233 protein-coding genes, 12 tRNA genes, 3 rRNA genes, 2 pseudogenes and 1 other annotated feature (2 of these 251 only partly in view) are annotated in these 230,686 nt (G+C 44.5%); of the genes and pseudogenes, 28 read left to right on the top strand and 222 right to left on the bottom strand.

Features of this window, described 5'->3' with window-relative positions:
* The 5 genes in view from KGMB01110_RS04590 to KGMB01110_RS04610 are tightly spaced (at most 14 nt apart) and all read left to right on the top strand, a layout consistent with a single transcriptional unit that may run on beyond the window.
* Positions 1-203, top strand: partial view of a thiamine pyrophosphate-binding protein gene (locus tag KGMB01110_RS04590; RefSeq protein ID WP_119297708.1) — the end only. It extends 1,609 nt beyond the left edge of the window; 203 of the gene's 1,812 nt are visible here — the last part of the coding sequence; its start codon lies beyond the left edge, outside the window; it ends in the stop codon at positions 201-203.
* A 2-nt stretch (positions 204-205) separates the two neighbouring features.
* A complete protein-coding gene (locus KGMB01110_RS04595; protein WP_119297709.1) occupies positions 206-874 on the top strand; it encodes an HAD family hydrolase in 669 nt (222 codons plus the stop codon).
* Positions 875-883: 9 nt separating this feature from the next.
* Positions 884-2,524: an acyltransferase family protein gene (locus tag KGMB01110_RS04600; RefSeq protein WP_119297710.1), complete on the top strand. Its 1,641-nt coding sequence runs from the start codon at positions 884-886 to the stop codon at positions 2,522-2,524.
* Positions 2,521-4,659 (top strand): ArnT family glycosyltransferase, encoded by a 2,139-nt coding sequence (locus KGMB01110_RS04605; protein WP_119297711.1) that lies wholly within the window; start codon positions 2,521-2,523, stop codon positions 4,657-4,659. Before KGMB01110_RS04600 ends, KGMB01110_RS04605 begins: the two co-directional genes overlap by 4 nt.
* Positions 4,660-4,673: 14 nt before the next feature.
* Positions 4,674-6,158, top strand: coding sequence for a hypothetical protein (locus tag KGMB01110_RS04610; RefSeq protein WP_119297712.1), 1,485 nt, complete (start codon positions 4,674-4,676; stop codon positions 6,156-6,158).
* A 106-nt stretch (positions 6,159-6,264) separates the two neighbouring features.
* Here KGMB01110_RS04610 and KGMB01110_RS04615 read toward each other — a convergent pair whose 3' ends face one another.
* From KGMB01110_RS04615 to KGMB01110_RS04640, 5 genes are all read right to left on the bottom strand, one after another.
* Entirely contained in the window at positions 6,265-7,230 is a 966-nt protein-coding gene (locus KGMB01110_RS04615; RefSeq protein WP_119297713.1) for an RpnC/YadD family protein, read from the bottom strand.
* Positions 7,231-7,570: 340 nt separating this feature from the next.
* Positions 7,571-8,050, bottom strand: a complete 480-nt coding sequence (locus KGMB01110_RS04620; RefSeq protein ID WP_117602648.1) for a sporulation initiation factor Spo0A C-terminal domain-containing protein — start codon at positions 8,048-8,050, stop codon at positions 7,571-7,573.
* Positions 8,051-8,055: 5 nt separating this feature from the next.
* Entirely contained in the window at positions 8,056-8,220 is a 165-nt protein-coding gene (locus KGMB01110_RS14890) for a hypothetical protein (RefSeq protein ID WP_156085434.1), read from the bottom strand.
* 287 nt (positions 8,221-8,507) lie between these two features.
* Positions 8,508-8,987: an MGMT family protein gene (locus tag KGMB01110_RS04630; protein ID WP_002322212.1), complete on the bottom strand. Its 480-nt coding sequence runs from the start codon at positions 8,985-8,987 to the stop codon at positions 8,508-8,510.
* 310 nt (positions 8,988-9,297) lie between these two features.
* Positions 9,298-9,969, bottom strand: a complete 672-nt coding sequence (locus KGMB01110_RS04640) for a helix-turn-helix domain-containing protein (RefSeq protein ID WP_002322214.1) — start codon at positions 9,967-9,969, stop codon at positions 9,298-9,300.
* Positions 9,970-10,465: 496 nt separating this feature from the next.
* Here KGMB01110_RS04640 and KGMB01110_RS04645 point away from each other — a divergent pair, with 496 nt between their 5' ends.
* The 3 genes from KGMB01110_RS04645 to KGMB01110_RS04655 all read left to right on the top strand — a co-directional run bounded on the left by KGMB01110_RS04645 (position 10,466) and on the right by KGMB01110_RS04655 (position 13,002).
* Entirely contained in the window at positions 10,466-11,527 is a 1,062-nt protein-coding gene (locus KGMB01110_RS04645; protein WP_259321075.1) for a replication initiation factor domain-containing protein, read from the top strand.
* The gene (locus KGMB01110_RS04650; RefSeq protein WP_002607397.1) at positions 11,527-11,730 is read left to right on the top strand and encodes an excisionase; all 204 of its coding nucleotides are present in this window, start codon (positions 11,527-11,529) and stop codon (positions 11,728-11,730) included. The genes KGMB01110_RS04645 and KGMB01110_RS04650 overlap by 1 nt, the downstream gene beginning before the upstream one ends.
* A 78-nt stretch (positions 11,731-11,808) precedes the next feature.
* Positions 11,809-13,002, top strand: a complete 1,194-nt coding sequence (locus KGMB01110_RS04655) for a tyrosine-type recombinase/integrase (protein ID WP_021425046.1) — start codon at positions 11,809-11,811, stop codon at positions 13,000-13,002.
* Between the two features lie 786 nt (positions 13,003-13,788).
* Here KGMB01110_RS04655 and KGMB01110_RS04665 read toward each other — a convergent pair.
* From KGMB01110_RS04665 to KGMB01110_RS04785, 24 genes are all read right to left on the bottom strand, one after another.
* A complete protein-coding gene (locus KGMB01110_RS04665; protein ID WP_119297714.1) occupies positions 13,789-15,249 on the bottom strand; it encodes a flippase in 1,461 nt (486 codons plus the stop codon).
* Positions 15,250-15,261: 12 nt separating this feature from the next.
* The gene (locus KGMB01110_RS04670) at positions 15,262-16,470 is read right to left on the bottom strand and encodes an ATP-grasp domain-containing protein (RefSeq protein WP_119297715.1); all 1,209 of its coding nucleotides are present in this window, start codon (positions 16,468-16,470) and stop codon (positions 15,262-15,264) included.
* A 26-nt stretch (positions 16,471-16,496) separates the two neighbouring features.
* Entirely contained in the window at positions 16,497-17,567 is a 1,071-nt protein-coding gene (locus KGMB01110_RS04675) for a glycosyltransferase (RefSeq protein WP_136626678.1), read from the bottom strand.
* A 21-nt stretch (positions 17,568-17,588) separates the two neighbouring features.
* A complete protein-coding gene (locus KGMB01110_RS04680) occupies positions 17,589-18,725 on the bottom strand; it encodes a glycosyltransferase (protein WP_119297717.1) in 1,137 nt (378 codons plus the stop codon).
* Complete coding sequence (locus tag KGMB01110_RS04685; RefSeq protein ID WP_119297718.1) at positions 18,712-20,253, bottom strand: O-antigen ligase family protein; 1,542 nt, start codon at positions 20,251-20,253, stop codon at positions 18,712-18,714. The genes KGMB01110_RS04680 and KGMB01110_RS04685 overlap by 14 nt, the downstream gene beginning before the upstream one ends.
* 14 nt (positions 20,254-20,267) lie before the next feature.
* A complete protein-coding gene (locus KGMB01110_RS04690) occupies positions 20,268-21,155 on the bottom strand; it encodes an NAD-dependent epimerase/dehydratase family protein (protein WP_119297719.1) in 888 nt (295 codons plus the stop codon).
* Positions 21,156-21,173: 18 nt separating this feature from the next.
* Positions 21,174-22,472 carry an ATP-grasp domain-containing protein gene (locus KGMB01110_RS04695; RefSeq protein WP_119297720.1) on the bottom strand — a complete coding sequence of 433 codons (1,299 nt, stop codon included), beginning with the start codon at positions 22,470-22,472 and terminating at the stop codon, positions 21,174-21,176.
* A gap of 19 nt (positions 22,473-22,491) precedes the next feature.
* Positions 22,492-23,442 carry a hypothetical protein gene (locus tag KGMB01110_RS04700; RefSeq protein WP_119297721.1) on the bottom strand — a complete coding sequence of 317 codons (951 nt, stop codon included), beginning with the start codon at positions 23,440-23,442 and terminating at the stop codon, positions 22,492-22,494.
* Positions 23,443-23,457: 15 nt separating this feature from the next.
* Positions 23,458-24,240 carry a sugar transferase gene (locus KGMB01110_RS04705; RefSeq protein WP_119297722.1) on the bottom strand — a complete coding sequence of 261 codons (783 nt, stop codon included), beginning with the start codon at positions 24,238-24,240 and terminating at the stop codon, positions 23,458-23,460.
* A gap of 18 nt (positions 24,241-24,258) precedes the next feature.
* On the bottom strand, positions 24,259-25,362 hold the full coding sequence (locus KGMB01110_RS04710) for a DegT/DnrJ/EryC1/StrS family aminotransferase (protein WP_119297723.1): 1,104 nt from the start codon (positions 25,360-25,362) through the stop codon (positions 24,259-24,261).
* Between the two features lie 289 nt (positions 25,363-25,651).
* Positions 25,652-26,332, bottom strand: coding sequence for a hypothetical protein (locus KGMB01110_RS04715; protein ID WP_117602635.1), 681 nt, complete (start codon positions 26,330-26,332; stop codon positions 25,652-25,654).
* Between the two features lie 355 nt (positions 26,333-26,687).
* Positions 26,688-27,017: a sporulation initiation factor Spo0A C-terminal domain-containing protein gene (locus tag KGMB01110_RS04725; protein WP_158555676.1), complete on the bottom strand. Its 330-nt coding sequence runs from the start codon at positions 27,015-27,017 to the stop codon at positions 26,688-26,690.
* A gap of 384 nt (positions 27,018-27,401) precedes the next feature.
* Positions 27,402-28,289 (bottom strand): Rpn family recombination-promoting nuclease/putative transposase, encoded by an 888-nt coding sequence (locus KGMB01110_RS04730; RefSeq protein WP_119297724.1) that lies wholly within the window; start codon positions 28,287-28,289, stop codon positions 27,402-27,404.
* Between the two features lie 324 nt (positions 28,290-28,613).
* Positions 28,614-28,955: a sporulation initiation factor Spo0A C-terminal domain-containing protein gene (locus tag KGMB01110_RS04735; RefSeq protein WP_119297725.1), complete on the bottom strand. Its 342-nt coding sequence runs from the start codon at positions 28,953-28,955 to the stop codon at positions 28,614-28,616.
* 134 nt (positions 28,956-29,089) lie between these two features.
* A complete protein-coding gene (locus KGMB01110_RS04740) occupies positions 29,090-30,559 on the bottom strand; it encodes a flippase (protein WP_306307824.1) in 1,470 nt (489 codons plus the stop codon).
* Complete coding sequence (locus KGMB01110_RS04745) at positions 30,556-31,605, bottom strand: glycosyltransferase family 2 protein (protein WP_119297726.1); 1,050 nt, start codon at positions 31,603-31,605, stop codon at positions 30,556-30,558. Before KGMB01110_RS04745 ends, KGMB01110_RS04740 begins: the two co-directional genes overlap by 4 nt.
* Positions 31,598-32,734, bottom strand: a complete 1,137-nt coding sequence (locus KGMB01110_RS04750; RefSeq protein ID WP_243112673.1) for a glycosyltransferase — start codon at positions 32,732-32,734, stop codon at positions 31,598-31,600. The genes KGMB01110_RS04745 and KGMB01110_RS04750 overlap by 8 nt, the downstream gene beginning before the upstream one ends.
* Positions 32,735-32,786: 52 nt before the next feature.
* Positions 32,787-34,202, bottom strand: coding sequence for an O-antigen ligase family protein (locus KGMB01110_RS04755; protein WP_119297727.1), 1,416 nt, complete (start codon positions 34,200-34,202; stop codon positions 32,787-32,789).
* Between the two features lie 25 nt (positions 34,203-34,227).
* The gene (locus tag KGMB01110_RS04760) at positions 34,228-35,322 is read right to left on the bottom strand and encodes a glycosyltransferase family 2 protein (RefSeq protein WP_119299087.1); all 1,095 of its coding nucleotides are present in this window, start codon (positions 35,320-35,322) and stop codon (positions 34,228-34,230) included.
* Between the two features lie 95 nt (positions 35,323-35,417).
* Entirely contained in the window at positions 35,418-36,659 is a 1,242-nt protein-coding gene (locus tag KGMB01110_RS04765) for a glycosyltransferase family 4 protein (protein WP_119297728.1), read from the bottom strand.
* A complete protein-coding gene (locus KGMB01110_RS04770; RefSeq protein ID WP_117889042.1) occupies positions 36,656-37,351 on the bottom strand; it encodes a sugar transferase in 696 nt (231 codons plus the stop codon). The genes KGMB01110_RS04765 and KGMB01110_RS04770 overlap by 4 nt, the downstream gene beginning before the upstream one ends.
* 44 nt (positions 37,352-37,395) lie before the next feature.
* On the bottom strand, positions 37,396-38,610 hold the full coding sequence (locus tag KGMB01110_RS04775; RefSeq protein ID WP_119297729.1) for a DegT/DnrJ/EryC1/StrS family aminotransferase: 1,215 nt from the start codon (positions 38,608-38,610) through the stop codon (positions 37,396-37,398).
* A 2-nt stretch (positions 38,611-38,612) separates the two neighbouring features.
* Entirely contained in the window at positions 38,613-40,595 is a 1,983-nt protein-coding gene (locus KGMB01110_RS04780; RefSeq protein ID WP_119297730.1) for a polysaccharide biosynthesis protein, read from the bottom strand.
* A 70-nt stretch (positions 40,596-40,665) separates the two neighbouring features.
* On the bottom strand, positions 40,666-42,453 hold the full coding sequence (locus KGMB01110_RS04785) for an LCP family protein (protein ID WP_119297731.1): 1,788 nt from the start codon (positions 42,451-42,453) through the stop codon (positions 40,666-40,668).
* A 234-nt stretch (positions 42,454-42,687) separates the two neighbouring features.
* Between KGMB01110_RS04785 and KGMB01110_RS04790 the strand changes: the two genes are divergently transcribed.
* Positions 42,688-43,926: a 6-phosphofructokinase gene (locus tag KGMB01110_RS04790; RefSeq protein WP_117889045.1), complete on the top strand. Its 1,239-nt coding sequence runs from the start codon at positions 42,688-42,690 to the stop codon at positions 43,924-43,926.
* 57 nt (positions 43,927-43,983) lie between these two features.
* Here KGMB01110_RS04790 and KGMB01110_RS04795 read toward each other — a convergent pair.
* Both KGMB01110_RS04795 and KGMB01110_RS04800 read right to left on the bottom strand, forming a co-directional pair.
* A tRNA-Arg gene (locus tag KGMB01110_RS04795) sits at positions 43,984-44,057 on the bottom strand.
* 80 nt (positions 44,058-44,137) lie between these two features.
* Complete coding sequence (locus KGMB01110_RS04800; RefSeq protein WP_119297732.1) at positions 44,138-45,280, bottom strand: DUF4317 domain-containing protein; 1,143 nt, start codon at positions 45,278-45,280, stop codon at positions 44,138-44,140.
* A 168-nt stretch (positions 45,281-45,448) separates the two neighbouring features.
* Between KGMB01110_RS04800 and KGMB01110_RS04805 the strand changes: the two genes are divergently transcribed.
* From KGMB01110_RS04805 to KGMB01110_RS15800, 5 genes are all read left to right on the top strand, one after another.
* Positions 45,449-46,318: a pyridoxamine kinase gene (locus KGMB01110_RS04805; RefSeq protein ID WP_119297733.1), complete on the top strand. Its 870-nt coding sequence runs from the start codon at positions 45,449-45,451 to the stop codon at positions 46,316-46,318.
* A complete protein-coding gene (locus tag KGMB01110_RS04810; RefSeq protein WP_119297734.1) occupies positions 46,315-46,854 on the top strand; it encodes a TIGR04002 family protein in 540 nt (179 codons plus the stop codon). Before KGMB01110_RS04805 ends, KGMB01110_RS04810 begins: the two co-directional genes overlap by 4 nt.
* Positions 46,855-46,858: 4 nt before the next feature.
* Complete coding sequence (locus tag KGMB01110_RS04815; protein ID WP_117602620.1) at positions 46,859-47,455, top strand: TIGR04100 family radical SAM protein; 597 nt, start codon at positions 46,859-46,861, stop codon at positions 47,453-47,455.
* Between the two features lie 141 nt (positions 47,456-47,596).
* On the top strand, positions 47,597-48,493 hold the full coding sequence (locus tag KGMB01110_RS04820; protein WP_119297735.1) for an RluA family pseudouridine synthase: 897 nt from the start codon (positions 47,597-47,599) through the stop codon (positions 48,491-48,493).
* 50 nt (positions 48,494-48,543) lie between these two features.
* Positions 48,544-48,789, top strand: coding sequence for a PD-(D/E)XK nuclease domain-containing protein (locus KGMB01110_RS15800; RefSeq protein ID WP_243112675.1), 246 nt, complete (start codon positions 48,544-48,546; stop codon positions 48,787-48,789).
* Positions 48,790-48,913: 124 nt separating this feature from the next.
* Here KGMB01110_RS15800 and KGMB01110_RS04830 read toward each other — a convergent pair whose 3' ends face one another.
* From KGMB01110_RS04830 to KGMB01110_RS04880, 11 genes are all read right to left on the bottom strand, one after another.
* Positions 48,914-53,380: a DUF3783 domain-containing protein gene (locus tag KGMB01110_RS04830; protein WP_119297737.1), complete on the bottom strand. Its 4,467-nt coding sequence runs from the start codon at positions 53,378-53,380 to the stop codon at positions 48,914-48,916.
* A gap of 216 nt (positions 53,381-53,596) precedes the next feature.
* Positions 53,597-54,214 (bottom strand): HAD family hydrolase, encoded by a 618-nt coding sequence (locus KGMB01110_RS04835; protein WP_119297738.1) that lies wholly within the window; start codon positions 54,212-54,214, stop codon positions 53,597-53,599.
* 299 nt (positions 54,215-54,513) lie between these two features.
* A tRNA-Leu gene (locus KGMB01110_RS04840) sits at positions 54,514-54,597 on the bottom strand.
* 4 nt (positions 54,598-54,601) lie between these two features.
* A tRNA-Val gene (locus KGMB01110_RS04845) sits at positions 54,602-54,674 on the bottom strand.
* Between the two features lie 5 nt (positions 54,675-54,679).
* Positions 54,680-54,753: transfer RNA gene (locus KGMB01110_RS04850), tRNA-Asp, on the bottom strand.
* 58 nt (positions 54,754-54,811) lie between these two features.
* Positions 54,812-54,885 (bottom strand) — tRNA-Ile (locus KGMB01110_RS04855).
* 24 nt (positions 54,886-54,909) lie between these two features.
* Positions 54,910-54,982, bottom strand: a tRNA-Thr gene (locus tag KGMB01110_RS04860).
* 122 nt (positions 54,983-55,104) lie between these two features.
* Positions 55,105-55,176, bottom strand: a tRNA-Glu gene (locus tag KGMB01110_RS04865).
* Positions 55,177-55,269: 93 nt separating this feature from the next.
* Positions 55,270-55,632 (bottom strand): GntR family transcriptional regulator, encoded by a 363-nt coding sequence (locus KGMB01110_RS04870; protein WP_119297739.1) that lies wholly within the window; start codon positions 55,630-55,632, stop codon positions 55,270-55,272.
* Positions 55,633-55,733: 101 nt separating this feature from the next.
* A complete protein-coding gene (locus tag KGMB01110_RS04875; RefSeq protein ID WP_119297740.1) occupies positions 55,734-56,846 on the bottom strand; it encodes a 4-hydroxybutyrate dehydrogenase in 1,113 nt (370 codons plus the stop codon).
* 48 nt (positions 56,847-56,894) lie between these two features.
* Positions 56,895-57,488, bottom strand: coding sequence for a zinc-dependent alcohol dehydrogenase (locus KGMB01110_RS04880; RefSeq protein ID WP_170141689.1), 594 nt, complete (start codon positions 57,486-57,488; stop codon positions 56,895-56,897).
* 17 nt (positions 57,489-57,505) lie between these two features.
* Between KGMB01110_RS04880 and KGMB01110_RS04885 the strand changes: the two genes are divergently transcribed.
* A complete protein-coding gene (locus tag KGMB01110_RS04885) occupies positions 57,506-57,805 on the top strand; it encodes an acetyl-CoA hydrolase/transferase C-terminal domain-containing protein (protein WP_330508033.1) in 300 nt (99 codons plus the stop codon).
* Positions 57,806-58,042: 237 nt separating this feature from the next.
* Complete coding sequence (gene sstT / locus KGMB01110_RS04890; RefSeq protein ID WP_117602615.1) at positions 58,043-59,266, top strand: serine/threonine transporter SstT; 1,224 nt, start codon at positions 58,043-58,045, stop codon at positions 59,264-59,266.
* A 302-nt stretch (positions 59,267-59,568) separates the two neighbouring features.
* On the opposite strand, the gene KGMB01110_RS04900 is transcribed toward sstT, so the two are convergent.
* The 46 genes from KGMB01110_RS04900 to KGMB01110_RS05135 all read right to left on the bottom strand — a co-directional run bounded on the left by KGMB01110_RS04900 (position 59,569) and on the right by KGMB01110_RS05135 (position 103,858).
* Complete coding sequence (locus KGMB01110_RS04900) at positions 59,569-60,315, bottom strand: phosphatase (protein WP_119297742.1); 747 nt, start codon at positions 60,313-60,315, stop codon at positions 59,569-59,571.
* Between the two features lie 80 nt (positions 60,316-60,395).
* Positions 60,396-60,467 (bottom strand) — tRNA-Asn (locus KGMB01110_RS04905).
* 74 nt (positions 60,468-60,541) lie between these two features.
* A 23S ribosomal RNA gene (locus tag KGMB01110_RS04910) occupies positions 60,542-63,432 on the bottom strand.
* 205 nt (positions 63,433-63,637) lie between these two features.
* Positions 63,638-63,710 (bottom strand) — tRNA-Ala (locus tag KGMB01110_RS04915).
* 27 nt (positions 63,711-63,737) lie between these two features.
* A tRNA-Ile gene (locus tag KGMB01110_RS04920) sits at positions 63,738-63,811 on the bottom strand.
* 4 nt (positions 63,812-63,815) lie between these two features.
* Positions 63,816-63,933 (bottom strand): 5S ribosomal RNA (rrf, locus tag KGMB01110_RS04925).
* Positions 63,934-63,996: 63 nt separating this feature from the next.
* Positions 63,997-65,529 (bottom strand): 16S ribosomal RNA (locus KGMB01110_RS04930).
* Together the 16S, 23S and 5S rRNA genes with 5 tRNA genes alongside form the textbook arrangement of a ribosomal RNA operon.
* Before the next feature lie 372 nt (positions 65,530-65,901).
* A tRNA-Ser gene (locus KGMB01110_RS04935) sits at positions 65,902-65,991 on the bottom strand.
* A gap of 173 nt (positions 65,992-66,164) precedes the next feature.
* Positions 66,165-66,250 (bottom strand) — tRNA-Ser (locus KGMB01110_RS04940).
* A 164-nt stretch (positions 66,251-66,414) separates the two neighbouring features.
* Positions 66,415-67,203 (bottom strand): 2-C-methyl-D-erythritol 4-phosphate cytidylyltransferase, encoded by a 789-nt coding sequence (gene ispD / locus KGMB01110_RS04945; RefSeq protein ID WP_119297743.1) that lies wholly within the window; start codon positions 67,201-67,203, stop codon positions 66,415-66,417.
* Between the two features lie 7 nt (positions 67,204-67,210).
* Positions 67,211-68,239 carry a tRNA (adenosine(37)-N6)-threonylcarbamoyltransferase complex transferase subunit TsaD gene (gene tsaD, locus KGMB01110_RS04950; protein ID WP_117889655.1) on the bottom strand — a complete coding sequence of 343 codons (1,029 nt, stop codon included), beginning with the start codon at positions 68,237-68,239 and terminating at the stop codon, positions 67,211-67,213.
* 25 nt (positions 68,240-68,264) lie between these two features.
* On the bottom strand, positions 68,265-69,176 hold the full coding sequence (locus KGMB01110_RS04955; protein ID WP_119297744.1) for a ribonuclease Z: 912 nt from the start codon (positions 69,174-69,176) through the stop codon (positions 68,265-68,267).
* Between the two features lie 49 nt (positions 69,177-69,225).
* The gene (locus KGMB01110_RS04960; protein WP_117889657.1) at positions 69,226-69,465 is read right to left on the bottom strand and encodes a hypothetical protein; all 240 of its coding nucleotides are present in this window, start codon (positions 69,463-69,465) and stop codon (positions 69,226-69,228) included.
* Between the two features lie 93 nt (positions 69,466-69,558).
* A complete protein-coding gene (rimI, locus tag KGMB01110_RS04965) occupies positions 69,559-70,026 on the bottom strand; it encodes a ribosomal protein S18-alanine N-acetyltransferase (protein ID WP_170141690.1) in 468 nt (155 codons plus the stop codon).
* Between the two features lie 65 nt (positions 70,027-70,091).
* The gene (gene tsaB, locus KGMB01110_RS04970; protein ID WP_117603060.1) at positions 70,092-70,826 is read right to left on the bottom strand and encodes a tRNA (adenosine(37)-N6)-threonylcarbamoyltransferase complex dimerization subunit type 1 TsaB; all 735 of its coding nucleotides are present in this window, start codon (positions 70,824-70,826) and stop codon (positions 70,092-70,094) included.
* 4 nt (positions 70,827-70,830) lie between these two features.
* Positions 70,831-71,283: a tRNA (adenosine(37)-N6)-threonylcarbamoyltransferase complex ATPase subunit type 1 TsaE gene (gene tsaE, locus KGMB01110_RS04975; protein WP_243112681.1), complete on the bottom strand. Its 453-nt coding sequence runs from the start codon at positions 71,281-71,283 to the stop codon at positions 70,831-70,833.
* Between the two features lie 3 nt (positions 71,284-71,286).
* Entirely contained in the window at positions 71,287-71,802 is a 516-nt protein-coding gene (locus KGMB01110_RS04980) for a YcxB family protein (RefSeq protein WP_119297746.1), read from the bottom strand.
* Between the two features lie 25 nt (positions 71,803-71,827).
* Positions 71,828-73,006: a phosphoribosylaminoimidazolecarboxamide formyltransferase gene (locus KGMB01110_RS04985; protein WP_119297747.1), complete on the bottom strand. Its 1,179-nt coding sequence runs from the start codon at positions 73,004-73,006 to the stop codon at positions 71,828-71,830.
* Between the two features lie 144 nt (positions 73,007-73,150).
* Positions 73,151-73,864 (bottom strand): IMP cyclohydrolase, encoded by a 714-nt coding sequence (locus KGMB01110_RS04990; protein ID WP_119297748.1) that lies wholly within the window; start codon positions 73,862-73,864, stop codon positions 73,151-73,153.
* Between the two features lie 107 nt (positions 73,865-73,971).
* A complete protein-coding gene (locus KGMB01110_RS04995) occupies positions 73,972-74,631 on the bottom strand; it encodes a YczE/YyaS/YitT family protein (protein ID WP_119297749.1) in 660 nt (219 codons plus the stop codon).
* 137 nt (positions 74,632-74,768) lie between these two features.
* A complete protein-coding gene (locus KGMB01110_RS14895; protein WP_156085435.1) occupies positions 74,769-74,933 on the bottom strand; it encodes an SGNH/GDSL hydrolase family protein in 165 nt (54 codons plus the stop codon).
* A gap of 14 nt (positions 74,934-74,947) precedes the next feature.
* On the bottom strand, positions 74,948-75,421 hold the full coding sequence (locus tag KGMB01110_RS05000; protein ID WP_119297750.1) for a GDSL-type esterase/lipase family protein: 474 nt from the start codon (positions 75,419-75,421) through the stop codon (positions 74,948-74,950).
* A gap of 235 nt (positions 75,422-75,656) precedes the next feature.
* Positions 75,657-75,995 carry a hypothetical protein gene (locus KGMB01110_RS05005; protein ID WP_119297751.1) on the bottom strand — a complete coding sequence of 113 codons (339 nt, stop codon included), beginning with the start codon at positions 75,993-75,995 and terminating at the stop codon, positions 75,657-75,659.
* 95 nt (positions 75,996-76,090) lie between these two features.
* Positions 76,091-76,750, bottom strand: coding sequence for a phospholipase D-like domain-containing protein (locus KGMB01110_RS05010; protein WP_119297752.1), 660 nt, complete (start codon positions 76,748-76,750; stop codon positions 76,091-76,093).
* On the bottom strand, positions 76,732-78,489 hold the full coding sequence (gene drmB / locus KGMB01110_RS05015; protein WP_119297753.1) for a DUF1998 domain-containing protein: 1,758 nt from the start codon (positions 78,487-78,489) through the stop codon (positions 76,732-76,734). Before drmB ends, KGMB01110_RS05010 begins: the two co-directional genes overlap by 19 nt.
* A gap of 1 nt (position 78,490) precedes the next feature.
* Complete coding sequence (drmA, locus tag KGMB01110_RS05020; protein WP_119297754.1) at positions 78,491-81,820, bottom strand: DISARM system helicase DrmA; 3,330 nt, start codon at positions 81,818-81,820, stop codon at positions 78,491-78,493.
* 3 nt (positions 81,821-81,823) lie between these two features.
* Positions 81,824-84,481 (bottom strand): DEAD/DEAH box helicase, encoded by a 2,658-nt coding sequence (locus tag KGMB01110_RS05025; RefSeq protein ID WP_119297755.1) that lies wholly within the window; start codon positions 84,479-84,481, stop codon positions 81,824-81,826.
* A complete protein-coding gene (locus KGMB01110_RS05030) occupies positions 84,482-86,095 on the bottom strand; it encodes a site-specific DNA-methyltransferase (RefSeq protein WP_119297756.1) in 1,614 nt (537 codons plus the stop codon). It abuts the gene before it with no gap.
* Between the two features lie 19 nt (positions 86,096-86,114).
* Complete coding sequence (gene drmD, locus KGMB01110_RS05035; protein ID WP_119297757.1) at positions 86,115-88,736, bottom strand: DISARM system SNF2-like helicase DrmD; 2,622 nt, start codon at positions 88,734-88,736, stop codon at positions 86,115-86,117.
* Positions 88,737-88,741: 5 nt separating this feature from the next.
* Positions 88,742-90,022 carry a DNA cytosine methyltransferase gene (locus KGMB01110_RS05040; protein WP_119297758.1) on the bottom strand — a complete coding sequence of 427 codons (1,281 nt, stop codon included), beginning with the start codon at positions 90,020-90,022 and terminating at the stop codon, positions 88,742-88,744.
* A gap of 20 nt (positions 90,023-90,042) precedes the next feature.
* Complete coding sequence (locus KGMB01110_RS05045; RefSeq protein WP_119297759.1) at positions 90,043-90,270, bottom strand: helix-turn-helix domain-containing protein; 228 nt, start codon at positions 90,268-90,270, stop codon at positions 90,043-90,045.
* A 273-nt stretch (positions 90,271-90,543) separates the two neighbouring features.
* Positions 90,544-92,010 (bottom strand): relaxase/mobilization nuclease domain-containing protein, encoded by a 1,467-nt coding sequence (locus tag KGMB01110_RS05055; RefSeq protein WP_119297760.1) that lies wholly within the window; start codon positions 92,008-92,010, stop codon positions 90,544-90,546.
* A gap of 61 nt (positions 92,011-92,071) precedes the next feature.
* On the bottom strand, positions 92,072-92,341 hold the full coding sequence (locus tag KGMB01110_RS05060; protein WP_118533245.1) for a protein BART-1: 270 nt from the start codon (positions 92,339-92,341) through the stop codon (positions 92,072-92,074).
* Positions 92,342-92,441: 100 nt separating this feature from the next.
* Positions 92,442-92,774, bottom strand: a complete 333-nt coding sequence (locus tag KGMB01110_RS05065; protein WP_119297761.1) for a plasmid mobilization protein — start codon at positions 92,772-92,774, stop codon at positions 92,442-92,444.
* Positions 92,771-92,971 (bottom strand): hypothetical protein, encoded by a 201-nt coding sequence (locus KGMB01110_RS15265; protein ID WP_243112682.1) that lies wholly within the window; start codon positions 92,969-92,971, stop codon positions 92,771-92,773. The genes KGMB01110_RS05065 and KGMB01110_RS15265 overlap by 4 nt, the downstream gene beginning before the upstream one ends.
* Positions 92,972-93,174: 203 nt before the next feature.
* Positions 93,175-93,429, bottom strand: a complete 255-nt coding sequence (locus KGMB01110_RS05075; RefSeq protein ID WP_119297762.1) for a hypothetical protein — start codon at positions 93,427-93,429, stop codon at positions 93,175-93,177.
* Positions 93,395-94,636, bottom strand: coding sequence for a tyrosine-type recombinase/integrase (locus KGMB01110_RS05080; RefSeq protein WP_055148789.1), 1,242 nt, complete (start codon positions 94,634-94,636; stop codon positions 93,395-93,397). Before KGMB01110_RS05080 ends, KGMB01110_RS05075 begins: the two co-directional genes overlap by 35 nt.
* A 151-nt stretch (positions 94,637-94,787) precedes the next feature.
* Positions 94,788-96,008: a tyrosine-type recombinase/integrase gene (locus KGMB01110_RS05085; RefSeq protein WP_055148787.1), complete on the bottom strand. Its 1,221-nt coding sequence runs from the start codon at positions 96,006-96,008 to the stop codon at positions 94,788-94,790.
* Between the two features lie 84 nt (positions 96,009-96,092).
* Positions 96,093-96,323 (bottom strand): helix-turn-helix domain-containing protein, encoded by a 231-nt coding sequence (locus tag KGMB01110_RS05090; protein ID WP_008728422.1) that lies wholly within the window; start codon positions 96,321-96,323, stop codon positions 96,093-96,095.
* Between the two features lie 537 nt (positions 96,324-96,860).
* The gene (locus tag KGMB01110_RS05100) at positions 96,861-97,274 is read right to left on the bottom strand and encodes a sigma-70 family RNA polymerase sigma factor (protein WP_119297763.1); all 414 of its coding nucleotides are present in this window, start codon (positions 97,272-97,274) and stop codon (positions 96,861-96,863) included.
* A 637-nt stretch (positions 97,275-97,911) separates the two neighbouring features.
* Positions 97,912-100,545, bottom strand: coding sequence for an ABC transporter permease (locus KGMB01110_RS05110; protein WP_117658078.1), 2,634 nt, complete (start codon positions 100,543-100,545; stop codon positions 97,912-97,914).
* 14 nt (positions 100,546-100,559) lie between these two features.
* Positions 100,560-101,225, bottom strand: a complete 666-nt coding sequence (locus KGMB01110_RS05115; protein WP_112091915.1) for an ABC transporter ATP-binding protein — start codon at positions 101,223-101,225, stop codon at positions 100,560-100,562.
* Between the two features lie 144 nt (positions 101,226-101,369).
* Complete coding sequence (locus KGMB01110_RS05120) at positions 101,370-102,401, bottom strand: sensor histidine kinase (protein ID WP_117658079.1); 1,032 nt, start codon at positions 102,399-102,401, stop codon at positions 101,370-101,372.
* Positions 102,398-103,084 carry a response regulator transcription factor gene (locus KGMB01110_RS05125; RefSeq protein ID WP_117658080.1) on the bottom strand — a complete coding sequence of 229 codons (687 nt, stop codon included), beginning with the start codon at positions 103,082-103,084 and terminating at the stop codon, positions 102,398-102,400. The genes KGMB01110_RS05120 and KGMB01110_RS05125 overlap by 4 nt, the downstream gene beginning before the upstream one ends.
* Before the next feature lie 62 nt (positions 103,085-103,146).
* A complete protein-coding gene (locus tag KGMB01110_RS05130) occupies positions 103,147-103,323 on the bottom strand; it encodes a DNA-binding protein (protein WP_002594731.1) in 177 nt (58 codons plus the stop codon).
* 121 nt (positions 103,324-103,444) lie between these two features.
* Positions 103,445-103,858 carry an RNA polymerase sigma factor gene (locus KGMB01110_RS05135; RefSeq protein WP_119297764.1) on the bottom strand — a complete coding sequence of 138 codons (414 nt, stop codon included), beginning with the start codon at positions 103,856-103,858 and terminating at the stop codon, positions 103,445-103,447.
* 45 nt (positions 103,859-103,903) lie between these two features.
* Between KGMB01110_RS05135 and KGMB01110_RS05140 the strand changes: the two genes are divergently transcribed.
* Positions 103,904-104,089 (top strand): hypothetical protein, encoded by a 186-nt coding sequence (locus KGMB01110_RS05140; protein WP_208490745.1) that lies wholly within the window; start codon positions 103,904-103,906, stop codon positions 104,087-104,089.
* 388 nt (positions 104,090-104,477) lie between these two features.
* Here the strand turns inward: KGMB01110_RS05140 and KGMB01110_RS05150 are convergent, their stop codons facing one another.
* The 7 genes from KGMB01110_RS05150 to KGMB01110_RS05180 form a co-directional block, all read right to left on the bottom strand.
* Positions 104,478-106,856: an ABC transporter permease gene (locus tag KGMB01110_RS05150; RefSeq protein ID WP_112146592.1), complete on the bottom strand. Its 2,379-nt coding sequence runs from the start codon at positions 106,854-106,856 to the stop codon at positions 104,478-104,480.
* Positions 106,857-106,870: 14 nt separating this feature from the next.
* A complete protein-coding gene (locus tag KGMB01110_RS05155; protein WP_112146590.1) occupies positions 106,871-107,536 on the bottom strand; it encodes an ABC transporter ATP-binding protein in 666 nt (221 codons plus the stop codon).
* A gap of 263 nt (positions 107,537-107,799) precedes the next feature.
* Positions 107,800-109,620, bottom strand: a complete 1,821-nt coding sequence (locus tag KGMB01110_RS05160; RefSeq protein ID WP_118050871.1) for an ABC transporter permease — start codon at positions 109,618-109,620, stop codon at positions 107,800-107,802.
* Between the two features lie 14 nt (positions 109,621-109,634).
* Positions 109,635-110,300, bottom strand: a complete 666-nt coding sequence (locus KGMB01110_RS05165) for an ABC transporter ATP-binding protein (protein ID WP_117527013.1) — start codon at positions 110,298-110,300, stop codon at positions 109,635-109,637.
* 140 nt (positions 110,301-110,440) lie between these two features.
* Positions 110,441-112,474 carry an ABC transporter permease gene (locus KGMB01110_RS05170; protein WP_097783440.1) on the bottom strand — a complete coding sequence of 678 codons (2,034 nt, stop codon included), beginning with the start codon at positions 112,472-112,474 and terminating at the stop codon, positions 110,441-110,443.
* A gap of 166 nt (positions 112,475-112,640) precedes the next feature.
* Complete coding sequence (locus tag KGMB01110_RS05175) at positions 112,641-113,672, bottom strand: sensor histidine kinase (protein ID WP_118050872.1); 1,032 nt, start codon at positions 113,670-113,672, stop codon at positions 112,641-112,643.
* The gene (locus KGMB01110_RS05180) at positions 113,669-114,361 is read right to left on the bottom strand and encodes a response regulator transcription factor (protein ID WP_021738113.1); all 693 of its coding nucleotides are present in this window, start codon (positions 114,359-114,361) and stop codon (positions 113,669-113,671) included. The genes KGMB01110_RS05175 and KGMB01110_RS05180 overlap by 4 nt, the downstream gene beginning before the upstream one ends.
* 238 nt (positions 114,362-114,599) lie before the next feature.
* Between KGMB01110_RS05180 and KGMB01110_RS05185 the strand changes: the two genes are divergently transcribed.
* Positions 114,600-114,956: a helix-turn-helix domain-containing protein gene (locus KGMB01110_RS05185; RefSeq protein ID WP_055147806.1), complete on the top strand. Its 357-nt coding sequence runs from the start codon at positions 114,600-114,602 to the stop codon at positions 114,954-114,956.
* Positions 114,957-115,178: 222 nt separating this feature from the next.
* On the opposite strand, the gene KGMB01110_RS05195 is transcribed toward KGMB01110_RS05185, so the two are convergent.
* The gene (locus tag KGMB01110_RS05195; RefSeq protein ID WP_119297767.1) at positions 115,179-116,591 is read right to left on the bottom strand and encodes a relaxase/mobilization nuclease domain-containing protein; all 1,413 of its coding nucleotides are present in this window, start codon (positions 116,589-116,591) and stop codon (positions 115,179-115,181) included.
* A gap of 114 nt (positions 116,592-116,705) precedes the next feature.
* On the opposite strand from KGMB01110_RS05195, the gene KGMB01110_RS05200 reads away from it, so the two are divergent.
* On the top strand, positions 116,706-118,118 hold the full coding sequence (locus KGMB01110_RS05200) for an ATP-binding protein (RefSeq protein WP_110104023.1): 1,413 nt from the start codon (positions 116,706-116,708) through the stop codon (positions 118,116-118,118).
* Between the two features lie 73 nt (positions 118,119-118,191).
* Here the strand turns inward: KGMB01110_RS05200 and KGMB01110_RS05205 are convergent, their stop codons facing one another.
* The 5 genes from KGMB01110_RS05205 to KGMB01110_RS05230 all read right to left on the bottom strand — a co-directional run bounded on the left by KGMB01110_RS05205 (position 118,192) and on the right by KGMB01110_RS05230 (position 127,005).
* Positions 118,192-118,491: a CD1845 family protein gene (locus KGMB01110_RS05205; protein WP_097772891.1), complete on the bottom strand. Its 300-nt coding sequence runs from the start codon at positions 118,489-118,491 to the stop codon at positions 118,192-118,194.
* Positions 118,488-118,790 (bottom strand): hypothetical protein, encoded by a 303-nt coding sequence (locus tag KGMB01110_RS05210; RefSeq protein WP_119297768.1) that lies wholly within the window; start codon positions 118,788-118,790, stop codon positions 118,488-118,490. The genes KGMB01110_RS05205 and KGMB01110_RS05210 overlap by 4 nt, the downstream gene beginning before the upstream one ends.
* Positions 118,791-118,941: 151 nt before the next feature.
* On the bottom strand, positions 118,942-119,280 hold the full coding sequence (locus KGMB01110_RS05220; RefSeq protein WP_008982512.1) for a plasmid mobilization protein: 339 nt from the start codon (positions 119,278-119,280) through the stop codon (positions 118,942-118,944).
* Between the two features lie 2 nt (positions 119,281-119,282).
* On the bottom strand, positions 119,283-120,089 hold the full coding sequence (locus KGMB01110_RS05225) for a DUF3848 domain-containing protein (RefSeq protein WP_055195349.1): 807 nt from the start codon (positions 120,087-120,089) through the stop codon (positions 119,283-119,285).
* A gap of 1 nt (position 120,090) precedes the next feature.
* Positions 120,091-127,005, bottom strand: a complete 6,915-nt coding sequence (locus tag KGMB01110_RS05230; RefSeq protein ID WP_330508039.1) for an SNF2-related protein — start codon at positions 127,003-127,005, stop codon at positions 120,091-120,093.
* Positions 127,006-127,449: 444 nt separating this feature from the next.
* Between KGMB01110_RS05230 and KGMB01110_RS15650 the strand changes: the two genes are divergently transcribed.
* Positions 127,450-127,731, top strand: a complete 282-nt coding sequence (locus KGMB01110_RS15650) for a hypothetical protein (protein WP_330508040.1) — start codon at positions 127,450-127,452, stop codon at positions 127,729-127,731.
* A gap of 2 nt (positions 127,732-127,733) precedes the next feature.
* On the opposite strand, the gene KGMB01110_RS15270 is transcribed toward KGMB01110_RS15650, so the two are convergent.
* Positions 127,734-128,078: a TnpV protein gene (locus KGMB01110_RS15270; protein ID WP_437566535.1), complete on the bottom strand. Its 345-nt coding sequence runs from the start codon at positions 128,076-128,078 to the stop codon at positions 127,734-127,736.
* Between KGMB01110_RS15270 and KGMB01110_RS15275 the strand changes: the two genes are divergently transcribed.
* Entirely contained in the window at positions 128,077-128,844 is a 768-nt protein-coding gene (locus tag KGMB01110_RS15275; RefSeq protein WP_243112683.1) for a hypothetical protein, read from the top strand. The two genes, KGMB01110_RS15270 and KGMB01110_RS15275, sit on opposite strands and share 2 nt — an antisense overlap.
* Before the next feature lie 96 nt (positions 128,845-128,940).
* Here the strand turns inward: KGMB01110_RS15275 and KGMB01110_RS05235 are convergent, their stop codons facing one another.
* The 24 genes from KGMB01110_RS05235 to KGMB01110_RS05355 all read right to left on the bottom strand — a co-directional run bounded on the left by KGMB01110_RS05235 (position 128,941) and on the right by KGMB01110_RS05355 (position 152,302).
* The gene (locus tag KGMB01110_RS05235; protein WP_002576226.1) at positions 128,941-129,156 is read right to left on the bottom strand and encodes a transposon-transfer assisting family protein; all 216 of its coding nucleotides are present in this window, start codon (positions 129,154-129,156) and stop codon (positions 128,941-128,943) included.
* Position 129,157: 1 nt separating this feature from the next.
* Positions 129,158-132,274 carry a YodL domain-containing protein gene (locus tag KGMB01110_RS05240; protein ID WP_119297771.1) on the bottom strand — a complete coding sequence of 1,039 codons (3,117 nt, stop codon included), beginning with the start codon at positions 132,272-132,274 and terminating at the stop codon, positions 129,158-129,160.
* 6 nt (positions 132,275-132,280) lie between these two features.
* Complete coding sequence (locus KGMB01110_RS05245) at positions 132,281-132,559, bottom strand: hypothetical protein (protein ID WP_004798047.1); 279 nt, start codon at positions 132,557-132,559, stop codon at positions 132,281-132,283.
* On the bottom strand, positions 132,556-134,655 hold the full coding sequence (locus KGMB01110_RS05250; protein ID WP_330508041.1) for a type IA DNA topoisomerase: 2,100 nt from the start codon (positions 134,653-134,655) through the stop codon (positions 132,556-132,558). The genes KGMB01110_RS05245 and KGMB01110_RS05250 overlap by 4 nt, the downstream gene beginning before the upstream one ends.
* Positions 134,636-135,328 carry a conjugal transfer protein TraG gene (locus KGMB01110_RS05255; protein ID WP_119297773.1) on the bottom strand — a complete coding sequence of 231 codons (693 nt, stop codon included), beginning with the start codon at positions 135,326-135,328 and terminating at the stop codon, positions 134,636-134,638. The genes KGMB01110_RS05250 and KGMB01110_RS05255 overlap by 20 nt, the downstream gene beginning before the upstream one ends.
* Positions 135,325-135,519 (bottom strand): hypothetical protein, encoded by a 195-nt coding sequence (locus KGMB01110_RS05260; protein WP_119297774.1) that lies wholly within the window; start codon positions 135,517-135,519, stop codon positions 135,325-135,327. Before KGMB01110_RS05260 ends, KGMB01110_RS05255 begins: the two co-directional genes overlap by 4 nt.
* Positions 135,516-136,280, bottom strand: a complete 765-nt coding sequence (locus KGMB01110_RS05265) for a DUF4366 domain-containing protein (RefSeq protein WP_119297775.1) — start codon at positions 136,278-136,280, stop codon at positions 135,516-135,518. Before KGMB01110_RS05265 ends, KGMB01110_RS05260 begins: the two co-directional genes overlap by 4 nt.
* A complete protein-coding gene (locus tag KGMB01110_RS05270) occupies positions 136,270-136,527 on the bottom strand; it encodes a DUF4315 family protein (RefSeq protein WP_119297776.1) in 258 nt (85 codons plus the stop codon). The genes KGMB01110_RS05265 and KGMB01110_RS05270 overlap by 11 nt, the downstream gene beginning before the upstream one ends.
* A 28-nt stretch (positions 136,528-136,555) precedes the next feature.
* Positions 136,556-138,292, bottom strand: coding sequence for a C40 family peptidase (locus KGMB01110_RS05275; protein WP_119297777.1), 1,737 nt, complete (start codon positions 138,290-138,292; stop codon positions 136,556-136,558).
* Positions 138,285-138,665 (bottom strand): DUF3851 domain-containing protein, encoded by a 381-nt coding sequence (locus KGMB01110_RS05280; protein ID WP_014078550.1) that lies wholly within the window; start codon positions 138,663-138,665, stop codon positions 138,285-138,287. The genes KGMB01110_RS05275 and KGMB01110_RS05280 overlap by 8 nt, the downstream gene beginning before the upstream one ends.
* On the bottom strand, positions 138,665-141,067 hold the full coding sequence (locus tag KGMB01110_RS05285; RefSeq protein ID WP_119297778.1) for a VirB4-like conjugal transfer ATPase, CD1110 family: 2,403 nt from the start codon (positions 141,065-141,067) through the stop codon (positions 138,665-138,667). Before KGMB01110_RS05285 ends, KGMB01110_RS05280 begins: the two co-directional genes overlap by 1 nt.
* Positions 141,024-141,479 (bottom strand): PrgI family protein, encoded by a 456-nt coding sequence (locus tag KGMB01110_RS05290; RefSeq protein ID WP_005335865.1) that lies wholly within the window; start codon positions 141,477-141,479, stop codon positions 141,024-141,026. The genes KGMB01110_RS05285 and KGMB01110_RS05290 overlap by 44 nt, the downstream gene beginning before the upstream one ends.
* Before the next feature lie 20 nt (positions 141,480-141,499).
* A complete protein-coding gene (locus tag KGMB01110_RS05295; RefSeq protein ID WP_002576236.1) occupies positions 141,500-142,369 on the bottom strand; it encodes a VirB6/TrbL-like conjugal transfer protein, CD1112 family in 870 nt (289 codons plus the stop codon).
* A 69-nt stretch (positions 142,370-142,438) separates the two neighbouring features.
* Complete coding sequence (locus KGMB01110_RS05300; RefSeq protein WP_008818023.1) at positions 142,439-142,522, bottom strand: Maff2 family mobile element protein; 84 nt, start codon at positions 142,520-142,522, stop codon at positions 142,439-142,441.
* Positions 142,523-142,616: 94 nt separating this feature from the next.
* Positions 142,617-144,287, bottom strand: a complete 1,671-nt coding sequence (locus KGMB01110_RS05305) for a recombinase family protein (RefSeq protein ID WP_119297779.1) — start codon at positions 144,285-144,287, stop codon at positions 142,617-142,619.
* Positions 144,288-144,485: a hypothetical protein gene (locus KGMB01110_RS05310; protein ID WP_002592708.1), complete on the bottom strand. Its 198-nt coding sequence runs from the start codon at positions 144,483-144,485 to the stop codon at positions 144,288-144,290.
* Positions 144,486-144,726: 241 nt separating this feature from the next.
* On the bottom strand, positions 144,727-146,064 hold the full coding sequence (locus KGMB01110_RS05320) for a virulence-associated E family protein (protein WP_002584323.1): 1,338 nt from the start codon (positions 146,062-146,064) through the stop codon (positions 144,727-144,729).
* Positions 146,033-146,677, bottom strand: coding sequence for a CHC2 zinc finger domain-containing protein (locus KGMB01110_RS05325; protein ID WP_002584324.1), 645 nt, complete (start codon positions 146,675-146,677; stop codon positions 146,033-146,035). Before KGMB01110_RS05325 ends, KGMB01110_RS05320 begins: the two co-directional genes overlap by 32 nt.
* Before the next feature lie 65 nt (positions 146,678-146,742).
* Positions 146,743-148,323, bottom strand: a complete 1,581-nt coding sequence (gene mobQ / locus KGMB01110_RS05330; protein ID WP_002584325.1) for a MobQ family relaxase — start codon at positions 148,321-148,323, stop codon at positions 146,743-146,745.
* 196 nt (positions 148,324-148,519) lie between these two features.
* Complete coding sequence (locus KGMB01110_RS05335; RefSeq protein ID WP_002584326.1) at positions 148,520-149,065, bottom strand: AAA family ATPase; 546 nt, start codon at positions 149,063-149,065, stop codon at positions 148,520-148,522.
* A gap of 214 nt (positions 149,066-149,279) precedes the next feature.
* A complete protein-coding gene (locus KGMB01110_RS05340) occupies positions 149,280-150,740 on the bottom strand; it encodes an Lsa family ABC-F type ribosomal protection protein (protein ID WP_002584327.1) in 1,461 nt (486 codons plus the stop codon).
* Between the two features lie 746 nt (positions 150,741-151,486).
* Positions 151,487-151,783, bottom strand: coding sequence for a DUF3847 domain-containing protein (locus KGMB01110_RS05345; protein ID WP_002584328.1), 297 nt, complete (start codon positions 151,781-151,783; stop codon positions 151,487-151,489).
* Entirely contained in the window at positions 151,776-152,117 is a 342-nt protein-coding gene (locus KGMB01110_RS05350; RefSeq protein WP_002584329.1) for a DeoR family transcriptional regulator, read from the bottom strand. Before KGMB01110_RS05350 ends, KGMB01110_RS05345 begins: the two co-directional genes overlap by 8 nt.
* Positions 152,114-152,302 carry a hypothetical protein gene (locus KGMB01110_RS05355; RefSeq protein ID WP_002584330.1) on the bottom strand — a complete coding sequence of 63 codons (189 nt, stop codon included), beginning with the start codon at positions 152,300-152,302 and terminating at the stop codon, positions 152,114-152,116. Before KGMB01110_RS05355 ends, KGMB01110_RS05350 begins: the two co-directional genes overlap by 4 nt.
* A gap of 483 nt (positions 152,303-152,785) precedes the next feature.
* Between KGMB01110_RS05355 and KGMB01110_RS05365 the strand changes: the two genes are divergently transcribed.
* A complete protein-coding gene (locus tag KGMB01110_RS05365) occupies positions 152,786-153,592 on the top strand; it encodes a helix-turn-helix domain-containing protein (protein ID WP_002584331.1) in 807 nt (268 codons plus the stop codon).
* 118 nt (positions 153,593-153,710) lie between these two features.
* Here the strand turns inward: KGMB01110_RS05365 and KGMB01110_RS05370 are convergent, their stop codons facing one another.
* The 10 genes from KGMB01110_RS05370 to KGMB01110_RS05415 all read right to left on the bottom strand — a co-directional run bounded on the left by KGMB01110_RS05370 (position 153,711) and on the right by KGMB01110_RS05415 (position 161,015).
* The gene (locus KGMB01110_RS05370; protein WP_002584332.1) at positions 153,711-154,202 is read right to left on the bottom strand and encodes a nucleotidyltransferase domain-containing protein; all 492 of its coding nucleotides are present in this window, start codon (positions 154,200-154,202) and stop codon (positions 153,711-153,713) included.
* 51 nt (positions 154,203-154,253) lie between these two features.
* On the bottom strand, positions 154,254-154,631 hold the full coding sequence (locus tag KGMB01110_RS05375; RefSeq protein ID WP_002584333.1) for a TnpV protein: 378 nt from the start codon (positions 154,629-154,631) through the stop codon (positions 154,254-154,256).
* The gene (locus tag KGMB01110_RS05380) at positions 154,591-154,863 is read right to left on the bottom strand and encodes a helix-turn-helix domain-containing protein (RefSeq protein ID WP_002584334.1); all 273 of its coding nucleotides are present in this window, start codon (positions 154,861-154,863) and stop codon (positions 154,591-154,593) included. The genes KGMB01110_RS05375 and KGMB01110_RS05380 overlap by 41 nt, the downstream gene beginning before the upstream one ends.
* Positions 154,864-155,143: 280 nt before the next feature.
* Positions 155,144-156,751: a recombinase family protein gene (locus tag KGMB01110_RS05385; protein WP_119297780.1), complete on the bottom strand. Its 1,608-nt coding sequence runs from the start codon at positions 156,749-156,751 to the stop codon at positions 155,144-155,146.
* Between the two features lie 135 nt (positions 156,752-156,886).
* Positions 156,887-157,078 carry a transposon-encoded TnpW family protein gene (locus tag KGMB01110_RS05390; protein ID WP_055163306.1) on the bottom strand — a complete coding sequence of 64 codons (192 nt, stop codon included), beginning with the start codon at positions 157,076-157,078 and terminating at the stop codon, positions 156,887-156,889.
* 12 nt (positions 157,079-157,090) lie between these two features.
* Positions 157,091-157,930: an ATP-binding protein gene (locus tag KGMB01110_RS05395; RefSeq protein WP_055163305.1), complete on the bottom strand. Its 840-nt coding sequence runs from the start codon at positions 157,928-157,930 to the stop codon at positions 157,091-157,093.
* Entirely contained in the window at positions 157,927-158,667 is a 741-nt protein-coding gene (locus KGMB01110_RS05400; RefSeq protein ID WP_119297781.1) for a phage replisome organizer N-terminal domain-containing protein, read from the bottom strand. The genes KGMB01110_RS05395 and KGMB01110_RS05400 overlap by 4 nt, the downstream gene beginning before the upstream one ends.
* Positions 158,657-158,851, bottom strand: a complete 195-nt coding sequence (locus KGMB01110_RS05405) for a hypothetical protein (RefSeq protein WP_119299094.1) — start codon at positions 158,849-158,851, stop codon at positions 158,657-158,659. Before KGMB01110_RS05405 ends, KGMB01110_RS05400 begins: the two co-directional genes overlap by 11 nt.
* A 174-nt stretch (positions 158,852-159,025) precedes the next feature.
* Complete coding sequence (locus KGMB01110_RS05410; RefSeq protein WP_170141691.1) at positions 159,026-160,645, bottom strand: relaxase/mobilization nuclease domain-containing protein; 1,620 nt, start codon at positions 160,643-160,645, stop codon at positions 159,026-159,028.
* Entirely contained in the window at positions 160,617-161,015 is a 399-nt protein-coding gene (locus tag KGMB01110_RS05415; protein WP_173686128.1) for a plasmid mobilization protein, read from the bottom strand. Before KGMB01110_RS05415 ends, KGMB01110_RS05410 begins: the two co-directional genes overlap by 29 nt.
* A 111-nt stretch (positions 161,016-161,126) precedes the next feature.
* On the opposite strand from KGMB01110_RS05415, the gene KGMB01110_RS05420 reads away from it, so the two are divergent.
* Positions 161,127-161,429, top strand: coding sequence for a hypothetical protein (locus KGMB01110_RS05420; RefSeq protein ID WP_243112684.1), 303 nt, complete (start codon positions 161,127-161,129; stop codon positions 161,427-161,429).
* A 26-nt stretch (positions 161,430-161,455) separates the two neighbouring features.
* On the opposite strand, the gene KGMB01110_RS05425 is transcribed toward KGMB01110_RS05420, so the two are convergent.
* From KGMB01110_RS05425 to KGMB01110_RS05480, 12 genes and pseudogenes are all read right to left on the bottom strand, one after another.
* Positions 161,456-161,866, bottom strand: a complete 411-nt coding sequence (locus KGMB01110_RS05425) for a hypothetical protein (RefSeq protein ID WP_330508042.1) — start codon at positions 161,864-161,866, stop codon at positions 161,456-161,458.
* Positions 161,867-161,923: 57 nt separating this feature from the next.
* A complete protein-coding gene (locus tag KGMB01110_RS05430; protein WP_004853580.1) occupies positions 161,924-162,121 on the bottom strand; it encodes a helix-turn-helix domain-containing protein in 198 nt (65 codons plus the stop codon).
* A complete protein-coding gene (locus KGMB01110_RS05435) occupies positions 162,099-162,557 on the bottom strand; it encodes an RNA polymerase sigma factor (RefSeq protein WP_456299263.1) in 459 nt (152 codons plus the stop codon). The genes KGMB01110_RS05430 and KGMB01110_RS05435 overlap by 23 nt, the downstream gene beginning before the upstream one ends.
* 158 nt (positions 162,558-162,715) lie before the next feature.
* Entirely contained in the window at positions 162,716-163,420 is a 705-nt protein-coding gene (locus KGMB01110_RS05440; protein ID WP_117567909.1) for a zf-HC2 domain-containing protein, read from the bottom strand.
* Positions 163,413-163,898: an RNA polymerase sigma factor gene (locus KGMB01110_RS05445; protein WP_008818014.1), complete on the bottom strand. Its 486-nt coding sequence runs from the start codon at positions 163,896-163,898 to the stop codon at positions 163,413-163,415. Before KGMB01110_RS05445 ends, KGMB01110_RS05440 begins: the two co-directional genes overlap by 8 nt.
* Before the next feature lie 267 nt (positions 163,899-164,165).
* The gene (locus KGMB01110_RS05450) at positions 164,166-164,306 is read right to left on the bottom strand and encodes a Maff2 family mobile element protein (RefSeq protein ID WP_007037419.1); all 141 of its coding nucleotides are present in this window, start codon (positions 164,304-164,306) and stop codon (positions 164,166-164,168) included.
* 218 nt (positions 164,307-164,524) lie between these two features.
* Positions 164,525-165,349 (bottom strand): annotated as a pseudogene (locus tag KGMB01110_RS05455) (VirD4-like conjugal transfer protein, CD1115 family); the annotation flags it as partial.
* An 86-nt stretch (positions 165,350-165,435) separates the two neighbouring features.
* Positions 165,436-165,843: a hypothetical protein gene (locus KGMB01110_RS05460; RefSeq protein ID WP_425463781.1), complete on the bottom strand. Its 408-nt coding sequence runs from the start codon at positions 165,841-165,843 to the stop codon at positions 165,436-165,438.
* Positions 165,844-165,878: 35 nt separating this feature from the next.
* Entirely contained in the window at positions 165,879-166,052 is a 174-nt protein-coding gene (locus KGMB01110_RS05465; RefSeq protein ID WP_425463782.1) for a transposon-encoded TnpW family protein, read from the bottom strand.
* Positions 166,053-166,115: 63 nt separating this feature from the next.
* Complete coding sequence (locus KGMB01110_RS05470) at positions 166,116-166,979, bottom strand: ATP-binding protein (protein WP_117531885.1); 864 nt, start codon at positions 166,977-166,979, stop codon at positions 166,116-166,118.
* Entirely contained in the window at positions 166,976-167,710 is a 735-nt protein-coding gene (locus KGMB01110_RS05475) for a phage replisome organizer N-terminal domain-containing protein (RefSeq protein ID WP_015528455.1), read from the bottom strand. The genes KGMB01110_RS05470 and KGMB01110_RS05475 overlap by 4 nt, the downstream gene beginning before the upstream one ends.
* 113 nt (positions 167,711-167,823) lie before the next feature.
* Positions 167,824-168,222: a cysteine-rich VLP domain-containing protein gene (locus tag KGMB01110_RS05480; RefSeq protein ID WP_117505404.1), complete on the bottom strand. Its 399-nt coding sequence runs from the start codon at positions 168,220-168,222 to the stop codon at positions 167,824-167,826.
* A gap of 126 nt (positions 168,223-168,348) precedes the next feature.
* Between KGMB01110_RS05480 and KGMB01110_RS05485 the strand changes: the two genes are divergently transcribed.
* On the top strand, positions 168,349-168,627 hold the full coding sequence (locus KGMB01110_RS05485; RefSeq protein ID WP_117505406.1) for a type II toxin-antitoxin system RelB/DinJ family antitoxin: 279 nt from the start codon (positions 168,349-168,351) through the stop codon (positions 168,625-168,627).
* Positions 168,624-168,914, top strand: a complete 291-nt coding sequence (locus KGMB01110_RS05490) for a type II toxin-antitoxin system YafQ family toxin (protein ID WP_003509355.1) — start codon at positions 168,624-168,626, stop codon at positions 168,912-168,914. Before KGMB01110_RS05485 ends, KGMB01110_RS05490 begins: the two co-directional genes overlap by 4 nt.
* A 106-nt stretch (positions 168,915-169,020) precedes the next feature.
* Here the strand turns inward: KGMB01110_RS05490 and mobQ (KGMB01110_RS05495) are convergent, their stop codons facing one another.
* The 10 genes from mobQ (KGMB01110_RS05495) to KGMB01110_RS05540 form a co-directional block, all read right to left on the bottom strand.
* Positions 169,021-170,466 carry a MobQ family relaxase gene (gene mobQ, locus KGMB01110_RS05495; RefSeq protein ID WP_119297783.1) on the bottom strand — a complete coding sequence of 482 codons (1,446 nt, stop codon included), beginning with the start codon at positions 170,464-170,466 and terminating at the stop codon, positions 169,021-169,023.
* A gap of 186 nt (positions 170,467-170,652) precedes the next feature.
* On the bottom strand, positions 170,653-170,943 hold the full coding sequence (locus tag KGMB01110_RS05500) for a DUF3847 domain-containing protein (RefSeq protein ID WP_014081144.1): 291 nt from the start codon (positions 170,941-170,943) through the stop codon (positions 170,653-170,655).
* Between the two features lie 28 nt (positions 170,944-170,971).
* Positions 170,972-171,433, bottom strand: a complete 462-nt coding sequence (locus KGMB01110_RS05505) for an RNA polymerase sigma factor (protein WP_117505410.1) — start codon at positions 171,431-171,433, stop codon at positions 170,972-170,974.
* Positions 171,434-171,443: 10 nt separating this feature from the next.
* On the bottom strand, positions 171,444-171,896 hold the full coding sequence (locus tag KGMB01110_RS05510) for an RNA polymerase subunit sigma-24 (protein WP_117531886.1): 453 nt from the start codon (positions 171,894-171,896) through the stop codon (positions 171,444-171,446).
* A 103-nt stretch (positions 171,897-171,999) separates the two neighbouring features.
* Positions 172,000-172,413, bottom strand: coding sequence for an RNA polymerase sigma factor (locus tag KGMB01110_RS05515; protein WP_119297784.1), 414 nt, complete (start codon positions 172,411-172,413; stop codon positions 172,000-172,002).
* 525 nt (positions 172,414-172,938) lie between these two features.
* The gene (locus KGMB01110_RS05520) at positions 172,939-173,112 is read right to left on the bottom strand and encodes a cysteine-rich KTR domain-containing protein (RefSeq protein ID WP_081026450.1); all 174 of its coding nucleotides are present in this window, start codon (positions 173,110-173,112) and stop codon (positions 172,939-172,941) included.
* Positions 173,113-173,117: 5 nt separating this feature from the next.
* Positions 173,118-174,224: a hypothetical protein gene (locus tag KGMB01110_RS05525; protein WP_016300381.1), complete on the bottom strand. Its 1,107-nt coding sequence runs from the start codon at positions 174,222-174,224 to the stop codon at positions 173,118-173,120.
* A complete protein-coding gene (locus KGMB01110_RS05530; protein ID WP_118728634.1) occupies positions 174,217-175,092 on the bottom strand; it encodes an ABC transporter ATP-binding protein in 876 nt (291 codons plus the stop codon). Before KGMB01110_RS05530 ends, KGMB01110_RS05525 begins: the two co-directional genes overlap by 8 nt.
* Positions 175,077-175,850 carry a hypothetical protein gene (locus KGMB01110_RS05535; protein WP_119297785.1) on the bottom strand — a complete coding sequence of 258 codons (774 nt, stop codon included), beginning with the start codon at positions 175,848-175,850 and terminating at the stop codon, positions 175,077-175,079. The genes KGMB01110_RS05530 and KGMB01110_RS05535 overlap by 16 nt, the downstream gene beginning before the upstream one ends.
* The gene (locus KGMB01110_RS05540; RefSeq protein ID WP_031276249.1) at positions 175,847-176,395 is read right to left on the bottom strand and encodes an RNA polymerase sigma factor; all 549 of its coding nucleotides are present in this window, start codon (positions 176,393-176,395) and stop codon (positions 175,847-175,849) included. Before KGMB01110_RS05540 ends, KGMB01110_RS05535 begins: the two co-directional genes overlap by 4 nt.
* Positions 176,396-176,630: 235 nt before the next feature.
* Here KGMB01110_RS05540 and KGMB01110_RS05545 point away from each other — a divergent pair, with 235 nt between their 5' ends.
* A complete protein-coding gene (locus KGMB01110_RS05545) occupies positions 176,631-176,999 on the top strand; it encodes a helix-turn-helix domain-containing protein (RefSeq protein WP_012816188.1) in 369 nt (122 codons plus the stop codon).
* Positions 177,000-177,026: 27 nt separating this feature from the next.
* Here the strand turns inward: KGMB01110_RS05545 and KGMB01110_RS05550 are convergent, their stop codons facing one another.
* The 13 genes and pseudogenes from KGMB01110_RS05550 to rplM all read right to left on the bottom strand — a co-directional run bounded on the left by KGMB01110_RS05550 (position 177,027) and on the right by rplM (position 186,121).
* Positions 177,027-177,326 carry a hypothetical protein gene (locus KGMB01110_RS05550; protein WP_004612693.1) on the bottom strand — a complete coding sequence of 100 codons (300 nt, stop codon included), beginning with the start codon at positions 177,324-177,326 and terminating at the stop codon, positions 177,027-177,029.
* 16 nt (positions 177,327-177,342) lie between these two features.
* Positions 177,343-177,696 (bottom strand): TnpV protein, encoded by a 354-nt coding sequence (locus tag KGMB01110_RS05555; protein WP_119297786.1) that lies wholly within the window; start codon positions 177,694-177,696, stop codon positions 177,343-177,345.
* 26 nt (positions 177,697-177,722) lie between these two features.
* Positions 177,723-179,603: a recombinase family protein gene (locus KGMB01110_RS15280; protein WP_186854828.1), complete on the bottom strand. Its 1,881-nt coding sequence runs from the start codon at positions 179,601-179,603 to the stop codon at positions 177,723-177,725.
* A gap of 90 nt (positions 179,604-179,693) precedes the next feature.
* Positions 179,694-180,713, bottom strand: a pseudogene (locus tag KGMB01110_RS15285) (type IV secretory system conjugative DNA transfer family protein); the annotation flags it as partial.
* A complete protein-coding gene (locus tag KGMB01110_RS05565; RefSeq protein ID WP_007886614.1) occupies positions 180,710-181,210 on the bottom strand; it encodes a PcfB family protein in 501 nt (166 codons plus the stop codon). The gene KGMB01110_RS05565 and the pseudogene KGMB01110_RS15285, both read right to left, overlap by 4 nt.
* Before the next feature lie 98 nt (positions 181,211-181,308).
* Positions 181,309-181,620 carry a DUF5720 family protein gene (locus KGMB01110_RS05570; RefSeq protein WP_008728385.1) on the bottom strand — a complete coding sequence of 104 codons (312 nt, stop codon included), beginning with the start codon at positions 181,618-181,620 and terminating at the stop codon, positions 181,309-181,311.
* A 50-nt stretch (positions 181,621-181,670) separates the two neighbouring features.
* On the bottom strand, positions 181,671-182,531 hold the full coding sequence (locus KGMB01110_RS05575) for a DUF6017 domain-containing protein (RefSeq protein WP_119297787.1): 861 nt from the start codon (positions 182,529-182,531) through the stop codon (positions 181,671-181,673).
* 67 nt (positions 182,532-182,598) lie between these two features.
* Positions 182,599-182,790: a hypothetical protein gene (locus tag KGMB01110_RS05580; protein WP_007886609.1), complete on the bottom strand. Its 192-nt coding sequence runs from the start codon at positions 182,788-182,790 to the stop codon at positions 182,599-182,601.
* Positions 182,791-182,813: 23 nt separating this feature from the next.
* A complete protein-coding gene (locus tag KGMB01110_RS05585; RefSeq protein WP_119297788.1) occupies positions 182,814-183,089 on the bottom strand; it encodes a DUF5720 family protein in 276 nt (91 codons plus the stop codon).
* A gap of 12 nt (positions 183,090-183,101) precedes the next feature.
* On the bottom strand, positions 183,102-184,031 hold the full coding sequence (locus tag KGMB01110_RS05590; RefSeq protein ID WP_009322019.1) for a ParB/RepB/Spo0J family partition protein: 930 nt from the start codon (positions 184,029-184,031) through the stop codon (positions 183,102-183,104).
* Positions 183,988-184,809 (bottom strand): ParA family protein, encoded by an 822-nt coding sequence (locus tag KGMB01110_RS05595; RefSeq protein ID WP_004797470.1) that lies wholly within the window; start codon positions 184,807-184,809, stop codon positions 183,988-183,990. Before KGMB01110_RS05595 ends, KGMB01110_RS05590 begins: the two co-directional genes overlap by 44 nt.
* Positions 184,810-185,276: 467 nt before the next feature.
* Positions 185,277-185,669 (bottom strand): 30S ribosomal protein S9, encoded by a 393-nt coding sequence (gene rpsI, locus KGMB01110_RS05610; protein WP_119297789.1) that lies wholly within the window; start codon positions 185,667-185,669, stop codon positions 185,277-185,279.
* 23 nt (positions 185,670-185,692) lie between these two features.
* Positions 185,693-186,121 (bottom strand): 50S ribosomal protein L13, encoded by a 429-nt coding sequence (gene rplM, locus KGMB01110_RS05615; RefSeq protein WP_117603072.1) that lies wholly within the window; start codon positions 186,119-186,121, stop codon positions 185,693-185,695.
* Positions 186,122-186,497: 376 nt separating this feature from the next.
* On the opposite strand from rplM, the gene KGMB01110_RS05620 reads away from it, so the two are divergent.
* Entirely contained in the window at positions 186,498-187,808 is a 1,311-nt protein-coding gene (locus KGMB01110_RS05620) for an alpha-amylase family glycosyl hydrolase (RefSeq protein WP_119297790.1), read from the top strand.
* 157 nt (positions 187,809-187,965) lie between these two features.
* On the opposite strand, the gene KGMB01110_RS05625 is transcribed toward KGMB01110_RS05620, so the two are convergent.
* The 17 genes from KGMB01110_RS05625 to KGMB01110_RS05705 form a co-directional block, all read right to left on the bottom strand.
* Positions 187,966-188,472, bottom strand: a complete 507-nt coding sequence (locus tag KGMB01110_RS05625; protein WP_119297791.1) for a flavin reductase family protein — start codon at positions 188,470-188,472, stop codon at positions 187,966-187,968.
* 101 nt (positions 188,473-188,573) lie between these two features.
* Positions 188,574-189,797, bottom strand: coding sequence for a tyrosine--tRNA ligase (gene tyrS, locus KGMB01110_RS05630; RefSeq protein ID WP_119297792.1), 1,224 nt, complete (start codon positions 189,795-189,797; stop codon positions 188,574-188,576).
* Positions 189,798-189,899: 102 nt separating this feature from the next.
* Positions 189,900-190,185: a binding site (T-box leader), on the bottom strand.
* A 55-nt stretch (positions 190,186-190,240) separates the two neighbouring features.
* A complete protein-coding gene (gene truA, locus KGMB01110_RS05635; protein ID WP_119297793.1) occupies positions 190,241-191,026 on the bottom strand; it encodes a tRNA pseudouridine(38-40) synthase TruA in 786 nt (261 codons plus the stop codon).
* Positions 191,027-191,093: 67 nt separating this feature from the next.
* Complete coding sequence (locus KGMB01110_RS05640) at positions 191,094-191,918, bottom strand: energy-coupling factor transporter transmembrane component T family protein (RefSeq protein ID WP_119297794.1); 825 nt, start codon at positions 191,916-191,918, stop codon at positions 191,094-191,096.
* Entirely contained in the window at positions 191,911-192,759 is an 849-nt protein-coding gene (locus KGMB01110_RS05645; protein ID WP_117889623.1) for an energy-coupling factor transporter ATPase, read from the bottom strand. The genes KGMB01110_RS05640 and KGMB01110_RS05645 overlap by 8 nt, the downstream gene beginning before the upstream one ends.
* Positions 192,750-193,595 (bottom strand): energy-coupling factor transporter ATPase, encoded by an 846-nt coding sequence (locus KGMB01110_RS05650; RefSeq protein ID WP_117889624.1) that lies wholly within the window; start codon positions 193,593-193,595, stop codon positions 192,750-192,752. The genes KGMB01110_RS05645 and KGMB01110_RS05650 overlap by 10 nt, the downstream gene beginning before the upstream one ends.
* 110 nt (positions 193,596-193,705) lie before the next feature.
* Positions 193,706-194,878, bottom strand: a complete 1,173-nt coding sequence (locus KGMB01110_RS05655) for an NAD(P)-dependent malic enzyme (protein WP_119297795.1) — start codon at positions 194,876-194,878, stop codon at positions 193,706-193,708.
* Positions 194,879-195,031: 153 nt separating this feature from the next.
* Positions 195,032-195,550 (bottom strand): peptidylprolyl isomerase, encoded by a 519-nt coding sequence (locus KGMB01110_RS05660; RefSeq protein WP_119297796.1) that lies wholly within the window; start codon positions 195,548-195,550, stop codon positions 195,032-195,034.
* A gap of 55 nt (positions 195,551-195,605) precedes the next feature.
* Positions 195,606-196,298, bottom strand: a complete 693-nt coding sequence (locus KGMB01110_RS05665) for a hypothetical protein (RefSeq protein WP_243112685.1) — start codon at positions 196,296-196,298, stop codon at positions 195,606-195,608.
* Positions 196,295-197,284 (bottom strand): NAD(P)/FAD-dependent oxidoreductase, encoded by a 990-nt coding sequence (locus KGMB01110_RS05670; RefSeq protein WP_119297797.1) that lies wholly within the window; start codon positions 197,282-197,284, stop codon positions 196,295-196,297. The genes KGMB01110_RS05665 and KGMB01110_RS05670 overlap by 4 nt, the downstream gene beginning before the upstream one ends.
* Positions 197,285-197,759: 475 nt before the next feature.
* Positions 197,760-198,560 (bottom strand): pyrroline-5-carboxylate reductase, encoded by an 801-nt coding sequence (proC, locus tag KGMB01110_RS05675; protein WP_119297798.1) that lies wholly within the window; start codon positions 198,558-198,560, stop codon positions 197,760-197,762.
* Between the two features lie 43 nt (positions 198,561-198,603).
* Entirely contained in the window at positions 198,604-200,337 is a 1,734-nt protein-coding gene (gene mutY / locus KGMB01110_RS05680; RefSeq protein ID WP_119299100.1) for an A/G-specific adenine glycosylase, read from the bottom strand.
* Positions 200,338-200,542: 205 nt separating this feature from the next.
* Positions 200,543-201,367 (bottom strand): amino acid ABC transporter ATP-binding protein, encoded by an 825-nt coding sequence (locus KGMB01110_RS05685; RefSeq protein WP_117889631.1) that lies wholly within the window; start codon positions 201,365-201,367, stop codon positions 200,543-200,545.
* Positions 201,351-202,061 carry an amino acid ABC transporter permease gene (locus KGMB01110_RS05690; RefSeq protein WP_117889633.1) on the bottom strand — a complete coding sequence of 237 codons (711 nt, stop codon included), beginning with the start codon at positions 202,059-202,061 and terminating at the stop codon, positions 201,351-201,353. Before KGMB01110_RS05690 ends, KGMB01110_RS05685 begins: the two co-directional genes overlap by 17 nt.
* Positions 202,062-202,104: 43 nt before the next feature.
* On the bottom strand, positions 202,105-202,983 hold the full coding sequence (locus KGMB01110_RS05695; protein WP_117889635.1) for a transporter substrate-binding domain-containing protein: 879 nt from the start codon (positions 202,981-202,983) through the stop codon (positions 202,105-202,107).
* Positions 202,984-203,139: 156 nt separating this feature from the next.
* Entirely contained in the window at positions 203,140-203,964 is an 825-nt protein-coding gene (locus tag KGMB01110_RS05700) for an undecaprenyl-diphosphate phosphatase (RefSeq protein WP_119297799.1), read from the bottom strand.
* Between the two features lie 3 nt (positions 203,965-203,967).
* Positions 203,968-204,807 (bottom strand): Cof-type HAD-IIB family hydrolase, encoded by an 840-nt coding sequence (locus KGMB01110_RS05705; protein WP_119297800.1) that lies wholly within the window; start codon positions 204,805-204,807, stop codon positions 203,968-203,970.
* 159 nt (positions 204,808-204,966) lie between these two features.
* Between KGMB01110_RS05705 and KGMB01110_RS05710 the strand changes: the two genes are divergently transcribed.
* Complete coding sequence (locus tag KGMB01110_RS05710) at positions 204,967-206,046, top strand: coiled-coil domain-containing protein (RefSeq protein ID WP_117603089.1); 1,080 nt, start codon at positions 204,967-204,969, stop codon at positions 206,044-206,046.
* 175 nt (positions 206,047-206,221) lie between these two features.
* Here KGMB01110_RS05710 and KGMB01110_RS05715 read toward each other — a convergent pair whose 3' ends face one another.
* The 34 genes from KGMB01110_RS05715 to rpsC form a co-directional block, all read right to left on the bottom strand.
* Positions 206,222-207,181 carry a D-2-hydroxyacid dehydrogenase gene (locus KGMB01110_RS05715; protein ID WP_117603090.1) on the bottom strand — a complete coding sequence of 320 codons (960 nt, stop codon included), beginning with the start codon at positions 207,179-207,181 and terminating at the stop codon, positions 206,222-206,224.
* Between the two features lie 17 nt (positions 207,182-207,198).
* Positions 207,199-208,077, bottom strand: a complete 879-nt coding sequence (locus tag KGMB01110_RS05720; RefSeq protein WP_119297801.1) for a glycyl-radical enzyme activating protein — start codon at positions 208,075-208,077, stop codon at positions 207,199-207,201.
* A 147-nt stretch (positions 208,078-208,224) separates the two neighbouring features.
* Positions 208,225-208,548: a PTS sugar transporter subunit IIB gene (locus KGMB01110_RS05725; protein WP_117603092.1), complete on the bottom strand. Its 324-nt coding sequence runs from the start codon at positions 208,546-208,548 to the stop codon at positions 208,225-208,227.
* 77 nt (positions 208,549-208,625) lie between these two features.
* Positions 208,626-209,945: a PTS transporter subunit IIC gene (locus KGMB01110_RS05730; protein WP_117603093.1), complete on the bottom strand. Its 1,320-nt coding sequence runs from the start codon at positions 209,943-209,945 to the stop codon at positions 208,626-208,628.
* Positions 209,938-210,372 (bottom strand): PTS sugar transporter subunit IIA, encoded by a 435-nt coding sequence (locus KGMB01110_RS05735; RefSeq protein ID WP_158555700.1) that lies wholly within the window; start codon positions 210,370-210,372, stop codon positions 209,938-209,940. Before KGMB01110_RS05735 ends, KGMB01110_RS05730 begins: the two co-directional genes overlap by 8 nt.
* Before the next feature lie 10 nt (positions 210,373-210,382).
* A complete protein-coding gene (locus tag KGMB01110_RS05740; protein WP_119297802.1) occupies positions 210,383-212,914 on the bottom strand; it encodes a pyruvate formate lyase family protein in 2,532 nt (843 codons plus the stop codon).
* A 92-nt stretch (positions 212,915-213,006) separates the two neighbouring features.
* A complete protein-coding gene (locus KGMB01110_RS05745; RefSeq protein WP_117603096.1) occupies positions 213,007-213,894 on the bottom strand; it encodes a class II fructose-bisphosphate aldolase in 888 nt (295 codons plus the stop codon).
* Positions 213,895-213,911: 17 nt separating this feature from the next.
* Positions 213,912-214,808, bottom strand: a complete 897-nt coding sequence (locus KGMB01110_RS05750) for an NAD(P)-dependent oxidoreductase (RefSeq protein ID WP_117603097.1) — start codon at positions 214,806-214,808, stop codon at positions 213,912-213,914.
* Between the two features lie 13 nt (positions 214,809-214,821).
* A complete protein-coding gene (locus KGMB01110_RS05755) occupies positions 214,822-215,871 on the bottom strand; it encodes a 2-hydroxyacid dehydrogenase (protein ID WP_117603098.1) in 1,050 nt (349 codons plus the stop codon).
* A 337-nt stretch (positions 215,872-216,208) separates the two neighbouring features.
* Positions 216,209-218,299: a BglG family transcription antiterminator gene (locus KGMB01110_RS05760; protein ID WP_119297803.1), complete on the bottom strand. Its 2,091-nt coding sequence runs from the start codon at positions 218,297-218,299 to the stop codon at positions 216,209-216,211.
* 470 nt (positions 218,300-218,769) lie between these two features.
* Positions 218,770-219,297, bottom strand: coding sequence for a bL17 family ribosomal protein (locus KGMB01110_RS05765; protein WP_117603104.1), 528 nt, complete (start codon positions 219,295-219,297; stop codon positions 218,770-218,772).
* Positions 219,298-219,419: 122 nt separating this feature from the next.
* A complete protein-coding gene (locus KGMB01110_RS05770; RefSeq protein ID WP_117603105.1) occupies positions 219,420-220,379 on the bottom strand; it encodes a DNA-directed RNA polymerase subunit alpha in 960 nt (319 codons plus the stop codon).
* Between the two features lie 77 nt (positions 220,380-220,456).
* Positions 220,457-221,050, bottom strand: a complete 594-nt coding sequence (gene rpsD, locus KGMB01110_RS05775) for a 30S ribosomal protein S4 (protein ID WP_117603106.1) — start codon at positions 221,048-221,050, stop codon at positions 220,457-220,459.
* Between the two features lie 21 nt (positions 221,051-221,071).
* On the bottom strand, positions 221,072-221,467 hold the full coding sequence (rpsK, locus tag KGMB01110_RS05780) for a 30S ribosomal protein S11 (protein ID WP_117603107.1): 396 nt from the start codon (positions 221,465-221,467) through the stop codon (positions 221,072-221,074).
* A 29-nt stretch (positions 221,468-221,496) separates the two neighbouring features.
* Positions 221,497-221,865 (bottom strand): 30S ribosomal protein S13, encoded by a 369-nt coding sequence (rpsM, locus tag KGMB01110_RS05785; protein ID WP_117603108.1) that lies wholly within the window; start codon positions 221,863-221,865, stop codon positions 221,497-221,499.
* Between the two features lie 322 nt (positions 221,866-222,187).
* Positions 222,188-222,301, bottom strand: coding sequence for a 50S ribosomal protein L36 (gene rpmJ, locus KGMB01110_RS05790; protein ID WP_003022746.1), 114 nt, complete (start codon positions 222,299-222,301; stop codon positions 222,188-222,190).
* 119 nt (positions 222,302-222,420) lie between these two features.
* Positions 222,421-222,639: a translation initiation factor IF-1 gene (gene infA, locus KGMB01110_RS05795; RefSeq protein ID WP_004607275.1), complete on the bottom strand. Its 219-nt coding sequence runs from the start codon at positions 222,637-222,639 to the stop codon at positions 222,421-222,423.
* Positions 222,640-222,650: 11 nt separating this feature from the next.
* Complete coding sequence (locus KGMB01110_RS05800; RefSeq protein WP_306307825.1) at positions 222,651-222,899, bottom strand: KOW domain-containing RNA-binding protein; 249 nt, start codon at positions 222,897-222,899, stop codon at positions 222,651-222,653.
* A 1-nt stretch (position 222,900) separates the two neighbouring features.
* Positions 222,901-223,548 (bottom strand): adenylate kinase, encoded by a 648-nt coding sequence (locus KGMB01110_RS05805; RefSeq protein ID WP_117603109.1) that lies wholly within the window; start codon positions 223,546-223,548, stop codon positions 222,901-222,903.
* Positions 223,549-223,683: 135 nt separating this feature from the next.
* Positions 223,684-225,003 (bottom strand): preprotein translocase subunit SecY, encoded by a 1,320-nt coding sequence (gene secY / locus KGMB01110_RS05810; RefSeq protein WP_117603110.1) that lies wholly within the window; start codon positions 225,001-225,003, stop codon positions 223,684-223,686.
* Positions 225,003-225,443, bottom strand: a complete 441-nt coding sequence (rplO, locus tag KGMB01110_RS05815; RefSeq protein ID WP_117603111.1) for a 50S ribosomal protein L15 — start codon at positions 225,441-225,443, stop codon at positions 225,003-225,005. The genes secY and rplO overlap by 1 nt, the downstream gene beginning before the upstream one ends.
* 16 nt (positions 225,444-225,459) lie before the next feature.
* Positions 225,460-225,639 (bottom strand): 50S ribosomal protein L30, encoded by a 180-nt coding sequence (gene rpmD / locus KGMB01110_RS05820; protein WP_117603112.1) that lies wholly within the window; start codon positions 225,637-225,639, stop codon positions 225,460-225,462.
* A gap of 38 nt (positions 225,640-225,677) precedes the next feature.
* Positions 225,678-226,187, bottom strand: coding sequence for a 30S ribosomal protein S5 (gene rpsE / locus KGMB01110_RS05825; protein ID WP_117603113.1), 510 nt, complete (start codon positions 226,185-226,187; stop codon positions 225,678-225,680).
* Positions 226,188-226,202: 15 nt separating this feature from the next.
* Positions 226,203-226,571, bottom strand: a complete 369-nt coding sequence (gene rplR / locus KGMB01110_RS05830; protein WP_117603114.1) for a 50S ribosomal protein L18 — start codon at positions 226,569-226,571, stop codon at positions 226,203-226,205.
* A gap of 17 nt (positions 226,572-226,588) precedes the next feature.
* Entirely contained in the window at positions 226,589-227,131 is a 543-nt protein-coding gene (rplF, locus tag KGMB01110_RS05835; protein ID WP_117603115.1) for a 50S ribosomal protein L6, read from the bottom strand.
* A 179-nt stretch (positions 227,132-227,310) separates the two neighbouring features.
* Positions 227,311-227,712 carry a 30S ribosomal protein S8 gene (rpsH, locus tag KGMB01110_RS05840; protein ID WP_117603116.1) on the bottom strand — a complete coding sequence of 134 codons (402 nt, stop codon included), beginning with the start codon at positions 227,710-227,712 and terminating at the stop codon, positions 227,311-227,313.
* A 177-nt stretch (positions 227,713-227,889) separates the two neighbouring features.
* Entirely contained in the window at positions 227,890-228,075 is a 186-nt protein-coding gene (locus tag KGMB01110_RS05845; protein WP_004847508.1) for a type Z 30S ribosomal protein S14, read from the bottom strand.
* Between the two features lie 13 nt (positions 228,076-228,088).
* Positions 228,089-228,628 (bottom strand): 50S ribosomal protein L5, encoded by a 540-nt coding sequence (gene rplE / locus KGMB01110_RS05850; RefSeq protein ID WP_117603117.1) that lies wholly within the window; start codon positions 228,626-228,628, stop codon positions 228,089-228,091.
* Positions 228,629-228,652: 24 nt separating this feature from the next.
* On the bottom strand, positions 228,653-228,964 hold the full coding sequence (gene rplX / locus KGMB01110_RS05855) for a 50S ribosomal protein L24 (RefSeq protein WP_117603118.1): 312 nt from the start codon (positions 228,962-228,964) through the stop codon (positions 228,653-228,655).
* A gap of 13 nt (positions 228,965-228,977) precedes the next feature.
* Positions 228,978-229,346 carry a 50S ribosomal protein L14 gene (rplN, locus tag KGMB01110_RS05860; protein ID WP_117603119.1) on the bottom strand — a complete coding sequence of 123 codons (369 nt, stop codon included), beginning with the start codon at positions 229,344-229,346 and terminating at the stop codon, positions 228,978-228,980.
* Positions 229,347-229,377: 31 nt separating this feature from the next.
* Positions 229,378-229,635 carry a 30S ribosomal protein S17 gene (rpsQ, locus tag KGMB01110_RS05865; protein WP_117603120.1) on the bottom strand — a complete coding sequence of 86 codons (258 nt, stop codon included), beginning with the start codon at positions 229,633-229,635 and terminating at the stop codon, positions 229,378-229,380.
* A gap of 52 nt (positions 229,636-229,687) precedes the next feature.
* The gene (rpmC, locus tag KGMB01110_RS05870) at positions 229,688-229,888 is read right to left on the bottom strand and encodes a 50S ribosomal protein L29 (protein WP_117603121.1); all 201 of its coding nucleotides are present in this window, start codon (positions 229,886-229,888) and stop codon (positions 229,688-229,690) included.
* The gene (gene rplP / locus KGMB01110_RS05875; protein WP_117603122.1) at positions 229,878-230,315 is read right to left on the bottom strand and encodes a 50S ribosomal protein L16; all 438 of its coding nucleotides are present in this window, start codon (positions 230,313-230,315) and stop codon (positions 229,878-229,880) included. The genes rpmC and rplP overlap by 11 nt, the downstream gene beginning before the upstream one ends.
* Positions 230,315-230,686 carry the 3' portion of a 30S ribosomal protein S3 gene (gene rpsC / locus KGMB01110_RS05880; protein ID WP_117603123.1) on the bottom strand. It continues 285 nt past the right edge of the window, so only the last 372 of its 657 coding nucleotides appear in the window; the start codon falls outside the window, past its right edge — the gene reads right to left on this strand; the stop codon is at positions 230,315-230,317. The genes rplP and rpsC overlap by 1 nt, the downstream gene beginning before the upstream one ends.

Genomic DNA, 230,686 nt, shown 5'->3' on the forward strand with positions numbered 1-230,686 from the left:
CCGCAATTGAAGCAACACTTGCTACCGAAGGCTATGCGATGTGTGAAATTTATGTAGATATTAATCAGAAATTTGAGCCGAAAAGTGCAACAAAACGTCTTCCGGATGGAACTTTGGTAAGTCCACCGTTGGAAGATCTGGCGCCATTCCTTCCAAGAGAAGAACTGGAAAAAATTATGATTATTCCAATGTGGGAGCAATAAATATGACTTATGATGCGGTTATTTTTGATGTTGATGGTACGTTGTTAGATACGTCAGAAGGTTTAATCTCTGCCGTAAACTATACAATTGATGTATGTGGGTTAACGCCTTTAACAGAATCACAACTTCGTACTTTTATCGGACCTCCGATTCAAAATTCTCTGGCAAAATATTATGATTTGAGTCCAGAGAAAATACAGGAAATTGCGGAAATTTTTCGTGACGCTTATAAAGAAAAATTTTTATTACAAGCAGTTCCCTACGAGGGAATTTATACGGTTCTGGACAAGCTAGTCCAGAACCATATTAAGGTTGGAATTGCGACATATAAACGAGAAGATTATGCCTTACAGATATTAGAACATTTTCATTTTGACAAGTATGCAACCGTTATGCATGGTGCTGATAATTTTAATCAGATGAAAAAGAAAGACATTATCCAATTGTGTGTAAAAGAAATTGGACTAACAGATCCATCTCGGATCATCATGGTTGGAGACAGTGACAATGATGCAATTGGTGCGGCTGATGCCGGCATGAAATTTATAGGAGTAACCTATGGATTTGGATTTGCTTCGAAAGAAGATGTCATGCAATTTGAGAATGTAGGGATAAGTAAGAATACAAAAGATTTTTTTAATATTTTGCGACAGTTAGATATAATTTTTTAGGTGGAATTCATGAAAAAAAGTAGATATAATTTGCACAAAATTTTAATAACCATGATACTCATTTATCTTGGTTTTCTATTTATTGGAAAAAATACTTTTCTTTACAAGTATGAAGAAACACAAAGCTTTAATAAAATCGATATTAAGGCTACTAATATATATTCCGAAAATTTTAATGATCAACATCTTTTAAAAATAAACACTGACAAAATAGAGATTAATGCTATACGAATTGGCTTTTCTAACAGGACCACCCAAAATTCCACAATTTCTATTTATTATAAAGATGTAGATGATAATCTTATTGCAATAACATCTAGGCCTTATTGTTTTTTACAGAAAGAAATAGTTATTCCCATTCAATATAATAAATACTCTAATTTATATATTGATATTCCCAATACCACCAAGATTAATGAAGTAGGGATTGGATTAAAATATTTTTCACCTGTTCAAAAAAGTATTTCGTGGATACTAGAACAGTTTGCGTTGCTTATCCTTTCAGCGATTTTATCATTTCTTTTAACTCGTAGTATAAATAGTAACATTAACTCCAAAACAATAACCCATAAAGAGGAACGTAATAGCAATATTGAACTATTACGTATTATTTGTATGCTTTTATTAGTTGCACATCATTGTGTCGTTCATGGCGGTGCACTTAATATGGCTGAAGGGCGAAATCTACTATTCTCCTATTTATTTTTACCAGTAGGAAAAATATGTTTTATTATCTACATTGCTATATCAATGTGGTTTTTTGTTGATCAGCAATTTAGTGCCGTACGTTTTATAAAAGTTTGGTTTGAAGTATTTTTTTATTCCTTCTTCTTTACAATAATCGCATTTATGTTAGGCGCGAATATTTCTATTCTGGATATTTTTAGTAGCTTACTTCCAATTATAGGTAATTCACATGGATTTGCTTCAAGTTATCTGTTATTTTATCTGCTGTTGCCCTTTATTAAAAAAGGAACAGACCATTTAACCAAAAACCAAAGCAGATATTTATTATTTCTTATTTTTGTTGCTCAAATTTTATCTCAAATAATGGGACAAATAACTAACTATTATCAATATGTTTTCAGCGAACTTACTCTGTTTATTTTCTGTTACGTTTTAATGTTAAATTTAAAAAAATGGCCGCTTGCATTTTTAAAAGACAAACGTATTACTTCAGGAACAGCTTTTATAATTTGGTTAATTCTTCTTCAGGCAAACTATAGTGTTTTATGGGGAAGAAATAACAAAATTATTGACTTTTTGTTAGGAAATAGTGGAACCGAATCATCACTGTTAATGATTATTGCTGGATTTTCTGTTTTCTTTTTTGTTAAGGAACTTCCTAAATATGTAAATCCCAAAATCAATAAATTAGCTACCTATTCATTTGCAGTATTATTAATTCATGATCATAATTTCCTTAGAAATATTGTATGGAGTTATTTTGTTGAAACAGATACATGGTATTATAGTTCATATTTTATTTTAATCTTAACAGGTATTGTATTCATTATATATTTTGTATGCTCCATTATTGAATTATTAAGAAAAAATATATTAGAAGTATATATATTGAAACAAAAACCAGTTTTGAAATTTGTAAAAATAATAGATAATTATTTAATATTTGAGGAGCACAAAAAATGAGTTTTAGTCATTTAAAAAATTTAAAACAAAATCAAAAATTTATATTAGGATTAATACTTGTATTCAGTTTTAGTTTTATATATGCTGCTTTTTTATCTAATAAGACTTTTTCCACAGCAGAGGGCTGGTATAGTTATTATGCAAAAGAAATTTTGGATGGAAAAGCAGTATATTCTGATTTTGAATATTTATTTACGCCGGCATATATGTATCTAATAGCTGGTATTATAAAATTATTTGGATACAAACTTATAGTCCTTCGCATTTTAGGTATTTTTATTTATGCTGGATTAGCAAGCCTTATTTATATCATATTGAGTAGGATTTTTTCATATACAGCAGCTACAATATCTGCGATTACAGGAATTTTTTACTTACAATCTGAAGTATATAGTGTATTTTACGATTATGTGCGAGTGATGGATATATTTTCTCATTTAGCGATTCTTTTTATGGTAATAGCAATTCAAAAAATATACCATGGAAAAGGAAAAAATATTGCATTGTATTTATGGGGAATTTTTTCATCATTATTCTTCCTCGTAAAGCAGAATATGGGAGGGCTTTTCTTAGTCTTTTCTATGATGATGCTAGTGTTTACTTGTTTATACTTGGAAAAGTCTCTTAAACAAAGTATCTTTTTGATTTCTAAATATATTTGTGCAATTGCTGTTCCAATTCTTTTATTCATAGTCATATGTTCAGCAACAGGGATTTTGAAAAATATGATTCAGTCAGTTCTTTTTGGTGCAGTAGAAGCAAAAGGTGGGCTTATAGCGATTTTATTTCAATGGATATGTAATGGCTACATTTCGTTTATACAAGTGTTATTATGGGGAATTGTATTTACTTTTTTTGTATATCTTATGAAAAGAGTGTCTATGAAATATCTTCAAGCTTCTAAAGCCAACAAATATGTATTGGCAAGTTTTTCATTAATTCTTTTTGTAGGTTTATTGTTCACATTACAGTCTGAATCTTTAGGAATATATTATGCAAATCAGCGCCGTCTGGACGTAACACTCCCTTTCATCATAACAGTATGTATGATGATATATTTAGGTATTAACTGCATCTGGTGTATTATTAAACATCAAAACAAAAATATACAAAAACTAAAGATACTTTCATTATTAGGAGCTTGCTTTTCATTTAGTTATGGTGCTGGAATGTCTGGTGGTTTGTCTATTGGTGAGTCGGGGTTATGCGTTGCACTGGTAATTGCTATTTTGTTTGATTGTATGAATTTTAGTGGGGACTTTATACCAAAGTTTGCAATATCGTGTTATTGTATTTTTTTAAGTATTAGTTGCATAAGTTATAAACTGGTTGTCCCTTGCCAATGGTGGGGGATAAATGAATCAAGTGTATATGAATCAACATCTACTACTTCTATTCCATTGTTAGAAGGAATAAAACTTTCGAAAAACACAAAAAAAATGTATGAAGACATTGTTAAAGTCGTTCAAAAGAACACTGAACAAGATGATGTTATATACAGTTTCCCACAAATGCCCATATTTTATCTTCTTTGCGATAGAAATGACCCGGGAGTATTCTCTAAAGTAGAATGGTTTGATGTTTCTACAAATGAAAGTTTAGAAAAGGATATTAATATATTAAAAGAGACAAAACCATCTGCAATTATTATTTATAATTTATATGATGATACTTACAAAGGACATGAAAAGTCGTTTAATTCAAATAAAAAATCTGGAACACGTGAAATCAGAGATTCTTTATATGAGTTAGTAAATACTGAAAATTATAAATATGCCGGAACGTATATTTCCGAAGATAATAACATTTCGGTTTACATATTAGATAAGGATGCAGCCAGCGAAGATGGTTTATTTGAGAAGGGATCGGGAACAAAAGAGTCTCCATACCTTATAAGTTCTGAAGATGAACTGGTAAATTTGGCAATGAAAGTAAATCAAGGATATTCTTTTGAAGGCGTTTATTTTAAGCAAACAACATCTTTAGATTTATCTGATATAATTTGGGTTCCTGCTGGTTATAACGAAAATACAACTTTCATGGGAAACTATAATAAAAATGGATATTTCATTAAAAATGTAAATTCAGGACCTAAAAATTCAAATGTACCTTTTGGCAAGAAAATATTTAAATAAAGGATATAAATGCTATGAATAAATCGAAGCTATTGTATCACCTTGCAATCCTTTACCTCGTCCTCCCTTTCCTGATCTTTATCGGAGGATGGACAAAACCTTATATTGCGATTCCGGTAATTCTTCTGGTTCTTTTCTGCACATGGAAAGCCTGTAAAGAAAGTCCGGAAATGTGGTCGCCGGAATGGAATCGGGATAATATCGTGAAAGCTCTTTTTGTTATTGGGGTTCTTGCTGTTTGGGTCTATTATTCCGGAATCGGAAAATTTGTATTTCAGAATATGGATCATACCGCACGAAACAGCATTTTCAATATTCTTGTGGAATATGATTGGCCGGTAAGAAATCATAAAATTCTTTCCATTTTTGAGGGAACTTCTGGGGAAACGGGATTGATCTATTACATTGGATTCTGGCTGCCATCTGCTGTGATTGGGAAAATATTCGGACTTCGCATTGGATATTATATGCAGGCTGTCTGGGCATTACTAGGTTTGGTTCTGATCTATTACCTGATTTGTTGCCGATATAAACAGATTAAGATCTGGCCTGTTTTTATTCTGATCTTCTTTAGTGGATTGGATATCGTCGGTGCCTATCTGATCAATATGGATTATGTAAATGCTGTAAATCCATGGCATTTGGAATGGTGGGGAAATCCTTATCAATTTTCCAGCATGACAACACAGTTATTCTGGGTATTTAATCAGGCACTTCCGGTATGGTTGGCAACAATGATGATTTATATGCAGAAAAATAATCGAAATCGGATATTTCTTCTGGCATGCAGTATGTTGACAAGCACGTTACCCTTTATTGGTTTGTTGCCTATCACCGTATTTTTGTGTTTATTATGTAAGGAAAATTCACTGGGAAATGCTGTACGAACCAGAGGGCAGTATTTTAAGGAACTCATGAAAGAAACATGCACCATTCAAAATGTTCTTGGAGGCGGTCTGATCGGGATATTATCTTTCTGCTATTTAAGCGGAAATCTTTCCGGAGCACACGTGATGGAAGCGAATACATTAGGACCAGATTTTGACAACAGCATTGCAAAATATGTTCTTTTCATCATTTTAGATTTGGGGATTTATGTTATTCTTTTATATAATTATCAAATGGATAATCTATTCTATTATCTGGTAGTTGGCTGTTTGTTGATCATTCCTTGGATCAAAGTAGGATACTCCGGGGATTTTTGCATGAGAGCATCGATTCCGGGATTATTTCTGATTATGATCTGGGTTATGGATGCTGTGCAAAAAGCGTGGAAAGAAAAATCGTATATTCTGTTTCTGGCGCTTATTCTCACATTAGGTATCGGAAGCATTACACCGATTTTTGAAATGAGACGAACATTCACAGAAACATTTCAGAGAATTAATGCCGGCGAAATTGTTTATGCAGATGATGACGATGAAACCGTCTTGTTGAACAGCCCTAATTTTTCCGGGGATGTAGGGCAGAGTTTCTTTTATAAATACCTGGCGAAATAATTCGACACCATAAAATAAGCCATCTGTCTATAATCAAATAATCTCAAAAACCGCGTGTCGGAAAGCTAATACCGAAGCTCCCAGGGCATGCGGTTTTTGCAAGTTGTCAATCATTCAATTGTTTCAGCAAATTTTCCCGTTCCTCGGCAGGGATGTTTAATGCATCCATTGCCTGAATCGGAGTCATGTTCAAATTTTTCATAATGGCTTGAACAGAAGAAAGATAACCTTCTATTTGGCCTTCTGCTCGTCCTATAGCTAATCCTTCCGCACGTCCAGTAGCTAACCCTTCTGCGTGTCCATCTTCTTTTGCTTCTTTTTTCAGATAGTCCATGACTTTATCTACATCACATTCTAATATACTCACACGTATAGCCTCCCTTCGATTCTTACTTAAAAATTCTGCCAGAACTCCATCCTTAATACAATCATCTACTGCCTGGGTTACAGCTTCTTCTAGCGGAAGTTCTCTCTGATATGACCGAATACGCGATACCAGTTCTGTATAATCTCGAAGTGTCTGACAGGTTTTCATTAGTTGTTCATTATATCCTTTGTTGATATTCAGGACAATGGTTCGCAACTCCAGCCATGGTTCAATTCCTGAGTTGGTATTACTTTTTTCAAACAAATCGGAAAGTCGCAATTCTGATCGATCCGGAAGATCTTTGTCGGTTCCATTGTAAAAGACAATAAAGCTTGGAGACGGAAGGCTCAGAGGATGGGATCCGAATACCCTGTCCTGTGATATCATTCCGGCATAAATGGAAGTTACATATTGAAGATTCCGGTAAGGAAGGTTTGGACTGTATGTCGATTGATGTTCATATAGCGATAATGTAGTATCAAGAATCATAGAGACATCATTTCTTACAGAAAGAAACATTGCATTCTCTAATGTATTGATTTCCAAAACTTCCGGATCTTCATAATGAGTTCCATTGATTGCATTATACAATTCCAGCAAATGTTCTGGTGTATTGAACAAAATGCGGAACAAACTGTCTTTGTAAGTTCTCTTAATGATTTGCTTGGTTTTACGTTTACTTGTTCTTTTGTTTTTCCTTGCCATAGGCATATTCTCCTTTCGAGGTGCAGGAGTGAAATGCCGACTGGCTTTTTCGAAATCTCCTGCTGAATGGAATTGGTTTCAAGCATTGAGATTTCTTTTTCCGAAGAATTTCGGTAGAAAATATACAGATGCAGATATTTCTGCAAAGAAAAGTAAGAAAAATAAATGCTTTTGATATATAACTTTTATAACAGGAAAGTGGCGATCTGTCAATTATATTTCATACAAGTTATTTTATATTTCAAATATCAGGAATTCGTGCTAATGTTTAGGTAAGTTATTTCATATGATGAATGTAAAAAAAACAGCACTACCGGATTCCCGATAGTGCTGAGTCCTCTTAAAACTTTAAATCTGGATTAGCATGAGTTCTCGTATATTCGAACCAGGCTCTTTTTGCATTTATTACCATTTCTCTGAAATCTGCTTCTTCATCAATCTCGTCTTCCGGTCTTTGCATTGGGACAACCGTAATATTCCCGTCTTCTATCCAACTGCAAATATATCCGATAAACTGACTGATACAGGGACGGTTACGAATCCCATTCCCGATAATTTTCTTGAGCATGGGAGTCTGCTCCCGCCAGATGATTTCCAGAACGGTTCGAATATTCCGCTCTACTGCAGATCCGGTGGTCTGATAAGTTGTTGCTACCTCAAGATAGATTTTTTTGGTGATCAGCTCCAGATTTTGCGGGTCAACAAGTGAGAGACAGATTGCTTCAACAAGATAACGGTATCCTATGTAATTTGGTGTTGCTCCAAGTTGGATCAACAACCGTCGGATTCGTCCCGCCATCGGCGTCTGATACAAGATCATAGACCCTATTCCTCCCACACATTCTCTTTTTTCATACCGTGTACGAGTTCCAGAACTTCTTTATCGGACAGTGTTAAAAGAAAACGACAAAATGTTTGCAGACTGTATCCGCTGCGACCCATTTCCTGTTCGATATAGCAACGCGGTGTTTCATCCAACACCTCTGCCATAAGTTCCTGTGATAGTTCATTATCATGACGATAATTGTAGATGATTATTTAAAATTTTATATCTAATTTTCGATTATCCGCATAAACACTATACTTTCAAGTATTTTGAAGTATAGAAAAAACTCATTTTACCACGAATTTACCACGATTGAATGAGCCTTGATATGACCTATAAAATAACACCCAAAAGACATCATTACACCTAAATGGTGTCTTTTTAAAAAGCAGTCAATCCTAAGACTAACTGCTTTGTGTATAGAGATATGAAATTGTGAAATAGAATTTGCCTATTTCAAATCAAAAAGAGAATTTTCATAGTCCTTTACATAGTATCGTATATTTTTACGCCCCTTTTGAATAATGGTATGTCCCTCTGCTTCTAATTTTTCTTTCTGTGCTTCAATACCATTTGGATATTTAGCATTTAATTCTCCGTTTGCTTTTAATGTTCTCCAATAGGGTGTTTCATCTTCGGAACGCTGATAACTCGCCCACGCTACAATAGAAACAAATATACCCGCTGTAATCGGCTCTGTAAAATCTGCACCACTCAATTTTGCAAAGTGTTCTCGTATTTTTCCAACCGTAATCACTTTACCATACGGAACTTTTTTCATTACTTTGTCATAGTCAATCGGGGGAGCAAAATACATTTTGTTTCCACCATATTTCTCAATACTTTTCTGGTCTATGATAATTTGAAATTTTGGCATATCCTTACTATCATGCAACATAGCATTAAAATCTTTTTTATCTTCATTTGCCATTTGTGCCACCTCCTACTTTAAGGATAGTCTGTTTCTTATTTCCATGCAATGAGGCTGTTTGAAAATTATTAACACTTTCAAATTTGTCGCTTTCTTCATATCCATATTATAACAGTTCCATATATCCGCCACAATAAAAATCAGCATACCCTTAGCATTTATGGAACAAAAATGCACACTTTTTCTTTCTTCCTCTTGATTACCCCACAACAGAAAAGAAAAAGCCCTGTCAAGAGCCTTGCCACCATTGGTGGTGCTTTGCACTCTTTACTGGGCTTTTTGTTTGCTGTATCTTCCATGCAAGAGGAAATTAAAGACCTCTGTTCCATTTCGCCTTTAGATAATCTTCATAGTCTGCTTCATTGAAGTCTACTTGTGGAGAAGTGTCGGGAATGTTGTTTCTGTTGTCTATATCCGCAAGCTGACGAAATATCCAATCATCATAAGGGTCATGGTATTTATACTCTTTGGGCTGTTCTCTGTATCGGTCTAACCCTCGCATTTCCTTATGTACTTTTATCATGCGTTCCAGTTTTTGACGCTGTATCAACTGCTTGATTTCCATAAGTTCTTCCAACTCCGTAACCTCATTGGTAATGTAGTTATGGATATACTGTATGAGTTTATATGCCTTGTAAAATGTGCATTCTTTTTCATCATCGAAAAATTCATTTTCAGACAGGTAATCTAAGGAAACATTGAAGTCTTGTTCCCGTTTGATAATATCCATGATATAGGGCTCGGTGTGGTCAATATACTTCCATTCTCCCGACAATAATTCATTGGGTGTTACTCCCAGCACGTCCATTATCTTTTCCAGCGTATCAAAGGTAGGATAATTCACGCCACGTTCAATCTTGGAAAGGCTCTGCATATTGATACCGATTTTGTCCGCAAGTTCCTGTTGTTTCATTCCTCTATGCTTTCTTATGGTCTGTATGTTCTCTCCTAAGAAACTGATTTTCTTTTCGTAATGCTCCATGACTTAGTATAAACACTCCTTTCATTGCTTTTCTTGGTATTTATAAGCATATCATACTTAATATATATCTAAAAGTCAACAAAAACTTCTTGACAAGTAATTCTAATGGCGTTATTATCGTATCAGATAGAGTGATTAAGCACGCTAGGGTCAATCACACGCTTGAGTAAGCATAGAAAAGATGTATTTTCATTTTGATAGCATGAATAAGCATAGACTATCAGACCGAAAATAAGGTTTCTGACTGGGGCTGTTCCGTTTAGCCACGAGCCTTACAAGGCTCGTGAGCGTTAAGAACGGATCAGACACAGGAAGAAAGGGAACGCCTTTAGGCGTTCATAAAGGGCGTATATGTAACACCGCCCTGCGCATACATGTCATAGTACCTAGAAACTGTGATAAATAAAGGAAAAAACACGATTTTTACCCCGCAAAAAAACGGGAAGTACGAAAGGAGTAATGCACTATAACTACACACAAAAATTTATCCGTTAAGATTGATTACATCAGCATTGTATTTGATACTACAACCGCAGAAGATATCATCATGCACATTTTAGGTTTACCGACTGACATTTTCAATGTTTATCCAGCAACGATAAAATTCAAGACTTATCAAGCACGCTGGCAGATTGGAGATATTTATGTATCGGGGGACGCAAGAAAGACAGAGGACAACCCACAGGGGCTAGGCTGTTATCTTGTTATGACTGGCAGAGGTTGTGATGATATTTTCCGTATTCTCGACAGTAGGAATTATACCTTTGGGGATATGTTCCGACGTTGCGAGCGAAGATACGGACTGGATAATTTCCATTTCACAAGACTTGATATTGCCATTGACGATAAGAACGAAAAGCCATTCTTTACCATTGAGCAGATAAAGAAGAAATGCGAAAAAGAGGAATTTATCTCAAACAGTGAGGGCTACCACTTTGATGAAAGCAAGTTTGACGATTTCGACACCGCAAAGACTGTTTATATCGGTGCTGGAAAATCTGGATTATCCTACCGCTTTTATGATAAGGATAAAGAAGTCTGTTCAAAACATAATAAGACGCTTGAGGAAGTCGGCAGTTGGAAACGGACAGAAATGCAACTGCGTGATGATAAGGCTCATGCTTTTGCCATGACATTCAAGGACAGACCGCTGGAACTTGGGGAACTGGCTTTCGGGCTACTGGCAAACAACCTACGCTTTGTCGTGCCAAACAGAAACGAAAGTAATAAAAGCAGGTGGAAAACGTGTCGATTTTGGGAACGCTTTTTAGGGGCTGTGGAAGTCTTGAAACTGCAAGTACCAAAACAGCAAAATTCCCTTGAGGAAACACAGCAATGGCTCACAGAGGGTGGCGTGATTTCCGCTGTCAAAAGTTTTTACTTCTTGGAAGAACATGACGCATTAGGTGGACTGGAAAAAGTGGGAACTATGCTTGATAAGGCAAGATACAGCAATTCCCTTTCCAGTAAATTAACCGCCCATTTACAGAGGATAAACCGCACCGACCTTATCCCCTATATCCAGTATGACACGAAACATGGGAAAGGGGGTATCTGATGAATAACAACGATATTCCCGTATGGGAAAAATACACCCTTACCATTGAAGAAGCGTCAAAGTATTTCCGTATCGGAGAAAACAAGTTAAGACGATTGGCAGAGGAAAACAAGGACGCTGGCTGGCTCATTATGAATGGCAACCGCATACAGATTAAACGCCGACAGTTTGAACAGGTTATTGATAAATTGGACGCAATCTAATGCAAATGAGCCTTGTATGTGTTATGATGAACACAAGTCATATCAAGGTTCTTTCCAACAAGGAAAGGAGCAGACACCATGAAAGAAAAAAGACGGGATAACAAAGGACGTATCCTGCATACTGGAGAGAGCCAACGAACAGACGGAAAATACTTATATAAATATGTGGACGCATTTGGAAACACAAAATATGTGTATGCTTGGAGATTGACACCCACAGACCCGACACCAAAGGGAAAACGGGAAAAACTCTCACTTCGTGAACTGGAACAGCAGATAAGACGGGATATTGAGGACGGTATCGACAGCACAGGCAAGAAAATGACACTTTGTCAACTCTATGCCAAACAGAACGCACAAAGGGCAAATGTGAAGAAAAGCACAATGAAACAACGGGAACAACTCATGCGGTTATTGAAAGAGGATAAGTTAGGTGCTAGGAGCATTGATACGATAAAACCCTCTGACGCTAAGGAATGGGCGTTACGCATGAAAGACAAAGGCTTTTCCTATAACACCATTAACAACCATAAACGCTCGTTAAAAGCGTCATTCTATATCGCCATACAAGACGATTGTGTAAGGAAAAACCCTTTTGATTTCAAGTTAAGTGAAGTCCTAGAAAATGATACCAAAGAGAAAGTCGCATTGACAGAGGAACAGGAACAAGCCTTACTCTCATTCATCAAGACGGACAATGTGTATCACAAGTATTATGATGATGTGCTGATACTGTTAAAGACAGGACTTCGTATCTCGGAACTGTGCGGACTGACAGTAGCCGATATTGATTTTAAGAATGAAGTTGTGATTATCGACCACCAGTTACTAAAGAGCAAGGAACAGGGCTATTATATTGAAACGCCTAAAACAAAGAGCGGAATAAGGCAAGTGCCATTAAGCAGAGAAACAATACAGGCATTTCAACGGGTTATGAAGAAACACCCAAAGGCAGAACCATTTGTGATAGACGGACGGAGCAATTTCCTATTTGTCAATCATAAAGGCAAGCCCAAAGTTGCGATTGATTACAACGCCTTATTTGTCCGTATGATAAAGAAATACAACAAGCACCACAAGGACAATCCCTTGCCACATATCACACCGCATACGCTACGCCATACATTCTGCACAAGGCTGGCAAGCAAGAACATGAACCCAAAAGATTTACAGTATATCATGGGGCATTCAAACATCAGTATCACAATGAACTGGTATGCTCATGCGTCCATAGATACCGCAAAATCAGAGGTTCAGCGTCTAATCGCATAAAAGTATTTACCACGATTTTAACCACGTTTGATAGAGAAAATATAGGAAGATAGACCTAGATATGTGAGGTTTACCACAAAAGCAAAATGCCCGTAGAGCCGATAAAATAAGGCTTTGCGGACATTTAAGAAGATATAAAAAGATAGTCAAAAAGACATATATAATTTACTCTTAAATACTGATTGAGACGTTTATTGGATTTTTTCACGAATTTCCTCCTTTTTCCACTTGAATCTATGTTTTTCGACATTTTTCTAATACTAAAAATTTTACAGTTGCGCATCGACACGCGCCATGACATATATATCAGTATTATCATATTTTTTCCAAAAACATAGTGTTTTTTTGCGTGGGAGAAAAGTTCTTAAGGGAAAATATTGACAGCAGAAATAAATCCTGCTATAAGATTATATATCAAAAGCATTTATTTTTCTTACTTTTCTTTGCAGAAATATCTGCATCTGTATATTTTCTACCGAAATTCTATAAACGATAGAACAATTGAATGGTTAAGAAATAGTAACGCGTGTATCAGTAAATTTGATACACGCGTGTTTTATCTTTGAATCATTTCATTTTCATCTCAAGGCAATGAACTGCTAGTATTACCATTGAATGCTCTCCGAACCATGAAAATACTTTTTTTAAAAGAACATAGTGTAGCACCTAAAATGACAAATCCACATGTGATTGATCGGACTGTTTCCCATATGTCCGGCAACGATAGGAATCATAGATAGTCCTTTTGCAATATCAAAATAGCGAATACGTTCTTTTGAATTCATTTTAATTTCCTTTCAACTTATTTTTCAACATACTCCAAACTTGTCCTTCAATTTCCAATACAAGCGGCTCCTTCAGTAAAGTCATAATAACTGCATATACTCCAAAATAGATCATTGCAGAAAAACATAACGTGAAAAAGTTTCCCAAAGAACATAATTTTATTAAAAGTGATAATAGACTACTGATTAAAATAGCCAGTAATAACGTTCCATATCTTACTTTTCGATAAGCCTCTGTTACCATAGAGCGTAATGCACCATATTGCACAGCAAATACGACAATTTCAGCTACTAACGTTCCGATTGCAGCACCAGAAGATGCTAGCATTGGAATAAGAATTGCGTTAAGTATTAGATCAACGATTGCGCCGGCAATTTCTGAGTAAAGAACAGTTTTTTCTTTTCCGAGTGGAACCAGCATCTGGATGCCCATAATATTTGTCAGTCCAATCAATAACAACGTTGGCATAATAATCTGCATTGGTTGAATTGCTCCGCTATAAGCAGAACCAGAAAGAAAGAAAATTCCTTCCTTTGCAAATAGCATAAAATAAACCAATAATGGAGTAGCTAATAGAAAAACAAAATGTATCGCTTTTTTTGCTACGCGATAAAACTCGTCCATCATATCATGTTCCACATAATAAGAAGCCCTTGGCAGTAAAACAGTTCCCAGTGAAGTGACAACTCCAAGTAAAACATTTTTAATTTTTACTGCCGCATTATAATACCCAACATCTACATCTGTTTTCAAGAATCCTAACATTACGGTATCCAGATTGGTGTAGATGGTTGTTGCACAGGACATTGCAAAGAAGATTAAAATTGCTTTTAAATGGCGTCGAAACTTATAATTTCCAATCGGCTTTAACTGAATATATTTATGGACATGAAAGAAATTAAAAATATTAGACGCTGAAGCAGCAAGAATAGATAATGCACCATAAACAACAGTATCATTACTTTGTTTTACCAATAAAAACATAAAGATCAATGCAACAAATTTGAAGATAATGGAACGAACCGTAATATAGGTATACTGCTCCAGTGCTTTATAAAGCCATTCCACACCAATTGCATTAAATAAAATAGTCAAACTAATAATTAAAAACAATGGTTTATTTTGGGAAAATCTCGAGACGGTAAAGAGTGCAATAAAAAAAGCAATATATGTGAAAATACACATGATCAAATTGATCAGAAACAGTTCCTGAACAGTACGTGATAAAGTTTCCTTATCATCACGTACTTTTGCACATGCACGAATACCATAAGTTGGGATTCCAAGCTGTGAAAACATACAAAAATAAGCCACAACAGATGTGGCAAATGATACCATTCCGGTGCCGGCAGGTTGTAAAACCCTTGATATGTAAGGAAATGTAATCAAGGGAAATACAAACTGCGACATCGTCAGAATGGCATTCATGATGAAATTTAGTTTGAGTGATTTTTTTTTCATATACAAAACCTATTATACGAGTTCTATGTGTAGCCAATCATTTGATTTTTTCATAATGGAATCTAACTCTTCTCGACTATCAAATTTTAAAAACATATCCCCTAAAGACATGTTTGCTCCAGTAAAAGGTTTTACATATTCACCAGGTTTTACAGATAAATCTACAACCTTTACATATTTTTTTTGAATATCTGGATCAATGGTAATTCCCTTTAGAATACCACACTCTCCAGGACGAGCATGAATTACCATTTCACACCAATAGCCATCACATTCATTTTGTTGAATATTAAGAAGAGGCATACCAACAGCTTTTCTAATTTCATTTTCAATAAGATTAACATGAAAAGCCATATGCTGTAGTTCGGCAATTTTACACCCTCCACCGCGTGGAGATACTTCCATGATATACGGTTTTCCATCATTGCCAACACATGTTTCAATATTATAAATTCCAGTTTGCATTCCTAGCAGATCTATAAGCCGTTGTGTTTCTTTAGTTAAATAATCTTGGCATTCTTTTTCCATAGATGATGGCCAAATAATATATGCTGGTGTATATGGATTATCTGCTTCTTTATCAAATAATTGATCTGAATATGTAACAAATTCTAATTTCCCATTTACTGAAAACGGATCGGCGCTTGAATGATATCCTCTAAAAGTCAAGAAATCCTCAATAATAAATGCTCCGTTATGCGAACCGTTCATAGCAATCTTTATGGCTAATCTTAATTCATCTGGTGTATTAACTTTTGAAACGCCTTTACTTCCAGCGGAATCTACTGGTTTTACAATTACTGGCCAATTAAAGAAATCGACATCACTAAAAGGAGCTTCGGGATCAACATATCTTTTGGCACGTGGTACATTAAAACCATGTTCTGTTAAAAATTCACGAAATAATCCTTTATCCTGTAAAATACAGGTTGATTCATAAGATCCTTGAAAAGGAAGATTCATTTTTTCAGCAATATAGGCAGCCGTAACAACACCAGGATCACATGCAAAAGAAATAATGCCATTAATATCTAATCTCTGTGCCGCTTCTAAGGTAGCTTCTTTATCAATAATACTTACATTACAATATTCATCAGAATATTTATGGGCAATATTACCTGGTAAATAATCACATGTGATAACATATAACCCTAATTTATGTGCAATTTCGATAACAGGAACTGCATAACGCGAACCACCTAAAATCATTAATTTCTTCATACTTCCTCCAATTTCCTGTTGTAGAATTAGTAAATATTTTCCTTTTCCATAATTTCTTTTATTGCATTTTTTAAATAGTGACCTTGGCGTAATTTTTCACTAATTTTTACAACATTATGTTTCATGACACTATATTCTTCGATATCCATATTTTTCAATATATCATTTATTTCCTTAAGACTTCGGACTGTAAAACCAACATGGTTTTCTAAAACAAATGGGGCCAGTGCCGCTTCTTCCCAAATAATGACAGGTAACCCTGAGGCAAGAAACAGGCTACATTTATGTGGATTGTTATATTTGATATATTCTCCTGCATTACCATGGCAGCCATCCAATTCTGTCCCATCCCATACAAGACCAAATCCTCCGATTAATTTTTCGGGAAGCTCTTCAGGGGAGCATTGTCCATAATATTGAATATTTTTCCCATCATTTCGAGCATCATAATTTGGCCCGAACAAATTGATTTTATAATCCAATTTACCAAGCTTATCAAGTTGATAAATATAGGTTGCTTTTTGAGGATCCAGATTTCCGGCAATTACAACTGTTTTATAATCATCCTTATTAAAGTCTGGCAAATCACACTCATGGAGATAATCGAATATTTTTAAATTCACGATCTTTGAAGAGTCAAATCCACGTTCCACCAAATATTTTGTCATATTTTCATTATGAGAAATAATATAATCGGATTTTTTTAATAATGTTTCATCAGCAATTCTTGAACGATTGTTTAAGATTGTAGAGTTATTTTTAAAAACAAACCGTCTTAAAGATTCCAAATCATGAATAAGGGTTATAAATTTACATTTTTTTATTTGCTTGCACACATTTATAAATTTATTAGCCACAAGAATATTTTCGTTTGGATGCTGTATAATTACATAGGAATTCTTTTTTACTACAAAGAGTAAATTAATCCAATTTTTTATTCCTATAAAGAGTGCAAAAAAACGAGTAATATTTAGATTCTTAAAACTATGTACAGGAGAAAACACTATTTCCTGAGCCCCTATTTTACGACAAATTGTCGTGACGTCTTCTGGAGCCTTTGCTCCTGCAGTTGTTTTATTCTCTTTTTTTACACTCATGCAATATAATTTCATTTACTTTTACCTTTCAATATGCTTTTGATATAATTGTTCGTATAGTTTTTCTAATTTGACAGCTTCTTTGTATATATCATATCCTTCATTTTTTACTAATTCAGAACAATCCGAGCGTTTTTTTTCAAGTTGCTCCAAAACCAGCTTAGCCCACTCGTTTACAGGAGCTAAAAGCGAAAGGCTGTAATAATTAGGACTTATATTTGCTTCCTGTGGTATGACACTTGAGGCAATTACTGGTAGTCCGGAACATTGCGCTTCGATTGCGACAATTCCAAGCCCTTCAAAGTTAGATGGGAATACAAACACATCAAATGTTTGCAAGTATTCATGTACATTGGGAATTGCACCTGTAAATATTATTTTATCTATAATCCCCATTCTTTTAGCTAATTCCATAATTTGAGGTCTAAATTTTCCATCTCCAATCATTAATAATCGGGTCGCCGGCTCAGTTTTTAATACCTCATTGAAGATTTTGAGTACAAATTTTTGGTTTTTCTGCCGAATATCCTCATATCTTCCTATGTGACCTAATACAAAAGCTTTTTCTAGGCAAAGTTTTTTTCGTAGTTCTTGTCTTTTTTCTGGATTATATTTAAATTTTTGGGTATTAATCGCATTGGCAATTATAACTATATTTTTGCAATTTTTTTTCCCAAAAACACTTTCTCCTGCCGTTAATCCACACGCAAAATAATCAGTGGCATTATGAACATTTACTTTTAATCCCATTTGATAAAGACATTTAATTAATTTACTTTTTTCTTTAAATACGTTCGTATAATCGTTATGTGAATGTAGTATTCGAACAGGTACTTTATATTTTTTTGCAAATATTAAAGGTAATAAATTTTCCGGAAAATGATTATGCACAATATCAAACTGATTTTTCTGAAAAAACTCATTATATTCTTGGAGATTTTGCATCGTAATTTTATGCCCGTGTACATAAGATAATGGATGGACAATAAATCCCATTTCTTCAAAAATCTGTTGGCGTTTCGTATCTGGCGGTATATGAGTAACTACATGAAGTTCAAAATTAGAGCGATCCATATTGCTGAAATAACTTTCCAAAACTTTTTCAACACCGCCATTATGAAACCCTAAAATAAAGTGACAAATTCTAATTTTTTTCATAGTTTTCCTTCCTGTATTTTTTTAGAAGAATTATGTAGACTGTCAAAATACTTATTAAGCATCCACAAACAAATGAAATAAATAAATATAAAATTCCCCGGATGGACAAAAGTTGATTATGCAAACTCAGATTTCCACCTAATAGCATGACGAATATAATTCCAACCAATAAAATATATTTTTGTTTTTTTATTAAATAGCTTTTAAACATCTGAGCACTTATATCAAATTCTTCTAATTTATTAGTAATAAAATTTTTTACGGAATCAGTTTTATTATTTATTTCCAAGTTGTCAAATTCCAAAACGAATATATATGCAATATAAAATCGAAGTATTGGGAAAAAAGTAATAGCAGTAAAAAAATATAATATAAGGAATAAGGTTTCAAAAATACATATTTCAAAACGCTTTGTTTTAAACGAATTTTTAAACAACTTTACATATGGTACAATTAAAAGACTGCTTAGCAACATTCCACCGGTAGCTAATAAATATGGAAAACCAACACTTATTCCTTGTTTATATTTTTCATATTCCATAATGACAGACTGGTTTTCATAACCAACTCCAAGTATAGGAGAATCTAACCACGCTTTTATACATGCTTTCAAATGATCACTTCTTACATTTACTGATCCCGCACCTGAAATGGTAGTTATTTTATGAATCAGAATTCCTAAAACAATCATCATCCCAAGAATAGTCAATATTGAGAAAGCAATTTTATGTATAGAACCCCCTTTTTTAGTAAAAATAATGTTAGCTAAATAGAGGAGTACTGTAATGACTATGAATAAATAGCCTGTAGTAGAAAAAGTTGTAATTATTGTTGCTAGTAATATTAATATTTTCCACCAATGGACTTTATCCATAATAAACAATTCTGCACTAACTGCAATACACAATACAAAATTATACATTGGGGCTTCACAAAATATTCCACAATTTCGAGCTATGAATTGAGTCGCATTAATTTTTAGGAACTGGGCTTCATAATATAAATTATGAAAAGTCCTGATTGCACTGGAATCCCATGTTCCCCAATAAATTGCAGTTTTTTCACTTTCTGAAACTATGTTCAAACATGTTCCAAACACAAAATAGAATAATGAAATAATAGCAAAAATAACAGCTACATTTATAAACGCTTTCCATACAATATTAATATCATCACATAACATCAAAAAGAAGATAAACCAAATAACAGGTAAACAAAACCATGAAAAATATTCATAGAAATCCCCTTGAAATTGATATGCATATGTTAAGCAGCATAAACCAAGAAAAATAATGTTTCTTTTTTGTGAAGACGTTGCTAATTCACGGTGCGAATTATTTAGTAAAAATAATATTATAGATGTTGATATTACTATGATCAGCATACGCCATATGACGTCTGAAAAAGCTAATTCAATATTTGATGTATTTGTCCAAGCACCGCCAGTAGAAATAAAAAGAGAAAACGCAATTCCATAAGCGCCCAAAATAGAGATCAATTTTCTTATATTTAAACTTATATTTTTCATAATTTTAAATCCTTTTATTGTAGTTCATTAAGAAACAAGTCTGTTATTGTATCTTGAATCCAATATCTTTGTTTCCATCTAAATGTCTTACAAAATCGAGAACAGTTCAGCGATAAATTTTTCCAAGAATTATTTTTTTGGAAGGTTAAATCAACATTAATATCAAATCGATTTTTCCCGATGGAAATAACAGTATTTGCTAATTCGCTAAGAGTATATACTTCACTTGATCCGAGATTATAAGTTTCTTGCCAAGTTTTAGGTGAAGATAAAATAACAGATATTAATGCATCAGCCGCATCACGTACATCCAAAAAGCTGAAAATTTGATTTCCGCCAACAATCTGTATATTTTTATGGTTTATAACTTGTTTTACCAATTTATTTGTTATTCGTTGATCAAATCCAATACCAATTAAGCTTGATAAACGTAAATTGGTATGTGGTATATTCTTACACAGTTTATTTACCAATAATTCACTTGCATATTTTCCGATTGCATACTTAGATTCCAAATTTAATGGTGTATTTTCATCAGCCGAATTTTCCCGAATCTGACTATATACACTTTGTGAAGAAATATTAATCACAGATTTTACACCGTTACTAACCGCATTTTCTATAATATCTGAAATATACATTAAGCCGTTTGCTATTTGTTGTCCATCTTCATTTCTTGGAAAAGCACAGTTCAATAAAATATCAACCTCTTCCCACTTGATTTTGTGATAGTCATTTGAATTATAAAATGTAACCCACTTTTTAAATTCACTATATTTTAATGATAACTTTTTAGCTTGTGAGGAGAGAGCCATGATCTCAATTTTGTTTTCCTGAAAATTGCATGCTTGAATTAAATGCTGTCCTAAAAAGCCTCCTGCACCTGTTAATACTACTTTCATTATTCTTCCTCTATTCTGCTATATAACACTTCCATTAATATCCTTCTGCTCAATTCCAGGTAAATTTAATCGCATATTTTCTGTGGATAAAATATTTATCGTATTTTCGATATTATGCATTATAGCAAATAGATGATTTTTGTTTTCCACAACACCTAAGATGCGTACGGTAATTTGCGCAAGTAATCCACGCATATCTTCTGATATAGTTTCACTTGGATAATGTTCAATACACACATCACATACTTCTGGCATTTTTTTGACGGTTTTGCATCCTGTTATTTTTTTTATTGTTCCAGGTGCCGCTAAACATGAAACATTAAAGGCGTATTTTCCTTTTAAAAATGGATCTACCAGTTTTTTTATAGAATACGGCCACATTTTTCCTGTTACTGAATAATAGATTAACATTTCCAAAGGGTCATAACCACACGTAGCTTTTAGTATTTTATATTCTAAAGATCCGGTTAAACGATACCCTATGTCATATACTACACAGTGATTATTTTCAATTTTACATTGCATAAACATCATTCCGTTTCGAATGCCAGCTGCTTTAAACATTTTCTCACATTTTGGTGCTATATCACTGATATAATTATTTAAAATACTCGCTGGAAAAGTATAGCCCACAGGTAGTGGAATAACATCACCTTGATTTTTCTTAACATGGCGATTTCCTATTGTACTTAAATAATATTCGCCATCCTGAAATACCCAAAATACGGTTGCTTCTGGTCCTGTCAGATATTGTTCAATCAAAATTTCTTTTGCTTTAGAATATTTTTGGGCATATTGAATACAATGCTCTAGTTCATCACTTGATTTGCATATAGAAATTCCTCGAGATCCACTACTATCTGATGGCTTTACTAATACTGGATATTCAATTTTCTGGATGGAATCTTTATAATCATTAAGATCTATTTGATATTCTTTGACGGTTGGTACATTGAATTTTCTACAAAGTTCTTTATATAAACTTTTTTTAGTAAATAATTCGAATTGCTGTTTTGTGCCATAACAAGGTAAATTTGCTTTATCACAAATTTCTGCATAATAAGGTAATAGCATATCACTAAAACCAACTAATACACCTTTTATATTTTCTTTGGATATCAAGTTTACAACCGAATCCACATCAAGAATATTTACATTAAAATATTCATCTGCAATTTGTTTCCCCGGAGAATCTTCATACGAATTATAATCTGCTACAATTACATAACACCCTAGTTCTTTTGCTTTTTCTATAATCTGACACGAAATTCGTGTTCCTCCCATAACTAAGACTTTTTTCCCTTTTAATTCTTCCATTTGTTATCCTTTCTGCATTCTACAAATATCTTTCAAGTACATCTATAAGATAATTCATATCCGATATTCTATATCGTTGATCACATGGCAGCGGAACAATGTTTTGGGAGTATTCCCATGCCAACGATAAAGTTCTTCCTGATTCAAATACATCTGGCCATAATGTAGGAATATATATATTATTTTGAAGTAACGATTTTTTTATCTCTTTTGCGTTTTCTGAATATAATGGATACATAAAAGGTCCAATCGGACTATTAAGCTGTAGTCGATTAAAGGTTTTCAAATACTCATGAAGATGATTAAAATTTTTTTCTCTTTTTTCTTTTACATCGTTATAATTTATCCCACGTAATATATGATGAGTTAGTTTTGACATATGTTTTAAAGTTTCAGATGAAAAAGAATCATTATTAGTGGAAGATTCCGCATAAAAACTTTTTCCGTCAACTTCATAACGCCCCAGAATATAGTGGATTCGATTATAAGAATAGTCTAACTCAAATTTATCGCCTAATGCTGTATCCGTATATAGATATCCGCCATCAGAAACTCCGAAATATTTTCGGCAAGAATAAAGTGTATCCACATCTTTTATTGGATATTGAAAAAAAGCCTGCGTGTTATCCAAGATAACATTTTTAAAACATTGTTTGTACAATTGAATATCCATTTGAGATAGTTGACCGTAATAATTAACTATATAGATATACTCATAATTACCCAATTTCCCTGAAAAATTAGGTTTGAAATTTGAATTAATTTCGTAATATTGGAATTCACAAGAACATTTTTCACATATTTCTCTTATTGAAGAACATAAAAAAAGCGGAAGATACATTTTTTTTATTTCTTTTGCTCTTATCAAATATTCAACACAATGTCGTCCACTATTTAATGCAAGAGCATTGTTGTGATATTCAGTTCCAGAATTTTCATCTAATTCAATATATCCGCCTATTTCTTTCATTTACATCCTCTAAAATTAAAGAATCATCTTTTCAATATCTTCGTCAGTAATATCCTCAAAACTGATGGCTGTTCCTTCCATATCATATCCCATAAACGAACCACGTATTGCATTGCCACGGGCTTTAGAAGCTTTTTTATTTAAAGCGTATGTAATTAATTTTATAATCATAAAACAATCTGTCAGAAAACTCACATGTTCTACGTACCATACATCATTTTCAAATTGTTCCTGCCATGACCAAACATGATCTAAAGCCTTTCGTGGTGGGCACTCTAATCCGGGTTTGACAGCAAGACGCATCTTATGGCGATCACTGTAACGCTCAAAATATTCTGGAACTAAAGGCCTTGGTCCGATCAGACTCATATCGCCTTTTAGAATACTCCAAAAATTTAATAATTCGTCCAATGAAGTTTTTCTAACAAATCGACCGAACTTTGTAACTCTTTGATCAGGTGGTAAAAGTTCACCAAATTCATCTTTCGTTTCACGCATATTCCTAAATTTAATTATTTGAAACGGTTTTCCATCCTTTCCAGTCCTCTCTTGTTTAAAAAAGATTGGAAAACCAACATCCAACAATGTGATAATTCCAATTAAAATATTTATAGGAAAAGTCAGAAGCAACACAAAAGAGGAGATTAATATGTCAAAAATCCGCTTAATAACATCTCCGTAAAAACTTTTTTTTGGATGAACCGGTTTGGTAATAGAATTAACATAAGGTAATCTCTCAGCAGCAAGTTTTTCTGCGATATCCCATCGCATTTTTTTTGTAAGTTCTTCTCTTTTCATAATTTGTTCCTTAAGCTTTTAGTTTAAAATCAAATTACAAATCCGATCAACGTCTGTTAACGACAATTCTTCATACATAGGTAAAGCAAGAATGTTTAATGCTACGTCATGTGCAACAGGCGTGTCTTTATAAGAATATTGCTGTTTATAACAAGAAGTTTCGTTAATTGCCGGATAAAAGTATTTTCTTGTGTAGATTTCATGCTTTCTTAATAAATCAAAGATATCATCCCTACTTTTTCCAAATATATTTTTATCAAAATAAACCGGAAAATAAGCATAATTTTGTGTTACATTTGTTTGAGGAGTACATAGTTTAATACCTGATATGTTAGAAAAGCGTTCAACGTATCTCTCATATATTTTTCTCCGAGCATTGATACATTCATCCATTCTGCGTAAATTACAAATTCCCATAGCCGCACGGAATTCATCTAATTTTGCATTTCCACCAATATCTTCCACATCTTCGGGACCATTGATTCCAAAATTTTTTAAATTATGAAGTTTCTTTCTGTAGGAAGGATCTGAGAATGTAACAGCACCACCTTCTACAGAATGAAAACATTTCGTTGCGTGAAATGAAAACATTGTAGCATCTCCAAAGTTTCCAACACCAATCCCTTTATATGTTGTTCCAAACGCGTGAGCACCATCGTAAATAACTTTCAAATTATGTTTTTTAGCAATTTTTTCAATAGAGTCAACATCGCAAAGATTACCATAAACGTGAACCGGAATAATTGCTACTGTTTTTTCTGTAATTAAATTTTCAATCTTTTGAACATCAATCGTATAGTGTTCAAAATTGATATCACAAAAAACTGGAATCAATCCATTTCTGACAATTGCATGTGTTGTTGAAACAAAAGTAAAAGGTGTAGTAATAACTTCTCCACCTTTTTCTTTTAATCCCAGTGCCTGGATTGCTGTTTCGAGTGCCAAATGGCCATTCGTAAATAAAGACAAATATTGAACCTTTAAATAGTCAATCAACGCATGTTGAAATTTTTTATATACAGGCCCCATATTTGTCAGTTGTCTACTTTCAAAAATTGGTTTAATTTCTTCTATATAGTCCTCTAATGTAGGCATAGAAGATCTAGTGACTTGAATTGTCATTAAATGCCCCTCTTTTCATCCTTTAATTATTTAGAATATTTTCCCTGATTGAATCCTCAAGTGGACAACTAAAGGGTCGTCCACATATATACTCTATAGATTATATCATACTAACTGCCAATATTCTACCCAATTCGCCATTTTTCTGGACTTCTTCGCTTTTCTTAAGAATTGGGGAATCTGTTTTGGGACTTATATAGAAAATCCCCTGTCATTTCAAGCCTGAAATGGCAGGGGAAGAGATGAATTTTATTAATCTGATTCTTTCCGAATAATTCGTCAAGTTTTGTTATTGTATACCCACTTTCTTTTTTGTCAATTTTCTTAATTTTAAGTCAAGAGCATATATCCGATCTATTTGTAGCTGCGCCACATAATACAAATCTGAAAAATTTACTCGTATATACTTAAAATATTTCATCTGATCCAATTTTTCCGAATAAACATATAGTATAAAGTCCGACGTAACATCCTTCGCATTTTCATGTAATCCATCAAGCGTCAAAAAAAGCCAACTACTCGGATCCTCAAACATTTCAGTAAGCTTCGTTGTCCTATTTCTGACATCGACGCAAATCAAATCCCCATCCATACCATATGCCTCATGACGGCTAGTACTCAACGGATGTGCAACAACAAATGAACGAATAGCCTTAAAATATTTCTTTGCTTGCCTAAGTTTTTCATCGTCCTTCATATCAAGATAATCAATTATTTCTTTTCTCAAAATTTTATAAATCGAGTCGACCGCCTCACAAATCCAGCCAACTAAAACAATAACATATATGATTTCTTTCCTTGTTGGTTCTTGGAGATTATGAATCTCAGCATTAAGGTCCTGAATACTATAATTAACTTTTTGAAGATAGTCACAACTTAGTGAAAATTTATCTTTACTCCCCCAAATCCACTGCTTCTGTATACCGTCCTTCAACTCATTAAGGTTTTTCAATTTAGCTACGTTTCCCATCCTTCACCCTCCCAACTGATCCGCTAATTTTAAAAAACAAAATATGTTTGTTTTTTCTCCACACCTTTACATACTTAGTACAAAATATTTTCCAACCGGCATCATTTTCTTTTCATATCCATTCCTTCCGCAACTCACATAATATCAAACATTGAGAATACTGGTATTGCTCCATATCATCCTTCAAGATACTCCTTGCTCAGCACTTTATCATATTTCTCTTTAAAACATTCCAAAGAATAAATAGAACTTTCATTTTCGGCATTATGTTATACAAACCAGATTTCGTCTCTTCTGAATATCGCTTGATCCATAATCGAGGATTCATGTGTTGTAAACAATATCCTTATTCACTTTATTCTTCATCCGCTTTTACCTGTTCCAGAAAGATCTCTATCAACTCTCCCACCGATGGTGCCCACGGATAACTCATTCCCGTCAGTTGTTCCAATGCCTCTTTTCCGCCTTTTGCCCAGACACGATCTCGCACTGTCCGGATATTTCTCTCCACAACGCAGGGCAGCTGATGATATTCTTCCGCCACTTGCCAGTAGATCCCTTTTACCAGCACCATCAGTCTTTCTTCATCCTCGGCTGCCAGCATGATACACCGCCGAAGATAGCGATACCCCTGATACCGTTTGGAAAAGTGTACGTTTCTCATCAATTGATCCAGTTCTTTCATATTGTTTTCCTCTCTCAGCTTCATTACATATTATTTTTCCACATGCGTGATCGCTAAATAGCTGATTTCATTTTACAAAACGAAGAACGACAATAGAACAACAAATCTATATATTTCTATATTTCTCGATATTATTTTGTATTTCTCGGTAAACTTCTAAATACAGATTTCATCAATTCGGTTGTAAATTGCTCTCTAACCGCCAGCAAAAGCACTCCATAGACACCAAAAAATGTGATTGCCGACACTAAGAGTGTGAAAAATGACGACAGTTGCATCTCTTTTGTCGCATTTCAGAATTCTTGATTCCATTTAGATTTTACAATAGAAAAGCCCAGACAATTCAAAACAGAAATGCCTGGGCAACTACATGCATTTTATATATTATTTTTCTTCTAGCCAGCTTTTCACTTCGTTCTCTTCTCGTCCGACTGCCTGGACAATCTGTTCCATCGGCATCCCCATCTCCTTTAAAACTTGTACTGTTCTTTTTGCCTGCTCCAACATACGTTTTTCGCCAATCTTCATACCGGCTTCTATTCCTCGTTTCTCTGCGCTGTTCATCTGGGTATTATAATCACGGAGCGCCTTTTCTCTTGCTTCATATTCCAAGCGTTTCTTTTCATCGGCGCTCATCCTTTTCAATGCTTCATATGCTTCCTGGATATATTCGTCTCTCTCTGCCATTTTCTCGAACTCCTTTCGGCTCTTTGCACGTAGAAACCGCATCCAACGAATGATGTCTTTTTCATTTTTCTGCTCCGGTGGAAGTTTCGGAAGTTCCAACACATAAATTTTCATCTTATCTGTGTAGATCTTCCCGGTTCCTTCCTCGCAGAAGCTGATTGCACGGAAACAAATATTATCATCCGGGAAATGTATGAAGTTCAGGATACTCACATGAACACACTGTTTCAGATTTTCATACCCTTCTCCTTCTTTCAGTTGGCTCGTATACATTTTCCCAAGATAGAACAGCACCCGATTCGGCCAGAAGGCAAAAAATGCATTCTGCATTTCTACATCGATCTGTTCTCCATCCACCAGTTTTACCCGTGCATCCAGTATTCCCAGCTTATCATCCGCATACTCCTGCTGCAGGATCGTAGGCATTAATACTGTCGATTCAATCTCATCCGGATCTTTTCCCAGAATCGCTGCAACCATACCTTTTCTCACTTTCGGATTTTGCATTAATTCTTTGAAACAGATATCCACGGTTGGAGACATGATAAATTCTTCGGTTTCTCGTCTTTTCTTCATTTTTTCCATAGACTTCCCTCTCTTCCCGCCGGAAGTTCAGAGAGCCTGCTTGGTAAGACTTATTTTACCACGCATTTTCCTGCGAGAAAAGACACTTATCCCCAACTCATACCAAACTCCACGGCTTTTCTTTTGTTTTCTGTGTTTCGGAATTCGATTCAGATCTTTGAATCATAGATTTTTAGAAGTGCCTCCAGAATGTAAGCACTGATTTCGATTGATTTTAGCTTAACACAGATTGAATGGGGCTGCAAGCAGTTTCATATCGTATGTTCGCCAAACCCAAAACCGCCGACCTGTTCCTTTCGGCACAAATCGGCGGTCTGCATTACACTATTTACTTTTGTCGCTTTCATCGTCTTTCACCTGTTCCAGAAAGATCTCTATCAGTTCTCCCACAGATGGCGGCCACGGATAACTCATTCCCGTCAGTTGTTCCAATGCCTCTTTTCCGCCTTTCGCCCAGGCACGATCTCGCATCGTCCGGATGTTTCTCTCTACAACGCAGGGCGGTTGATGATATTCTTCCGCCACTTGCCAGTAGATCCCTTTTACCAGCATCGTCAGACGTTCTTCATCTTCGGCTGCCAGCATAATGCAGCGTCGAAGGTACCGGTAGCCCTGATACCGTTTGGAAAAGTGTACGTTTCTCATCAATTGATCCAGTTCTTTCATGTTGTTTTCCTCCCTCAGCTTCAATATATCTTATGATTTCTCCACATGCATATTGGCTAAATAGCTGATTTCATTTTACAAAACGAAGAACAACAATAGAACAACAAATCTATATGTTTCTATATCCTTCGACATTATTTTATATTTCTCGGTAAACTTCTAAATACAGATTTCATCATCCCGGTTGTAAATTGCTCTCTAACCGCCAGCAAAAGTACTCCATAGACACCAAAAAATGCGATTGCCGACACCAAGAGTGTGAAAAATGGCGACAGGTGTATCTGTCGTGTCAAAAGAATTCCCACTCCTGTCGCTGCCGCTAATGGAAACAGGATTTTTCCGAGTCCCAGACCGGCAAGCATCTGTTTCCATTCTTTTTTCAGATATCTCGCTTGAACCAGCACTACCATCGCTTCTGCAAGCAGGGTAGAAGTTGCGGCTCCTGTGGAGCCCATTTTCGGAATCAGCACCAGATTCAGCACGAAATCCAGAATCGCACCTGCCAGTACGGATATCACTACTTTCTTTTCCTCTCCCAGTGGTGTCAGAATCTGAATTCCAGTAATATTTGACAAACCGATCAGCAGCACTGTCGGCATCAGAATCTGCATCGGAGTGATCGCCGGGAGGAAGGACTCTCCTGCCAGAAAGAGAATGGATTCCTTTGCAAACAGTATAAAATAGACCATCAGCGGTGTTGCCGCCACAAGCACAAACTGAAACGCTTTTTTTACCATGCGATAAAATGCTTCTTTTTCCTGTTTTTCCACATAATAAGACAGTCTCGGAAGGAGAACGGTTCCAAGGGAAGTCACACAGGTGGTCAGGACAGTTTTTACTTTGATTCCGGCATTATAATATCCGACCTCGGTATCCCCTTTCAGGAAGCCTAGCATCACCACATCCAGATTCAGATACACGCTACTGGCTGCTGCCAGAAGGAAAAATGTAAGGGTTGGCTTCAAATGCTGTTTCAAATCATAAGCTTCTCTTTTACGAAACGAGATGAATCGACGCAAGCGAACAAAATTCAGCACATAAGAGCCAAAACTTCCCACCACATATACGAAGCCATACACCACATAGTCCGACGGATCCCTTACCAGAAGAAACATCAGAATCAGCCCGATCAGTTTAAACACGATGGCGCAGGTTGTGATATAGGAATATTGTTCCAACGCATTATAGAACCACTGCACACCGATAGTCGTCAGGCCGATCGAAAGCCCCATCACCATCATCAGTTCTTTTTTGGCTGCAAATTCCGGCACGAGAAACAAGGATGCAAAAAAGACCGCATAGGTAATCGCCGTTGTAATGGCACTGATGATCAGTAGCTCCTGTACAGTCTGGGACAGTTTCTCCCTGTCATCCCGCACTACCGCACAGGCCCGGATTCCGTAAGTCGGAAGTCCCAGCGTTGCAAACATGGTAAAATAGGTCACTGCCGAGATCGCAAATGCAACTTTTCCGCTGCCTTCCACCAGAAGGACTCTGGAAATATACGGAAAGGTAATCAGCGGAAAAAGTATCGACGATACGGTCAGAATCGCATTCATTATGAAATTGTAGGTTACAGAATGCATTTTCACCGATGTTTTCATGGGCGTCTCATCCTCGCACGAACTTTGCTCAGATTCGTCCAGAACCGGTATTTTTTAAACTGATTCACTCTCAGCGCTCGCAGCATTTTGCTCTTTCCGGAAGAAAGATCATAGATCACCGTACTCTTCTTTCTCACTGTCCGGTCAAATTCTAGGAACTGTTTCTTAATCTCCGCATTTCCCGATGGAAAACTTGCATAGATTCCCGCCTGGTCTCCCACCATGATGGCCGCCTGATTTTCCAAATAGGCAGCCCGCGCTTCGCTCAGATATTCTCCATCTTCGGTATTCTGCAAAGCCTTTTCTTTCACCTTTTTTCGATAAGCTTCTGCAAAATCCACCAGTCTTAAGGTCACTTTCACATGATCCGGCAAATGTTTTTGAAATCCCTGCATACTAACGCTCTGAGTGGCCACTGCCAGTCGGTACATATACACCGTCAAGTCATAATACTGAACCTTTTCCACATAAGGAACCGGGAACGTAATGTATTCGTTGTCCACGTAGAAGCAGTGTTCGTCCAGACGAATATGGTGGTCCTGTAAGATTGCCGCGCGAATTACCAGTGCATGCATCGGGATCTCGGACTGTCCGGCGCATTCATCAAAGGTACAGCTCGGATGTTCCTCAAAATACGGGAATGCCTCTACTGTTTTTTCCTTTGTCTTGTCGTTGATTTTATAATATTTTGTCACCACATAATCTGCGGTTTCGTTGCGCAGTCGTTTCACCATTTCCGTGAAATCCTCTGTATCGACCCAGTCATCTCCATCGACCACTTTGAAATAAGCGCCCTTTGCTTCTTCAATCCCCCGATTGATGGTCGAGCCATGCCCCCCGTTTTCTTTATTGATCAACCGGAAGGTCTGCGGATATCTCTGCTCATACTGTTCTGCAATTTCCGGTGTGGAATCCTTGGATCCGTCATTGACGATCAGGATCTCCACGTCTTCCATGATTTCTTCCGAAATAAAAGATTCCAGGGTATCTGCCAGATACGCCTCCACATTGTAGGACGGAATCACTACGGTTAATACTTTACTCATGTTCGCCTCCCTGTTCTTTCTCTCCATATACCAGTTCTTTTAATCGCTGTTTCTGGTCTTCCAGACTGTATCGCTTTGCCTCTTCGTAAAATGTCACCTGATTCCGGTCATTTTTCCGGTAAGCAAGCACTGCATCTGCCCAGACTTCCGGAGAATCTTTCAGTGAAACAAAGGTCACTTTCTCTGTGATCTTCGTTTCGTCGGTCACTGCCGTACTGATCACACAGGGAAGGTTTGTGCACTGAGCCTCAATTCCCACCGTCGGCAATCCCTCAAAATTGGACGGCAACAGAAATACATCCATCGCCTGGAACAGACGATCTGCATCCGTTCTCCATCCAAGGAATCTGACACAGTCTTCCAGTCCTTCTTTTTTCACCAGTTTCCGGATCTGCTCCATCCGCACACCGTGTCCCGCCAGAAGTAGTACGCTGTTCGGATCTTTTCTATGGATTTCTTTAAAAATCCGGATCAGGAATTCATGATTTTTCTGGTAACAGAAGTTGCCCGCGTGTCCCACAACGAACTGCTCCGGCCCCAATTCCAGTTCTTGTCTGACCTCTTTCCGAATCTCCGGACGCCAGACAAATTTTCCCCGGTCTACCGCATTGTAGATCACATGGAAGTTCTCTGAATCCACAATCTTCTTCGGATACATCCAGTATCCTGCTTTACAGGAACATCCGTAAAATTCATTCGCTGACCGCCACAGAATCGGGCGACAGATTTTCTGCAATGTATTGAATACCACTCGTTTCAGTGGACTCTCACAGTCATTTCCACCGGAATGGCTGTGCAGGATCCGTCTCGGTACATGGGCTGATTTTGCCGCAAATGCCGCTATCAGATCCATAGAAGTGGAAATGTTCAGATAGACCATCTCATACTTTTCTTTTCGGATCAGATAACGTACCTGACGAAACTGCGTCAGCGGATGTTTCAGATTGGCAATCTCAAACAATCTGGAATGGTACCTTTTCAATTGTTGTTTTAACTGTGGATCCGCATGATTCGTCAGAAGATCAATCTGCATTCCCTCTTCCCAGACTCCATCCAGGAAATGTAACAGATAAGTATCCAGTCCGCCGGATCTTCCGTCCATAATAAATCCCAAGAGAATTTTCTTCACGTGGCTTCTCCTTTTTTACTACTTTTCTTTTCCCTTAGCTCGACTCTTTTCTTCACGCTCTTTCCTGCATCGTTCCCGCCAGGTACCCGAAACACAACCAGAAAATATAGGTCTGCGGTGCATTCAGATAAAACACCATAGATAAGAAGAGACTGCCCACTCCCATTGCAAGGGTCAGTGCCAGACAGGCGGTTGTGAAACTTTGTTCCGCCTTTACCTTGTGTCCCACCGTTTTCCTTTGATTCAGGTATTCCCGCAATAATTTCCCGGTGTTGAATACCAGTGCGAGGCTGATCAGAATTCCGAGGATTCCCTGGCTGACCAGGACATCCAGGACGCTGTTATGCAGAGAATCATATTTTGCATTTTCCGGATTGTCTACCAGATACGTATGTGGCATGTTCTGCTGCGCATAAGCCGTCATATTTCGGAAGCTGACTCCTACTACCGGTGAAGTCTCTACAATTTCCAGCCCACTCTTCCAGATATCCAGCCGTCCGTTGGACGCATCGCCTTTCAGATCCTGCTTTCTGCCCACTTTAGAGGGCGTGGTCTCCGTTTTGGTCGTCTGGCTTTTCTTCGGCGGAAACATTTTTTTTGCCAGTATTTCAATCTGTTTGTCGTGTGTATTATATTCCTGCTTACAGATCTGAGCCATTCCCACAATTCCGCCTGCCACTGCCACTCCCAGCATCAGACTGACTGCCATTGCTTTTCCGGCCTTCATGCCGTTTTCTCTGAATCGTTTTCCGGCAAGAGCAGTCGTCCACACGATGGCTCCGACTCCTACCGATACCAGTCCCGTCCGTGAATCCGACAAGACCAGGTATCCAAACTGGATCAGCACAGACACTGCAAGGCATACCCGCCAGTACCATTTTGCAGTTCTCACAAACAGGTAAACCGCAAGAAGAACTGCCACAACGGTAATGGTAGCACCGTGGTTCGGATCATCATACATTCCCCAGAGTCGTCCCCATTTGAATCCGACCACTTTAAATCCGACGGCTTTTCCATCCCGGACCTTTGTCAGACCATAATTTCTGCCCCACAACACCATGGAATTTCCAATGGCATTGGTCACCGTACTGTAAATCACCCAGATACATGCCAGCAGACGAAACTCTTTTTTTCGTTCCTCCATGGAAAGAACCGCGGAAGTTGCATACAGCACCACCATAAATAAAAACATCCAGATCAGTTCTTTCACATTATCGCCAATCCCGTACCGGTAGCTTACCGCTGCACTCACCACATAACTTACCAGAAACAGGCCGATCAGCCGCAGATTTGCAACCTTCTGATACTGTTTCCAGTCTTTCAGCATGCACAGCGCGCATCCCACTCCCAACACTGCCAGCAGATCTGTGGCATATTCCATCCACAGACTTTCGTTAATAAATGCATTGAATGCCAACAATAAATATACTAAATAATAAATCTTAAATCCTAAAAAATATCTTTTCATAATCTATATCTGTCTCTTACTTCTTTCATCGTCCGGACTTCACTTTCGAATACAGCATCGGAAGCTTTTTGCGGATCACATAGACCGCGCGCCCCATCAGCAGACATACTCCTGCCTTGTTCAGACGCAGAGCCACCAGTACAATCTGCAACGCCTTACTGTCTTTTGCCTGTGCACAGGGAATCAGGTTCCGGTATAATTTCTGTGCAAACAATGCTTTACAGAAATTTTTTCTCTGTCGATGACTCATGTTTGCCTTAGGATCACAATTCTGCTGAAGTGCCGACAAAATGTATCTTGCATACAGGCTTCCCAGAATTTCTTTCACGCCCAGATCCAGCATATCCCAGGCTTCATACTGGTCATACAGCATCTGTATCCTTTTTTTATGAAACTTAAAGTAATCTTTTACAAACTCATTGGTCAGGTTTCCCTGCAGACGCTTCGCATAATGATAGGGCGTACAGGACAAAATGTTCAGGGAATCGATCTCCATACAATACGCAATATTAAATGCGATGTCTTCGATAAACTTTGCATCCTGATAATCCTGGAATTCCAAGGAAAGGCTTTTCAGGTAATCCAGATCATAAACCTTGTTCCACGGGTAACCGTAAAGTGTCTCCTGTTCCAGTCGGATCATTTCCGGTCGCAGTTCCTCTTTGCTTTTGAAGCGTTTCTCTTCATGTGCCACAATATGGCTGTATGCATAGACATTCTGTGCATCATAATATTCTTCAATGAGCCCGAATATCACCAGCTTCGCCGGATTTTCTCTTAGAGAATTCTGCACCTTTTCCAGAAGGTTCTCTTCCACCAGATCGTCTGCATCTGCCAGCCACAGATAGTTTCCTTTTGCTTCCCGGATACCCAGATTTCTGGCATGGCTGACTCCGGCATTGCGTTCCATGGCGATCAAACGGATCCGTCCGTCTTTTTCTGCCAGTTCCGCTACAATCTTTCGGCTTTGATCTGTGGAGCAGTCGTCCACCACCAGTAATTCCCAGTCCGTCACGCTCTGGCGACGGATGGATTCGATCATAGTCTTGATATATTTCTGCCCGTTATACACCGGCATCACAATACTGAAAAAGGGTCTTTCGTTCGGTCTGTTGTTCATATCCTTGTTTTCCATCTGCTCCTGTTATATTTTCTGTTACCGTTTTCTTCCTTCACAAACCAGTTTTTCTTCTGATTTACAAATTATCTGATTCTTTATTCTGTCAGTTCCGTGATCAGCTTTGCAATTCTCTGATATGCCTTCGGACGGTCAAACTGTTCTTCTGCGATCTGTCGGGCTTTTCTTCCCATTTCCAGACGCTTTTCTTCCTTCTCATAAAGATCTTCAATGGCATCTGCCAGGATTTTTACATCCTCCGGCATGATATTGACTCCAAATCCATCTGCCTCCACTTTTTCACGGAATTCTGGGCTCATACAGGTGTTAATCATCGCTTTTCCCGCTGCCAGATAATCACCGATCTTTGTCACGATACTCTGCGGAGCTTTCTTAACAAAAGAGTTCACCAACACATCGGACTGTTTCAGGTACGCTGCCATTTTTCCGTAAGGCGCATATCCTACAAATTCCACATTATAGACCTGACGGGTGTTTGCCAGTTCTTCCAGTTCTTCCTTCATCGGGCCTCCGCCCAGAATCTTGATCTTGATTTCCGGATGTCCCCGTCTGACCAGTTCTTCTCCGGCCAATACCATGGTTCGGATATCATAGCTGGTCCCGATGGTTCCGGCAAAGGATACCCAGAACTCTTCTTCTCTCTTTGGAACCAGTTCTTTATTATCCTCCGCGCCTTTGTCGAAGACTTCGATCTCATTTCCCACATAGACCGTGATCTTCGGCACGTTTCTCTTCTGATTTTTAAAGGGACGGTCCCGGTATTCATCGGAAGTTCCGACCACACCGGACACCAGAGAATATACTTTTTCCGCATCTCTCTGTAACGGATGGAATAAAATGTCACTGACTACCGGCACATCCAATACCATGCGCATGGCTTCCGGCCACAAGTCATTTACATCTGCCACAAACGGAATGTTATGGGCCGCTCCGTATTCTGCAGCCACTCTTGCCACATCATTCGGTGGGATCTCCGCATAGAGCAAGTCATAGTCTTTTCCGTCTTCTGGTTTTGCTTCCAGCATTTTCTGCAGATTTTTTGCTGCAATCCTGTGGCTCCTGATCCGGGCAAGATCCACATTTTTCTTGTAACCCGGTTCATAAATAAAACGCAGTCCGAATGGATATTCTCCGGCTTTTATGTCCTCCTGAATCTTCTGCAGATCCCGCTGCGCTTTTTCCCAGTGTTGAAAGGACGTGGTGATCAGATCCACCTGAAATCCTGCTTTGGTCAGGAATTCTGCCAGGTATCCGAAGCGGGTATATCCCTTCTCCCCTTTCAGTTTCACTCCCATCGTAATAATTGCGATTTTCTTCATTTTATAACCTCCAACACGGTTTTTATCATGATTCTGATATCCTGCGCCACGCCTGCCTTTTTCAGATAGTCCAGGTTGTAACGCATTTTTCTCGGCAAAATGTGGTTCCTATAGGCCTCGTCCGTACTTTCTCCCAGTTCCGCATAATGCGCGATCATCTCATCTTCTTCTTTAAATGCGATGCTGGCAAGAGACGTCACGCCCGCCGGCAAAAGCAGGGTTGCTTTCATTTCTTCCGTATATTGCTCCACATATTTTTTTACTTCCGGACGGGTTCCTACGAAACTCATATCTCCCGTCACAATATTTAAAACCTGCGGCAGTTCGTCCAGTCGCAAGTGACGCAGCTTACTTCCCACTTTCGTGATCCGGCTGTCTGCTTTTCCTGTTACCAACGGTCCTTTTTTATCCGCATCCACGATCATGGTTCGAAATTTGAAGATTCGAAAGACTCTCCCATAAGTGGTCACTCTCTCCTGTCTGAAAAAGACCGGACCCCCGTCTTCTGCTTTGATCAAAATCGCGATCACCAGCATGACCGGCGACAGAAGTACCGTCAGGACCAGTGATCCGCACAGATCAAAGAGTCGCTTTCTTCTTAATGCACCTTCTCGCTTGCGCAATCTTTCATAATACGGTCGGACTGCCTCCGTCTGCATGGACTCCGGCAGTTGTTCCCAGTGTTTCAACATGTTATTCTCCGTTCTTTTCCAAACTTTCTGTAATCTTTCACTTATCAGCCTATCTTCCGAATTGCTTCCAGATAACACTCGATCACATATGCCTGCTGCTCATCCGTCAGGCAGGTATGCAGCGGCAGCGTAATCTCGCAGGCAAACTGTGCATAGGCATTCGGATAGTCTTCGATCTGAAATCCCAGATTCCTGTAAGCGGTCAGAAGCGGAAGTGGTTTGTAGTGCACATTGGTTGCCACACCCTGCTCTGCCATCCGCGTAATGATCTCATTACAGGTTTCCCGGCTTCTTCCCGGAAGTCTCGTCAGATAAAGATGTCCGCTGGAGCAATCCTTTTCTGTAAAATGTTCCAACACCTCCACACCTTCCGGCTTCAGCGCCGCATCATACCGTCCGATCAGCTCCCGTCGTCTTGCCAGGATCCCGTCGTAGCGCTTCATCTGCGCCAGTCCGATGGCCGCCTGAAGATCTGTCATATTGCATTTATAAAGCGGTGCCACCACATCGTATTCCCAGGCACCGGCCTTTGTCTTTGCCAAAGCATCCTTGGACTGTCCATGCAAAGACAATAACATGTAGTCTTTATACAGTGCTTCGCTGTCAATCCCGGCATATTCCACCGTTTCAGACCAGGTCACAGCTCCGCCTTCTGCTGTGGTCAGATTCTTCACGGCATGGAAGGAAAAACTGGTAAAATCTGCAACTTCTCCGCATTTCTTTCCGTTTTGCTCCGCTCCGAATGCATGGGCTGCGTCCGCCATCACCAGGATCCGTCCCATTTTTTTCTGACGTTCACTGGTTGGATGGAACAGCGCTTTCTTCTCTTCTGCAATGGCGAAAATTTCCGGGTAATACGGATACATGATTCCGGCAAGATCCACGCAGATCACTGCTTTCGTCCGTTCCGTTACCGCTGCTTCCACCTTTTTCGGATCCATAATATAGGTTCCCGGAATCGTGTCGATCAGGACCGGCGTTGCTCCCACATGGCAGATCACGCTGCAGGTCGCGGTATAGGTATACGCCGTCGTAATGACTTCATCCCCCGCTCCGATCCCCATCGCACGCAGGGTCATTTCCATGCAGGCCGTTGCAGATCCAAGGGCAGCTGCCCTTTTCGTATGGCAACGTGCTGCAATCTGCTCTTCTAATTTCTTTGTCCTCGGACCGGTGGTAATCCAGCCACTTTTTAACGCATCTGTGACTTCCTGAATCTCCGCTTCCGTGATATCCGGTGGTGAAAATGGAATCTTCATGATTATTCTGTCCTCTCTTCTTTATCTGCCACACCTCTCTCCAGAAATGCGCTGGGCAATTCTGATCTGTGATCCGGGAACTCATCATGCAGACTTTCTGCAATCTTTCTATCCCGCTCGATGTCTGCTTCCCGCAGATGATAGGTTGGCACAATCTTATGCACAATATATTTCATCCGATCTGTCTCTGCATAGGCTTCCTGATACAGATCTTCCAGATCTTTGATAAATTCATCCTCGTCAAATTCAATCGGTCTTCCGATATGAATCAGTTCATTTTCTGTCTGCTTCAGGCCTTCTTCATCCATCAAAAGCTCTTCATAGAGTTTTTCCCCCGGACGAAGACCGGTATACTTAATCTCAATATCTTTTCCTACCGTATAACCGGACAGTTGGATCAGGTTCTTCGCCAGATCTGCAATCTTCACCGGCTGTCCCATATCCAGAACAAAAATTTCTCCGCCCTTTGCACTGGCTCCTGCCTGTAACACCAGGGAAACTGCTTCCGGAATGGTCATAAAGTACCGGATGATATCCGGATGAGTCACCGTCACCGGACCGCCCGCCTCAATCTGTTTCTTGAACAGCGGGATCACACTTCCGTTGCTTCCCAATACATTTCCAAACCGTACCGCTACGTATTCGGTCTTCGAATGGTTGCTGAACATCTGGATGATCATTTCGCACATCCGCTTGGAAGCACCCATGATATTGGTCGGGTTTACCGCTTTGTCCGTGGAAATCAATACAAACTTTGAAGCTCCGAACCGATCGGCTGCCAACGCCACTTTATAGGTTCCGAATACATTATTTTTAATCGCCTCGTTGGGGCTGTCCTCCATCAGCGGTACATGCTTATGCGCTGCCGCATGATAAACGATATCCGGACGGTATTTTGCGAAGACGCTGTTGACCTTCCGTCCGTTTCGCACCGAACCAATCAGAACTACCAGATCCAGATTCGGATAATGGGCTTTCAGTTCCTGTTGAATATCATAAGCATTGTTCTCATAAATATCAAAAATGATCAACTGCCGGACACCGTTTGCCGCAATCTGACGGCAGAGCTCGCTTCCGATACTTCCGCCTCCTCCGGTCACCAACACGACTTTATCGGAAACATAACGTCCGATCTTCTCTGTGGTGATTTTGATCGGGGCTCTTCCCAGAAGATCTTCGATCTCTACCTGCCGCAACTTTGACACGGTCACTTCTCCGTTGACCAACTGATATACGCCCGGAAGCAGTTTCAGTTCACAGTTTGGCACTTTCTGACAGATCTGCAGGATTTTCTGCTGTTCTCTCTTGTCCGCACTGGGAATGGCTACGATGATCTCTGTGATTCCATAGCGCTTTGCATTTTCCACGATGGTATCCCGGCCGCCCACGACTTTTACCCCATGAATATAGGTGCCGTGCTTTCTCGGATTATCATCAATAATACAGCAGATCTTAGCATCCAGCTCCGTACTGAGTTCCAGCTCTTTCATCACCACGTTGCAGGCCTCGCCCGCTCCCACGATCATGGTATGCCGCATATGACCGCCATGAATATTTGCCCGATATAACAATCGAAGCAACCGATAGGAAAATCGACTGAAACAAGTCAGCAGGAACAGCGAGGTTCCGTAAATCACAAAATAGCTCCGGTAAATCGGATGGTAAGTCAGATAATACGCCAACACATTAAACAGGACGCAGATCGCGCAGGCTTCCAGAATGTAGACCAGCTCTTTGATACTGGCAAATCTCCACAAACTGGAATACAGACGGAAGATCAGATATACGATCACGGTAAATACCGTATTGATAATCACCAGATCCCAAACCGAATCCATGTAATACCCTGGGATCTCACTCATATGCATGTTAAAACGCACCCAAAGTGCAAGAAATGAGCTGACATTTACGAATACAACATCCAGTATCACCAACATCACTTTATAAATTGCGGATAAATCCCATTTTTTAAACCAGTTCTTCATTTCTTAATTTCCTCAAACGCGGAAGGCCTTGCAGACTCTGCAAAACCTCCCGCTCCTTTCAGTTCCTTCTCTATTCGGTTGTCACCACATCATCCAGAGTCTTGCCTGCTTCCAATGCATCAATTGCTGCTTTAATCGCATCCACAGACTCCTGATTCGGCTGCATCACATACAATGCTTTTCCAGAATAGGAATAGCACATCTGGTTGTCACCGGTTCCCTCTGCCGCCATGGATTTGATGCTCCATTTTGGTGCATCGGCAAGCTGTGTCTTAATCAGCTTCTGAATCTGTTCCATAGACATGTTGGTGTCCACATTTCCACTGACACTGGTAATGATTCCGTTGGCGCCTGTCAGGATCGCCGGAGATACCATCTTCTTAATCATAGCCGTAAGCACTGCCTGCTGATCTTTTCCTCTCTGGTTGTCTCCTCCCGGCACATTCTGACGTTCTCTGGAGAATGCCAGTGCCTGTTTGCCATTAAAGTGATTGGTTCCCTGCACTACGTTCATGACCAGTCCGGAATCGTTGCTGGTGGTAAACGCATACTCAGAATCCACATCCACACCGCCAAGCGCATCTACAATATCGATCAGAGAGGTAAAGTTCACTCTCGCATAGAAATCAAGATTCGTATCATACAGCTGTTCCAGCGTTGACATAGATGCATCTACTCCATAGATTCCCGCATGGGTCAGCTTGTCCTTCTGTCCGCCGGAAATTCCCGGAATCTCTACATAATAATCTCGCGGTGTAGTGACCAGGAGAATCTGGTGGGTTGTCGGATTGACCTCCGCGATAATATTTACATCGCTTCGGCTGTTTGTCTCGATTGCTCCGTACACATCAATTCCACTGATATAAACGCTGAAGCAGTCGTTCACATTAACATCCTTGCTTTCGTTCTTTACTTCACTCTTGATGTCATGACTGTAAATTACCTTGGTATTGTCCGAATATCCTTCGAAAGCTTCCTCCAAAATACCGGTATAGCCTTCATTATATACAATGGCATCCACTTCTCCATCATGCAATGCCTGAGCCTGTTCTGCCAGACTGTTGTATTCCACCGTCTTTACGTCTGTTCCCAGCTCTTTATTCATGGCATCAACCGTCTCTTCGATCTGTTCGCCCTTCATCTTGTACTGCACGCCAAAGGTGTAATCCTTTGCGTCTTTTAACTTCTCAGCCTTATCATCAGCCATAACCGCAACCACAACCTTGTCCAGTTTGTAGTCCCCACCGGTCACTTTGTCTAACGCCAGGATACCCTTGATTCCGAAATAGCATCCGAGGATCAGAAGCAGCGTAATAATCACACTTAAGATTTTTCCGGCAATCGCATTTTTCTTTGAGAAGAACTGGCTTGCCAGAATAATACCACAGAATAAGAATAACAGAACACCGATGATTGCGTAATAAGTCATCGGAAGCATGTTTAATATCTTCAGCACTACCATCGCAGCCACACTGGCTACTGCCTGGATTCCGGTCAGTACCAGACCAACATTTCGGCTGATCCGGTTCTTCCTGTATGCCTTACTGGCTTTCGAGCCTTTGCCGCCCCTCTGGGAATTCGGATGTCCCTGTGGACGGGTAGATCTTGAGGCAGAGCTTCTTGCTCCGGATCCATTTCTGGAAGCAGATCCGTTTCTGGATCCTGATCCGGTTCTTCCTGATGCTCCGCTTCTGGACGCCGATCCGCTTCGGCTGCCTGATGATTTTGGGGTTGTATTGGAACTGGAAGTTCTTCTTCGGCTTCCCTCGCCAGAAGATCCTGTGCCAGTTGCTCTTCGTTTCTTGCGCTGTTGATTTTTACGATATTCCTCGCGCTGTCTCTCATCTCTCTGACTCATTTGTATCTTGTTTCCTTTCCATACTAAATATACTTCCCTGCAAACTAATGTGCCGGAAGTCATACTGCCCCCTGCACATACTTTATATATCTTACCATCTTTTCCCTTATTCCGCAAGAATTCACGGCATTTCTTAGCATTTCTAAGAATTCCTTAATAAAAAGAGCGTAATTGTTTACATTGCACAATTTCTACCGTACAATAGAATTATCAAACTAATCGGAGGTGACTTCTATGAAAGGAAATGTAATCGTAGGACAGTCCGGCGGCCCGACTGCTGCCATCAATTCCAGTCTTGCCGGTGTATACCGCACCGCCATCGACCGTGGAGCAAAGAAAGTGTACGGAATGATCCACGGAATACAGGGACTGCTGCAGGAGCGCTATCTGGATCTGTCTCAATATATTACAAATGATCTGGATACCGAATTATTGAAGCGCACACCCGCCGCGTTTTTGGGATCCTGCCGCTATAAACTGCCGGAGATCCATGAAGATATGGAAGTCTACAAAAAGATTTTTGCAATCCTGGATAAACTGGAGATCGAAGCTTTCATCTATATCGGAGGAAACGACTCCATGGATACTATCAAAAAACTGTCCGACTATGCGATCATCACCGGACATCCTGCCCGTTTTATCGGCTGCCCGAAAACCATCGATAACGACCTGGCTCTGACTGACCACACGCCGGGATACGGAAGTGCCGCCAAATATATCGGTACTTCTGTCAAAGAGATCATCCGCGACGGCTACTGTCTGGAATACGAAAATGGCGTGGTAACGATTGTGGAAATCATGGGACGAAATGCCGGATGGCTGACCGGAGCCGCTGCCCTCGCCAAAGGGGAAGACTGTGACGGACCGGATATGATCTATCTGCCGGAGATTCCGTTCGATCTAGAAAAATTCACCCAGCGCGTCAAGAAATTGCTCCAGAAAAAGTCTTCCGTTGTGATTGCCGTTTCCGAAGGAATCCGGTTGAAAGACGGCCGTTATGTCTGCGAACTTGGCGACAGTATCGATTTCGTAGATGCTTTCGGACACAAGCAGTTATCCGGAACCGCCGGTTATCTTTCCAGCTTTATCGCAGGCGAAACCGGTAGCAAGACCCGTGCCATCGAGCTCAGCACTTTACAGCGTTCCGCTTCCCACCTGGCTTCCCGCGTGGATATTCTGGAAGCTTACCAGGTTGGTGGTGCCGCAGTGAAAGCTGCTGACGAAGGAGATTCCGGTAAAATGGTGGTATTGGTTCGACACTCTGATGATCCGTACCAGAGCGGAACCGAAGTGAAAGATGTACACAAGATCGCCAACGATGAAAAACTTGTGCCTAGAGAATGGGTAACGAAAGACGGTACGTATGTAACCGATGAATTTATCAACTATGTGCGACCGCTGATCCAGGGTGATGTTTCCCCGGTTATGGTGGACGGAATTCCGAGACATCTGTACCGGCCGCTGAATCTGTGAGATTTATGAAATGCACAAAAAGAGTCATTGCAATTCGCAATGACTCTTTTCATTCAGCGTGCGCGAGAAGATTCGAACTCCCGACCTTCTGGTCCGTAGCCAGACGCTCTATCCAGCTGAGCTACGCGCACATTCCACTGTTCTATTGTTCAACAGCAGAATTTATTTTATATGATATTATCGAAAATGTCAAGGGGCAATTTCAAACTTTTTACACATCCTCTTCCTGTCGCAGGGTCCACACATCCAGCCCGTTCACTTCCACATGGTCATCCACCGCAATCACCAGGCACTGTCTCCCATCGATCACACGCGTCTCCACCAGGTCGGTTCGTTCCGGATTCACTTTGATGGTGATATCTGGGGTATGAATCTCGAACTGACGGGTATTGGTGATGTTGGACGCAAGCAATGTGGTCTTTTCTCCCGCCACATGCTCATATTCTTCTTCAAACCGTTCCAAATTTTCTGAAGGCACACCGCTTTCTTCCAGCAGACGCTTCACGTCCGGTTTTGCAAGTGCCAGCGGTTCCGGGTCTTCTTTATTCGCCTCCAGCATTTCGTTCAGATTTTCATGGATATTTTTTACAATTTCATAGCTCCGGTCTTCTCCCAGCGTATCTGCAATCAGGGTCTGGAACACTTCCTTCTGATCTCCGGAAGAGAGCACCTGCTGACAGCCCAATACTTCTTCGATAAACGGCCACTGCAGCTCATCCGGTTTCTTAGAATAATAGAGGGCGCCGTGGATGTTGGTTCCACGCTCCTCAAACAGCGGGAATAAAAATCCCTTTACCGGAGCTGCCACCACCCAGTCCCGAACCCTGTCCTCGATGCTGTTGTGTTCCGCATTGTAGCTTAAGCCTGCTTTTGACAGGGACACCGGACAGATACTGCATAACATATATTCGTAGACTTCCTCGGATGCATCGAACATCTCCATTCCATCGGATGCTTTTCCGGGAATGTCATAATTCCCATGGATCAGAACAATATAGTAATTTTCCGGATAATCATAAAACTCGATCACCTTCCGGTAAAATTCTTCCAGTAGCATGTCATCTTCCAGTTTGCTCTTTAAAAGCTGCATCAGAAAATCATGCCGTCCGCCAGGCTTCTCTGCCTCCAGCGGGAACTCCATGGTCAGAAGATTTCGTCCCACTGTTCCGGACAGGGTTTTCTTGAAAATATCATAATATTTAAACGCTTCTTCCTCCGGCATGGACAGAAAAGCTTCCTTCGACAACAGTTTGATCTCTTTATCTCCATCTACATAACATCCGCAAATCCTTGTGATCGCACAGTTTTCCGGTGAAAACTGTCTGCGGATTTCTAATACGTCTTTTTTATTCATCTCATTTATCCTCCTGTTTTTTGCACTATTGATATTATACTAGATTCCGTTCTTTGAGCAAGAAAAAAAATAAACTGGCATGGTTATTTTTCTCAGAACTGGTCATTTTTGAATATCCACTTTTATGCTATCCTACCAGAAGCTAGCAAAAAGAAACGAGGAATCCTTATGACCAAGAAAATTGCAGTAATCAATGATTTATCCGGTTTCGGCCGTTGTTCTTTGGTGGCAGCTATTTCTGCGATCTCTGCGATGGGAAGTTCGCCCTGCCCTCTTCCGACCGCAGTTTTAAGTTCACAGACCGGCTACCCCAGCTATTTTTGTGATGATTATACCGATAAAATGACAATCTTTCAGCAGGAGTGGGAAAAACTTCAGGCACATTTTGACGGAATTTACACCGGATTTGTGGCAAGCGAAACCCAGATTCTTCATATTTTTGAATTTCTGGATCGTTTTCAGGGAGAGAACACGTTCCTTCTGGTGGATCCAGTCATGGGCGACAACGGTTGCTCCTACGACATGTTCACTCCCAGGCTTTGTGATTTGATGAAAGAGTTGGTGCTTCGCGCCGATTATATCACTCCGAATCTGACAGAGCTTTGCCTTCTTACAGATACGGATTACTCCACTTTCACTCAGATCGATGATCCATCTCTTTTGAGTGAACGGATCAAAGCCCTGGCACACACACTGATTGCCCATGGGCCACATACCGTGATTGTCACCGGAATTCATTTTAAAGATCCGGAAACCGGTATTGCACAGATGGGCAATCTTTCCATCACGAAAGAGCAATGCAAGATGCAGGCATTTCCTTATATCGGTGGAAGTTATTCCGGCACCGGGGATCTGTTTGCCTCCATCCTGACCGGTGGCATTGCCCGTGGGGATTCTCCCGACGATCTGGTGCGTCTTGCCGCTACTTTCATTGAAACTGCAATGAAAGACTCAGCCAGGGAACAGGTTCCCGCCAATGACGGCGTCAATTATGAACCTTATCTCTGGATGCTTACCAGAAAAGGAGACATATCATGAATAAAAGGCAGCAAACTTTAAGCCTTACCATGACCGGCGTTTTTGCCGCAATGATCACCATTATGACCGCATACATTTGCCATGTTCCATACGGTGCCAATGGCGGATATATCCATTTCGGCGATGCGCTGATCTATGTGGCAGCCGTATTTCTTCCACGTCCTTACGCAATGGCTGCGGCTGCAATCGGTGGTGGTATGGCGGATCTTCTGACCGCACCTTTGTGGGCACCTGCTACCATCATGATCAAAATGATCATTACCCTTCCATTCACCAGTAAAGAAGGACGGATCCTCTGCCCGCGCAACATCATCGCCCCGTTCCTGGCTGCACTGCTTTCCGCAACCGGATATTATCTGGCGCAGGGCATTTTATTCGGTTCCTTCGTCTCCGTACTGGCATCCTTTGCCGGAAGTGCCGTGCAGTCCGGCGGAAGCGCTATCATTTTCCTTGCCCTTGCAGTCGCACTCGACAAGGCGCACATGAAATCCCGGACCGAAGAATGGCTGGGATTACCAATCAGAAAGAAGGCTTAATCTCATGGCAGATATTTTATACACCTATAAGAATCAGGTTTACGCAAACATCACCAACAAATGTGACTGCAGTTGCAGGTTCTGTATCCGCAGTCACAAGGATCATGTGGGAGATTCTGAAACCCTCTGGCACAAACAGGATCCTTCTCTGGAAGAGATCAAAGCCGCTATGGATCAGTTTGATTTTACCGGATACACTGAACTGGTCTACTGCGGCTATGGAGAGCCTACCTGCGCTCTGGACAATCTGATTGAATCCGCAAAATACGCAAAGGAACGTTACGGAGTCTCGATCCGTGTCAACACCAACGGGCTTGCCAATCTTTATCACAAGCGAGATGTGATCCCGGAACTCGCCCAGGTCGTAGATTCCGTCTCTATCAGCCTGAACGCTCCTACGAAGGAAGCGTATCAGGATGTAACCCGGCCGGAATTTCCGGATGCCTTTGACTCTATGCTCTCTTTTGGTGTAGAATGTCAGAAAGCCATCCCTTCTGTAAAATTTACGGTTGTGGATGTTCTTTCCGACGAAGACATCAAAGCAAGTCAGGAACTGGCGGATCGCCTTCAGGTTCCGTTACGGGTTCGCAAATATTCCTGATTTTTCGAAAATCCAAAGATTTTCCATGTTGTAGCTGCTCTGATTCTTCCTATGGCAAATCGATGCTTCCGGGAATAATTTTCCCGAATGTTAAGAGTTCAAATTGAAAGATTAGACTGAAAGATCAAATTGGAGGATCCTATGAAACCGGCTACCCGCATTTTAACTTATTCTATCTCCGAACATGATGCACGCCTGCGAATTGAACAATTTCTTCGCAGGCGTGGTTTTTCCGGGCAAAATCTGACCGATCTCCGTAAAATACCGGGCAGTGTCTGTGTGAATCAGACGCCTTGTATTCTGAAAACCGTTCTGCAGCCCAAAGATATCCTCACGGTAACCATCACGACCACGTCCTCTTCTCCCAACATTTTACCGGTTCCGATTCCATTTGATCTGGTGTATGAAGACGAGGATCTGTTGGTCGTCAACAAACCGGCCGGCATGCCCGTCCATCCTTCCGCCAAAAATCATGACAACACTCTGGCAAATGCACTGGCCTGGTATTACCAGGAACAGGGACTTCCCTTTGTCTTCCACTGTACCAATCGACTGGATCGGGATACCTCCGGTCTGGTGCTCGTAGCCAGACATTCTTACAGCGCCACCCGGATTGCTCAGATGACCAAAAACCGGGAGATTCACCGGGAATATCGTGCCATCGTCCGCGGGATCCCCGCTCCTTCTGAAGGAACCATCGATGCACCTCTGGGGCGAAAGGCCGGTTCGATCATTGAACGCACCGTAGATTTTGAACAGGGCGAACCGGCGATCACTCATTATCAGGTTGTCGAAAGCAAAAACAGCCACAGTCTTCTGGCCTTACAACTGGAGACCGGACGCACCCACCAGATCCGAATCCATTTAAAACATCTGGGCTATCCACTGGTCGGAGACTATCTCTACAACCCGGATATGGAATTTATCAATCGGCAAGCACTTCACGCTTATCATCTGCGGTTTTCTCATCCGGTCACGGGAGAGAAGATGGAGTTCACTGCGCCGCTTCCGGAGGATATGAAGGCAATCCTTGTATAGTAAATACGCTCTGAATCTCTTTAACCGCATAAATAATATTCCAAAAAAGGTTGCAACGGGAACATCCCTTTTTCGTCAATATAATTTCTCCTGTAAAAAGCTGCCCCCTGCAATTAGCAGGTCGGCAGCTTTACTTCTATTCACTACGGGATCAGTACCGTATTGTCTCCAACCGGGAAAGCGGACGCGGGCGCTACGATATCGCCATGTACCCATTAAGTGAAAATATGGATGGATTTCTTATGGAATTCAAAGTCCGAAATGCATCCAAAGAAAAAGATCTGATAATGACCTGATCGCCTCAGGTATTCCTAAAGACCACATTTATAAGCTTGGGATCGCTTTTGACGGGAAAGATGTATGTATCAGAACTTCCTTATAAATGCAGGGTTATAGGACAAAATGTGTCGATGAAAACCATTATCCTCTTCTCCGTTTCTTTCCCGCACCCAATGCAACTGCGCCACTTAACGCCAGCATTACAAGATACAAGGTTGCAGGACTTTCATCTCCAGTTTTCGGATTGGATGTTTTCTTCTTTCCTTTCTGCTTTTCCGCAGATGCTTTTAGTTCCTGCTTCTGATCTTCTGCACCTAGTTTCGCAGCCGTTCCCGGAGTCGGATCCGGCGTTGGAACAGGATTTGGTTCCGGTGTAGGGGTCGGTTCCGGAGATGGTGTCGGATCTTCCTTGTTTTCCTCTACCTTTGCTGTCAGAACTGCACGGTCACTGCGTCCCACAGGACTGATTGCTTCTACTTTCACCGTGTATTCTTTGCCTTCTTCCAGATCGTTCATCTCTGCCCGGAACGTATTTCCATCTACTTCCAGTTCTTTCACCAGTGTATTTCCTTCATATACACGGACCACATAGCTTTCCGGAAGCATCTGATTTTCTGTCTCTTCCGGTTTTTCCCACTGTACAAGAAGGCTTCCTTTTCCGGAGGTCACTGTCACCAGCGGAGCATCCGGAACACTCAACTGTGCTTTCAGCGTTCCATAATAATTCTCTCCACCGATTTCTACCGTTTCTCCCTGTAACAGGTCTGCTGATACCTGATCGATGATGGCTGTTGTCTCACCGGTCCGCCACTTATATGTATAAGTTCCGTTTCCTGCCCGCCTTACATCTTTTACTGACGCCTCAAGACGATAGGTTCCATTTTCATTCTTCGTTACACTGATCACGGCAGTTCCTGTGATTTCTTCTTTTCCTGTAACAGACAGATACAAAGTTTTCAGGGTTTCATAGGAAGTCTCCAGTTCTTCTGCTGTCGGCTCTTCCCTTCGAAGCAGTCCGTCTGCCTCTTTGATTGCCTGTTGGAAAGCGTCCCAGTCTTTCTGTCCCTGATAATCTGCTGCATCCAGCGCATTGGCTTTATTTACCAGACTGTTCAGAGCGATCAGCCACTGGAAGACCTCGTGTTCATTCTGGATTTCTTCAATCAGTTCATGGAATTCTGCGTCCCGATTGTATTCCGTTACAACCGCCTTATGATCGATCCGCAGGCCATTTGCCTGCATTTCATCCAGGAAACGATCCAGCAAGGATTCCGGAAGATTGCAAAGCAACATAAATTCCGTATCAAAAGAATCTCCATCCCAGGTCTGGTCTGCTTTTTCATAACCATCCAGTCCTGCCAGATAACCTACGGTTTCATTTAATTCACTGTTTTTCAAGGTTTCCGTCGGAATTCCGAGATGTTCCAGAATCGTTCTGACCCGATTGCCTCTGGAAGAATCCTCACTCAGATTGTACAGCACGACTTTATATGCCGGTGCCTCCTCTCCTGCTGCCAGTATCGGTACGGAGGCGGAGACATAATCTACTTCTTCGCCTTCCCATTCCGTATGCGGCAATCTCAGTTTGATGATCAGCCGGTCGCCGGGATTCATTGTGACTCCGGTACTGACCGGAACGGTAATCTTTCCGTTTGTTTCCATGCCCAGCCGACTGTTCACCTGACCGATTCGTCTTACATTGTTCGGATTTTCCCAGAGTTCTTTCTCTTCAAATTCCTGGTCCGTGTAAGCGGCTGAGAACTGGTAAATCGTTACATCACAGTAAAATTCATCCCCCAGACTGAGATACTCCTCTGCATACTGGATCGTCACCGGAATCTCTGTTGCATTTGCCGACACCGCACTGACATCAAATGCTGCATACGGGGTTCCCCAGTCCGGAGAAGGCTGTATGGTCACTTCATCAGAACGTCCTTCTACACTGTCTGCCGTCAGTACCAGAAGAAGCTTCGCTCCTTCTTTCAGTTTATTCGCTCCAAAATATAACGTCTGATTACTTGTGCTCTTATAGATTTTCCCACTGGTAAGTGCCGTTGCCGTATCCGTATCAAACGCATCTCCGGTAAACTGATACAGCACGTAGGACGCATCCTTTGTGTCGCTGTCGATCGTCATGGATGCCTGAATATGGGTAATTCCTGCTGTCACTTTCTCTGTCAGGATCTTTGCCTGCGGTTTCACTTTCTCCGGAATCGCACTGATCACAACACTGTTAGAGACTACTTCTGTCCCATCTGAAAGTTCCAATTCTGCGGTCAGGTTCTTTCCTGCTTCCAGTTTTCCCGCACCAAAACTGATCTTCTGGCTGGAATCTTTGGAAGAAACCGCCTCATAATAAATTCGATCAACTTCGGTATAGGCATCTCCCTCATGGCAATATAATGCAAGTTTTCCGGTCAGGCTTTCATCATATTCCGCCTGTACCCAGACATCACTTCTGTCTGCGCGCACATTACTGGTCACGATTTCCACGGAAGCATCTTTTTTCACTGCATCACCAATAATCGGTACTTCCGCAGCTTCTTTCGTGTAAATACGATCAGTGTCTGCATCATATTTATACAGGTAAGCCAGTACCGTCTCGCCCACATTCAGTTTGGTCTGATTAAATGTCACCGGATAGGTTCCCTCTCCCGTGAAACTTACCGTCGCCAGTTTCGTTCTGGAATCCCGGTCGTCTCCTGCTTTTCCCGTTGCCAGGAACAAATATCCGCCCTTGAAATCCTCACAGCCTTTCACGATTACCGTTGCTGTTTTGGACTCTACCGTAAAGGAGGTCTCTTCGACATTCACACTGTCTTCTTCCACCACCGGAATCGCCTGGCTTGTAAAGGTTTTATTTCCATTGTCATAAGTCAGTACCAGACATATCTTATCTCCTGCACTCAGACTTCCCGCCGTCAGATCAAAACTGATTTCTCCCGGTGTCTGTCCGAATTTTCTCGCAATCGGATTGGCAGTGTCCGGTGTACCGTCCTCTTTCATTTTACAAAGGCTTACAATATTGATATTTGCATCCTCCGCCACCGATACTGCCTGAATCTGAAATCTAACTGCAGTACTTTCTGTTGTCAGCACATCAGAAGTCGTTATCACAAACGGTACGGATTGTTGCACACTGACCGGTACGCTCTGTGCGGAAATATCTCCGCCCTTTTGCAAAAATGCAACGACCTTATCTCCCGCTGACAACACTCCTGTATTGGGTGTGATTGTGTAAGTTCCTGCACTGACGTCAAACTTTGATGCAACCCAGGTTCCGCCGGTCATGGCAAATTCCAGGGTATCTGCCGGATAACTTTTCACCAGGATCATGGAGCCTTCCGGCACGGTTCCCGCCACTTTTACCGTAAAATCCTGATCTTCTGTCACAACACCGTCTACTGCGATTGTCGGAGTTTCTTCCACCGTTTTGGCAACGACGCCAACGGAATCATCCGGGCGATGGAAGGATTCCTCGTAATCATTTCCTTTTGGAAGAAACAGTTCTTCATTCTGCGTCCAGTAGACCACTGCACGCACACGATATCCCGCCTTCACCGGTTCACTTAGCGTCACTTCTTTTCCGGAAAATGCTTCCGCACATTTCAGATTGCTTACCAGAGAAATCTGATTTTCACCCTCAAAATCAAAGCTTTCGCCCTCCGGATACTGTGCCACTGCGCAGGTAATCGAGATTTTATCCTCCTGTGCCGCCTGGAACAGTCGTTCATCTCCCGTCAGTGTCAGATGCACCGTCGTTGCGCCTTCTTCCAGACTGCTTTCATCAATTTTCACATCCGGATAGGTATAGTCTTTGAAGCCTTCTCCATTTTCATCTACCACCTGAATCGGCTGAGAATTCACCGGACGATAATTATCCTCTCCCACCGGTACATTCAGGCAGGCAATCACATTATATCCCATCTGTAAGGTCTGATTAAAATTACAGGTCACAGTCCCTGTCATTACCCTTCCGGACCATAACCGCTTATTGTAGGTTGCATCCGGATCGAAGGATGTATTGGAAGAATAGGCATACAGCGTCATGTAACATCCGTCTGTCAGGCTGTCTGCCAGTTTGACTTCCACATCCACCGAAGTATCTTCGACTTTAAAATTCTCCGTCCGCAAAAGTTTTGCAGAGCAGGCTGCCAGAATTTCATCCGCAGTCGGCTTCGATGCATCCGCTGCTTTTGTCACCGTAACCGCATTGGAGACATAATCGGTCGTCTCTTCACCGCTGGCATCACGCATGACTGCCAGAATTTTACTTCCCTCTGTCGGTTTTGCTGTAAGATTCAACGTATTTTCTCCGCTCTGAAGATTTGTAAGGACTGCAAAGCATAAACTGGTATAGTTATTTAACTTTGCCTCCTCATAAGTCTCCCCGGAATCCAACTGGATTATCCGCAGAATCCCCGCTGATGGCAGATTTGCAATCTGCACTTTGACACTGGTAGTGTCTGTGGTAATCGCATCTTCCGCAATTGTAATTTGACTCTGATCCTCAGAGACTGCTGCCTGTGCCGTAAATCCCGGTAACGTCAGCATCATCACCATTGCCAGAAGCAATGCCACACTTCTTTTCCATGTTTTCAGAAACATTTTCTTCCTCCCTTCGTGTCCCTGCACGTTTTTCTCGCCCCAATTTGTATTAGAAACAGCTAACCATCTTTTCCGAATTACCGTCCGAAGTTTATACCCGTCACCAGAACGTCAGGACCTTAATCGAACTTGAATTTCGGCTCGTCACAAAACTAAAAGAGGTTAGCTTAAGCTAACCTCTTTTAGTTTACCATAGACCTTATTTTCCGTTCAATCTCATTCTTCTAACAGAGAATTTATCTCATTAGGATCATCCAACAGATACTTGCACTCGATCGAGCGATCCGTAGTTCCCCAGCCCGCCAGCACAAAATCAACGCCTGCGTCTTTTGCACAGGAACTATCGTATTTGCTGTCGCCCACATACAGGACATCCGCCGCCTGTGTCCCTGCTTTTTCCATATATTTCAAAAGTGGATCTCCAAAAGGCTTGTGCTTCTCGGTATCGTCGGCACAGATCACAATGTCAAAATAGTCATTTAATCCAAACATCGTAAAATCCTGTTCAAATTCTTTCCGATTCTTAGAGGTTACGATTCCAAGCCGACAGCCTTTTTCTTTTAACACTTCTAAAATCTCCCGGATTCCGGGGAACAATTCAATCTCATCTTTAAACGAACGCATATGCCGGTTCCAGATCTCCAGTGCCGAAAGTTCTATCTTCATCTGTTTCAATGCATCCGCTCCCGGAATTCCGAATGCAAACCGAAGTTCTTCCCACGGAATATCTTTCCCGGTCACTTCCTTAATCGTCCTTTGAAATGAAACCAGATCCGGCTTCTCTGTATCCGTCATCGTTCCGTCTATGTCAAACACTACATGACTGTATCTCATAGATTGTTCCTCCTGCTTTTCTTTGGCACAGTTTTTATTCTTCTGACTTTCCCATCTTTTTCTATAAGAACAGCTTCATTTTATCTTATCTTCCCTGTCTCTACAACCCCTGTTTTATTTCTCTTTTTATTCCTGCCATCTTATCCCTGATGCTTCCTGTATTCTTTCGGTCCATCGGATACGGTCGCACCAGTCTGTTCGCCGGATTCCGGTTCCGTACCGGTTAGAAAAACGTGCGTCGTAACTCAAAAAATCCGAATCTTCCTCTTCTCGAGAAACATTCGGATTTTCTTTGTTCATGCGGGTAGCCGGACTTGAACCGGCACGGGATTTCTCCCGAGAGATTTTAAGTCTCTTGTGTCTGCCTATTCCACCATACCCGCACAGTGGGACCTACAGGGCTCGAACCTGTGACCCTCTGCTTGTAAGGCAGATGCTCTCCCAGCTGAGCTAAGATCCCACAAACGACCCAGAAGAGACTCGAACTCTCGACCTCCGCCGTGACAGGGCGGCGCTCTAACCAACTGAGCCACTGGGCCATATATTTAATCATAGATACATCTGGCAACCGGATCGATTGCCAAATGTAATTGCCAATGGACCTTCGGGGACTCGAACCCAGGACCGATCGGTTATGAGCCGATTGCTCTAACCAGCTGAGCTAAAGGTCCATATGCTGTCCCTTTCAGGAACAAAGCCGATGATCGGACTCGAACCGATAACCTGCTGATTACAAATCAGCTGCTCTGCCAATTGAGCCACATCGGCATACTTACCTTACTGAATATCTTTATCTACTACACCAGGCAGCTGATTTGTAACCAGCGCTCTGCCTGCGATTGACGCGGTCAATCTTATGGAATTGAGCCATATCGGCATATTCAAAGTAGTGACTCCGACGGGAATCGAACCCGTGTTACCGCCGTGAAAGGGCGATGTCTTAACCGCTTGACCACGGAGCCAAAGTTTACATCATAAAATCCGCCGCCTGTTCAGTGACGAATTTTATGATAGCATAATTTACATGGATTTGCAAGCTTTTTCTACTATTATTACTATTCTATGATCGGTTCTTTTACGATAAACGGAAAATAATCTCTGATCTTATAAAATTCTGCCAAATGTTCTGTTACCAGATGTACCGCTTCTTTTTCATCACTTCCTCTGAAAATCGCCAGCCGGACCGCCATCGTATCTACCGCCACTCGCATCACGCCCAGATTGGCAATATCCTTTTCGTCAAATGTGGCAACTTCAATAAATCGATTCGGATATATATTCACGAGTCCGTCTGCTTCTAATTTTCTCAACGCGTCCCTGACCGGAGTCCGACTGATTCCAAGGTCTTTTGCGATTGCTGTTTCCGGAACTTTATCACCGGGATGAAGTTCCAGTGTTAATATCCTCTTTCTTTTCAAGTTTTTTAATCATGGCGTTTTTCATACAAAAAGTAACTCTCCCTTTAATAATATAGAATCTGGCATCTTTTCACAAGAGCACTCTTCTAAAAACTCCTATTTCAAAACAGTTCTTTATAAATTTTGATAATGCGGTTTCTGTCTAATTCTACAAAGTTATTTGCCATCAGACGTCCCTGATTTTCCAGAACAGAATCTGTAAACTCTTCGATCTGCTCCTCCGTCATTCCGTATTCATGCAATGCCTTTTTCTGGATCAGATGATTCAGCAGTTTCTCCAGTTCTTCGTAAACTTCCGAACTGTCACATCCTAAGATTTCTGCTATAAACTGATTCAGCACAGCAATCTCTCCGTCCGTTTTTAATTCCATATAATTCTTCATCACTCCGGTAAAGATTGCGTAGTTCGATTCTCCGTGAGGCACATGGAATGTAGCTCCCAGCGGATAACTGAGCGCATGCACTGCCGCACATCCTGCATTTCCGAATGCAATTCCCGCATAATTACTTGCCACAAGGAAATCTTCCAGAAGCGGTTTTCTTGCGTCCGGACCTTCTTCCGCAATCTTTTTATAACCGTTTAAGATCATCCGGATTGCCTGATATCCGAACATTTTTGTCGTATCGGTTGCCTTCGGTGACAAACTGGATTCCACCGCATGGATCAACGCATCAATGGAACTTGTTGCAAAGAACTTAAATGGCAGTCCGCTCAAAAGTTCCGGTACCAAAACCGCACTGTCTGCATACATTTCATCTACCGCCAGACCCTTCTTGGTTCCTCTGCTGTTCAATGCCAGGATCGCAATATTGGTAACTTCACTTCCGGTTCCACAGGTGGTCGGTACCAGAACCAGTTCTTTATCTTTCTCGATTTCCAGTTTTCCGTCATAAAGATCCAATACCGGCGAAATATTTTTCAGCGCGAAAATCTTGGAAATATCAATCACGGTTCCTCCACCGATGGCGATAATCCGTTTGTGTGGGCCATTGATATCTTTGTACATCGCCTCGACCATATCATCCGATGGTTCTCCTGCTCCGTATTTTTCCTGAAAAAGTGTATCGCATTTCAGATCCAGCTCTCCAAAAAACGGTTGATAAATATACTCATTGGTGATCACCAGGTCGCCTTCTCCGATCTGAAATTCTTCTGCGAATTCCCCGGCAGTTGCATATTTATAAATCGTGGGTTTCAACATTAATTCTTTCATTGTGAATTCCTCCGTTTTCGGTTCTCCTTACTTTCCCTTGTTTTCCTGTTATCTCTCATCGATCCGGATGATGACCTTCAGCCAGTGGTCGCTTCTCGCAAGCATGTCTTCAAATGCTGTCTGAATCTCATCCAATGGATATACCGCCGAAATCATCTTGTCTGTGATGGTTCCGTCTTCCAGCCATTTTGAAACCGTTTCAAAACGATGACAGTTCATCCGGGAACCGGCAATCGTCAGTTCCTTTCTGGTAATCAGTCCTGCCGGAATTTCTGCCGGTGTATCATCAAATCCAATCTCTACAATTGTACCACAAGGTGCCGCCAGTTTTACAGCCTGCGCGAAGGTAAAATGCATTCCCACCGCATCGATCACGGCTTCCACGCCACCTTCGGAGAATTTTTCCACTTCTTCTTCCAGGTTCTGTTTTGTACTGTTGACCACTGCATCTGCACCAAAGTTCTCCGCGATTTTCAGTTTTACATCTGCGATATCCGTAACCAGAACCTTGATTCCCTGTTTCTTCAGAACCTGAAGCACCGCTACACCGATGGTTCCGGCTCCGAAAATCACCGCCTTATCTCCGCTCTTTACATTTGCTTTTGCCACAATATTGGCCGCAATCGAAAACGGTTCCCCCAATGCCGCACACTCGAAGGATGCAATTCCACTGTAAGGATAAAGATGATCTTGTAGGGTTAAAGCAGATCAGCGGCGTTGGCGGACAGGTTGATTTTATCCGCGGAGCCTCCATGGCTGACCATGGGATTTCCATCCTGGCATTCCCTTCCACTGCCGCAAAGGGTAAGATTTCCAAAATCGTACCCTTCCTTGATGAAGGAGCCGCAGTCACCACCTCCCGAAATGATATCGACTATGTCGTTACCGAATACGGGGTTGCTCATCTGAGAGGAAAAACACTGCGTAAAACGCAGCCATTTACTTTTTTATTTATTTAACACACAACACACACCAAAAAAGAAAGTCTGTTGTCACGAGAGTTGCTCCTCCCTGTGACCGCAGGCTTTTTTAGTTATAGATCATCAAATCTTTCAATTTTGTCCACACATTTTCTCAAACTCCTAGTGATTTCAACCATTATATGATAAAATAATATGTCATAACGAAAAAAGGTTCCCTGAACCTTTTAGTCGTATGCCTAGCAATAAAATATCTTTAAGAAACGAGGGAAAAACGTGAAACAATTCATTTACAAATGGAACAATCTCAGTCTGATCCTGCGTATTGCAATCGGACTTGTCATAGGTATCGTTCTCGCACTGGTATGCCCGCAGGCGACTGCAATTTCCATTCTCGGAGATTTATTTGTGGGTGCTTTGAAGGGAATCGCACCGATTCTGGTCTTCGTACTGGTGGCCAGCTCTCTGGCAAATGCAAAAGGCGGCGTAAAGCATCAATTCCGTACTGTTATTTTCCTATATATGCTCAGTACCTTTCTTGCTGCCGTTGTTGCTGTACTTCTGAGTTTTGTATTTCCGGTTACGTTAAAACTGTCTGAAACAGCTTCCGACAACGCTCCACAGAGCATTTTCGAAGTCATCAGCAGTCTGCTGAACAAGATCGTTGCAAATCCGGTGGACTCTTTGATCAATGCAAATTATATCGGAATCCTTTTCTGGTCTCTGCTGCTTGGTATTGCGTTGAAGAAACTGGCCTCAGACAACACCAAAGAAATGTTTGCAAACCTCTCCGATGCAGTCTCTCAGATTGTAAAATGGATCATCAATCTGGCTCCATTCGGAATTCTGGGTCTTGTCTTTTCTTCCGTCTCTACCAACGGTCTTGGAATCTTCAGAGACTATGGAAAGCTGTTACTCTTACTGGTTGGATGTATGCTCTGTGTAGCTCTTATCGTAGATCCGCTGATCGCGGCAATCTGCCTGCACCGGAATCCATATCCTCTGGTATTCCGCTGCCTCAAGGAAAGCGGAGTCACCGCATTCTTTACCAGAAGTTCCGCAGCCAATATCCCGGTCAACATGGCGCTCTGCGAAAAGCTTGGTCTGGACAAAAATATTTATTCTGTCTCCATTCCGCTTGGTGCCACCATCAATATGGACGGAGCTGCCATCACCATCACCGTCATGACACTGGCCGCAGCCAATACACTTGGAATTTCCGTCGATATTCCAACAGCAATCTTCTTAAGCGTGCTTTCTGCCGTTGCTGCCTGTGGTGCTTCCGGTGTTGCCGGAGGATCCCTTCTTCTGATCCCAATGGCATGCTCCTTGTTCGGAATCAGCAATGACATTGCCATGCGAGTCGTCGGTGTAGGATTTATCATCGGAGTCGTTCAGGATTCTCTGGAAACCGCCATTAATTCCTCCGGAGATGTTCTGTTCGCAGCGACTGCCGAATATCGGGAATGGATCAAGGAAGGACGGAAATTGCCATTTTAAGAAAGTGCTTTACTTACCTTATGCAAACTTTTTCGATATGGATGAAACGTGTTGATAAAGAAGTCCCTCAGTACTTGGTACTGAGGGACTTCTTTTAAATCAAATTTCATATGTGAGTTATAAAGATACAACTTTAACTTCTGCAAAAGGAATGCATAAGGGAAGATCCGAAGCCTCAGTACTTTCTGAGAGCGAGCGTGAGCGCTGCTCGAAGGATATCTCTCTATGAGGCGAAGGCAAGCGTAAGCGGTTCCCGTTGCAACCTTTTGCGGGAGGATAATAGTCTTCATCAACACATTTCATCAGAATCCGCGCTCTGTTATCATTCCATCCGGAATCTCTTTTCCGATCCACTTCCAGACTTTTTCTTCCGATGTATTCAGAACCAGAGTCTCATCAAATCCTTCTTCTTCCAGAAGTTTCTCCACTCTGTCAAATCCGCCTACATACAGCGGATCATGGGCGTCTGAGCTTAAGATCACCGGCACCTGAAGTTTCTGACACCATTTCAGCATTTCCTGATAATTCTCCCGGCAATGGATTCTGGAATTACCCGGAAGAAGGGAACTGTTGTTGACTTCCAGTGCCACATGATACTCTTTTGCTGCTTTCGCCAGTTTCTCATAATCCAGAGGATTCCTGTCATCATCCGGATGAGAGACAAATTTCACCTTCTCATGCTTCATGCAGAGGATCAGATTCTCAGTGTTCTTCTCTTTTCCCTGATTCTTATAACAGTATCTGTGAATTCCCACGATGGCATAGTCCAATTTAGCCATCAGATCATCTTCCAGGGACAAAGATCCATCATCCAGTACATTGACCTCACTTCCATACAGAATCTTTACTCCGTACAGATTCCTTGGACCACTCTTTAAGTTCTTAAAATAAAACGGATCACAGGTTCCGGGAATTCCCGGTCCATGCTCCGTACATCCTAATATTTTCAGTCCTCTTTCTGCTGCAGCCTGTGCATTTTCCCGGACGGTTCCAAAGGCATGCCCGCTCATAATGGTATGCGTATGTAAATCTGCGATAATCTTTGTCATGTGATACTTCCTTTCTTTCTGCCACTCTCCGTACTGTATATAAATAAAAAAACCTGTAAGCAAACACTTACAGGTTTTAGCTCCCCGAGTTGGGTTCGAACCAACGACCCTTCGGTTAACAGCCGAATGCTCTACCGCTGAGCTATCGAGGAATATTCATCCATATTTCATATACCTTCAAAATCACATACAAAGAACACTTTTCATCCATTCTCCTATCACCTGTTTGGTTATGCCCTCGACCTATTAGTAACAGTCAGCTCCATGCATTACTGCACTTCCACCTCTGCCCTATCTACCTCGTCGTCTTCAAGGGGTCTTACTAACTTGACGTTATGAGATATCTCATCTTGAGGGGGGCTTCACGCTTAGATGCCTTCAGCGTTTATCCCTTCCCGGCTTGGCTACTCTGCTATGCTCTTGGTAGAACAACAGATACACCAGCGGCCAGTCCATCCCGGTCCTCTCGTACTAAGGACAGCTCCTCTCAAATATCTTACGCCCACGCCGGATAGGGACCGAACTGTCTCACGACGTTCTGAACCCAGCTCGCGTACCGCTTTAATGGGCGAACAGCCCAACCCTTGGGACCTACTTCAGCCCCAGGATGCGATGAGCCGACATCGAGGTGCCAAACCACTCCGTCGATGTGAACTCTTGGGAGTGATAAGCCTGTTATCCCCAGGGTAGCTTTTATCCGTTGAGCGATGGCAATCCCACTTTATACCACCGGATCACTAAGTCCTACTTTCGTACCTGCTCCACCCGTCGGTGTCGCAGTCAAGCTCCCTTCTGCCTTTGCACTCTTCGAATGGTTTCCAACCATTCTGAGGGAACCTTTGAGCGCCTCCGATACCCTTTCGGAGGCGACCGCCCCAGTCAAACTCCCCACCTGACATTGTCCCCCGACCCGATCAGGGCCGCTGGTTAGAAACCCAATACTGCAAGGGTGGTATCCCAACAGCGACTCCCCAACAACTGGCGTCATTGGTTCTTAGTCTCCCACCTATCCTGTACATGCAATATCGAATCCCAGTATCAAGCTGGAGTAAAGCTCCATGGGGTCTTTCCGTCCTGGCGCAGGTAACCAGCATCTTCACTGGTATTTCAATTTCACCGGGTGCATTGTTGAGACAGTGCCCAAATCATTACGCCTTTCGTGCGGGTCGGAACTTACCCGACAAGGAATTTCGCTACCTTAGGACCGTTATAGTTACGGCCGCCGTTTACTGGGGCTTAAGTTCAAAGCTTCGCTTGCGCTAACCTCTCCCCTTAACCTTCCAGCACCGGGCAGGCGTCAGCCCATATACCTCACCTTTCGGTTTTGCATAGACCTGTGTTTTTGCTAAACAGTTGCTTGGGCCATTTCTCTGCGGCCTGTCACCAGGCACTCCTTCTCCCGAAGTTACGGAGTCATTTTGCCGAGTTCCTTAACAATGCTTCTCCCGTCGGCCTTAGGATTCTCTCCTCATCCACCTGTGTCGGTTTACGGTACGGGTATTTTATGAACAATAGCGGCTTTTCTTGGCAGTTAGCTCACACGCTTCCCTACTTATACTTCAGTCCGCATCACGTCTTCTCCTTATGAGGCGGATTTGCCTACCTCACGGATACCTCGCTTGCACCGGTCTTTCCATTCCCGGCTCGTGCTCTCTCCCTGCGTCCCCACAGTTCTGTCATAAAATAGTACAGGAATTTCAACCTGTTATCCATCGACTACGTCTTTCGACCTTGCCTTAGGCCCCGACTTACCCAGAGCAGATCAGCTTTACTCTGGAAACCTTAGATATTCGGCCGGAAGGATTCTCACCTTCCTCTCGCTACTCATTCCGGCATTCTCTCTTCCATACAGTCCACTACTCCTTCCGGTATAGCTTCTTCCCGTATGCAATGCTCCTCTACCAATCTTCTAAAAGATTCCTAGGCTTCGGTAGTGTGTTTCAGCCCCGGACATTTTCGGCGCAGGACCTCTCGACTAGTGAGCTATTACGCACTCTTTGAATGTATGGCTGCTTCTGAGCCAACATCCTAGTTGTCTTCGAAATCCCACATCCTTTTCCACTTAACACACATTTTGGGACCTTAGCCGTAGGTCTGGGCTCTTTCCCTTTTGACCATCCAACTTATCTCGGACAGTCTGACTCCCATACAGCATCTACACGGCATTCGGAGTTTGATATTCTTTGGTAAGCTTTGACGCCCCCGCGGAAATTCAGTGCTCTACCTCCGCAAGACTCGTATGAGGCTAGCCCTAAAGCTATTTCGAGGAGAACCAGCTATCTCCGGGTTCGATTGGAATTTCTCCCCTATCCACACCTCATCCCCACCCTTTTCAACGGATGTGGGTTCGGTCCTCCATTGCCTTTTACGGCAACTTCAACCTGGACATGGATAGATCACCCGGTTTCGGGTCTACTCCGTCTGACTTCTCGCTCAGTTAAAACTTGGTTTCCCTTCGGCTCCACACCTACAGTGCTTAACCTCGCCAGACAGCGTAACTCGCCGGACCGTTCTACAAAAAGTACGCGGTTCCGCCAATAATGCGGTTCCACAGCTTGTAAACATATGGTTTCAGGTTCTCTTTCACTCCCCTCCCGGGGTCCTTTTCACCTTTCCTTCACAGTACTATGCGCTATCGGTCACTAAGTAGTATTTAGCCTTACGGGGTGGTCCCCGCTTATTCAGTCAAGGTTTCTCGTGTCTCGACCTACTCTGGATCCCGCCTTGTCAACTCGTCTTTCGCTTACGGGGCTTTCACCCTCTCTGGCTGGCTTTCCCAAAACCATTCTGCTAAACTCATTGAATCAATTCCGCGGTCCGAACCCCAGCATGCACGCACACTGGTTTGGGCTCTTCCGTTTTCGCTCGCCGCTACTCACAGAATCACATGTTGTTTTCTCTTCCTCCGGCTACTTAGATGTTTCAGTTCACCGGGTTCCCCTCCTAACGTTATGTATTGGCGTTAGGATACTTGAGGTCTTCTCAAGTAGGTTTCCCCATTCAGAAATCTCCGGATCAATGGATATTTGCTCCTCCCCGAAGCTTTTCGCAGCTTATCACGTCTTTCATCGGCTCTTAGTGCCAAGGCATCCACCATACGCTCTTTTTAGCATAACCAACTTGCTTCGATTCACGGGAATGAATCTCAGCCACACATGTATAGCGTTACATGCGTTGGTAATAGTTCAATTATTTTAGTTCGTTTTCTTCGAACAAGTTAATGTTGTTAACATTACCTCGGATGTCTTGATATTTCTATCTTATCTTTGTATGCGATTTTCAAGGTACATAAAATATGTTTGATTCTCAAATAAGAACCAAGTGGAGAATACGAGATTCGAACTCGTGACCTCCTGCTTGCAAGGCAGGCGCTCTCCCAACTGAGCTAATCCCCCATATTCAATTGTTTCCTTTTAAGGAAATGGGCTTAAGTGGACTCGAACCACCGACCTCACGCTTATCAGGCGTGCGCTCTAACCAGCTGAGCTATAAGCCCATGATCTTGGCGGCCACTTACTCTCCCACACCGTTACCAGTGCAGTACCATCAGCCGCTTAAGGCTTAACCATCGTGTTCGGGATGAGAACGGGTGTTTCCCTTAAGCGCATCGCCACCAAAAACCTTTAGGTTATTGATAACCCAACAATAGACAACAGCACTCTTTACTTTTTTCTTCCTTAGAAAGGAGGTGATCCAGCCGCACCTTCCGATACGGCTACCTTGTTACGACTTCACCCCAGTTATCGGTCCCACCTTCGGCAGCTCCCTCCTTACGGTTGGGTCACTGACTTCGGGCGTTACCAACTCCCATGGTGTGACGGGCGGTGTGTACAAGACCCGGGAACGTATTCACCGCGACATTCTGATTCGCGATTACTAGCGATTCCAGCTTCATGTAGTCGAGTTGCAGACTACAATCCGAACTGAGACGTTATTTTTGAGATTTGCTCGGCCTCACGACTCTGCTTCCCTTTGTTTACGCCATTGTAGCACGTGTGTAGCCCTGCCCATAAGGGGCATGATGATTTGACGTCATCCCCACCTTCCTCCAGGTTATCCCTGGCAGTCTCTCTAGAGTGCCCATCTTAAATGCTGGCTACTAAAGATAAGGGTTGCGCTCGTTGCGGGACTTAACCCAACATCTCACGACACGAGCTGACGACAACCATGCACCACCTGTCTCGAATGTCCCGAAGGAAAGGCGACATTACTCACCGGTCATTCGGATGTCAAGGGCAGGTAAGGTTCTTCGCGTTGCTTCGAATTAAACCACATGCTCCACCGCTTGTGCGGGTCCCCGTCAATTCCTTTGAGTTTCATTCTTGCGAACGTACTCCCCAGGTGGACTACTTATTGCGTTTGCTGCGGCACCGAATGGCTTTGCCACCCGACACCTAGTAGTCATCGTTTACGGCGTGGACTACCAGGGTATCTAATCCTGTTTGCTCCCCACGCTTTCGAGCCTCAACGTCAGTCATCGTCCAGTAAGCCGCCTTCGCCACTGGTGTTCCTCCTAATATCTACGCATTTCACCGCTACACTAGGAATTCCACTTACCTCTCCGACACTCTAGATCAACAGTTTCCAATGCAGTCCCGGGGTTGAGCCCCGGGTTTTCACATCAGACTTGCTGTTCCGTCTACGCTCCCTTTACACCCAGTAAATCCGGATAACGCTTGCCCCCTACGTATTACCGCGGCTGCTGGCACGTAGTTAGCCGGGGCTTCTTAGTCAGGTACCGTCATTTTCTTCCCTGCTGATAGAGCTTTACATACCGAAATACTTCTTCACTCACGCGGCGTCGCTGCATCAGGGTTTCCCCCATTGTGCAATATTCCCCACTGCTGCCTCCCGTAGGAGTTTGGGCCGTGTCTCAGTCCCAATGTGGCCGGTCACCCTCTCAGGTCGGCTACTGATCGTCGCCTTGGTGAGCCGTTACCTCACCAACCAGCTAATCAGACGCGGGCCCATCTTGTACCACCTCAGTTTTTACCCCTGCATCATGTGATGCTGTGGTCTTATGCGGTATTAGCAGTCATTTCTAACTGTTATCCCCCTGTACAAGGCAGGTTGCCCACGCGTTACTCACCCGTCCGCCACTCAGTCACAGGATCTTCATCTCCGAAGAAAATCAAATCAAGTGCTTCGTTCGACTTGCATGTGTTAAGCACGCCGCCAGCGTTCATCCTGAGCCAGGATCAAACTCTCGTTAAAAGTGTTTGTGTCCAGTTCAAAATCAACCTTCTGGCTAATTCTTCCCTTTTTACTGTTGTTTGGTTCGTTTGAACCGTTCTTAAAAATCTTCTCTTATAAGAAATTTTCAAGGGTTGTTGTCTATTGTTCAGTTATCAATGTTCTTTGTTTTTCGTTGCTCTTAACTTCAGCAGCAACTCTGTTATCTTATCACATCGTTTTGCGTTTGTCAAGAACTTTTTTAATTTTATTTTTTTGCTTTCTTGCTGTGCTCTCACGAGTCAGCTTATACATATTAGCATTTATGCCGTTACATGTCAAGAACTATTTTAAGAAAATTTTAATTCTTTTTTCGAGACATTTTACAAAATCGCTCTTATGTAAAAAGCAAAACGGAGAAGGAGGGATTTGAACCCTCGCGCCGCTACTAACGACCTACTCCCTTTCCAGGGGAGCCCCTTCAGCCAACTTGGGTACTTCTCCAAAGTGTCTGCTAAATAATATACACGATTCTAAGACCGTTGTCCAGTACTTTTTTAACTTTTTCTGTACTTTTTATGATGTCAGCTTTCTCACCTGTTATACTTCAGCATCTTTGCCGGATAACTCTGGTTAGAAAAGCCATACAGCATATACTGTATGGCCTTAACACCAAACGGAGAGGGTGGGATTCGAACCCACGCGCCCTTGCGGACAAACGGTTTTCAAGACCGCCTCGTTATGACCACTTCGATACCTCTCCATGTTAGCCACCGCTTTCTCAGCGACAAACGTTATTCTAGCATATTTTCCCTATGCCGTCAATTCCCAATTTATATTTTTTCAGGCTGTTTTTCCATTTCTTTCTATATATCAGAAAATCCGGGCATTCTTTTCCTCTTTATCTCGGGCATAACATATGATGCCCTACATTTCTTCACATGTTCTTCGCACAAAAACTCCCCCGATTTCCAGATCTTCCGGTGTCGTCAGTTTGATGTTTTCATAGCTGCCCATTACCAGTTTAACCGGATGTCCCATCATAGACTCCACGACCATGGCATCATCTGTCACCTGAAGCGTGAGCTTTCCTGATCTTTCCTGTTCTATCAGTCGGGAATAAGCCTCCCATACAAGTTCTTTTTCAAAAACCTGTGGAGTCTGGATCTGCCAGACATACTTTCTCTCCGGAGTTTCAGCCACAAATCCCTCCTCATCCGCAATTTTCACCGTGTCTTTCGTTGGCACACCCACCACACAGGCTTTGCTTTTTTTCACTTCCTGATACGCTCTTTCAATGGTAGCCTGATCCACGAACGGTCTTGCGCCATCATGAATAAAGACATACAATTCTTTCGTGCTTCCGCCACTTCCAGCACTACTGTCAATCGCATTCAGCCCATTCCACACAGAATGGTAACGTTCTTTTCCTCCGGCAACAATTGCTGTCACTTTCTTAAACCCATACGCTTCCACAATTTCTTCTTTACAGTAGCTTTCCTCGCCTGCACCTGTCACCAGTATGATCTGATGGATTCTTTCGGAATCTTCAAAGGCTTTCAGCGCATAATATAAGACAGGTTTCTCATTCAATAGAAGATATTGTTTTTTCACGCTGGTCCCCATGCGCTTTCCACTACCTGCTGCCAGTACGATTGCGGTACATCGTTCTTTTATACATCGTTCTTTTTCTCTTTGCTCTGACATTTCTCTCATCTTTCCGTTATCTCTCACCCAGTTTCAGGTTCGGCACGGCATTCAGATCCAACCCATGTCTGGTTCCCGCCAGATATTCATAGTAAGCCGCCACACCTATCATTGCTGCGTTGTCTGTACAGAAAATCGGAGACGGATAGGAAAATTGAATTCCCTTCTGTTCGCAAGCCGCCTTCATCGCTTTCCGAAGCCCGCTGTTTGCAGCAACTCCGCCTGCGATCGCAAATTTATCCGTATGATACATTTCCACTGCTTTCATAGAATGTTCAACCAGTACGTCTACAACTGCTTTCTGGAAAGAAGCCGCAATATCTGCTGTATTATAGGAGATTCCTTTCATTTCACAGCCATTAATATAATTTAATACTGCTGATTTCACCCCACTGAAACTGAAATCAAGAGGTGCTTCTGCCACATGAGCTTTTGGGAAAGAAATTGCCTCTGGGTTTCCCTCTTTGGAAAGTTTATCGATCTTCGGTCCTCCCGGATACCCCAGCCCAATCGCACGGGCTACTTTATCAAAAGCTTCTCCTGCCGCATCGTCTCTGGTTCTTCCCAGAATCTCATAAGTTCCATAATCTTTAACCCGCACCAGATGGGTGTGGCCTCCCGATACCACCAGACAGATAAACGGGGGTTCCAGATCCGGATGTTCGATATAATTTGCCGAAATATGGCCTTCAATATGATGCACCCCTACCAGTGGAAGTTTCTTTGCATAGGCAATTGCTTTTGCTTCTGCCACACCGACCAGCAGCGCCCCCACCAGTCCCGGACCGTAAGTTACACCGATGGCATCCATATCATCCAACGTCATTTCCGCTTCATCCAGTGCCGCCTGAATCACCTGATTCACTTTTTCAATATGCTTTCTGGAGGCAATTTCCGGAACAACTCCTCCATATAACTTGTGGAGTTCAATCTGGGAAGAGATCACATTTGACAGCACTTCTCTTCCATTTCGGATCACGGCTGCAGCCGTTTCATCACAGGAACTTTCAATGGCCAGTATTTTAATCTCTTTTTCTTCTTTCATTTTATCCTCTATTCCTTTCCGCATTTTACTCTTCCGGAAAATCCAGTTCTGTTGTCATCCTATCTTTTCCCGCTTTTGCTCTCGGGAAAATCTTCCATACCTCTTCCATATAATCATCCGGCCAGGTCAGGGACGGGCTGTAATGCGTCAACCACATCTCACCCACTTCTGCATCCTTCGCCAGTTCCGCTGCTTCATGAAAGGTCATATGCTTATAGGCCTTCGCCTTTTCCATCTTTTCCTTTTCCCCATACATCCCTTCGCAGATAAACAGATCCGATCCTTTCGCATTTTCCCGGATGGAAGCTGTTGGTCTGGTATCGGTAGTATAAGTCAGTTTGATTCCTCTTCGCGCTGGGCCAAGAACCATGTCCGGTGTATAGGTCTTACCTTCCCACTCCAGCGTTTCACCCTTCTGGAGCCGCCCCCAATAATTTCTCGGAACCGGAAGCTCTTTTGCTTTTTCTACGTCAAATTTACCGTTTCGGTCAATTTCCAGTGTATAGCCATAACACAGTACATTATGGTTCACCCGGAATGCTTTCAGGCGATACCCATTTAACTCAAAGGTCTGAGTCGCCCCTTCGATCTCCAGAAATTTCAATTCAAACGGCAATTCCGGAGCAATCACGCGCAATGCGTTTACCACTCGTTCCAACCCTTTCGGCCCGATCAGCGTCAACGGTTCTGTACGCTCCGCATTCCCCATGGTTAAAAGCAGTCCCGGCAGACCGCTGATATGATCTCCATGAAAATGAGTAAAACAGATCACATCTATCGGTTTTGGGCTCCACCCCTTCTCCTTGATCGCAATCTGTGTTCCTTCCCCGCAGTCAATCAACAGACTGCTGCCGTTGTAACGCACCATCAACGACGTCAGCCATCTATACGGGAGCGGCATCATTCCGCCACTTCCCAGTAAACACACATCCAGCATTTTTTCTTTTCCTTTCAACTTTCGCGGAGTTTCACCAACCCCTTTTCATCTACTCCTGAATCCCGACCGGAATTTGAAACCCGCTAATCCATTTATCATAACATTCTTCACACAAATCAAAAGAATGTGTCTCTCCATCTTTTTTCGAAAAATAGCCCCAACTGCAATCCGCCGAAAAGACGCCTTCTCTTACAATCCCGTCTTTTACAGTCAGTTCTTTTCCGCAACAGTTGCAGACTATCTTTTTCAGTTCTTTTTGTTCTTTTACTTCCACACCAAACTGGCGCATACTGATTCCTCCTGTATTCCGACATTCGGTTGTCTCTGGTTTCTGTCCCATTATAACCTGTTTTCTCTGCCGTTCCTACCGGAAATCTTTTCCTCACTTCAGCACTTTACTCATTAGCACCGCATGATCGCCGGGATTCTGATAGAAATTTTTCCGCACGCCATCCACAGAAAATCCCATAGACGCATAGAAGCCTCTGGCCCCTTCATTTTTTTCGCGTACATCCAGAAGAATCCGCATGATCTGATGATCTTTGGAAATTTCTTCCAGATTTTTCAGAAGAAGTGCTCCTATCCTCTGTCGTCTGCCGCTTTTTGCTACGGCAATCCGGTAAATTTCACACTCGTCCAGCACCGCGCCATACAGAACATACCCGAGAATATTCCCCGATCGCACCGCCACGATGCAGCCCGTATTTTTTTCTGCAAGCGACTCTTGCAGCGACCGCAGGCTCCACGGATCCGTAAAACATTTTCTCTCCAGCGTTTCAATTTCTTCCAGATCTTCTGCGGTGGCAGATCTCAGCGTAATCTCAGCATGATTCTCCATATTCGCTTCCATACTGTCTCCTGTCATTTTTTCATGCAATTTTCCAACATTTTTGCCCAACTTTTCTTGTGCCGGTTTTATGCCTGTTCTTTCTCCTTCTTCAGCCGTTCCATCCGTTCCCGTTCCGCCTGAGACAGTCTGAGATAATCCGGCTTGTGTTCCATCGCCGTTTCTGTCCGCCCTTCTTTATAATACTGGATTCCCAGTGCTCCGACCGCCGCGGCTCTCTGTCTGTTTAAATGCGCCGGTGCATACGTATGGGGCACTTTCAGTTCCTGATCCAGAATCGCTTTATAAACCGGCACACCGTCTCCCAAAAAGACGACCGGCTGGTTCTTTTCGTTTAATTTCTCTGCCAGCTCGCTGACTGCAATCGCCATCTGTTCTTCTACCACGCAAAATGTATCTGTTCCGTCTTCCTGTTTTTCAAACCGATAGAGTCCTGTATACACCTGATTTCTTCTGGCATCCATAATCGGACAGATCAATCCGTTGTAGCCATACAGGTTGTATGCCAGTCCATCTACCGTCGGTATGTGGAGCAGTGGTTTGTCAAGCGCAAGTCCCAGTCCTTTCGCTGTGGCAGAGCCAATCCGAAGTCCGGTAAAGGAGCCCGGTCCCCCCGCAATCGCAATCGCGTCAATCTCTCCCAGATCCTGCTCTGTCATCTGCACGATCTCGTCCAGCATGGGCAGAAGGGTCTGAGAATGTGTCTTTTTATAATTCACGGAATATTCTGCCAGAACCTGTTCTTCTTCCACAATCGCCACAGATGCTACCAGTCCGGAACTATCCAGTGCTAATATCCGCATAATTTCACCCTTTCTTCGGTGTTTTCACCGTTATTTTCCGATAATCAAATCCTTTTTCAAGATCCTTTTCGATCAGAATCTCCGTCCGTTCTTCCGGAAGGATCTCCTCGATCAGATTGGACCACTCGATCAGCGAGACGCCTTCTCCGGAAATATAATCCTCATATCCGATCTCATCCATTTCCTCAATATCGCCGATCCGATACACATCAAAATGGTAGAACGGGAGTCGTCCCTCTTCATATTCCTGCACAATGGTAAAGGTCGGACTGCTAATCGGTTCCGTTATTCCAAGCCCTTTTGCAAACCCTTGTGTAAACAGGGTTTTCCCCACGCCAAGATCTCCGACCAGGGTATAGACCTGCCCCGGCTTTGCCTGCGTTCCAAGCTTTCTTCCAAATTCCAGTGTTTCTTCCGGACTGTTCGTTTCCATTGAAAGCATATTCATTTCTGTCATAGTTTATATTCCTCTGATCTTTACTTTTTCCGGTGCGGTATAAGCAGAGATAATCTGCAATGCAGGGATATATTTTACACCCATCTGCTTTTTCGGCAACAAAATCACTCGTCTTTTTCCAAACAGAAGGATCACCTGCTGCCCGGTGGCTGTCACTTTCTGAATCTCCTGCCATCCGACTTTACGCTCTCCCTGGCTGCTTTTCGCCGAAATTCCGCTCTCTTCCAAAGTATAGCTCACTTTTTCAAAAAATGACAGGTCTTTTTTCGCCCGTTGCTTTCCATCCAGCCACATAGAGACCGGAATTCCGATTAACATCAAAAAAGCGGCCAGAATTTCCACATACCCGACCCAGTTGTTGCCCGCCGCTGCCGGATTCGTGATATCCTGAACCCCAAGCATCAGGCATATGATTCCCACCGGCACCGTAAGTATCCCAAAAACATTGGTATAATACCGATGAATCATATAATTCAGCCAAAGCTGACTGGTCAATTGTATCTGAAATTCTGTCCGCATATAAGTTCCTCCGACTTTCCTCTTTTTAATGATGGAAGAGTCGGATTCCTGTGAATGCCATCACCATATCGTATTTATCACACGCTTCTGTCACTACGCTGTCTCGCACAGAACCGCCCGGCTGTGCTATATATTTTACACCACTTTTGAATGCGCGGTCAATATTATCGCTAAATGGGAAAAATGCATCGGATCCCAGCGCAACTTCTGTATTCTGCGCCAGCCACTCCTGCTTCTCCTCTTTGGTGAAGACTTCCGGTTTCACTTTAAAAATCGTCGGCCATGCTTCATCGGAAAGCACATCCATATAATCCTCTCCGATGTATAAGTCAATCGCGTTGTCACGGTCTGCACGCTTGATTCCATCCACAAACTGGAGATTCAGCACCTTCGGGCACTGGCGTAAGAACCAGTTATCCGCCTTACTTCCTGCCAGTCTGGTACAGTGGATTCTGGACTGCTGTCCTGCGCCGATTCCGATTGCCTGTCCGCCCTTGGTAAAGCACACCGAATTGGACTGTGTATATTTCAATGTAATCATTGCGATCGCCAGATCAATCTTCGCCTGTTCCGTCAGATTCTTATTCTTCGTTACAATATTTGCAAAAAATTCGTCATCGATCTTCAGTTCATTTCTTCCCTGCTCGAAAGTAATTCCAAAGACTTCTTTATGTTCGATCGGATCTGGGGTGTAATCCGGATCAATCTGAATGATATTATAATTTCCACGTTTTTTCTGTTTCAGAATCTCCAGTGCTTCCGGTTCATATCCCGGTGCGATCACACCGTCTGACACTTCCGGTTTGATCAGCTTCGCGGTAGATACATCACAGACATCCGAAAGAGAAATGAAATCTCCGAAAGAAGACATCCGGTCTGCACCTCTGGCTCTTGCATAGGCACATGCCAGCGGAGACAGGTTCTCCCAGTCTTCTACCCAGTAAATCTTCGCCAGAACTTCTGTCAGCGGAAGTCCGACTGCTGCTCCCGCCGGAGACACGTGTTTAAAAGAAGTTGCCGCCGGAAGTCCGGTCGCTTTTCTCAGTTCTTTTACCAGCTGCCATCCGTTAAATGCATCCAGGAAATTGATATATCCCGGCCTGCCGTTCAGCACCTGAATCGGAAGATCCTTTCCGTCTTTCATGTAGATTCTGGAGGGTTTCTGATTTGGGTTACATCCATATTTTAATTCTAATTCGTTCATTCTCCACTTTCTCCTTTTATATCGGTACGCTTCATACTTTTCTATCCTCATTGATTTTTCAGGCGTTTTCTTCGAAATTCAAAGATTTTTCCAAGTCTCGTTTGTTCGACTTACACACTGTTTTTTCTTGTATATTCGTTTGTGTTATTGGTTCTTGTTTACGATTCTCGTCTCATACGCACCGCTTGCAATGTCAATATACCGCACGAACAGGGAGACTTTATTTTCCTCATTCAGACTGTTCCAGAGCAGATCTGTAAATGCATCAATCTCACCGGAAATCGCGATTTTCTTCGGTTCTCCCACAAAGCTTGGCAGTGGATTTCCATCACACTGATAGGTATGAATGAAACGCCCCTCGCCCGCCTGCGGATTTTCATATGCAAACGTATAACGCAGGCAGCTGTCCGGATTGCCGTCATCACTTTTCAAAATAGACATTGCATAGTTATAAGAGCCACGCTCTACATGCATAATTCCGGAAATTCTCGGAGTATAGTTTGGGGCATCCGGTTCAAATTCTCTGGATCTTAAGGACTGTTCGAACGTCATCTGATGATCCATTCCCTCGTAAATCGTATCTGTCTGATCTCCATTGGTCACAATCGTTTTATTTCCCAGCACACGAACCGGCGCATAAATGATCAGCGACGGATCTGTCAGTTTGGACGGATCAAATGCCTGAGTGCGAATTCCTTCTCCCTCTTCCACAAAAATTCGATTTCTGCTGTTTTCGCTTCGTCCCATAATGAAATAAGCCGTCACCGCTTTAGTTCCATCCTCGCTTTTTCCGATAATGATTCCGCGTCCCGGATATGCATTACCTTTTAACTCCTGTTCAATGGATAACATCGTCATAACATGATCTCCTTTACTATCTGAACCTGTCGAATGTCGTTTCTCTTTCCAGATTTATTATATCCGGAAAGAAACAGAAGCGCAATCCTTCCGCATATTCGTTATTCTTAAGCGTTTTTAGAAATCTGGCTTCTAAAAAGAAGCCGATCCCTCTTTTCGCCAAACCACTGATTTACGACGCCAAGTACGGCACCCACCAGAACAGACGTGATGATGGTTCCCACTCCGACAGATCCCAGTTCTCGCAAAACCAGCAGACAGGCTGCCAGAGAAACCACGACCATAGATACGTCAAATCCAATCTTCACTTTGTTAAATACCACCTCTGTGGTGTCAGAAATTGCCTGCATGGCACCTTCTCCCGCAAGCGGAATAATATCTGCCGGAAGATAGAAGAAAATGCCAACCGCGATCAGTACCGCACTGCCAAACATCATAAGGAAACGCACAATCAGCACTTCCGGTGTCGGTAAAAAGGAAAACAGGTAATTGGAAAATGTGGTAAAATATCCGAAAATCACGCCCACTACCACCTGCAGCAGATTTTTTTTACGGAATGCTTTTCTTAAAATTAAAATCTGCAACGCCACAAGAAATACGTGGAATACTATGGTTGCCTTTCCCATTTCCAGTCCTGTAATACAGGTGATGGTATATGGAATTGAGCTGACCGGTGATACTCCCAGATTTGATTTCACTGACATGGAAACGCCCAGTGTCATTAAAAATAATCCAAAATAGTTTGGATGCAAACTGTTTGTCAGCATAGCGCACTCCCATTTATCTGACAAGAAAAATCAACAAAAAAAGAATGGATCGAAGAAAATATCTTCAACTTCATCCATTCTTTTTCCAATTTTTTATACGTTTAAAGTTTACTGCACTTTCTTTTGCCCCACATCTCTCAGCCCAGGATTTCTTCGATCTTCTCCTTCATCGCCTGTGCCAGCTTCTGATGGCCTTCCGGTGATAGATGTAGTTGATCCGCCTCGCTGCCAGTCACCAGTTCCGTTGCATTTAAAAATTCACATTCAAACTGCTGTGCCACCAGTTCATACCAATCCGGCAATACTTTTGCCTGCTTTATTGCTTCTTCCGCATCAAAAAAGGTGCAAAAGCCGAATGTTCCAGATCTTCCCCCAACGCCGGAGGGGATACTATCAGAATCTTCAAATCCGGACATCCAAGCTGATAAGTCGCATATCCTTTGATCTTCATCAGCATGTTCTGAAGACTTCCTGCGATATCCGGTGCCGGAAGAGAAAATTTCTTTTTCAGATCATTACTGCCCAACATAATGATCAGCAGATCAAAGGGATTGTGTGTTTCAATCATCGGCAACGCATAGTCCAAGCCACACTTCGTTCCCCATTCCCAGGGATCCGGATTTGCAATGGTTCGACCATTCTGCCCTTCCTCGATGAGCTGGTATTCCTCGCCCAAAAGGCTTTGCAGAACCATCGTCCAACGAGTGGATTCATCATAACGGGTATGATTCACCGGATCATACCCCCAGGTATTGGAATCTCCGAAACATACAATACGTTTTTTCCTCATAATCTCGCTCCTTCAATTCGTTGCTTTCTCTTCACTTGCTCGCTTTTCTCTGTTTCATTTTGCTACTTTTCCTCATTCATCTCCCCATTATAGCAATCCAGGATACTACCGGCAAGCACATTTCCAGAGTTCCTCCTTTTTCTCAATTTTCAATTGCCAAGAAATCCGTAAAGTTCTCGGAAAGCATCTGTCGCTTAGCATCTTTCAGATTAGAACTCTCCACGCTGCATTGATATCAGAAATCATCCAGCGCAGCATCTATCTCTTCCAGCCGATCAATCCAGCCTAGGTCAGACTTCTTCTTGGCTGCTGACCTTTTCTTATCACCACCAACCACTTCAAACCGTTTTTCTTCCGTCCCCAACAGACCTTTCACCTGAATTCTAAAATCCGGCTTGTTGTTAGTCAGTCCTTGCATGATCTGCACATTCTTGTATCTGGGCAGGAGGATTTGACAGATAGCCTGAATGTCTTGCTCCTTAATACACGGTGCCGTCATGAACTTTTTCGTTATATAAGGCTTTATATCTACCAGCACCTGTGACATAGAGGCTTTCTTTCGAGTATCAGCCATAATAATCCTATCTATTAAAAATTCACTACAGATATTAAACAGTGGATTCATCAAATGCTGTTTTTATGTTATTCCGATATATCTGCATTATCGCATTAGATTTCCTGCACTATTTTATTGAAAATAAGATGTGTGAAAACATCGTCAACTTGTCTAGCAATTTTCTTTGAATCTACCAGTGTACCAAGCTCAATATTTCCTTCTTGTCCGTGATAGGATAAATTTGCAGATGTAATCAGTGTTTGTTGCTCATCAACTGAAATTACCTTTGCGTGTAAAGCAGCCATAGAATCCTTACTTCCTGCAAAATTGTATATGTGCAAAAATCTTCCTTTATACCGACAAAGTTTGTCAAATCCTTTTTGGTTCTCAATATTATTCACAAAAAATTTTACATAAACACCCTTTTGGCTTTTCTCAATAAGAACATCAATAAGATCCGCAAAGTATCCAGACAATGAATATCCTGTAATCAAAACATATCGTTTTGCCCCTCGGATCATCCCTTCAACAGTATTCTTAGTGGATTTTGCTCTAACAGAAAAAGACGGAGGTACTGTAGCTACTAATGTAGCGGTTATCGCTTTTTCTTCGGCAGAAGCCGCCGTAACTAATTGATAAATCTCTTCTGCCTGTTCCTGTGACAACGAAGGGTATCGGTTCATTATTTGTGCGATGGATTGTTTTGTATTCCCGATTCTATCCGCTTCAATTTGTCCAAGTAAAATATCTAAATTCACATTTCCAGTTGACATAACTCGCACACCAACTCTCTGAAATACGACTCTCGTTCGCGACATACAATAGGGACTACCAAGCCACGATCAAGCATACGGTTTCCATTTTCACAAGCTGTTTCGGATATCATACAACAGGAATGGCAGGCTGCTCCGTTAAGGTTATTTCCAGCCGGAGCGTTGCTCATACATTCCGGATCATTGGTACAGAGAAGCGCCTCTTGGAATGCATCTTTCATCAAAGGAACCAATTTACCAATGTTACCAAGTTCCACCAAACCTCCCAATGACCCTTCCTTGTCTGCACTACCTGTATACAGGAGAATGCCGGTCATTTTTTCACTAAAGTAAATTCTTTCTCGTATTGCCGAAGATGAATATCCAGATGTCATCGACATTTGCTTAATTAACAAATGTGCGAAAGTGTGCATTAAAACATAGGTTGCATTTCTCTTTACATTTAATGTCCAGCCTTTGGCATTGCAGAACTCCTCATAGCACTCTTCGTATCTCCGTGAAAGTACCTTTACTGACGAAATAGCAAGCCACTTCTCTAATGTTTTCTTATTAAACTCGATGAAAACACCTTCGCCATTGACCTCAGCCGCCGGCAACCATTTTTCACTCTTTCCTTTATTAAGATAAACAACATTAGCCTGGACATCTGCATCCGGATCAGGTGCATCTACGCGAGTAAAGCCAAGCAATACTTTCACTTCACGAAGGCGAGTTATTCTGATAACCCTACTAAAATAAGGCTTCAGATATGCTGGCAAGCTGTCCTCCTCCGCTTTGAAGTGTTTTTTATTAGAAGCATAAGCAGGATCATTATAATGAGTGATAGCATCATATTCCATCTGCTTAATTTCTTTGAACTCTGTAATATTACTCAATCTACGAGTTAAGGCTTCATCAAACTCCGTGCGCGTATAATTGTCAGCAAAATACTTGTTATATGCAGCAGTTACGCCATCATCTCCCATTACATCTTTCAAAAGTTCAATATCATGAAGATGTTCATCGATTAAATTGTATAAAGGATTAACCCACGGCGGAATAGAAATAGCACTCCTACTTACAGAAAAATAGACATTAGATGCACCTCTCTGTGATGGAATAACCTTTTTATCGCATCTTTCATTTCTTGACCTCGGACGGAAAGGATGATGCCCTGAACAGCGCAATTCGCTAAAGTTATCTTCTTGCGTAGCTCCATTCATACTTCTTTTAGCACCACACAGTTCACACTCAATCCACATATCCGCAAGCGTTGAAGTATTTCCTGTCGAGTACATTTTTAGCTTTCCCTTGCAGTTGGTCATACCACGATGAACCCACCAACTCCATGGGAAATCATCCATGTGTCCATTTTCGCATATAGTAATAAATCGAGACGGGTATGCAGGTTTGTGGCACTCCGGGCAAGTAACGCCGAATCTCAAATACCTTTCTAGGTCAAAATTATCCCGTGCATCGAAAAGACGACCACACTTCAAATTTGAACACACATGAATGGTAGGAAAAGAAATCACCGGCACATCTCCAGAATATGAAGTACGAGGCATATAAAAGCAATCAACGCCAAGATAGGAAGCCAACCTTCCGTCAATAATTTTCTTGCCCTTTTCTTTCCAATAGTTAATATCAAGTACCGTTACCGAATCCTTGACAGCATCAACAATCGCACCTGGGCCGAATGTTGTAATAATTTGGTTAGGGCGCAGTTCGCCCAATTTATTGTTATCGTATCCTGCCATCTTACTCCTCCGTGTAATAGAACATATTTGCCGCGTTTTCCACTTCACGCATAGAGCTTAGTGTAGCCTTCTCAGTATCCTTACATGACTGTCCATAATAATTCATAAGGCGGTTATATTTATCAGTTCCATAAACATAGTACCGTAAAGGCTTGCCTTGTGCGGCCAGCATCTTCCACCAATCAATAAACTGGTCAATTTCATTCTCCGCATCCAGTCTTACTTCTGGTTTAACTATATTAATCCGGTCAAGGATTAAAGCCTTTATCTCGGACATTTGTATATCAGAAAGAGCTGCAATATCAGCTGCTCTTTCATTAGATGCCATTTCCGGATATTTTAACCGAATCGCAGAAATTATAAGAGCGTGCATTACACGGTCTCTTGCTCGCGCAGAGAACGGAGTTGCTGTTGTACCTTCAACAAACCTATATAGCTGCGAATGATAACCCGTAAAATTCTCATAATGTGATAAGTCGCGTGGACGATATGGGTTATAAAGCGTAAAAACAAGTCCTGGGAAAGCACGACCAATTCGGCTTGTTGCTTGAATATATTCAGAATTTTGCTTTGGCTGTCCGGTTACAACCATTAGCCCAAGGCGGTCAACATCCATACCGACCGCTATCATATTGGTTGCAACGGCTGTATCGAGACAATCCTTTGAATCACAAGTAGCCTCCAACTGTCTTAATTTATTCGGAATCTCGTAAGAAGACATTCTGGAAGTAATCTCCACCTTCTTGTTTAGATAACGAACCTTATCCATATTGTATTTCGTTTTAATTCGATAGATTCGTTTCGGAATGTCGTCTTGTAACAAGCGTACTGCACCGCCAAGTTCTCGAATACTGTTGTAATATCCCACCAAAGAATAATACGGGTCAATCACATTCTTGTATTCATCCCGCTGAGCAAGTTGATAAGAAGTCTGAAGAATGATTGCATACATTCTTAACAGTGTCGTCTTTACGGATTGACCTGGTGCGCAGACTCCAACATACTTTCGGAAAGGATCATCTTTAGTGGATATTTCATTGATGAAGAAACTGTCACCAATTTCAAACCCGTTAGGAGGAAACTGTGCAGTTGATTGTCGTGCATAAAGGCATCTTGTCTGCTCCGATGCGTTTTTAATGGTGGCAGTTGAAACCACATACTTCGGCTTAATCCTCTTATCGCCATAAGTACACATATCCTCAATAATGGTTTCGTATGCACCATAAACCGTTCCAAGAGGCCCCGTAATCAAATGAAGCTCATCTTGAATGATTAGCTCAGGTGGAAGAAACGGTCGAATCGGAGTTAATGTTGAAGCGGGAAGCTCTTGCGTCCTGTTGTGTCGTTTATGCTCTTCACCAATGGCAACATACCCATCACGGCTGCAAACCCTATCAACTCTTCCAAACAACGCATTTGTCTTAACATCCCAAGGAAGGCGGGCAAATTTATCAACAGTAGACAAAATAATTGTCGGACATTTCGCATAAATTTCCTCATCAACAAGATACACTGGAATCCGAATACGATCCTGTTTGTACTTATAAAACATACAATTTCTATCTGCGCAATAAATAGCAACAGATTTTCTATCAGGATCAATATAAAACTCATCTTCCGTAAGAGGTTTTCCGCAAAATGGGCAAGTCAACAGCTGCTTGTAAAGCAGATTTCGTTTTCTTCTTGCTTCGCCCGGCTTATCAGCTTTTTCTACTAATTCATCAAATTTGTTAGGTGTGACACCTCCACCTACCCAGAAACCAATACTAATAGGTTCCTTTCCATACTTAGGATATGTTTTTTGACGAATAAGTTCAGCAGCAACAACCATTTTCGTTATTCGATCTCTCTGCTGTGTTGTCAAAAGGCGTAACGTATAACGGAGCATTGCGGTAACTCCACCATCAGCGTTGTACTCAGATGCATCAGAAGCACGCAATCTTCGATTAGCAATCACAAACGCCATCAAACCCAAATATGCCTCAGTTTTACCGCCGCCAGTCGGGAAATACAGCAAATCGACTACATCCCGGTCCTTATGCTCTGGATTAACAATTCCACTCAAATTCATCAGTATGAAAGCAATCTGGAATGGTCTCCATCCAAAATCTGTATCAGGCTTTCTTGGGTCTACAAAATCTCTAAAGTTGCACTCTATGCCAGCGCCATGCTTTTTAGAATAGCTCATGATATTTCGCTGAAGTAACATGGAGCGGTTCATAAAGCAAAATGCATCAAAAGCGACTTCATCATTTGCAATCAATTCGATGCCTTCACGGATTCTATTCAACGCTTCGCTACAATGGGAAATTACCTTATCGCCAATTTTTTCTTTAAAATCAGCATTGGACATTTTATCATCCGAAATTAGTTTTTCATGAATCCATTTTCCATAAGAATCAGCCAAGACATTTAATCGCTCAAAGATACCCGCCTTGTTTTTGGTATTGGACATGAACCGCATTGAGAAAAAGAACTTATCAAACCCCTTCAAAGCAGCACTTACGCCAGGAAACTCATATTCTGGGATAAAATCCGATTTTACCCAAAAGGTTCTGCCTTCTACCGCATCATCCCATGTCGCAGCACAATTCCTGCCACGGCCTAAAATGGGACGCTGTTCAAAATAGAACTCATCTTCTGCAAGTACATCACGGCAAATATTCTCTGCAAAGAATACTCTATCTTCATTTTCCGAGTATGCCTTAAGTTCAACTTGGAACATCATTGATTCAACTTCGTTTTCGGAGTTTTTCCGTCTATTCATAACATAAGCTGTTACCAAGGAATATCCCGTTTTCAAAGGAATTCTGGAAATATGGACGATGACATTTGAATCTTCCTGAAGGCGTAATTCGGTATTTTTTTCAAACGAATCGAAATCGACAACGATTGTGGATGACATTGGCTGTCGGGTATAACTGGCATGGTTATACTCTTTGCCATCTTTTCCAACTCGCTTCTCAACCGAACGAACATAGTCGCCCCATTTTACATCAATATTGATTGTTTTCGTAGAGGAAGCAATATAGAAGCTTATGCCGATTGAAGTTGGCAACTTGAAGCTGGTGGTCATTATGGGTTCATTATCATCATCCTCGCCGGCGGTATAATCCTCAGAATCCCCATATGCGATATCAGAATCCACCTCTTGCTCTCCAGCAGTGGAAGCTTCTTTTTCTTCGGTCTGAGAAGCAAGCATTCCGATGATATATGAGCTTTTGGGGTTTTCGTCCAATATTTCATTCTCGGATTGCGGCCCCATCAAATCAGTTCTGAGTGCATTGATAATCTTTTGCCGCACTTCTGAATACTTAAATCTATCAGGCATTTTTTATCCCTCCTCGACCCTATGAGCTGTACCCAAAGTGTACTTGCAGGTGTTACCAAGTTTAATGTTGTCATCAGAAATCAAACGATACTCCCACACTTTGTGGTCCGGATCAGCCGTAGACGCAAAATGGCACCATTTGATTCCTTCGCGAGCTTTCGCAACCACATCATCTGCCGTCACTTCGTTAGAAGCCTTTACCTCTACCATAAATTTACCGCTCGTTGTTTCTACTAAGAAGTCAGGATTGTACTGTTGACCAGCTTGCCAGAAAAGTCCCAACTGATTCAACGGCGGTTTAATCCAGCGGATTACATCTGGATCTTCTTCAAGAATGATAGAAAACAAGCGTTCAGTATCACTGTCAAAAGCATTTTCTGTGTAGTAGGCTTTTTTGTACCCTGTGAACAAATATTTCTTGATGTTCGACTTATCGGTAAACGGCTTGTCAAAACGAACACGACCATCCTTTTTAACATTCTTGACAAACTTGCGGAACAGAATCAAGTCCTTCTGAACAATATGGATGTCCTCCGTCTTCCGTTCTGTGTGTTCAAAAATCTGTTTTCTAATATCCGATACAATCAAAGAGGCATAACGACGAACGATTTTCCGTTTATCCTCTTCATCGCCTTCAATTTGAGCAAGATACTGCTCTACCACATCAATGATAAAATCCGCATCTTCATAGGACAGTTCGCTAATAGAGTCAAGAAGCATACAAGCCAGTGTATTCAGAGCATCATCAACTTCCAGAATCTGCGCATCAACAGCAGTCAGAAGTTGCTGATTTATAGCATCAAATCTTTCGATTTTTGCCATAGCAACCTCAAAATCCGGTATTGTTCTCTTGACTACAAACCGCTTGAATTTCACTTCAGATGTCGTCTGAACCAAGATTTTCGGAACAGAGATTGCTTTACCAGAGTACTCTTTAATTTTCTGAACAAACTCATCCTTTGAAAGGGGCTTCTTTCCTTTGCTGATAGTTGAGGTTGTTTCCAGTGTCTCCGATGTTTCGTCATTCTTTTTATCAGGTTCACCAGTCTCCACATCGAAAAGCTGATCCAATGTCATCTGTTCATTTCCGTAAGAATCTGATTCTTTCTTCTTTGTAGCTCCAAATGCCTTCAGATAAGCCGCATACAGTTCCTTCTGTGTTTGAGTGTTGGTGTTGATTTCTGCGAAGGATTTTACACCTGCATCGGTTACAGCAAAATCGAAAATACTCAGCTGACCATCATCAACAGGACTGTTAATATCTACGGTATCCGAAGGCTCGACCACTGTTTTATCCAAGTCACGATATTTAAAAATGTCACTGTTTTTAATTTCATCAACCAACTCTCGGTAATGATCATGAGCAACAATGTCAAGGGTATCTATATCCTCATTACCCGTAGCACGCCCAAATGGCAGACGAAGTCCTCTTCCGATAGTTTGCATCGCTAAGATGTCACTCTTTGCTGCATTTAAAGGAATAATGGTAAAAAGGTTGTTAACGTCCCAACCTTCTTTCAACTTATAGACATGCAGGACAATCTCAACAGGATTTTGTGCGTTTTCAATCGAAAGCAGCAGTCGAATATTTTCCTCTGATTCATCACCCTTCATATTGGAATGAATCTCAATAACTTTCCCTTTATATTTACCGCCCAAGAAGCTATCACTATCAATCAATGCCCTAACTTCTTTAGCATGGTTTGTGTCACGGCAAGCAATCAAAACGATGGGTTTTACATACGGTAGTGCATTATCACCGCAGAACTGTCGAATGACACCTTTACGATGTTCATGAAGCGTCAAACCATCACGAATTTTCATCTCCTCGATGTCCTCGGAACTATAACCCGCCATGTTGGATCTTCCCATCACAACAGGCGTTTTCAGATAACCCTCTACTGCGCCTCTGGCAAGATCATAAGCATAGATTACATTATTGGCTGACTTTGGTGTTGCAGTAAATTCCAAGCCAAGCACCGGCTTTAAAAAGTTTATTGCCTTCATGGAAGCGGGCGCATAGTAACGATGTGCTTCATCCATACAGATTACCAAGTCATCAAAGCTGGACAGTACTTCAGCAAAGGACATCCCAAGGGTTTCCTTGAATTTATGGAAATTAAACTGGGAGTCCGTTTTACTATTAAATATCTTCCCGATATTAAAGATGAACAGCTCAATCTCAGAGCTTTTTTCAAACTGAAGACTCATCTGCTCATATCTAACTGGATATGAATCATAATTCTCGCCGTCATAAACCTTGGGTCTCCCCATTTCTGCCTCTAATCCCTTGAAAATATACTTAGGGTGATTGGGGTTCGACTCTTTCCTCAGTTTTTCATAGATCGTATTTCCGGGTGCCAAAATAAAGAAATGACGATACCCCTTGGTCTTATAGAGGTAATACATGCACGCACCCATCAGACGAGTCTTTCCAATACCCGTTGCCATGGCATAGCAGAACGATGGGAAATCAAATTTATCATCACCCCTTATTTTTCGATGCTTCTCACAATATTCCGTTGCTACAGCTTCAATCGCTGTCTTGCTGTCCTTCTTATAATCGCAGTGAGTACTGATTGCATCAAGATAGGAAAGCGCTTCCTGCTGGGGTTTACGCAGACTCATGGCGTATCCTATTTTTGTTACAATATCAGCCATTTATCGCACCTCACTTTCAAATGTACACTTGTCCAGTAAATCTTTCGGAATACGCCTTACTTCAATATTATCCGGCAACCTCAAATCAGACTGCACCTTTGTACTATATATCAACAGCGATTGATTCTCTCCGAGGGTCGTTGCAATAGAGCGAATATACTCACCGTTCACAAATTCTTTCGTAATATGGATGAACCGGTTTTCAGACGAATGTCCGTGATACACACCATCTGGTTTGTATTTGAATCCCTCAATCTTGCAAATAGCTTCACAAAGCATATCAAAGGTGTACTCTGGGTTAATCTGATAAATCGGCAAGCGCTTATTTTTTACTAACAAGCTTGGGGCAAGTTCATAAAAATGGTAACCACCACCACCTTGCCAATTCACATTTTTTGAAATCCCAGTCTTATCACCGTTGATTACATTGTCCATTCTTGTTTTGCATAGCGTATAAGCGTGTTCACCAAGTTCCACTCCAATCCACTTGCGGTTCATTTTATGTGCAGTAGCAATTGTCGAACCACTTCCTAAGAACGAATCTAATATCCAATCTCCTTCGTTAGAAAAATACCTTATAATCATTTCAATAAGTGCCTCTGGTTTCTTGCCTCCGCGAAATTCGACTCCTCCCTCATGTCTACAGTTACCAAAATTGCCGGCCATGTCATAGAATCCGTTTATCGGCTTCTTTCTTTTGACTTCTTCGCTTTCGAGTTTCTCCATAGGAACGCCTTGATAATACTTACCCTTAGTTGCTCCTGCTTTTTTAGGACCTGTAAAATAGCGATAATCATATCGGTCATCGCCTATCCCATAGATTTTATACATGACACCATAACCATCCGTATTATAGCGTCCGGTAAGGTAATCTCTAAAGAAGCGTCCGGAAGAATTACCATCTAAGATTGTCCCAGTTGCCCATATTTCCTTTAATCCATACTCATCACCCACGGTCTTTTTCACAATTTTGTACTCGTCTGAAGTGAATATAATGGCCTTTTTCCCGCCGATCTCTTCTTCATGTCCTTTCCCAATTTCTTTGACTTCATAAATAAACTTTTCAAATCCGACATCGTCATAATCAAAATTGGGAACAGCCCCGTAGTACTTTCTATAGACAAGAATCTGTTCAATTTCCTTATGAAAATCCATATCGGATTTCAATGTTTTATCAGGATAGCGCACACGAACATAAAGCGTAGTCAAATAATTATTGCGTCCAAAAATCTCATCAAGCAAAACCTTGATGTAATGGCTCTCCGAATCATCAATCTGGCAACACAAAAAACCGTCATCTGACAACAATTCCCTTAAAAGAATCAACCTTTGTCTCATCAGTGAAAGCCAGATACTATGCTCCAAATTATCATCATAATGTTCAAACGCACTTCCTGTATTATAGGGAGGATCTATATAAATGCACTTTATCCTCCCTGCAAAATCCTGCTGAAGTGCTTGCAGTGCAATTAGATTATCTCCATGGATCAGCATATTTTCGCTTCGAGGGTCTCCATATGATTTCTCTCGATCCTCCATCAAAATACGAGGCTCGATTACTTTATCATCATATTTTCCGACCCAGGTAAGTTCCAGTTTTCCCTTATGTTCCATTCCTGTGTCTCCTTATCTGTTAGAACTTTAGCACGACATTGACAAGCAAAATCGGCTGTATGTCAAATTGCTGGTTAAACTCAGCAATTTCTCTTTCGGCCTCCTCTTGGATGGAAGAGACTTTCTGATGGAATGATGTTTGAACCTTCTGAAGTTGTTTTTTCTTTTCATCAACTTTTTTGCGAATATCAACCTTCTCCAAAAAATCCTTTCCGGCAGTTGCCTCAGCAGACAGCTCATCAATTTCTGCATTCATCTCCGCGATCTGGATGTTCAACTGTTCTCTTTGAATATCAGCCCAGTTTTCCACCTTGCGTTTGTTATAGTCCATCACCGGCTTAGATGATGCCTGATACTTAGATAACATTTCTTGAACCAGTGTGTCATAAATATTCCTGTATGAAGCCAACTCTTCATCAGTAGGTTTGAAATATCTGACATCATCATCATTCACATTTTCAAGTGCCTGAACAATATCGTTTTCCGTAAAATCAATATACCGACCTTGTTCATCACAGAGAAGAAGAACAGGGAAAAGCATCTCATTGTTAGAATTACAAAATGCACCAACAAACAATGTCCCGTGTGAACCGAAGGTTCTTTCACCCCAGTTATCGATTTTCCAGTAGTTCAGATTACCTTCGACATCCGGTTCTGCTACTTGAGTCCAAAAATCGACTTGTTGCAGATACTGATCAATATCGTTTTTTGTCTTTTCCAAAGCGGCACCCTTCGCTGCATCGCTTTCTGTCATTAAAATAGAACGGAGTTGAACAGCTTTTTTGTTGCGTTTTGCGTCAATCTGTCTATCCAATCTGTCAAATGCTTTTTTGAATTCTGCCCTTGTTCCACAATTCTGATAAATTTCAAGAATTGTTTTTTCAAAACTTGTTCCCGATTCCAATGCACCAAGAGCAATATCGGAAGCTCCAAATACGCCATCAAATAGTTCAAACTTCTTGGATAGAATTTCGTAAACCCGGCGATCTGCTTCGTTGCCTGTGTTTAAAAGGTTGATAGCAACAACATCATATTTCTGCCCGTAACGATGGCAACGGCCAATCCTCTGCTCAATTTTCTGCGGGTTCCAGGGGAGATCGTAGTTAATAACAGTATTACAAAACTGTAAGTTCAAACCTTCCGAACCGGCATCTGTTACGATGAGAATTTTGGAGTGTTCCTTGAAGTAATCGACAATGGCATGCTTATATTCAACACTACGGCCATAGTTTGTCTTGCCAAAATTCTTAACCTGCCATGCACGGTATATTTCTTTTGTCATAGCATCATTAAAGTCGCCATTAAACAACAGAATATCATCTTCCTCGAATCCGTCTTTACGCAATTCAGAGGCAATGTATTTTTGAGTTCGCTTTGATTCCGTAAATACAACAACCTTTTGCGGAATATTCTGCTTTTCTTGATATTCAAAAGCCGTATGAATTGCAGTTTTTAAAGCTTTAACCTTTGCGTTGCTTTGAATACGGCTTGCTGTCTCGATGATTGCATCAACCTCGTCTATTTCCGCCTGGATCTGTTGTTTCTGGAAGAGAGTATCCTCGTCATCTATTTCCTCAAAACCGGATTCATCAATTTCGTCCTCAACAAAATTCCAGAATAGATCGAACCCATCTTGGGCGTTGGCTGACTTTGTACCCTCATATAACTTTTGAAGTCTATTCTTCAATACCTCAAAAGTTTCAATCAGAGCATAGCTCGATGATGCAAGTAACTTGCGGATAACCAATACAATAAGACCCTTATTCGCATTAGGGATTGAGTACAGTACATCTTTTTTTAGAAAGTTATTTACCCTCATATACAGTTCAACTTCGTCGGGCGAAAGAACGAAGTCAATCGTTCTACATTCCCTCTTTTTGAAATCCATATATTTTCCAACATCCCGTCGAAGTGTTCGATATAGAACCGGTATCAGTTCTCTTTTTAATTCTGTATAATCTTGTCCCTCAATAAATCTTTTGTTAAAGACCTTCTCGCTTCCAAAAATCCGAGGATCAATAAAGGAAATCAGCCCATGAAGATCCGAAAGAGAATTTTGCAACGGCGTAGCTGTAAGCAATATTTTGGGAATGCCTTTAGAAAGCTCATACAGTCGTTTTGCTCGTTTCGTTCCGTGAAATACATTGCGTAGGTTATGAGCCTCATCCATGATAATAAAATCCCACTTAACCTTAGGAAATCTCTGCATCAGTTTTGAAGAATAGTCATAGGAAGTAATAACAATTCTAACCTCATCTCTATTTTCCAAACAAGCCTTCCAAAAACTCAAATTACTCTCCACGGTAAGACGATCTAAGATTGATGCCTGGAGATTGAATTTCTCTTCGAGTTCAACTTCCCACTGTTTACGAAGGGTTGCTGGAAGTGCAATCAAAACATGTTTTGCTCCTGAATCCAAAACATACTTAAGTGTAAGACCCGCTTCTATGGTTTTTCCGAGGCCAACTTCATCAGCAAGGACAATACCTCCTGTTTTTAAAGCTTGAATTGCAGCGCAAAATGCATTGATCTGGTGAGGGTTGATCTCAATGTTCGCGTTCAACAAACATCGAAACGGAGACTCCTCCAATTCTGCTTTTTTGAATCTTCCGTATTGTTCTAAAAGCAAATTTCCTCCCATCGCAATCACCCCTGTCTGTGTTCTAATTGTTCAGCTATACCCAACGCTATTCCTTTTGCCATAAGAGGAGGCACAGCATTACCAACTTGAACAAATTGTGCTGTTCTTGGTCCTTCAAAATAATAGCTATCAGGGAACGACTGAATACGAGCTGCTTCACGCACAGTAATGGAACGGTGCTGTTCTATATCGGGATGAATAAAATAGTGTCCATCCTTTGAAAGGTGTGCAAGTACCGTATGACAGCAAGACTCATCTCCCTCAACTACCTTAAAGCGATCCACAAAAGAATGTCTATTTTTGTGCGTTTTCAATTCCTCAGGTAAGTCGTTATAATTAAGGCGCTTGTGTCCATTATTCCATAGCTCTATTGCTCGTTTGTATATTTCAATATCCCGTTCTTTATTAGGACGACTCTTATGAAGCGTGAGGACATCATCCACTGTTCTAACTTCTGTCTCAGATACACACTTGCTCCATGTTTTAGTTCTGTATTCGGATGACCCAAGACCTGGCTTTAATTTAGGAAGGTCGGACAGCAAATCATTCACAGTAAATGGGCTTTCCTTTTTCAAAAACTCCGGATATGCCATCCCGCTGTTTTTTAACCAGCCAACAATTATCATTCTTCGGCGATTCTGCAAAACTCCAAAGCTCTTAGAATTTTGCTCATGCCACTCTATCTCATAACCAACTCTCCGAAGATATTTTTTCAAATTTTTAAAGGTTGTCCCCTCATTTGCAGATGAAATACCCATCACATTTTCAAAAACAAACATTCGAGGCTGATAGCGTTTCAAAACTCTCGCATATAATTTATAAAGCTCATTTCTTGGATCTTCAGACATTGGATGATCCATGTGACTACTCTGGGCACGTCCAACAAGTGAGTATGCTTGACAAGGTGGTCCTCCTATTACTACATCTACGCTTTGCATATTGCGAAGTTTCATAATCCCATCTATTGTCTTAAAAATTCCAGGAAGCGTATCATTCGACATTGTTTCACAGATTACTGTTTTTGTTATTCGATTAGGTATCTTTTCCAAAAAAGCGTCGCGTGTTATTTCCCCACGTAAATACTGATAATAAATATCTAACTGTTTAACTTGCTTCAAATAATAATAAGCACTTCTTGTAACTAATGTTTGCGCTGCGAACGAATTCATTTCTACATGAGCAATAGGATTAAACCCTGCTTGAATAAAGCCTTCAGAAAGCCCACCGGCTCCCGCAAACAAATCTATAAAATTATACTTGCCCTCGGCGGGGATTCTATTCGGCATAATGATTCTCCTACTCCATTTTATTTTTCTTGTTCAAAGGTAAGCCAACTACTTTCAATCGGTTCATAGTCGACATTATGCATTTCACAAAATTCCTTTATTTGTCGCATTGTAGAGATGTTAGGTTTGCTTCTTCCGGTTTCCCATCGACTCACGGTTGTTAAATTGACACTAAGTTCTTTCGCAAATGCCTCTTGTGAAAAAAACAGGCGTTGCCTTGTTCGCTTTATAGTCTCTGCAAATGTCATATTGGTCGTCTCCTTGTATCTAAATGCACATATCTACCGCATTATTTTAGCATCAATTAGGCGTTTGGTCAATGAGTCAAACTCTTCTGCAAGCAGGGCTTTCGTGACACGAAAGCGATTTTCTGCTTGTTGGGGAAATTCCCCAATCCCCATAAAACGCTGCCTGCGGCATCGGGCTGCGCATCCGTTTCGAATGCTTTAACGGCAGTTCCTGCCAAAGAAAAAAGCCCGGTGCAGCATGAGCATTACACCCACACTGCACCGGACTTTCCATCATCGACTACTCTGTCTATTTTCTTCTTCCTGCCGCACTTCCTGCTCATGCAGCTGCTCTTTTTTCTGCTCGTCCTCTTTCAGGATTTCCTGCACAATCTTCTGCGCCACAAGCCAATCCTGCATTTCCGCTTTGGTCTTGCGGTACTCTGCATAGGAGCTTTTCTTTCGTTCCAGAAGCATTGAATACTCTGTGTTCAGCTCGCTGATGCGCGGGAGCTTTTTGTCAGAACCGTTCTCTTTCTTATAGGCATCAAATGCCTTTTTCGCTGCGCTGCGTAAGACCAGCGAATCCCGATGAGCTTCATAGAACTCCCGATTGTAACCGGATGCCTTATACGCAGCAAAAACATCTTTTGTCTTGGCATAATTGATTAGATGCTTCCGCAGCACCGACACTTCCGACATCCGTGCCTCATCTGCTTTTACAGATTCCAGCAGCGCATCGCATTTTTCAGAAATTCCATCTGCCTTTTCCTTCAGCTCTGCATAACTCTTGATTCCATGCTCTTCCATGAACATCATCGCTTTCGCCATCTGCTTCAGGTTAAAGACTTTTGCCCAGCGCGCATATCCCGCGCCTTTGCCTGCCTGCATTTTGGCACAGATATCAATAAGGAACGACAACTCCTCCTTCTGATGCACCTGCGCCGACCGTGCGCTTGTGCGGGTTTTCTTTGCAGATTTGCTTTTATGGACCGCATTCCCGGCAATCACTTCACAGAGTTCTTCAACCGAATATCCTTTGCCAAGAGAGCGAAAACGAGCAAATCTGGCGTGGCCTTTTCCCCGCAGTGCAGGCTGTTTTCCATCTTTATATTCGTATCCTGCTTCCCGCAAAATTCCAATCAGTTCCAGGAAGTCTTTCGGTTTTCTTGCCAATGCTGCATCAATGAACTCGCAGATTTCATCCCGCTGCGATTTTTTCTCCGGGTATTCCGTTCTCTTCTGTCGCTCCCCATAGGGCTTCCGGATAATGACCGACAACCGGTGTTCCAGACAGACGATATCACTGAGCCTTGCCAGTGCAAGACCGGACAGTCGAAAATCTCGGAATTTCCTGGCGCAGTCTAATGTAGTGGAATTAAAAATAATATGGTTATGAATGTGCACACGATCAACATGGGTAGCCACGATAAATGCGTGTTTTCCCTTGGTGAATCGCATGGCTGTCTCATACCCGACCTTGTTCGCCTCCTCCGGCGTGATTTCTCCGGGCTTAAAGGATTGCCGAATCTGATATGCAATCACATCATGCGCCTGGGTTCTACCGGTGATATGCTCATACTGCCGTTTAGAAAGCAGAAATTCTTCATCACAGGTCTTTGCGTCACAGGCATACGCGCTGATATATTTTCCATCTTCCGTCTTTGCTGCATTCTCAGAATAATCAGTACGGTCAGCCAGACACTGCGCTACCGTCTTTCCTTTATTGATATGCAACGCAATTAGTCTTGTAGCCGCCATTTTTCATATTCCTCCATCTAAAAAGAGCTACCCGAAGGCAGCTCTTACCAATTCACTATTCTCATTTTAACATCCGTTCCCGATCATAAGCTCCCTGCAAATAAACGGCCTGCTTGATGATTTCTTCCATGTCAAAATAGATGCACATGATGCTTTCGTATAGCTTCCACACATTAGATTCGCTGCCGCCCACCATTTCCATCAGCTGGTCTTCCATCTTCGATTGCTCAGACTGTTTTTCCTGATAAGCAGTCTCATCCACAAAATGATTCTCTCCATCTGTTTCCTCGTATCGTAAATCATAATAATCTTTCATAAACTGAATATCCATCAAATCCCTCCTGAACTCAAATTGTCAAAACATCCTCTACACGCTCACACAGCCGTTTCATCTGTGCCGTGTGCTGTAGAAATCCCGCACATTTGCGCCGTCAGCGAATACCAGAAAGCCTCTTCAGGATCAGCTTCTGCATCTCCCAGAGTTCACCCAGTCGCTTCTGCAAATCCCGGATATCCTCCGCATAGATGCTTCCGGATTCATTGGCTCGTTTTGCGTACTGGTTCAGGTTGTTGCTGCATCGGCGAAGAAGAGTGGATACCTGCGCCACATCTGACAAATCAAGATTTACGCAGTACCCGTCCATCGCCATTTTTCTCATATAGGCACCGGTATTGCAAATCCCTAATTCCTTCTGCTTTTCACGAATCCTCCCCAGCTCTTCCGGGTTTACCCGGACATTGATCCAGTGTTCCCGAACACTCATAGTGCCACCTCCTCATCATCTCGATGTGTCATCGGCGGAATGCGACCTGCACGGTCACGCAGCTCTGCCAGTTCTGCCTCCTGTAACAAACGGATCGAACCAAACTCCTGGTTATCAAACACCTCCATCATTTGCCTCGACTGTCCGCCATGACTGCCCACATCGGTGTCATGGGTCTTCTGATTGAAATCCATCATACCTGTTACCTCCTACTCAAATTTGTCTCGCCGGATTTCGGGCGAAAAAAATAGAGCCTCGACCCATTCTCGTTTCCAAAGAATGAGCCAAGGCTCTATGTAAATCAGTCAAGTATGTGTTCGTCCGTCGATGGCAAAATTGGACTTCATTTGCTCCTATTGTCCACCAGTAATTTGACCACTATAAACCCATAAATTTCCGTTCAAATTCCATCAAAACCGAACAGTCCAGACAGAATTTTTGGCATAGAAAAAGCCCGGAAAATGACGTATTTCCGGGCTTTTTTAGCATTTTTAAGTTGCAAATTATCGCTTGCTGAACTGCGGAGCTCTACGAGCTGCTTTGAGACCGTATTAAACATCTCTATGGTGCGTTTTTCCTTGATATTACGGGCTTTTTCGCATTTTCTGTTGTCAGTTGTCCTATTCCTTAACCATAGAAATCGGTGATTTTTCATCGAAATTCTCCTGGTTCAAAGCATCATTCACTACCTCGAAAAGTTCCTCTGGTTTATTATACTTGACCCTCGCGTAAATGTCCATAGTTGTCTTACTATTCTCATGCCCTGCCAGGTACTGAACTGTCTTAGGGTCAACGCCCGCATAGAGCAGATTCGTGATGTAGGTATGCCGCAACAAGTGCGGTGTTACATCGAAATTCAGGGTATAGCGAATCTTGGGATTGTTCCTCTGCGTTGTTCCTAATGTCGGCTTGACGGTATATTTGATGCTCTGTCCATTCACATATTTATAGTAAGTTCTCTCTTTCGCAGAACGAACAACTACATACTGCCAAACTCTCGTAAACTGAGAATAGGAAAGCGGCTGTCCCTCACTGTCCGCAATCACATACTCCGATATGGAATTGGCTTTTGCTTCCCGCAGGCAGTCCACCAGGCACTTCGGAATGGGAATGTCCCTTTTAGCTGCTTTTGTCTTTAGAACGGTAGAAATCACCGGCCTGTTATGCTCCGCGCGCCATGCACGTCTCACGGAAATGTATGGTGTGGATTCATCCAGGAATACACAATCCCATTGCAATGCAAGAATTTCTTCCCGACGCAAGCCGGAATACAAACCAATCATAATAAAAAGATATGGCGGAAGCTCTTTCACCGTATCCAACAGAACCGCAACCTGTTGATCTGTTAAGGCATCTTTCTTTTTCGATGCTTTTCCGCCCTTTGCTGAAATTCCCACACATGGATTATCGGTTATCAGCTGACTGCGCTCTGCCGAATAAAACACACACTTAATCAGCATATTTACCGTATCATACAGTCCTTTCGATTTTTGAGACAGCGGAACAAGCGTCAGACGAATATCATCCGCAGTCACTTCCTCCATATACATATCTCCCAGAGAGCTAATGACATAATTCTTCATATTCTGTCTGTATCCTTTTATAGTAGCCGTAGACACCTTTGCTGACTGCATCAGCAGCCATTTCTCACAATACTCGGCAACCGTTGGATGCTTTCGGTGAAAGATGATCTCATCCACCTGTCTCCGGGCCTCCAACTGCTTTTCATATAATTCTTCACAGGTGGTCGCATATAAGCTGACCTGCTTTCCATCGGCATCTGTAATTCTGGTTCTGTAATACAGTGTTCCTTTTCTTGTAACCGTTCCGTACTCTGGAACGCTTTGTTTTTTCTTAGCCATACAAATCTTCCTTTCCTGATAATGAGTGTTCTTAAATTCACACCTTCTTTTTATCAGAAAGCACCCACTTAATCAAAGATACGGATTATGTAAAACAAAGAGCGAGACATCCTTGCCTCGCTCCAGCTTTGTTTCCTACTCTTTATAATTGTTATGCCTGTGCTGCATCCCACTGGGCAAATGCACCACCCATTGTTCTTACCAGCTCATCCGGTCTGTTGTATTTAACCTTTGCGTAAATATCCATCGTAATTTTACTACTCTCATGCCCCGCCAGGTATTGAACCGTTTTCGGGTCCACGGACGAATGAATCAGATTCGTAATGTATGTATGCCGCAGCTGATGCGGTGTCACTTCAAAATCCAAACTGTAAATCACTTTGCCGTTATGCGCTGCCTTTTCACCGAGGACTGGCGTAACCGTGTGCTTTACACGCTTTCCATCCTCGTAGCGATAATAGAAACGCTCCTTGACTGTTCGGGTTACAATGTACTGCCAGAGCCGCTTGAACTGTGTATAGGACAACGGATCACCATCCCGGTTCGGCACCACATATTCTGACTGTGAATTAGCTTTTGTCTCTTTCAGACAGTCCGCCAGGCAAACCGGCAACGGAATATTTCGATGCGCGGCTTTCGTTTTCAGCTCATCCAGAATCACCGGTCTGTTATTTTCCGTGTGCCATGCCCTGCGTACCGTTAAATAAGGGCAATCCACATCCAGATATACAGAATCCCATTTTAGGGCAAGAATTTCTTCTCGCCGCAATCCTGCATACAGCCCTAACATGACAAATACATACGGCGGAAGTCCCTGAATGGCATCCAGCAGTCTGGCGGCCTGTTCATCTGTCAATACAGCTTTGTCCTTTTGCGGAATGCCTCCGCCTTTGGCCGTAAGGTAAATCGTTGGGTTGTTATCAATAATCTTACTTTCCTTTGCTGCCCGGAAAATAGATTTATACAGGATAACCACTGACTTATATACCGAAGCGGACTTCTCAGAAACAGGAACAAGTGCAAGCTGAATGTCATCCAGTGTCACATCTGCCATCCGCATCTGCCCCAGTTCTTTTATAATGTGCCGTCTGACCTTTGATGTATAATCTATCAGCGTGGTTGCCCTCACATGAACCGACTGCATCAAAAGCCATTTTTCACAGTAGTCTGCAACCGTCGGGGATTTCCGGCAGAATGTATCGTTGTCGATCTGCTCTAATGCACCCAACTCTTTATCATATAATTCTTCCGGTGTTCTCGCATAAAGGGCCACCAGTTTTCCATCTGCGTTCTGAACCCGCGTTCTATAATAATCTATGCCGTTAAGCGTAACTGTACCGTATTGTGGAATTGCTCTTTTTCTTTTTGCCAATTCCGCCACCTCCTAAGAATATACTCCAGCGCTGTATCTATGTTTTATCAAACCATTCCGATTCCGGCAAGGATACGGACCGGCTCACACTCCAGCTCTGCGAGGTTTACGATAAGTTGCGTTCTTTTCTGCTGGCTTTGCTCTGTGGGTGCATTTTGCGATATACTCCTGAAGGCCAGCTGAAGTAAAGTACACACAGCCATTCTGCACATATTGCACATAAGAAATAAGACCATTGTTACGGGCCGCGTCCAGCGTTGCAATGCTGATACCTAAAATTTCTGCTGCTTCTTTTCGTGTAATAAGTTTTTCCATAAAGCATATTTCCTCCAATCTGTCAAGTTTGTCATCGTATTTGTTCAAAGCCACATGAATACGCTGGCAGCCGAAACTGCCAGCGCATGGTATCTGATTTTGAACAGGAAGCTGCAAACGCTTCCTATTTATATAACTCAGCTTTCATCACATTTGCCACGCCCCCTGACGATGGGAACACAACAGGTCTCCGCTGGCGCGGCTGTCATAACTCCGCAGCATCGTTCGTATCGTGTGCCGCAGGGTTCCCCCCAAGTCTTTGGCGGGCCGTGAGGAAGTATCTTTAAGCCCCCATGCAGTCATCGCGCCGAATCTGCCACAATCCGTTTTATGAAATCGTAGATCGCTCCGAAGAAGTCTTTTCATCACCTCCCTAACTGCTCCATCTTCGCGGCGTTTCATATTCGCTCGTACATGGGTTATGTACCTGTTGTGCTGTCTATTCGATTGTCAATGTACTGATGAAGGAGGAAAACTTGTCCTTCTTATTAACACTGACAAAAAAGGCAAAAAACAGGCGCATCAAATGAAATTTTATCAAAAATATTTTACAAGCTGCTTTAATCCACGGCGGATACTGTCTCGGACACGGCTTGGGTCTACACCTTCTACTTCGGCAATTTCATTTACCGTCATTCCCAGATAGTATCGGGCATAAATTCGCTTTGCCTGTTTCTCCGGCAGCTTCATCACAGCGGCATAAACCTGCTCCTGAAACTGTTTTTCCTCCAGAAGCATCTCCGGCGCCTGGGGCTTCAGCAGGATCGCATTTTCAATGCCGTTGTCGCAGTCCAAAGAGTAGTGCGCCTTATAGCGATACATCCTCCGGTCATAAGCAGCTTCTGCACGCTCAGCAGAACGAATCGTCTCCAGCACATCTTCTGTTACTTCTACAAAGTGATCGGTTTTATAAACATCGGGATACAATTCCCGGAGATTGACTTTCTTCATTATGTACCTCCATTTCGATTCACGGGCGGTTGACGAGTGAATCGAAATGAGGCGGGGATCGACAGCGACATACTTCGCACGCCTTCCCGAAAAATCGACAGCAAAAAACGCCAACTCCCCATAACGGGAAATCGGCGCAACAAAAATACCTACTATTCTGCTGATTTAGATGGAACGATAATACTGATAGATAGTCATACTCCCCCGGAGGAGGGGCAAGACTTTTTTTAGCTGGTGTAACTCATGGCTATTGTGAATGACAAAAATTGACACGGCGGCATCCTCCTATGTGCCGCCGTACCAGATTACAGGGTGTAGGGTCGTCGTTCATTTTAGATAGACGAAAGGAAACGGCGGCTCTGATTTTTTCAAAGCCACCGTTGCAAAGTGCATAACAATATAGTCGCTGTGCGATGGCTTTTTTTCTTTTGCCATCGTGCGGCAACTTTTTCACTTTTCTTTTATCTTAACAGGCAATCCTCACAGAAATGTCACGGACATACTCCATTTCGACAAAATAACAAGCTGAAATCTCACCAATCTGTGAGATTTCAAATTTTTTGAGGAAAGCCGAGAGGAAATGCCTCCTCCCGGCTTTCAATAGGTTTATGATTATCTATTGTAGCAATCTCTGTCGTTACTCCGAAGTCCTCAGCCGCTCCACCACAGTTCCCTTGTTAAAGAAGTGGAGAACGATCAGCGGAATAACCGCAGCCAGCAGCAGATAAAGCACACCAATGACCAGAACCGGAACCAATGTAATATTCAGAGTAAAGAACCACATGGAAGGGCCATTCAATGCGCTCTTTAGCACTGTGACTGCCAGGATCGCTGCGACTGCTCCGCCGATAATGTCCGCACCTACGGCATAGTAGATGCCCTCATAGACCGTCAAGCGGCGAAGCTGCTTGCCGGTCATACCGATGCTCTGCATGGTAGCAAACTCATGGCGGCGGGTGATGATGTTGGTAATAATCATGTTGGCAAAGTTAATCAGTCCTGCAAAGGCCATGATGCAACCAATCAGACCGCCGATAACCAGGATCATGCTGCGGACCGAATCAAGCTGCTCTTTCAACAGCTTGGTGGAAGTATAGGCAACCGAAGTATTTTCACTCACATAGCTGCTCAAAAATTCTTCCATCTGCGGCTGCAAGGCTTCATCCACATTGAATCCATAAGTCAGCAGCGTGGGAGCGTCATAGATTTCCTTAAATACAGTGTCCGGCAGATACACAAAAGGAGCATCAGCGGCGATGTGCGCCTGGGCGGTGGTGCCTGTCGGCGTTTCGGTTTCCGTTCCCACGAGGATCGCTTTTGCAAGGATAGTGCTGGTTTTGACCAGTTCCCCATCCTTGTAGAAGGAAATGCTCTCTCCAACCTGTAACTGATCGGTCAGCGGAGTGTTCCTTGGTTCCTCTGTCAGTTTGTCCATGGGGCAGCCAATAATGACATATTCTCCGGTAGCCATTTTCTGCGTTAAGGTTTCGGCATCTTTTTCGCCTTCAAAAATACGCATATCAGCCCAGAAATTTTCGGAGGCCCCCATCACATTGCCAAAATAGCGCCTTTCGGTATCAGAACTTGTGTACAGGCTATATCCCTGATAGCTTTGATTTACGACGCCTTCTTCCTCATGAAACAGCTCTATGCCGCTTAAATCTTCAAACCCATAGTCAACCAATACATTTCTATCGTCTTTTGTATTTCGGTAGAGATAGCGTTCATCCTCAACTCCGGGCTGTCCGGCAATCAGATCCACCGCCTGTTGTGAGAGCGTATCTTTATGGTGCTGAACGCTTTCCATTACATTAAATGCGGCTGAGTTATAGACATTAAAATCTGTTCTGGTGACACGGTTTACCCACTTTTCTTCATCAAGGCTTTGCGTCACAATGATGATAGAGTTAAACAGGACGATGCACAGAAGCAGGGAAATAATGATGAACGCTGAACGCCGACGATTGCGGCCCAGGTTGGAAAAGGCCATACGGGACAGCTTTACCCCATTGGTTCGCTTGGCACTTCTCTTTTTATAGGCGTTCTGCTCGGTGTAGCGAATCGCCTCCAGAGGAGAAATCTTTGCCGCCTTTTTTGCAGGCTTCCTGGTGCTGATAAACACGGTCAGGATTGTAAAGAGAGCGGCGATAACAAAAATTAGCGGCGAGGTCGATACGGATGTACCCACCATAGAGTATTCAAGGTTAATGATCTCTGTCACGATAGGAAGCAGCACCCAACCGGCAAAGAAACCGGCGATCAGACCAATAGGCAGTCCGATCAGCGTGAGCCAGACCGCCTGACGGTTCACAATGCCCTTGATCTGCCGTGTGGAAGTGCCAATCGTCCGCAGCAGGCCGTATTGACGAACATCCTGCATCACAGAAATATCAAAGATATTGTAGATCAGTAGGTATCCGCACACGACAAACATCAGGATAAATACAACAGCAAACACGATGGACTCTGATGAAGTCAATCCCTGGGACATTTGATTTTCAGAGGCGAGAATGAAATTGTCTGCGCCCATATCCTCTGGATTGCCGCCAATGGAGTAAACGAACTCATTCAACTGCTGCTGAACATTTTCTTTATTCTTCAGCACGACATCGGAAAAAGTAACGCCGGACATTTCATGGTCTACCGCATAAGTGTTCTGGACCACATCGGGGTTTTCCTTTATAAACTGCTCTGAAACAGTCGCAACGCTCACAGAGTCATTGCTTGCTTCCCACCAGCCGGAAAGCACCATATCATAATGATAAGTTTTCCCCCGCAGTTCAAATTCCAGCGGAACCGCTGCGCCAATCTTTGGTTCTACACCCAGCGCCTTCAGCGCCAAATCCGTGGTGGCGATCTCATTCGCTTTCTCCGGTGCAGCTCCGTGAGTAGGCACACAGAAGGTCAGCTCCTGCTGCACACTGTCCGCATAATTAATCTCAATGGAATGGCTGGAAGTATTGCTTGCATAGCCAATGATGCGCCGGTGACCTGCCTGCTCCACAAAATCGCTGTTTACAAGCTGCTCGTACTGTTCCTCCGTCATATATCCTAAAGTGCCATCCGCCTTGCTGCCTTTCTGCATTTGCAGAGAGAGCTGGATGGAGGACGCCATATTGAACGCCAGGGAAGTGATAGAGGTAAATAGGAAAGCAGTCAGGATAATTGCCAGCAGTGCAGCCAGATTGCGTACCTTATTCTTTTTGAAATAGCGTTTGGATAGCTTGGTAATTACTTCGGAATTATTGTTGCCAAATAAAATGTCATTCATAGTCCCGCCCCCCTTTACTGCACGATCTTACCATCCTCGATCCGAATGATGCGGTCGGCAAGCTGGGCGATCTCACTGTTATGGGTAATCATCACGAGGGTCTGATGGAATTTCTGGCTTGTGGTTTTCAGAAGCCCCAGCACATCGGCGCTGGTCTTGCTGTCCAGATTGCCAGTCGGTTCATCAGCCAGGACGATTGCAGGCTTTGACACCAAAGCGCGGGCAATGGCTACGCGCTGCTGCTGGCCGCCGGAAAGGTTATTGGGCATATTGTTCAGCTTATCCTCCAGCCCCAGCATCTGAACGACTTCTTTCATAAACTTCTTGTCTACCTTGTTTCCGTCCAGCTCCACAGGCAGCACGATATTTTCGTAGACATTCAGCACCGGAACCAGATTGTAATTCTGGAAGATGAAGCCAATCTTTCTCCTACGGAAGATGGTAAGCTGCTCATCTTTCAATGTTGAGAGTTCACGTCCATCCACAATAACCTTGCCAGAGGTCGGCACATCCAACCCACCAATCATATTCAGCAGTGTAGATTTACCGCTGCCGGAGGTTCCTACGATGGCAACAAATTCGCCCTTTTCAATGGAGAGGGTCACACCATCCAAGGCTCTGGTAATGTTCGGTTTTGCGCCATAATATTTTTTTAGTTCAGTCGTTTGCAAAATGCTCATAAAGAACACCATCCTTTCTTTTTGATAAACCCATTGTAACGACCAAACCTCACAGAAATGTCATGAGCCACAAAAAATTTCTGCTAAATTCGGCCCCAAATGTCACGAACCTGTGACATTTCATTTTTTCGGGGCGTGCCTGCTCTACTTTCGGAGCAGGAAAACAGAAAAGGTTGAGCCTTTCCCAACTTCCGATACCACCCAGATATAACCGCCCTGCAAGGTCACAATCTCACGAGCCAGATACAGGCCAATCCCAATACCGTCCACATCATGCACCGCATCTTCCCGGTAAAACCGCTTGAAAATCGTTCCCTGGTGCTGCTCTGAAATGCCAATGCCGGTGTCGGCAATGTCGATCTTCACATACATTTCCCAGCCTTCCACCGACACATGGATCTGCCCGCCTGCCGGGGTGTACTTCACTGCGTTATCCAGAATGTTAAACAGGGCTTCGCTTGTCCATTTTCTATCATGGCGTGCATCCAAATGCTCCGGGCATTCCACCTGCACATCTATTTGTTTCTTTTCGGCATTGAGCAAAATCCCGCCCAGGGCAGCAGCAAGGGTATCATAAACCGGCTGCTGTTTTTGCTCCAGTGAAATGACTCCTGTTTCCAGGCGGGAGGTTTTAATCATGGCTTGCATGAGGAAGTCCAGCTTATCAAGCTGGCTGGCCTGGGCTGTCAGAAATTCCTTTTGCTTCTGCGGGGGAACCTCGTTTTCAAGCAGCGTGTTGTTGATCATCTTCAAGTTGGCAATCGGGGTCTTGACCTGATGGGAGATGTCAGAAATCAGCTCTTGCAGGTCAGCCCGTTCCTTTGCGATGCTGTTTTTATTTTCCTGCATGACCTCGTACAGTCGCCCCAGCCGGTAGTTGATTTTATAGAACAGGTTTTCTTCTTCAACCGTCTGCTTGGGCTGCATATTTTCGGAGAGCATATCATCCATCTGACCACAAAAGGCATCGGAGAACCGGACCAGCTTCCGACGAATCAGCGCCACAAAGCAGATGACGCAGAGCAGCACAAAAAGACTGAACAGGAACACACACCGGACAGCGGTTATATTCTGGGTCAGCAGATGAACAGCGGTGCAGACTGCACCAACCGCCAGCAGCAAAAGCGTTCCCAAAAGGACGCAGGCTTTGTTGATGGAGAGTTTTCGCATATTCATTTCGATGCCCCTCCGATCCACATATAGCCCATACCGTACACCGTCTTGATGTACTGGCGTCCATCCGTTTCAATTTTATTCCGCACCCGGCTGATGGCCGCAGTCAGGGCGTGTTCATCCACAAAGTTCCCATCGGCATCCCACAGCTTTTCAAGCAGCACCTGCCTGGTCAAAACATTCTGCGGATTTTTGGTCAGGATTTTCAACAGCCGGTATTCCAACGGAGTGAACACCAGCGCCTTACCGGACAGAGAAGCAGTCATCTCCGAGAAATTGATGGATAGTGCGCTATCCTCATAACAATCCCCGCCGCCAGATTGTTTTGCCAGCCGCCCCAGCACCACGGACAGCTTTTTTTGAAAGACGCTCATAGGAAATGGCTTGGTCACATAGTCCTCTGCGCCCAACTCATATCCTTTGAGCATATCGCTCTCCATATCATTTGCGGTCAGGAAGATCACCGCCGTATCCGGCCGGCGCTCTTTTACCTCCCGGCAGAAATCAAAGCCATTCCCATCTGGCAGGTTTACATCCAGCACGATCAGGTCATAATCCTGCTTAGTCAGAAAGTTGCTAGCTGCTGATTTTGTCAATACAGAGTCCACGACATAGCCCGCAGTATACAGGTTATAGCACAAAGTATTATTCAAAAGCCGGTCATCCTCGACTACTAAAATTCGCAATTGTATCACACTCCTTCATTCTTAGTGTAGCATCCAAATGTCACAGAAATCTCACGAGAGGATTATTTTTTTGTATTTTTGAAACGACGGTCTGCCGGTTTCTCCGCATCCTTGGGAATCAGCCAAATGGTAGCCATCTTCACAGCACCGGGGATACGCCCACCGGCACACAGATAATTGATCTGCCTTGGGGTAACACCCCATTTTTCACTTGCTTCTTTCAGCGTCATATAATCCATATAGTTTCCCTCCAATATGGTTTATTATATTTCCTTTGCTCGAAGAATACAAGCTTGCAAATAGGGCGCAAAGCCCTGTGCCAGAAGCACTATGTGGCCTTGCGCCCTTTGTTATTCTATCCTAAAAATACTTTGCCAGCTGCTTCAGACCGCGCCGGATGCTGTCACGGACACGGCTTGGGGCTACACCCTCCGCTGCGGCGATCTCACTCACACGCATACCCAGGTAATACCGGGCATAGATCCTCTTGGCCTGCTTCTCTGGCAGAGCCATCACAGCGGCATAGAGCTGCTCCCGCAGCTGCTTTTCCTCCAGAAGCATCTCCGGTGTTTGCGGCTTCAACAGCACCGCATTTTCAATGCCATTCTCGCAATCCAGAGAATACTGTGCTTTATAACGATACATCTTTCGCTCATACGCAGCCTCCGCACGTTCAGCTGCTCGAATAGTCTCCATTACTTTCTCTGTCACATCTACAAAAAAGTCTGTTGTATAAACATCAGGATAAAGTTCCCGAAGGTTAATTTTCTTCATTATGTACCTCCATTTCGATTCACGGGTGATTGACGGGTGAATCGAATGGAGGTGGGGAACGGCAGCGACGTACTTCGGGAACTTTCCCGAAAAATCGACAGCAAAAAGCGCCAGCTCCACACAATGGGAAACTGGCGCAACAAAAATAACCATAATTCTTCTGTTTTAATTGGAATGATAATGCCGATAGATAATCATATCTCCCCAGAGGAGGGGCAAGGCTTTTTTTAATTGGTGCAGCTCATGGGTGATATGAATGACAAAAATTGACATGGCGGTATCCTCCTATATACCGCCCTCTTGATTGCATGAGCATCGTTGGAAAAGCAAAAAGAAACAGCGGCCTTGATCTACTCAAAACCGCCGTATCAGCTATGTGGCTTTGCATGGGAAATGATCTGCCCGTCAGCGGTTTTTTTCTTTTCCCCGCTGTGGAGGCAGATGTTTCTTATTGATTTACCACAAGCATAAACTACAAATGTTACACAAATGTCCGAGGTGCCTTTGATTTCGACAAAAAAACAGGCTGAATTGTTACAAAGCTCGGACATTTCAAAAATTTTTTGAGAAATGGCGAAAAAAGCGGGGCAGCACACGCCGCCCCGCCGATCCCATACGGTTATTCCATCGCCCGCATTTGTTCAATCAGGGATTGCTTTTTCTGTCTGCGGATTGTCCATACAGACAAGATCAGTTCCATTCCGAACAATACCAGAATGAACAGTCCCATTTCCAAAACCGGGAATTTGTAAGGCACTACATTTCCGGCAAAAGCTCCTATACTCATTTTTCTGCAAGCAAAGATGGAAGCCGGAAGCCCAACGATCAGCGTCGCCAATGTTGCAAAGAGCGCATAGCACAGCCCCTCACAGATGTTCATTTTACATAGCTGTTTTTGTGTTAGGCCGATAGAACGCAGAATACTGTTTTCCTGCTTTCGGGCTATCTGGTTAGAGAGTGTCGTATTGATAAGGTTGATAACGCCAAAGAGAAATACCAACCATGAAAGTATCTCCATACTGCCAAACGCAAAAGAATTTGTCATTTCTTCATATTCAATCACTGTATTGATTTCATCTAAGGCAATATTACTATGGCTGGCAACAATATTTTTCAATTCAGCTCCCACATAGTCCGTTTTTTTAGCGTCATTTACAATGCTCCATGAATAGTCAAAAGAGGTGATTTCCGGGTGCAGTTCGTGGAACAACGCTTCTGGTGCAAAAAGAGTTGCCCCATCTAAGTGCATCCTGCCATGTCCTGAATATACCTTTGCAGGAGCGTATAACCCCGATATGGTAACAGAAACGGATGGCTGTTCTTCTCCCAAAGAAATCTCAACCGTTGAACCAACACCCATATCCTCATTCTGCTTTAGCACATTATAGTCAATTACAATACTACGGGAATCTGTTGGCATGGTTCCCTCTGTCAGAGCCGCTTCAACTGCCGCATAATTCTGGTCGGTCAGCATATCGCACATACCACCAGCTTGATGAATCTCTGTTTTATAAGTTGCATGGAGAGATTGCCTGCTTGGAATTATATCTGTAACGCCATCAATAGATAAGATTTTCTGCTTTAATTCCTCATTCAATGGATTTCCCGCTGCCATAACTTTTTCGCTTGCCACTTCGGAATGCAAATAAATTTTATAGTCGCCGTCCGGGAAAAACTGTCTTGCAAGCGCCTCTGGAGAACGCAGCAAAACAATGGAGGATACCACAAGCAGAATAATTCCGCCCAAACTCAATGAGGCTACAATAGCAACGGTCTTTTTTCGGTCACGCTTAAAATTCGCAATTCCCATTGAAACAGGATTGAGCTTGATATTCTTTTTCCGGCTGCGGATATTCTTTTGCGCTGGGGTAAAACGGACGGCTTCAATCGGGGAAATCCCTGCCGCAATTTTTACCGGCTTACGGATGGAAACAGATACCATGATCCAACTGCTTATGAGTGTCAAAATAACCGTTGCCACATAGGAAACAGCGTTAAAGCCCTTAGAAAACAGGAGAAAACCGCCACATATGCCCAACACTGTACCAATCACAATCCCGATACTGCCGAGTTTGCGTCCCTCCCGCTTTACAATCCGCTTGATTTGCTTTGGCGTTGCACCAATCGTCCGAAGCTGCCCGTAGCTCTGGATTTTGTCATTGATGGAGATACGGAAGATACTCTGGATCACAATATAGCCGCCGATCAGAACAACGGCAATCACGCCAGCCATTAGTGCAAAATCAAAGGATTTAGAGGCATAAGCAAAATACTTGCTGTTCATTTTTGGCATGGAAAGCTGATATTCCTCTGCAATCTCCCTGCAATAAGAGGTCATCAGTTCTTCGTCCAACTTGACGCTGTTTTTGAAATGAGCATAGGCGCGATAGCCAGCCGGGTCAAATCCTTTCCATTCTGTCAGGGCAGCGTTGGAAAGAATGATAGCGCAGGTATTCGCTTCTTTTTCATTTACGCTGTCCATAATGCCGGTAACGACATAATCACCATGAAAGCTCTCGGTGTCTAAGGTCACAGTGTCCCCAATCTTGGCATTGTTTCCATAGGTGGAAAGAAAGTATTCGCTTACGACAACTTCATTTGCTTTTTCAGGAACCCGGCCCTCTAACAGATTCATTTGCGCCTTGGCAATCTCCATCATTTGCGCGTCGCAATACACATAGGACGCATGATAGCCCTGTTCCGAAAGTTCCTCACCCAGCATATAGTAGCCGCCCACGCGCTCAAACTCCGGCACTCCTTTCAGGGTTTCAATGTCGTTTTCCTCTACGCCCATCCAAACCGCCTCATAAGTATCGACAACCTGATTGCGCTGCATTTGTGTCAGGGAAGTAGACACAATTCCCGTAAAGCAGATCAGAAACGCCGCCAGCGCAACAGCGATCACCACCATCAGATTCCGGCGCTTCTCGCTTTGCAAACTTTTCTTTGCCAGCTTCTTTGTAATAGCGCTGGTATCATTTTCAAAAGGCCATGTCATAGCCTGCCACCTCCTTATTCCACAATCTTTCCGTCCTCAATGCGGACAATCCGATCTGCAAGGCGGGCAATATCGTTGTTGTGGGTAATCATCACGACAGTTTGCCGGAACTCCGCACTGGTACGCTTGATAAGCCCCAGCACCTCGGCGCTGGTCTTACTGTCAAGGTTGCCGGTCGGCTCGTCGGCCAGCACAATAGCCGGTTTGGTAATCAAGGCGCGGGCAATCGCCACACGCTGCTGCTGGCCGCCGGAAAGATTATTCGGCATATTTTTCAGTTTATCTTCCAGCCCCAGCAGGTGAACAATCTCGTCCAAAAACTTCTGATCCACCGTGTCCCCGTCCAGCTCCACCGGCAGGACGATGTTCTCATACACATTCAGGATAGGAACAAGGTTATAGTTCTGGAAGATAAAGCCGATGTTGCGGCGGCGGAAGATGGTAAGCTGTTCGTCGTTCATTTTCGACAGTTCTTTGTCCCGGACAATCACATTGCCGGAAGTAGGGGTGTCCAGCCCGCCCATCATGTGAAGCAGGGTGGACTTGCCGCTGCCGGAGGTTCCCACAACGGCCACAAATTCGCCGTCATTTACAGAGAAGTTCACGCCGTCAAGGGCGCGGGTGATATTCGGCTTTGTGCCGTAATACTTTTTCAGATCAATCGTCTGCAAAACGCTCATACTCAAAACTCCTTTCAAGGCTTTCTGCCTGTTGATAAGGTCATTGTAAAACCCAAATGTCCGCGAAATGTTACAGCGGCCCAAAAATTTCATTGAAAATCGGAGTGAAATGTTACAGCGCTCGGACATTTCAAAAATTTTTTTGAGAAATGGCGAAAAAAGCGGGGCAGCACTCGCCGCCCCGCCGATTCCATACGATTATACTGTCACTTTGATTTGTTCAACAAGAGATTTCATTTTAACGAAACTTTAGTTACATTGATTCACTCAATCGCTTTAATACGCTCTACTACAGACTGCTTCGCTAAAATGTGTCTTTGATACACTGTTACTACTATATGAACCACAAAAACAAGCACGAAATACAGGAGTAGAAACGGCCACGGGAAGCGATAGGAAATATAGGATAATCCGGGTATTTCTGCGATCTTGTTGCATAAAAGGAACCCCAGCGGTATGCCTACCACACAACTCCCTATTAAACTACCAAAAAAATAAATCCTGTTTTCTGCACTCTGTGTTTGATAAATTTGTACTTTCGTCATACCAGCGGCCTCTAACAGCGCATAGTCATGGCGGCGTATAACGGTGTTTGTAATGCAAGTATTAAGCAAATTGACAAAAGCAAACAAACATATCAACACTATCACTGCTGTAACAACAATTTTGGCGTTATAAAAATACGCCTGATATTCAGATAAATCATCCGCAAATATGGAAGTATTTATACGGTTATCCGAAGCCACCAGTGCCTTAATTTCCTCAACAGCCTGTTTCGTTTGCATATCTTCAGTACAAATGTACCATGCCAGATCACAATTTATTTCTGCTAAAAAGTCCAGATATTCAGGGGTCGTATAGAATACGCTACCTTTGTCCTTATTTTCGATGAAACCACATACTGAAAAATCAATTTCTTTTGTAGACATTCCCGTATTTACTGATGCGGAAAAATGATCTCCCAAACTCAGGGAAAGACCTGTTTTTTCATAGTAAGGAGAGGCACGATTTATCACAATCGGAATAGTGCTGTTTGTATTTGGAGAATAAGGCATATCACCCTCAACCAGTTGGGTTTCAAAACTGGTTGTGCCGACAATACTATTGATGGATAGTTCATATCTATTCTCAGGTTGACCGGGAACGACGATCTCACAATCTAATTTTTTGGATGGATAAATTTCTGTTACACCAGAGATATTTTCAATCTGCGCTTTCAATTCCTCCGTAAAAGGACTATCTTTCATCAGTTCAAGAGTAGCGTTTTCGGCAGCTGTTGAGTTCAGTTTAAGATAAATGCTGCTGTTTTCATAATACGGTTGCCGGACAAGCTCTTTTATATCAATAGCCGAAACTACCGAAAAGACTACAAATACAAGGACTCCGCTCAACACAAGGGATAGCAGCGTATAAAATGCCTTTTTACGGTTACTGAAAAAGTATTTTTTTGCCAAACCATTAGGATTGATACGACTGCTTTTTTTGAAAATTTTAGCTGATTTTATTTCCTCTGTCCTCAATGCCGCCATAGGGGATAAAGACGCAGCCAGTTTTGCCGGTGTACGGAATGACCAAAAAACAATGAACCATACAAAAGCACCGGAAAGCAATGTGCAGGCCACACTGGGCACCAAATATAATTTCAAGGGTAATACACAATTAAAAAGAAAACCCAATAGCAAACCGCCTAAAATATACTTCCAAGATAACTGTTTTCGCTCGTTATGAATGACTGCTTTGATCTGTCGGTAGGTCGCTCCCACAGTCCTCAACTGTGCAAATTCTCGTGTGCGCTGTAATATGGAAATATACATGATATTTTTAATAGCGATTCCTGCTGTGAGTAGCAGAACAATAGCAATCCCCAAAATTACACTAAGTATTTCCTGTGTGTTATCGACACGAGAGATTATCTGTGTATCTATTGTGGCATTACAAAGTAAGATAGTCGAAAATGCTAACAATAGAGAGGCAATAAACATGATAATCCCTGCGAGGAAATTTCGTTGTTTATTTGCGGATAGACTTTGCGTCGCTAATTTTTTCTCCACTTTGTGAGTATCATTCTCAAAAGGCCATGTCATAGCCTGCCACCTCCTTACTCCACAATCTTGCCGTCCTCAATGCGGACAATCCGATCTGCAAGACGGGCAATGTCGTCATTGTGCGTAATCATCACAACAGTTTGCCGGAACTCTGCACTGGTGCGCTTGATAAGCCCCAGCACCTCGGCGCTGGTCTTGCTGTCAAGGTTGCCGGTCGGCTCGTCGGCCAGCACAATAGCCGGTTTGGTAATCAGAGCGCGTGCGATAGCCACACGCTGCTGCTGTCCGCCGGAAAGATTGTTCGGCATGTTTTTCAGTTTATCTTCCAGCCCCAGCAGATGAACGATCTCGTCCAAAAACTTCTGATCCACCGTGTCCCCGTCCAGCTCCACCGGCAGGACGATGTTCTCATACACATTCAGAATAGGAACAAGGTTATAGTTCTGGAAGATAAAGCCGATGTTGCGGCGGCGAAAGATGGTAAGCTGTTCATCGTTCTTCTTTGCCAGTTCTTCGCCCCGGACGATCACGGTTCCGCTGGTGGGAGTGTCCAGCCCGCCCATCATGTGAAGCAGGGTGGACTTGCCGCTGCCGGATGTTCCCACAACGGCCACAAACTCGCCGTCCTCCACGGAGAAGTTCACACCGTCAAGGGCGCGGGTAATGTTCGGCTCTGTGCCGTAATACTTTTTCAGATCAATCGCCTGTAAAACGCTCATACTCAAAACTCCTTTCAAGGCTTTCTGCCTGTTGATAAGGCTATTGTAAAACCCAAATGTCCGCGAAATGTTACAGCGGCCAAAAAATTTCATTGAAAATCGGGGGTGAAATGCTACAACGCTCGGACATTTCAAAATTATTATTCAACTACCCTTAATCGAGCTACAATACTTGTTTTTCTAAAATAGCGAAACGAAACATGAGGAACTATAATCGCCACAACGCAAATAACAATTCCCTCTAATATCAACGGGAAAATCGTAGGCTGTATTGTAAACAGCCATAAGTCAGGTTGATTAAAGAAAGTAGGAAGAATTGTATTTGCAACAATAAGAGAGAGAGGTAAACCCATTACACAAATCAGAAATGCGTAAAACAATCCCTCCAATACGGTCAATTTGTTAATTTGTTTTTTCGTCATTCCGATGCTCTCTAATGTAGCAAATTCCCGTTGCCGGTTTATAATGCCCGTTATAATGATGTTGGAAAAATTCACAAGCCCGATACTTCCTAATAGAAACCCAATAAGGCCACCTATGATAAAAATAGTTTGTTTTAATCCATTCATAGTTTGTGCCAATGTTTCAGACGATGCGTATTCAACGGTAGGCAAAGAATTGATGTACTCGGTCGCTGGCAAAAAGTGTTCTTTTTCCACATCAAACACATAACTCATTATGGCTGGATTGTTATACAATTCCACAAACATCTCATTACTCATATAAAAAATAGGACAATCGCCGCCAACATCAGTGTAGCCAACATTCTTACCCGGAGATTCTACCAATGAAAAATCAACCACTGCACGCGCAATTACCGAAACCGTTTTATAAGGCAATCCATCTTTGTAAATGGTAACTTCCTGATTGAGCGGACAAAGAAATTCAGGAGATTCATTTGGGTTGATCGCTGAAATTTCTATAACATAGTTTCCACTTTCCAAATATGAGGTTAGTTGCTGTATATCTGTTTCTCCCTCAATGAAATTCAATTTAGGAAGTATTGATTTTTCTACCCCGTAAATATTGCAAAGAGGTCGATAATCAACACCGAGTTTTACTGGATAAGTTCTGCCATCAACCATACCACTTCGTATAAGGTGATTATCTTCTGTGTATTCGTCTAATACTTCCGTGACCAAACTACCATAATCATAAGTAACACTGACATCATCCAAAGTGTTTTTATAAATTCGACTTCCGTTCAGCACAGGAATATTATTTTCAATATCAGATATGATTTCATTACTAACAGAATCATCTTTAAATCGAAAACCTTGCACATTAGAAAATGTGTTTGGGCTTGCCACAACAAAATCAAATGAGGTAACAGAAGATACATATTTTTTAACATCAACACTATTTCCGATTGCGATTGCACTGTTTAGGAGAATAATGCAGAGTATCATGGATAAGACGATAAATATGGTACGCTTTGAATTTCTTCTTAAATTTCTCCATGCCATTTCTGTTATTCTATTCTTAAACGAAAGACGATTCTTGTTGGCACTATGATAATTGTCTTTTTCATAGTATCTAGTTGCCTCAATGGGCGAAATCGTAGCTGCAATTTTGAATGGTTTCTTTATACTCACCCAAACAGTAATCGCACTAAATATCCCGGCAACGACAAAAATAATAGGATTAAAACTCAAGTTCACAGAAAGATTGTGATACTCGCCTTTCATAAAATTAAGAATCCACGGAAGCATAAGTATTCCTACTATATATCCTAAAATCAACCCAATAGATATAGCAATTATAGACAGCCAAAATGCTTGCTTATAAACAATTCGCTTGATTTGCTTCTCCGTTGTTCCGATTGTTCTTAATAAGCCATATTTCTTTATTTCTTGAACAACAGAAATCTCAAAAATATTGCGAATGAGCAAATAGCCCGTTATTACAAAAATCATAATAAAAAACAGGGCTGCTATTATGGCAATCCAATTTACAGATGTACCAGTGGACGGGCTGGTTCCCCTAATTTGCAAAATAGTTGTCTGTATAGACTGGATCGCTCCAACACATAAAGTCGTTACAGAAGTAAAAAGCATTGATGTTAAAACGATTGCTATTACAGCAACAATATTTCGTAATTTGTTGGCTTTGAAGCTTCTTTGCGCCAGCTTCTTTGTAATGGCGCTGGTGTCATTTTCAAAAGGCCATGTCATAGTTGTATCACCTCCATATTTGATAAGGGTATTGTAAAACCTAAATGTCCGCGAAATGTTACAGCGGCCCAAAAATTTCATTGAAAATCGGGGTGAAATGTTACAACGCTCGGACATTTCAAAAAAAATTTACGGCGGGCAGCCGGAAATGGCCGTCCGCCGCATTCTATTTTGTCGGCAGCATAATGGAAAATTCCGAGCCCTTGCCCGGCTCTGAAACCACTTTGATATAGCCGCCTTGCCGCGTTACGATCTCGCGGGCCAGATACAGTCCAATGCCCACGCCCTGCTGTTCGTGTACTTCTTCCTCACGATAAAAGCGCCGGAAGATAGCAGCCTGATTACTTTCGGAAATGCCCTTGCCGGTATCGGCTACTTTGATCTCCACATACATTTCCCACGGTATCACCGACACCGTAATTTTTCCACCTGCCGGAGTATACTTCACCGCATTGTCCAACAGGTTAAAGAGGGCTTCGGATGTCCACTTGCTGTCATGGGAAAAGGTCAAATTCTCCGGGCAGTCCACAGATACAGCGATTTTCTTTTTTTCCGCTGCATACACGATCCCACTCATGGCTTGCGCCACGGTATCAAAGAGGCAGACCGGTTTCTTATTCAACTGGATTACGCCCGTTTCCAACCGTGAGGTTTTCACAAGAGCCTGAAAGAGAAAGTCCAGTTTATCTGTCTGGGTGCGGATTCCACGGATAAAATCGGTACGCTCCGCCTCGGTCATAGGCTTTTCCAGCAGGGTGTCCGTCGCCATTTTCAGATTGCTTACCGGCGTTTTTACCTGATGGGAAATATCCGATACAAGGGTTTGTAACTCCTGCCGTTCCTCGTCCACCCGGCGACGGTTCTCCTGCATGATTTGGTAAAGTCTCGCCAGCCGGTGCCCGATTCTGGCGAGCTGGGTTTCGCTGTCCTCTGGCCGCTGGGGTGCTTCATTTCCGGCGATCATGTGGTCTAAGGTCTGGCACAGGTCAGTGGTAAACTGCGACAGTCGCTTTCCAAACGCCTGCGTCAGTACAAAAATCCCTACAATGGCGCACAGCAGCAGCGCCCCGCCTGTCAGCAGCACCGCAATCTGTTTTGTCACAAGAAAAAGAGCTATGGTGATCCCGGACATGGAGAGGACAAGCTCCATTGCCACCCGGCCAAACAGCCGCTTTACCGAGAGGTTTTGAAACTTCATTTTGCCTCGCCTCCCGTCCATTGATACCCCATGCCGTAAACGGTCTTGATGTAGGGTGCGCCGCCGTCGGCTTCAATCTTGCTGCGAATACGGCTGATGGAGGTTGTCAGGGTGTGTTCGTCCACAAACCGCTCGTCTATATCCCACAGCTTTTCCAAAAGCTGCCCACGGGTCAGCACTTGCCGGGGATTTTTACGAAACAGGTTCAGCATTTTGTACTCCATCGGGGATAGAGTCAGGGGCTTGCCGTTTAAGGAAGCCGTCTGCTCCGAGAAGTCCAGAAACAACCGCCCGTCGTCGTAAATGTCCTTGGCCGGTTTGTGGTGTTCCAGCATGGCGAACATGGCTTTGATTTTCCGCTGCAAGGCCCCAATCACAAAGGGCTTTGTGATGTAGTCCACCGCGCCCACCTCATAACCCCGTATCTGGTCGCTCTCCTGATCGTTGGCGGTCAGGAATATTACGATGGTGTCCGGGTGCTGAGGCTTTATTAGCTTGCACAGCTCAAAGCCGTTCCCGTCCGGCAGGTTGATGTCCAGCAGCACTAAATCAAATTCCCGCTGGCGGATGGCGTCGGCTGCGGTTCTGGCATTTAGGGCAGAAGTCACGCCATAGCCGTCTGCGGTCAGGTTATAGGCCACCATCTTATTCAAAAAACTGTCGTCCTCGACAATTAAAATCTGCTTCATATCCTCACTTCCTTTGCTTTTTGCAGATAGTATAACAGGCAAATGTCCGCGAAATGTTACAGCGGACGGATTTCTTCAAAAAAATTTCCATCTATATTATAAGTTGATCCAGTTAGTGATACAAGGATGGTATTCAAGTCTTTATTAAAAATCGGCATAATCAAACCTATCAACCGGTATAATAAGGTTATTCCTTTGTGCAAATCGGCACGATAGAATATACTTGAGGTGGATGATTATGCCGATTGATGATTTGACTGCTTTTGGGCAAAAAATGCGAGAAGCCCGAAAGAAAAAAGACCTGACACAGCAGGAACTTGCGGATCTGAGCCATGTTTCTGTAAAGCAAATCGCCAATATCGAAAAGGGGAAAATGAATCCTTCTTATTTGATTTTAAGAGCATTGGCAAAGGTCCTGCACATCTCTTTAGATACGCTTATAAATCCAGATATTTCTCTGGAAGATGAAGGTGTCAATCAGATGAAAATGCTTTATTCCAGCTGTCCGCCAGAAATGCGTGGCACCCTGTTACATCACACCCAGGAAACGGTGAAAGAACTGACAGAGTTGTCCGAAAAATTTGAAATGAATTGAGCCAGTGAGTGAAATTTAACGATTCTCTCACTGGTTCTTTTCAATTCCTGAGAAAAGAGGCAAGCAATGCCTGTGTTAATACACACAGACCCGCAGAGAAGAAAATCCATCCGTGATTTTCCTCTCCGCTTGCTTGTTGAGGGCAGCGCCCCCAAGCCCCTTTGAACACAGAATTTCATTCTGTGGCTGCGCGTTCTGCGAACGCTTTTGACCAGGACCAGCTTACCGCTGGCCGTGGTCTTTTTCTTTTTCAACATCCTGTTCTACCTCCATTTTCAGCACTCGATCTACATTTGCCTTTGCCGTTAAAAGCTCCCGCATTTCCTCACGGGAGCGCCGATACTCGGAATAAGTCTTTTTCTTTTCTTCCAGCAATTTTGCGTACTCTGTCTGTAACTCTTTGACCTTTGGCAGCTTCTTGACGCCCATCTCATCAAAGGCATTCTTAGCAGCCTGGTGGAGCAGAATTTCTTCCTCATGTTCCCCCCGGAATTTCTTAGAGTAACCCGCCTTGCGGTATGCCACATAGACCTCACGGGTTTTAGCATAGTTTACGATGTGAGTACGCAGAACAGCAATCTCTGCCATGCGCTTTTCAGCCGCTTTAATCTGCGCCGAAAGTTCATTGTGATGTGCCGTGGCAGCCGCAGCCTTTTCTTCCAAAACCGCATACTCCAGCAGGTTATTCTCTGACAGGTAATTCATGGTCTGCGCCATTTGCTTCAGATTGAAAACTTTAGCCCATCGCGTATAGCCAGCACCTTTTCCAGCCTGCAATTTTGCCTGAATGTCCACCAGCAGATTGATCTTTGGCGGCTCTGCCCGTGTGACTGTTTTCTTTCGCGGGGTATGTGCTTTCTTCCCTAAGAGAACTGCCCGCAAATCTTCCAATCCATATCCTTCGCCCAGACTGTCCATGCGGGCGGCTTTCTCCCAACCAGAGAGCTTCAGTCGATACGATTTTCCGCGCTTTGAGACTTCACAACCATACTCTTGCAACAGTTTCAGCAGTTCTTCAAAGTCAGCAGGACTTTGTGATAATGCGTTGTCAATCGCCACACGAAGCAACTCCCGGTGAGAGGGTTTTGCCTGATCTCCCAGCCATTTGTTATAGCTCTTTCCATGAGGGTTCGGATTCTCTACAATGGACAGTCCGTTTTCAATGCAGATGGTATCACTTAACCTGCGAACCGCCTTGGTACTGCCCCAAAAGTTTCGGAATTTTCGGTCATATTCTAAGCTGACCGATGACCAGATAATGTGATTATGAATGTGCGACTTGTCTATGTGAGTGCAGACCACAAAGGCATGATTGCCCTTGGTAAACCGCTTGGCAAATTCTACACCCAGACGGTTGGCTTCTTCCGGCGTGATTTCACCGGGTTTGAATGACTGGCGCACATGGTAAGCGATCACATCGTCCGCCCCGCGCACCCGCCCGGTGGCGGCGATATACTGCCGCTTCGCCAGAAGGAACTCTGCATCCGCAGTTCGGCTGTCACACGCATAGCCGGTAATGAGCTTGCCGTTATCTGTTTTCTGTGGATTTGCTACATAGTCGATGATGTCACTGATCGCCCGACTCTCTGTGCGGCCTTTGCCGACATGAAGCGGCATGATTCTTGTAGTTGCCATAAAAAACCCTCCTCTCAAAATATTTTCTCTGAACTCTTTGTGCCTATCGTTGAAATAAACTCTCCTTATGGGTATAATATAAAGAAACTACCAATACCTCAAAGGAGGGATTTTATGATAGAACAGCTCATTGCCGAAGCAACGGAATGTGATTTCAAGGTTGCTCTCGAAATAAAAAAGCCAAAAAGCTGGTTAAAAAGTGTCAGTGCCTTTTCCAATGGAATTGGCGGCACTCTGTTTTTCGGAGTCTCCGATGACCGGGAGCCTATCGGCTTGTCCGATGTTCAAAAGGATGCTGAAGCGATCAGCCGCTTAATCAAAGAACGTATCACACCATTACCGCAATTTATCTTAAAGCCATTGCAGGAAGATGGTAAAAACCTGTTGGCTCTGGAGGTTTCTCCTGGCCGCAGCACCCCATACTATTACAAGGCAGACGGAGTAATGGAAGCATACATCCGTGTTGGAAATGAAAGCGTAATTGCACCGGATTACATTGTGAATGAACTGATCTTAAAGGGAACCAATCAGTCCTTTGATACCCTAACAACAGATGCGGTAAAAAAGGATTACAGCTTTACACTTCTGGAAGCAACCTATCTGGAACGGACTGGACTCCGCTTTGAGCCATCCGATTATGTCTCCTTCGGTTTGGCTGACAAAAATGGGTTCTTGACCAATGCCGGAAAGCTCATGACCGATCAGCACACAGTTTATAACTCCCGTATGTTCTGTACCCGGTGGAATGGCTTGGAAAAAGGCTCTATCTTTGATGATGCGCTGGACGATAAAGAATACGAAGGGAATCTGATTTATCTACTGAAAAGCGGCAGTGAATTTATTCGCAATAATTCCAAAGTCCGTTTTGTCAAAGAGGCACAGTATCGTGTAGACAAGCCGGATTATGCTGAACGAGCTGTGACAGAGGCTCTTGTCAATGCGCTTATCCATCGTGATTATATTGTGCTTGGCAGCGAAATCCATATTGATATGTTTGATGATCGGGTGGAAATCACATCTCCTGGCGGTATGTTTGGCGGCGGCTCAATTCAGGAATACGATATTTACAGTATCCGTTCCATGCGGCGAAACCCTGTGATTGCTGACCTGTTCCACCGCATGAAGTACATGGAACGCCGTGGAAGTGGCCTACGCAAAATCGTCAGTGAAACCGAAAAGCTACCTGGATATACAGCGGCATATAAGCCTGAATTTTCCTCAACAGCAACAGATTTCAGGGTCATCTTGAAAAATGTAAACTACAACTTAGAGGATGACACCCACCAAGTTATCCACCAAGTTACCCACCAAGATATTGAACTATCAACGGTGTCCAAACAGATTTTGGCTTTTTGCACAACACCAAAATCCAAGAAAGAGCTTGCAGTATTTTGCGGCTTCAAAGATTTAAGAAACTTCACTTTGAAGCATATCAATCCGCTTTTAGAATCCGGGCAATTAGAAATGACTATTCCCGATAAACCTAAAAGTCGCAATCAAAAATATATTACAGTTCGTTCCGAATAAACAGAGAAGCAGGGCAGTGGGTCTCATCTCCCATTGTCCTGCTTCTTTTCATTCCAAATTATATTCACATCATTTACCCATACACCCAATCCTGGATCGCAAATTTCAAACTCTGCACCTTGCTCAGCAGCCAGATCGCAGCCAGCGGCAGCCCCATCGGGCTAATCAAAAATGCCATAACCAGCAAAATCACACCATTCTGCGGGGAATAAGTAATCAGCACAGCCACGCCAAGCAGAGCAATTACCGTGCTTAGTAGACCAAGCACCAGACCGGATATGTAGATCAGCCCCGTGCAGAGCCAGACAAAAAGCGTCAACACCAAAATGACCGGTGCAGTTACGATCATCAGCAGACATTTCAAAATCTTCATTTCTGTTCCTCCTTCCAACGCTCCATATACTGTTTGCATAGGGCATCCGCTTCTCTCTCATCATCTTCCGTCACTTCCCGTTTTCCTTTGGTCAGTTCAATCTCCAGATAAGTCCGGTAATCATCGGCTAAGAGGTTGAACAGTTCCTTGGGAGTATGGCACACCTCGCCAGAGCAATAGTGAAAATCTTGGTCAAATTCAACTCTTACACATCCATGGCGGCTGATATAAACTTCTATGGTCTCGTCTGCGGTTAGGTAATCCGCAAAAATCTCCAGCACCTTTTCAAAGGTCAGCATCTGTTTTCACTCCTTTGCTATGCTTCTTATTCTACTCATATTATCCGGTACGGACAGGCAAAAGACAAGGATACAGACAAAAAGAAAAAGCGGAGGAAGGTGCGGCGAAGAAACGCCGTTCCCCCCTCCGCAAATGGAGTATCTATCCCCGTTATGAAAGTTTGGAGAGTTGGGTAAGGATTTCCTTCACACCCTCCCACAGTTGTTCCTGCCGCTGGGATATATCCTCCAAGTCAGCATCATAAACCCGCCCTGTCTCATGCACTTTGCGGGTCAGCTGATTCAAGTTGTTGCTGCTTCGGCGCATCAGGGAAACCAACTCCTTCAGCTCCGGCAGATCCAGTTTGACCACATAACCATCCAGCGCCATTTTCCGCAGATAAGCGCTCAAATTCTCTGTCCCGTATTGCTGCATCTTTTGATGGATCAGTTCCAGTTCTTCTGCGGACACCCAAAACAAAACCGGCACATCCCGCTTGCGCTTTGCCATGGTTATCGCTCCGGCTCCCGTTTTTTCGGGGCAGCAGACTTATGGGCGGGCAACTCCTGTTTGAGCTTTTGCAGGACAGAACTTTTCTGCTGTTCTTGAGCGACTTTTCGGAACTGTCTGGTGAACAGGTCGGTCAAACCGGGATTGACCTGATCTACCACCAGATAGGCACAGTGGCGGGAAGCGCCGCTGTCCTCCAGCGTAGGAATGTTTTTTGCCCATGCTTTATTGTCCTGAGAGATACGCCCGTCATAGTTCTTGCGCTGGATGGTGTTGGCAAGAATAAACTGTACCCGTTCCGTCCCGAACTTTTCCAGCACATCTTTGACCGCCGCCTCCGTATCCAGCCGATTCTCTGCATAGTGGGCGCTGATGGTCTGCTCAATGGCTTCTTTGCAGGCGCTGTTCGCCTGATATGAGAGGTTGTACTGTGCCATTTCCCCATGCTCGGACGCATAGGCAGCAGAATGTGGATAGACCGGTGTTGTTCGCAGTTCCTCTTTGGCTCTGCACACATCGTCGGCACGGCTTTCAATGCTGTCCCGGATCACATCCATATAGCCGGTCTCCAGCTTTTCAAAATAGCGGTACACATCCGCCAGCGGAGAGGGAGATTCCAAAAGTGCCTGAGCCTGGGTGTCGGTCAACTCCAGTTCCTCCATTGCCATCACGATGTCCTCGCGGATGGTGTACTCATAGGCATGGTTTAAGACTTCTTCCGGGGGCTGGCTTTTCAGCCAGTCCCGGAACTTGTCCTGTTCGGCAGCCATCTTTTCATAAAGGGCTGTATTCAGATCGTTAGTATTCATGTTATCGCACCTCCTCATGCTGTTTTGGTTTCTTGTCTGTACTACGGGGTTGCACCGGGCGTTTTAGGGTATCCAGCACCGAAGGCCGTGTGCTTTTGGCAACAACAGACTCGGTGTGTGCCTGCCCCTTTCCGTCGATGTTGAGCAGGGTATCCAACTCCACCAGACGGGCGTTTTTGCTTCTCAGTTCTTCTTCATAAAGGAATGGCTTTCCGACTTCCTCCTTTGCGGCAGCCTGCTGCTGATAGAGGTTATCCAGCTGGGCCTTTGCCGCCTCCAGACGCTGGGGCATCTGGGCGAGGGCATTGTCGATACGGGTAAGATTTCCGCGAGGGTCTGTACCAAGGGTTGCCCGGTGGGTCATCTGTCCTTTCAGCAGGAGCGTATATTCCTGTTTCCAGGCGGAAAATTCCACGGACATGGCATAACCCCGGTAGCTGCCGATCTGCACCGGATCGGAGGTTTTGACCTCCTTGCAGGCATCCAAAAGAGCTGCACCAGCGTTCTCCTTATCGGTCAGCAGGTCTCCACGAATCTCCATACCGGCAAAGCCGTCCTCCGGGTGCGGGTGAGCTGCCAAAACCTCCAGATCGGATTCAAAGCCCTTGATAAAACCTTTGTGCTTTTCAATCTCCTCCGGGAAGTATTTGAGCAGCTGGTCCTCCAGACGATATTGCTTGCTCTGGTGGTCGGCTTTCATCAGCTTCAGGCGGGATACCTCCACATCCAAATCCATACGCTCCTTGATACGGGGATCTCCGGCACACAGAGCCTTGATCTCGGCAAAGGAAAGTGCTGTTTCGTCCACATCATCGCAGGAGCGCACCGGCGATTTAGAAGTCATGATCTGACTGATGAATTTTTGCTTATTCTCCACCGTCTGCCAGAGGTATGCGTCAAAGGTTCCTTCGGTCACATAGCGGTACACATGGACAAGAGGATTCTGGTTACCCTGGCGCTCGATACGGCCCTTGCGCTGGGCAAGGTCTCCCGGTCTCCACGGACAGTCCAGGTCATGAAGTGCCACCAGACGGTCCTGCACATTGGTGCCTGCGCCCATCTTGGCGGTGCTGCCCAAAAGGACACGCACCTGACCGGTACGGACTTTAGAGAACAACTCCTTTTTCCGCACTTCGGTGTTGGCTTCATGGATAAAAGCAATCTGGTCGGCAGGCATTCCCTGAGCAATGAGTTTCTGACGAATATCGTCATATACCGTAAAGACCGGTTCCTGCTCCGGCAGAGGCACAGCGCCTTCCAATGCGTGAAGCAGTGGATTATCCAGCGTTTTCGCCGCCTTGCTTGCAGGAGCTTTTGCCTGCGGTGTAGAAATGTCGCAGAACACCAGCTGGGTCAGCTTGTCAGCTTTGCCATCCCGCCAGATCTGCATGATGTTGTCCACGCACTGATTGACCTTTGTGCCAGGTTCATCCGGCAGCATCTGGTTGACGATTCTCTGGTCCAGGCCCAGCTTACGGCCATCCGAGGTAATCTTGAGCATATTGTCCTGGGATGGGTCAACGGTTCCGCTGTGTACCAGCGATGCCCGTTCCGAAAGAGCCTTGACCATTTCCTGCTGATGTTCGGTAGGCTGCGCCACGATGTTGTGGTATTCCACCTCCGGGGTGGGCAGGTTCAGTTGGTCGGCAGTCTTGATGTCCGCCACTTCTTTGAACAGGTTCATCAGCTCTGGCAGGTTAAAGAACTTGGAAAACCTTGTTCTTGCCCGGTAGCCGGTTCCCTCCGGTGCCAGCTCCAATGCTGTGACGGTCTCCCCGAATCGGGAAGCCCAGCAGTCGAAGTGGGTCATGTTCAGTTCTTGCAGGCGTTCATACTGAAGGTAACGCTGCATGGTGTAAAGCTCGGTCATGGAGTTGCTGACCGGTGTGCCGGTGGCAAAAATCACGCCACGGTTTCCGGTGATCTCATCCATATAGCGGCATTTGGCAAACATATCGGAGGATTTCTGTGCGTCCGATGTGGAAAGGCCAGCCACATTCCGCATTTTTGTATATAAAAACAGGTTCTTATAGTTGTGAGCCTCGTCTACGAACAATCGGTCTACACCCAGCTGCTCAAAGGTTACCACATCGTCTTTTCGCCCCTCGGCTTGCAGCTTTTCCAGTCTGGCTTCCAGAGATTTTCGGGTACGCTCCAGCTGCTTGACGGTAAAACGCTCGCCGCCGCTGGCCTGCACCTCTGCGATGCCCTCAGTGATCTCGTCGATCTGCTCATAGAGAAGCCTTTCCTGGCGCTCCCGGCTGATGGGGATACGCTCAAACTGGCTGTGTCCCATGATAATGGCATCATAATCACCCGTCGCAATACGAGCGCAGAACTTCTTTCGGTTATGGGTCTCAAAGTCCTTTTTGGTGGTGACCAAGATATTGGCGGAAGGATAGAGGCGCAGAAACTCCGACGCCCACTGCTCGGTCAGGTGGTTTGGAACCACAAAAAGAGATTTCTGGCACAGTCCCAGGCGTTTGGCTTCCATCGCAGCGGCCACCATCTCAAAGGTTTTACCTGCGCCTACTTCGTGTGCCAACAGGGTATTTCCTCCATACAGCACATGGGCGATGGCGCTTTTCTGGTGTTCCCGCAGGGTAATGGCCGGGTTCATCCCTCCAAAAGTGATATGACTGCCATCATATTCACGGGGACGGGTAGAGTTCATTTCTTCGTTGTACTGGCGCACCAAAGTCTGGCGGCGTTCCGGGTCTCTCCAGATCCAGTCCCTAAAGGCTTCCCGGATAGCTTGCTGTTTTTGGGCAGCCAGGGTGGTCTCCTTGGCGTTCAGCACGCGGCGCTCTTTTCCGTCTGCGTCCTCTATGGTGTCATAGATACGGACATCTCGCAGGTTCAGGCTGTCCTCCAAAATCTTGTAGGCATTGGCACGGCTGGTTCCGTAGGTGGTGTAGGCTGCCACATCGTTGTAGGATACGGAAGATTTCCCCTTGATCTGCCATTCAGCGGTAAAGGACGAATAGTTGACCTCGATACTGCGTTGGAGATAAAACGGGGTATTAAAGGTCTCATACATAAACTGCTGGATATATTCCTTGTCAATCCAGGTAGCGCCCAGACGCACCTCGATCTCCGACGCATCCAGGTCTTTGGGCTGGGCGGCGGTAAGAGCTTCCACATTGACTGCATAAACCGGGTCCTGCTGTGCGGCCCGCTGCGCCTGACGCAGTTTGCGGCGTACATTGCCGGAGAGGTATTCATCAGCAGTCACATAATGAGGCGTTCCGTCCTGCTCCAACTGTCCCGGTACACGGAAGATCACGCCTTGCAGTTCTCCAGCCAGTGCTTCTTTTGTTTTTCCGGTAAGCTGGCTCATATAGTCCATATCCACGCAGGCTTTTTCCGAGATGGACACCGCCAGTGCTTCACTTGCCGTATCCACCACAGCCACCGCCTGATGGGGCTTGATGGTCCGCTTGGTGAACATATCTGCCTTACGTTCCAGTTTCCCGTCCTCGTCGATGACTTCCAGCGCACAGAGCAGGTAATAGGAAGAATCATCTGCATAGGCCAGTCGGTTTGCACGGTCATTGATGAGACCGTATTTGGCAGAAAAGCCGTCATAGAGCTGGTTCAGTTCCGACTGCTTCTCCCGAATGGTGCTGTCCGGAACCGCTGCATCCATCTGAAGGTCGATCAGTTCCTGCACACAATCACGCAGTCCCACAAGACCTTTTACACGGGCTTCTGCGGTGGCGTTGAGGTCAGGACGCACCATACAGCTGTTTTCCCGGTAGTACACCTGCCCGTCTACAATGGCATAGGAATAGTTCTTCACATTGGGGTCGGCAGGAATGGAGGTGTCAATAGCTTCGCCTTCGCCCAGCTCCGGCAGCTCTGCCTCCTGATAAGTGCCATGAATATACTTCACCGCATCATGCAGCTGGTCGGAAAGCTCCAGTCCCTCGATAGGGTTTACGGTGTAGTCCATACCATGAGCAGTGCTTACCGGCTCCTGTCTGCCCAGCACCATTTCCGGGTGGTCGATAAAATACCGGTTGATGGCAAATCCGTCCTCCGTCTGTCCGGTTTGAGTCCATTCCGGCACGATGTCCAGCGGGCGGTCCCGCTTTTGGAGGAAGATGATGTCTGATACCACCTCGGCACCGGCATTCTTTTTGAACGCGTCATTCGGCAGACGGATAGCCCCCAGCAGCTCGGCACGCTGGGCAAGATAGCGGCGCACGGTGGAATCCTTGGCGTCCATAGTATAGCGGGAGGTTACAAAAGCCACCACGCCGCCGGGACGCACCTGGTCCAGTGCTTTGGCGAAAAAGTAGTTGTGAATACTGAAATTCAGCTTGTTGTAGGCTTTGTCATTGACCTGATACTGACCGAAAGGTACATTGCCGATGGCAAGGTCAAAGAAGTCACGCCTATCGGTGGTCTCAAAGCCGCCTACTGTGATGTCCGCCTTGGGATAGAGCTGCTTTGCGATGCGCCCGGAAACAGGGTCCAGCTCCACGCCGTACAGACGGCTGTTTCGCATTTTCTCCGGCAGCATACCAAAGAAATTGCCCACACCCATAGACGGCTCCAGAATATTTCCGGTCTCAAATCCCATACGGTCCACCGCTTCATAGATGGCCTGAATGACCGTAGGGCTGGTGTAATGGGCGTTGAGGGTAGAGCTTCTGGCGGCGGCATATTCCTCCGGGGTCAGCAGTTCTTTTAGCTGGGCATACTCTAAAGCCCATACCGGTTTCTCCGGGTCAAACGCATCAGAGAGACCGCCCCAGCCCACATATCGAGAAAGAACCTCCTGCTGTTCGGGGCTTGCCTGCTGTCCGGCAGCTTCCAGCTCTTTCAGCAAACGAATCGCATTGACATTTGCCTGGAACTTGGCTTTCGGACCGCCTTCGCCCAAATGCTCATCGGTAATGCGGAAGTTTTTTGCATTGCGGCGCAGGTTAGCCTTGTATTCCTCATAAGATGCTTCCTCGGCAGCTTTGGCATTGGGGAAGGTCTGCCACTGGCCATTGACCTGAATGGAAACCGGGTGTTCATCCAACACTTCCTCAAAGGTTTTCTCCGGCTCAGTCACAGGGGCTGGTGGCTCCGGCTCCTCGATATGCAGTCGTTCCACCACCACATCATAAGGCAGATTGTTCTTATCGCCCGGATAGACGGCCATGGTCTCGGAATGGAAGGTCGGGGATTCGGTAGCCGGTTGGGGCTGCTCCTGTCCAAAACCGTCCTGCTGACGGGCATACATCCCGCGCAGCAAAGACGCAACCTCATCCCAGCGGAAATACAGCATAGCCAGACGCTTTTCCTCTGCATCCATGACTTCCAGCTCCATGCCCTGTGCCGTGGTACGGTAATCGGCAATATCGCCGGTCTCCAGATTCAGTGTCTCGATCTCACCGGAATAGGCTCTGCTCAGCCAGTAGGCGATCTCGCTGTTGCTCCTGCCGGATTGCAGCAGCGTGGAAATCTGCTTTTTATCCGCTTCATCCATCAGTCCATGAGCCAATACATCCCGCAAGTCCTGATCTGCCTTGTCCGGGTCAGTAGGAAGAAACTCGGTATAGTAAGCATTGCGGCGGTCTGCCCGAAGCAGCTGCTCGAACTGTTCTTTGCGCTCTGCCCGGTAGATGGGATATACCATCCCAGTGGGCAGAAGCTGTACGGTGTCCTCCCGCAGCTCGGTGATCTGATAGGCGTCATCCTCGATATACACGGTATCGCCCACGGCATAGACCGGGGCGGCTGGGTCATAGGAGGTTCTTTGCGGAATTGGGCGGCGAACTGCGTCATATTCCTCATCGGAAATGGAAACTTCGGAAGTCTGCTCTGTCTCGGCATCTGACATCACCTGTTGGATAAACGGGGCATTGTCCAGTTTTTCCGGGTCTGCCACCTGGCCGTTGACGATCCCTCTTTCCTCCAGAGCTTCCCGGATGGCGATTGGGTCGATGTCGTCAAAACGGTCCTGTTCTTCTTCGGTATAGAACCGATCCTCCTGAATAAGCTGGGCAAGCCTGCGCTGTACCTTCGGCCAGGGCAGCTGCGTTTCCTCCGGGCTGCCGGCACGGACAACGAACAGGCTGTTGCTGTTACTGCCGCCGTATTCCTGAGCCAGCCATGCAGCGGTATCTTTCTCTCTTGCATGGTCTTTCATATAACGGACGACAGCGTGTTTACTCTCGATATTGCCGTTCCATGCACAAATGGCAGTATCAATATCTTCCTGAGAAAGAGGGCGCAGAAGTTCATGGAGCTTTGGATAGGTTTCGTCGATCACTTCCCGGTGCAGTCGCTGTCGGAACTCCGGCACATCCGAATAGAGGCGGATCAGCTCCATATCCTTAGAACCAAGGACCGCACGGCGCACAGCGGCATTGCCCTCGATGACAGCATTTTCACGGTCAGAATGCCCGCAGGCATTGCGGTATGCGGTATCCTCGGAAATGGCGGCAGTCACCACAGTCTTATACTGCTCAAACTGCTCCCGAAGGGTAGGCTTTGGCGTTTCTTTCTCCACCTCCGGCTGCTGGGCTTGGATGGTATCTTCTTCTGCCAATTCCTTTTCAGCCTGGATTTTGTCATACTGCGCCTGTTCCTGTTCGGTAAGATAGCGGCCTTTCTGGACAAGAGAGGTAATGCGCTTGGCAACCTTTTCCCAGTTCAAGTGAACATCCGGGCAGTCCTGCTTTTTATAGTGCAGTCCTTTCCCATCGTGATCTTCGCCGCTGTGTGTTGCGCCGGACAGGGCATGAGAGCGTCCGCCAATGCCATACTCGTCTTTGAGGAATCTCACTTTCTCCTTATCCGTATGGTTTGCCATGAAGAACGCATAGATACGGCCTTTTCCTCCGGCGAAACTGCTGCCGCCGGTCATAGCGGCGTCGATCTCATCCTCGGTAATGAAGTGCTGAACTGTTGGCACTTGGGAAAGGTCTGAAGAAAAGGTCCTGCGCGGCAGGTCAAGGTCCTTCAAGTTCTCCCAGATCTCCCTTGGTCTGTGATAGTGAAAACGCAACAGGTCACGGTCCTGCTGATAGGCAGTCCAGAAGGCGGCGTATTCTTCCTTGAGGGTCTGGCGGAAAGCCGGGTCACTCAGCTGCTCCGTCAGGCGGCGGGTCTCCTCCGGGAAACCATTGCCTTTGATCTCTGACAGGCAGGACAAATATCCGTCTTTTCTGGCGTCCTCACTGAGATCGTGATACAGATGCCAGAGCTTTTCCGAGAGGAGGGAGCGTTCATAGCCTGCCGCTTCTGCAAGCTCCACATTGGAGGCAAACTGACCACTTTCCAAAAGCTCCCCGATACGCTCTGCGGCGCTCTCCCAAGAAATGACCTGGGCAGACCTGTCATAACGGACAGACTTCCCATGGGAAAGATGGATACCATCCTCGGCATACCATGCGCTCACACTGCCAAGGCCATTGCCGCCGTGGTACAGCGTTTTCAGTATCTCGGCAATCTCAGCGGTGGTTTTCTGCTTTTCAAAGGCTGCAACCACACGCTCCCTTTGACGGTCTGTATTGCCGCCCAAACGCAGCACATGGTCGATGTCATTTTGGGCAAAAGAAAAAGCAGAGGATGTATGCGCTACATTCTCTGCCTCATCTATGGATTGGATCTGTTCCGCTTCGGAGAGGAACAGGTTTAGAGTCAGCTGTTGATAAGCTCCGCCATCAGGATCTCCTCTGCCTGGGCTTTGCAGTTGTTCATCAGCCCCACCCACTTCATGGGATCGCTGGCTTTCAATTCCTCGGTGGCTCCCGCTTCTTTCGCCAGCTGGGGCATCATCTGCTCCAGTCTGCTCTGGGCGGTCTCGTCGATCTCCAGAAGGTGCTGGTACAACTTCTCGTTCAGCAGCATCTGGTTGTAGAGGATGGGACGGTGTTCCTTCAGGTAGGTTTTCCTCATCCTGCCGTACTTGCCCAGGGTTTTCTCCGGCTGCTGGCTCAGCTTCAGGTCGGGAATCAGATAGTCTCCGTTCTGGATATAGGTCATGGGATTGTTCATCTTGTTTGCTCCTTTCTTGGTTGGCTTCGCGCTCTGCATTTCGGACGGTAACGCCGATCTGCCGCAGCACCTGCTGGTTGATCTGGCTGACCGCTGTTCCCAGCGCCCCGATGGTGGACGGGGTGTTGAAATCAAAGATTGCCATGAAATCTTCGTGGTCGAAGTAGCGTTCCGGCTCCAGTCCACAGCGGGACATCAAAGCGTAAGTGATACTGACGGTGGCTGCTGCCTTGAACTGTACTCCGATGTTAAACTCATCATATTCCTCCAAAAAGGAACCGTCAACGATATAGAAGAAGTCCTGCTGATGCTCCGTCCAGTATTCCTCAGCCAGTTTTCCGGCTACCTCAGTGAGCTGTCCGGCAAGGTCATCACCGGAAACATCATAGGTGCGCTCAAGCATGGCCTGCACCGAATCCAAATGGCGCTCCTCCAGCTGCCACAGCCAGGGAGTGCGGGAATGTTCACGGGTTCCGGTGTCGGAAATATCAAAAACATAGCGCAGGCGGGGTCTGTCCCCGGAATCGTCCACCAGAGCGATTCCCTTGGAGCCGCGCCTTACATACCGGCCCATCTTTTCATTCCACAAATCGTACTCTGCACAGGCGGTGGCGTCCGGACGCTGGGCGTAGATCATCAACTGCTCATGGAACGGGTACTTGTAAAGGCGGGAAGCAGTGGTGAGAAACCCTGCCCATTCCTGCCAGCTCCCCGTGAGCTGCGTTGTTACCTTCTCCGCCATCTGTGCATATAGTTCAGCTTTGGTTGGCATAGTGTTCTGTCCTCCTTTCAGTTTTGGGGTAAAAAGGTGGGGTGGCATATTGCCACCCCATCCCTGCGATTATGGTGTTTACTGGTCAAAATCCGGATACAACTCCAGCTCGGCAAACTCGGCATCACTCATGGCCTGGAGCTTGCCCAGTGCGCTGTCTGTCAACTCCCGCAGCTCGGTTTCCTCCGGGGCCAGCTCGCCGCGCATCTCACGCAGGCTGTCGATCAGTCCGGTGCGGCTGCCGGTATTGTAAATGCACATCAGGTTCATTTCCTCAAAAGTAAAGTTTCCCATATCAAATCTCCCTTTCCGCACTCTTTTTTGGCGCTATCTTTTTGTGTTCTGCCTTGGGCTGGCTTTTCAGCTGCTCCATGACGGACTTTTTCTTTTCCCGTTCCTCCCGATGGGCAGCGGCAGCCAAATCCATGAGGGAAATGGGCTGACCGTTGCGGGCCTGCTGTTCCAGCTCTGCCACCGTAGGCTCTTTTGCGCCATTGTTGATGATACCGTCGATCATGCCGTAATCGTCCTCCACGGCCATCTCCGCATTTTTCAGCGGATTTTCCGGCAGGAATCCGGGGATCTGGGTAAAACCAACACTGTCACAGTAATGACAGGATACCTTACCGTCCTGCTTGATCGCAACGATGTCACTGACACTCATAGAAGGACTGTGAAAATCCGCCGGCTTTTGCAGATTAAACTGCTCATATAGTTTTTCCAGCTGCTCCGGTACCGTGCCAGACTCCCTCAGCGGAGCTGTGTAAATGAGGTCATAATTGCTGCGGTCTATGGAAATGTCATGGGACTTTAACCAATCCAGATTCATAAAGCGCACATTCTGCGGATCGTCACGGCTCACCTGATAGATAGCAAAGCAATCTCTGTTCTGGGATAGAAATGCCTGTTCGCGTTCCTGCTGATGTTCCTGACGCTCCATGACCTTTTCGTGGAACTGAGGGCTTTTCTCCCATTCCTCACGGTCCATGCCAAAAAGACCGCCATGATCCATGATTTCCTGCGGGTCAAACACCATGCTCTCCGTATTGTCCTCATGCAGCACATAGACGGTCAAACCGGCGGCATCCAGTTCCAGCGCCCGCTCTCTGGTAACAGGGAACATCCCATCATAGGAGTAGCCGTATTCCTGCATATCTGGTGTGGAGACCTGCTCATCCGGCATGGGGTATTCATCCAGTGCCTGCTCCTGTGCTTCCGGCAGCTGGGAAGAAGCAGCCATCTGACTGACCTCTGCCTGCATCTGCTGGTAGGCAGCTTCCTGCAAGGTCTCAATCATGGACAACGGTGCGTATTTTACCGAGTCTCTGCCCAAATCGTTGTCATCACAAATCTGGAGAACTGCCTTCATGCGGGAAATCTCCGGCATATCCAGCTGACCACCATCCAGCTCTTTCATGGACGCGGCATCGTAAAGGGTATAGTCCCAGCCGCTGTCACAGGATTGGATATGAAGATAGGTGGCATCGTCAATCAGAAACAAAGCCTCCTGCTGGTTGGCATCCGCCCCCAGCACTTCCATTTCTGGCATTGCCGTAGCCAGTTCCTTTACCGCTTTTTGCACCAGAGGATTATCACGGTAATAGTCGATTGCCTGGATGGTGTCCAGGTCAATGGTCTGGCCGGTCAAAATCGGAAAAGGTCCTTCATAGTCGCTTCCGTCTTTCAGCTCAAAACCAATGCCCTTGATCCCGTTCATTCGTTCTGCCGGAATCTCCTGATAAATGCGGACAGCTTCCTCCAAAGACAGGTTATCGTGGTATTCTCCGAGGTTTGGAAATTCCATGCACTCTGCTACATAGTAGGTCAGATTGCTGGTTGGCTGTCTATCAGATACCTTAGTGGCATCTTCTGGCTGCTCTATCGGGGCGGGCTCCGGCTCTACCTTTGCATGAGGGTCGATTCCGCGCTCTTTGCAGATTTCCTTATAGTGGCGCTCAATGTCGGAGATCAAAGTGCCGGAGGTTTTGTTGATGATCTCCAAACTGGCTCTCAACTCTTTCAGTTCCTTGCCCTGACTCCAACTGACAATATAGCCAAAGCTGTTTTCTCCTGTCTCGATGCCAAAATATTTGCAGACTGCATAGGAGATGCTTTCTGCTTCTACTTCTTCCGTGCGGCGGCTCTTTTTCTCTGCTCCTTCTTCATTTTCCTGCTTTTTATGGTCATGCAGCTTGCTGTGAGCAATTTCATGGACCGTTGCTGAAACCGTCTGAACCTCACTCATGCCCTGACGAATGGCAATTTTCTGATGATCGGCAGAAAAATAGCCGTCCGTATCGGCGGCCATTGCTTCAAAAGTAATCGGCACCGGTGCGCTGTGGCGCAGGGCCTCCATGAATGCCTCATAATTTGGCACATTTCCGGAAAGGGATGATGCAAGCTCCGGCAAAGGTTTCCCGTCGGTCTGGCTCACATCAAAGACCTTGACCGGGCGAAACATGGGGATCTCGATTTCTTTTTCCTCTGTGACGATCTTTCCGTCTTTATCAAAAATCGGAGCCTTGGTATCCGGGTCCAGCTTCTGCTCCTCGATTTTCTTCTTATATGGTGTGGGGGCGATGATGGTAATGCCATGCTCGCCCTTTTTTACATGACGCTCAAACTGGTCTTTCCACTTATTGTATCCGGCTACCAAAGTGGCGTCCGGCTTCTGCATATAGATGAGCATGGTGTTGTTTACCGAATAGCGGTGAAATCGGGACATGACGGACAGATAACGCATATACTTTTTGCTTTCAAACAGTTCTTTGATGCCCTGCTCGATGCCATCTGTGATTTCCCTTAGCCGTTCTCGATTGGTGGGTTTATTCTCAGCCATGATTTTCAATCTCCTTTCCAAGTGTGTGATTTCTGCTGTGTGTTCTGCAATCCATGCCTTTTGTTCTTCTTCACTTTCATAAAGAAAAAGGTCCAGCAGGTACTCTACATAGGCTTTCTTCTGGATTGCTTCCACAAAACGGGGGTGCGGTTCTTCCGCCGGTGTCCTGGGAGAACGGTCGGCTTCCCATTTTTTCAGCAGATAGTAGTAATCGGACAGTACGCGATAACAGCGCTGTCGATCCTCCCGAAACTTCTGTGCCTCGGTTTTTTGCCGGACATATCTCCTGCGGGGCGGGGCCTGACTGTCATAGATCAGGCCAAAGTCATGTGCCAGTTTCTCCGCCGCTTCTTTTGGGGAGAGGTTAAAGAGCTTTGCGGTAAAGTCGATCACATCCCCATCTGCACCGCAGCCAAAGCAGTGGAACCGCTGGTCTACCTTCATGCTGGGGTTCTTATCATCGTGGAAGGGACAGCAGGCCATGCCATTTCGTTTGACCTCGATCCCATAAAACTCTGCCGCTTCTCTGGTGCTGACCGACTGCTTGACTGCTTCAAATACATTCTCTGCCATGTGCCTTTAACTGCCGGACTTTTTCACAGGGGGCTGGTATCCGGCGGCTTTCGCACGCTCACTGGCAGCTTTGCGGCGCTCGGCGCTGTATGGCTCCCGGACTGATACACACCGCTTGGGGACGGTAAAGTTATGGGCGTCCTTTCGGGTGATCTGGTCGGGGTGCTTTTTTGCCAGCAGTTCCAGCTTCTCCATCAGACGGGGATCGTGGGTGTAGACCTCAGCCATTGGTTCTGCCTGGTTATAGAGGAGAATGGTTTCCCGTTCCACTAAAGAGAGCTTCATCGGCTGCCTCCTTTCCGCTGGTCAAATTCCAGCTTGAAGTTAGCATACTGTCCATCGTCCTCCAAAACCACAGTGGCATCGTAGGTCTTGCCGGTTTTCTCCGAATATAGCCCCGTCACACGGACACGGTCATCGTTCAGCAGCGCAGACACCACAGCCTTGGTCGGCTGTTTTTTCTTGGCAGCCCACCATTTGTTGTTTTTCCAGATTGCAAATCTGCAAGAATCATTCTGACAGAAGAAGCCTTTTTGCAGTTCTGCAACTTCACCGCCGCAGCGAGGGCATTTGCCCACCACCTCACGGGGCGGAGTGAACAGGTACTCGGTTCCCTTGATGACCTGATAAGTCCCCACCAGATCTTTCAGCATGGTGCTGATCCCGTCTAAAAACTCCTCCGGGGCAAGCTGCCCGCGCTCGATCTCGCCCAGGCGGTACTCCCACTCGGCAGTCAGAAGCGGCGATTGCAGTTGTTCCGGCAGCACTGTGATCAGGGAAACTGCATCGTGGGAAGGGAGAAGCTGCACCGTTTTCCTGCTCTTTTTTCGTTCCAGAAAACCGGCAGATACCAGCTTTTCCAAAATACCGGCACGGGTGGCCGGTGTCCCCAGACCTTTTCGCTCGGCGTCCTCCGGCATATTCTCTTTTCCGGCAGTCTCCATTGCGGACAATAGGGTGTCCTCCGTAAAGTGCTGAGGCGGACTGCTTTTGCCTTCTTTGACGATTGCCGCAGAAACCGAAAGTGTCTGTCCTTCGGTCAGCTCCGGCAGGGCTTTCTCTACGCCCTCTTTTTTCGGCTCTGTATCCTTCATTTTGGCACGATAAGCGTCCTCCAGTGCTTTCCATCCGGGGTGCTTCACTGTTTTTCCTTTTGTGGTAAACTCCCCACCGGCACACGCTGCAATCACAACGGTTTCCGAATAGATATGGGGCTGGGCTACGGCGCACATCAGACGCAGGGCCACCAGCTCCAGCACCGCTTTTTCTCCCGCAGGAAGGGCAGAAAGGTCTGCATCCTTGAGATTTCTGGTAGGGATTACTGCGTGGTGGTCGGTTACTTTCTTATCGTTGATTACCGTCTGCGGATCACAGGTAATGGCGATTCCTTTGCGAAACGGCATAGCACTGGCAACCAGATTCACCAACACCGGCAGGCTGTCTGCCATATCGCCAGTCAGATAGCGACTGTCAGTACGGGGATAGGTGCAGAGCTTCTTTTCATACAGGCTTTGCAGATAGTCCAGGGTCTGCTGGGCTGTAAATCCAAGCAGGCGGTTGGCATCTCTTTGCAGAGTAGTCAGGTCATAGAGGGCAGGCGGCTTTTCGGACTTTTCCTTGCACTCCACCTTTTTGATTGTGACATTTACACCCTGACAGGCTTCTTTCAGCTGCTCAGCAGCGGCCTTATCCGCCATGCGCTCCCCGGATACGGTAAGACCGGGCAGCTCCAGCGCCACGGTATAAAAGGGAATCGGCTGAAAGGTGTCGATCTCAGCTTCTCGCTGAACAATAAGCGCCAGCGTCGGGGACATCACGCGCCCGATGTTGAGGGTTCGGTGATACAGCACGGAAAAAAGCCTTGTCGCATTGATCCCCACCAGCCAGTCGGCCTTGGCACGGCAGAGGGCAGCATCCCGAAGTCCGTCATAATCCGCACCGGGGCGCAGGTTTGCAAAGCCTTCCCTTATGGCAGAGTCCTCCATCGAAGAAATCCAGAGCCTTTTCATAGGCTTCTTGCAACCTGCCAGCTCATAGACGCTACGGAAGATCATCTCGCCCTCGCGTCCGGCATCGCAGGCATTTACCACTTCCGTCACATCCGGGGCGTTCATCAGCTTTTTCAGAATATCAAACTGCTTTTTCTTATCCTTTCCCACTACCATCTGCCAATGTTCCGGCAGGATAGGCAGGTCATCATATCTCCACTTGGCATACTTGGGGTCATAGCTGTCTGCATCTGCAAGACCGGCCAGATGACCCACGCACCAGCTGACACGCCAGCCGTTACCCTCCAGATACCCGTCCTTACGGACGGTTGCGCCGATCACCGCCGCCAAACTCTGGGCAACTGATGGCTTTTCAGCAATTACAAGTTTCATAATCTTCATCCTCCCATTCTTCTCGCACAGGCGTGTGCAGCTTTTTCTCAATGCTGTTTTCCTCATCCAAAAGCAGGTTATAGCCAAACCGATAATCATAGCGGTACAGTTTCCCCAGCAGGTCATTGATGATGATGCGGCAAGCCAAAATGACACGGGTTTTATCCACCTGCATCAGCTGGTAGCGTTGATAATTGCTGTAATATTCTTCATGACGGTGGGTATTGCTGACAGTATCTTCAAACAAAATATCTACTGCATCCTGACAACCATCCTCTTTTTCCCCCTCCATACAGTTCAAAAGTTCCATTACCATAGGGAAGCTCTGTTCATCCATAGGAGCTTCTGCTGCAAGAAAACCGATCAGAGCAGATAAGAGCAGACAGGCTGCTGCCTGTTCCTGATCCGTCAAAACATCCATTGTTTTCTCCACATTTGGCAGGATCTTTTCTTTCACAAAATCTGCCGCGTCACCGGAATAAAGCTGACGGATAGAATCTATGGACAATGAAACTGTCACGGTATCTAAGGAGAAATCAAAGGGGTCATCTTGCTTTGGCGTTCTCCGAAGTTTGTTTAACATGGTAGAAAGAATGTCGCCGCCAAAATACACGGCAATCACCAGTAAATCAAAAACAGAAATCAGTTTAATAAATGTAATCAGAACACTCATTTTTTTCGTTTCCTTTCTTTAAGCCAGCGTTCCATCTCACGATGGCAGATACCTACGCAGGGTCTTCCATAATTCCCGCAACCATAGCAGGGGTGGCTGTGGGGTAAAGAAGGAGGACGGGAAGTTTCCTTCCCGCCCTCCGGCCTGCGTATCATCATGCGTTCATAGGGACTGTCTGTGAAACGGGTCATTTCACACTGTCCTCATCATCTTCTTCTGTGCTGCCCCCGTCAGCATCCGGTTCTTCCGACTCCTCACCCTCGGTTTCCCATTCCTCGGAATCTTCCTCGCCATAATCATAATCGTCCAGACTGTCATTGCCCTTGGTCTTAGGCTTGTTCTTAACGAGCTTCAAGTAGGCAAATACGCCACCGCCTCCCAGCAGAGCCAGCAAAAGGACCAGCGCAGCCGGGTTCAATCCGGCAGGCTTCTCCTTTTCCGGCTCCGATGTTTCTGCCGGAGGTTCCGGTGCTTTGCCCGTACATTTACTCTTATCAGTTGCGCAGACCGGGCAGGCCGTATTGACCGCCCCTGCTTCACATTTTGTTGAACAGCTGCATACCGCAGGCATCTCCTCTTTGGTTTTTCCATCTTCCATCAGCGCCGCAAGGTCTGCATCGTCCACCTGATTCAGAAAGTGAACAGCAGTCTCCTTGTCCTCATTCGCCCTATCAATCAAGATGTAAAAGTAATTTCCAGCTTTGGTCGTAACAGTAATAAGCTGCTTATTGCCTCCAAAATCATCCACCAATGCCGCATTCCCCTCCGGTGTAAGTGCCGGTGCCGGTTCTGTTTCTTCCACAATCACATTGCTGTCATTGGTAGAATCCTCTGCCGGTGCCGCCGGAGCCTGTTCTGACCCCTGTGCGAAAGCAGGGATTGTAAAGCCAAATGCCACAACCATTGTCAGGCAAAGGGCGGAAAGTGTTTTGCAAATTCTTTTATTCTTCATAAGCGGTAGCCTCCTGATTATTTGATTCCGACAGTGCTGTATCTCTGCCGTGGTTCATTTCACCGGAAAGCATAGCGTTCAGCTGTGCTGGAGTCATGCGTAACGCACGAACCATCTGAACGATTTCCAGATTCTCTGCCTCCGTTTTCTGTGCTTCCAAGGTCTTGAGCTTTTCCTGATATTCCGCAATCTTCTCACGGGTTTTCTCAATTTCCTGGTCGATACGTTCAATTTTGTTTTTTGCCATAACCGTTCACTCCTTTCCACAAAGTCTGTTACCAGTTCATCAGGCCGTAGCCCTTAATACTTTGATAATTCAGGTCATAACTTTTGATCTTGCAGGCATCGCCGGAATTTCCCTCCACGGTATAAACACGGCTGCCATCCGTACCGATCACGATACCCACATGGTCTGCTGTCCCATCCAAATCCCAATCAAAGAAAATTGCATCTCCGGGAGCCAGATTGTTATAGCCTCTTGCACCCCATTGTCCATGAGACTGGAACCACGGAACGCCCTGCCACTCACAGCCTGCAAAGCGCGGTTCACTTTTTCCAGCCTGGTTATAACACCAGGATACAAAGCAGGCGCACCACTCCACGCGGCTGTCAAAGCCATACCAGCTCCAATAAGGATAGCCGCCCACATTGCCGACCTGACGCTTGGCCAGCTCCACCAGCTGCGGATTTCCGGGACGGGTTCCATTTACGAACTGCACACCGGTCAAGTCCTCGGAATTGCTCATGTCAGGGGAACCACCGCCAAACAACAGCGGCTTATTGCCCATGGTCTGCCGGTAAACCTGATACATTTCCATCTGCTCCGGGGTCAGTAACTCCGACGCCACAGCGGAAATGGGCTTGCTGGTGAGTTTCACATTCAAAATGTAATACTCATAGGGGACTTCTTCTGAGGTGGTCTCGCCGGTCTCCGGGTCGGTGGAGGTCTCCGTGCGGTAGCGAATCTCCACTTCCTCAGTAAGCGTCAGCTGATACTGTGCTGCAAACACACGCGCCAGCTCTGCCTGAGCGCTCTGCTGGGTGTAACCTTGCAAGACGGCAGACAGAAATGCTGCCAGCTCATGAGGGTCATGGCCGATCATACCAAGGTCATAGCGATACTCGTCATACCCTGGGTGGCTGCTTTCAATGTTGTCGATTTCCTCCTGCAACTGGACTTCTCTGGCTGCATAATCTGCCTCCACTGCCAGCATTTCCGGGTCATCCGACGGATAGGTGGTGCCGGAGAGAACGGAACCGATGCTCTGCGCCATCATGGAGCAGGAGGACATGGTATTCATCAGCATACAGGTAATGAGGAACAAAACCCCTGCCATCAGGAAACCCTTCTTGTGGCGCATGACGAACGCCCCTGCCTGCTGTGCCTTTTCTTTTACCGTCCTTGCGGCTTTTCCGGTTTTGGATGCAGCCTGGGCGGTATTTCCGGCAGTCTGACCGGCGTGTTTGGCGGCGGCATACTGCCTTTTGATGGCCTGCTTTTGCTGCCAGCGGGAAAGCGGATTGCTGGCAAACTGGGGATTTTCCTGCAAAGATTTCTGGTACAGAACATTTACATTTGCCTTTTCCAGTTGGCGCTCTGCCTGTGCTGCTTTGCGGTACGGCTTCAGCTTGTGGCTGCGATAGCCCTCCCGCACCAGATAAGCGCCGGTCTCCACCGCCTCCTCGGACTTGTGGGCGCTTTCCACGCCCACATTGTCCTGCTCTGTTTCCCGGATCTCTTTGTGGAGCTTGCCCGCAACCAGATGGACGGGAGCTTGCCTGACTCCTTGAGAAACTTTGGAAGGTGGCTTTTTCTTGTCCTCAAAGGTCAGCTTCGAGGTCTTTTTCCCGGTATCTGGGTCAATGACCGTCTGCCTGACCTTTTTCTTTGGGATATTGGCCTGCGCCTTATCTGCTCTGGCCGCAGCTTTCTCCGCTTTACAGATCGGCTTTTCCAGTGCAGGGTCAGACCGTTCCTCATCAGTAAAGCGCAGACGCGGTTCCTTATTCAAACCATTCTCCCAGCATGAGGGAGGACATCATGTAGTGCAGCTCTGCATAAATGGCCATTCCCACCGGATCGTTGAACATACAGCCGGACAGGTAGGCATAAAACTGTGCCACCACATCGGACAGGATCTTCGCTTCGGTTCCTTCCAGAACCAGACCACCCATACCTTCCTTGGCACGGATGGTGCTCCAGACCTCTGCCAGACGGAGTAGCCCCACCTGACCGGTCTCATTCAGTTCGGCTGCCTGATCTGCCGCCGTGCGGCACTCACTTACCGCATCGGCCATGACTGTAAGCAGCTGGCTGCGCTGGGCATTTACCGCCCTGTCAAAAAACATCAGCGGATTTTTATTCAAAATGTTGGGGTTCATCATCATTCATCCTCCTTCTTTTTCAGTTCCTGGGGTTTGGTAGTCATAATGCGGTAAAGTTCGGTGTTCTTCGGGAAGTGATCCACAAACGGCAGGATCGTGGAACCATAGAACAGCAGGCCCTCGCCCTCACCGGAGTGGGTCACATAGCTAAGCTGGTGCGTGGAAATCCCCAGTTGCTTCGCCAAAATCTGGCGGTCTCCGCCTGCCTGGTTAAGCATATACACGAAGTCCGAGTTTTCAAAGATGTTCTCTACCTCGCGGCTGCTCAAAAGGTCTTTGACATTCTGGGTGATACCTGTCGGAATACCGCCCCATTTTCTGAATCGCTTCCAGATTTCCACCGTATAGGCGGCGGTCTGCTCCTCCTTCAAAAGCAGGTGCATCTCGTCGATGTAGTAACGGGTGGACTTGTGGGCGGCACGGTTGATGGTAACGCGGTTCCACACCTGATCCTGTACCACCAGCATACCGATTTTTTTAAGCTGCTTGCCCAGTTCCTTGATGTCGTAGCAGACAATCCGGTTATCAATGTCCACATTGCTCTGATGATTGAACACATTCAACGAACCCGTTACATAGATTTCCAATGCCGTTGCAATGTACTGAGCTTCTTTTTCTTCCTGCTCCCGCAACAGGTTATAAAGGTCCTCCAAAATCGGCATATTCTCCGGCTTCGGGTCATTGAGATATTCGTTGTAAACCAACCGTACACAACGGTCAATAATGGTTTTCTGCACCGGCTGCAAGCCCTCCTTACCGCCCACGATCAGCTCACACAAGCTGAGGATAAAATCAGACTTGAGTGACAGCGGGCTTTCATCATCCGAATAGTCCAGATTCAGATCCATCGGATTGATATAGTTGGTTGAAGTAGGTGAGATCTTGATGACCTGCCCATGCAGACGCTCAACAAGAGGTGCGTACTCCGCTTCCGGGTCACAGATAATGACATCATCGCTGGTAAGCAAAAAGCAGTTGGCAATTTCTCGTTTTGCGCTGAAGGACTTACCGGAACCTGGCGTACCCAGAATCAGGCCGTTGGGGTTTTTCAGCAGCTTTCTGTCCACCATAATGAGGTTGTTTGACAGAGCATTGATGCCGTAGTACAGGGCTTCTTTCCCGTTCTGGAACAGTTCCTGCGTAGTAAAGGGCACAAAGATAGCTGTGGAACTGGTGGTCAGTCCTCGCTGAATCTCAATCTGATTGAGACCCAGAGGCAGACAGCTCATCAGCCCTTCTTCCTGCTGGAAGTCCAGCCTGGTCAGCTGACAGTTATACTTCTGGGCAATAGAGCCTGCCTGAAAGATGTTGTTGCCAAGCTGACGGGGATTGTCCGCTGTGTTCAGCACCAGAAAGGTCAAAAGGAACATTCTCTCGTTGCGGCTCTGCAAATCCTGCAAGAGTTTTTTCGCTTCACTGCCGTAGGTAGCAAGGTCAGATGGAATGATGTCCATGTCGTATCCGGCACGGACTGCTTTTTTCTGTTCCTCGATCTTGCTGCGGTCCAGGTCGGTAATCTTTCGCTTTACCGTTTTGATGGCTTTCACCTGATCCACCGACTGAATGTGCATACTCACAATGAGCGAGCTTTCCATATCCAGAAAATCAGCCAGCAAACGGTCATTCAGTTCCGGTGCGAGAATCTGCAAAAAAGAAACAGTCCCGTATTTCTTACCCATACGGAACTGCTTGCCGGTGCGGAACTCAAAGGAGCTTGGTGCAATAAAATCCTTTGTGGACAGACCGGAAGGAGCCAGCCAGTCCCATTCAAACTGAAACGGGAGTTGTTCATCCATGTGGAATACCGCATGAAGCTGAAAAAGCCTTTCTTTACCGTCCAGCGTTCTGGCAACTACACCAAGACGCTTGAAGTTATTAAGTATATCGGTCTCAATACGCTCCAGACGGGGCTTGGCGGCTTTGATGCTGTCCGCGTCGATACCAAAGGTCAGGTATTTGGTCTTGATGAGACCGTTGTTACCTCTGGCCAGCTGATTTTGCAGCATTGTGGTGTATTCCTCGCGGATACTGTCAAAGGCGTCCCTCTGGGGCGGGATGGAAATGGAGTTAGCAAAGGTCTCCTCCGATGCCGCAAGGTTCAAAAAAGACAGCTGGAAATGAATCGAGCTATCAAAATAATTGAGGAAATCACACCAACCCTCAAAGATTGCCGTCTTATCTTCGTTTTGGGAGAGCTGATAGTTGATGTCCTGAAACTGGATGGTCTTTGTGTAGTGGCTGTCCGATACGCGGCAGATTCCGTCCGGCCACATCCGTTCATAAGGGATACTGTCCTGCGCAGATTTTCCTTTTTTGTCCGTGCGGTTAGCGCGGGCAATGGCCGCTTCGATCTGCTTCTTATCGGCGCGGGACAGTTTTTTCTTTGTCTTTACCGGCTGCACAGTTTTTTCCTCGGTTTTTCCGAACATCCGATGCAGCCATTTTTTTATTGCGGTGAACAATGTCATACACCTCCTTATCGAGCATTTCCTGCCGCTTTAATACGGCATAAAAGTTGTTGGTCTGGTAGGGACGCTGCTTGGGACGGATCACAGCTACTTTGAGAATGTTGCCCACGATCTTTTCCAGCGGCTGTCCATGCTTTTCGTACATAGCCAGCATAAAGAAGGGCAGCATAACCAGCATCATACACATAGCCGCTACACTGTTTCCGGTAGGTTTTCTGAGCAAAAAGAAAAGCGGTACGCCAATAAGCGCTCCGCCCGTGAAGCAGATAAGCTGCCGCTTGGTCAGATTGAACATGACCTTTGTTTTGACTTTTGTTAAGTCCTTGGGTACGGGTACATAAGCCAATGTGGAAACCTCCTTCCGTTTTAGTGCGCCTGAAAGACCGATTTGGCGAGACTGCCGGTTTTGAACAGCGTAAAACATAGCAGTACGGTGTAGCCCACGCAGCTCCAGATTGCCATGATGATGTCATCTTCCAGAGCAATGTTCTGCACCAGCACAGCATAAATTGCCACGCAGACTATAATGAGAAACGCCTGAAAGCCCAGTGCCAGCAGGGATCGGAGGTAATTCTGTCCCATACCGCCCCATTCTTTGCCCATCATTGCAGCCATTGGAACGGGAGCCACCGAAGTTACAAGGTAGATCTCGATCATACGGCCATAAATAACGATAAAGATACAGATATACAACGCCCACATGGTAATGCCAATAAAGAGGGATTGGAACCACAGTCCGAACAGCGGTCCCAAATCCATTTCCATCAGCCTCGGTTCCAGATCGGTCATAACTGAGGAAATGTCAATGGACGCATCCGAATTGATAATCCCTGCCGCCTGCGCCACCACGCTCTGCGCCATATCAAAGACGCCCATCACGATATTCCATGTGTTTGTGACAATGAGGATGGCGGCAGCTGATTTGAACACCCACTTGAAAATCATCCAGGTATCCACATCATGCAGGTTATTCTTGTCTGCAATCATCTGGATCAGGTCTACGGTCATCACGATAGCCAGGATCACACCTGCAATCGGCACCATGATGGAGTTTGACAGATTCTCAATCATATTGAAAATACTGCCATTCCATCCCTGTGGGGTCTGTCCTACCTGTACGGATATATCCGCGACCTGTTGGTTTACGCTGTCAAACATCCCCGAAAGGTTGCTCATAATACCGCCCACCAGCATTTCTTTCAGCCAATTTGTCAGGGCTTCAAGTAAGAAATCCATACGGTGTCAACCTCCTTTCCGCCGCCCCCGCAGAACTGCGGGAGCGGCAAGGATTTCATGCAGGAACGCTTAGACAGAGAACAGCCCGGAGAGCAGAGGTACAAGGACCATGCCGACTACGGCTACACCAGCACCGGCCATAAGCTGTTTCATCCCCAATTAGGTGTAAAAACTCTGCTCGATGGCGGGCGGCGGCGTACAAAAAATCTATATGGTGTTGTTAAGAGAACCGTCCCGGCGGGACAGGTCAGGCAGTGACCTGTTCCACCTCCGGGATGGGTTTGAGATTAAAATGAATTTCGATAGAAATGTGTCTTGTTTTATCTTCGTCAATGCGCTCATGCACAACGATTTCTTTGATTAAGCGGTTGAGGGTGGCTGCGTCCAGCTCTGTGATGTTGGCGTATTCCTGAATGGCTTCCACCCATTGTTTTGCATCATTGGCAAGCTGGACTTCATCGGACAGCCGCTTTCTGCCCTCGGACACTTTTGTTTTAAGCTCCGTCTGCTCGGTCTGTGTCTTTTCCAGCATGGTGTTGAAATTCTGCTCACTGATACGCCCTGCAATCATATCCTCATAAAGCCGCATGACCATTTTGTCCAGAACCTCAATCCGTTCCTCGTCCCTTGTAAGGGAGCGTTCCATTGCTTCCCGCTGTTCCCGCTGCTCGGCTTCACAGGTATTGGTCAGGCGGTCGGCAACCGCTTCCCCGTCCATCAGGGCAGCTCTGGCACATTCCCGGATTTTCCGCAGCACATGGCTGTAAAGGGTGTCATAATCAATCCGGTGCTGGGTGCAGTGGTTCTTTCCAAAGGCATTGTAGGTCTTGCAGGAGTAAATCCGCTGGGGATGTTTAGCGTTTGTGTAGCGTACCGTCAGCGACTTCCCACACTCGCCGCATTTTAACAGTCCGGCAAACAGGCTGATTTCATTGGTCTGCCCCGGACGCTGGCGGGATTTCAGCTTGTTCTGCACAATGTCAAAGCTCATGCTGTCAATCAGCGGTTCATGCTGTCCCTCCACCACAATCCAGTCCTCCGGCTTCTTTTCCCCAATCGTGCCGATTTTGAAGCGGTAGTCCTTTTTCTGGGAAGCAATCGCCCCGGTGTAGACGGGATTCATCAAAAGGTCTTTGATAACGGAGAAGTCCCACATATACCGCCCGTTTTCTGGGTCTTTCTTTTCCCATTTGGTGCGGGTATTGCGAAGCCCCCGTTCCCGGTTCCACCATGTAGGGCAGGGGATTTTTTCTTTCTCCAGCCGTCTGCGGATATAGTTCGGACCATGACCGTTCAGGGCATATCCGAAAATCAGCCGCACAATCGGGGCGGTTTCCTCGTCAATGAGCAGATGGTTTTTGTCCTCCGGGTCTTTCCGATACCCAAACGGGGCAAGACACCCGGTAAACTGTCCTTTCTGCGCTTTCAGAAGATAAGAGGAATGGACTTTCTTGGAAATATCCTTGCTGTACATCTCGTTCAGGATATTCTTGAACGGGGCAATGTCGTTGTTATCCCGCAGGGTGTCGATGCCGTCATTCATGGCGATATAGCGGACACCTTTTCTTGGGAAAAAGTCCTCAATCAAATGCCCGGTTTGCAGATAATTACGCCCCAGTCGGCTGAGGTCTTTCGTGATGACAAGGTTGATCTGCCTGCGCTCAATGGCTCTCAACATTCTCTGTAGGTCAGGACGCTCCATGTTAAGACCTGTGAAGCCATCGTCCTGATAGACTGCCACAACCTCCCATCCCTGCTTTTCGCAGTATTTTTCCAGCATATCACGCTGGTTTGCGATACTGGCACTTTCGCCTTGCAGGTCATCGTCCTTTGACAGCCTGCAATAGACCGCCGCACGATAACCCCCGGCAAGTGCCGAACCGATTGTTCTGTATTCCATTTCGTTCATCATAGCCATTTACCCACACAATCCAGACGGTATCTGGCTCTTTTGAACCTCATCTTCATTATAGCCTATATCTTTCTTTTTAGCAAGATATTCTTTTGCATTTGTCTTTCCGTATTTCTGGGAAATCAGGCTGACGAACACATCAGTGGCGTCAAGCTCCCCGTCAAATACAGTGGTCACATGAATCTCTGTTTTGTTTTTTGCCATAGGCAGTTATCCTCCATACATGAAAATAGCCAGACAGAGGGTGTCGGCAACGAAGTCCGGCAACGGACTTCAAAAGACCTTGCAAACAATCTCAATCTGGCGATGGTTACTATTTATACTTTTCTTTTATTTTTTTGTTGTTTTGGTTGTTATAAGGGAGAAAAGCCCGGAAATAAGGGGTTTTTCCCGGCAACCGGCTCGGCAACGGGATAACAACAGGGGGTGCAACGGGCTGTCCTTTTCAGAATGGAAGCTCCATCTGTTCTGTGACCTCCACAAAACCGTCCATCGTTTTTTCAGACGGGTTGCCGGAGTCCGTTGCCGGGTTTTCACGCTCCCAGCCCTTTTGTCTGCCATATTCGGAAAACATTCTTGGGTTTGGGAAGTACCGCCAGCTGGAAATGCACTGGTTCATAATCTCGTTGATTTCCCGGATTTCCCATTGCTTCGGCTCGTCAAAAGCATGGTTCAAGGCTTCCTTATAGAGCTGCTTGGAGCAGACCATGCTCCCGGTGTATTTATCAAGATACGCCTGTATCATCCCGGCTTTGGTGTCCTCCGGCATAAAATCCCGCTGGTGTTCTTTGAGATACCGCTGCATGGCGGGGCTGAAAGCCAGCTTGAACCTGCCGCTTTTATAAATCTCCATCGCTTCCGCCCACATCTGCCCGATATAGGCTCTGGAAGCGGCTTCATCCTCCAAAATGTGAACTTCCGCCTGCTCCGGGTACACCATGACCGGGATAAAGCGGCGGTTGCCGGAACGGTCAAGGGGCAGGAAATCAAGGGCATTGGAAGTGCCGCCAAACACGCACTGACGGGGGCGGTCTGCCGGGTGGGTTTCATAAGGTATCTTGTAGACCTCTTTCTGCCGGCTTAAAAATGACTTGATTTCCTCAATGCTCTTGGCGTTGGCGGTTGCCATCATTTCCGACATTTCAATAATCCAGTGACCTTGCAGCTTGCGGTACACATTGTCATCGTCCAGCTTCCGCAAATCATCGGAGAACCACTCGTCCCGGACTGCCAGCAGCCGGAAGAAGGTGGACTTTCCAGCCCCCTGACCGCCTACCAGACAGAGCATGATTTCAAACTTGCACCCCGGCTGAAAGGCTCGTGAGATTGCACCCAGCAGGAACAGCTTCAACGCTTCATAGGTGTAATCGTCTGCGTCAGCCCCCAGAAAGTGCCGCAGGCAGAAGCGGATTCGCTCTGTCCCGTCCCACACAAGGGTATTGAGATAGTCCCGGATGGGATGGTACTTGTTTTCATTCGCCACAATCCCGATGGCGTTATCAATCTTTTTCTCATTGGTAAGCCCGTAGGTTTCTTCCAGATAAAGAAGCAGATACTTCATGTCCGTATCGTTCAGGGCGGTGCTTTCTCTGTGAAAACCGATGGGCTTTATGATGTCCTTGCGGTCAGTCAGGATGTTGTATGCGATAGCCCCTGAAAGCAGAGGGTCACGTTGGAATACGGTCAGGCAGTTCCGTATGCTCTGACGGACACCGCCTTTCTCGGTGGTTTCCAGCCCCGCCTTGATTTCCTCAACGCTCTGGGGCGGCTGCATGGCGTTCATAGTGTTTTTTAGTTCTTGCTGCGTCTGCGGCTGCAAGTTCTGCCATTCGCTGTTCAAGCTGTATCACATCCTTTCCGTAGTCCGTAATCAAATCCGCTTTTTCCTCTGTTTCCCCGAACAGCAGCACATCCAGCAGATATTCCACTTGGGCTTGCTTCTGTAAGGCTTCCACAAACCGGGGATGAAAGGCTTCCTCCGGGGAGTGCGGGGCGTAGTCCGTTCTCCATGCCATCAGCAGATGGAGATAATCGGCAAGAATACGGAAGCAGCGATTCTTTGCTTCCTGAAACTGTTCCTCCGGGGATTTCTGCCGGGTCTTGGGCTTTTTTACCTTTCCCGGCGGTTTCCAGTCCTCATAGGAAAGCCCGAAGTCCTGTGCCAGCTGTACGGCGGCTTCTTTCTTTCCCAGCCCATACAGGGCGGCGGCAAAATCAATCACATCCCCATCCGCACCGCAGCCGAAGCAATGGTAACGCCGATCCAGCTTCATGCTTGGGGTTTTATCGTTATGGAACGGGCAGCAAGCCATCCCGTTCCGACCTACATGGATTCCATAATACTCCGCAGCCTGTCTTGTTGTGACGGACTGCTTCACAGCTTCGAATACATTCAAATCTATCCCTCCTTGAAAATAAGAAAAGCACCTGACATTCTCTAATTGAAAATGGCAAGTGCCTGTTAAAGTTCCATATCCTGTTGTCTGTGTTTCTCCTGTGCCGGGGCGGTTCTTTGTGCTTTTTTCTCGTCAGTCTTATCCTGCAAGACTTCTTTGATGGGCTGCTTCTTGGGCGGCTCTTTGCTTTCCTCTGTGCCGGGTGTGGCTTTCCGTACCCAGTAGCGGATGTCCCGCAGCTTCTTCAAATCCTCCTGTACCTCGGTCAGTGGTACTTTCAGCTCTGCGATTTCGCTGAGAAGCGTTTCCTGCTCCTGTTGCAACTCATTTTTCGTTTTATCCTTATCGTCCGGGTGCTTGGCAAGGTAGTCAGCGGCTTTCTCATACCGGGCAACCTCCGGGTGTTCCTGTTTGAATTTCCCCTTTATTTTCTTAAAAAATATCTTCTGGTACTTCTCATAGACAGCCTTACATTCCTTGCAGTCTGTCCGGCTGGCAAGAATCCCGTCAATCACTTTGCTCCGGGCTTCCTTTGGCTTCATCTGATTGCGGTAATCTGCGGCTGATTTCCCGGAAGATTCCAGAAACGCTTCTAAGTCCTCCACAGTGGAAAGCCCCTTTTGCCGGAGATAGGACAGGGCTTCGCTGACTGCCTTTAAGTCCTGTGAAGTTCCCCGGTTCTGTCCAGCCCTTGTCCAGTCCTTCCGTTCTTCCTTTCGTATCTCCATATACTTCATCAGCAGATTGGGAAGAAGTGTCGCTTCCTCCGCCGCCTTTTGTGCAAGCAGCTCCTTCCGTTTTTCTCCCAGCTCGGTAATCCAGCCTTTGAGGTTTTGGATAAGCTGCCGGATGGACTTCATCAGGCGGTTGGCGGCTCTGATTTCCCGGTTCAGGTTGCCGATATTCGTCTGGATACCTCGCTTTTCCATCTGCCGGACAGCAGTCCCCTCATGGACAGTGGGGACTATATCAAGCCCCTGTCTGGCATAGGAACGCAAGTCCACACGCTCCGGGCGGTCATTGGCGTCCAGATAGCGGTTCTGGATAACCTCCCATTCATGCCGCCAGATTTCACAATACTTCTGGTCGTTCCAGTCCACCGTATCCTCCTTGTGGCTTTTCCACCTGCCGGACGGCAGCTTTATCCGTTCCCCATTCTCGTCAAGGTCATAAACCTTGCGGCTCTTGGGAAGCCATTTTCCATGTTCATCCATTGCCCGCATGGTCAGCAGGACATGGGCGTGGGGATTGTGTCCCGGCGGATGGGGGTCATGGATGGCAAAATCAGCAATCATGCCTTTGGAAACAAACTGCTGTTCACAAAACTCCCGTACAAGGACAGCGTACTGGTCGGGCGGTATCTCTCTGGGAATGGTAAGCACCCACCGCCTTGCAAGCTGGGAGTTCCATTGCTTTTCCACCGCTTCGGCGGCATTCCATAAAGTATTGCGGTCTGCATATTCCTGTGGAGCATTTGCCGGGAGCAGGATTTCATTGTGGACGATACCACGCTTTTCCGGGTAGTGCTTTACTTGCTGGTCGTATTCACAGAACAGCTTTTCGCCGCTTTGGTAAGCAGCGGCGGCAACCGCAGACTGCCGCTGGCTGCGCTGAACAATCGTGATTTCGTTGTGTGGACAAGGCATTTCGTGTCCCTCCTTTCGCTAATTGGTGGATGGGGTGGCGTTTTACCACCTCATTTTGGGCAGAAAAAAAGCAGGAGACCTTTTTCAGATTTCCTGCTCGGTGTGCCACTGTGTGAGCGGCGGGTATTTAGTTGTAAAAGTTCGGGACAAGTTGACCCGATGTAAAGCTAACAAACTGGAATTGCACCAAAACAATCTAAGACAACAACGCTGCCCTACTTGCGATTTTTTCTTGTACTGCGGAAACAGTTTCTTGAATGGAATAAGTGGTCGTATCTATAACATTCGATTCATATATTCCCAGATTGCAAAATTGCTCCCACATGGTTTCTACCAATTCGATATTTGTCTTTCGGTCTAACTTTGAGCGTTCAACAGCTCGCTTCAAGGTTTCTTCCTTACTTGCCCTTAAAATAATATAATGCACCTCATAATGTTCCCGAACAAGACTTTGCCACGGCTTTAAAAACCACGGTCCGATAATACCGTCAACAATTACATCATATCCACCACGAGCATATCGCTTCGCAGCTTCTAAAAACGCTTCAATGACAATCAAATTTTGCTCATTTGATTCTGGCAAATGCGGTGGTATTGCCCCTTTACTCAAATAATGATAAAAGTCATCTGTGTGCATATGCACAGACTTTTCCAAATCTGATTCTTTTGCAACAGCAGATGCCGTTGTAGTTTTTCCTGTCCCCGGCGCACCTGTGATTACAATAATTCTACCTTGATTCATCTATATTTTACCTCCACAAATTACGATTTTCTTAATTCTACAAACTGGAATTTGAGTCTCTGTAAAGCTGGAATTAACCCATACAATTATTTTAATTTAGAGGTTCTTACGCAATTATCCGTATTTTGTAATTTTTCAATACTGGAATGCCAGTGTAAATCAGCATTCTCCATTTTTATTAAAGCGAAAAACGTAAAATTGCGGAAGAACCAATTTAGATATTCACAATTTTACTTGCCACAGTATCTCGAAAAACACTGTCATGTTCTACCAGGAGCATGGTCGGGGCAAACTCCGTTATGAGTTGTTCAATCTGCATACGTGAGTACACATCAATAAAGTTGAGCGGTTCATCCCATACATACAAGTGTGCCTTTTCACAAAGGCTTTTCGCAATTAGGACTTTCTTCTTTTGCCCGCCAGAAAAGTCTTTAATATCCTTTTCAAACTGTACACGCTCAAAGTCCATTTTCCTAAGAATTGCCTTGAACAAACTTTCATCAAGGTTGTTTTCTTCTGCAAACTCGGAAAGGGTTCCACATAAATACGATGTATCCTGTGGCACATAAGAAATTACAAGCCCAGAGCCAAGTGTTACTGTACCCGTATAATCTATGGACTGCCCGACTACCAACTTTAACAGGCTACTTTTGCCACTGCCGTTCTTTCCATCAAGCACAATGCGTTCTCCCTGTCTTATTTCAAACGAAACGGGTTCACAAACTGAAATGCCATCATAATAAACTACTACATTCGATAATGATGCAAGCAAATCTGTATGGTAATTAAGCGGTTGTATCTTGAGGGCTTCTGCGGTTTCCATATTTTTCAGCAATGCTGATTTTTGTTCGATTGTCTGTTGTTGTCTCGCTTCTATAGATTTTGAACGCTTCATCATTTTGGCGGCTTTATGACCGACATAACCTTTATCTGCTGCCCCAATTTTGGAAGCTTCTACACGTTCAGACCATACTGCAGCGCGTTTTGCCGACTGCTGTAATCGTCTGATGTCCTTTTGCAAACGTTCGTTCTGAGCCAGTTCAAATTCTTGCTGTCGCTCAAAATTTGACATCCATGATGAAAAGTTTCCTCTTTGCACTTCGATATTCGCTCGGTTAATCGATAGAATATAGTCAACACAATCGTCAAGAAAGCGACGATCGTGAGAAACTAAGATGAATCCCTTTTTCTTTTTCAGATATGCCGCCACACTTTTTCTCGCTTTGGCATCCAAATGGTTGGTAGGTTCATCAATCAGTAGGAAATGCCCTTCATTAAGAAAAAGAGCGGCAATCAAAACCTTTGTCTGCTCTCCGTTGGAAAGTGTTTCAAAAGGTCGCCAAAGCACATCGACATCAACATCAAGATAAGAAAGTTCTCGCATAAGTTCCCATTCTTCCGCAAGTGGGCAAATCTCCTGCAATATATCCTCTGTAATACGATTCTTATCTGAAACGGGATAAGGAAAATAATCAAACTGTACGGATGATAGGATTTTTCCACTATACTCATATTTCCCAAGCAGAAGATTCAGAAAGGTTGTTTTACCTCGTCCGTTTCTGCCCACAAAACCAAGCTTCCAATCGGTATCAACCTGGAAACTGACATTTTCAAAAACATTATCATAACTTGTCGGATATGAAAACGTAAGGTTTTCAATTTTAATCATTGACATAAATATTATCCTCCTTTGCATGTCATACGATACAAAGTCGGTTCGGTGAATGTTTACTACGTATAGATTTCACCAAAAGGAACCGACACTATACGGAGTGAATCATGTGTAACTATCTGTTCTGCACTATTCATAAAGCACCTCCAAAACAAAATAAGAGCCACAAGAAAGTTTATCCTTGCAGCTCGTCATAGCATAAAATAACACCACTAAGCAAAAGTGGCAACAGCACTATATTGAGTAAGATAGACATATAACTTTCTTGCAATAGACACAATAATGCCAAAGTATAGCACTACCGCATATTTTGATTTTATTTGCAAGAAAAGTTAATCATCTTCCCACCTCTTTCTAAATTTCAAAATATTATACCATAAATCGCAGGCAAATACAAGTGGTTATAAAAATTTAACAAATCGCTTATAATACAATCATATAACTTTACGCATTCCTTACTGACCGTAAAATTCCGATTTATTGCTGACTTTATTATACTTTATTGCCTATCGAAAAGATAGCATATTTTATGAAACTTGTCGGCTGGGAACAGCTTGCAACGCAAGGTGTCCCCAGATGACAAGTCCACAAAAGGGTAGCTGGCGGTAGCCAGCGCAGGGGAAGCGTAGCGTCCCCTGTATGATTTGGAGCAGACCATGACTGCGAAAAATCACAGCCCTCCGGCAAGGAGCCTTCGGAGAACGCAATGCACCAACCTTTGGGTGGTGTATAATTGCGCCCTTAGTAAACTAAGGGGTTTCCGGCTTCTCACGTTCCAGCAGTTTCTTCAATAGTTCCTGCGTGTCCTGCCTGTGAAAAATGAGTGTCAACAACAGCATGACATCATCATCTGTCAGGCGTTCCGGCTCTTGCAGAAAACTTTCCAGCATACCGCCACGAGTACAGAGCCGGTGTGTCCGTTCTTTTCGGGTAAGCTGCTTTAGCTGGTGCTGCAATGCCTTTTCATCATTGATGGCTTTCCGCAGTTTCTTTTCACTCTTTTCCAACTCTCGGTTGAGCTTTTCCAGCTTTGAGGTATCAGGCAAGGGCAGCGTCCTCCTTTCCCGGTATCAGCACATAAATCCTGTTTGGTTCTCCAACGCCCTGACGCACTCGCATGATCAGTCCGGCGGTTTCCAGTTCATTCAGAGAACGCTTGACCGTCATGGGGCTGCGGGACAGGACTGCGGCAATGGCTGTGACAGGGAAGCAGATAAACAGGATTCCGTTCTCGTCCTCCTGTCCGTTGGATAGCATAGCGTCCAACATCCGGCAGTACATGACCTTTGCGGTGCTGCTGACTGGAAATCCTGTCAACGCTCTGGGAAAGGGCATACAGGGCGGCAACGGTGTGCCTATCGTCATAAATTCAAAATTCATTCGGTGTGTTCCTCCTTTTTCTTTGCTCTTTTGGATAAATAACGGGGGCAGTCAACCACAACCGCCCGGAAGCTCTGCTTGCACCCATGCTTGCATTTCCGGCATAATTCGTTGTAAGTGACACGCCCCCGGTCATTGAGGTAAAAAGAAAGCTCATGCTTCCTCTTTTTGCTCATTCTCGGCATATTGCGTTTCCTCCCGTTTTAGTGTATAGTTTCGGGGCGATTTTCGGCAAAATTACGGTCATAGAGCCGTCTAAAATCTCCAGAAGTATCAGCAATAGGGTAGACTATCCCCCTATCAGATTGTCGTGTTTCGGTATCATTTCGGTATCAGTTCGCCAGTTCTCCCCGGTGTCGTTCCTCCCCTGAATCTCACAGCGGCGTATTGCTCCCTTTGGTACGCTCGTTTCGGTCAGGGTTCCTCCATATCCCTGCCAAAAGTCATGGCGCTACATCGCCGGGGAAGCATATCCCACACAGGCTGGTCATTCGATTGGAATAATCCATCGATGAACTACCTGTATCATAGAACATTTTTGTGCCCTGTGCCGTATGTCCACAAAGTAGGAATTAAGGGTAAAAATCAGAAATTTCCACGATTGCGGAAAGTATGATATAATCCAGTTAAGCGGCAGTAATGAAACCGCCGGAAAGGAGCGTGCGCCCATGAAAGGAGCGACAAGCATACAGGAACGCCTTTGGGAACTCCGCAAGGACAAAGGCTTAAATCTGGAAGAATTATCAGAGCTGACGGGCATTTCCAAATCAGCTCTTGGCAGTTATGAAAAAGAGGATTATAAGGAAATCAATCATGGCAACCTTATCACGCTGGCAGACTTCTATGGGGTTTCCGTTGATTATCTGCTGTGCCGGACAGAGAACCGGGAGCAGATCAACACGCCACTAACAGAGCTGCATTTGAATGATGAGATGGTGGCACTTCTGAAAGGCGGTCGGATTAACAACCGTCTGCTCTGTGAGCTTGCCACTCATAAGGACTTTATCAAGTTTCTTGCGGACATTGAGATTTATGTAGATGGGATTGCCACCATGCAGATTCAAAACCTCAACGCCCTTGTCGATACTGTCCGGCATGAAATCATTGAACGGTATCGCCCCGGCGAAGACGACCCGCATTTGAAAGTGCTGCAAGCCGCCCATATCAGCGATGATGAATATTTCAGCCACATGGTTCTTGATGACCTCAATCTCATTATCCGGGATATTCGGGAAGCCCACAAAAAGGACAGCGAGAGTGCGCCCCAGACCACCGTTGCCGATGAATTGAAAGAAAATTTGGAAGCGGTTGAAAATTTCAAGGGCAGTCGGGATGAAAAGCTGGTTGTCCTTTACTGCAAGCAGCTCGGCATCAACTATAAAAATCTGTCAGACGAAGAATTTCGCTGGCTCATTCGGATTCTACAAAAATCAAAGAAAACAGGAACTCCTATCAGTCAAAGGAAAAAACGGTAAAGAAAAACCGCTGTTGCATGGTTGTGTTTGCTTCCATGTAGCAGCGGTTGGTGCTATACTTATTCAGTTAAAATTTCAAAGCGATAAAGTGGAATTTATCTTAGAAATTACAGCAATGTTATTTTGATAAACTTTCAAGAATTGAAATATCATGCTTATCTTTATCTCTTAATTCATAACCTGAATGGAAAACTCTTTGGCCTTTTAAGGATATACAAGGAATTGTTTTTCCTTCAAAAAAAGCACTACCAAAGTAATCTTTTTCAAACTCATACCAGCCACCCTCTAAATCAGCTTGTTTTGAAGTTCCGTCCTCACTTAAAACGAACGGGTGAATGTCTAAGTAACCAAGTTCATCACTATATAACTCTATTCTAACCGGTTTCCAGTCTGTATCAATTTTATAGCCCAGATTCAAAAGCACATTTAACAATTTTTCCGTATGTTGAGCATCAAAATTTATATCTATATCTCTATGAATTCTTGTTTGTTTACCAGCTAAAATATCTACACCCCATCCGCCATCCAACCAGTATGTAATTCCAGTATTTTCGAATAATTCTATTACTTTCATTAAATCTTCTTTTGTTGTTATTTCTTTTCTACCCATACAAAGTCTCCTTTACAACTTCTAATTTGTAATAATCATTCTACCATACCGTTATGAATAAATCATCTCATGTAAAACAATTTCTTCTGCCCGGTTGTGAATGTTATTGCAACGCTGCACCCATTCCATTTGACGGGTACGCTTCAATTCCTCGGTCACGCCCTCGGCAGCTTTCATCTGCTCCATGATGGTGTCTAACCGTTTCTGTGCCTGTTCGTTCAGGTCTGCAAGATATGTCCACAATTCCCCGGTCAGGGTCAATGTGTGTAATCTGGCTGGGCAGACTTCTCTTAAATATTCCCGGTGCATCCGTCCGTACTTTCCGATGGGGCGGTGTTCCTCCGGCAACTTCAAGTCCGGGATGTAGTAATCTCCAACAAGGATATAATCAATTCCGTTTTCTTTTATTCTTGGTTTCAATTCGCTCATGTTCCTTACCTCCTGTGGAAGCAGGCTCGTCTGGTACTAACTCAATCACATCGGTAATCTCACAATTCAGCGTTTCGCAGATACGGGCTAATGTATCCATGCTGATGTGCTTTCCCTCTTTGCTCATGTTGGCAATCATATTTGTTGTCATACCAGCGGCAAGCCTTAAATCCTCTTTTCTCATATCACGCTCTAACAGTGTGTGCCAGAGTGGTTTATAGCTGATGTGCATATTGTTTTCCTGCCTTTCTATCCATACCACCGGAGCGGCTGCCCCGGCAGGAACTTTTCTCTTATTATAGCACCAATCTTGTGAAATCACAATTTATTCTTGTAGCCTGCCGCTGATACCGTCTGGATTGGCTTTTCCTTTCTTTTTGTTCCCTTTAATTAGCCATGAACTGCTTCATTCCCTGAGACTTTGCTTATGTGTGATAAAGAAGTAATAGAAGTGTAAAAAATTTTGCCGTTCCTATCCGATACTTGCCTTTGGTATCGGATAGGGCGGGCGGTCATTCGGGCAAGTCCACCTTGCCAACGAAAGAATAGTAAATCTCAATGTCCTGTCTGCGTGTGCCGTTTTCATCGTAGCTGCACTCATGCACAACGATTTTCTCTACAAACTCACGCAAGAGGGTGTGGGTCAGTTCCTCAAAGTTCATGTGCTTGCGGACAATGTTCATAAACTTTTCTGCGTTTACGGTGGCTTCCTGCGCTTTAGAAAGCTCCGCCTGTATTCTGGCAACACGCTCTTTCAATTCCTGCTGTTCGGCTTCGTAGTCTGCCGAAAGCTCTGTGAAACGCTCGTCAGAAATGCGACCGCTTACGCTGTCCTCATACAACCGCTTGAAAATGGCGGAAAGCTCGCTGATACGCTTTTCAGCGGCTTCCAACTCCTTTTTCTTGGCGGCGTTCCGGCGTTTGCCGCCGTCCTCGTTCTGCTCGATCAGCAGCTTCATAAACCGGGCTTCATGCTTTGCCGCATAGCTCGTCACTTTTCGCAGATTGGAGAGAACGCCCGCAGTCAAAAGGTCGGTGCGGATAAAATGCGCGGTGCAGTCACGGGTACGCTTCTTGTAGTTCCCGCAGATATAGCAATCCTGTTTCCGCTTATCGGTCTGGTAGCGCTGCTGATACATGACGCTGCCGCAGTCCGCGCAAAAGAGCATACCAGAGAATAAGCCCACTTCATCATAGCGGTTTGGACGCTTGCGCTGTTTGCGTAATTCCTGCACACGCTCCCATGTCTGGGTGTCGATGATAGGCTCATGGTGGTTCTCGAAAATTGCCTGTTTCTCAATGGGATTTTCTACGCTGTGCTTGGTCTTGTAGGACGGTTTCTCCGTCTTGAAGTTCACCAGACAGCCCATGTACTCCCGGTTTTCAAGGATATGCACCACGGTATTTGTCGCCCATTTGCATTCATAGCCGGGGTGATAGCGGCGGGTGCTGCCCGTCCTGCGGTATTCCAGCGTTCCCGGCGTTGGGATTTCCTGTTCGGTCAGCATACGGGCTATCTTGGTCGGGCCGTTCCCGGCAAGGCACAGACGGTATATCTGCTTGACTACGGGCGCGGCTTCCTCGTCAATGATGAAGTTTTCGTCCTCGTCCATGAGGTAGCCGTACACGGGTTTGCTCGTAACAGGCTTGCCGCTCATGCCTTTTGACCGTTTTACAGCTTTGATTTTCTTGCTCGTATCTCTCACCAGCCATTCGTTGAAAATGTTCCGCAGAGGGGCAAAATCATTATCGCCCTGTGCGCTGTCCACTCCATCGTTGATGGCGATAAAGCGGACGCCTTTTTGTGGGAAAATCATCTCGGTATACATTCCCACCTGCAAGTAGTTTCGCCCTAACCGTGACATATCCTTTACGATAACGGTAGCCACTTTCCCGGCTTCAATGTCCGCAAGCATGGATTGAAAGCCCGGTCTTTGGAAGTTCGCACCAGAATAGCCATCGTCCGTGTACCAGCGTAGATTGGAAAAACCGTTCTGCTTTGCGTAGGTTTCAAGAATACGCTTCTGGTTGGAAATGGAATTGCTTTCGCCTTGCAGCTCGTCCTCATGGGATAGTCTTGGATAAAGGGCAGTGATTTTCTGGGTGGTCTGTCTTAACATAAAATCCTCCGTTTCCGACAGCCAGCCCCACTATTCCGTATTTCGATTATACCACATGGGGCGGCTGTCTGTATAGCGGCTTCTGCTTCTTTACCGCCCGGTAAAATGATGATTTTTTCTGTGCGGCTTGTAGCGTTAAGTCGAAAGCTGGGCTTTGTGTCCTGCGGCGGCTTCCGCCTCCAGCACTTTCATCATCTTATCGGCTGCGGTGTCGGTGGTATCTTTTTTGAAAAAGCCGGAAACGACAAGGACGGTGTTGCCCATGCGGATCTCTGTCACGCAGTCCGGGCGGCGTTCCGGGGTGGTGTTCTGCTTGTTCTCTGCCATAGGCAACTCCTTTCATCTCATCAATTCTTTCAGCCTGTTCAGCTTGGCTTGCGCCGTTTCACGGCGGAAGTTCTCGCCTGTAAAGAGGATAGGGGCGCACATTTCCAAAAGGCGGTCATAAATCCGGGCATGAGCGGTGTCCAGCGGATTTTGCAGGCTGTCCAATGTCAGATTGGTGGTGACGATTAGGGGCTTGCGGCTGCGGTAGCGGCTGTCAATCACATTGTAGACCTGTTCTAAACCGTACTCTGTGCCGCGCTCCATTCCAAAATCATCAATGATAAGCAGAGGGAAACGGCAAAGACGCTCGATATACTCGTTGCGCCCCTCAAAGCTGGCGGTCAGGTCATTCAAAATCGCAGAAAAATTCGTCATGCGGACAGCGACTTCCTGCTCCATGAGAGCATTAGCGATACACCCGGCAAAATAGCTTTTCCCTGTGCCGACTTTGCCCCATAGCAGATAGCCGATATTTTCCTCGCGCATGGTTTCCCAATGCTCCACATAGAAGTGTGCAATCTCCATTTGCGGGCATTTCCCGTTGTCATTGGCAAAAGTCCATTCCTGCATGGTGGGATTGGTAAATCCCCCGCGTTTCAAGTCCTCCACGGTATCAAGGTGTTTTCTGCGCTGCTCGGCGGCTTCACGTTCCAAACGCTGGGCTTTCTGGCAGTTACATTCTGCCGGGTGGCGGTCACGCCCAAACAGGGCGGCTTGCTTTTCCGGGAAGTAGGCTTCTTTCGGTGTGTGGCACTTGCCGCAGTAAAGCAGCCCGTCCTCGCCCGTGTAGTCCTCCGGCTGCGGGGTATCAGCCGCCGTATTCAAAACTCGTTCCGTAAACAGATTACTCATAAGCTCTCGCCCTCCTTGCAGGTGTATTCGGGTATGCCCTGTTTCGGGGCAGCCTTTGCGGTATCGTCTGCCGCCCATCTGCGGATAGTGGCGGCGTGGTTTTTATATTTCTTGCCCGTGGACGCGATATAGCCGGAAAGACGCTCAATGTAGTACGCCCATTTTTCGGGCAGCTCCGCTTGCAGTTCGGAAAGCTCCGTATCGGTCAGAAATACATTCTCATATCTGCCGTAGCTGCGGGCGGGGGCTTGTCCCTTTAACTCTCCCTCTTTTTCTAACTCTATATCTATCTCTTTCTTTATCTCTATCTCTGGTGGACGAATGTCGGACAAATGTCCGCCATTTGTCCGCGGCGGCAAAAGTGCCTTATTTTCAAGCCTTGCGGCTCGTTTCCGTTCCGCTTCGGTAGAGGATTGACCGATCATCAGCTCAATGTCGGTCATATAGAGCAGCCCGCAGTCAAGCTGCTCCACAAGCCCTAACTGCTGGAAGATGGATAATGCCCGTTCCACCGTCCCGATTTGGTGACGGGTCAGCGTGGCTATCATCTGGGCGGTATAGGGGATATGCTCGTCAAGCTGTAATCTGCCGCCATTTTTCAGCGATTTTAAGTACAGCTTCAAGAGAATATTGGAATACAAAATCCCGTCTTTCATGTCCTCCAACAGCACAACGGAATCGCTGTCGAAGAAGTTTTCTTTCAGTTTGAGGTAGTAATATTTGCGGTTATCTGCCATTGGCGATGTCCTCCCTGTGTTTCCATCTCTTAGAGAAATACCGGGGGCAGAGGACGATAATCGCCCGGAAGCTCTGCTTGCAGCCGTGTGTGCAGCCCCGGCAAAGGTCATTGTAGGTGATACGGTTTCGGTGGTTGAGGAAAAAGCTCCATTCCAACCGCCGCTTTTTGCTCATGCGCGGCATTTCTCGCTCCTTCCTGCCGTTTCCGCTGGTATAAGCGGATAGGACGGTAAAAATGTAGTTTCTCGGTATCATTTTCGGGGATTTCCTGCGCTGTACGCCCAGTTTCAAGGGTGGGCAGTATTGCGGATAGGGTGCAGGGCATATCCCCGTTTTGGTATCGTTTCGGGGCGGTTTTTAACGCTCCTGTTCGTGCTTTTTCTCTCTGTCTTTCTCGCCTTTCAGGATTTGAGAAAGATTGCTTTTCACGGTATGCAGCTCCCTGACACGGGCTTTTTTCTCTCGGTATTCGTTGTAATGGGCGTTCTTTTCGGCGGTAAGCTGCTCAATTTCCGCTTGCAGGGCTTTATAACTTGGCAGCTTGGAAACGCCATGCGCCCGGAAATAACGGGCGGCAGCGTCCGCTATAATAAAATCGCTTTCGTGCCGCTCCCGGTAGGTAATGCGGGCTTTCTCTGTTTTCTGCACTTTCAAACCGTCACGGGCAGGCTTAGTTTTAACATAGGCAAGCACTTGTGTCTGAAGCTCTTTTTTCTCCCGGATAGCAGCGTCCAGAGCTTTCAATTTGGCGGTGCTGTCCTGTAAATCCGCATTGGCAGATACAAGGGCTGCGTCCAGTTCCTCCGGCGAATAGCCGTACTGCCCGTAGGCGGCAACGGTAGCCGCCATTTGTTTCAGATTGTGGACTGCCGCCCAGCGGTCATAGCCCACGCCTTTTCCCTCCGCCCGTTTTGCCGCCCGGTCAACCATGCGCTGAATGCTGTCCTTTTTCGGGGTGGTTTGGACAGCTTTTTTGCCCTGCAAACGCTCCCTTATGCTGCGGGGGTATTCGGGTACGGCTGCGGTCTGCTCGGCGGCTCTGTGGGCGTTCTGTTCCAAAAGGGCAAGAACGGCGGTGCGGTCAAAATCATCGCCCAGCTTGCGGGCGGTAATGGGCTTTGTCCTGTCCGGCGTGAGATAAGATAGCCGTCCCCGGCTCTCCTTGACGGTCACGCCCTGCTGCAAAAGAACGGCGGCGAACTCGTCATAGCTGGCGGCAGAGGACAGCGCGGCGCGTATGGTCTGCCGCAACTTTTCCTTATCCGTTTCAAACTTTGTGGACTTGGCGGGCTGTTCTCCGGCTGGCAGCGCAGCGGCTTTCTCGTCCAGCTTTGCCTGTCCTTTCCGCTGCGCCCAATACTCACGCTCGGTAATGCGGTTCTTGCTGCCATGCAAAAGGTCGATTTGATAGAGGTTTTCCCGGTGGCACAGTTCCATGACTTCGGCTTTGAAATATTCCATCGCCGCGTCTGTGCAGCGGTGTTTACACCCGACGCGGGTGTCTGCCGGTCTGTCCATGTAGGGCAGGAACGGAACTTCCGCTATCCGCAGGGAATTGATAACGATATGCACATGGATATTGCCGCTGTGGTTGTGTCCGTCCGGGTGGGTGCAGACAATGGCTTGGTGTCCGGGAAACTGTTTCCGGCAAAATTCTTCGCCCAACATCTGCGCCCGGTCTACGGTCAAACCGTTGTCCGCTGCGTCCCGTGGGTCAAAGCTGATAATGTAGTGGTGACTTTTTACATCTTCCCGCTTCTGGTTCTTCCCATAGCGGAGATTGGAGCGCATACAGGCAACGGCAAAATCTTCGCCGCCGCAGTTCAGCGTTGCAATTCGGTAGTCCTCCCGAAGCATGAGCCGCCCGTTTTCATCAAGGGTGGGCTTCATGGTAAACTCGTCATGTTCAAAGGTGAGGTACTGCTCGGCTGCGCCATAGTCCGCATTTTTAGAGCTGATATGTTTGAATGTTGCCAACAGCGTCACCTACCTTTCGCAAGACTTCAAACTTCAAGGCGGCAAGGTCAGAAATGGCGGTGCGGACTTCAACGGACAGGGCGTTATATGGTGTGCCGTACTCATTGAGGGCGCGGGCGATCTGATTGAGGTTGCCGCCGATTTTTCCGTATTCAGCGGTCAGCCTGCCAACGGCGGACAGCAGTTCATCATTGACCGGGGAAACGGTAACGATGGGGCGAATAGTCGCCCGTGTGATGGCTTGCCGGATAAATTCGGCTTGGCTCATGTCATAGTGTTTCAGCCGCTCGGTAAAGTCGGCGTATTCTTCCTCGGTCATGCGAGTTTTGACCACATGACTGCGGTGGGGCGTGTTGTATTTTTTCTTCAAGCATTGACCTCCTTTCTCGCCCGACAGGGCGCATGAGCAGGGTTTGGGGAAGGCACTCCCCAACAAGATTTACCAAAGGGGCAAAACCGCAGATATGCGGATTTTGGCACCGTGGTAGAATCTTGCTCTAAAAAGCTGCCGCTTTCCTCGGCGGCTCTGGTTTGCGGATATACTGGCTTGCTCCACCAATATAGCGATTGCGGCGGCGTGTTCTGCCCGCTGTTCACCACTACAACGGTGAAAAGGGTGCGTTTTGGCAAACGCAGCGGAAATTTTTTTATTTTCCCTGTCTGCTCCCTACAACAATCCGGCGGTGTAGTTTGCCAAAGATTTTTGAAAATGGGCGCAAAAAAAGCAGCAAACCTTTTTCAAGATTTACTGCTTATGTGCCGCTGTGATGAGCGGCGGTATTAAATTGTTAGCCGTTTTTCAAATGGAATTTATCTGCAATCGCTTTCTTTTCGCTTTCCAATTCCTTTTCTGTAATCTTCCATAATTCTAACACAATGATCTGCTATCTTTTGCATTCCGAGTTCTTCAAAAAAGGCAATTTGCATTTTCATCAGTTCTTCACAAACAGTCAACTTCTGCTCATCCATATTGCTAATAGCAAGCCATGGGAACGCTTTATATTTCTTAGTGTCACCAATGAGAAAATTGTAGCCTATCAACTCATTTTCACGGAAAACGAAATAGAATTGTGGACCTGAACCCGGAACTGACTTTTCCATAATTTGTTGCATGGTTTTCACACCGCCGTATGCAGGAAAAAAACCTATTCGCTCAAGAGCATTTAATATGTCAATCCTTTTATCTGTGGGTATGTCTCTATAATTGATAATCTGTTCCATTTGCTCTACCCTCATTAAAGTTTAATTTGTCAGGCTCTAATTATACAACTTTTCTGTTTAGCGGTCAAAGCGGAACTTCAACAAACTTTCTATCAGCCGCCCGACGATATGTTCCTGCATATCTGTGTTGATCTGTCCATCCATTTTCGCACAGGAGCGGATATATCCGGCATAATGAGATAGAACGGCGGCAACAGCTTCCGGGTCGCCCTCGCTTGCCTTAACGATTGTTTCATAGGGAAGTAGCTGGTTCATAGGACAAGCCCTCCAACTCTGCCCGTAGCTGCCGTAAAATCATCTGAATACGCCGCCCGGTTGTGTTGCCAGCCCGTCCATATCTCCGTCCAATCTCCCTATGCGTCAATCGTTGGAAGTAGTACAGGAAAATGATTTCCTGTTCCATCTGTGATAGTGCGGACAGCGCTGCGGCAAGCTCTGGACTTTCCAAAAGCACCATCTGACCACAGACGAAAAGCGGATAGCTGTTCATGGCAGCTTGCTCCGCAAAGTATTTATCTGTGGTGCTGAATGGATAGTGTTTTTCGTCTATCAGATATTCAAGCGAGATTTCCCGCTTGCGGCGGCTACGTATGCTCCGGGCTGCGTCTATGGCAGCGTGGCGAATAACGGTCTTGCAAAAGGCATCGTGTGTATGCCGGATATGTTCTTGATACTTTTCGTGTTCGGTCATGGAAAATCCCCCTTTCTGAATAATGGCAGAGGGCGGCAGCATTTTATGCTGTCGCCCTCTTGATTACCGAACAGCAAAGACGGGCGGGGCTGTCAACGGCGGCGCTTTTGCGCCGTTCATCTTGACCGTTGACAGGCTCGGCTGGGTTTGCTATCTGCTCACGGCAATTCACTCTCATTGATAGGAATTGCTTCAAGTTCCGTATTCAAATTGTTCCAATAAGAGCCAATATCCGCACTTGTGAAATACTTAAAACCGCCTGCTTTTGACTTCAATTCGCCGTTTTTAACTCCATAGCAGGCGTAAATCAAATCGTAGCTTGTTCCATCTGAGAGGTTAAATCTAAAGCTGGTCACATCTGCTCCGGCAGTTTCCTCAGTTGTTTTGTCTTTTAGGGATAAGCCCTTGAACTTATCATACAGGGTCTTTATATCATTTTCAGCAACAACTACTTTCTTTTCTGCTGATGCAGGCACTCCGTCATAGTGGTACATTTCAACGCTTTCGACATCTTCAACCTCAAATGGGAAGTCGATTTTGACAGGCTCATAAGCAATGTTTATAGGTAACAGAAAGAGAGCTGTGAAAATTGCAATGATACAAAGAGCGATGGAAACGAGAACAGCAATCGTTATCTTTTTTCTGCCCCTCTGCTTTTCTTTTGCCTCATGGCGCATAATAACGCTTTCGCTTTCTTCATGAAGAACATCTTCGCTCGTGTGAGAAAGCAATTTCTGATAAATTGCGTTACAGTCAGCACAGGCGTTCAAATGCTCTTTTACCATCTCTGCGCTTGCTTCGCTGCAAGCACCGTCAACATACAGCGGAAGAATATCTCGAACAATATCGCATTGTTTACTCATGCTTTTCATCCATCCTTTCTTGAATTTTTAGCTTTGCACGATGATAAGTAACTCTCGCCCATGATTCTGTTTTTCCAAAAATTGCAGCAATTTGTGAAAAAGATAGTTCCCCGAATACGCGAAGCTGAAATACTTCTTTGTATGGTTCTTCCAAACGGTGAAGAACGAGGTGTATGCGGAACGCCATGTCAGAATCTGCAACTGAGTTCTCAACATTTTCATTTGATGGCAAGTCATTGATTTCGCTCACATCAGCTACTCGCTGACGGCTTCGCATTTCATCATGGTAAAGATTTTTTGCTATGGAGCAGAGCCATGTCAATTCATCTGACTTACCTTTGAATTGTGATGTTGTAGAAACAGCCTTATAGAATGTGTTCTGCGTGATTTCCTCTGCTATCTCACGATTTTTGGCAAGAGAAATAGTATACGAGTATACCTGTAAATAGTAGGCTTTATAGAGCTTTTCATAGTCCATACTTGTCATCACCTCCTTCAGCTTCATAGGTTAGACGGAGAAATCGGAATTTCGTTACAAAGAAGTTTGAAATTTTTATACCTTTACGCTACTCTTGCTTTCTGCGGACTATTGGTAGACGCGCATTAACAGCAAGCAAAGAGATTGCTGTGTCAGCTTGATATGTTCAAATGCTAATTAAGTATAGCATACAGCTATGAATTTTTCTATTGCGTTCCCCTGACTTCGGAATAGCGGCAGGGCTGGCTATCCATGTCTTGTGCTTCTCTACCGTACATGAGCATTGGCGCCAGGGTTGTCGTTGCCGTAACCTTCCAACAGGTTGATGACACCCCAGATACCAAGACCAGCGCCCAGAGCGATAACGAGAGTCTGAAGAACGGTAATTGCCTGTTCAAAAAATGCCATATAGTTTGTTAGCCGGAATCTGATTAAAAAATAGGTTTGTCATGTTTCATAGGCATACAAAAGCCGGAACAATCTGCCGCCCGATTTCCGGTGGCATGATTCCGGCTGTCCTCCTTTTTCATTATTTTGTTGATGATTGCCCGCTTTGTACGCCAATGGCCTCAACAGAGGCAGTTGCGGCAAATAGATACGATCACTCCTTTCTCAGCGGAACCGTATTACACGCCCTCCGTGTCTACTTCATATACATCGCAGACCTCATCAGGCTTGAGTTTTAGTCTGGCAGACAAAAATGCTTCAATATCAAAGGTATTTCGCTTGTCTGCATCAGCTGTGTATTTGAAATTAGGGTGTCTGGTAATGTCATACTTGTCTGAAAGAAACGGACGCACACCGCGCAACTGCAAGATGCACTTGCCGCCATCCATAACTGCCAGCTCGTCCTGGCTCATCAGCTCTTTTCCCAATTTCTGATAGTTAAGCGAGTGGGAGGTCTCCCGTCCCCGGCTCTCTCCGGTGTTGTAAGTGTCTATGGTCTCCTTTCCCAGAACAGCCGCCAGCTCTTTCAGCGTTGTTGGCTCTTTGCCACCCAGGAAGATGGAAGTATCCATATTGCCGATGATGGTATCGGCATTATCTTTGTAAATTGCCTTGAGCTGGCTCTGTGCCTGCAACACCAGACAGGCAGAGATTTCACGGCTTCGGATGGTGGCCACCAGCTTTTCCAGCTTCGGAATCTGCCCGATGTTGGCGCACTCGTCAATCAAACAGCGCACATGAACCGGAAGCCTGCCGCCATACACATCATCGGCCTTTTCACAAAGCAGGTTGAATAACTGGGTGTAGCACATGGAAATGAGAAAGTTAAAACTGTCATCCGTATCACTCATAATGAGGAACAGAGCCGTTTTTCTGTCTCCCAGCGTATCCAGTTCCAACTCATCGTAGGATGTAACCTCGCGCAGCTCCGCAATATCAAATACGGCAAGACGCGCACCGCAGGAAATCAAAATCGACTTAGCGGTTTTGCCAGAGACAAATTGTCAAGGACTTTTTAATCAAATTCACAAAAAATCCACAAAAAAGGTGCCAGAAGCACCGTATGGCTCCTGACACCTCGTTTGATAGATTACATTTTTCCGTTCAGCAGGTCTTTGCAGAGATACGCATAGTCTGGCAGCTGGTTGATATATGGCTCCCAGCGCCGCTTGATTTCCGCCAATTCCAGCGGATCGGCTTTCTCCAGTGCATGATCGTTGCCTGTCATATATAAAACATCCGTAGCAACATCATCCAAACACCTGCCGCAGAGATCAGCAGCTGATTCTATCCTAATGCCAGTATCCACATAAAGCGGATTGACGCCAATCGCCAGCCAGACATAGCCTACCTTGTCCGACCAGAGCAGTTCAAAATCAGGGCTTTGCCGCAGATGTTCCGCAAAGACCTCCTTTACTCGTTCAATTTCATGCTTCTCTTTTTCTGTGTAAAGCATTTTCGTGTCCTCCTTGACAAAAATTTTGGTACGTACCATTATCAGTTTAGCACAAGGCGGCTTCGTTTATCAGTCTGTCACATCTGCTGAATTTCATTTTTGAGCATACGCTTGATTTTATCGCTCATGGTTTCTGTGCTGGTCTGGCTGAAATGGACATGAACCTTGTAGGTTGTCTTGCCAATTTTCTTTACCATCGCTGGCGTGTTTTCCGGCGCTCTGGACGCAGTAACGGCGTCTGCCACCTGCATAGCATGGGGTTCTTTGTTCATGGCGCTCCTTTCTCCGAACGGGTCTGTGCCGCCGGTAAAAAATCAGTCGTGCTTACTGTTTACAATGTCTTTTGCTGTCTGTCGGGTAGCACCGGCATTTTCTTCCCGGAAATTCTTCCCGTCAAAGAGAATCGGCGCACACCGTTCCAGAATACGGTCATAGATACGGGCGTGAGCCAGATCAGGTGGGTTTTTCAACTCGGACAGTTTCAAGTTTGTTGTGATAATCATGGGTCTACGGCTGCGATAGCGGCTGTCGATGACGAAAAACATCTGCTCCATAGCATATTCGGTACTGCGCTCTACACCCAAATCGTCAATGATAAGCAGGTCATACTCGTCAAAGCTGGCAATAAACTCCGACCTGTCCTCAGAGAACATCCCGGTCAGGCGGTTCAGAATGGTGGGGAAGTTTGTCATCAGCACCGGCACATCCCGGTCAAGCAGGGCGTTGGCAATACAACCGGCGAAAAAGGACTTGCCGGTTCCCACATCCCCGAACAACAGCAGGCCGGTGTTGTTTTTATATGCCTCCTTCCAGTTCTCCACATAGGCGCGGGCCTTGTCCATCAATGGGTTTTGGCCGTTGTCGTTGGCAAAGGTGTAGTCGTACAGATAGCGGTCTTGCAGGCCCTGGGCCTTCCGGCGTTTGATACGCTCCATGCGGCGCTGCCGTTCCTCGGCGGCCTTGCGCCGTTCCTCGGCCTCCCGCTGACACTGGCAGATACAGCGGGGCATGAAGTAGCCAGGTTTCCCAAAGCATGGCACAACGGTCTGCCTCTGGCCGCCGCATTTCTTACAGTGGATGAGACCGTCTGACGGATCTATATACTCGTCCTCAGCCAGTTCCACACTGGCAGCTGCCTTGTCGATCAGCGCCCGGATTTCTGCGGTAATCTCAATCATACAGTTTCATCCTCCTTTACGCTGTAATCCCGGTTGCGTGAGGGTGTGATCGTTTTTTTAGCATCCTCACCGGCCCAGCGCCGGATGGTGGCAGCATGGCTCTGATACCGCTTGCCGGTAGAAGCCATGTACTCGGACAGCTTTTCGATGTACTGGCCCCATACAGTGGGAAAGCTGGCCTGTAAGTCTGCCAGTTCCCCGTCCGTCAGGAAAACATTCTGGTAACGGCCATAGGCGTGGGCGGGGTGTCCCTTCTCTATCTCTCTCTTTATCTCTATCTCTTTCTCTAACTCTATCTCTATCTCTGGTGGACGAATGTCGGACAAATGTCCGCCGTTTGTCCGGGGCGCAGAAAGAGCCTTATTTTGGAGCCTCGCAGCCCGCTTTCGTTCAGCCTCGGTAGAGGACTGGCCGATTAAAAGTTCGATGTTGCTCATGTAGAATGTGCCGCTGTCCAGCACTTCCACAAGGCCCAGCTTCAAAAAGATCTGCAAGGCTCTCTCCACAGTGCCGATCTGCTGGCGGGTGATGGTGGCGATCATCTGCGCCGTGTAGGGGATGTCCTCGTCAAGCTGGAGCCGCCCGCCATGTTTCAGCGATTTCAGATACAGCTTGAGCAGAATGTTGGAATACAGCACACCATCCTGCATACTTTCCAGCAGCACGATGGAATCATCGTCAAAATAGTTTTCTTTGAGTTTCAGGTAATAATATTTTCGGTTGTCTGACATAGGGTTCCTCCTTGGGGTTTCTCTTGGGATTCTGTACGCATTTTAAGGCCGTTTTAGGGGTCGGAGAATAAATCTATCAGCCTGCCTTTGACACCCTCAAAAAAAGCCTTGATTTACAAGGGTTTTTCAGCCCCTAAAGCGTGACATTTCTTCCGTTGTTTCCGCTTGCGCTTTGCGGCGTTGATCCGCTTCATGCGTGCAGCACATTCCGGGCAGTATTTGGCCCGGTTGGAACCGGGGGTAAACAGCGCCCCACATACGGCGCATTTCTTTGCATTCAGCCGGTGGAACAGCGCCGTTTCCAGTTCCTTATCCTGCGGCAATACCGCCGTCCGAAACCACCTGCACAACAGGGAATAGGAAATGGACTGGACACAGACACATTCCTCCCCATCGTCCAGGGCAATACAGTTTCCGTCGATGTAGTTACAGCACTCATGCACTAGCCTCCGCACTCTGCGGTACTGGCGGTAATCCATGACGGGGATAGGTTCAGACTTATTGTTCTTCATAAATGATTTCTTTCATAAAGCCAGTAACCTCCTTGAATGAATTTATTGTTAAATATTCGTGCAAAGTATTGTTTTCTTCGTGCAAATGGCATATACTATAATTGCCAGCAGAAAGGGGTTGATCGTATGGCTGGAAATACCACAAACATCAGTATCCGCATGGACGCAGATTTGAAAGCGCAAGCGGACGCACTGTTTACTGAACTTGGCATGAACCTGACTACGGCGTTTAACATCTTTGTGCGCCAGTCGCTTCGTGAAGGCGGCATTCCCTTTGAGGTGAAGCTGGAACAGCCCAACAAGGAAACGGTTGCTGCCATGCTGGAAGCGGAAAGGATTGCAAAAGACCCGTCTGTAAAGGGATACAATGACCTTGACGAGTTGTTTGCCGACCTGAAAAAATGAGGAAAACAAAGTACACCGTCAAGTACACGACCGCTTTCAAAAAGGACTACAAGCGGGCAATCAAGCGCGGCCTGAAAATCGAATTGCTGGAACAGGTCGTGGCGCTGCTGTCGATGGGCGAACCGCTGCCGGATAAAAACCGCGATCACGATTTGTCCGGCGATTGGGTGGGCCATCGGGAATGTCACATTCTCCCGGACTGGCTGCTCATTTACCGTATCGAGGATGATGTGCTGGTGCTGACGCTTGCCCGCACCGGGTCGCACAGCGACTTGTTCGGCAAATAAACCATCTGCCGCCGTATGGGGAAACCTGTACGGCGGTTTTTCTGTGTGCAAAAGGGTGTCGTGAAACGCGACGCACCTGAAAGGGGTCGGCAAAGCGCCGTACCCTTTACCGCTCCGGCCCCCGGTCGCGGGGCTTGTCCCGTTCCTGTCGGGCCAGTTGGTCGGCGGCCTTGCGGAGCCGTTCCACAGCTTTTAGCTCCTCCCGCATAGCTTTCATGTCGATGCTGTCCACCTGTTTCTGGGCGGTCAACAGGTCGATCTCACGCCGCCATTCCTTCGGGGTGATTGCCTCGCCGCTGTCTTTCAGTTCTTTCAGATACCAGGCCGCCGCGTCATAGAGGATCAGTTCCCGGCTGTGGCGCTGCTCGAACAGTTCCCGCTTCTCCGGCTTTACCCTGGCAAGCTGCTTGTGGACAGTCTTATACTCGTTGTACTGCGCCCACATCTCCCCGCGCTCGGTGAGGACAGCGATCCGGCGCTCAGCCTTGACGATCTTTCCCCGCAGGTCATAGTAACGGCTGTTCATATCAGCGATTTTTTCATGAAGCTGCTGCATAGACTGGATGCCGTTTGCCTGTAAAAAGCTAAATAGTGCAGCGCTTTCCTGCAAAGCCCGGATTTTACCGGTGCGGGTGCGGGGAGTGTTCAACTGCTGCTGGGCCTCCCACAAAGCAGTCAAGCTGCTTTGCTGTGTTTGTGGTTTTTCCGCTTCGTCTTTCGACCAACGATAAAGCCGGGTAATGCGGGCTTTGATTTCTTTCAGCAGCTTGTTGTCGGCAGCGATCTGCCGGTTTACTTCCCCCTTGTCGGTGCGGATGCCGCGCTTCTCCATCTGGCTGGCCGCTGGCCCCAGGTGGACAGAGGGGATTTTATCAATGCCCTGTCGCTTGTAGCTGCGGTGGTCTACCAGGGCAGGCTGACCGGCTGCCTCCAACACCCGATTGGTGTAGGCCGCCCACGCTGCCCGCCAAATCTCCACATTTCCTTTATCGTTCCAATCGGTTGTATCCTCACGATGATTTTTCCAGCCGCCTTTCCCATCCGGGATACGCTGTCCATTCTCGTCCAGGTCGTATGCCTTGCGGCACTTTGCGCCCCACTGTCCATTTTCTTTCAGAGGCCGGAGCGTCAGCATGATATGGACATGAGGGTTGCCGGTTCCCTTGTCATGGATGGCGAAGTCGGCGCACATCCCCTTGTCCACAAAGTTGTCCTTCACATAGGCACGCACAAGAGCGAGCTGTTGTTCGCCGGACAGTTCGCGAGGCAGAGCTGCTTCGATCTCGCGGGCAAGCTGGCTGTCCCTTGCTTTCTCGATTTGCTCCACGCTGTTCCAGAGGGTGGAGCGGTCTGCAAATTCCGGCGAGGCGTGGGCGGGCAGCATGATCTCCGCATGGACAATGCCGCCTTTCCGGGTGTAGTCATGGGTCAGGCCGTCCCATTCATTTGTCAGCTTGGTTCCGCTTCGGTAGGCGGCTGCGGCAACAGCGGAACGGCCCTCGCTGCGCTTGATGATACTGACGGGAATATGGCAAAAATCTATGGGTGGCACCTCCTTTCGGCGGGGATATTTCAGGCTCCGTGGAGCCGAACAAACGCGAAGCGGGTGTTTGGCTGCGCGGGGCGCACAAGGGGTTTGGGGAGTGTAGCGCCCCATCGCGGACGAAGTACGCAACGCCCCCGGCAGGGCGCACAGCACCGGCAACGGTGTATAAGTGCGCCCTTGTAAACAAGGGACTTATGGCGTGTCCCCGGATTTTGGCAGGTTTGCAGTCAATTCCGCAGCCCCCGGAAGATGGGACAGGGCAATCAGAAATGTTTTGACCTCCGCGCCGGAAAGGTCGGGAGCCAGCGGGAAAATCCCCTCCAAAACGGCTCCGCGCTCAATCAGGCGGCGGGTGCGACCCCTGCGTTCTTCGTTCCGCTGCTTGTTCTCCAAAATCTTCTTTCGGTTTTCAAGCTGCCGAATCTCCTTCAGGACTTTCTCCCGTTCTTCTTTTTGGGGGTGGGCTGTAATTTTTTCGTTCATGTCAGGCACCTCTTTTCTTTGGAAATACTCATAGATTGACCGTCCATTTCTGACGCGCAAAGTACCGGCGCAGTCTCCGCAGTGCGGCATGGATGGATTTTCCCGCCTGTGATGGCGTGATACCCTCCATTGCGGCAATATCTTTCACTTTCATACCCAGCATATAGCGGGCGTGAACACGGCGAGCCTGCATAGGCGGCAGGGAAGAAATGGCTTCGTACAATCGCCGTATCAGTTCTTCGTATTCGGCTAATTCTTCTTTTTCTATCAGGTAGTCCTCCGGCGATGGCTGCGCCCAGCCGATGGCGGCATTTTCGATTCCATCGTTACAGTCGAGGGAATAAAATGCCTTATACCGGAACATCTTGCGCTCTCTGGCAGCCTCGGCTCTCTTATCCAGAAGAAACGCTTCGACGATCTCATCGGACACCTCCACACAAATGTCCTCTTTGCAAAATGGATAATATTGTTTGAGATTGATGGTCTGCATAGGCATGCCCTCACTCTGTTTGGAAAAGGCCATCATAGCAGCGGCGCATATTCCGCAGACCCCGGCGGATGGCAACGCTAACCTTGCTGCTGTGGACGCCCTCTATCCGAGAGATTTCCGGCTGCTTGATACCAGCAATGTAGTAGGCGTGAACACGGCGGGCCTGTGTCGGAGTGGCATGAGCCAGAGCCGCAGGCAGAGCTGCAATCAGGCGCAGACGGGTGGTCATTTCTTCTCGTTCCACCAGAATATCCTCCGGCGATCTGCCGTGTTCCAGCGCGTAGTTCTCCGTCCAGCTATATGCGTCCAGGGAGTACCAGGCGCGGTGGTAGACCTTCCGGCGCTCATAGTTGTTCATCTCGCGCTGGGCCTGCCGCATGGCCTCCCAGACCTCGTCGCTGACCTCTACAAACTCGTCGTGCCGGTAGTGGGTATAAATCCACCGCAGATTGATTGTTTTCATAGGCTTACCTCCTGAAAATGGGAGAGGCGGACAGCTCGTCCGCTGTCCGCCCCTCGCTGAGATAAGGGAAATGATCCCTTTCACTTGGTAGCCAGAAAACAGGTCATTCGTTAAGCCTGTTCTCAAAGAAATTTATAAATTTTTTTCTGACCGCCTCCACACTTTGATACACAGCCACTTTGGAGCAGCCGCACAGCACACCGATCTCTGCAAGGCTCAGCCCGTCAAGCGCATAGAGCAGGAACCGGCGGCGCTGGGCCTCGGTACAGGTGTCCAGAACAGCCATCAGCTCATGCAGCGTTTCCATGCGGCAAAGGTATTCCTCCGGCGTTTCGCCGTAGACCCCTACACCCTCGGTGGTAATGATGTACTCGTCAAACTCCCGGTCATCCCAATGCCGCCGCTGTTCATGGAACAGGTTCTCCGTTTTATGATCGGCCCGGTCAAGAAATTCATAGACTTCCAGCGTAACCTCCACGGCCACAGCTTGTCCGTTATAATTGATGGTAACTTCCATCTGCCTTTCCTCCATTCAGATTTTTTGGGTAAATCTGAATGGGGCGGCGGAGAACGGCACCGGGGATAAAGTTCGGGCCATGCTGACCCGATGTTCCGGCTCCATAGGGACAAAAAAGCGCCCGGACGGCATAAAGCCATACGAGCGTAATAGAGTATATTTTGCTGTTTAGTTACATGGTATAGTGCATACTGCTGACCACATTGCTCCGCTGCCGGGAGCAGGCTTTTTTTAGCTGGTGCAGATCATGGATACTGTGAAAAGACGCAAACATAGACACGGCGGCATTCTCCTATATGCCGCCGTGGATTTACACGGTGTTGGGTCGTCGTTGGTTTAGGGTAGACGAAAAGAAACGGCGGCTCTGATTTCTCAAAACCGCCGCCAGGGTATCTAGAGTAAGCGCACAAAATCAACCTGCCCAGCTACGGTTTTTTTCTTTCCCCATTAGGCGGGGCAGGTTTAAAAGAATATGAAAAGCCGATAACAGCAGTCATGTTAGCCTGCGTGTTATCGGCTCTGCGTCTATGCGTCTGGCTCTCTAATAACGGATATATTCAGTTGCTTTACATGAATGAGCGTTTCCTGTTTACATTTTGGACAGAACAAGGGGAAATTCCTTAATTCCGTGTCAATTCGTATTTTTATTCGGGTTTTATTATGGCATATAGGACAACTAACCCAACTTGTCTCTTTCATCAAAATTACCCCGTAACTTGATGTTTCTTTGATATATTTTTTGTTAGTCTATAAAATACGAATATCAATCCAACATTAAGGATGATCATAAAGACCGGCTGGCTCATACCGAAATATGTTTTCATATCAGAAAATATACCGTTTGTATGAAGCATAAAAATCGGGCAAATTTCCTGCATTTTTTGTAAAACAGGAAGGCTATCATTAAAATCAAACACAACTGGCAAGAAGCAGATGACGCAAGAAGTAATAAGCGCTGTAACAGGAGAACTCATTTGAGCACTTAAAAACAATGTAATAGTTGTCAAGGCTACAATCCCAAAAATATTCAATATTACAGAGATAAAGAACATTTGCAAAAAGGTCAAATTATATATTGAAGAAGCATAATGTAATGAAGATTGAATGCTTACATTCCACCCCTGTAACCCATAGGTACAGCCATACAGAACTAAATTTAGCAGTAAATACAAGAGGTATGTGCCAATTACAACTTCCAAGGCCGCTATAATTTTTGAAGTTGTGAGTTTGGTTCGGCCATACCGAGCCGAATAAATAATGCTATCTGTATGAAGTGCATACTCTTCTGAGAAAACAGGAGATAGAGTGATTACAACAATTAAACATATCATTATGGACAAGATGCTCCCCATTCCAGATAATAGCTTATCCCAGCCATCACAATATCCTAAAGTCACAGTTGGACTATTTGGATATGCTGTTTCGAGTGACTTAAAACTACCATCAGAATTTGTCAAATATTCCAGAATCGCCGCTTGGTCACGATAAACATGAACAGCAGAAAAAGCAGAATTTTCATCTTGTCCAACAGTTGCTTGTTTTGCTTGGTCGATTTTTTCTTGCATAGTAAGTAATGTATTTTGAGAGAGTTTTCCTTCAAATATTTCTGCTACTTCCTTCCGTTGTTCAATGGCTGTAAAACCGCTTGCTAATGCCATTTTTTCAAGGTCATAATCATAGAAAACATTTTGATAATTAAATTGAAAAAAGAAAAAATAGGCAACGATAAGAACCACACCAGCTAAAAACAACATTCGTGTTTGCTTTCTCGAACATATTTTATTTCGTTCTGCTTTTATCATTTCATTCATGCTCGGATACCTCCGTAAAATAGTATAAATACAAATCTTCCAATGTTGGATCAACATTCCAAGCGGTTCTGCATGGTGCTTCTTGAGAAATAATCCTCAGCCGTTCTGCACCATTATTATGTTTCAGATTTGCTGTTACATAGTTCAATTCTAATTCTTCGGCCTCTTTTCGAGATACATCACATTCCCAAACACATTTTTCAATCGGCTTCAAAATTTCTTCTGGAGAACCATGTTGAATTAACTCGCCATTTTTCATAATCAGAATCTCATTTGCGATATATTCAACATCAGAAACAATGTGAGTGGACAAAATTACAATTCTATTTTCTGCCAAAGAACTAATCAGATTTCTAAACCGCACCCGCTCTTTCGGGTCAAGTCCAGCTGTAGGTTCATCCAAAATCAAAATACGGGGATCGTTTAGTAATGCTTGAGCAATTCCCAAGCGTTGTTTCATACCGCCGGAAAAAGTTTTGATTTTTTCGTTTTTCTGTGTGAGCAGATCAACAACCTGCAACAGCTCCATTGTGCGATTATGGGCTTTTTTAGGCGGCAGCCCCTTTATTGCAGAGATATACATCAAAAATTTATACGCTGTAAAGTTAGGATAATAGCCAAAATTTTGTGGCAGGTAGCCTAAGATATTACGATATTTCTCGCCCAAATCATGAATGTTTTTCCCGTTAAAAAAAATGGCTCCTTTCGTTTCAGTTTGGACATCGCAAATAATTCGCATCAAAGTTGTCTTGCCCGCACCATTTGCCCCGAGTAGACCATAAACACCATTTGTTAATTTTGCGCTGAAATGATTTACAGCTTTTTTTCTTCCATATTCTTTTGAAAGATCATTTATTGTAAGTTCCATATCAATTCTCCAATCATTTTTTCTTTTTTCAAGTACAGTTGAAGTGTTTTCCCTAATAGGATAATAGATAACACATAAAATCCAATCCATCCCCAGAACATAGACGCTTCAAATATAAATCGCTGATGGAGTACAAGAGAAAATGTTCCAGAAAGAAAAATCATACAAGCGATTAAATGATACAAGCTATCGTTCGTCCTGCTTTTCGCACATATAAAAAGATAACAAGTGCAAGAAATATTAAATGGAATCAAACCATACAACACCATTTCAATCATTGATTTCTGGTAAATATATGCCATTGAAATTAAAATGACTGTTATTAGGAAAAGGTTGATTACTCCAATAATCAGCATACGACCTGCTACAATTTTTACCAGCGTTGTTCTACTAGACTGTTCAATTTCCCACATACCATAGATGTTGCTTTTAGATATTTCTATTGCACCTAATAACGCAAGGAATGGAACCATAACTGCAAGGATTGTCAATGGATAATAAAATGGAACCCTCCATTGGCCCAGGATACATGCTAATAATACTGCACATATAGTGAGTATTATTTGAACAATCCAGAAAGAAAGCGGCAGAAATTGAAGTTGGTTCAATATAATATCTCGCATTGAATTTTTATTGAATTCAGAACTATTCATGTAACTTTTTCCGGCTACGATTACTGCTTTAATTTTAGGTTCAGATGGAGCAGGCGTTTCACAACTCTGCAACCATTCTAATACATCATTTTGTTTTTGGGTCATACATTATCGCCTCCTCTAAAATCAGCCAAATATCGTTCCAGTTTTTTAATCCCCTGTTGGAGCCTAGATTTTACAGTAGAAACACTAGCTTTTGTAATGGTTGCAATCTCTCGGATTTTCAAATCATAATAAAATCGTAAAATGATGACCTCTTTTTGATAGTCCGGTAATGTGTTGATTGCATATTGAATTTGCGCTTTAAGTTCGTTAAGCTCAATTTTTTCAAAGGCATTATCAGTATCTTCTATATCTTCAAGAGTTTCTAAATCCATATACAGGGGTTTTGCTTTCTTAGTATAATTGTTACAGGTATTAACAGCAATCGTTAGCAGGTAGTTTTGAAATTTCCCGATCTTTCGTACTGATTGAATATTCTCCAACAATTTCAAGAAAACATCTTGTGTAATATCTGCGGCGGTATCTGGATCGCCGTTCAATCGCCGACAACAAAATAGATAAATTGACTGATAATATTTTCGGACAATTATCTCAAATGCATCTGTGTCACCCGACTGGATTTTTTTAATTAGTATGAAATCTTCGATACCGTGTCACCGCCTTCCATGTGTAAAACGCCTTACACTTAATATACAACTGAGTAACCCAAAAGGATTTAACTTTAGAAATTTTTCTTTTACTTTTTTCATTTCCCTTCTATTGTAATTCCTGTTCTTGAAAAATATAAGATGTAATATATGAATTATAAACTTCAATCAACCTGCATATAGCAACATTCCACGGGCAAAGTATGAATTATACAATGTAACAGGGTGATGCTATATGGCAAAGGTTGAAGATTGTCCCGGTTTTGAAACCTTCGGTGCAGATGTCAAAGCCGCACGAGAGGCAAGGCGTCTGGCACGAAAAACATTGGCAGAAATGGTTGGGATTGAATGGCGGTATCTTGCCAACATTGAGAATCAAGGTGCGATTCCGAGCCTGCCCGTGATGATCCAGTTGATTAAGGTCTGCGGACTTCCCGTGGAACGGTATTTTAACCCGGAGATCATGCGGGAAGAAAGCGAACAGCGGCAGCGGGTCAGCCACAAGCTGAAACTCTGCCCTGAAGAATACCTGCCGATTATCGAAGGTGCCATAGACGGGGCGCTCAAAATGGAACAGACTGCGAAGCAGAAGGAGGACGCATAATCGCGGCCTCCTTCTGGCATTTCTATATCAAGGTTCCCGGCACTTTTCCAAAAGTTCCCGACACCTCTGCTGGATTTCTCCGGTTTCTGTCACAGTCAGGTCACGGTCATTTCCAGTAATCTTATCTTCCAGAAAGTTGGCGTATGTACCCAACAAAGCGTTCCGTAAATCCTCCGGGGTTTTCTGTATTTCAGCGCTGTACCAGTCATTCCGGTGGGGTTCCCATGCCATCAATGTATAACCGTGGCTGGTCTGAACCACCTCATACAGTGGATCATCATCCAGATATGCCTGAAACACTTTCAAAATCTTTTCAAAGGTCAGCATTTCCCGCACCTCCCATTCAGCTGCAAATCAGTTCCCTGATTAAAATTTCCTCAATCTGTGCCGTTAATGTGTTCATCAGCCCCACCCAACGCATAGGGTCACAGGCTTTCAGTTCTTCCGTGACCCCCGTAGTCTCCATCATGTGAGGCAACATAGTGTCCACACGCTCCTGCGCTGTCCGGTCAATCTCTATCAGGTGTGGATACAGCTTCTCGCTCATCAGCAGATGGTTGTAGAGAATGGGGCGATGTTCCTTTAGGTAGGATTTTCGCATTCTGCCGTACTTGCCGATAGAAGTTTCCGGCTGTTCAGAAAGTTTTAGGTTGGGTATATCATAATCTCCACAACGAATGTAAGTCAACTTACTCATATTCATTCTCCTTTGCTTCGTGATGATTAGACTGCTGCGCTGGCTGCTATGCTGCCTTTGTGCGGTTCTTCTTTTGGTAGCTGTCCGACAGTAGAAAAAACACCTTTTTTCATATCCTCAGCCCGGATCAGGGCTTTCTTAGCGTCCATTTCCGCTTTTTTCTTCGCCTTGATTTTGTCCTCATACTGTTTCTGTGCGCCGCTGGCTTTCCGCTTCAAATAATTCTGATGAAGCCTGTCCTTGCGTTCTTCTTTTTTCCGCAGTTCTTCCTGTTCCTCCGGGGTTAAAGGAAGCGGCTGTAAGGATGGTGGGATATAGCGCCCTAAAAAATTGAAGTAGATTTCAATTTCCTGCGTGGTGTCCTGGCTGCCTTTTCGGGCGCGTTCGTGGACAAGGATTTTCTCTACAAACTCGTTGAGCATGGTGTTTGTCAGAGTGTCAAAATTCTCATACTTATCAATTAGGGCTATAAATTTCTCTGCGGATTTCTGGCTCTGCTCATAGCCGGTAACAGCCTTTTCCAGCTCTGCAATTTCAATCTCAAGTGCATCCTGCTCTTTGGCATACTGTGCATCAAGCGCCTTATATCGTGCATCCGGCAGCTTGCCGAGGGCGTTGTCCTCATAGATTTTGCAAATCAGTTTTTCCAGTTCTCCGGCTCTCTTTTGGGCAGCAGCCAGACGCCTGCGCTTTTTCGATATATCGGCACTCTGTTGAGCAACCTGCGTCTCCTGAACAGTGTGAATAAATTCCGTCCGGTCATTTCTCGAATATTCAGCGATAGCCCGGAGCGTGTCGGAAACCAATGTCAGGACAGCACTCTCATTGATACGGTGTTGTGTAGGGCATAGTGTCCCACACGGAACTTTGGTATAATTGGAACAGGTATATTGAGAAACCCGCTTGCCATTGTTGGTGCGGTGGACATACATCTTGCCGCCGCAATCGGCACAATAGAGCAAGCCTGTGAGGGGAGCCGCTTCGCCCCAGCCGTTTGGATAACGCCGTACATTGCTGCGGATTTTCTGCGCCAAATCAAAGGTCTGCTGGTCGATAATGGCTTCATGGGTATTCTCAAAGATCGTCCATTCGTCCTCAGAAACATAGTGGCTTTTCTTGTCCTTAAAGTGCTTGCGGGTCTTGAAATTGATGGTATGCCCTAAATACTCTCGTTTTTTCAAAATGTTCACGATGGTAGATGATCCCCATCCATATGGGTCTTTGATCGGCTTTGAACGGTTCACACCCTCGTTGAAGCGGGCAAGGTGTACGACAGGAATTTCAATCCGGTCTGTGGATAATTTGCAGGCGATCTGGTAAGGCCCATATCCCTCCAGCGTGAGGGAGAAGATACGGCGTACCACTTCGGAAGCTTCCTCATCTACCAACCAATGCTCCCGATTTTCATCCCACAAGTAGCCGTAAATCACAGTGCCGGTCAGGTGCTTGCCACTCATGCCTTTTGACTTAAACACAGAGCGGATTTTCCGACTGGTATCACGGGCGTAAAATTCATTCATAATGTTGCGGAACGGGGTAAAATCGTCATCGCCTTTCAGACTGTCCACACCATCGTTGATGGCAATCAGACGAACGCCTCGCTGCCGCAAAACCTCCATAACTTGACCGACCTTCAGATAGTCGCGTCCTAACCGGCTCATGTCCTTGATGACGATTGCCTCTACACGCCCTGCCTCCACTTCCTCCATCATCGCCAAAAATCCGGGGCGGTCAAAACGGGTGCCTGAGATACCATCATCGGTAAAGTGCGTAGGGTTTGGCAGCCCATTCCGGCGGGCAAAATCCTCTAACATCCGTTTTTGGTTGGATATGGAGTTGCTCTCGCCCTGTAACTCATCGTCCCGGCTCAGGCGCTCGTACAGTGGGGTGATTTTTTCGTTTCTCATAGCTGTACCTCCTGAAACAAAAATGCTCTAAGTGATTGCTTCACTAACCATGACAAAATCATGATTAAGAAGTCACTTAGAGCATATATCACCGGCTGCCAGCTTATATTTCTTATACTGCCGCACTGCGAAGTGGTTTGGCTTTTCCGATTCCAGTGCATCAAACATCAGGTCTACAGGATTTTTGAACTCCTCGTCATCCTCCCGGACTTCCATGGCGTTGATGAACTCGATGAGGGTGGAGAAGTTTTGCTCCTCCACCGGAGCCTCATAATGGATATATCCGATAAGGGCACAGTACAGAAGCGTTTCTGCCTTGACCCAGAAATCGTCTCCGGCCTTGCCTTCGCCTTTGGTATTAGCGATCAGCGTTGTCACCAGCTTCAAAATATCCTTTTCCGAGTGGATGTATGCAAAGGGGTTATAGTGCATGGACTTCTTGAAGTTGATGGTATTTAGGACCTTGATTCGGTACGGCTCATAAATGACCTTGCCGTGCTTATCCTTCATGGGCTTTCCGTCCTTCCCCAGCTTGGGCGCACCCCTTTGGAGCATTTTTCCGCACTCCACCAGAATTGTTCCCTTCGGGTCCGTCACAACATAGGAGCTGTGCATCTGCATCAGGTTGGGTTTCAGCCAGAATCGGGTCTTACCGGAACCGGAGCCACCGATCACCAGCACATTTTTGTTTCTGGCGGTCTTTGGGTTCTTGGGGCGGCTGTTCATTGTCAGGCTCTCCGTTTTCGTCAGAATCACGTTGTTCTGAAATACAGGATCAACGTAAGGTGCAATATCCTCACGAGTTCCCCAGCGGGCCGAACCATATTCCAAACCATGTCGATATTTCTTGGCGTTCTTGCTTTTAAGATACACCGCCAGCCTCAGACCAACACCGCAGCACAGCCCTACCAACAAGTCCAATGGATGCAGGCTTGGCCAGAAACTTTGCAACGCCCCAGGCAGAACCGCAACCATCGAAAGAAACTTTTCTGAAGCATCCGCCCCTTGTGCCATTCGCCATGCCTCTCCAAAATTGGTAGCAAACAGCCCCAACAGGATATACGGCATATTCAGCAAAATGAGCTTTTTGATGTCCAATGTCTTTTTCATCGTTCCAGCTCCTTTCGCTTGGTGCGATCCACCACAGCATTTTTAACCATCTCTTTGAACTGGTTAAGTTTTGCCAGTACGGACGGGCGCTCTGTTTTCGTTGCCTTTTTGACCTTTTTGTTGGTGTACTCTGTAAAAGCTGCTGTCAGAGCATCTGCATCACGGCCTTTGAAAAAAATCAGGTACTTTGGCGGAGAACTGCTGCGGTCCTTTTTCACCGCATAATCCACACCATATTTCCGGGCGATTTTCTCAAACTCCTTGATAGAGGGGTCTGTGATCTCAATGTTGGATATTCCCTGATTCTGCCCGACAAGCTGCTTCACAGTCTGTTTTCCATGCGGAACAACCGGCGCATCACGGCTTCTCTGTTTTTCCAGCTTCTTTTCCTTTCGATGTGCCATATACTTGCTTATGGCAGCCTTAAACATTCTGCCGGTAAACTTTGTTCCACTGACAACCAGCGTCAAAGTTCTGTTTTCCACTTCTTCCTGCATTTTCTCGCCTCCTTTCCACGAAGTTTGCAGGGAATCTCTTTTTTTGCTAAGGCGGAACCACCAGCCGCCGCAGAAGATAACGCTTCATACCGCCCTCCTTAGCGTAACTGGTCAGAACGGTCATAGTGCAGATTGCCCTGACGTACCTTTGCGTGGCTCAAAATCTTAATCTGCCCCTTTTCCTGACTATCCAGCGCTTTTTCATAACCGGTATCCGACAGGAACAGGCGGGTTCGTTCGCCTTTCCAGCCAACAGGGGAATCGTTCGTCAGCACATCAAAAATAATCATGTGCCGGGTGTCCTCCGCAAAACGCTGGAGATCCATATATCCATGACCGTGATAATTCTGCGCTCCTGCCTTTGCCCGCATTTCTTCCATCAGCTGCCCTATGGTCTTTCCCTCAGACATCATGCTTGCTCCTTTCTCCCGGCAGTTCCGGGCAATAAAAAAGCGACCATTTACCAGCCGCCATACAGATCGTGATTTACTTGTGAGGTGTAATGATTGCTTATCGTGGTCGGTGCATTGAACAGAACGGTCAGAAGATACTGCTTCATGTTGCGAATTTCCGTGGTGTTCTTCTGTAAACAGTCCATGACAAACTCAATGTGCGAGTTATCCAGCTTCAAGAACCTGGAACGAACGATTTCATGCGGAAAATCGCTTCCTGCAATACGGGTGGTCTTTCGCTTTGCACAGACCGTTTCCACGATTAGCTCCACAATCTCATCCAAATCCTCCCGATAAGTTTCATACTGCTGACACAGGTATTCATACCCGATATTCTCCTGAATCAGTTCCCGATAACTCTCTATCTCTGTGAGTGACATCGCATCCCTTCCTTTCCGTTCCGGCAGACAATCTGCCGCGCAATCCCGGAAGGGAATGGAATCGGTACTTGATCCATAAATATTTTGTTTTTGAGTATTTGATTTCTCTATATTTAATTCTGCGGGCTTTTCCGTATCCGGTTTATCCATATACGGGTTTTCCGTATCTGGTGAATCCGTATCCGGTTTTCTAAGCTGTGGCTGCTCGTATATGACATACTCTGTATCGCTGATGCGTCCCTGCTGGTCACGCAGCTTGTGCCGCACAATGTAACCGGCAGCCTCCAATTCCCGCAACGCAGCGCCTATGGCATCCACGCCCTCCTTACAGATCTTTGCAAGCCCACGGGTGGTGTAATTCCAGTCCTCTGGCAAAGATAACATCATGGAAAGCAGTCCCTTGGCTTTTAACGACAGGTTTGCATTTCGTAAATGATGATTGCTCATCACGGTATAATCACGGGTCCGTTCAATGCGAAAAACGGCCATCGACCTCACTCCTTCCGAATTTTGGGTACAAAAAAACCGCAATCCTCATTCCAAAGAATTGCGGTGTTCAACACTTTTCAAATTTTCTTGCATAGAACCAAAACAGCGGCTTTCGAGGACGCGCCTCTGTAAATGGCTCCTCCTGGGCGAAAGGAAGTGTTTGCATCACTCGGTCAATATCCGTTGATTCCATGTCATGCTGAGATTTGCAATCTTCCCGGATTGCTTCTTGAATTTCCTTTACCGTACACATAGTCATTCCTTTCCTTTCGTTGTATGGGTTTATGAGCGGCGGCGTTTCCCCGGTTTGAAATCGAGGATATGTCCCTCAATCACACGAGCGTAACGCTTGATCTTGATCTCCCGGTGCTGCTGGCTTTGCAGGGCGGCCTGATACCCGTCCTCAGTCAAAAACAGCCGCATTTCCTCTCCGGGGCTGCCGTAAGCTGTGCTGGGACGCAGGACGGAAAACTCAATCATCCAGCGGGTGTTATCCCAAAACCTCTCTACGGCGAGAATGTTGTGTCCTTTCAGCTCGCGGGCTGAAATATCTTTCATAGGCGGCTCCTTTCATCGCTCCTGGTCTCTCTGACGTTTACGCTGCCATTGTTCCAATAGCTTGATAATGGTCTCCTGCATCCGCTGGGGCGTATAGCTTTTAGGAAAATACTTCCGCAAGGTATCAGAGGTAAATGTCACTCGGTCCAGATCGCTTTTCTTTTCCTCACCCATGATGACACGCATCATATCGAGGGTCAGATGCCCCTCCTGACTGTATTTTTTAAGCCGCTGGGCTTGAGAAAGAGAAGGGGTAGCCTGTTCGCTGTCCATCGCGTCCAACAGGTCTACCTGTTCCTCCTTTTTGAGAAAGGACAGCTCATAAGCAGGATTTAAGGCAATTTTCTTTTCATCCACCATGTCCATCAATTCAGGAATCAGCTCTGTCAGACGGATATAGCGCTGAATTTGATTTCGACTTTGCCCCACCTGTTCAGCAAGCAACTGGTCTGATCGCTTTTGTGTCCCAACTTGGGACACATTTTCTTTACTCGGTCTGCCAGCCTGTCTTTTCATGGCATCCAGTTTCATCTTGTAAGCAAAGGCTCTTTCACTTGGGAGGAGACTTTCGCGTTGCAGATTGCTGTCAACCATAATGATCGTGGCGGCATCATCATCTAAATCCCGAACAATGACCGGCATGGTCTCCTTTTCTGCCAGCTCACTGGCTCTGTGCCGCCTGTGTCCGGCCACCAGTTCATAACCACCCTCCGGGTCAGGGCGGGCAATCGCAGGAACCAGCACACCATACTGTTTGATACTGTCTGCGGTTTCCATCATTGCTTCGTCATCCTTGACTTTGAATGGGTGGTTCTTAAAGGGATGCAGTTCAGACAGCGGAATCTCCTGAATCTTTTCCAGCTTTGCATCCTGACGGCCTTCTTCGGTGGAGAACAGATCATCTACCGAGGCCAGCTCTATTTTTTTCGCGCTGCTTTTCAAGTTTCAACACCTCCTTCGTCAGATTTCGATACCCCTCTGCCACCTTGCCGCCAGGGTCATGGGCGAAAATACTTTTTCCCTCTGCGCTGATTTCCTTTGCACGGACAGAATGGGGGATCTCTGTGCCGAATACTTTGATCTTGCTGCCATAGGTCTCCCGCAGGAGCGCGGAAATCTCTTTGGCAAAGTTGGTTCGGCTGTCCACCATCGTCAGCAGGATACCGTCAATCTGGAGCTTGGGATTGATTTGCCTCTTTACCTTGTTTACCGTGGAGAGCAGCTGTTCCAGCCCTTTAGCGGGCAGATACTCTGCCTGAACGGGAATGATGATCCTATTCGCAGCCGCCAGCGCATTGACCGTAAGCATCCCCAACGAAGGCTGACAGTCAATCAGGATATGGGAATATTGTCCCTTCAGTGTGTCCAGGTATTGCCGTAAAATCGTTTCACGGCTCATGGCGTTTACCAGAGAAACCTCCATACCGGAAAGCTGAATATCCGCAGGCATCAGGTCAACGCCTTCTGCATGATGCAGAATACCTTCTCCGGGGCGTATAGGCTGATCCATCAGAATTTTGCCCATTGCATCCGACAGTGTAAATGGCAGCTTGTCTGGTTGCGGATTTCCCAAGCTGATTGTCAGGCTTCCTTGCGGGTCCCCGTCGATCAGAAGCACTTTCTTTCCGGCCTGTGCCAGACCTATTCCCAAGTTCGCACAGGTTGTTGTTTTGCCAACGCCGCCTTTCTGGTTGGCAATGGCGATGATTTGTGTGTTCATGACTTCACCTCATTTCTGATTGTTGCTGTTGTTTCTGGAAATAGAAAAAGCCGCCACTTCAAAATCATAAAGTGACGGCCTTTTCTAATGCCGGAATCTCTGAAACAAAAAAAGCACCCAGTTATTTGTTACTGAGTGCCTGCATTAGAATCGTATTTAATTGTTCAGATTTGGTCAGATTATGCCAAACCCTCCAGCGAAAAATCCGGTGTCTGAGAGTGCCAAATCACCCTCAAAAATACCCCCGAAATTGCTCTCTGGTTGTCCTATTTTTTAACCACTAAGGCCGTTTTTTGACCCCATTTTTGCCGGTTGTCCTATATTTAACCACTAAAAATTGGGTGAAAACGGCTCTCGTTTGGTCAAATCAAGTCAAACTATATCAGCCCGTTTAGGTATAAGAAAACCCCGGAAAACCTTGATTTTCCGGGGTTTTTGAACCATTTTGATATAGTCTGAGCAGTCGATTATCGCTTGCTGAACTGCGGAGCGCGACGAGCTGCTTTGAGACCGTATTTCTTACGTTCTTTCATTCTCGGATCACGAGTCAGGTATCCAGCTTTCTTCAGGATCGGTCTGTACTCAGCGTCTGCCTGCAGAAGTGCTCTTGCGATACCATGACGGATTGCTCCAGCCTGTCCTGTGTATCCGCCACCCTTTACGTTAACGATCACATCGAACTTTCCAAGGGTTTCTGTTGCAACCAACGGCTGACGAACAACAACCTTCAGAGTTTCCAGTCCAAGATACTCATCGATGTCTCTCTTATTGATTGTGATTTTGCCTGTTCCAGGTACAAGATATACTCTTGCAACTGATTTTTTTCTTCTTCCTGTTCCGTAATATTTTACACTAGCCACTGTAATATCCTCCTCTCAACCTATTAAAATGTCAGTACTTCCGGTTTCTGAGCCTGATGTGCATGCTCTGCTCCGGCATATACATGAAGTTTCTTGATCATAGATCTTCCTAAAGGTCCCTTCGGAAGCATACCTTTTACAGCAAGCTCGATAACCTTCTCCGGCTTCTTAGCCATCATCTCTGCCAGAGTTGTCTCTTTCATTCCTCCAACATAATCAGAGTGGTTATAGTATACTTTCTGAGCTAATTTCTTACCAGTAACTTTTACTTTCTCAGCGTTTACTACTACTACGTAATCACCTGTGTCAACGTGAGGTGTGAACTCCGGTTTGTTCTTTCCTCTTAATACTTTAGCGATCTCTGCTGCAAGACGTCCAAGTGTCTGTCCTTCTGCATCAACTACATACCATTTTCTTTCAATCTTATCCGGATTAGCCATATAAGTTTTCATGGTTTTCCCTCCTGTATTATCAACTTGCAATTCATTAAATTTGTTCAGTCATGGAAATCATATGCTCCGGGGCTTTGGTGCATATTTTTTCCCAATTCGTCATACTGCATTATTATATTATGCTGATTTTTCAATGTCAACCTCTTTTGTCCACTTTCTCGTTTTTTCTTTGGATTTTGTATATTTTTGCACTTCTTTAGATCCTTATTACCCAGATTTCGTTTTCTTTTCCAGAATTCGCAGCTGAATCTGTGCTATAATTTTTCTTGGAAATGTTTTTTGTCTTAAATACACTTGTTCTTTTATTCGGAGCAAGACAGGCGTCATTAAGAATTTTCAATTCCAATATCATTATAAATAGAAAGCAGGTAATTTTATGTGGGCTTATAACGAAACTTTTTATCAGATCTATCCGATCGGATTCTGCGGCGCACCGGTACAAAACGACGGTCAGTATGTCCCCCGGATCCGCAAGCTTCTGGACTGGAGCAGTTACCTGGAAAAGCTCGGTATCGGTTCCATCATCCTGAATCCGGTTTTCGAATCCGACAACCATGGTTACGATACCCGGGATTTCACACAGATTGACTGCCGTCTCGGCACAAACGATGATTTCCGGGAAGTCTGTCAGGATCTGCATACACACGGTATCAAAGTCATCCTGGACGGAGTATTCAACCATGTGGGACGTGGTTTCTGGGCTTTTCGGGATGTTCAGGAAAAGAAATGGGACTCTCCCTATAAAGACTGGTTCCACATCAGTTTTGAGGGAAACAGCGCATATAATGACGGATTTTGGTACGATGGCTGGGAAGGACACTTCGAACTGGTCAAATTAAATCTGCAAAATCCACAGGTCGTGGAGTATCTGCTGGACTGCGTCCGTTTCTGGATCGATACTTTTGAGATTGACGGACTTCGTCTGGACGTTGCTTATAGTCTGGATCACAATTTTATGCGTCGTCTCCGCTCTTTCTGCGAAGAATTAAAACCAGGCTTTGCTCTGATCGGAGAAGTTCTATTCGGGGACTATAATCTGATCGTTAATGATCAGATGTTACACAGTTGTACCAATTATGAATGTTATAAAGGCATTTATTCCAGTTTTAACTCCATGAATCTTTTCGAGATCGCCCATTCTTTAAATCGTCAGTATGGCCCGGAAGACTGGTGCATTTACCGTGGAAAGCACCTGATGAATTTTGTGGACAACCATGATGTCACCCGAATTGCCAGTATTCTGACCAACCCCTCTCATTTACCTCTGGCTTATGGTCTGCTTTTTGGAATGCCTGGAATCCCCTGCATCTATTATGGCAGTGAATGGGGCGAACCAGGTGTGAAAGCTCCCGATAATGATTATGCTCTTCGCCCCTGTTTTGATGCTCCAAAGGAAAATGAACTCTCTCACTTTGTCCATCAGCTTATCCAGATCCGCAAGCACAGCGATGCTCTTTGCAATGGCTCTTACCGAAATGTCCAGATCACCAACCACCAGCTAATCTTTGAACGCCGTACCGATTCCCAGCGAATCCTGGTTGCCATCAATGCCTCTGGCGATTCTTTCTGGATGAATCACGGAGAACTTCATGGAACATTCCGGGATCTGATTACAGGAAATACCACAGAGCTTCAAGGAGCGATAGAACTCTCTGGATACAGTATACTATATCTGGAGCAGATCTAAGCATCCTACCAAAACGGCAGTTCCGCCAAAGATACCTTTCATCGTACCTCACGGGAACTGCCGTTTTAAATCTTTTATCGCTGTTTCTACTTATAGATTTTTCACGTGCTATATCCGTTCTTTTTCATGTCACAGTCAACGACCGTTTTATCTACACTTACTCTTTCACCAGAACTTTTGTAATTTCAGCCATATACATGATGTGGTAATCTTTTCCAAGATACCATTTTCCATCATTCTCGGTCTCGTCAAAACATTCCGGTTTCATTTCCTGATGATACTGTTTCTTGCAAACAAAAATCATGTCCGCCTCTTCAAATGCGGTCGTACCATCCACATAATAAGGCGTCAGTCCTGCTTCTTTTTCTTTCTCGCAGTCTTTACCGGATTTGGTACCGCAGATGTTTAATGCCTGACGATAGTCTTCTGAATAGAAGGAAATGGTAAAGGTGTCCTTCTGATCTACAAATTCTTTGGTATATCTCTGTGGGCGAATGTATACGGTTGCCACATGTTTGCCCCACATTTCTCCCAGCGCACCCCAGCTTGCCGTCATGGTGTTGTGTGCGTTCTCATCTCCTGCTGTGATCAGCATCCATTCTTTTCCGATCTTGGTAAATGGATTAAACGCCAGATCTTCAATTTTCACTTCTTTAAATGCCATCCCGTATTCCCTCTTTCTTTATATTTCTACGTTATGTTTCTGTGTTTTCGTCAGTGTCTTTTCCTGCAATCTACGCATCTTTTCAGATTTTCCAAACAGAATTACTCTGCTACGACTTTGCGGAAGTTCTTCTTACCTTTCTTCACAACCACACCGTCTCCGGCAAATACATCTTTCTCAAATATCTGGTAAATGTCTGTGACTTTTTCTCCGTCTACTGCAACTCCTCCCTGCTGTACTGCACGGCGTGCCTCAGATTTGGACGGGACCAGACCGCTCTTTAACAGAACCGTAAGGATATCAATCTTACCTTCTGTGAAATCTTCTTCTGTCAGGGCAGCTGTCGGCATGTCTGCTGCATTTCCCTTGCTGAAAAGTGCTCTTGCACTGTCCTGTGCTCTCTGAGCTTCTTCCTCACCGTGAACCATCTTGGTCAATTCAAATGCCAGGATTTCTTTTGCCTGATTCAACTGACTCCCTTCCCATTTGTCCATCTCGTCGATCTGCTCCAACGGCAGGAATGTCAGCATGCGGATACATTTCAGAACATCTGCATCTGCGACATTTCTCCAGTACTGATAGAAATCAAAGGGAGAGGTCTTATTCGGATCCAGCCATACGGCACCCGCCTGTGTTTTTCCCATTTTCTTTCCTTCGGAATTCAGCAGAAGGGTAATGGTCATTGCACTGGCATCTTTTCCCAGTTTCCGGCGGATCAGTTCTGTACCTGCCAACATGTTGCTCCACTGGTCATCCCCACCAAACTGCAGGTTACAGCCGTATTTCTGGTATAGTGCGTAGAAGTCATACGCCTGCATGATCATGTAGTTGAATTCCAGGAAACTTAAGCCCTTTTCCATTCTCTGCTTGTAGCACTCTGCAGTCAGCATACGGTTGACACTGAAATGCGCACCGACTTCGCGGAGCACTTCCACATAATTCAAATCCAACAGCCAGTCTGCATTATTGACCATCAATGCCTTTCCTTCAGAGAAATCAATGAACCTGCTCATCTGCTCTTTGAAACAATCGCAGTTGTGCTGAATGGTTTCCGGTGTCATCATCTGGCGCATATCACTTCTTCCGGACGGATCTCCGACCATACCGGTTCCTCCACCGATCAGGGCGATCGGCTTGTTGCCTGCCATCTGCAGACGTTTCATCAGACAAAGGGCCATGAAATGTCCTACATGGAGGCTGTCTGCGGTCGGGTCAAACCCAATATAAAAGGTTGCTTTCCCATTGTTGATCAGGTCTGAGATCAGGTCTTCATCTGTCACCTGGGCGATCAGCCCTCTCGCCTTTAACTCTTCGTATAAAGTCATTTTTTTGCTCTCCTTTTTTGAATCTTATCTTTTATTTTTCCGAGGTTTGAAATGTATGCAAGCTCAGGTGGATAATGAAAAACGCCCTTAAAGTCCCAAGACTTTAAGGGCGAATGTCTCTTTCGCGGTACCACCTTAATTCACTGACTGTTTATGATCATCTGTCTCATTCTTTATGATGATCACTCAGTCTGCCTCTGTCGACAGCTATCACTGTCCTGGCTGGTATAACGTCCGCCACCACGTCGCAGCCTACTCAGAACTTCTTTCACTTCGGTACGATGCTCCGAGATGTATTCACAGATCCGAATTCCTCTACGCCTCTCACCAACCGGCAACTCTCTGTCTGGTTCTATGACCTGCTACTCTTTCTCTTCCTTGCATTTCTCAACTCTGTACCCTATAGTACATGATTTCCATTTGTATTGTCAAGACCTCCGAACTTATTTTCTTCCTTTGTTCTCGCCAGATTGACTGGCTGAAGTTTCCGAATCCTTATACTCAATCTCCATCAGCATCAGCCCATGCGGAGGCGCTGTCACTCCTGCGGATTTTCGATTCTTCGCTTCCAGAATCTCTTTTACCTGTTCCGGTGTATAGAAGCCCCGTCCGACTCTCAGCAGGGTTCCGACAATGATCCGCACCATATTGTAGAGAAACCCATTCCCCCGGATGCGAAACGTAATCTGATCGCCTTTCGTCAGAACTTCCAGACTGTATACCGTCCGCACCGTATCTTCTACATTGGTCCGAATATTGCAGAAGCTGACGAAATCATGAGTTCCTTCCAGGTAGGACGCCGCTTTTCGCATTGTCTCAATATCCAGCGGATAGGACACAAAATAATTGGTCAGACGTCTGGTCGGATCCGGAATTCTGGTATGAATCACATGATATTCATAAGTCTTGCTCACATCCTGATATCTGGGATGCCAGTCAAGAGGTACTTCATCCGAAGCCACCACCACAATATCCTCCGGAAGCCTCTGATTCAGTGCATAGGAAAATCGTTCCGGCGGAATGGTGGATTCTGTATCAAACACTGCCACATTTCCCAGCGCATGTACACCGGAATCTGTCCGGCTTGCCCCGATCACCGCTGTTTCCACCTTCGTCAGCTTCGTGATTGCCTTATTCAATACTTCCTCGATGGTGATCCCGTTTGGCTGGATCTGCCATCCACAGTAATTGGTGCCGTCATATGCCACCCGTAACCTGATTCGTTTCATGATTCCTTCCTTTGTATCCGATCATTCTCCGAATACTCCACCTGTATTCTTCTGTTTCTCTGTCTTCCTAAAAGATCCACAGATGAATCGGCAGTATCCGACCGCCTGCTGCCATCGCGATAAAAAACAAAATTGTAATCGCGTAAGCTGCCCGGTCACGCGACTCATACACCAGCGGTTTCATCTTCGTCCGACCTTCTCCTCCGCGGTAACATCTGGACTCCATCGCCATAGCCAGATCATTAGCCCGACGGAACGCCGACACGAACAACGGTACCAGAATCGGCACCATACTTTTCATTTTCTGGATCATATTTCCGGATTCCAGATCTGCTCCTCTGGCAATCTGCGCCTTCATGATCTTATCCGTCTCTTCCAGCAGGATCGGGATAAATCGAAGGGCAATGGACATAATCATTGCGATCTCATGTACCGGAACTCTGATCTTGTTCAGCGGATTCAACAGCGTCTCAATCCCGTCTGTCAATGCATTTGGGGTAGTGGTAAATGTCATCAGCGAGGATCCTGCAATCAGATAAATCAGCCGGATCGACATATATACCGCGGTGCGAAGTCCTTTTTCTGTGATCGTGAAGACCCAGAAATGAGCCAGCACGGCACCGCCCTGTGTGAAAAACAGATTCATCACGCCTGTAAAAAGCAAGAGAATCAGAACCGGTTTCAGTCCTCGTATGATAAAGGATGCCGGCACTTTTGACAATGTAATCACTGCCACCAGAAAAATGGTTGCCAGCAAATATCCGGTCACATTGTTCTGAACAAACAGCGAGATCAGGAATATCAGGGTACATACGATTTTGACCCTGGGGTCTAATTTATGCAAAATGCTGTCCACCGGATAATACTGTCCGATTGTAATCTCTCTAACCATGAATACTCCTCATTATCTCTGTTGCTGCTTCTTCTATCGTTGTTGCATCTGTTTTTACGTTCATTCCATGTTCCGCCAGCGCATGCATGATGTAAGTCACCTGCGGCGCCGCCAGCCCGATTTCTTCCAGTTCTTTATAATGGGCAAACACTTCCTTCGGTGTCCCGTCAAACGCCTTTTTCCCATGATCCATAACCACCAGACGATCCACATATTTTGCCACGTCTTCCATACTGTGAGAAACCAGCACGACCGTCATGCCGGTCTTTTCTTTCAGTTCTGCGATCTGATCCAGAATGTCATCCCGGCCCTTCGGATCCAATCCTGCCGTCGGCTCATCCAGAATCATCACCCTGGGCTTCATGGCCAGGATTCCGGCAATCGCTACTCTTCGTTTCTGTCCGCCGGACAGTTCAAAAGGCGAATCTTTATAGGCACTTTCCGGAAATCCTACCAGTTCCAGTGCCTCTCTTGCCCGCGCCTCGCATTCTTCCGGCGACAGCCCCTGATTCTTCGGCCCGAAACATACGTCCGTCAGCACATCCACCTCAAATAACTGATGCTCCGGATACTGGAAAACCAGGCCCACCTGGGTACGCAGTTTTTTCATGTTGTACCCAACCTGATAAATATTTTCCCCTTCATAGTACAGCGCACCTTCCGTGGCTTTTAAAAGACCGTTCATATGCTGGATCAGCGTCGATTTCCCCGATCCGGTATGACCGATGATCCCCACGAAGGACCCCTGCGGGATCTCCAGACTCACATCATCCAGTGCCGCCTTTTCATAGGCCGTTCCCGGACTGTATTTATAACTGATATGCTCTAATTTTATCGACATAATGCTTCCACCAATTCTTCCGTTCTTAAGATGCCATCCGGTAATTCCAGTCCCCGCCGCTTCAATTCATAGGCAAGCATGGTCACCTGCGGCACATCCAGACGATATTTCTTCAATGTATCGACCTGACTGAAAATCTCCCGCGGCGTTCCTTCCATCACCACATGTCCCTGATCCATCACATAGATCTTATCTGCGTCCACCACTTCTTCCATATAGTGTGTGATCAGGATCACCGTCATGTGCTTGCGCTCCCGTAAAAGCTGTACCGTCTTCAGCACTTCCTTACGTCCGTTCGGATCCAGCATGGCGGTAGGCTCATCTAGCACAATACATTTTGGCTCCATCGCAATCACTCCCGCAATCGCTACTCTCTGCTTCTGTCCTCCAGACAGTTTGTTCGGAGATTCCTTACGATGTTCATACATTCCCACCGCTTTCAGGCTTTCCTTCACACGATTCCAGATTTCTTTGGTGGGAACCCCCAGATTTTCCGGTCCAAATCCTACATCTTCTTCCACAATGGTTCCGATGATCTGGTTGTCGGGGTTCTGGAATACCATTCCCGCACTCTGCCGGATATTCCACAGTTCTTCCATCTGTCGGGTATCTTTTCCGTCCACCCACACTGCACCTTCTGTAGGGGAGAGAAGTACATTCAGATGCTTCGCGAAGGTGGATTTCCCGGAGCCATTATGCCCCAGCACAGCGATAAACTGCCCTTCCTCCGCATCAATATCCACGTGATCAATGGCGCGGTGTGTCCCAGTCACATTACCCTCTTCATCCCGTTTCACATATTCATAAACCAGATCTTCTGATTGTACCATTTTCATGAATCGTCTGTCTCCTGTCTGTTTCTGATTCTGCCGCTCTCTTCGTATCTGCAACTTCCCTTATCTGTTTTCGCAAGGTTACATTCCTTGTTTATCTTCTCATTTTCCGATTATGCTCTGGCAATTCCGGTCTCTCTTGCCTTCTTTGCGACCGCCTCTGCTACGGTCTTTGCCACACGCTCGTCAAATACATCCGGAATAATGTATTCTTCGTTAATTTCTTCATCTGTTACGATTTCAGACAGCGCATACACTGCCGCAATCTTCATTTCTTCTGTAATATCGGTTGCTCTCGCATCCAATGCCCCGCGGAATACGCCCGGGAATACCAGTACGTTATTAATCTGGTTTGGATAATCGGATCTTCCGGTTGCGATCACACGTGCTCCGCCTTTTTTTGCTTCTTCCGGCATAATCTCCGGGATTGGATTTGCCATAGCAAATACAACGGCATCGTCTGCCATCGTGGATACCATTTCAGCGGTCAGTACTCCCGGTGCGGACACACCTACGAACACGTCTCTTCCCTTGATCACTTCTGCAAGGGTTCCATGGATCTGTTCCTTGTTGGTCTTTTCTGCCATCTCTGCCTGTGCTTCGTTCATCCAGTCTTCTCCCGGTGCCAGAGCTCCGTTCTTATCTACAAGAACCACATCGCCCACACCGATTTCCAGAAGCAGACGGCAAATGGAAATTCCCGCACTTCCGGCTCCGTTGATCACGACTTTTACATCCTCGATTTTCTTTCCGACACAGCGTAACGCTCCAAGAAGTCCTGCCGATACCACGATAGCCGTTCCATGCTGGTCGTCATGGAATACCGGGATATCCAGTTCTTCTTTCAGGCGTCGTTCGATCTCAAAGCAGCGCGGTGCAGAGATATCCTCCAAGTTGATTCCGCCAAAGGTCGGGGCAATCCGTTTGACCGTCTCTACAATCTCATCTGTATCTTTGGTATCCAGACAAATCGGAAATGCATCAATCCCTGCAAATCTCTTAAACAGGATGGATTTTCCTTCCATAACCGGCATGCCGGCTTCCGGTCCGATATCTCCCAGTCCCAGGACTGCGGTTCCATCCGTAACTACTGCTACCAAATTGCCCTTTGAAGTATATTTATACACATCGTCCCTGTTATCACGGATCTTTCTGCAAGGTTCCGCAACACCCGGAGTATACGCTATACTTAAATCTTCTCTGGTCTCTACCTTTGCTTTTGATACAATTTCCAGTTTTCCTTTCTGTGCTTCCAACTGCTCCAGTGCAGCTTTACTGTAATCCATGTTTTCTCCCAATCCTTTCTGCGTCTATACAACTGTTTAGTGTTTTTCTTCTTACGCTTCCGCTCCATTTCATTTCCCCGGGTTATCCCCGCGAACGCTCCGGAGCTATTTACGGTCGAGCTCCTTCAATCATCCCTGCGCTTTTCGCTTCTTCTATGCTCTCTCCGGCTCCGGATAAGTCTCTCCGAATGTCTCAACAGTCACTTTCTTCATTTTCTGTTCTTCCAACGGTCTGTCGCTGAAATCTGTACGAACTGCTGCAATCTTATTCACCACATCCATTCCTTCTGTAATCTTACCAAACGCTGCATATGCGCCATCCAGATGAGGTGCCTTTTTATGCATGATAAAGAACTGGGATCCTGCTGAATCCGGATGCATAGCGCGTGCCATGGAAAGCACCCCTTCATCATGAGCCAGATCATTTGCAAAACCGTTCTGTGAAAATTCTCCCTTAATAGAATATCCCGGGCCACCCATTCCGTTTCCGTTCGGGCATCCTCCCTGGATCATAAATCCCGGAATGACGCGATGGAAGATCAGTCCGTCATAGAATCCCTTATTGATCAGTGAAATAAAGTTGTTAACTGTGTTCGGAGCCAGTTCCGGATACAGTTCTGCTTTCATAACGTCGCCATTCTCCATTTCGATTGTTACTACTGGATTTGCCATTGCTTTTTCCTCTTTTCTTCGTTTTTATTTCTTTAAATGTTCGCTCTTTCTTATATTATTTCTGCGTATTCTCAGATTCCTGTTTCTCACTTCTTTCAGAATACGCTCTGCCTTCCATTTTATCGGATTCCCTCAGATCCGTCAATCGTATGAGACCGCCTTTTTCTTCCTGTCCGGTCTCCCACAGATCCTTTAACAGGAACTCCGTTTCTTCCCCGTAAGTCGCCACCTGGATTTTGAACCCGTCCAACGGATCTCCTCCAATTCCTTCTTCATAGCCATAGCACAGAAACCAGTGCCAGATAAAATCTTTGTAGTCCTGATTCCAGTGTCTCAGCATCAGGTAAGGAACCGGCATCCCCTGATTGATCTGCTCTCTGATAAATACAGCCGCCTCTCTCCAGGTATGATTCCCTGAGAATCCACCGGTTTCGATGGTTTCTACCTTACAATCCTCCAGATACCGGTCAAATCCTTCCAGAAACATGGAAAGCTTCTTTACCCCCTGAATACGCGGTCGTAAATAGGGCTTCATTTTCATGGAGAATGAAATATAATCTTCTTTCGTCATCTCTTCGACATTTCCCGGATACAGTTGTTCCAGCCCTTTATATTTCGCCAGATAAATGCAACTGTCACAGGCAGTTGCCGCGGCGCATCCGCCCATATACATGACCACATTGCGGAACCACTCCTGATTGCCGCCCACGGCTCCGTCTATGGAAAAATAATTCAGTTTCCGTTTCATGCATTTGTTCCTTTTTCTGTTTCGTTTTCCGCTGTATCTGCTGCCGCCAACACACTTTCTTCAGAGACAGCTTCCCGGTCCTGCTCCGCCAGTTCGTTGCAGGCTGCCAGTGCGGCCACGGCACCGTCTGCTGCCGCCGTCGTAAGCTGTCGGATTTCTTTGGTTCGGCAGTCTCCCGCCGCAAACACTCCGTCTCTGGACGTCTTACAGTCTTCTCCTGCCTTGATAAATCCGGACGCATCCAACTCTACCAGTTCCGCAAATTGCTGATTCTTCGGCAGATAACCGATTGCCACAAAAACTCCGTCCACCGGCAGTTTCGCCATCTCCTGTGTCTTCGTGTTCTGCAGCTTCAGTCCTTCCACAAACTCGGTTCCGAGCAGTTCTGTCGCGATCGTGTTGCGGATCAACTCTACATTTTCCAGGGTTTCCAGGGTATGCAGCAAACTCTGCTCTCCGCGGAATTCTTCCCGTCTGTGGATCACATACACTTTCTTGCAGTAATTTGCCAGAAAGACTGCATCCTGAAGCGCAGTGCTTCCTCCGCCGATCACAGCCACCTCTCTGCCGCTGAAAAACATGCCGTCACAGGTCGCGCAATAAGACACGCCCGCACCGGTCAGCTTCTTCTCGTTCGGAAGGCCCAGGAGGCGGTGCGTCACTCCCGTCGCCAGAATCACCGTTTTGCAGGAATAGGTTTCCCGCTCCGTCACAATTTCCTTATAGGCTCCCAGATCCCGGATCTCCTTTACCGCAGTCCGAAATGTTTTGGCGCCAAGGCTTTCTGCCTGATCTTTCAGATTCTCCGCAAACTCACTTCCGGTGATACTTAAGATTCCCGGATAATTTTCCACTTTACTGGACGCGACGATCTGTCCGCCGTAACTCTGAGATTCAAAGACCGCTGTCTGCTTTCCGGCTCTCTGTCCGTAAACGGCTGCCGTCAGCCCTGCGGTTCCTCCTCCCACGATTCCGATATCATACATCTGCGTTTCCTCCTTTTTATATCCCCGATTCTGTTCAAGAAAGTTTTCCGTTTTCTATCTTTCATTTTCCATTTCAGTTGCCGGTCTTTCTTCTGTTTCAAAGACTTCCGGTAACTTTCCCAATTTTAAATTTCATCCGTTTCTCAAGCCATTCTCTCAATTATAAAGCAGTTATAAACACGTTTCATAATTTATTAGGAATCTCTTCATATTCCTTTTATGGTTTAAACACAGTTTTGCCACAATTTCCCTTTATAGTAGTTACTGTAATAGCTGTTACACAGTAATGGGTGCCCGACTAAAAACAAAAGCCTTTGTGCTTTTTATATAAATTTCTTTTTCATATTTTCCTAAGGAACCGTGCGTCTTGCGCGGCTCTTTTCGTTGTTATTTTTCTTACGCCGGTTTATCATCGGCGCTTTCTTGTTTTTTGCCGTTCCGTCGAATTCCCGATTTTTATTCTATTCGTTCTGTTTTACAGTTTTCCGGAAATTTCCGTGCAGGCTTTCATTGCCTCGATCACTGCGCTTCGGAATCCTTTTTCTTCCAGCACTCTCACGGCTTCAATCGTCGTTCCTGCCGGCGAGCATACCATATCTTTTAATTCTGCCGGATGTTTACCGGTCTCCAGTACCATTTTCGCACTTCCATAAACTGCCTGTGCTGCGAACTGATAAGCCTGAGCTCTCGGCATTCCGTCTGCCACGGCCGCATCTGCCATCGCTTCGATAAGCATAAATACATAGGCCGGGGAACTTCCGCTGACAGATACCACCACATCCATCAGACGTTCCGGAACCACTTCCACTTTTCCAAACGCGGAAAGGATCGACAACGCACAGTCCAGATCTTCTTTCGTCACCTGTGCGTTCGGGCAGGCTGCAGTCATTCCTTCCCCTACCATCGCAGGTGTATTCGGCATCGTCCGAACGATCTTTAAATCTCTTCCGAATTGTTCTTTCAGCCACTCCAGCGTTTTTCCGGGTGCAATCGTAATCAGAAGCTGATCCTCTTTTACCAGATCTTTGATCTCCACGATCACGTCCGGATAAAACTGAGGTTTCACCGACAGAATCACGATTTCTGCTTCTTCTACTACCTTTTTATTATCTTCGGTTACACAGATTCCATAAGTCTCTTTTACTTTTTTTCTGCCAGCCTCTGACTGATCCGCTCCTATGATCTCTTCCGGTTTAAAAATCCCCTGACTGATGATGCCACCCATGATAGCACCTGCCATATTTCCCGTTCCGATAAATCCCAGTTTTTTCTCCATGTTCCCTGCTCCTTTCCTGTTTGTTCTGTTTTTCTCTATTTTCCTATCTCGGCACTTCTTTTTTATATGCCTCAAACGCTGACGGAATCGGATAAACCTTTTCCAGTTCATCCAGACCGGCAAAGATTAGCGGCTCCGTACAGTTTTTCTCCAGTTCATCCACTCGGATCCGATAACCGGTCATGTGCCATTCCACGTGACTGAAAATGTGTTTCGTCGCCGGAAGCGGCCATACCTGGATCGGCGATAATCCGATGGACTTACTATACTCCACCACTTCATCCTGTGTCAAATGTCCCTCCAGATTCGGGAATTCGTAGAGTCCTGCCAGAAGTCCTCGCTTGGATCGTTTTCGAATAGCGATTTGTTCATTATCTTCGAACAGTAAAATGGTCTTCTTTTCGATCCTGCGCTCTTTTGCTTTCTTCTTTACCGGAATCTCCTCCGTCAGATTCTCCCGGTATGCCACGCAGTTCTCAGCAATCGGACAGCTTTCACACAGCGGTGCCCCGTTCGGCACACAGACAATGGCACCGATTTCGATCAGTCCCTGGTTGAAATCACTGGCCGCTTCTTTCGGAATTACTTCCCGAAGTGCTTCCTCGATCCGGGTTTTGTTTTTTGCCTTCATAATATCTTCCCTGCTACCCAGATACCGCGTCAGAACACGCAATACATTGCCGTCCACTGCCGGTTCCGGGATTCCGAAGGCGAAGGACGCGATTGCGCCCGCTGTGTAGCTTCCGATTCCCTTCAATTCCCGGATCTTATCATAATCTTCCGGAAAATATCCCCCGAATTCTTCCTGTATCTGAATCGCTGCCTGTTGCATATTCCGCACCCGATTATAATAGCCCAGTCCTTCCCAAAGTTTCAGGATCGTATCCTCCGGTGCTTCCGCCAGATCTTTGATCTCCGGCAACGCTTCCAGAAACCGTTCATAGTAGCGTTTGACTGCTTCTACCCGGGTCTGTTGCAACATGATTTCCGACACCCATACATGATAGGCAGACACCTGCTCTCTCCAGGGCAGTTTTCTTTTATTGGCCCGGAACCAGTTCACCACCGGGTCCTGCAGTTCCATCAATGTCGGTTCTCTCAATATAACCGGTACTTCCCGATTCAATGTCAACGTATCCCGTTCCACCAGGCAATCATATGCCAGAATCTTCACACCGGCTTTCTGCGCTTTCACCAGAGCTTCTGCAAATTCCGGCTGGGTCTTCTTGTTAGGGGTGAAATATTTTACCCCCTCCATCTGGATCACAAATAAAATACAGGCTTCATATCCGGCTTTTACGGCTTTGATCAGTTCTTCCACATGCTTGACCGCACGCTCACTGGGCGCATCCGGAAACAGTACTACGCCTTCCCGCTCCAGTGTCACACCTTTCACTTCTACAAAAGCTTTTCGCTCCTGATTTTCCAGATACAGATCAAATCTGGAATTGCCAAAAGTAGTCTCCGGTCGTACCACCGTCGGATTCGGCAACAGATTTCCTGCTTCCACCCACTCCTTTGCCACCTGATTGGGGGCCTGAGAATCCAGATTGATCAGACGATTCTGCTTTTCGACCGTCACTAGATCCCACTGCGTCTTTCTTCCTTCTCCCGCTCCCTTTTCCAGCCAGACTCTTGTGCCGGGGATCAGCAGTTCTTTGCACCGTCCGGTATTTTTCACGTGAACCGCCTCTTCTTTTCCATCCAGCATCACATGGGCAATAAACCGATTGGGTCTGTCTTTAAATATCGCTTCCGTTATCTGTTTATATTTCATATTTTTTCTAATCCTTTTCCCCGATACTCCTGTATCTACCATTATTCTGCATTTGCTGATACCACAAGGCTTTCCTCACACTGCATCCGCTGAGACCACAAAGCTTTCCTCTCACTGTATCCGCTGATCTCACAATGTTTCCACCGCACTATATTTCCGCATATCACAAAAGGGGCCGCATATCTGCCGCCCCTTTTGACATGAATCATAATACTTTTGATAAAAATTCTTTCAGCCGCGGATTCTTCGGATTTCCAAAGAACTCTTCCGGTGCTGCTTCTTCCATGATCCGTCCGTCGTCCATGAACAGAACCCGATTTGCAACTTCTCTTGCGAATCCCATCTCATGCGTTACCACAACCATGGTCATTCCTTCTTTTGCCAGACTCTTCATCAGATCCAGAACCTCTCCTACCATTTCCGGATCCAACGCCGAAGTCGGTTCATCAAAGAGGATTACATCTGGATTCATCGCCAGCGAACGAATGATCGCAACTCTCTGTTTCTGTCCTCCGGAAAGCGTGGATGGATAAACATCCGCCTTATCCTCCAGACCGATCCGCTTCAACAGTGCCAACGCATGTTCTCTTGCTTCGGCTTTGACCTGCTCCTTCGTCTTCTCGATCGGGATCAGATCTTCTTTCTGACTGCGGAACAGATTTTTTATTTTAATTCCTGTATTTTTACGTTTTGCTTTCTTGATATCTTTGCATCCCAGATACACTGGTGCAAGCATGACATTCTGGATTACTGTTTTATTATTGAACAGATTGAAATGCTGAAATACCATTCCCATATGTCTGCGGTGCACGTTGATATCGACTTTCATATCCGCGATATCCACGCCCTTGAAAATGATGCTGCCGCCTGTCGGATCTTCCATACAGTTCAGGCAACGCAGGAATGTACTCTTTCCGGAACCGGAAGGACCGAGCACTGCAACGATATCACCTTTGTTGATGGTGGTATTGATGCCTTTTAAGACTTCCACATCCCCAAAGTTCTTTTTCAGATCAATTACGTCTATCACTCTTCTTCAGGCTCCTTTCCAATAATTTGATCAACAATGAAATAAACAGTACCAGCACAATGTAGATCAGTGCCATTACCAGATACGGAACCATAAATTCATAGCTGTTGCTTCCGATATAGCTGAATGCCACATACAAATCAGAAGCTCCTACAAAACTTACAACGGAAGTTTCTTTGATCAGAGAGATGAACTCATTTCCCAGCGTTGGAAGAATATTCTTCACAGCCTGAGGAATCACAATCTTCACCATACTGGCTCCAAATCCCAGTCCCACTGCACGTCCTGCTTCCATCTGTCCTGCATCGACTGACTGAATTCCACTTCGCATGATCTCTGATATGTAGGCTCCACTGTTAAGCCCGAATACCAGCATCGCCACCTGTACTCCCGTAATATGCCAGCCGATGATCGGCAGCAATACATAATAAAATACCAGCAGCTGAACCACCATAGGTGTTCCTCGAAACAGCGCAACGTAACAACTGCAGATTCCATTTAACACTCTCGGCAGAACTTTATATTTTGGCAGCACACGTACGGTCGCGATCAGCGTACCGATCACGATACCGATCAGCAGACCGGTCACTGCGATCAACAGCGTATTCTGTAATCCCTGAACAACTTTTACATAGCCGTTCTGATCCAGAAATACTTCGATAAATTTTTCAACTTTCCGATCAAAATTTCCCATAAACCTACCAGGCCTTCCCTTTTGTTTTCTCAGGTGTGCCTAATTACTGCACGTCATTGATTGCGGATGAAATTGCTGCTGCCGGAGCTGCATCGATGATTACATACTGGATGCTTCCATTCAGCATATCCTGTACCGCTAAAGATCCGCTCTTGTAAGTTACACATTTTGCTTCCAGACCGTCAAATCCCCAGTCCTCATCACCTTCTACATAGTACTGACCGGTTGTTCCTGCCTGAACACCAATGGATACAGAACTGTCTAATTCTGCCAGTTTTGCTGCCACATCATCTGCTGTCTTGCAGTCATCAAATGCAGTATCATCACTTCTTACGATCAGTCTCTGAGAAGCTTTATAGTAAGAGTCTGTAAATGTTACATATTCCTGTCTCTCTTCGTTGATGGTCAGACCTGCCATTGCAATGTCGCATTTCTGCTGACTTACAGACAGACAAACTGCATCAAAGTCCATGTTCTGGATCACCAGTTCTTTTCCAAGCTCTTTTGCAAGCAGGGAAGCGATTTCCATATCGATACCGTAATAAGTGTCACCCTTTGTATACTCAAATGGTTCGAATGCTGCGTTTGTTGCAACAACCAGCTGGTCTTTGGAGCTGTCAAGTTCTGCGGATTCTACTCCTTCCGGCTCACCGGATCCGAAATATTTATCACAAATCTCATCCAGAGTTCCGTCGTCTTTGATCTTCTGGATAAATGCATTGGTCTGCTCCAGCAGTTCCGGCTGATTCTTATCCACACCGAACGCATACTCTTCATCTGTCAGATCGATATCAATCACCTTTGCAGTCACTGCTCCATCGGATTTCTTATCGTCTGCTGAATCATTGCTTTTTCCACCACAAGCTGCCATAGAAAGAACACATGCAGCAGCAAGTACTACGCTTAAAAGTTTCTTTTTCATCTTTTTCTCCTCCTTAATAAATGTCCCTGAAAAACGGGATTATGCATAAACATGCACAATTAGTTTTAATATTATCACGTTTTTCCGAAAAAACAAGCCCATTTCTCTAATTTCCTGCGTATTCTGCTAATATTCCGATTTATATTATGCATAAAATCAGATTAATGCTTTTATCCCGAAATAAAGCAGTACGATAATTCCCAGTACGATTCGATAATAACCGAAAACCTTGAAATCATGTTTCTTGATATATCCCATCAGGAATTTGATGGCTACTACGGAGACTCCGAACGATACCGCACATCCAAGGATCAGTAAGAAGAATTCTCCCACTGTAAAATGAAATCCAAATTTTACGATCTTCAGGAAACTTGCACCGAACATGACTGGGATCGCCAGGAAAAATGTAAATTCAGCAGCTACTGCTCTGGATGCCCCGATCAAAAGTCCTCCAAGAATCGTTGCACCCGATCTGGACGTGCCCGGGATCAAGGCCAGCACCTGAAATCCTCCGATTGCCAATGTCATCGGGATGGTCAGTTGCGACAATCTCTCAGCCTTTGGTTTTGTGCCCTTTTTATAGTCCTCCACAAACAGGAAGCCAATACCATACAGAATCAACATCAGAGCTACGACAAACGCATTCATCATATGGGCATCAATCCAGTCATCCAACAATAAACCGAAAACCAGAGCCGGCAAGGTTGCAATGACGACCTTCACCCAAAGCTGAATCGTCATGAGTTTCTGTTTTTCCGTTTTTCTGGAAGAAAATGGATTTAGTTTTTCAAAGTAAATTACCACAACCGCCAGGATTGCTCCAAGCTGAATCACTACATTAAACATAGATACAAAGGCATCACTGGATTTCAGATGAATAAATTCTTCCACCAGGATCAGATGACCGGTACTGCTGATCGGCAACCATTCTGTGATTCCCTCTACCAGTCCCAGTATGATTACTTTTAACGCTTCTAACATCTTTTATTCCCCCTCTCCGAACACCAAGTGATCGATCATGTGGGCTACTCCCTCTTCTTCGTTACTTCTTGCAATCAGATCAGCAGCCTCTTTCGCCGCGTTGATGGCGTCTGCTACCGCAACACCAATTCCACACATCCGTAACATTTCACAGTCGTTCTCATTATCTCCGAATGCCAGGATCTCCTCCGGTTTGATTCCCAGCTCTTCTCCCAGAGCGCACATTCCTTTTCCTTTATCCACGCCGGCCGCATTGACTTCCAAATCTTCTTCCACTGAAGAAACCACTTCGACTCCGCCAATCTGTAAAATCCGTTCTCTGGCCTTCTTTTGCTCTTCTTTCCTCTTGAAAAAGGCCCGCACCTTATCTAATCCACCCGGATTTGCTTCCAGGATCTCCCAGAGAGAAGATACCATCTGCCTGCTATCCAGTATGTATTGCATTGCATAAGGACTTGTTATCGTTTCTTTCAATTCCGGAAGCTGCCCGATGTTCAGGTAACTTTGCCCATGGCAATGTAATTCCGGGATTGTATCGTAATTCTCAAAAATATGAAGGATCTCTTCTGCCTTGTCCTGTGGAATCAGGATTTCTTTTAAGGCCTCCCCTGTTTCGATTTCTACGATTCTTCCTCCATTGGAAGTCAGTGCATAACGAATCCCCTCAAACTCCTTCAATTCTTTCGGTACTCCATTATAAGGTCTGCCAGTGGCAACCACCACTTCGATTCCCGCGTCGATTGCCTTTTTCAGAACCGATCTCGTATAGGGTAGCAGCTCTTTTTTATTGGTCAGCAACGTCCCATCCAGATCCATTCCGATCATTTTTATTCTATGATTCATAATGTATCCTTTCTATGCTTAAATCTTCCAGTCAAATTTCTTCCAGTCAAATTCTTTTCTATTGTAGCAAAATTTGCTTAATAAAGCAATTTGTAGTATAATACTCAGGCAACCGTTTTTGAAACGAAATTGAATATTGATCAGAAAGGAATCTATTTTATGAATTTGCGATTGAAATGTAAGCTACATGCCTGCACTGCGATTGCATGTACTTTCATGATGGCCTTTTCTTCTTTGACCGTATGTGCGGAAGATATCAACGATATGCAGAACAAAAAATCCGAGCTGCAGAATCAGTTGAATTCCATTAATTCCGAGCTAGACAAGATCAGCGGTGAGATTACGGATCTGCAGATGCAGATGGAGGTGACCGAGGCCGAGATCCAGCGTACCAAAGACGCCCTCGCCGATGCGAAGGAAAAAGAAGACGCCCAATACGAAGATATGAAAGTTCGGATTCAATATATGTACGAATCCGGTAATACGACACTCCTGCAACTCCTGTTCTCTGCGAAAAACATGTCCGATTTTCTGAATAAAGCAGATTTCATCCAGAATATCAGCAGTTACGACCGTGATATGTTAAAGGAGTTAAAAGATATCCGTCAGGATATTGCAGACCAGAAAGAAACTCTGGACGAGCAGAAAGCATCTTTCAGTGATCTGAAAGACGAACTGAATACCAAACAGACCGAACTTCAGGCCAAAGCCAAAGAAACTTCTACCAATCTGGCAGAATACGAAAAGAAGATTGCCGAAGCGCAGGCTGCCGAAGAAGCAAGAAAACAAGCAGAAGCCGCTGCCGCAGCCGCAGCAGCCGGTTCCTCAGGGAATCGTGCCAACACATCCGGTACTCCGACCAACAACGGCTCTAATATGAACGTTAGTGCCAGTGAATTGGATGTATTTGCAGCAATTCTGGACTGTGAAGCGATACAGGATTACAACTCCATGTTGGCTGTTGCAACCGTTATTATGAACCGTGTCAACAGTTCCAGTTTTCCGAACAGTATCAGTGGTGTTGTATACGCACCCGGACAGTTCCAGCCGGTATGGACCGGTAAATTAGAGCGAAAGATTGCAAGTGGACCGAGCTCCCTAGCTTATCAGGTTGCAAAAGCAGCCCTCGGTGGAGCCAGACTGTCAGAGGTCAGCAACTGTTACTATTTCCTCTATGCTCCATCCACCGGCCGTGCAGGTGTGGTTATCGGAGACAACCTGTTCTTCCCATCATGGTGAGAACTGATAATGATAGCCGATTTAACAGAAAGCGCTGTAAAAGATTAACTTCTCAATTAAGAAACACCAGTTCCGGCAAATGTCGATTCTGGTGTTTCTTTGTTTTATTCCTTTTGTAAAAATAACAATTCATGTATCCCATCCCCATCTGATATGGCGATTGCCGTCTAATGTTCTAAAATACAACATTAATTGCTTTCTTTTGTAAATAAGCTTCTATATTAGAAAGTGTTGTCTCCATAATACGCTGACGACATTCTATGGACGCCCATGATATATGCGGCGTAATCAAACAATTCTCAATATTTAATAATGGATTATCCTCTGCAATGGGTTCTGTAGAAACAACATCCAAACCTGCTGCTCTCACCTTACCACTTTTAAGAGCATCTGCTAATTCTTGCTCATTTATCAATCCACCTCGTGAGTTGTTAATAATAATCACTCCATCTTTCATTTTAGCAATGGAATCCTTATTAATCATTTGTTGGTTATCCCTTGTCAAATTACAGTGTAAACTAATCACATCACTTTTTTCATACAGTGCATCCAAATCTACATACTCTGCTAATTTTTTCCCACTTTCATTACAGTTCACATCATACGCAATTACATTCATTCCTAAAGCCCGAGCAATTTTCCCCTCTGCCTGACCAATTCTTCCAAAACCAATAATTCCCATCGTTTTCCCTGCCAATTCAATCAACGGATAATCCCAATAACACCAATCTACACATTTTGACCAAACACCTTCTTGAACGGTATCATTATGATGACCAATATGACAACATATTTCCAGTAAAAGAGCTATTGAATATTGAGCTACTGAATCAGTACCATAACTTGGAACATTGCATACTGTTACTCCAGCCGCTTTTGCCTCAATAACATCAACGACATCATATCCAGTAGCTAAGACGCAAATTAGCTTTAAATCTTTTGAAGCCTCTATAATTTTTTTTGAAATCGGCGTTTTATTTGTAATTATAATTTCTGCTCCCTCAATCCGTTTCAAAATTATTTCTTCCTTATTTTCTGTGCGATCGAAAATAATAACCTCGCCATATTCATTTAGTTTTTCCCAGCTCAAATCCCCTGGGTTTTCTGTATATCCATCTAATATCACAATTCTCATACTATTTTCCCTTTCTACTATTGAATTTTTGTATCGATACCATACTCAACAAATAAATTTGCTATTGTTTTCAATTCATCGCGATCCATATTTTTTTTATCCCCCATAGGCCATTTCATGCCAAGGGTCTCATATTTTGTTTTTCCAAATGCGTGAAATGGCAAGAGCCACACTTTTGGTTTCGTCTCTAGCGTTTTTATAAACCGAATATCAGTTTCCAATATCTGCATCGAATCATTATATCCAGGAATAATCGGCATTCTTATTTCAAACGCTTTTCCAATCTTATCCATAAACTGTATATTTTTTAAAATATTTGAATTTGACACTCCGGTCATTTTTTTATGTTCTGAATCTGATGCACACTTCAGATCAACATATACCAAATCAATATACTTTAATACCTCATTAAAAATTTCCTGACTACAATATGCCGTTGTATCAAGCAAAGTATGAATACGCTCATGCTTACATTGCTTGATAATTTCCAATAAAAACATTGGTTGCCTTAATACCTCACCTCCACTGAATGTCACTCCACCGTCCGACTCTTTATAAAGCATGGAGTCTTTTCTTATCTCTTCCATCACCTGATCTGATGTCATTGATTTACCAACCAACTTTCTGGCACAATACATACATACTTCCATGCATTTGCCACATCCAATACACCCTTTCCTTGTAAATACCGCACCCGTAGGACAAACCTCTTTACATGCCATACAGTGTACACATTTATCGCTATAATACATCATTTCTGGTTGACTACTTTGTGACTCTGGGTTTGCACACCATAAACATCGTAATGGGCATCCTTTAAAAAACACTGTAGTTCTCAGACCTGGACCGTCATGCAATGAAAGATTTTGAATATCAAATATAATACCTGATTCCATCTCAATCTCCTTTTATATTTTAGCCAATAACTTCTTTTTCACTACCACATCCAATAATCAAGCATAACCATAATAAGATCAAAGCTGCACAGGCTTTAAGCAAGAACCTAAGCCTGTACAGCTCTTTAAGATTATTTAAAATACCTATTATTTTTTCGAAATCAGACCATCATTTGCTGCTTTTTCCAAATACGGCTTTAAAGCTTCTTTCATCTTCTCTTTTCCACTTATCATATTCACAACAGTAACGACATCGATATGTGATCTAACACTATCGGGAATTCGTTCTCCCAGCCCCGCCGTTGTTATAAGCAAATCACAAGATACTGTTTCAACTTTCGAAAAAGAAGTCTCATCAATTTCTATATCTTTAATATTATACCCAAGTTCAGAAATACTATTTGAAACAAGTTTTTTTGCCATTATGCTAGTACCAACTCCATTTACACAAATTGTCATGATTTTATACATACTATTTCCTCCTAATTTCTAAGTAAAGTTAATTTTCTTCGAACTATATAAGTTCACCATAATTGGCAAGTCACTTTTTATTTAAATAATCTAAAAATCATAAAAATAATGCTTGGAATAAAGTTACTGTCAATAGATGGTGCCGCAATCCCTTCTGCCAGAATTCCCATGGAATAAGCCAAAACACCTCCAAATATATGCGAAATTAATCCGCAAATAAAACCAACTACGATTACAGCTTTCCAACCGCCCTTATAATTTGCAAATACACCAATAGACGCTGAATCAAAAAATGCTGAAGGTACAGCGAAAAACAAGAAAATTGGAGTTTTAAATATCAGACAAAATACAGTACACAAAATTCCTGCCCCCAGATACGAAACAAAGGACAAAATAACTGATATCGGAGAAAATCCAAAATATGCAATACAGTCCACTGCTGGTACACTTCCAGGAATAAGTTTTTCGGAAATCCCCTGAAAAGCAGGAACCAACGATGATAAAAACATATTTATACCCTGCAACAAAATAACCGCACCTGCTCCAAATTTAAATCCTTGAATAATCATATAAACAAAAGAATTGTATTCACCTGCCGACTCATTTAATGTAGCTAAGGCTGTTGGGTTTCCAATAAATACTACAATAATCCAAGTTACCAAAAATGTAACAATCATAGAAATAGTCAAATTTAATGTTGAGTCGCTAAATATATTCAAAAACCCCGGTAATTGTAAGTTATTTGTGTCATCTTTTTCTGGATCGCCAAAAAATCCACCTATTTTATCTGCAATAAATGCTCCAAACTGATTACCATGTCCCAGACAGAAACCTCCCTCTGTCATTTCCATCGATGTTTTGTATGTCAACATTGGTGAAATGCTCCACCACAATGCTGAAAACGCAACCACAGGAACATATAACATAATTCCTTTCCAGCCCATAACTGAATAGAAAAAAATCATAAAAATGCACATAAATTCCAGAGCTTTATGAATTGTTAAATAAACAGCTTTAAAATACTTATTAAATACCCTAACAAGTAAGATGTGTACAAACCACGAAACAATAAACAAAGGCATAATTCTTGGAGACAAATATTTCATTCCCTCTGCTAAATATATCATAAATGTTCCACTAGTTTGTACAATTCCGCTTTCAACGCCCAATGAAGGGGTTAATACAGTGTTGATAATTTGTATTGCAGAAATAGCAAGATTGCTTCCTGCTGTAAAGATATAGTATCCTAATATCGTTTTAACAACACCTGTAAGAATTTCCCGTCCATTCTTCTTTTGGAGTAATAATCCTAATAATGCAATTAAGCCTAAAAAAATAGCATTTTCCCCAATTACATTAGCAAATAACCAATCTATTACTGTATTTATACTATTCATAGCATATACCTCTCACTTTACTGTTTAATTGTTCATCATCTGTTGCACTAAGAATCTCTTTAATACTATTTTCATCACCTAAAAGATCTGCAATAAACGCCAGCAATTCCACATGTTCATTATCTCCTGCTGCCGCTAAAACTATCATAATTTTAACAGGATCATTCTCAGAGCCAAATTTTACTGCCGGTGTAAATGTTGCTAATGCAATTCCAGTTTTTAACACCCCATCATTTGGCCTGGCATGTGCCAGAGCAATTCCCTTATCTATGACAATATAAGGGCCATATTCTAGCACAGAACAAATCATACTATCAATATAGCGTTTCTCAATGTAATTGTTCTGTATTAAAGGAAGTGCTGCCTTTCTAATCGAATCCTGCCAGGAATCTGCAGATAAGTTTGTTTTGCAATAAATATTATTCACGTACTCTCTCCTAATTAACTCTTTCAAATTCAACTCTTGCAATCAAATCATCCTGTAAATCACGCGAAATTTCAGTAAAAAACGCAGTATAGCCAGCTACTCGTATAATCAAATCCCTGTAATTCTCCGGGTTTTTCTGCGCATCTCTCAACGTTTCTGCCGAAACAACATTTATCTGTATATGCGCTGTCCCATTGTTGTGCTGTCCCATTTTTGACAAAAAGATTTTTACTAAAGTAGCTAATTTTGCAATATCATCTTGATTTTCAAATGTACGTGGATGAAATTTCTGATTATACACTACAGAATTAATTTCCTCATAATCCCATTTTGAAGCACTTCTCATAGAAGCAGATGGACCTTTGAGTTCCAATCCCTGCATTGGGGAAATTCCCCCTTCAGCCAATGGCATTCCACTCTTCCTTCCATCTGGTGTAGCACCAATCATACTTCCATACAGGACTCCAGCTGAAAGATGGATATACACTGGATTTTTTCTCAGGCGTCCAAACCGCATTGGATAATTAAGATATGTATGATCTAAGACCTTCTGAATTCTCGGAATCCACCGATCCGCATATTCATCATCATTTCCATATTTTGGTGCCTTAAGCAATTCCGCTTGCAAATGTTCATATCCATTAAAATTACTATCTAAAGCCCTAATCAGTTCTGTCATGGTAACATTTTTTTCATCAAATACCACTTTCTCAATTGCCGCCAAAGAATCAATGACATTGACCAGTCCTACGGAAACCTGTGTGGCGCTCATGTGTCCCAGCGAACCGCCTTTTGTAATATCTTTTCCATCCGTCAAACATGTCCCCTGAAACATCGATGTATATGGTGCAGGGAACATTTCTTCCCAAACCTTATATATCGTACTTGCATGTAGACATGCCATTTGAATTCCATATTCAATCTGTTTTACTAACGCACTAAAAATTTCTTTTACAGACTTAAATTTTGTAGGATCCCCAGTCATCGGACCAATCTGTTTGCCCGTTTTTCTATCTTTTCCATTTGTAAACACATACTCCAGTGCGACCCCAGGATTAATATCTGCGCAATGATCCATATTGGGCAAGTAAGGATTCCACATGAAAGAGCAACAAACAGAATCATTTTTTCTTGCAGCTTCTTCTGGTAATCCACATAAATTTTTAAAATGTTGGATTCTGGATTCGCTTCCCAAAAACATTGGCTTTCCTCCTCCTGTTCCAACGACCTTCAATGCTGTTTCAATGAAATCCTTAGTTGCGGATTTATCAATCCAAACCCCAGTATTAGGCTGATCCAGGTGCACAAATTCTTCTACTTTCAGACACAAATAGCTCAGTTCATTAATTGCACAATTCCCTTTCTCATCTTCTCCACCCAGACTGATATTTTGGAACATGGGATTACCTGTTCTGAATCTTGATTCAGCTTCTGTATATACTTTATTTGTTTCTGCAATCTTGATCCAATAACTACAAAGTATTTCTTTCGCTGCTTCTAGCGATAGCTCCTTTCCATCTATTACATCTTTTTTAAAATATTCATAAAACTTCTGGTCAATACGTCCTGGAGATTGCGCAACCGAATTATTCTCATAATAATAGATCAATTGCATAAACCATGCTGACTGAACCGCTTCATAAAATGTATCTGGTTTTCCCCATGGAACCTTTTTTAACGTATCAGAAATCAATAATAGTTCCTTTTTTCTCTTTTCATTCTGTGTTTTTTCTGCTTGCCGCTTTGCCTCAGCAGAATACCGAAGGGCAAACATATGAATTGCATCACAAATTATGATAATCGATTTCCAATAATGATACTTGTCGATATATTGAGGATCTGATTTATCAGTGGTATCAATTAATTCCTGTGCCCTCTCTTTATACCAGCCAATTCCTCTTTCCAGGCGATGTTTGTCTAACGATAGGATATGTCCCACATGTTGTTGCATACCAATTCCACAACTCCACAGGCCATAATTTTGTTTTTCTCTCACTTCATCAGGAAGCTGCTTCTGAATGCTGGCAAAACTACATCTGTCTTTCCAATACGGATGTACCTCTTTCAAATAATATTCCTTATCTTCCTCTGAAATAAAGGTCGGGTTATATTCCCTCGTGCATATTGTATCAATTTCATCAATCAGCCAATCCGATACTTCCGGAAACCACAGGCAGCCTCTCATCGTCGGAGTAACAGACCCTACAATCAGTTCATCCTCACGAATAGTGACTGGGTAATTCTCCAAAACTTCTGCCAAAGCCTTTGCACTTCGAATATTCACATCTTCGCCAACTGTTTCTTTGTAACTTTTATTAATAAGCTTGCAACGATCCTTAATATAAATTTGCTGTCTTGAATTCAAATAGGTCTGCCTCATCCGTTCAAGCCGCTCACTCTTCTTAAGATCTTTAATTTCTTGAATCAGAGCGTCATCGACCTTCCAGTTTTTTGCTCCAATAGGATCTGGATACTCTTCCATACAGCGACGAATATTTTCCCGTTCTGCATTTGTTACTGTCTTAACTGTTATGGTTGCCATTTTCCCTCCTTGCTGAATTTATTAGGTATTTTAAGTATCATAAACGCTTGATTTCATTATTTTTTATCAGCCCCTACTCTGCATACCCACATTTATTGTCTGAAAATTTCATCATATTTCTTTGTACCAAAATATTCGATATGCTCACGAATAATTGCTTTTTGACCTTCTATTCCCGCTTTCAATAGTGTATTAAATTCGGCTGGTTTATCCGCATTCTTTTCAAGTGTCTCTTTTATATACTTGCCGCCTTCCATAAACATATATGTTGCAAAATTAATCTTTGTAATACCACGTTTTGCACATTCAATATAATCACCTGGCGTTAATCCACTTCCGCCATGCATGACCAATGGAATCGAAATGTTTTTATTCAATTCACTAATTCTATCAAAATTCAACTTTGGTTTTTTTAAATATACTCCATGTGTTGTACCTATAGATACAGCCAGCATATCAACTCCCGTCTTTTTATAAAACAGATTTGCTTCTTCCACTGTGGTGTAAACATCTTCTTTCACGGTGTCATCCGCACGTCCACCAACATGTCCAATTTCTGCTTCCACAGAAACCCCACAAGCATGAGCTGTATTTACAACCGCTTTTGTCAATTTGATATTTTCTTCTACGGGTAACTCCGATCCATCAATCATAACAGATGTACATCCCCACTTAATGCCACGCATACACCCCTCATATGTTTTACAGTGATCCAGGTTTATAGCAACAGGAACTGGAGACGCTTTACATCGGTCAACCAAATAGTTCATAAAAGTATCCGCTTCAAACTGAGATTTGCGGCGGGCAATCGCTAAATTCGGATCAACCCAATCATTAATTTGAACAATTACAGGTGTGTTTGTCTCTTCAGCAACATTTAAGATTGCTTCTACAGTAGGATGTGACAACAGGTTAAATGCCCCCACTGCATATCCTCCTTTTTTTGCCTCCTCTAAGATATTTTTTGTATTTACTAACATTTATTTTCCTCTCTTTTCTAATTTTTTTCTTCATTTACTTTCACATTAGCCAGTGCCTCATAATACTTAACAACTGCAATACTATGTTCCTTTCCAAATCCCATTGCGCGGGTTGCTCCAAAAGCATGCAAAGTAGCTGGTCCAATTGATACAGGCAATTTCAACTCATCGGCTGTCTGTAACGCAATATTAATGTCTTTATAAAATAAATCCGTTGCAAACCCCGGAATAAAATTTCTATTTTTCAGAAAGCCTGGAATCGCATTCTCGGTTGCAAAGTTACGTCCAGTACTCTTATTTATAATTGAAAATAATCTTTCTACATCCATATCTAACTGCTTCGCCATAACCATTACTTCGCAACAAGCAACTAAATCTGCTCCTCCTAAGTAATTATTAAACATTTTGGTAGCCGACCCACTTCCAAGCGCCCCTGCATGCATAATGTTTTTGCCCATAGGAGATACAATCTCTTTTACTTTTTCAAACTCTTTCTCCTCACATCCTATCATAATGGACAAAGTCCCTGATTCTGCCCCAATAACTCCTCCTGCAATCGGGCAGTCATAATATGCATATCCTTTTGTCTCCCCATTTTTCCCCTGTCTTTTAGAAAAATTAGGTCCCACTGTACTAAAGTCGTAAATTTCTCGGACTTTAGAATCCTCAACTTCTACAATTTCTTTAATTACCTCTTCCACAATATCTTCATTAGGCAAACATAAAAACACCCGTTCTGCACTTTTTCCAATTTCAACATTAGAATCCGTTTTAACCGCACCTTTTTCCACCATTTCATCAAGCTCTTTTTGATATACTGTGTTTGATGAAACTATCATTTCATAACCGGCATCGATACAGTGTTTAGCCATAAAATGCCCCATATTTCCCAAGCCAATAAATCCATATTTCATATCTTTTCCTCCCTTATACTACTTTATATAGAAGTTTCTCTTTTTTTAAGTAACGCAAAATTTCTTCCATCATGATTCGCACCGATAAAAGCATAACATCCCCTGCATTCCCAGCCATATGGGGTGTAATAACTACATTATCTAACCGATGCAGAATATGATCATCTGGTAGAGGTTCCTCTCTGAAAACATCTAACACAGCTGCTTTAATCTTATGTTCACTTAATGCAATAATCAATGCATCTTCATCTACAAGCCCCGCTCTTGCAGTGTTTACCAAAACTGCGTTTTCTTTCATTAACGCTATCTCTTTGGTACCAATCAATTTTTCTGTAGCAGGCAGTAATCTCGCATGCACAGAAATAATATCCGACTGCTGCATAAGTGTATCTAAATCTACAAACTTCACTCCGTATATATCTTCATCTTCTTTTTTTGCAAAAGGATCATAAGCTAGTACTTTAAAATCAAAACCACTTAGTTTTTTCATCACTTTCTTGCCAATAATTCCAAAACCTACGATACCTAATGTAGTTTCATATGATAACTTACTGTTATCGATAGCCTGAAAACCTGTTCCCGGTACCCAATTGGTATTCACCAAAGTAATTCCTCGCATCGCATCAAGAATCATCGCACATGCCATTTCTGAAACAGGTTCTGAAACTTTACCCGGACAATTACTTACTGTAATTCCACGCTTTTTGCATTCTTCTATATCTATATTTTCAAGTCCGCTACGCATAACCGCAATATATTTTAATTTAGGAGAATGCTCCAGTAAAATCTTATTTACTCCATTGTACATAACAACCAGTGCGTCTGCATCTTTCATAATTTCTAAATATTCATCAGAATATTTAACCCAGTCAGGGCCTTCGTCTTCAATTCTCTTTGCTACCGAACGATAATCACCACCTTCACAAAACAGACCATTATCATATGTCCGAACTACTTCATATCCATATGTGGAACACTGATCAATTAGCTCTGAAATGTCTTCCCTGCCCTGATACGGATCCGGATACCGTCTTCCGTCAAAAGCAAATACAATTTTTTTCATATCCAATGCCTCTTTTCTTTCAAATTAAAGAATCAGTTTTGTGTACACGTTCTCTGAATGTATTTTTATAATAACAGCAATTGTTTAAAATGATTAGTCCAACTTTTTTTGTTATTATTTAAAAACATATACTGTTTTTAAATGCTCCTTCCATGTTTATAAATTAAGCAGAGCACTCTGATGCATTTCATCTTAACTATTGCTATCTATCTTTTTAAGCAAAAAAATGCCTGGCCTTAGGGAAATCCCATAACCAGACACTTAAATATAAAATACCAGGTCAATTTACAAAACAAATAATACCTGAAATATTATTATATCCTTCTTCATTATTTAATTAACACTTCCTTAGAATATATGAATAAATTTCTTCAGGTACCTTAGCACTACTAAGCAAGGTTAAAAACTCTTCCTTTCCCAGAATATTATGCAATTGAAACAAACCATTTAAATGCATCTGTTTATCTACGGTAGATAATGTAAATATATACTTTATTAATGTTGAATCGTCCTCACCAAAATAAACAGCATGGTTTAGTCGAGAAAAACTAATTCCTGGTTTAAAGCATTTTTCTCGAGGACTTCCATGTGCAATTGCAACTCCCGGCATAACAATATAATATGGTCCATATTCTCTCGTAATTTCGATAATAGAATCTGCATAACTCTCTTCTACATAACCATATTTTACTAAAGGCTTTGCAGATTGTATAATGGCATCCTGCCATGTCCTACTTTTTATATCTAATTGCATTAACTGAGATAGACATAATTGACTTAAAGACAGGGTTTCCTCTTTAAAATAATATTCTCGTTTCGTATTTTGGTGTAAAACATTGAGTACTACTTCCGATATCTCAAAAATTGCATCTTGACATTTTTTTTCGTCTTCAATATACAATTGTACTGTATGACTTATTTGATTGCGTATCTTAGCTAAATCATTTTCCTGATTTTTGGGTGCAATATTATTCTTTATCAGATCATGTAATACTCCTGATATTGTTTGTATATTTTCTTCTGTAACTAGATTCGAAATTCGAATTGTCCGTATCGAATTATTAAAAATAGGCTCTGTTGTAATCAACAGATCCTCATTAAATGTATCTATATCCTGCAATTCATGCGAGTTTAAAATATGAACTATATGGAGATTTTTTAACAAATTCAATTTTGCACAAATTAACTCTATTGTCCCTTTTCTCTCATTAGAAATCAGTACAGCATCATAAACAAAAGTGTCCTGTTTATACTGTTCAATGGCAGCACAAAAATGAACTGCTATATATAATATTTCAACTTCTGTAAAGCTCCTCGAATAATATAATTCTAATGTACGCAAATTATGTTCTAATGTTTTTACAATATCACTATTGTTTTCTTTCACTTCTTCCAGTACTAAATCCAATTTTTCATCCATAGGTTTCCTTGAATATAAAGCAATTAAATGATTTGATAAATTATTAAATAATGTAAAATTACTGTTTAAATCAATCATCAGCGAAGCAGACATATCCTTGATTAATTTTCTTGTCAAGATTTGGATATGCAATGATTGGTCATAATTCATCTTCGGCGACTTGTATGATAAGATACTACTATAAAGATTACATACAAACTGCGTTTCCTGTTCTGGTATTTCTATTTCAAGAGTATCACTAATCCGTTTCATAATTTGTTCTGCTATAATATAATCCTCGGGATTTATAATTTCTGCTTCGTCTTTTATATATTCACCGGATTTCATTTTTTCTATAGAAAATACCAGATAATACTCCAACAATTTATAAGAGAAATCTGTCAACTCTACCATATATTCTTTTTTTACCATATTCAATATTCTTTTAATGACAGATCTGTAATCATATTGAAAAAACGCTGTATTTTTCACAATTAAAAGTAATAAAAACCGATTTTCTTTTATACATTGCTTTAACATTTTTATCATCGCTTCTCTTCGAGTCTGTTCAGTATCTTTAATTTTAAGCCCTTTATTTGATGAACTCACAAAATGCAGTCCCAATGTTTCCATATATTTTTTTAACATTACAAGATTATTTATATATGTAGTACGACTAACCAACAGTCTCTCGGAAATCTCATCGATCGTGATATAGTCTTTTTCATATAACAATATCACACAACTCAAAAAAACCAATTCATCTTTTGAAAATTTGTATGCATATAAATTATTTTCTATATATGTATTAATAAATTTTTTTCCGTATATCAAACTCTCTCTGTTTTCTATCCGATCATTTACTATTTTTACTTCACTCAAATTACAATTTCTTAAAAATTTATTAATACTGTTAATATCATTTCGAATCGTCTGTTTAGATACAGCATATTTTCTCGCAAAATCATCAACTTTATAATGTCCACCCTCAGTCAAATCCTGAATTATAGAAATAAATCTTTTATACATATTTACACTCCTCCAATACCAATTATAAATGTTTTTGATTCTTTGAGATTACACTGTTCACTATCACTGTTTTAGAATAAATAACATATGTAATTGCCATAACCACCGACAAGATTATCATTAAACTCTAAAAATCTTTTGCTCATTTTGTTACTATACTATATATCTTGTTTAATTTTATCGCATGTTCTCATGTACATCTACACCTTCATAGTCTTCTTAACACCTGATTACCGCCAGATTAATTGTTTTTTCTGTTCCTATGCTACATGAATTATTCTATATATTTTTATTATATCACATATATGTACATTTTGAAGTTCCGTCCATTCTCTTTATAGTTTAGAGAAATATATTCTTTTTTAACACCCCAAAGTCAACGATTAATAACAAATAGAGCCTTCAAAAATGGCAAACGCCATTTTGAAGGCTCTATTTTATCACTTATTTATCAAATCTCATAATATGACTTATACCAGCTCAAGAAGTACTTCCATTGCTGCATCACCTTTACGAAGACCGATCTTAACGATTCTGGTGTATCCACCATTGCGGTCAGCGTATTTCGGTGCATATTCGTTGAACAGCTTGTCAACCAGATCAACTTCTTTTGCACTTCTCTTCTTTCCTGCTTCAACTTCTTTTACAGGATAGAGAACTTTCAGCATCTGTCTTCTTGCATGAAGTCTGCTCGGAGCATCTTTCTTGATGGTCTTTTCTACTTCATCATAAACAGTTACTTTCTTTCCGTCTACAACTTCTTTTACACGTTTTCCGTCTTTGTCTTTCCGTGCAACTTTAGCCTTTACAGTTACTTCTTCGAAGTTATCTTTCTCACGAACTGCAAGTGCAATCAGCTTTTCAGCTTCTTTACGGATTTCTTTTGCTTTTGCTTCTGTTGTAACGATCTTACCGTTAGCAAGAAGTGCTGTTACCTGATTTCTGATCAGGGCTTTTCTCTGACTGGATGTTCTTCCAAGTTTTCTATACATTGCCATTTTATTCTTTCCTCCATTTGCTTACATTCATCCACGCTCTTCGGGCTTACTGAATCAATGCCCTGCCGCGCTCTTCGGGCTTACCGACAGGAATTTGTTGATAATAATTGGGGGTACCTTGCTTATTCGTCTCCTGAGCTTAATTCTAAGCCTAACTCTTTGAGTTTTGCGAGGACTTCTTCCAAAGATTTCCGTCCGAGGTTACGAACTTTCATCATATCTTCTGAAGTCTTATTAGTCAGTTCTTCGACTGTATTGATTCCTGCTCTCTTCAGACAGTTGTAAGAACGTACGGAAAGTTCCAGTTCATCGATGCTCATCTCCAGAACCTTTTCTTTCTCGTCATCTTCCTTCTCGATCATTACTTCTGCTGACTTTGCAACTTCGGACAGATCGATGAAGAGTTTCAGATGTTCATTCAGTACCTTTGCAGCAAGGCTGACAGCCTCATCCGGCATCAAAGTACCTTTTGTCCATACATCTAATGTCAGTTTATCATAGTCAGTGATCTGACCTACACGGGTATTCTCCACTGTGAGGTTTACACGCTCAACCGGAGTATAGATAGAATCAATCGGGATCACACCAATCGGCAGATCCTCGGTCTTATTCTTGTCTGAGCTGACATATCCTCTACCCTTTGTAATAGTAAGTTCCATATATAACTTGCTGTCTTTACCGCCATTTAAGGTAGCAATGACTGTTTCCGGGTTTACAATCTCGATATCAGAATCCGCCTGAATATCTGCACCCGTTACAACGCCCTCACCTTCAAACTCAATATAAGCAGTCTTAACTTCATCTGATTCAGATGTATTTTTGATTGCCAGTGTCTTTAAGTTCATGATGATCTCAGTTACATCTTCCTTTACGCCAGGAATAGAGCTGAATTCGTGAAGTACACCATCAATCTTTACAGAACTGATTGCTGCACCCGGAAGGGAGGACAGCATAATTCTTCTCAGAGAGTTTCCAAGAGTTGTTCCGTATCCTCTTTCCAATGGTTCTACAACAAACCGACCATATTTTTTATCATCTGAAATTTCTGTAATTTCAATATTAGGTTTATTAAAATCAAACACTACACAGACCCTCCTTATGGGTTAAATTATGTTGAGGGATATCCACTTATATCTGCTAATTCTGTTACAACAAGCTATTATTTAGAATACAGCTCGACGATCAGCATCTCGTCTACCGGAACATCGATAGCTTCTCTCTTCGGAAGTTCTTTCACTGTTCCCTGCAGGTTTTCTGAATTTACATCCAGCCACTCAGGAATCAGGTTTCCGGCTGTTGCTTCCATAATTTCTTTATATCTGGTTGTGTTCTTCTTGCTTTCTTTGATCTCGATTACATCACCGGCTTTGATCAGATAAGAAGGAATGTTTACCTGCTTACCGTTTACAAGTACGTGCTTGTGATCTACGATCTGTCTGGCTTCTCTTCTGGTTCTTGCGAATCCCATACGGAATACAACGCTGTCCAGTCTGGATTCCAGAAGTACCATCAGGTTCTCACCTGTCATACCTTCCATCTGTTTTGCTTTTGCATAGTAGTTTCTGAAAGGTTTCTCCAGAACACCATAGATGAATTTTGCTTTCTGTTTTTCTCTTAACTGAAGACCATACTCGCTCATTTTACGGTTTGATCTCTTTAACTGTCTATTTGATTTCTTCGTAATTCCTAAATAGATCGGATCCATACCAAGGGAACGACATCTTTTAAGAACCGGAACTCTGTTTACTGCCATGTTCTATTCTTCCTCCTTACACTACACTCTTCTACGTTTTGGTGGGCGACATCCGTTATGCGGTACCGGAGTTACGTCTCTGATACTTGTTACGTCAATTCCGCATGCCTGAAGTGCACGGATTGCTGCTTCTCTTCCTGAACCAGGACCCTTTACAAATACGTCTACGGTCTTCAGTCCATGTACCAATGCTGCCTTTGCTGCTGTCTCAGCTGCCATCTGTGCTGCATATGGAGTAGATTTCCTTGAACCTCTAAATCCCAGACCGCCTGCACTTGCCCATGAAAGAGCATTTCCCTGACTATCTGTCAATGTTACGATTGTATTATTGAAAGATGACTGGATGTGTGCCTGTCCGTGTTCAACGTTTTTCTTGACACGTTTCTTTGTCACTTTTTTGGTAACTTTCTTTGCCATTTAAACTAACCTACTTTCTCTCAATCTAATTATTTCTTCTTGTTTGCAACTGTTCTCTTCGGACCCTTGCATGTTCTTGCATTGGTCTTTGTCTTCTGACCACGTACCGGAAGTCCTTTTCTGTGACGGATTCCACGGTAGCATCCGATTTCTTTCAGACGCTTGATGTTCAGCTGGATCTCTCTTCTGAGATCACCTTCTACCAACTGTGTCTCATCGATCACTGCGCTGATCTTCTTTACATCTTCACTAGTCAAATCTCTTACACGTGTGTTCGGATCTACTCCAGCCTGTTCCAGGATACGGGTAGCACTTGTTCTACCGATTCCATAAATATAAGTCAGTCCGATTTCGACACGTTTGTCTCTTGGTAAGTCTACACCTGCAATACGAGCCATGTGTTTTTCCTCCATTTTCTAATTACATTCATATTGTCCCTAACTGGGGCGCGCGACAACTTTTCCTTGTCTACGTCTTGTTCTTTTAGACTGCGCCCAGGCGGTGCTTTGCATTTGCACGCCCTTTCCGGCCGCTGACGGTACATACTCAGCAATGACGGGCCGGTATTATAAGCAATATACATTGAAGCTCACAGGCTCAATATATATTAAATAGTCTACACACTTCCTGGTGTGTCAACTATCAGCCGCCTAATTTGTTTGCACAAAAATCAAGTTAATTCTAAATTCAAGCTGCGTTTCCGCTTGCCTTTCTTATTAATTAGCCTTGTCTCTGTTTGTGCTTTGGATTTTCGCAGATAATTCTGATACTTCCTTTTCTCTTAATTACCTTGCATTTCTCGCAGATCGGTTTTACTGATGATCTAACCTTCATGCTAAAAACCTCCTTCCATCCACTACCAGACTATATTGTTACCTGTTTTTGGACATACCTATCCCTAAACAGTTCGCATTACATTATAGCATCAGCGTCTGTGGAAAGTCAATACTTTTTTATTTATCTCTCCAGATAATTCTTCCCTTTGAAAGATCATATGGAGAAAGTTCCAATGTTACCTTATCCCCCGGCAGGATCTTAATAAAATTCATACGCAGCTTTCCGCTGATATGGGCCAGTACCTGGTGGCCATTTTCCAATTCAACCTGAAACATTGCGTTCGGCAATTTTTCTACAACGGTTCCTTCAATTTCGATTACATCAGCTTTTGACATTCTATATCCTCCTAAATCGTCTTTGCTGTTTCCCGGTAATTTCTGATAATCTTTCTTAATTTTGCATCATCCACCCCGGTGATATCCTGCTTTTCCTTTATAATCTGAATATGTTTCTGTTTCTTTTTCTTTGGTCGGCAGACGGTTCTTGTTTTTCCGTCTGCCAGATATACATATTCCTGTTCTGTCTTTATGATCACAAAGATCTGGTCTTTATCATGTCCTGCCTTTGATCTGGCAAGCATTCCGACTTCTATCAATCTATTTATCCTCCAGAATCTTTACGATTGCCGCAAACACCTCGTCAATATCGATGGTTCCATCTACTGTTCTGAGCGCTCCGGCTTTTGTATAGTAGTCGATCAGCGGCTGTGTCTGCTCATGATATACATCCAGACGTTTCTTTACCGTCTCCGGTTTGTCATCATCACGAAGGATCAGACCTCCTCCGCAGTTATCACAGATGTTTTCCTTTTTCGTCGGTGCATATACAATATGATAGGTTGCTCCGCAATCTACGCATGCTCTTCTGCCTGACATTCTGTTGATGATATTTTCATCCGGAACATCTACATCGATTGCATAATCAATTTTCTGTCCCATTTTTTCCAATGCAGCGTCCAGTGCCTCAGCCTGTGGAATGGTTCTCGGGAATCCATCCAGCACATAGCCTTTTGTACAGTCATCCTGATTCACACGGTCAACAACCAGATCTACCACCAGTTCATCCGGTACCAGAAGTCCCTGATCCATGTAAGTCTTTGCTTTTTTGCCAAGCTCGGTTCCGTTTTTAATATTTGCACGGAAGATATCTCCTGTGGAAATATGCGGAATTTCATATTTTGCTGCAATTTTCTTTGCTTGTGTGCCTTTTCCGGCACCCGGAGCACCTAACATAATGATTTTCATAAGATTGTCCCTCCACGGTCTGATTGATTCCTCATTTTAATTCTGAGGTATAACGCACTTTAACCCGAAGCAGCGGCTGCCGCAAGCAGCAGCTTTGCAGCACCCTCAACATCGAGCTAAACATATCTTCTCTTCCTATTTTACATTCAGGAAGCCTGTGTAATTTCTGACAAGCATCTGGGATTCGATCTGTTTGATCGTCTCTAAAACAACTCCCACAATAATGATCAGAGATGTTCCGCCAAATGAAACGTTGGCTCCAAATACTCCATTAAAGAAGAAGGGAATTACCTGAACGATTACCAGTCCGCATGCACCGATAAAGATAATGTAGTTCAGGATATTCTGCAAATAATCAACCGTTGGCTTTCCTGGTCTGATTCCCGGAATAAATCCACCGCTTTTCTTCATATTATTTGCAATTTCCAGCGGATTGAATGTGATGGATGTATAGAAATAAGCAAAGAAAATTGTCAGTAAAATATATACAACCAAACCAATTGAGTAAATCGGCTGATCCGGATTGCACCAGTTGCTAGAACTCATGCCTTTCAGGATCTGACTTCCAATCCCTGTACCATTTCCTTTTCCAAGGAAGCTGGCTATGATGACCGGCATCTGCATCAGGGATGACGCAAAAATAACCGGGATAACTCCTGCTGTATTGACTTTCAGCGGAATATGTGTGGACTGGCCTCCGAACATTTTTCTGCCCTGTACTTTCTGCGAGTACTGAACAGCGATTCTTCTCTGACCGTCCTGTAAAATAATAACGAATACAACCACTGCCAAGATAATTGCAACGATGATCACTGCTGCGAGTGCTCCCTTTGCAATTGTTTTTCCTTTGATGAACTGCTCAAACAATGTTGTGAAGTCATCCGGCATACGGGAAATAATATTGATCAACAATACGATAGAAATTCCATTTCCCACACCTTTTTCTGTGATACGCTCGCCAACCCACATCAGGAATGCGGAACCGGCCGTCAATGTCAGTACCACGATTGCAGCATTTACAAAATTGTATTCTTCCAGAAGACCTCTTCTGCCGAATCCGATTGCCATTGCAGTAGACTCAAACAATGCAAGTCCTACTGTCACATAACGGGTGATCGCCATGATCTTCTTTCTTCCATCTTCGCCCTCTTTCTGCATTTCCTCTAATTTCGGAATTGCAATGGTGAGAAGCTGCATGATGATGGAAGAGGTGATGTACGGTGTAATGCTCAGTGCAAACACCGACATCTGTGTAAAAGAACCACCGGTGAATGCATTAAAAAAATTAAATGCATCACCTGTCTGATTCTCAAAAAATCCTTGTATATACTCCGGATTTACACCCGGAGTCGGAAGCTCAGACCCTAATCTAACTACGATAAGCATGATGAACGTATAGAAAAGTCTTTTTCTTATGTCCTCGATCTGAAATGCCTTACGAATCGTTTGTAGCATTAAATCACCTCTGCTTTACCACCAAGGGCCTCAATCTTCTCAGCTGCCTTTGCGCTAAACGCATTAGCCTGAACTGTAAGCTTCTTAGTCAACTCTCCATTTCCAAGAATTTTAACACCATCTCTGGTATTTTTAACGATTCCTGCTTCTACCAGGGAATCAACGGTTACTACTGCACCGTCTTCAAATACTTCAAGTCTATCCAGATTAATACCTACGATATCTTTAGAGTTTCTGCATGTGAATCCTCTCTTAGGTATTCTTCTGTACAGCGGCATCTGACCACCTTCAAAGCCCGGTCTCGGTGCTCCGGAACGTGCTTTCTGACCTTTGTGGCCCTTTCCAGCTGTCTTTCCGTTTCCTGAACCATGACCACGGCCTCTTCTGAAATTATCACTCTGCTTTGAACCGTCAGCCGGTCTCAAATTTGATAAGTCCATACCCGTACCTCCTTATCTATGCTTCTTCTACTTTTACTAAATGTCTAACCTGCTGTACCATTCCTCTAGTAGCAGCATTGTCCGGCAGTACGACCGTCTTGTTCAGTTTCTTCAATCCAAGTGCCTCAACGGTCTTTTTGTGTTTTGGTACTGCGCCGATTGTAGACTTTACTAACGTAACTTTTAAATCTGCCATTGTTTTACCTCCTATGCGGTAGGAAAAGTCCTACCGAACTAGCCTACGATCTCTTCTACTGATTTTCCGCGCAATCTTGCAACATCTTCCGGAGTCTTAATTCCTTTCAGACCTTCCAGGGTAGCAAGCACTACGTTCTGTTTATTGTTTGATCCCAGAGATTTTGTACGGATATTCTTGATTCCTGCCATCTCGATAACCGCACGAGCCGGACCTCCGGCGATTACTCCGGTACCGTCCGGAGCTTTCTTCAGCAGTACGGATGCACCACCGAATTTTCCGATTACGTCATGTGTAACGCTTTCGTTCTCATCTAATGCTACTGAGATCATGTTCTTTGCTGCATCTTCTTTTCCTTTGCGGATTGCTTCCGGAATTTCTGCAGCCTTTCCTAAACCTGCTCCAACATGGCCATTACCATCGCCAACAACTACTAAAGCTGTGAATCTCATGTTACGACCACCTTTTACGACCTTGGTAACACGTTTGATTGATACCACTTTTTCTTCTAACTCAAACTGACTAGCATCAATGCGTTCCTGTCTCATATGTGTTCTCCCTTCCTAGAAATTCAGCCCAGCTTCTCTTGCTGCGTCTGCTAATGCCTTGATCTTACCCTGGTAAATGAAGCCGCCTCTGTCGAATACAACTTCTGTGATACCTTTCTCTTTTGCCTTTTCAGCAATGACCTTTCCAAGGTATGCTGCAGCATCAACATTGTTTGTCTTTTCAAGTTCTGCTTTCACATCTTTCTGAAGAGTGGAAGCGGAAACCAATGTGTTACCAACTGTATCGTCAATGATCTGAGCGTACATATGGTTGTTACTTCTGAATACAGCTAAACGCGGTCTCTCAGCAGTTCCGCTGAAACGGTTGCGTAATTTCATATGTTTTTTTCTGCGAACTTCGCTTCTTGATTTTTTGCTAACCATTTTCACACCCTCCTTAATTATTTTTTACCTGTCTTACCGACTTTGCGTCTGATTACTTCATCAGCGTACTTGATTCCCTTGCCCTTATATGGCTCAGGTCTTCTCTTGTCTCTGATCTCAGCTGCATACTGTCCGACTTTTTCTTTGTCGATACCTTTTACGGTAATTTTATTCTGACCTTCCAGAACTGTTTCAACGCCTTCCGGATCGATCATTTCAACCGGGTGAGAATATCCCAGACTTAATGTCAGCTTATTTCCGGATTTAGCCGCTCTGTAACCAACACCGTTTACTTCCAGGACTTTCTCATATCCTTCTGTAACACCGATTACCATGTTGTTGATCAGTGTTCTTGTCAGACCATGAAGAGATTTCATTTTCTTCAGATCATTCGGTCTTGTTACAACGACCTTATCGTCTTCTTTTTTGATTTCCATTTCGATCGGGAGCTCTTTTGTAAGTGTTCCCTTAGGACCTGTAACGGTCACAACGTTGTTCTCTGCGATCTCAACAGTTACTCCTGCCGGGATTGCAACTGGCAGTCTTCCAATACGTGACATACCTGTTCCTCCTTAACTTAAATTCTCGGAATGAGTCGGTGCTCACTCTGTTTTCAGTTACTATATCTTAATAGGGAGTTCTTTTCGCTAAGCTCGAAACCACCTTGCCAAGCTCAAAGAACGCCTTCGCACTAAATTCGAACTTTGCTCACGCTCGTTCTCATTAAGTTGCTTTCAGGCTACCAAACAAAGCAAAGAACTTCTCCGCCTACGCCAAGCTTTCTTGCTTCTTTGTCGGTGATTACACCTTTGTTGGTGGAAACGATTGCTGTTCCCAGTCCACCGAGTACCTTCGGCATATCTTCGCTGTTTGCATAAACACGAAGACCTGGCTTGGAGATTCTCTTCAGTCCGGAAATAACTTTTTCGTTCTTGTCTGCGCCATATTTCAATGTGATTCTCATTGTCTTGAAGTTACCATCTTCAACAAGATCATACTTTGTGATATAACCTTCGTCTACCAGAATGTCAGCGATAGCAATCTTCATCTTAGATGCCGGAACATCTACTGTATCGTGTTTCGCAGTATTTGCATTACGGATTCTTGTAAGCATATCTGCAATTGGATCACTCATAGTCATGTGGAAGTATCCTCCTTCTATTTTTTCTCAATCTATTGTCCTGCCTCAATCAGGGTAGTTCTTCTCGCTTCGCAACTTCTGTACTAACAGTTGTCAGAGAAGTTCTTTTCGCTTCGCTCAAAGAACGGCTTTCGCACTAGGCTCAAAAAGACTTCGCCAAGTGCTCAATGCCAGTGCCTACCAGCTTGCTTTCTTTACGCCCGGAATCTGACCTTTGTATGCCAGTTCACGGAAGCAGATACGGCAGATACCATATTTTCTCAAATAAGCATGCGGACGTCCGCAGATTCTGCAACGGCTGTATTCTCTTGTGGAGAATTTCGGTTTGCGCTGCTGTTTGATTTTCATTGATGTCTTAGCCATGAATTTTCCTCCTTTACTTGGTGAATGGCATATTGAACTGAGTCAATAATTCACGTGCTTCTTCATCAGTTTTGGCAGTTGTAACAAAGATTACATCCATACCTCTTACTTTATCAATCTTATCATACTCGATTTCCGGGAAAATCAGCTGCTCTTTAATTCCAAGTGCATAGTTTCCTCTTCCGTCAAATGCGTTAGGATTAACTCCACGGAAGTCACGTACACGTGGAAGTGCAAGGTTGATCAGACGATCAACGAATTCGTACATTCTCTCGCCTCTCAGTGTTACCTTACATCCGATCGGCATACCTTCTCTGATTTTGAAGTTTGCGACAGAATTCTTAGCTCTTGTTACAACAGCTTTCTGTCCGGAGATCTTCTCCATATCAGCGATTGCTGATTCCAAAACCTTTGCGTTTTCCTTAGCTTCGCCGACACCCATATTGATTACGACTTTATCAAGCTTCGGAACTTCCATAATATTTTTATATCCAAACTTTTTGATCATTGCATCAATGATCTCATTCTGATACTGTTCTTTCAGTCTACTCAAAGTTCAACTTCCTCCTTTCCCAAATTAATCGATCACTTCACCTGTTGACTTAGCAACACGGACTTTTTTGTCTCCATCCATCTTGAATCCAACTCTTGTAGCTGCACCTTTGTGAAGGTACATAACGTTAGATGCATCGATGTATGCTTCCTGGTGAACGATTCCACCATTCTGGTTTGTCATGCTCGGTTTTGTGTGCTTGGTAACCATGTTTACGCCTTCAACAAGAACTTTTCCAGCTTTCTGGTCAACAGCGATAACCTTGCCTTCTTTGTCTTTATCTTTACCAGCGATTACTTTAACCATATCGCCCTTTTTGATCTTCATAGTTGACATGTGCGGCACCTCCCTAGAGTACTTCCGGAGCCAGGGAAACAATCTTCATGAATTTCTTGTCTCTCAGCTCTCTTGCTACTGGTCCAAAAATACGTGTTCCACGTGGGTTCATATCATCTTTTATAATAACAGCAGCATTTTCATCGAATCTGATATAGGAACCGTCTTTACGACGTGTGCCTTTTACAGTACGGACAACTACAGCCTTTACTACATCACCTTTTTTTACAACGCCGCCTGGTGTTGCATCTTTAACAGTCGCAACGATCACGTCTCCGATGCTGGCATATCTTCTTGTAGAGCCACCCAGGACACGGATACAAAGTAATTCTTTAGCACCTGTATTGTCTGCTACTTTAAGTCTACTTTCCTGTTGTATCATGCAGGTAAACCTCCTTCATATATTTGCGAAATTATTTCGCTCTTTCCATAATCTCGACAAGTCTCCATCTCTTGTCCTTGGACAGCGGTCTTGTCTCCATAACTTTTACTGTATCGCCAACTTTACACTCATTGTTTTCATCGTGAGCTTTCAGTTTATAAGTTCTTTTTACGATTTTCTTATAAAGTGGATGTTTTACGTGGTCTTCTACTGCAACAACGATTGTCTTGTCCATCTTGTCGCTAACGACCCTACCCGTACGGGTTTTTCTAAGATTTCTTTCTTCCACGGTGAATCTCCTTTCTGTGTTCTCTCTATTCTGACGAGAATCTCGCTAACTACTATCTTCCAGCTTCTGTGATCAGAGTCTGAATACGAGCAATATTCTTTCTTACTTCTTTGATTCTGCTTGTGTTGTCCAGCTGGTTTGTTGCGTTCTGGAATCTCAGATTGAAAAGCTCTTTTTTAGCAGCTACTAATTCTTCATTTAATTCCTCTACGGATTTTCCTCTTAATTCTTCAATAAATGTATTAATCTTCACTGTTATCACCGCCTTCTAATTCAGCACGAGAAACGATTTTACACTTGCATGGAAGCTTATGCATAGCAAGACGAAGAGCTTCTCTTGCAACTTCCTCCGGTACTCCTGCGATCTCGAACATTACACGACCTGGTTTCACTACTGCTGCCCAGTACTCCAGCGCACCTTTACCTTTACCCATTCGAGTTTCAGCCGGTGTAGCTGTTACCGGTTTATCCGGGAAAATTTTGATCCAAACTTTACCACCACGTTTGATGTAACGGGTCATAGCGACACGGGCTGCTTCGATCTGATTTGAACGGATCCAGCATGGCTCCAATGCAACAATACCATATTCACCGTGAGAGATCTTATTTCCTCTGAGGGCTTTACCCTTCATAGTGCCACGGAACTGTTTACGATGTTTTACTCTTTTTGGCATTAACATTATTTATCGCTCCCTTCCTTATCAGCCTTTGTCGGAAGAACTTCGCCTTTGTAAATCCAAACCTTTACGCCGACTTTTCCGTATGTTGTGTCAGCTTCTGCGAATCCATAGTCAATGTCTGCTCTCAGTGTCTGAAGCGGAATTGTTCCCTCGCTGTAGAACTCTGTACGAGCCATATCAGCTCCACCAAGACGTCCGGATACAGAAGTCTTAACTCCGAGTGCTCCGGCTTTCATTGTTCTGGACATGCAGGACTTCATAGCACGTCTGAATGAAATACGGTTTTCCAGCTGCTGAGCAATGTTTTCTGCAACGAGCTGTGCATCTCTGTCCGGTCTCTTTACTTCCTTAATATCAACGATCAGCTTCTT

The sequence above is a fragment of the Mediterraneibacter butyricigenes genome (assembly GCF_003574295.1).
GTDB classification, from domain to species: Bacteria; Bacillota; Clostridia; order Lachnospirales; family Lachnospiraceae; genus Mediterraneibacter_A; species Mediterraneibacter_A butyricigenes.

Excerpts from the sequence above, each read along its gene's own strand:
- KGMB01110_RS04595 (WP_119297709.1), top strand. The coding sequence starts at position 206 with ATGACTTATGATGCGGTTATTTTTGATGTTGATGGTACGTTGTTAGAT.
- KGMB01110_RS04600 (WP_119297710.1), top strand. The coding sequence starts at position 884 with ATGAAAAAAAGTAGATATAATTTGCACAAAATTTTAATAACCATGATA.
- KGMB01110_RS04605 (WP_119297711.1), top strand. The coding sequence starts at position 2,521 with ATGAGTTTTAGTCATTTAAAAAATTTAAAACAAAATCAAAAATTTATA.
- KGMB01110_RS04610 (WP_119297712.1), top strand. The coding sequence starts at position 4,674 with ATGAATAAATCGAAGCTATTGTATCACCTTGCAATCCTTTACCTCGTC.
- KGMB01110_RS04615 (WP_119297713.1), bottom strand. The coding sequence starts at position 7,230 with ATGGCAAGGAAAAACAAAAGAACAAGTAAACGTAAAACCAAGCAAATC.
- KGMB01110_RS04620 (WP_117602648.1), bottom strand. The coding sequence starts at position 8,050 with ATGATCTTGTATCAGACGCCGATGGCGGGACGAATCCGACGGTTGTTG.
- KGMB01110_RS14890 (WP_156085434.1), bottom strand. The coding sequence starts at position 8,220 with ATGGCAGAGGTGTTGGATGAAACACCGCGTTGCTATATCGAACAGGAA.
- KGMB01110_RS04630 (WP_002322212.1), bottom strand. The coding sequence starts at position 8,987 with ATGGCAAATGAAGATAAAAAAGATTTTAATGCTATGTTGCATGATAGT.
- KGMB01110_RS04640 (WP_002322214.1), bottom strand. The coding sequence starts at position 9,969 with ATGGAGCATTACGAAAAGAAAATCAGTTTCTTAGGAGAGAACATACAG.
- KGMB01110_RS04650 (WP_002607397.1), top strand. The coding sequence starts at position 11,527 with ATGAATAACAACGATATTCCCGTATGGGAAAAATACACCCTTACCATT.
- KGMB01110_RS04655 (WP_021425046.1), top strand. The coding sequence starts at position 11,809 with ATGAAAGAAAAAAGACGGGATAACAAAGGACGTATCCTGCATACTGGA.
- KGMB01110_RS04665 (WP_119297714.1), bottom strand. The coding sequence starts at position 15,249 with ATGAAAAAAAAATCACTCAAACTAAATTTCATCATGAATGCCATTCTG.
- KGMB01110_RS04670 (WP_119297715.1), bottom strand. The coding sequence starts at position 16,470 with ATGAAGAAATTAATGATTTTAGGTGGTTCGCGTTATGCAGTTCCTGTT.
- KGMB01110_RS04675 (WP_136626678.1), bottom strand. The coding sequence starts at position 17,567 with ATGAGTGTAAAAAAAGAGAATAAAACAACTGCAGGAGCAAAGGCTCCA.
- KGMB01110_RS04680 (WP_119297717.1), bottom strand. The coding sequence starts at position 18,725 with ATGAAAAAAATTAGAATTTGTCACTTTATTTTAGGGTTTCATAATGGC.
- KGMB01110_RS04685 (WP_119297718.1), bottom strand. The coding sequence starts at position 20,253 with ATGAAAAATATAAGTTTAAATATAAGAAAATTGATCTCTATTTTGGGC.
- KGMB01110_RS04690 (WP_119297719.1), bottom strand. The coding sequence starts at position 21,155 with ATGAAAGTAGTATTAACAGGTGCAGGAGGCTTTTTAGGACAGCATTTA.
- KGMB01110_RS04695 (WP_119297720.1), bottom strand. The coding sequence starts at position 22,472 with ATGGAAGAATTAAAAGGGAAAAAAGTCTTAGTTATGGGAGGAACACGA.
- KGMB01110_RS04700 (WP_119297721.1), bottom strand. The coding sequence starts at position 23,442 with ATGAAAGAAATAGGCGGATATATTGAATTAGATGAAAATTCTGGAACT.
- KGMB01110_RS04705 (WP_119297722.1), bottom strand. The coding sequence starts at position 24,240 with ATGAAAAGAGAAGAACTTACAAAAAAAATGCGATGGGATATCGCAGAA.
- KGMB01110_RS04710 (WP_119297723.1), bottom strand. The coding sequence starts at position 25,362 with ATGACAATTCAAGTCACTAGATCTTCTATGCCTACATTAGAGGACTAT.
- KGMB01110_RS04715 (WP_117602635.1), bottom strand. The coding sequence starts at position 26,332 with ATGGGAAACGTAGCTAAATTGAAAAACCTTAATGAGTTGAAGGACGGT.
- KGMB01110_RS04725 (WP_158555676.1), bottom strand. The coding sequence starts at position 27,017 with ATGAAAGAACTGGATCAATTGATGAGAAACGTACACTTTTCCAAACGG.
- KGMB01110_RS04730 (WP_119297724.1), bottom strand. The coding sequence starts at position 28,289 with ATGGAAAAAATGAAGAAAAGACGAGAAACCGAAGAATTTATCATGTCT.
- KGMB01110_RS04735 (WP_119297725.1), bottom strand. The coding sequence starts at position 28,955 with ATGAAAGAACTGGATCAATTGATGAGAAACGTACACTTTTCCAAACGG.
- KGMB01110_RS04740 (WP_306307824.1), bottom strand. The coding sequence starts at position 30,559 with ATGAAAACATCGGTGAAAATGCATTCTGTAACCTACAATTTCATAATG.
- KGMB01110_RS04745 (WP_119297726.1), bottom strand. The coding sequence starts at position 31,605 with ATGAGTAAAGTATTAACCGTAGTGATTCCGTCCTACAATGTGGAGGCG.
- KGMB01110_RS04755 (WP_119297727.1), bottom strand. The coding sequence starts at position 34,202 with ATGAAAAGATATTTTTTAGGATTTAAGATTTATTATTTAGTATATTTA.
- KGMB01110_RS04760 (WP_119299087.1), bottom strand. The coding sequence starts at position 35,322 with ATGAACAACAGACCGAACGAAAGACCCTTTTTCAGTATTGTGATGCCG.
- KGMB01110_RS04765 (WP_119297728.1), bottom strand. The coding sequence starts at position 36,659 with ATGAAGAAAATCGCAATTATTACGATGGGAGTGAAACTGAAAGGGGAG.
- KGMB01110_RS04770 (WP_117889042.1), bottom strand. The coding sequence starts at position 37,351 with ATGTTGAAACACTGGGAACAACTGCCGGAGTCCATGCAGACGGAGGCA.
- KGMB01110_RS04775 (WP_119297729.1), bottom strand. The coding sequence starts at position 38,610 with ATGAAGATTCCATTTTCACCACCGGATATCACGGAAGCGGAGATTCAG.
- KGMB01110_RS04780 (WP_119297730.1), bottom strand. The coding sequence starts at position 40,595 with ATGAAGAACTGGTTTAAAAAATGGGATTTATCCGCAATTTATAAAGTG.
- KGMB01110_RS04785 (WP_119297731.1), bottom strand. The coding sequence starts at position 42,453 with ATGAGTCAGAGAGATGAGAGACAGCGCGAGGAATATCGTAAAAATCAA.
- KGMB01110_RS04790 (WP_117889045.1), top strand. The coding sequence starts at position 42,688 with ATGAAAGGAAATGTAATCGTAGGACAGTCCGGCGGCCCGACTGCTGCC.
- KGMB01110_RS04800 (WP_119297732.1), bottom strand. The coding sequence starts at position 45,280 with ATGAATAAAAAAGACGTATTAGAAATCCGCAGACAGTTTTCACCGGAA.
- KGMB01110_RS04805 (WP_119297733.1), top strand. The coding sequence starts at position 45,449 with ATGACCAAGAAAATTGCAGTAATCAATGATTTATCCGGTTTCGGCCGT.
- KGMB01110_RS04810 (WP_119297734.1), top strand. The coding sequence starts at position 46,315 with ATGAATAAAAGGCAGCAAACTTTAAGCCTTACCATGACCGGCGTTTTT.
- KGMB01110_RS04815 (WP_117602620.1), top strand. The coding sequence starts at position 46,859 with ATGGCAGATATTTTATACACCTATAAGAATCAGGTTTACGCAAACATC.
- KGMB01110_RS04820 (WP_119297735.1), top strand. The coding sequence starts at position 47,597 with ATGAAACCGGCTACCCGCATTTTAACTTATTCTATCTCCGAACATGAT.
- KGMB01110_RS04830 (WP_119297737.1), bottom strand. The coding sequence starts at position 53,380 with ATGTTTCTGAAAACATGGAAAAGAAGTGTGGCATTGCTTCTGGCAATG.
- KGMB01110_RS04835 (WP_119297738.1), bottom strand. The coding sequence starts at position 54,214 with ATGAGATACAGTCATGTAGTGTTTGACATAGACGGAACGATGACGGAT.
- KGMB01110_RS04875 (WP_119297740.1), bottom strand. The coding sequence starts at position 56,846 with ATGAAAGAATTAATGTTGAAACCCACGATTTATAAATATGCAACTGCC.
- KGMB01110_RS04885 (WP_330508033.1), top strand. The coding sequence starts at position 57,506 with ATGCAATTCCACTGTAAGGATAAAGATGATCTTGTAGGGTTAAAGCAG.
- KGMB01110_RS04900 (WP_119297742.1), bottom strand. The coding sequence starts at position 60,315 with ATGACAAAGATTATCGCAGATTTACATACGCATACCATTATGAGCGGG.
- ispD (WP_119297743.1), bottom strand. The coding sequence starts at position 67,203 with ATGAGAGAAATGTCAGAGCAAAGAGAAAAAGAACGATGTATAAAAGAA.
- tsaD (WP_117889655.1), bottom strand. The coding sequence starts at position 68,239 with ATGAAAGAAGAAAAAGAGATTAAAATACTGGCCATTGAAAGTTCCTGT.
- KGMB01110_RS04955 (WP_119297744.1), bottom strand. The coding sequence starts at position 69,176 with ATGCTGGATGTGTGTTTACTGGGAAGTGGCGGAATGATGCCGCTCCCG.
- KGMB01110_RS04960 (WP_117889657.1), bottom strand. The coding sequence starts at position 69,465 with ATGCGCCAGTTTGGTGTGGAAGTAAAAGAACAAAAAGAACTGAAAAAG.
- rimI (WP_170141690.1), bottom strand. The coding sequence starts at position 70,026 with ATGGAAGCGAATATGGAGAATCATGCTGAGATTACGCTGAGATCTGCC.
- tsaB (WP_117603060.1), bottom strand. The coding sequence starts at position 70,826 with ATGCGGATATTAGCACTGGATAGTTCCGGACTGGTAGCATCTGTGGCG.
- tsaE (WP_243112681.1), bottom strand. The coding sequence starts at position 71,283 with ATGACAGAAATGAATATGCTTTCAATGGAAACGAACAGTCCGGAAGAA.
- KGMB01110_RS04980 (WP_119297746.1), bottom strand. The coding sequence starts at position 71,802 with ATGCGGACAGAATTTCAGATACAATTGACCAGTCAGCTTTGGCTGAAT.
- KGMB01110_RS04985 (WP_119297747.1), bottom strand. The coding sequence starts at position 73,006 with ATGAACGAATTAGAATTAAAATATGGATGTAACCCAAATCAGAAACCC.
- KGMB01110_RS04990 (WP_119297748.1), bottom strand. The coding sequence starts at position 73,864 with ATGACGATGTTATCCATTGAACAGGAGTTAAAAGGTAATGCATATCCG.
- KGMB01110_RS04995 (WP_119297749.1), bottom strand. The coding sequence starts at position 74,631 with ATGCTGACAAACAGTTTGCATCCAAACTATTTTGGATTATTTTTAATG.
- KGMB01110_RS05000 (WP_119297750.1), bottom strand. The coding sequence starts at position 75,421 with ATGAGGAAAAAACGTATTGTATGTTTCGGAGATTCCAATACCTGGGGG.
- KGMB01110_RS05005 (WP_119297751.1), bottom strand. The coding sequence starts at position 75,995 with ATGGCTGATACTCGAAAGAAAGCCTCTATGTCACAGGTGCTGGTAGAT.
- KGMB01110_RS05010 (WP_119297752.1), bottom strand. The coding sequence starts at position 76,750 with ATGTCAACTGGAAATGTGAATTTAGATATTTTACTTGGACAAATTGAA.
- drmB (WP_119297753.1), bottom strand. The coding sequence starts at position 78,489 with ATGGCAGGATACGATAACAATAAATTGGGCGAACTGCGCCCTAACCAA.
- drmA (WP_119297754.1), bottom strand. The coding sequence starts at position 81,820 with ATGCCTGATAGATTTAAGTATTCAGAAGTGCGGCAAAAGATTATCAAT.
- KGMB01110_RS05025 (WP_119297755.1), bottom strand. The coding sequence starts at position 84,481 with ATGGCTGATATTGTAACAAAAATAGGATACGCCATGAGTCTGCGTAAA.
- KGMB01110_RS05030 (WP_119297756.1), bottom strand. The coding sequence starts at position 86,095 with ATGGAACATAAGGGAAAACTGGAACTTACCTGGGTCGGAAAATATGAT.
- drmD (WP_119297757.1), bottom strand. The coding sequence starts at position 88,736 with ATGGGAGGAAATTTGCTTTTAGAACAATACGGAAGATTCAAAAAAGCA.
- KGMB01110_RS05040 (WP_119297758.1), bottom strand. The coding sequence starts at position 90,022 with ATGCCGAATAGAATCCCCGCCGAGGGCAAGTATAATTTTATAGATTTG.
- KGMB01110_RS05045 (WP_119297759.1), bottom strand. The coding sequence starts at position 90,270 with ATGACATTTGCAGAGACTATAAAGCGAACAAGGCAACGCCTGTTTTTT.
- KGMB01110_RS05055 (WP_119297760.1), bottom strand. The coding sequence starts at position 92,010 with ATGGCGGCTACAAGACTAATTGCGTTGCATATCAATAAAGGAAAGACG.
- KGMB01110_RS05060 (WP_118533245.1), bottom strand. The coding sequence starts at position 92,341 with ATGGATATTCAGTTTATGAAAGATTATTATGATTTACGATACGAGGAA.
- KGMB01110_RS05065 (WP_119297761.1), bottom strand. The coding sequence starts at position 92,774 with ATGAGTGTTCGGGAACACTGGATCAATGTCCGGGTAAACCCGGAAGAG.
- KGMB01110_RS15265 (WP_243112682.1), bottom strand. The coding sequence starts at position 92,971 with ATGATGGATTTCAATCAGAAGACCCATGACACCGATGTGGGCAGTCAT.
- KGMB01110_RS05075 (WP_119297762.1), bottom strand. The coding sequence starts at position 93,429 with ATGAAAAATCACCGATTTCTATGGTTAAGGAATAGGACAACTGACAAC.
- KGMB01110_RS05080 (WP_055148789.1), bottom strand. The coding sequence starts at position 94,636 with ATGGCTAAGAAAAAACAAAGCGTTCCAGAGTACGGAACGGTTACAAGA.
- KGMB01110_RS05090 (WP_008728422.1), bottom strand. The coding sequence starts at position 96,323 with ATGGAAAAACTTATTACACGAAAAGAAGCAGCAGAAATTTTAGGTATC.
- KGMB01110_RS05100 (WP_119297763.1), bottom strand. The coding sequence starts at position 97,274 with ATGAAGAAAGTCAATCTCCGGGAATTGTATCCCGATGTTTATAAAACC.
- KGMB01110_RS05110 (WP_117658078.1), bottom strand. The coding sequence starts at position 100,545 with ATGAATGACATTTTATTTGGCAACAATAATTCCGAAGTAATTACCAAG.
- KGMB01110_RS05115 (WP_112091915.1), bottom strand. The coding sequence starts at position 101,225 with ATGAGCATTTTGCAAACGACTGAACTAAAAAAATATTATGGCGCAAAA.
- KGMB01110_RS05120 (WP_117658079.1), bottom strand. The coding sequence starts at position 102,401 with ATGAATATGCGAAAACTCTCCATCAACAAAGCCTGCGTCCTTTTGGGA.
- KGMB01110_RS05130 (WP_002594731.1), bottom strand. The coding sequence starts at position 103,323 with ATGGATTATATGACGCTGAAAGAAGCAAGTGAAAAATGGGGTGTTACC.
- KGMB01110_RS05135 (WP_119297764.1), bottom strand. The coding sequence starts at position 103,858 with ATGAAGAAAATTAACCTTCGGGAACTTTATCCTGATGTTTATACAACA.
- KGMB01110_RS05140 (WP_208490745.1), top strand. The coding sequence starts at position 103,904 with ATGGAGGTGGGGAACGGCAGCGACGTACTTCGGGAACTTTCCCGAAAA.
- KGMB01110_RS05150 (WP_112146592.1), bottom strand. The coding sequence starts at position 106,856 with ATGACATGGCCTTTTGAAAATGATACCAGCGCTATTACAAAGAAGCTG.
- KGMB01110_RS05155 (WP_112146590.1), bottom strand. The coding sequence starts at position 107,536 with ATGAGCGTTTTGCAGACGATTGATCTGAAAAAGTATTACGGCACAAAG.
- KGMB01110_RS05160 (WP_118050871.1), bottom strand. The coding sequence starts at position 109,620 with ATGACATGGCCTTTTGAGAATGATACTCACAAAGTGGAGAAAAAATTA.
- KGMB01110_RS05165 (WP_117527013.1), bottom strand. The coding sequence starts at position 110,300 with ATGAGCGTTTTACAGGCGATTGATCTGAAAAAGTATTACGGCACAGAG.
- KGMB01110_RS05170 (WP_097783440.1), bottom strand. The coding sequence starts at position 112,474 with ATGACATGGCCTTTTGAAAATGACACCAGCGCCATTACAAAGAAGCTG.
- KGMB01110_RS05175 (WP_118050872.1), bottom strand. The coding sequence starts at position 113,672 with ATGAAGTTTCAAAACCTCTCGGTAAAGCGGCTGTTTGGCCGGGTGGCA.
- KGMB01110_RS05180 (WP_021738113.1), bottom strand. The coding sequence starts at position 114,361 with ATGAAGCAGATTTTAATTGTCGAGGACGACAGTTTTTTGAATAAGATG.
- KGMB01110_RS05185 (WP_055147806.1), top strand. The coding sequence starts at position 114,600 with ATGCCGATTGATGATTTGACTGCTTTTGGGCAAAAAATGCGAGAAGCC.
- KGMB01110_RS05195 (WP_119297767.1), bottom strand. The coding sequence starts at position 116,591 with ATGGCAACTACAAGAATCATGCCGCTTCATGTCGGCAAAGGCCGCACA.
- KGMB01110_RS05200 (WP_110104023.1), top strand. The coding sequence starts at position 116,706 with ATGATAGAACAGCTCATTGCCGAAGCAACGGAATGTGATTTCAAGGTT.
- KGMB01110_RS05205 (WP_097772891.1), bottom strand. The coding sequence starts at position 118,491 with ATGAAGATTTTGAAATGTCTGCTGATGATCGTAACTGCACCGGTCATT.
- KGMB01110_RS05210 (WP_119297768.1), bottom strand. The coding sequence starts at position 118,790 with ATGCTGACCTTTGAAAAGGTGCTGGAGATTTTTGCGGATTACCTAACC.
- KGMB01110_RS05220 (WP_008982512.1), bottom strand. The coding sequence starts at position 119,280 with ATGGCAAAGCGCAAGCGGGATGTGCCGGTTTTGTTTTGGGTGTCCGCA.
- KGMB01110_RS05225 (WP_055195349.1), bottom strand. The coding sequence starts at position 120,089 with ATGAATACTAACGATCTGAATACAGCCCTTTATGAAAAGATGGCTGCC.
- KGMB01110_RS15650 (WP_330508040.1), top strand. The coding sequence starts at position 127,450 with ATGGGAAAGATGGATACCATCCTCGGCATACCATGCGCTCACACTGCC.
- KGMB01110_RS15275 (WP_243112683.1), top strand. The coding sequence starts at position 128,077 with ATGGGATTGTTCATCTTGTTTGCTCCTTTCTTGGTTGGCTTCGCGCTC.
- KGMB01110_RS15270 (WP_437566535.1), bottom strand. The coding sequence starts at position 128,078 with ATGACCTATATCCAGAACGGAGACTATCTGATTCCCGACCTGAAGCTG.
- KGMB01110_RS05235 (WP_002576226.1), bottom strand. The coding sequence starts at position 129,156 with ATGGGAAACTTTACTTTTGAGGAAATGAACCTGATGTGCATTTACAAT.
- KGMB01110_RS05240 (WP_119297771.1), bottom strand. The coding sequence starts at position 132,274 with ATGGCAGAGAATGTATTTGAAGCAGTCAAGCAGTCGGTCAGCACCAGA.
- KGMB01110_RS05245 (WP_004798047.1), bottom strand. The coding sequence starts at position 132,559 with ATGAAGCTCTCTTTAGTGGAACGGGAAACCATTCTCCTCTATAACCAG.
- KGMB01110_RS05250 (WP_330508041.1), bottom strand. The coding sequence starts at position 134,655 with ATGAAACTTGTAATTGCTGAAAAGCCATCAGTTGCCCAGAGTTTGGCG.
- KGMB01110_RS05255 (WP_119297773.1), bottom strand. The coding sequence starts at position 135,328 with ATGAGTGTTCTGATTACATTTATTAAACTGATTTCTGTTTTTGATTTA.
- KGMB01110_RS05260 (WP_119297774.1), bottom strand. The coding sequence starts at position 135,519 with ATGACCCGTTTCACAGACAGTCCCTATGAACGCATGATGATACGCAGG.
- KGMB01110_RS05265 (WP_119297775.1), bottom strand. The coding sequence starts at position 136,280 with ATGAAGAATAAAAGAATTTGCAAAACACTTTCCGCCCTTTGCCTGACA.
- KGMB01110_RS05270 (WP_119297776.1), bottom strand. The coding sequence starts at position 136,527 with ATGGCAAAAAACAAAATTGAACGTATCGACCAGGAAATTGAGAAAACC.
- KGMB01110_RS05280 (WP_014078550.1), bottom strand. The coding sequence starts at position 138,665 with ATGATGAACCCCAACATTTTGAATAAAAATCCGCTGATGTTTTTTGAC.
- KGMB01110_RS05295 (WP_002576236.1), bottom strand. The coding sequence starts at position 142,369 with ATGGATTTCTTACTTGAAGCCCTGACAAATTGGCTGAAAGAAATGCTG.
- KGMB01110_RS05300 (WP_008818023.1), bottom strand. The coding sequence starts at position 142,522 with ATGAAACAGCTTATGGCCGGTGCTGGTGTAGCCGTAGTCGGCATGGTC.
- KGMB01110_RS05305 (WP_119297779.1), bottom strand. The coding sequence starts at position 144,287 with ATGGCTATGATGAACGAAATGGAATACAGAACAATCGGTTCGGCACTT.
- KGMB01110_RS05310 (WP_002592708.1), bottom strand. The coding sequence starts at position 144,485 with ATGGCAAAAAACAAAACAGAGATTCATGTGACCACTGTATTTGACGGG.
- KGMB01110_RS05320 (WP_002584323.1), bottom strand. The coding sequence starts at position 146,064 with ATGAACGCCATGCAGCCGCCCCAGAGCGTTGAGGAAATCAAGGCGGGG.
- mobQ (WP_002584325.1), bottom strand. The coding sequence starts at position 148,323 with ATGCCTTGTCCACACAACGAAATCACGATTGTTCAGCGCAGCCAGCGG.
- KGMB01110_RS05335 (WP_002584326.1), bottom strand. The coding sequence starts at position 149,065 with ATGAATCAAGGTAGAATTATTGTAATCACAGGTGCGCCGGGGACAGGA.
- KGMB01110_RS05340 (WP_002584327.1), bottom strand. The coding sequence starts at position 150,740 with ATGTCAATGATTAAAATTGAAAACCTTACGTTTTCATATCCGACAAGT.
- KGMB01110_RS05350 (WP_002584329.1), bottom strand. The coding sequence starts at position 152,117 with ATGAATTTTGAATTTATGACGATAGGCACACCGTTGCCGCCCTGTATG.
- KGMB01110_RS05355 (WP_002584330.1), bottom strand. The coding sequence starts at position 152,302 with ATGCCGAGAATGAGCAAAAAGAGGAAGCATGAGCTTTCTTTTTACCTC.
- KGMB01110_RS05365 (WP_002584331.1), top strand. The coding sequence starts at position 152,786 with ATGAAAGGAGCGACAAGCATACAGGAACGCCTTTGGGAACTCCGCAAG.
- KGMB01110_RS05370 (WP_002584332.1), bottom strand. The coding sequence starts at position 154,202 with ATGGGTAGAAAAGAAATAACAACAAAAGAAGATTTAATGAAAGTAATA.
- KGMB01110_RS05375 (WP_002584333.1), bottom strand. The coding sequence starts at position 154,631 with ATGAGCGAATTGAAACCAAGAATAAAAGAAAACGGAATTGATTATATC.
- KGMB01110_RS05380 (WP_002584334.1), bottom strand. The coding sequence starts at position 154,863 with ATGCACATCAGCTATAAACCACTCTGGCACACACTGTTAGAGCGTGAT.
- KGMB01110_RS05385 (WP_119297780.1), bottom strand. The coding sequence starts at position 156,751 with ATGTTAAGACAGACCACCCAGAAAATCACTGCCCTTTATCCAAGACTA.
- KGMB01110_RS05390 (WP_055163306.1), bottom strand. The coding sequence starts at position 157,078 with ATGGCAGAGAACAAGCAGAACACCACCCCGGAACGCCGCCCGGACTGC.
- KGMB01110_RS05395 (WP_055163305.1), bottom strand. The coding sequence starts at position 157,930 with ATGAGTAATCTGTTTACGGAACGAGTTTTGAATACGGCGGCTGATACC.
- KGMB01110_RS05400 (WP_119297781.1), bottom strand. The coding sequence starts at position 158,667 with ATGGCAGATAACCGCAAATATTACTACCTCAAACTGAAAGAAAACTTC.
- KGMB01110_RS05405 (WP_119299094.1), bottom strand. The coding sequence starts at position 158,851 with ATGCCGCGCATGAGCAAAAAGCGGCGGTTGGAATGGAGCTTTTTCCTC.
- KGMB01110_RS05425 (WP_330508042.1), bottom strand. The coding sequence starts at position 161,866 with ATGGAACAGATTATCAATTATAGAGACATACCCACAGATAAAAGGATT.
- KGMB01110_RS05430 (WP_004853580.1), bottom strand. The coding sequence starts at position 162,121 with ATGAACCAGCTACTTCCCTATGAAACAATCGTTAAGGCAAGCGAGGGC.
- KGMB01110_RS05435 (WP_456299263.1), bottom strand. The coding sequence starts at position 162,557 with ATGACCGAACACGAAAAGTATCAAGAACATATCCGGCATACACACGAT.
- KGMB01110_RS05440 (WP_117567909.1), bottom strand. The coding sequence starts at position 163,420 with ATGAGTAAACAATGCGATATTGTTCGAGATATTCTTCCGCTGTATGTT.
- KGMB01110_RS05445 (WP_008818014.1), bottom strand. The coding sequence starts at position 163,898 with ATGGACTATGAAAAGCTCTATAAAGCCTACTATTTACAGGTATACTCG.
- KGMB01110_RS05450 (WP_007037419.1), bottom strand. The coding sequence starts at position 164,306 with ATGGCATTTTTTGAACAGGCAATTACCGTTCTTCAGACTCTCGTTATC.
- KGMB01110_RS05465 (WP_425463782.1), bottom strand. The coding sequence starts at position 166,052 with ATGCAGGTGGCAGACGCCGTTACTGCGTCCAGAGCGCCGGAAAACACG.
- KGMB01110_RS05470 (WP_117531885.1), bottom strand. The coding sequence starts at position 166,979 with ATGATTGAGATTACCGCAGAAATCCGGGCGCTGATCGACAAGGCAGCT.
- KGMB01110_RS05475 (WP_015528455.1), bottom strand. The coding sequence starts at position 167,710 with ATGTCAGACAACCGAAAATATTATTACCTGAAACTCAAAGAAAACTAT.
- KGMB01110_RS05480 (WP_117505404.1), bottom strand. The coding sequence starts at position 168,222 with ATGAAGAACAATAAGTCTGAACCTATCCCCGTCATGGATTACCGCCAG.
- KGMB01110_RS05485 (WP_117505406.1), top strand. The coding sequence starts at position 168,349 with ATGGCTGGAAATACCACAAACATCAGTATCCGCATGGACGCAGATTTG.
- KGMB01110_RS05490 (WP_003509355.1), top strand. The coding sequence starts at position 168,624 with ATGAGGAAAACAAAGTACACCGTCAAGTACACGACCGCTTTCAAAAAG.
- KGMB01110_RS05500 (WP_014081144.1), bottom strand. The coding sequence starts at position 170,943 with ATGAACGAAAAAATTACAGCCCACCCCCAAAAAGAAGAACGGGAGAAA.
- KGMB01110_RS05505 (WP_117505410.1), bottom strand. The coding sequence starts at position 171,433 with ATGCAGACCATCAATCTCAAACAATATTATCCATTTTGCAAAGAGGAC.
- KGMB01110_RS05510 (WP_117531886.1), bottom strand. The coding sequence starts at position 171,896 with ATGAAAACAATCAATCTGCGGTGGATTTATACCCACTACCGGCACGAC.
- KGMB01110_RS05515 (WP_119297784.1), bottom strand. The coding sequence starts at position 172,413 with ATGGAAGTTACCATCAATTATAACGGACAAGCTGTGGCCGTGGAGGTT.
- KGMB01110_RS05520 (WP_081026450.1), bottom strand. The coding sequence starts at position 173,112 with ATGAAAGAGACAAGTTGGGTTAGTTGTCCTATATGCCATAATAAAACC.
- KGMB01110_RS05525 (WP_016300381.1), bottom strand. The coding sequence starts at position 174,224 with ATGAATGAAATGATAAAAGCAGAACGAAATAAAATATGTTCGAGAAAG.
- KGMB01110_RS05530 (WP_118728634.1), bottom strand. The coding sequence starts at position 175,092 with ATGGAACTTACAATAAATGATCTTTCAAAAGAATATGGAAGAAAAAAA.
- KGMB01110_RS05535 (WP_119297785.1), bottom strand. The coding sequence starts at position 175,850 with ATGACCCAAAAACAAAATGATGTATTAGAATGGTTGCAGAGTTGTGAA.
- KGMB01110_RS05545 (WP_012816188.1), top strand. The coding sequence starts at position 176,631 with ATGGCAAAGGTTGAAGATTGTCCCGGTTTTGAAACCTTCGGTGCAGAT.
- KGMB01110_RS05550 (WP_004612693.1), bottom strand. The coding sequence starts at position 177,326 with ATGCTGACCTTTGAAAAGATTTTGAAAGTGTTTCAGGCATATCTGGAT.
- KGMB01110_RS05555 (WP_119297786.1), bottom strand. The coding sequence starts at position 177,696 with ATGAGTAAGTTGACTTACATTCGTTGTGGAGATTATGATATACCCAAC.
- KGMB01110_RS15280 (WP_186854828.1), bottom strand. The coding sequence starts at position 179,603 with ATGAGAAACGAAAAAATCACCCCACTGTACGAGCGCCTGAGCCGGGAC.
- KGMB01110_RS05565 (WP_007886614.1), bottom strand. The coding sequence starts at position 181,210 with ATGCAGGAAGAAGTGGAAAACAGAACTTTGACGCTGGTTGTCAGTGGA.
- KGMB01110_RS05570 (WP_008728385.1), bottom strand. The coding sequence starts at position 181,620 with ATGTCTGAGGGAAAGACCATAGGGCAGCTGATGGAAGAAATGCGGGCA.
- KGMB01110_RS05575 (WP_119297787.1), bottom strand. The coding sequence starts at position 182,531 with ATGGCCGTTTTTCGCATTGAACGGACCCGTGATTATACCGTGATGAGC.
- KGMB01110_RS05580 (WP_007886609.1), bottom strand. The coding sequence starts at position 182,790 with ATGACTATGTGTACGGTAAAGGAAATTCAAGAAGCAATCCGGGAAGAT.
- KGMB01110_RS05585 (WP_119297788.1), bottom strand. The coding sequence starts at position 183,089 with ATGAAAGATATTTCAGCCCGCGAGCTGAAAGGACACAACATTCTCGCC.
- KGMB01110_RS05595 (WP_004797470.1), bottom strand. The coding sequence starts at position 184,809 with ATGAACACACAAATCATCGCCATTGCCAACCAGAAAGGCGGCGTTGGC.
- rplM (WP_117603072.1), bottom strand. The coding sequence starts at position 186,121 with ATGAAAACTTATATGGCTAATCCGGATAAGATTGAAAGAAAATGGTAT.
- KGMB01110_RS05620 (WP_119297790.1), top strand. The coding sequence starts at position 186,498 with ATGTGGGCTTATAACGAAACTTTTTATCAGATCTATCCGATCGGATTC.
- KGMB01110_RS05625 (WP_119297791.1), bottom strand. The coding sequence starts at position 188,472 with ATGGCATTTAAAGAAGTGAAAATTGAAGATCTGGCGTTTAATCCATTT.
- tyrS (WP_119297792.1), bottom strand. The coding sequence starts at position 189,797 with ATGACTTTATACGAAGAGTTAAAGGCGAGAGGGCTGATCGCCCAGGTG.
- truA (WP_119297793.1), bottom strand. The coding sequence starts at position 191,026 with ATGAAACGAATCAGGTTACGGGTGGCATATGACGGCACCAATTACTGT.
- KGMB01110_RS05640 (WP_119297794.1), bottom strand. The coding sequence starts at position 191,918 with ATGGTTAGAGAGATTACAATCGGACAGTATTATCCGGTGGACAGCATT.
- KGMB01110_RS05645 (WP_117889623.1), bottom strand. The coding sequence starts at position 192,759 with ATGTCGATAAAATTAGAGCATATCAGTTATAAATACAGTCCGGGAACG.
- KGMB01110_RS05650 (WP_117889624.1), bottom strand. The coding sequence starts at position 193,595 with ATGAAAATGGTACAATCAGAAGATCTGGTTTATGAATATGTGAAACGG.
- KGMB01110_RS05655 (WP_119297795.1), bottom strand. The coding sequence starts at position 194,878 with ATGGATTACAGTAAAGCTGCACTGGAGCAGTTGGAAGCACAGAAAGGA.
- KGMB01110_RS05660 (WP_119297796.1), bottom strand. The coding sequence starts at position 195,550 with ATGGCAAATCCAGTAGTAACAATCGAAATGGAGAATGGCGACGTTATG.
- KGMB01110_RS05665 (WP_243112685.1), bottom strand. The coding sequence starts at position 196,298 with ATGAAACGGAAACTGAATTATTTTTCCATAGACGGAGCCGTGGGCGGC.
- KGMB01110_RS05670 (WP_119297797.1), bottom strand. The coding sequence starts at position 197,284 with ATGTATGATATCGGAATCGTGGGAGGAGGAACCGCAGGGCTGACGGCA.
- proC (WP_119297798.1), bottom strand. The coding sequence starts at position 198,560 with ATGGAGAAAAAACTGGGATTTATCGGAACGGGAAATATGGCAGGTGCT.
- mutY (WP_119299100.1), bottom strand. The coding sequence starts at position 200,337 with ATGAAATATAAACAGATAACGGAAGCGATATTTAAAGACAGACCCAAT.
- KGMB01110_RS05690 (WP_117889633.1), bottom strand. The coding sequence starts at position 202,061 with ATGGGAAATTTTGATCGGAAAGTTGAAAAATTTATCGAAGTATTTCTG.
- KGMB01110_RS05695 (WP_117889635.1), bottom strand. The coding sequence starts at position 202,983 with ATGAAAAAGAAACTTTTAAGCGTAGTACTTGCTGCTGCATGTGTTCTT.
- KGMB01110_RS05700 (WP_119297799.1), bottom strand. The coding sequence starts at position 203,964 with ATGTTAGAAGCGTTAAAAGTAATCATACTGGGACTGGTAGAGGGAATC.
- KGMB01110_RS05705 (WP_119297800.1), bottom strand. The coding sequence starts at position 204,807 with ATGAATCATAGAATAAAAATGATCGGAATGGATCTGGATGGGACGTTG.
- KGMB01110_RS05710 (WP_117603089.1), top strand. The coding sequence starts at position 204,967 with ATGAATTTGCGATTGAAATGTAAGCTACATGCCTGCACTGCGATTGCA.
- KGMB01110_RS05715 (WP_117603090.1), bottom strand. The coding sequence starts at position 207,181 with ATGAGAATTGTGATATTAGATGGATATACAGAAAACCCAGGGGATTTG.
- KGMB01110_RS05720 (WP_119297801.1), bottom strand. The coding sequence starts at position 208,077 with ATGGAATCAGGTATTATATTTGATATTCAAAATCTTTCATTGCATGAC.
- KGMB01110_RS05725 (WP_117603092.1), bottom strand. The coding sequence starts at position 208,548 with ATGTATAAAATCATGACAATTTGTGTAAATGGAGTTGGTACTAGCATA.
- KGMB01110_RS05730 (WP_117603093.1), bottom strand. The coding sequence starts at position 209,945 with ATGAATAGTATAAATACAGTAATAGATTGGTTATTTGCTAATGTAATT.
- KGMB01110_RS05740 (WP_119297802.1), bottom strand. The coding sequence starts at position 212,914 with ATGGCAACCATAACAGTTAAGACAGTAACAAATGCAGAACGGGAAAAT.
- KGMB01110_RS05745 (WP_117603096.1), bottom strand. The coding sequence starts at position 213,894 with ATGTTAGTAAATACAAAAAATATCTTAGAGGAGGCAAAAAAAGGAGGA.
- KGMB01110_RS05750 (WP_117603097.1), bottom strand. The coding sequence starts at position 214,808 with ATGAAATATGGATTTATTGGCTTGGGAAATATGGGGCATTTTATGGCT.
- KGMB01110_RS05755 (WP_117603098.1), bottom strand. The coding sequence starts at position 215,871 with ATGAAAAAAATTGTATTTGCTTTTGACGGAAGACGGTATCCGGATCCG.
- KGMB01110_RS05760 (WP_119297803.1), bottom strand. The coding sequence starts at position 218,299 with ATGTATAAAAGATTTATTTCTATAATTCAGGATTTGACTGAGGGTGGA.
- KGMB01110_RS05765 (WP_117603104.1), bottom strand. The coding sequence starts at position 219,297 with ATGGCAATGTATAGAAAACTTGGAAGAACATCCAGTCAGAGAAAAGCC.
- rpsD (WP_117603106.1), bottom strand. The coding sequence starts at position 221,050 with ATGGCAGTAAACAGAGTTCCGGTTCTTAAAAGATGTCGTTCCCTTGGT.
- rpsK (WP_117603107.1), bottom strand. The coding sequence starts at position 221,467 with ATGGCAAAGAAAGTTACCAAAAAAGTGACAAAGAAACGTGTCAAGAAA.
- rpsM (WP_117603108.1), bottom strand. The coding sequence starts at position 221,865 with ATGGCTCGTATTGCAGGTGTAGACTTACCAAGAGACAAACGTGTCGAA.
- rpmJ (WP_003022746.1), bottom strand. The coding sequence starts at position 222,301 with ATGAAGGTTAGATCATCAGTAAAACCGATCTGCGAGAAATGCAAGGTA.
- infA (WP_004607275.1), bottom strand. The coding sequence starts at position 222,639 with ATGTCAAAAGCTGATGTAATCGAAATTGAAGGAACCGTTGTAGAAAAA.
- KGMB01110_RS05805 (WP_117603109.1), bottom strand. The coding sequence starts at position 223,548 with ATGAAAATCATTATGTTAGGTGCTCCGGGTGCCGGAAAAGGCACACAA.
- secY (WP_117603110.1), bottom strand. The coding sequence starts at position 225,003 with ATGCTACAAACGATTCGTAAGGCATTTCAGATCGAGGACATAAGAAAA.
- rplO (WP_117603111.1), bottom strand. The coding sequence starts at position 225,443 with ATGGACTTATCAAATTTGAGACCGGCTGACGGTTCAAAGCAGAGTGAT.
- rpmD (WP_117603112.1), bottom strand. The coding sequence starts at position 225,639 with ATGGCAGATTTAAAAGTTACGTTAGTAAAGTCTACAATCGGCGCAGTA.
- rpsE (WP_117603113.1), bottom strand. The coding sequence starts at position 226,187 with ATGAGACAGGAACGCATTGATGCTAGTCAGTTTGAGTTAGAAGAAAAA.
- rplR (WP_117603114.1), bottom strand. The coding sequence starts at position 226,571 with ATGGTTAGCAAAAAATCAAGAAGCGAAGTTCGCAGAAAAAAACATATG.
- rplF (WP_117603115.1), bottom strand. The coding sequence starts at position 227,131 with ATGTCACGTATTGGAAGACTGCCAGTTGCAATCCCGGCAGGAGTAACT.
- rpsH (WP_117603116.1), bottom strand. The coding sequence starts at position 227,712 with ATGACTATGAGTGATCCAATTGCAGATATGCTTACAAGAATCCGTAAT.
- KGMB01110_RS05845 (WP_004847508.1), bottom strand. The coding sequence starts at position 228,075 with ATGGCTAAGACATCAATGAAAATCAAACAGCAGCGCAAACCGAAATTC.
- rplX (WP_117603118.1), bottom strand. The coding sequence starts at position 228,964 with ATGTCAACTATGAAGATCAAAAAGGGCGATATGGTTAAAGTAATCGCT.
- rplN (WP_117603119.1), bottom strand. The coding sequence starts at position 229,346 with ATGATACAACAGGAAAGTAGACTTAAAGTAGCAGACAATACAGGTGCT.
- rplP (WP_117603122.1), bottom strand. The coding sequence starts at position 230,315 with ATGTTAATGCCAAAAAGAGTAAAACATCGTAAACAGTTCCGTGGCACT.